Origin of the sequence: Methylomicrobium lacus, from assembly GCF_041897535.1 — a bacterium.
Classification (GTDB): Bacteria; Pseudomonadota; Gammaproteobacteria; order Methylococcales; family Methylomonadaceae; genus Methylomicrobium; species Methylomicrobium lacus_A.
Genome location: NZ_CP169217.1, coordinates 804133 through 1034818, shown reverse-complemented (window position 1 = coordinate 1034818; position 230686 = coordinate 804133). Strand labels below are relative to the sequence as shown.

The 230686-nt window shown below is 53.7% G+C and carries 195 protein-coding genes, 1 tRNA gene, 3 pseudogenes and 1 other annotated feature (1 of these 200 cut by a window edge); of the genes and pseudogenes, 116 read left to right on the top strand and 83 right to left on the bottom strand.

The annotated features are described in order from the left end of the window. Positions 1–164 precede the first annotated feature (164 nt). Positions 165–1562: a DUF6513 domain-containing protein gene (locus tag ACEPPP_RS04495; RefSeq protein ID WP_374089852.1), complete on the bottom strand. Its 1398-nt coding sequence runs from the start codon at positions 1560–1562 to the stop codon at positions 165–167. After that, a complete protein-coding gene (locus ACEPPP_RS04490) occupies positions 1559–2095 on the bottom strand; it encodes a flavoprotein (protein ID WP_374089851.1) in 537 nt (178 codons plus the stop codon). Before ACEPPP_RS04490 ends, ACEPPP_RS04495 begins: the two co-directional genes overlap by 4 nt. An 80-nt stretch (positions 2096–2175) precedes the next feature. On the opposite strand from ACEPPP_RS04490, the gene folP reads away from it, so the two are divergent. Continuing rightward, entirely contained in the window at positions 2176–3006 is an 831-nt protein-coding gene (folP, locus tag ACEPPP_RS04485) for a dihydropteroate synthase (RefSeq protein ID WP_374089850.1), read from the top strand. 53 nt (positions 3007–3059) lie between these two features. On the opposite strand, the gene ACEPPP_RS04480 is transcribed toward folP, so the two are convergent. The 4 genes from ACEPPP_RS04480 to ACEPPP_RS04465 all read right to left on the bottom strand — a co-directional run bounded on the left by ACEPPP_RS04480 (position 3060) and on the right by ACEPPP_RS04465 (position 8739). Further along, positions 3060–4397: a TolC family outer membrane protein gene (locus ACEPPP_RS04480; protein ID WP_374089849.1), complete on the bottom strand. Its 1338-nt coding sequence runs from the start codon at positions 4395–4397 to the stop codon at positions 3060–3062. A gap of 39 nt (positions 4398–4436) precedes the next feature. Continuing rightward, a complete protein-coding gene (locus ACEPPP_RS04475) occupies positions 4437–4976 on the bottom strand; it encodes a LuxR C-terminal-related transcriptional regulator (protein ID WP_374089848.1) in 540 nt (179 codons plus the stop codon). A gap of 162 nt (positions 4977–5138) precedes the next feature. After that, entirely contained in the window at positions 5139–6503 is a 1365-nt protein-coding gene (locus tag ACEPPP_RS04470) for an HlyD family type I secretion periplasmic adaptor subunit (protein WP_374089847.1), read from the bottom strand. Positions 6504–6564: 61 nt separating this feature from the next. Further along, positions 6565–8739, bottom strand: coding sequence for a type I secretion system permease/ATPase (locus ACEPPP_RS04465; RefSeq protein WP_374089846.1), 2175 nt, complete (start codon positions 8737–8739; stop codon positions 6565–6567). 96 nt (positions 8740–8835) lie between these two features. Here ACEPPP_RS04465 and ACEPPP_RS04460 point away from each other — a divergent pair, with 96 nt between their 5' ends. Both ACEPPP_RS04460 and radA read left to right on the top strand, forming a co-directional pair. After that, positions 8836–9177 (top strand): hypothetical protein, encoded by a 342-nt coding sequence (locus tag ACEPPP_RS04460; protein WP_374089845.1) that lies wholly within the window; start codon positions 8836–8838, stop codon positions 9175–9177. A 36-nt stretch (positions 9178–9213) separates the two neighbouring features. Continuing rightward, positions 9214–10593: a DNA repair protein RadA gene (radA, locus tag ACEPPP_RS04455; RefSeq protein ID WP_374089844.1), complete on the top strand. Its 1380-nt coding sequence runs from the start codon at positions 9214–9216 to the stop codon at positions 10591–10593. Positions 10594–10609: 16 nt separating this feature from the next. Here the strand turns inward: radA and ACEPPP_RS04450 are convergent, their stop codons facing one another. Both ACEPPP_RS04450 and ACEPPP_RS04445 read right to left on the bottom strand, forming a co-directional pair. Continuing rightward, complete coding sequence (locus tag ACEPPP_RS04450) at positions 10610–11260, bottom strand: FHA domain-containing protein (protein ID WP_374089843.1); 651 nt, start codon at positions 11258–11260, stop codon at positions 10610–10612. A 154-nt stretch (positions 11261–11414) separates the two neighbouring features. After that, the gene (locus tag ACEPPP_RS04445) at positions 11415–11825 is read right to left on the bottom strand and encodes a hypothetical protein (protein ID WP_374089842.1); all 411 of its coding nucleotides are present in this window, start codon (positions 11823–11825) and stop codon (positions 11415–11417) included. A 199-nt stretch (positions 11826–12024) separates the two neighbouring features. Between ACEPPP_RS04445 and ACEPPP_RS04440 the strand changes: the two genes are divergently transcribed. From ACEPPP_RS04440 to hrpA, 3 genes are all read left to right on the top strand, one after another. Then, entirely contained in the window at positions 12025–12333 is a 309-nt protein-coding gene (locus ACEPPP_RS04440; RefSeq protein WP_374089841.1) for a ferredoxin, read from the top strand. A gap of 45 nt (positions 12334–12378) precedes the next feature. Then, on the top strand, positions 12379–12969 hold the full coding sequence (locus tag ACEPPP_RS04435; protein ID WP_374089840.1) for a Uma2 family endonuclease: 591 nt from the start codon (positions 12379–12381) through the stop codon (positions 12967–12969). 105 nt (positions 12970–13074) lie between these two features. Then, on the top strand, positions 13075–16989 hold the full coding sequence (hrpA, locus tag ACEPPP_RS04430) for an ATP-dependent RNA helicase HrpA (RefSeq protein WP_374089839.1): 3915 nt from the start codon (positions 13075–13077) through the stop codon (positions 16987–16989). Between the two features lie 665 nt (positions 16990–17654). Here the strand turns inward: hrpA and ACEPPP_RS04425 are convergent. Both ACEPPP_RS04425 and ACEPPP_RS04420 read right to left on the bottom strand, forming a co-directional pair. Next, positions 17655–19136, bottom strand: coding sequence for an NAD(P)/FAD-dependent oxidoreductase (locus tag ACEPPP_RS04425; protein WP_374089838.1), 1482 nt, complete (start codon positions 19134–19136; stop codon positions 17655–17657). Then, a complete protein-coding gene (locus ACEPPP_RS04420; protein ID WP_374089837.1) occupies positions 19133–19804 on the bottom strand; it encodes a TVP38/TMEM64 family protein in 672 nt (223 codons plus the stop codon). Before ACEPPP_RS04420 ends, ACEPPP_RS04425 begins: the two co-directional genes overlap by 4 nt. A gap of 318 nt (positions 19805–20122) precedes the next feature. Here ACEPPP_RS04420 and ACEPPP_RS04415 point away from each other — a divergent pair, with 318 nt between their 5' ends. Together ACEPPP_RS04415 and ACEPPP_RS04410 are read left to right on the top strand one after the other, a co-directional pair. Further along, on the top strand, positions 20123–21370 hold the full coding sequence (locus tag ACEPPP_RS04415) for an EAL domain-containing protein (RefSeq protein WP_374089836.1): 1248 nt from the start codon (positions 20123–20125) through the stop codon (positions 21368–21370). Positions 21371–21485: 115 nt separating this feature from the next. Continuing rightward, positions 21486–22304 (top strand): DUF2231 domain-containing protein, encoded by an 819-nt coding sequence (locus ACEPPP_RS04410; protein WP_374089835.1) that lies wholly within the window; start codon positions 21486–21488, stop codon positions 22302–22304. A 7-nt stretch (positions 22305–22311) separates the two neighbouring features. Here ACEPPP_RS04410 and ACEPPP_RS04405 read toward each other — a convergent pair whose 3' ends face one another. Then, positions 22312–23628 carry a sigma-54 interaction domain-containing protein gene (locus ACEPPP_RS04405; protein ID WP_374089834.1) on the bottom strand — a complete coding sequence of 439 codons (1317 nt, stop codon included), beginning with the start codon at positions 23626–23628 and terminating at the stop codon, positions 22312–22314. 175 nt (positions 23629–23803) lie between these two features. Here ACEPPP_RS04405 and ACEPPP_RS04400 point away from each other — a divergent pair, with 175 nt between their 5' ends. After that, positions 23804–24370: an RnfABCDGE type electron transport complex subunit B gene (locus tag ACEPPP_RS04400; protein WP_374089833.1), complete on the top strand. Its 567-nt coding sequence runs from the start codon at positions 23804–23806 to the stop codon at positions 24368–24370. A gap of 33 nt (positions 24371–24403) precedes the next feature. Here ACEPPP_RS04400 and ACEPPP_RS04395 read toward each other — a convergent pair whose 3' ends face one another. Beyond that, positions 24404–25087, bottom strand: a complete 684-nt coding sequence (locus tag ACEPPP_RS04395) for an N-acetylmuramoyl-L-alanine amidase (RefSeq protein ID WP_374089832.1) — start codon at positions 25085–25087, stop codon at positions 24404–24406. A 215-nt stretch (positions 25088–25302) separates the two neighbouring features. Between ACEPPP_RS04395 and ACEPPP_RS04390 the strand changes: the two genes are divergently transcribed. After that, a complete protein-coding gene (locus ACEPPP_RS04390) occupies positions 25303–26496 on the top strand; it encodes a lipase family protein (protein WP_374089831.1) in 1194 nt (397 codons plus the stop codon). Positions 26497–26594: 98 nt separating this feature from the next. Here the strand turns inward: ACEPPP_RS04390 and ACEPPP_RS04385 are convergent, their stop codons facing one another. The 8 genes from ACEPPP_RS04385 to atpD are packed head-to-tail and all read right to left on the bottom strand — an operon-like array spanning position 26595 to position 32632. Further along, a complete protein-coding gene (locus ACEPPP_RS04385; RefSeq protein WP_374089830.1) occupies positions 26595–27398 on the bottom strand; it encodes a FoF1 ATP synthase subunit gamma in 804 nt (267 codons plus the stop codon). Then, the gene (locus ACEPPP_RS04380) at positions 27382–28881 is read right to left on the bottom strand and encodes a F0F1 ATP synthase subunit alpha (RefSeq protein WP_374090888.1); all 1500 of its coding nucleotides are present in this window, start codon (positions 28879–28881) and stop codon (positions 27382–27384) included. The genes ACEPPP_RS04385 and ACEPPP_RS04380 overlap by 17 nt, the downstream gene beginning before the upstream one ends. Continuing rightward, the gene (locus ACEPPP_RS04375; protein ID WP_374089829.1) at positions 28838–29593 is read right to left on the bottom strand and encodes a F0F1 ATP synthase subunit delta; all 756 of its coding nucleotides are present in this window, start codon (positions 29591–29593) and stop codon (positions 28838–28840) included. The genes ACEPPP_RS04380 and ACEPPP_RS04375 overlap by 44 nt, the downstream gene beginning before the upstream one ends. A gap of 16 nt (positions 29594–29609) precedes the next feature. Then, the gene (gene atpE / locus ACEPPP_RS04370) at positions 29610–29876 is read right to left on the bottom strand and encodes an ATP synthase F0 subunit C (protein ID WP_374089828.1); all 267 of its coding nucleotides are present in this window, start codon (positions 29874–29876) and stop codon (positions 29610–29612) included. Continuing rightward, positions 29873–30577 carry a F0F1 ATP synthase subunit A gene (locus ACEPPP_RS04365; protein ID WP_374089827.1) on the bottom strand — a complete coding sequence of 235 codons (705 nt, stop codon included), beginning with the start codon at positions 30575–30577 and terminating at the stop codon, positions 29873–29875. Before ACEPPP_RS04365 ends, atpE begins: the two co-directional genes overlap by 4 nt. Further along, the gene (locus tag ACEPPP_RS04360) at positions 30574–30849 is read right to left on the bottom strand and encodes an AtpZ/AtpI family protein (RefSeq protein ID WP_024296725.1); all 276 of its coding nucleotides are present in this window, start codon (positions 30847–30849) and stop codon (positions 30574–30576) included. Before ACEPPP_RS04360 ends, ACEPPP_RS04365 begins: the two co-directional genes overlap by 4 nt. A gap of 5 nt (positions 30850–30854) precedes the next feature. Further along, entirely contained in the window at positions 30855–31262 is a 408-nt protein-coding gene (locus ACEPPP_RS04355; protein WP_374089826.1) for a F0F1 ATP synthase subunit epsilon, read from the bottom strand. Then, positions 31259–32632: a F0F1 ATP synthase subunit beta gene (gene atpD, locus ACEPPP_RS04350; RefSeq protein ID WP_374089825.1), complete on the bottom strand. Its 1374-nt coding sequence runs from the start codon at positions 32630–32632 to the stop codon at positions 31259–31261. Before atpD ends, ACEPPP_RS04355 begins: the two co-directional genes overlap by 4 nt. A gap of 221 nt (positions 32633–32853) precedes the next feature. Here atpD and ACEPPP_RS04345 point away from each other — a divergent pair, with 221 nt between their 5' ends. After that, complete coding sequence (locus ACEPPP_RS04345; RefSeq protein WP_374089824.1) at positions 32854–33195, top strand: zinc ribbon domain-containing protein YjdM; 342 nt, start codon at positions 32854–32856, stop codon at positions 33193–33195. Between the two features lie 121 nt (positions 33196–33316). Here ACEPPP_RS04345 and ACEPPP_RS04340 read toward each other — a convergent pair whose 3' ends face one another. Further along, positions 33317–34000 (bottom strand): YebC/PmpR family DNA-binding transcriptional regulator, encoded by a 684-nt coding sequence (locus tag ACEPPP_RS04340; RefSeq protein WP_374089823.1) that lies wholly within the window; start codon positions 33998–34000, stop codon positions 33317–33319. Between the two features lie 109 nt (positions 34001–34109). Further along, the gene (locus ACEPPP_RS04335; RefSeq protein ID WP_374089822.1) at positions 34110–37058 is read right to left on the bottom strand and encodes a TonB-dependent receptor; all 2949 of its coding nucleotides are present in this window, start codon (positions 37056–37058) and stop codon (positions 34110–34112) included. A gap of 365 nt (positions 37059–37423) precedes the next feature. Between ACEPPP_RS04335 and ACEPPP_RS04330 the strand changes: the two genes are divergently transcribed. Both ACEPPP_RS04330 and ACEPPP_RS04325 read left to right on the top strand, forming a co-directional pair. After that, positions 37424–38581, top strand: coding sequence for a pentapeptide repeat-containing protein (locus ACEPPP_RS04330; RefSeq protein WP_374089821.1), 1158 nt, complete (start codon positions 37424–37426; stop codon positions 38579–38581). A 94-nt stretch (positions 38582–38675) separates the two neighbouring features. Beyond that, positions 38676–39500 (top strand): hypothetical protein, encoded by an 825-nt coding sequence (locus ACEPPP_RS04325; protein ID WP_374089820.1) that lies wholly within the window; start codon positions 38676–38678, stop codon positions 39498–39500. A 101-nt stretch (positions 39501–39601) separates the two neighbouring features. Here ACEPPP_RS04325 and ACEPPP_RS04320 read toward each other — a convergent pair whose 3' ends face one another. Both ACEPPP_RS04320 and ACEPPP_RS04315 read right to left on the bottom strand, forming a co-directional pair. Continuing rightward, positions 39602–40558 (bottom strand): PQQ-dependent catabolism-associated beta-propeller protein, encoded by a 957-nt coding sequence (locus tag ACEPPP_RS04320; RefSeq protein ID WP_374089819.1) that lies wholly within the window; start codon positions 40556–40558, stop codon positions 39602–39604. Positions 40559–40623: 65 nt separating this feature from the next. Beyond that, positions 40624–41307: a response regulator gene (locus tag ACEPPP_RS04315; protein ID WP_374089818.1), complete on the bottom strand. Its 684-nt coding sequence runs from the start codon at positions 41305–41307 to the stop codon at positions 40624–40626. Between the two features lie 24 nt (positions 41308–41331). Here ACEPPP_RS04315 and ACEPPP_RS04310 point away from each other — a divergent pair, with 24 nt between their 5' ends. Next, positions 41332–41595 carry a hypothetical protein gene (locus ACEPPP_RS04310; RefSeq protein ID WP_374089817.1) on the top strand — a complete coding sequence of 88 codons (264 nt, stop codon included), beginning with the start codon at positions 41332–41334 and terminating at the stop codon, positions 41593–41595. 340 nt (positions 41596–41935) lie between these two features. Here ACEPPP_RS04310 and fetB read toward each other — a convergent pair whose 3' ends face one another. The 7 genes from fetB to ACEPPP_RS04275 all read right to left on the bottom strand — a co-directional run bounded on the left by fetB (position 41936) and on the right by ACEPPP_RS04275 (position 48301). Beyond that, positions 41936–42727: an iron export ABC transporter permease subunit FetB gene (gene fetB, locus ACEPPP_RS04305; RefSeq protein WP_374089816.1), complete on the bottom strand. Its 792-nt coding sequence runs from the start codon at positions 42725–42727 to the stop codon at positions 41936–41938. Further along, a complete protein-coding gene (locus ACEPPP_RS04300; RefSeq protein WP_374089815.1) occupies positions 42714–43376 on the bottom strand; it encodes an ATP-binding cassette domain-containing protein in 663 nt (220 codons plus the stop codon). The genes fetB and ACEPPP_RS04300 overlap by 14 nt, the downstream gene beginning before the upstream one ends. A 55-nt stretch (positions 43377–43431) precedes the next feature. Then, positions 43432–43650: a hypothetical protein gene (locus ACEPPP_RS04295; protein ID WP_374089814.1), complete on the bottom strand. Its 219-nt coding sequence runs from the start codon at positions 43648–43650 to the stop codon at positions 43432–43434. A 145-nt stretch (positions 43651–43795) separates the two neighbouring features. After that, positions 43796–44476, bottom strand: coding sequence for a response regulator transcription factor (locus ACEPPP_RS04290; protein WP_374089813.1), 681 nt, complete (start codon positions 44474–44476; stop codon positions 43796–43798). 24 nt (positions 44477–44500) lie between these two features. Further along, positions 44501–46114 (bottom strand): ATP-binding protein, encoded by a 1614-nt coding sequence (locus ACEPPP_RS04285; protein ID WP_374089812.1) that lies wholly within the window; start codon positions 46112–46114, stop codon positions 44501–44503. Positions 46115–46119: 5 nt separating this feature from the next. Next, positions 46120–46713 carry a hypothetical protein gene (locus ACEPPP_RS04280; protein WP_374089811.1) on the bottom strand — a complete coding sequence of 198 codons (594 nt, stop codon included), beginning with the start codon at positions 46711–46713 and terminating at the stop codon, positions 46120–46122. A gap of 22 nt (positions 46714–46735) precedes the next feature. Then, entirely contained in the window at positions 46736–48301 is a 1566-nt protein-coding gene (locus tag ACEPPP_RS04275; RefSeq protein ID WP_374089810.1) for a sensor histidine kinase, read from the bottom strand. Between the two features lie 221 nt (positions 48302–48522). On the opposite strand from ACEPPP_RS04275, the gene ACEPPP_RS04270 reads away from it, so the two are divergent. From ACEPPP_RS04270 to ACEPPP_RS04255, 4 genes are all read left to right on the top strand, one after another. Next, entirely contained in the window at positions 48523–52173 is a 3651-nt protein-coding gene (locus tag ACEPPP_RS04270) for a hypothetical protein (protein ID WP_374089809.1), read from the top strand. Between the two features lie 72 nt (positions 52174–52245). Continuing rightward, positions 52246–52755, top strand: a complete 510-nt coding sequence (locus tag ACEPPP_RS04265) for a YkgJ family cysteine cluster protein (RefSeq protein ID WP_374089808.1) — start codon at positions 52246–52248, stop codon at positions 52753–52755. Positions 52756–52895: 140 nt separating this feature from the next. Beyond that, positions 52896–53615, top strand: a complete 720-nt coding sequence (locus ACEPPP_RS04260; RefSeq protein ID WP_374089807.1) for a DUF2231 domain-containing protein — start codon at positions 52896–52898, stop codon at positions 53613–53615. Between the two features lie 239 nt (positions 53616–53854). Continuing rightward, the gene (locus ACEPPP_RS04255; RefSeq protein ID WP_374089806.1) at positions 53855–56176 is read left to right on the top strand and encodes an Ig-like domain-containing protein; all 2322 of its coding nucleotides are present in this window, start codon (positions 53855–53857) and stop codon (positions 56174–56176) included. A gap of 72 nt (positions 56177–56248) precedes the next feature. Here ACEPPP_RS04255 and ACEPPP_RS04250 read toward each other — a convergent pair whose 3' ends face one another. After that, positions 56249–57643, bottom strand: a complete 1395-nt coding sequence (locus tag ACEPPP_RS04250) for a L,D-transpeptidase family protein (RefSeq protein ID WP_374089805.1) — start codon at positions 57641–57643, stop codon at positions 56249–56251. Positions 57644–57893: 250 nt separating this feature from the next. Here ACEPPP_RS04250 and ACEPPP_RS04245 point away from each other — a divergent pair, with 250 nt between their 5' ends. From ACEPPP_RS04245 to ACEPPP_RS04100, 30 genes and pseudogenes are all read left to right on the top strand, one after another. Beyond that, positions 57894–59315, top strand: coding sequence for an undecaprenyl-phosphate glucose phosphotransferase (locus tag ACEPPP_RS04245; RefSeq protein WP_374089804.1), 1422 nt, complete (start codon positions 57894–57896; stop codon positions 59313–59315). A gap of 13 nt (positions 59316–59328) precedes the next feature. Next, positions 59329–60432, top strand: coding sequence for a polysaccharide biosynthesis/export family protein (locus ACEPPP_RS04240; protein WP_374089803.1), 1104 nt, complete (start codon positions 59329–59331; stop codon positions 60430–60432). Positions 60433–60479: 47 nt separating this feature from the next. Continuing rightward, positions 60480–62858 carry a polysaccharide biosynthesis tyrosine autokinase gene (locus ACEPPP_RS04235; protein WP_374089802.1) on the top strand — a complete coding sequence of 793 codons (2379 nt, stop codon included), beginning with the start codon at positions 60480–60482 and terminating at the stop codon, positions 62856–62858. A 3-nt stretch (positions 62859–62861) separates the two neighbouring features. Continuing rightward, on the top strand, positions 62862–64112 hold the full coding sequence (locus ACEPPP_RS04230) for an O-antigen ligase family protein (protein ID WP_374089801.1): 1251 nt from the start codon (positions 62862–62864) through the stop codon (positions 64110–64112). 14 nt (positions 64113–64126) lie between these two features. After that, on the top strand, positions 64127–65455 hold the full coding sequence (locus tag ACEPPP_RS04225) for a lipopolysaccharide biosynthesis protein (protein WP_374089800.1): 1329 nt from the start codon (positions 64127–64129) through the stop codon (positions 65453–65455). Between the two features lie 67 nt (positions 65456–65522). Next, positions 65523–66467 carry a methyltransferase domain-containing protein gene (locus ACEPPP_RS04220; RefSeq protein WP_374089799.1) on the top strand — a complete coding sequence of 315 codons (945 nt, stop codon included), beginning with the start codon at positions 65523–65525 and terminating at the stop codon, positions 66465–66467. 42 nt (positions 66468–66509) lie between these two features. Then, the gene (locus tag ACEPPP_RS04215) at positions 66510–67292 is read left to right on the top strand and encodes a glycosyltransferase family 2 protein (protein WP_374089798.1); all 783 of its coding nucleotides are present in this window, start codon (positions 66510–66512) and stop codon (positions 67290–67292) included. A gap of 5 nt (positions 67293–67297) precedes the next feature. Beyond that, positions 67298–68152 carry a glycosyltransferase family 2 protein gene (locus ACEPPP_RS04210; protein WP_374089797.1) on the top strand — a complete coding sequence of 285 codons (855 nt, stop codon included), beginning with the start codon at positions 67298–67300 and terminating at the stop codon, positions 68150–68152. Between the two features lie 36 nt (positions 68153–68188). Continuing rightward, a complete protein-coding gene (locus tag ACEPPP_RS04205) occupies positions 68189–69391 on the top strand; it encodes a glycosyltransferase family 4 protein (RefSeq protein WP_374089796.1) in 1203 nt (400 codons plus the stop codon). Continuing rightward, complete coding sequence (locus tag ACEPPP_RS04200; protein WP_374089795.1) at positions 69384–70301, top strand: glycosyltransferase family 2 protein; 918 nt, start codon at positions 69384–69386, stop codon at positions 70299–70301. Before ACEPPP_RS04205 ends, ACEPPP_RS04200 begins: the two co-directional genes overlap by 8 nt. 608 nt (positions 70302–70909) lie before the next feature. Then, a complete protein-coding gene (locus ACEPPP_RS04195) occupies positions 70910–72040 on the top strand; it encodes an exopolysaccharide biosynthesis polyprenyl glycosylphosphotransferase (RefSeq protein WP_374089794.1) in 1131 nt (376 codons plus the stop codon). Between the two features lie 344 nt (positions 72041–72384). Then, entirely contained in the window at positions 72385–82176 is a 9792-nt protein-coding gene (locus ACEPPP_RS04190; RefSeq protein ID WP_374089793.1) for a N,N-dimethylformamidase beta subunit family domain-containing protein, read from the top strand. A 68-nt stretch (positions 82177–82244) separates the two neighbouring features. Continuing rightward, a complete protein-coding gene (locus ACEPPP_RS04185; protein ID WP_374089792.1) occupies positions 82245–82751 on the top strand; it encodes an acyltransferase in 507 nt (168 codons plus the stop codon). A gap of 157 nt (positions 82752–82908) precedes the next feature. Continuing rightward, entirely contained in the window at positions 82909–83952 is a 1044-nt protein-coding gene (locus ACEPPP_RS04180; RefSeq protein WP_374089791.1) for a Gfo/Idh/MocA family protein, read from the top strand. Further along, the gene (locus tag ACEPPP_RS04175; protein WP_374089790.1) at positions 83949–85067 is read left to right on the top strand and encodes a DegT/DnrJ/EryC1/StrS family aminotransferase; all 1119 of its coding nucleotides are present in this window, start codon (positions 83949–83951) and stop codon (positions 85065–85067) included. Before ACEPPP_RS04180 ends, ACEPPP_RS04175 begins: the two co-directional genes overlap by 4 nt. An 18-nt stretch (positions 85068–85085) precedes the next feature. Then, positions 85086–85724, top strand: a complete 639-nt coding sequence (locus tag ACEPPP_RS04170) for a DapH/DapD/GlmU-related protein (RefSeq protein WP_374089789.1) — start codon at positions 85086–85088, stop codon at positions 85722–85724. Between the two features lie 223 nt (positions 85725–85947). Continuing rightward, positions 85948–86925: an NAD-dependent epimerase/dehydratase family protein gene (locus ACEPPP_RS04165; RefSeq protein WP_374089788.1), complete on the top strand. Its 978-nt coding sequence runs from the start codon at positions 85948–85950 to the stop codon at positions 86923–86925. After that, a complete protein-coding gene (locus ACEPPP_RS04160; protein WP_374089787.1) occupies positions 86922–88121 on the top strand; it encodes a DegT/DnrJ/EryC1/StrS family aminotransferase in 1200 nt (399 codons plus the stop codon). Before ACEPPP_RS04165 ends, ACEPPP_RS04160 begins: the two co-directional genes overlap by 4 nt. 20 nt (positions 88122–88141) lie before the next feature. Continuing rightward, positions 88142–89857: a GumC family protein gene (locus ACEPPP_RS04155; RefSeq protein WP_374089786.1), complete on the top strand. Its 1716-nt coding sequence runs from the start codon at positions 88142–88144 to the stop codon at positions 89855–89857. Positions 89858–89923: 66 nt separating this feature from the next. Beyond that, complete coding sequence (locus ACEPPP_RS04150; RefSeq protein WP_374089785.1) at positions 89924–90661, top strand: CpsD/CapB family tyrosine-protein kinase; 738 nt, start codon at positions 89924–89926, stop codon at positions 90659–90661. 267 nt (positions 90662–90928) lie between these two features. Then, positions 90929–92161, top strand: coding sequence for a glycosyltransferase family 4 protein (locus ACEPPP_RS04145; protein ID WP_374089784.1), 1233 nt, complete (start codon positions 90929–90931; stop codon positions 92159–92161). A gap of 76 nt (positions 92162–92237) precedes the next feature. Further along, positions 92238–93038 (top strand): polysaccharide deacetylase family protein, encoded by an 801-nt coding sequence (locus tag ACEPPP_RS04140; RefSeq protein WP_374089783.1) that lies wholly within the window; start codon positions 92238–92240, stop codon positions 93036–93038. Between the two features lie 115 nt (positions 93039–93153). Then, positions 93154–94038, top strand: a complete 885-nt coding sequence (locus tag ACEPPP_RS04135) for a glycosyltransferase family 2 protein (protein WP_374089782.1) — start codon at positions 93154–93156, stop codon at positions 94036–94038. Positions 94039–94186: 148 nt separating this feature from the next. After that, on the top strand, positions 94187–95155 hold the full coding sequence (locus tag ACEPPP_RS04130; protein WP_374089781.1) for a glycosyltransferase family 2 protein: 969 nt from the start codon (positions 94187–94189) through the stop codon (positions 95153–95155). A gap of 289 nt (positions 95156–95444) precedes the next feature. Next, positions 95445–96224: a class I SAM-dependent methyltransferase gene (locus ACEPPP_RS04125; RefSeq protein ID WP_374089780.1), complete on the top strand. Its 780-nt coding sequence runs from the start codon at positions 95445–95447 to the stop codon at positions 96222–96224. A gap of 97 nt (positions 96225–96321) precedes the next feature. Continuing rightward, positions 96322–97548: pseudogene (locus tag ACEPPP_RS04120) on the top strand (IS3 family transposase). Then, positions 96603–96719, top strand: a sequence feature (AL1L pseudoknot). It overlaps the preceding pseudogene by 117 nt. Positions 97549–98135: 587 nt before the next feature. Then, positions 98136–99512: a hypothetical protein gene (locus ACEPPP_RS04115; protein ID WP_374089779.1), complete on the top strand. Its 1377-nt coding sequence runs from the start codon at positions 98136–98138 to the stop codon at positions 99510–99512. Next, on the top strand, positions 99493–100692 hold the full coding sequence (locus ACEPPP_RS04110; RefSeq protein WP_374089778.1) for a GNAT family N-acetyltransferase: 1200 nt from the start codon (positions 99493–99495) through the stop codon (positions 100690–100692). Before ACEPPP_RS04115 ends, ACEPPP_RS04110 begins: the two co-directional genes overlap by 20 nt. A 105-nt stretch (positions 100693–100797) precedes the next feature. Then, a complete protein-coding gene (locus ACEPPP_RS04105; RefSeq protein WP_374089777.1) occupies positions 100798–102414 on the top strand; it encodes a hypothetical protein in 1617 nt (538 codons plus the stop codon). Positions 102415–103524: 1110 nt separating this feature from the next. Continuing rightward, entirely contained in the window at positions 103525–104937 is a 1413-nt protein-coding gene (locus ACEPPP_RS04100; RefSeq protein WP_374089776.1) for a class I SAM-dependent methyltransferase, read from the top strand. A gap of 230 nt (positions 104938–105167) precedes the next feature. On the opposite strand, the gene ACEPPP_RS04095 is transcribed toward ACEPPP_RS04100, so the two are convergent. The 4 genes from ACEPPP_RS04095 to ACEPPP_RS04080 all read right to left on the bottom strand — a co-directional run bounded on the left by ACEPPP_RS04095 (position 105168) and on the right by ACEPPP_RS04080 (position 110494). Further along, positions 105168–106535, bottom strand: a complete 1368-nt coding sequence (locus ACEPPP_RS04095; protein WP_374089775.1) for a choice-of-anchor Q domain-containing protein — start codon at positions 106533–106535, stop codon at positions 105168–105170. Between the two features lie 229 nt (positions 106536–106764). Further along, positions 106765–108570: a LamG-like jellyroll fold domain-containing protein gene (locus ACEPPP_RS04090; protein ID WP_374089774.1), complete on the bottom strand. Its 1806-nt coding sequence runs from the start codon at positions 108568–108570 to the stop codon at positions 106765–106767. A 576-nt stretch (positions 108571–109146) separates the two neighbouring features. Beyond that, positions 109147–109539 (bottom strand): hypothetical protein, encoded by a 393-nt coding sequence (locus ACEPPP_RS04085; protein ID WP_374089773.1) that lies wholly within the window; start codon positions 109537–109539, stop codon positions 109147–109149. Positions 109540–110320: 781 nt separating this feature from the next. Further along, positions 110321–110494: a hypothetical protein gene (locus ACEPPP_RS04080; RefSeq protein WP_374089772.1), complete on the bottom strand. Its 174-nt coding sequence runs from the start codon at positions 110492–110494 to the stop codon at positions 110321–110323. A gap of 32 nt (positions 110495–110526) precedes the next feature. On the opposite strand from ACEPPP_RS04080, the gene ACEPPP_RS04075 reads away from it, so the two are divergent. Further along, positions 110527–112224: an O-antigen translocase gene (locus ACEPPP_RS04075; protein ID WP_374089771.1), complete on the top strand. Its 1698-nt coding sequence runs from the start codon at positions 110527–110529 to the stop codon at positions 112222–112224. A 66-nt stretch (positions 112225–112290) separates the two neighbouring features. Here the strand turns inward: ACEPPP_RS04075 and ACEPPP_RS04070 are convergent, their stop codons facing one another. The 5 genes from ACEPPP_RS04070 to ACEPPP_RS04050 form a co-directional block, all read right to left on the bottom strand. Continuing rightward, entirely contained in the window at positions 112291–113556 is a 1266-nt protein-coding gene (locus ACEPPP_RS04070; RefSeq protein ID WP_374089770.1) for a hypothetical protein, read from the bottom strand. Next, the gene (locus ACEPPP_RS04065; RefSeq protein ID WP_374089769.1) at positions 113546–114145 is read right to left on the bottom strand and encodes a polysaccharide biosynthesis/export family protein; all 600 of its coding nucleotides are present in this window, start codon (positions 114143–114145) and stop codon (positions 113546–113548) included. The genes ACEPPP_RS04070 and ACEPPP_RS04065 overlap by 11 nt, the downstream gene beginning before the upstream one ends. A gap of 394 nt (positions 114146–114539) precedes the next feature. Further along, complete coding sequence (gene lhgO, locus ACEPPP_RS04060; RefSeq protein WP_374089768.1) at positions 114540–115736, bottom strand: L-2-hydroxyglutarate oxidase; 1197 nt, start codon at positions 115734–115736, stop codon at positions 114540–114542. Positions 115737–115773: 37 nt separating this feature from the next. Next, positions 115774–117435, bottom strand: a complete 1662-nt coding sequence (gene xrtE / locus ACEPPP_RS04055; protein ID WP_374089767.1) for an exosortase E/protease, VPEID-CTERM system — start codon at positions 117433–117435, stop codon at positions 115774–115776. 209 nt (positions 117436–117644) lie between these two features. Continuing rightward, positions 117645–117806, bottom strand: a complete 162-nt coding sequence (locus ACEPPP_RS04050) for a VPEID-CTERM sorting domain-containing protein (protein ID WP_374090886.1) — start codon at positions 117804–117806, stop codon at positions 117645–117647. 738 nt (positions 117807–118544) lie between these two features. Between ACEPPP_RS04050 and ACEPPP_RS04045 the strand changes: the two genes are divergently transcribed. Next, positions 118545–118850, top strand: coding sequence for a hypothetical protein (locus tag ACEPPP_RS04045; RefSeq protein ID WP_374089766.1), 306 nt, complete (start codon positions 118545–118547; stop codon positions 118848–118850). Between the two features lie 204 nt (positions 118851–119054). On the opposite strand, the gene ACEPPP_RS04040 is transcribed toward ACEPPP_RS04045, so the two are convergent. Continuing rightward, on the bottom strand, positions 119055–119960 hold the full coding sequence (locus ACEPPP_RS04040) for a LysR family transcriptional regulator (protein ID WP_374089765.1): 906 nt from the start codon (positions 119958–119960) through the stop codon (positions 119055–119057). Between the two features lie 113 nt (positions 119961–120073). Here ACEPPP_RS04040 and ACEPPP_RS04035 point away from each other — a divergent pair, with 113 nt between their 5' ends. Next, positions 120074–120946 carry a pirin family protein gene (locus ACEPPP_RS04035; RefSeq protein WP_374089764.1) on the top strand — a complete coding sequence of 291 codons (873 nt, stop codon included), beginning with the start codon at positions 120074–120076 and terminating at the stop codon, positions 120944–120946. Positions 120947–121033: 87 nt separating this feature from the next. Continuing rightward, positions 121034–121660 (top strand): isochorismate family cysteine hydrolase YcaC, encoded by a 627-nt coding sequence (gene ycaC / locus ACEPPP_RS04030; protein ID WP_374089763.1) that lies wholly within the window; start codon positions 121034–121036, stop codon positions 121658–121660. Here the strand turns inward: ycaC and ACEPPP_RS04025 are convergent. Further along, on the bottom strand, positions 121633–121845 hold the full coding sequence (locus ACEPPP_RS04025; RefSeq protein WP_374090885.1) for a hypothetical protein: 213 nt from the start codon (positions 121843–121845) through the stop codon (positions 121633–121635). The two genes, ycaC and ACEPPP_RS04025, sit on opposite strands and share 28 nt — an antisense overlap. Positions 121846–122022: 177 nt before the next feature. On the opposite strand from ACEPPP_RS04025, the gene ACEPPP_RS04020 reads away from it, so the two are divergent. From ACEPPP_RS04020 to ACEPPP_RS04000, 5 genes are all read left to right on the top strand, one after another. After that, the gene (locus tag ACEPPP_RS04020; RefSeq protein ID WP_374088053.1) at positions 122023–122547 is read left to right on the top strand and encodes a helix-turn-helix domain-containing protein; all 525 of its coding nucleotides are present in this window, start codon (positions 122023–122025) and stop codon (positions 122545–122547) included. After that, a complete protein-coding gene (locus tag ACEPPP_RS04015) occupies positions 122486–123247 on the top strand; it encodes a transposase (RefSeq protein ID WP_374088051.1) in 762 nt (253 codons plus the stop codon). The genes ACEPPP_RS04020 and ACEPPP_RS04015 overlap by 62 nt, the downstream gene beginning before the upstream one ends. Positions 123248–123554: 307 nt before the next feature. Then, positions 123555–123698, top strand: coding sequence for a DUF4236 domain-containing protein (locus ACEPPP_RS04010; RefSeq protein WP_374089762.1), 144 nt, complete (start codon positions 123555–123557; stop codon positions 123696–123698). Between the two features lie 84 nt (positions 123699–123782). Further along, positions 123783–123995, top strand: a complete 213-nt coding sequence (locus tag ACEPPP_RS04005) for a hypothetical protein (protein ID WP_374089761.1) — start codon at positions 123783–123785, stop codon at positions 123993–123995. A 216-nt stretch (positions 123996–124211) separates the two neighbouring features. Further along, positions 124212–124394: a hypothetical protein gene (locus ACEPPP_RS04000; RefSeq protein ID WP_374089760.1), complete on the top strand. Its 183-nt coding sequence runs from the start codon at positions 124212–124214 to the stop codon at positions 124392–124394. A 449-nt stretch (positions 124395–124843) separates the two neighbouring features. Here the strand turns inward: ACEPPP_RS04000 and ACEPPP_RS03995 are convergent, their stop codons facing one another. Both ACEPPP_RS03995 and ACEPPP_RS03990 read right to left on the bottom strand, forming a co-directional pair. Continuing rightward, entirely contained in the window at positions 124844–125338 is a 495-nt protein-coding gene (locus ACEPPP_RS03995) for a hypothetical protein (RefSeq protein WP_374089759.1), read from the bottom strand. 92 nt (positions 125339–125430) lie between these two features. Next, positions 125431–125640 carry a DNA-binding protein gene (locus ACEPPP_RS03990; protein ID WP_374089758.1) on the bottom strand — a complete coding sequence of 70 codons (210 nt, stop codon included), beginning with the start codon at positions 125638–125640 and terminating at the stop codon, positions 125431–125433. A 154-nt stretch (positions 125641–125794) separates the two neighbouring features. On the opposite strand from ACEPPP_RS03990, the gene ACEPPP_RS03985 reads away from it, so the two are divergent. The 10 genes from ACEPPP_RS03985 to ACEPPP_RS03940 all read left to right on the top strand — a co-directional run bounded on the left by ACEPPP_RS03985 (position 125795) and on the right by ACEPPP_RS03940 (position 134621). Next, the gene (locus ACEPPP_RS03985; RefSeq protein ID WP_374089757.1) at positions 125795–126013 is read left to right on the top strand and encodes a hypothetical protein; all 219 of its coding nucleotides are present in this window, start codon (positions 125795–125797) and stop codon (positions 126011–126013) included. Next, positions 126010–126645 carry a hypothetical protein gene (locus tag ACEPPP_RS03980; RefSeq protein WP_374089756.1) on the top strand — a complete coding sequence of 212 codons (636 nt, stop codon included), beginning with the start codon at positions 126010–126012 and terminating at the stop codon, positions 126643–126645. Before ACEPPP_RS03985 ends, ACEPPP_RS03980 begins: the two co-directional genes overlap by 4 nt. After that, positions 126646–126951: a hypothetical protein gene (locus ACEPPP_RS03975; protein ID WP_374089755.1), complete on the top strand. Its 306-nt coding sequence runs from the start codon at positions 126646–126648 to the stop codon at positions 126949–126951. It begins immediately after the preceding gene. 475 nt (positions 126952–127426) lie between these two features. Beyond that, a complete protein-coding gene (locus ACEPPP_RS03970) occupies positions 127427–127804 on the top strand; it encodes a hypothetical protein (RefSeq protein ID WP_374089754.1) in 378 nt (125 codons plus the stop codon). Between the two features lie 314 nt (positions 127805–128118). Further along, a complete protein-coding gene (locus ACEPPP_RS03965) occupies positions 128119–128352 on the top strand; it encodes a major coat protein (protein WP_374089753.1) in 234 nt (77 codons plus the stop codon). Between the two features lie 58 nt (positions 128353–128410). Continuing rightward, positions 128411–129841, top strand: coding sequence for a hypothetical protein (locus ACEPPP_RS03960; protein WP_374089752.1), 1431 nt, complete (start codon positions 128411–128413; stop codon positions 129839–129841). A gap of 5 nt (positions 129842–129846) precedes the next feature. Further along, complete coding sequence (locus tag ACEPPP_RS03955) at positions 129847–130215, top strand: DUF5455 family protein (protein WP_374089751.1); 369 nt, start codon at positions 129847–129849, stop codon at positions 130213–130215. Position 130216: 1 nt separating this feature from the next. Next, positions 130217–131527, top strand: a complete 1311-nt coding sequence (locus tag ACEPPP_RS03950; protein ID WP_374089750.1) for a zonular occludens toxin domain-containing protein — start codon at positions 130217–130219, stop codon at positions 131525–131527. Positions 131528–132108: 581 nt separating this feature from the next. Next, positions 132109–133395 carry a hypothetical protein gene (locus ACEPPP_RS03945; RefSeq protein WP_374089749.1) on the top strand — a complete coding sequence of 429 codons (1287 nt, stop codon included), beginning with the start codon at positions 132109–132111 and terminating at the stop codon, positions 133393–133395. Between the two features lie 170 nt (positions 133396–133565). Beyond that, positions 133566–134621, top strand: a complete 1056-nt coding sequence (locus tag ACEPPP_RS03940) for a tyrosine-type recombinase/integrase (protein WP_374089748.1) — start codon at positions 133566–133568, stop codon at positions 134619–134621. Positions 134622–134637: 16 nt separating this feature from the next. Here ACEPPP_RS03940 and ACEPPP_RS03935 read toward each other — a convergent pair. Next, positions 134638–134713, bottom strand: a tRNA-Thr gene (locus tag ACEPPP_RS03935). 101 nt (positions 134714–134814) lie between these two features. Then, on the bottom strand, positions 134815–135840 hold the full coding sequence (locus ACEPPP_RS03930; protein WP_374089747.1) for a hydrolase: 1026 nt from the start codon (positions 135838–135840) through the stop codon (positions 134815–134817). A gap of 165 nt (positions 135841–136005) precedes the next feature. Between ACEPPP_RS03930 and ACEPPP_RS03925 the strand changes: the two genes are divergently transcribed. From ACEPPP_RS03925 to ACEPPP_RS03915, 3 genes are all read left to right on the top strand, one after another. Then, positions 136006–136206 carry a hypothetical protein gene (locus ACEPPP_RS03925; RefSeq protein ID WP_374090883.1) on the top strand — a complete coding sequence of 67 codons (201 nt, stop codon included), beginning with the start codon at positions 136006–136008 and terminating at the stop codon, positions 136204–136206. Next, positions 136203–136403, top strand: a complete 201-nt coding sequence (locus ACEPPP_RS03920; protein WP_374089746.1) for a hypothetical protein — start codon at positions 136203–136205, stop codon at positions 136401–136403. The genes ACEPPP_RS03925 and ACEPPP_RS03920 overlap by 4 nt, the downstream gene beginning before the upstream one ends. A gap of 179 nt (positions 136404–136582) precedes the next feature. Then, on the top strand, positions 136583–137635 hold the full coding sequence (locus ACEPPP_RS03915; RefSeq protein ID WP_374089745.1) for a hypothetical protein: 1053 nt from the start codon (positions 136583–136585) through the stop codon (positions 137633–137635). Between the two features lie 64 nt (positions 137636–137699). Here ACEPPP_RS03915 and gloB read toward each other — a convergent pair whose 3' ends face one another. From gloB to ACEPPP_RS03875, 8 genes are read right to left on the bottom strand one after another with little or no spacing between them, the layout of a single operon-like run. Then, complete coding sequence (gene gloB, locus ACEPPP_RS03910; protein ID WP_374089744.1) at positions 137700–138464, bottom strand: hydroxyacylglutathione hydrolase; 765 nt, start codon at positions 138462–138464, stop codon at positions 137700–137702. A 6-nt stretch (positions 138465–138470) separates the two neighbouring features. Then, positions 138471–140333, bottom strand: a complete 1863-nt coding sequence (dxs, locus tag ACEPPP_RS03905) for a 1-deoxy-D-xylulose-5-phosphate synthase (RefSeq protein ID WP_374089743.1) — start codon at positions 140331–140333, stop codon at positions 138471–138473. A gap of 1 nt (position 140334) precedes the next feature. Then, positions 140335–141990, bottom strand: coding sequence for a copper resistance D family protein (locus ACEPPP_RS03900; RefSeq protein WP_374089742.1), 1656 nt, complete (start codon positions 141988–141990; stop codon positions 140335–140337). A gap of 16 nt (positions 141991–142006) precedes the next feature. Further along, positions 142007–142363 carry a copper resistance protein CopC gene (locus ACEPPP_RS03895; RefSeq protein ID WP_374090882.1) on the bottom strand — a complete coding sequence of 119 codons (357 nt, stop codon included), beginning with the start codon at positions 142361–142363 and terminating at the stop codon, positions 142007–142009. Between the two features lie 12 nt (positions 142364–142375). Continuing rightward, positions 142376–143767 (bottom strand): aspartate aminotransferase family protein, encoded by a 1392-nt coding sequence (locus ACEPPP_RS03890; RefSeq protein WP_374089741.1) that lies wholly within the window; start codon positions 143765–143767, stop codon positions 142376–142378. 45 nt (positions 143768–143812) lie between these two features. Further along, on the bottom strand, positions 143813–144568 hold the full coding sequence (locus ACEPPP_RS03885; protein WP_374089740.1) for a phosphorylase: 756 nt from the start codon (positions 144566–144568) through the stop codon (positions 143813–143815). Beyond that, positions 144565–146520: a squalene--hopene cyclase gene (gene shc, locus ACEPPP_RS03880; RefSeq protein WP_374089739.1), complete on the bottom strand. Its 1956-nt coding sequence runs from the start codon at positions 146518–146520 to the stop codon at positions 144565–144567. Before shc ends, ACEPPP_RS03885 begins: the two co-directional genes overlap by 4 nt. 10 nt (positions 146521–146530) lie before the next feature. Continuing rightward, complete coding sequence (locus tag ACEPPP_RS03875; RefSeq protein WP_374089738.1) at positions 146531–147631, bottom strand: phytoene/squalene synthase family protein; 1101 nt, start codon at positions 147629–147631, stop codon at positions 146531–146533. 455 nt (positions 147632–148086) lie between these two features. Between ACEPPP_RS03875 and hpnH the strand changes: the two genes are divergently transcribed. From hpnH to ACEPPP_RS03860, 3 genes are all read left to right on the top strand, one after another. Beyond that, complete coding sequence (gene hpnH, locus ACEPPP_RS03870) at positions 148087–149193, top strand: adenosyl-hopene transferase HpnH (protein ID WP_374089737.1); 1107 nt, start codon at positions 148087–148089, stop codon at positions 149191–149193. Positions 149194–149304: 111 nt separating this feature from the next. Next, positions 149305–149922: an ABC transporter substrate-binding protein gene (locus ACEPPP_RS03865; protein WP_374090881.1), complete on the top strand. Its 618-nt coding sequence runs from the start codon at positions 149305–149307 to the stop codon at positions 149920–149922. A gap of 4 nt (positions 149923–149926) precedes the next feature. Beyond that, positions 149927–151033: a VacJ family lipoprotein gene (locus ACEPPP_RS03860; protein WP_374089736.1), complete on the top strand. Its 1107-nt coding sequence runs from the start codon at positions 149927–149929 to the stop codon at positions 151031–151033. Positions 151034–151071: 38 nt separating this feature from the next. On the opposite strand, the gene ACEPPP_RS03855 is transcribed toward ACEPPP_RS03860, so the two are convergent. The 4 genes from ACEPPP_RS03855 to ACEPPP_RS03840 all read right to left on the bottom strand — a co-directional run bounded on the left by ACEPPP_RS03855 (position 151072) and on the right by ACEPPP_RS03840 (position 154826). Beyond that, positions 151072–151587, bottom strand: coding sequence for an adenine phosphoribosyltransferase (locus ACEPPP_RS03855; protein WP_374089735.1), 516 nt, complete (start codon positions 151585–151587; stop codon positions 151072–151074). Positions 151588–151664: 77 nt separating this feature from the next. Beyond that, on the bottom strand, positions 151665–153560 hold the full coding sequence (gene dxs / locus ACEPPP_RS03850) for a 1-deoxy-D-xylulose-5-phosphate synthase (protein WP_374089734.1): 1896 nt from the start codon (positions 153558–153560) through the stop codon (positions 151665–151667). A 143-nt stretch (positions 153561–153703) separates the two neighbouring features. Continuing rightward, a complete protein-coding gene (ispA, locus tag ACEPPP_RS03845; protein WP_374089733.1) occupies positions 153704–154600 on the bottom strand; it encodes a (2E,6E)-farnesyl diphosphate synthase in 897 nt (298 codons plus the stop codon). After that, complete coding sequence (locus ACEPPP_RS03840; RefSeq protein ID WP_024297876.1) at positions 154593–154826, bottom strand: exodeoxyribonuclease VII small subunit; 234 nt, start codon at positions 154824–154826, stop codon at positions 154593–154595. Before ACEPPP_RS03840 ends, ispA begins: the two co-directional genes overlap by 8 nt. A 206-nt stretch (positions 154827–155032) precedes the next feature. Here ACEPPP_RS03840 and creD point away from each other — a divergent pair, with 206 nt between their 5' ends. From creD to ACEPPP_RS03820, 4 genes are read left to right on the top strand one after another with little or no spacing between them, the layout of a single operon-like run. Further along, positions 155033–156433 carry a cell envelope integrity protein CreD gene (gene creD, locus ACEPPP_RS03835; RefSeq protein WP_374089732.1) on the top strand — a complete coding sequence of 467 codons (1401 nt, stop codon included), beginning with the start codon at positions 155033–155035 and terminating at the stop codon, positions 156431–156433. Then, a complete protein-coding gene (locus tag ACEPPP_RS03830; RefSeq protein WP_374089731.1) occupies positions 156426–156566 on the top strand; it encodes a hypothetical protein in 141 nt (46 codons plus the stop codon). The genes creD and ACEPPP_RS03830 overlap by 8 nt, the downstream gene beginning before the upstream one ends. A 16-nt stretch (positions 156567–156582) precedes the next feature. Further along, complete coding sequence (locus ACEPPP_RS03825; RefSeq protein WP_374089730.1) at positions 156583–157275, top strand: response regulator transcription factor; 693 nt, start codon at positions 156583–156585, stop codon at positions 157273–157275. Further along, positions 157272–158903 carry an ATP-binding protein gene (locus ACEPPP_RS03820; protein WP_374089729.1) on the top strand — a complete coding sequence of 544 codons (1632 nt, stop codon included), beginning with the start codon at positions 157272–157274 and terminating at the stop codon, positions 158901–158903. Before ACEPPP_RS03825 ends, ACEPPP_RS03820 begins: the two co-directional genes overlap by 4 nt. A 24-nt stretch (positions 158904–158927) precedes the next feature. Here ACEPPP_RS03820 and ACEPPP_RS03815 read toward each other — a convergent pair whose 3' ends face one another. The 8 genes from ACEPPP_RS03815 to msrA all read right to left on the bottom strand — a co-directional run bounded on the left by ACEPPP_RS03815 (position 158928) and on the right by msrA (position 165273). Beyond that, entirely contained in the window at positions 158928–159596 is a 669-nt protein-coding gene (locus tag ACEPPP_RS03815; RefSeq protein ID WP_374089728.1) for a TlpA family protein disulfide reductase, read from the bottom strand. Beyond that, entirely contained in the window at positions 159596–160591 is a 996-nt protein-coding gene (locus tag ACEPPP_RS03810; RefSeq protein ID WP_374089727.1) for a rhodanese-related sulfurtransferase, read from the bottom strand. The genes ACEPPP_RS03815 and ACEPPP_RS03810 overlap by 1 nt, the downstream gene beginning before the upstream one ends. 137 nt (positions 160592–160728) lie before the next feature. Next, on the bottom strand, positions 160729–161193 hold the full coding sequence (bfr, locus tag ACEPPP_RS03805) for a bacterioferritin (protein WP_374089726.1): 465 nt from the start codon (positions 161191–161193) through the stop codon (positions 160729–160731). A 17-nt stretch (positions 161194–161210) separates the two neighbouring features. Beyond that, positions 161211–161426 carry a bacterioferritin-associated ferredoxin gene (locus tag ACEPPP_RS03800; protein ID WP_374090880.1) on the bottom strand — a complete coding sequence of 72 codons (216 nt, stop codon included), beginning with the start codon at positions 161424–161426 and terminating at the stop codon, positions 161211–161213. 109 nt (positions 161427–161535) lie between these two features. Then, positions 161536–161886 (bottom strand): hypothetical protein, encoded by a 351-nt coding sequence (locus ACEPPP_RS03795; RefSeq protein WP_374089725.1) that lies wholly within the window; start codon positions 161884–161886, stop codon positions 161536–161538. A gap of 230 nt (positions 161887–162116) precedes the next feature. Continuing rightward, positions 162117–162665 (bottom strand): response regulator transcription factor, encoded by a 549-nt coding sequence (locus ACEPPP_RS03790; RefSeq protein WP_374089724.1) that lies wholly within the window; start codon positions 162663–162665, stop codon positions 162117–162119. Continuing rightward, positions 162658–164046 (bottom strand): ATP-binding protein, encoded by a 1389-nt coding sequence (locus tag ACEPPP_RS03785; protein ID WP_374089723.1) that lies wholly within the window; start codon positions 164044–164046, stop codon positions 162658–162660. Before ACEPPP_RS03785 ends, ACEPPP_RS03790 begins: the two co-directional genes overlap by 8 nt. 588 nt (positions 164047–164634) lie before the next feature. Next, positions 164635–165273 carry a peptide-methionine (S)-S-oxide reductase MsrA gene (gene msrA, locus ACEPPP_RS03780; protein WP_374089722.1) on the bottom strand — a complete coding sequence of 213 codons (639 nt, stop codon included), beginning with the start codon at positions 165271–165273 and terminating at the stop codon, positions 164635–164637. An 85-nt stretch (positions 165274–165358) separates the two neighbouring features. Between msrA and hslO the strand changes: the two genes are divergently transcribed. Continuing rightward, entirely contained in the window at positions 165359–166225 is an 867-nt protein-coding gene (gene hslO / locus ACEPPP_RS03775; protein ID WP_374089721.1) for an Hsp33 family molecular chaperone HslO, read from the top strand. Between the two features lie 8 nt (positions 166226–166233). Here hslO and ACEPPP_RS03770 read toward each other — a convergent pair whose 3' ends face one another. Both ACEPPP_RS03770 and ACEPPP_RS03765 read right to left on the bottom strand, forming a co-directional pair. Next, on the bottom strand, positions 166234–167109 hold the full coding sequence (locus ACEPPP_RS03770) for a TraB/GumN family protein (protein WP_374089720.1): 876 nt from the start codon (positions 167107–167109) through the stop codon (positions 166234–166236). A gap of 1 nt (position 167110) precedes the next feature. Beyond that, on the bottom strand, positions 167111–167497 hold the full coding sequence (locus ACEPPP_RS03765) for a cupin domain-containing protein (RefSeq protein ID WP_374089719.1): 387 nt from the start codon (positions 167495–167497) through the stop codon (positions 167111–167113). A gap of 324 nt (positions 167498–167821) precedes the next feature. Here ACEPPP_RS03765 and ACEPPP_RS03760 point away from each other — a divergent pair, with 324 nt between their 5' ends. From ACEPPP_RS03760 to ACEPPP_RS03675, 18 genes and pseudogenes are all read left to right on the top strand, one after another. Beyond that, complete coding sequence (locus ACEPPP_RS03760) at positions 167822–168466, top strand: response regulator (RefSeq protein ID WP_374089718.1); 645 nt, start codon at positions 167822–167824, stop codon at positions 168464–168466. A 46-nt stretch (positions 168467–168512) separates the two neighbouring features. Further along, positions 168513–169244, top strand: a complete 732-nt coding sequence (gene cmoA, locus ACEPPP_RS03755; protein ID WP_374089717.1) for a carboxy-S-adenosyl-L-methionine synthase CmoA — start codon at positions 168513–168515, stop codon at positions 169242–169244. After that, positions 169241–170215 (top strand): tRNA 5-methoxyuridine(34)/uridine 5-oxyacetic acid(34) synthase CmoB, encoded by a 975-nt coding sequence (cmoB, locus tag ACEPPP_RS03750; protein ID WP_374089716.1) that lies wholly within the window; start codon positions 169241–169243, stop codon positions 170213–170215. Before cmoA ends, cmoB begins: the two co-directional genes overlap by 4 nt. A 288-nt stretch (positions 170216–170503) precedes the next feature. Further along, entirely contained in the window at positions 170504–170902 is a 399-nt protein-coding gene (locus ACEPPP_RS03745; protein WP_374089715.1) for an antitoxin Xre-like helix-turn-helix domain-containing protein, read from the top strand. A gap of 77 nt (positions 170903–170979) precedes the next feature. Further along, complete coding sequence (locus ACEPPP_RS03740) at positions 170980–171612, top strand: RES family NAD+ phosphorylase (RefSeq protein ID WP_374089714.1); 633 nt, start codon at positions 170980–170982, stop codon at positions 171610–171612. Between the two features lie 177 nt (positions 171613–171789). Beyond that, entirely contained in the window at positions 171790–172794 is a 1005-nt protein-coding gene (locus ACEPPP_RS03735; RefSeq protein ID WP_374089713.1) for a VacJ family lipoprotein, read from the top strand. Positions 172795–172986: 192 nt separating this feature from the next. After that, positions 172987–173136, top strand: coding sequence for a hypothetical protein (locus ACEPPP_RS03730; protein WP_374089712.1), 150 nt, complete (start codon positions 172987–172989; stop codon positions 173134–173136). 360 nt (positions 173137–173496) lie between these two features. Then, positions 173497–180804 (top strand): annotated as a pseudogene (locus ACEPPP_RS03725) (amino acid adenylation domain-containing protein); the annotation flags it as partial. Further along, the gene (locus ACEPPP_RS03720; RefSeq protein ID WP_374090879.1) at positions 180737–181579 is read left to right on the top strand and encodes a condensation domain-containing protein; all 843 of its coding nucleotides are present in this window, start codon (positions 180737–180739) and stop codon (positions 181577–181579) included. The pseudogene ACEPPP_RS03725 and the gene ACEPPP_RS03720, both read left to right, overlap by 68 nt. Next, positions 181576–182391 (top strand): AMP-binding protein, encoded by an 816-nt coding sequence (locus ACEPPP_RS03715; RefSeq protein WP_374089710.1) that lies wholly within the window; start codon positions 181576–181578, stop codon positions 182389–182391. The genes ACEPPP_RS03720 and ACEPPP_RS03715 overlap by 4 nt, the downstream gene beginning before the upstream one ends. Then, the gene (locus ACEPPP_RS03710; RefSeq protein ID WP_374089709.1) at positions 182391–183488 is read left to right on the top strand and encodes an AMP-binding protein; all 1098 of its coding nucleotides are present in this window, start codon (positions 182391–182393) and stop codon (positions 183486–183488) included. The genes ACEPPP_RS03715 and ACEPPP_RS03710 overlap by 1 nt, the downstream gene beginning before the upstream one ends. Then, entirely contained in the window at positions 183488–186925 is a 3438-nt protein-coding gene (locus ACEPPP_RS03705) for an amino acid adenylation domain-containing protein (RefSeq protein ID WP_374089708.1), read from the top strand. Before ACEPPP_RS03710 ends, ACEPPP_RS03705 begins: the two co-directional genes overlap by 1 nt. Beyond that, complete coding sequence (locus ACEPPP_RS03700; protein WP_374089707.1) at positions 186922–195783, top strand: amino acid adenylation domain-containing protein; 8862 nt, start codon at positions 186922–186924, stop codon at positions 195781–195783. Before ACEPPP_RS03705 ends, ACEPPP_RS03700 begins: the two co-directional genes overlap by 4 nt. Positions 195784–195888: 105 nt before the next feature. Continuing rightward, positions 195889–198402 (top strand): TonB-dependent siderophore receptor, encoded by a 2514-nt coding sequence (locus ACEPPP_RS03695; protein WP_374089706.1) that lies wholly within the window; start codon positions 195889–195891, stop codon positions 198400–198402. A 346-nt stretch (positions 198403–198748) separates the two neighbouring features. Beyond that, positions 198749–199957 (top strand): sulfotransferase, encoded by a 1209-nt coding sequence (locus ACEPPP_RS03690; protein WP_374089705.1) that lies wholly within the window; start codon positions 198749–198751, stop codon positions 199955–199957. Positions 199958–200121: 164 nt separating this feature from the next. Continuing rightward, entirely contained in the window at positions 200122–200745 is a 624-nt protein-coding gene (locus ACEPPP_RS03685; protein WP_374089704.1) for a sulfotransferase domain-containing protein, read from the top strand. Between the two features lie 67 nt (positions 200746–200812). Then, entirely contained in the window at positions 200813–201031 is a 219-nt protein-coding gene (locus tag ACEPPP_RS03680; RefSeq protein WP_374089703.1) for a hypothetical protein, read from the top strand. A gap of 95 nt (positions 201032–201126) precedes the next feature. Then, positions 201127–201957 carry a cupin-like domain-containing protein gene (locus ACEPPP_RS03675; RefSeq protein ID WP_374089702.1) on the top strand — a complete coding sequence of 277 codons (831 nt, stop codon included), beginning with the start codon at positions 201127–201129 and terminating at the stop codon, positions 201955–201957. Positions 201958–202331: 374 nt separating this feature from the next. Here the strand turns inward: ACEPPP_RS03675 and ACEPPP_RS03670 are convergent, their stop codons facing one another. Beyond that, positions 202332–202589 (bottom strand): transposase, encoded by a 258-nt coding sequence (locus ACEPPP_RS03670; protein WP_374089701.1) that lies wholly within the window; start codon positions 202587–202589, stop codon positions 202332–202334. Between the two features lie 145 nt (positions 202590–202734). Here ACEPPP_RS03670 and ACEPPP_RS03665 point away from each other — a divergent pair, with 145 nt between their 5' ends. Both ACEPPP_RS03665 and ACEPPP_RS03660 read left to right on the top strand, forming a co-directional pair. After that, entirely contained in the window at positions 202735–204189 is a 1455-nt protein-coding gene (locus ACEPPP_RS03665) for an IS66 family transposase (protein WP_374089700.1), read from the top strand. Between the two features lie 468 nt (positions 204190–204657). Next, positions 204658–206304: a DUF2079 domain-containing protein gene (locus ACEPPP_RS03660; protein WP_374089699.1), complete on the top strand. Its 1647-nt coding sequence runs from the start codon at positions 204658–204660 to the stop codon at positions 206302–206304. 34 nt (positions 206305–206338) lie between these two features. On the opposite strand, the gene ACEPPP_RS03655 is transcribed toward ACEPPP_RS03660, so the two are convergent. From ACEPPP_RS03655 to ACEPPP_RS03645, 3 genes are all read right to left on the bottom strand, one after another. Then, positions 206339–207061, bottom strand: a complete 723-nt coding sequence (locus ACEPPP_RS03655; protein WP_374089698.1) for a class I SAM-dependent methyltransferase — start codon at positions 207059–207061, stop codon at positions 206339–206341. 80 nt (positions 207062–207141) lie between these two features. Continuing rightward, positions 207142–208026: a glycosyltransferase family 2 protein gene (locus ACEPPP_RS03650; protein WP_374089697.1), complete on the bottom strand. Its 885-nt coding sequence runs from the start codon at positions 208024–208026 to the stop codon at positions 207142–207144. Between the two features lie 100 nt (positions 208027–208126). Beyond that, the gene (locus tag ACEPPP_RS03645) at positions 208127–208552 is read right to left on the bottom strand and encodes a GtrA family protein (protein WP_374089696.1); all 426 of its coding nucleotides are present in this window, start codon (positions 208550–208552) and stop codon (positions 208127–208129) included. 198 nt (positions 208553–208750) lie between these two features. On the opposite strand from ACEPPP_RS03645, the gene ACEPPP_RS03640 reads away from it, so the two are divergent. Beyond that, on the top strand, positions 208751–210574 hold the full coding sequence (locus ACEPPP_RS03640; RefSeq protein ID WP_374089695.1) for a creatininase family protein: 1824 nt from the start codon (positions 208751–208753) through the stop codon (positions 210572–210574). Positions 210575–210579: 5 nt separating this feature from the next. On the opposite strand, the gene ACEPPP_RS03635 is transcribed toward ACEPPP_RS03640, so the two are convergent. From ACEPPP_RS03635 to ACEPPP_RS03625, 3 genes are read right to left on the bottom strand one after another with little or no spacing between them, the layout of a single operon-like run. Next, positions 210580–213837, bottom strand: a complete 3258-nt coding sequence (locus ACEPPP_RS03635) for an efflux RND transporter permease subunit (RefSeq protein ID WP_374089694.1) — start codon at positions 213835–213837, stop codon at positions 210580–210582. Then, complete coding sequence (locus tag ACEPPP_RS03630; RefSeq protein WP_374089693.1) at positions 213834–214898, bottom strand: efflux RND transporter periplasmic adaptor subunit; 1065 nt, start codon at positions 214896–214898, stop codon at positions 213834–213836. Before ACEPPP_RS03630 ends, ACEPPP_RS03635 begins: the two co-directional genes overlap by 4 nt. Continuing rightward, positions 214895–216271 (bottom strand): TolC family protein, encoded by a 1377-nt coding sequence (locus ACEPPP_RS03625; protein ID WP_374089692.1) that lies wholly within the window; start codon positions 216269–216271, stop codon positions 214895–214897. Before ACEPPP_RS03625 ends, ACEPPP_RS03630 begins: the two co-directional genes overlap by 4 nt. Positions 216272–216534: 263 nt before the next feature. Here ACEPPP_RS03625 and ACEPPP_RS03620 point away from each other — a divergent pair, with 263 nt between their 5' ends. The 9 genes and pseudogenes from ACEPPP_RS03620 to ACEPPP_RS03580 all read left to right on the top strand — a co-directional run bounded on the left by ACEPPP_RS03620 (position 216535) and on the right by ACEPPP_RS03580 (position 222129). Further along, positions 216535–217101, top strand: coding sequence for an SRPBCC family protein (locus ACEPPP_RS03620; RefSeq protein ID WP_374089691.1), 567 nt, complete (start codon positions 216535–216537; stop codon positions 217099–217101). Positions 217102–217112: 11 nt separating this feature from the next. Then, entirely contained in the window at positions 217113–218066 is a 954-nt protein-coding gene (locus ACEPPP_RS03615; protein ID WP_374089690.1) for a cytochrome D1 domain-containing protein, read from the top strand. A gap of 97 nt (positions 218067–218163) precedes the next feature. Then, entirely contained in the window at positions 218164–218451 is a 288-nt protein-coding gene (locus ACEPPP_RS03610) for a hypothetical protein (protein WP_374089689.1), read from the top strand. 197 nt (positions 218452–218648) lie between these two features. Then, positions 218649–219287 (top strand): toll/interleukin-1 receptor domain-containing protein, encoded by a 639-nt coding sequence (locus ACEPPP_RS03605; protein WP_374089688.1) that lies wholly within the window; start codon positions 218649–218651, stop codon positions 219285–219287. Between the two features lie 123 nt (positions 219288–219410). After that, entirely contained in the window at positions 219411–219647 is a 237-nt protein-coding gene (locus ACEPPP_RS03600; RefSeq protein WP_374089687.1) for a DUF4160 domain-containing protein, read from the top strand. Continuing rightward, positions 219631–219912 carry a DUF2442 domain-containing protein gene (locus ACEPPP_RS03595; protein ID WP_374089686.1) on the top strand — a complete coding sequence of 94 codons (282 nt, stop codon included), beginning with the start codon at positions 219631–219633 and terminating at the stop codon, positions 219910–219912. Before ACEPPP_RS03600 ends, ACEPPP_RS03595 begins: the two co-directional genes overlap by 17 nt. Before the next feature lie 198 nt (positions 219913–220110). After that, a pseudogene (locus tag ACEPPP_RS03590) lies at positions 220111–220553 on the top strand (EamA family transporter). A gap of 34 nt (positions 220554–220587) precedes the next feature. Next, positions 220588–221655, top strand: a complete 1068-nt coding sequence (locus ACEPPP_RS03585; RefSeq protein ID WP_374089685.1) for a bile acid:sodium symporter family protein — start codon at positions 220588–220590, stop codon at positions 221653–221655. 90 nt (positions 221656–221745) lie between these two features. Further along, entirely contained in the window at positions 221746–222129 is a 384-nt protein-coding gene (locus ACEPPP_RS03580; RefSeq protein WP_374089684.1) for a DUF6632 domain-containing protein, read from the top strand. Positions 222130–222189: 60 nt separating this feature from the next. On the opposite strand, the gene ACEPPP_RS03575 is transcribed toward ACEPPP_RS03580, so the two are convergent. Then, a complete protein-coding gene (locus ACEPPP_RS03575) occupies positions 222190–222408 on the bottom strand; it encodes a hypothetical protein (RefSeq protein WP_374089683.1) in 219 nt (72 codons plus the stop codon). Positions 222409–222658: 250 nt separating this feature from the next. Here ACEPPP_RS03575 and ACEPPP_RS03570 point away from each other — a divergent pair, with 250 nt between their 5' ends. The 5 genes from ACEPPP_RS03570 (at position 222659) to arsB (ending at position 225840) form a co-directional block, all read left to right on the top strand. Next, positions 222659–223132, top strand: coding sequence for a carbohydrate-binding protein (locus ACEPPP_RS03570; protein ID WP_374089682.1), 474 nt, complete (start codon positions 222659–222661; stop codon positions 223130–223132). Positions 223133–223288: 156 nt separating this feature from the next. Continuing rightward, on the top strand, positions 223289–223636 hold the full coding sequence (locus tag ACEPPP_RS03565) for a metalloregulator ArsR/SmtB family transcription factor (RefSeq protein WP_374089681.1): 348 nt from the start codon (positions 223289–223291) through the stop codon (positions 223634–223636). Between the two features lie 93 nt (positions 223637–223729). Further along, positions 223730–224185, top strand: a complete 456-nt coding sequence (locus ACEPPP_RS03560; protein WP_374089680.1) for an ArsI/CadI family heavy metal resistance metalloenzyme — start codon at positions 223730–223732, stop codon at positions 224183–224185. A 51-nt stretch (positions 224186–224236) separates the two neighbouring features. Continuing rightward, the gene (locus tag ACEPPP_RS03555) at positions 224237–224716 is read left to right on the top strand and encodes an arsenate reductase ArsC (RefSeq protein ID WP_374089679.1); all 480 of its coding nucleotides are present in this window, start codon (positions 224237–224239) and stop codon (positions 224714–224716) included. A gap of 20 nt (positions 224717–224736) precedes the next feature. Then, positions 224737–225840, top strand: a complete 1104-nt coding sequence (arsB, locus tag ACEPPP_RS03550; protein ID WP_374089678.1) for an ACR3 family arsenite efflux transporter — start codon at positions 224737–224739, stop codon at positions 225838–225840. Between the two features lie 114 nt (positions 225841–225954). On the opposite strand, the gene ACEPPP_RS03545 is transcribed toward arsB, so the two are convergent. The 3 genes from ACEPPP_RS03545 to ACEPPP_RS03535 all read right to left on the bottom strand — a co-directional run bounded on the left by ACEPPP_RS03545 (position 225955) and on the right by ACEPPP_RS03535 (position 227473). Beyond that, positions 225955–226407 (bottom strand): transposase, encoded by a 453-nt coding sequence (locus ACEPPP_RS03545; protein ID WP_374089677.1) that lies wholly within the window; start codon positions 226405–226407, stop codon positions 225955–225957. Between the two features lie 450 nt (positions 226408–226857). Next, positions 226858–226956 (bottom strand): hypothetical protein, encoded by a 99-nt coding sequence (locus tag ACEPPP_RS03540; RefSeq protein WP_374089676.1) that lies wholly within the window; start codon positions 226954–226956, stop codon positions 226858–226860. Between the two features lie 43 nt (positions 226957–226999). Further along, entirely contained in the window at positions 227000–227473 is a 474-nt protein-coding gene (locus ACEPPP_RS03535; RefSeq protein WP_374089675.1) for a nuclease-related domain-containing protein, read from the bottom strand. A gap of 141 nt (positions 227474–227614) precedes the next feature. Here ACEPPP_RS03535 and ACEPPP_RS03530 point away from each other — a divergent pair, with 141 nt between their 5' ends. Both ACEPPP_RS03530 and ACEPPP_RS03525 read left to right on the top strand, forming a co-directional pair. Further along, complete coding sequence (locus tag ACEPPP_RS03530; protein WP_374088053.1) at positions 227615–228139, top strand: helix-turn-helix domain-containing protein; 525 nt, start codon at positions 227615–227617, stop codon at positions 228137–228139. Beyond that, entirely contained in the window at positions 228078–228839 is a 762-nt protein-coding gene (locus ACEPPP_RS03525) for a transposase (RefSeq protein WP_374088051.1), read from the top strand. The genes ACEPPP_RS03530 and ACEPPP_RS03525 overlap by 62 nt, the downstream gene beginning before the upstream one ends. Before the next feature lie 31 nt (positions 228840–228870). On the opposite strand, the gene pncA is transcribed toward ACEPPP_RS03525, so the two are convergent. Next, positions 228871–229473 (bottom strand): bifunctional nicotinamidase/pyrazinamidase, encoded by a 603-nt coding sequence (gene pncA, locus ACEPPP_RS03520; RefSeq protein WP_374089674.1) that lies wholly within the window; start codon positions 229471–229473, stop codon positions 228871–228873. On the opposite strand from pncA, the gene ACEPPP_RS03515 reads away from it, so the two are divergent. After that, positions 229472–229687, top strand: coding sequence for a hypothetical protein (locus tag ACEPPP_RS03515; protein ID WP_374089673.1), 216 nt, complete (start codon positions 229472–229474; stop codon positions 229685–229687). The two genes, pncA and ACEPPP_RS03515, sit on opposite strands and share 2 nt — an antisense overlap. A 14-nt stretch (positions 229688–229701) precedes the next feature. On the opposite strand, the gene ACEPPP_RS03510 is transcribed toward ACEPPP_RS03515, so the two are convergent. Both ACEPPP_RS03510 and modC read right to left on the bottom strand, forming a co-directional pair. Then, positions 229702–230130, bottom strand: a complete 429-nt coding sequence (locus ACEPPP_RS03510) for a molybdopterin-binding protein (RefSeq protein WP_374089672.1) — start codon at positions 230128–230130, stop codon at positions 229702–229704. A 17-nt stretch (positions 230131–230147) separates the two neighbouring features. Then, positions 230148–230686, bottom strand: partial view of a molybdenum ABC transporter ATP-binding protein gene (gene modC / locus ACEPPP_RS03505; RefSeq protein ID WP_374089671.1) — the 3' end only. The gene runs 541 nt beyond the window's last position; only the last 539 of its 1080 coding nucleotides appear in the window; the start codon falls outside the window, past its right edge; its stop codon occupies positions 230148–230150.

Sequence of the window (230686 nt, the reverse complement as noted above, 5' to 3'; positions counted from 1 at the left end):
TGGGTGCGGAGAGAGAAGGAACCGGCAAACCTTAACTTAATGGCAGTGACGCCCTGCGTCCCGAACCGCCGGGCGGTTCGGTTTGCATTCCCGGCGCAAAGCAGGGGAACGCCGTAACTCTCAAACTCCGCAATTATACAATGAGCGGGCAAGCCGTACCTAGCTTAATGGGGTTCTTTCTTTTGCAGCGTCGTGCCGGCGGGCTTGAAGGTGTGCAGATCGACCGTAGATTCGCCCTGATCGGTCGCGCAGCCCCAGGTCAAGGCCTCGTCCTGGTTGTAGCGCTTGCCGAGCCGCCAGGCGATTTCGGCGCGGGCCAGTTCGACGCCGAGGTAAAAGGCATGACCGCCGTCGCTTTCGACGCCGAGTTTCGGGAACAGTTCGAAAGGATCGGCGGCGCTGTTCAGGCCGTCCCGGTTGAAAATATGCACGCCTTCGGGGCTGATCTGAATCCGGTAGCTCGGGTCCTTGATTTCGCCGGCCAGTTCGCTGATCTCGGCGAAAGAATAGGGGAAAGGCGAGGGCTCGTGCAGCGCCATCAGGCCCGGATCGATATGTTTCGGCAGCGTGTTGTGCTCCTTGGCCGCATGCATGATGCGCCGGGCCAGGTCGGCTTCCTTGATCGCGCGGCAGGCGTGCCGGCTGACTTCGGTCGCCAGGATCTGGTTGATGTTCAGTTCCGAGCAGATGCCGAGCAGCAAGGCGTTCATGCCGGCGGTGTCGGCGTGGGTCAGTTCGGTGATATTGCCGACGCCCATCATGATCTCGATGTCGGGATGGCGCTTCCTGACTTCGTGATAGCGCAAGACCGACTCGGTGAAACCGAAATGCAGCGGGTCGAGGATAGGATCGACGATGAAGGCGCGGTTTTTTTCCCGGAGCGCCGCGATGCTGCGGTCTAGCGATGCGAGGTCTTCATGTGTTTCCGGGATCAGGATCGGCGTCGCCTCGACCTCGTCCGCGATCCACAGAGTGCTTTCGTGCAGGCTGAGCATGAAGTCGGCGCCGGCCTTCGCGCCTTTGAGCAGGTCGTCCGCATTCAACGAGTCGATACTGACCCTGAAGCCTTCCTGCTTCAGCATGCGGATCATTTCTTCCATCAACGGGAAGGGCGTGCTCGGCAGGCAGCCGATGTCGATCACGTCGGCGCCGTTTCTTTGGTAATAGCGCGCGCGCTCGACCGCCGCCTCGATGCTCAGATTCGGCGCATCGACGATCTCGGCAAAGATTTTGACCTGGTACTGGCTGAGGTCCGGCTTGTGCGCGGCCTGGCCGAAAAACTGCGGCAGATCCTTCAATTCGTCGGGGCCGCGTTCGATCGGCAGGCCCTTGTCCACGGACAGCTTGTCGAGATCCCCCCGGCAGCGGCCCGGCACGATGATGCGGTCGGCGCCGAAGGTGTCGGTCAGCCGGCGCCCGATCATGTCCGCAGTCATCAGCGCGGCGACCTTGATGCCGAGTTGATGCACCGTATAACGGAACTTCGGCTGCATCTTTTCGAGGATCGCCCGCAGCTGTTTTTCCGCCAGCTTGCCGGTCAGAAACAGGATGTGCTCGCTCATCCGACCGCCTGCAGGCGTTCTTTGACCTTCACGATCAGATCATCGACCGACTCGACGACGGTCGTGTATTCGATCGCGCGCAGTTTTTCGGTGCCTTCGAGATCGATCCTGCGCGGATACACCATCACCTTGCCGCCCGGCGCGGTGGTTTCCATTTCCGGTGCGGTGTCGCAGGGGAAGACGATGCTCGGCACCCTGCATTTGCCGGCCTGCGAATACAGATTGGTGACCAGCGAGTCGGCGATGCCGAGCACGCATTTGGCGACCGTGTTCGAGGTGGCCGGAGCCATCACGAAGGTGTGATAGTAGCCTTTGTAAAACAGGCCGACCGGCGGCGACGAGGCGGTCTTGTCGCGGTAAACCGGCATTTTTTCTCGAATCTCTTTCAGGTCGTAGCCGTACATTCTGAGCACCTCTTCGCCGGCCTGGCTGATGTATAAATCGACACGGTCGAGGGTCAATAAAAAATCCAGACACTCTTTGATATAGTGGCCGGAGCCGGTAATGGCCCAGGCTAAGCGCGGTTTATCCATCAATTATTTGTTTGGGGTGGAGTAGGTCCCGGTATTATACTCGAAGGTTTGACCGTAGTTCGTACAGAGGAGTTTGGATTTTGTTTAGAGCTTTCGAGAAACCGCTGATCATGGGAATATTGAACGTGACGCCGGACAGTTTTTCCGACGGCGGGAAATATAGCACGGTGGAGGCGGCGGTAGCGCAGGTCGAGAAGATGCTGGCCGACGGCGCCGACATCATCGACATCGGCGGCGAGTCGACGCGGCCGGGCTCGGACCCGGTGCCGGCTTCGGATCAAATCCGCCGGGTCGTGCCGGTGATCGAGGCGATCAAAGGCTTGTCAGCGAAGCTCTTGATCAGCATCGATACGACCCTGGCCGAAGTCGCCGGTGCCGCCATCGGGGCGGGCGCCGACATGATCAATGACGTTTCCGGCGGCACCGGCGATGCGAAGATGCTGACATTGGCCGCGCGCCGGGATGTGCCGATCGTGCTGATGCACAGCCAGGGCACGCCGAAAACGATGCAGGACAATCCGTATTATGACGAGGTGGTCGGCGAGGTCGTGGCGGTTTTGCGGGAACGTGTCGAGGCGGCTTTAGCGGCGGGGATTAAAAAGGAACGCATCATCGTCGATCCCGGCATCGGCTTCGGCAAGCGCAGGCAGGATAATATCGATCTGCTCGCGCATCTCGACGCCTTTGTCGGCCTCGGATTTCCGGTGCTGCTGGGCACCAGCCGCAAGCGATTCATGGGCTCGTTGTGCCATGTCGAAGAGCCGGCCGAACTGGTCACCGCGACGGCGGTCACCACCGCGCTGGGTGTGATGGCCGGCGTCAAACTGTTCCGCGTGCACGATGTGAAGGAAAACCGGCAGGCGGCGGATGTGGCCTGGGCGATCCGGCAGAGCCGAAAATCATCTCATTGATACTGAAAAAAAGGCTCCCCAAGGAGCCTTTTTTAGCAGAGCCGATTTTAAAATCAGTCTTGCAGCGGTTTGGATTCTTCCGGTAGCGCCACACCCAGATAGCTGTTCAAATGGGCTCCCGCGGCCAGAATGCGGTAAGCCGCTAAAAGCTCTTCATATTGCGAGTTGACATAGTTGCTTTCGGCGGTAAACATTTCGTTCGTGGTGTCCAACAAGTCGAGCAAAGTGCGCTGGCCGATATTGAACTGCTGCTGGTAGGCTTCTTTCGCCTTGATGCTGTGCTCCCAATATTGCTTGTTCAATTCCAGCTGGCTTTGCCGGGTGATATAGGCGACCCAGGATTCGCGCATGTTTTGCACGACCTGGCGGTAGGTGTTGTCTCGGATGTCCTTGGCCTGAGCAATCTGGTGAGCGGTTTGCTTGCGGCGCGCCAAATCCTTGCCGCCGTTCAGGAGGTTGTAACGGACGCGAACCATCGCGGTGACGTCTTCGTTCTTACCCGGAATGCCGTCCAGATTGTTGTTGTAGGTAGTGCCGGATTCGAAATCGACACGGGGCATGAATGGGGCTTTGGCCGTTTCATGCTGATAATGCGCCTCATCGATGTCGGCATTGGCTGACTTTAACTGCGGGTGATTCGCGACGGCCAATTCGACCGCTTCGTCGATGTTTTTGGGCAGTTTGCCGTTCGGATGCTGGGGCATTTCGAGTTTGCCGGGCAGGGCGCCGATGACTTTCAAATAATGGGTTTGGGCGTCCTTTAAATTACCTTCGGCATTGCGCAGGTTGCTTTCGGCTCTCGAAACGCGAGCGGTTGATTGGTCGATATCGGCTCTTTTGCCGACGCCTTGCTGGCTGCGCATGGTGATTTGGTCATTCGAGCTGAGATGCGCATTCAGGTTTTCTTGAGCGATCCGGGCCAGTTCTTCCGACTTCAATACCTCCAGATAAGCTTGTACGGCTTCCAGCGCGCGATATTCCGATTGGCTGTAAACCAGATAGGCTTTCGCGTTGGTGGCGGCTTTGGTCCGGTGCACTTCATTCGGTGTCGCCAAACCGTCAAACAGCATTTGCCGGAGTTGGATCGATGACTCGGCTCTATCGTAGGTTACCGTGCCAAGCTTGTTGGAGCCGTAGCCGGAGATGCGGGTTCGCGTGGTCGGGTTGTCCGATTGTTCGAAACCGTAGCCGCCTTGCAGGTCGATCGTCGGGAAAAAGGCGGCTCTGGCCTGGCCGATCTGTTCTTCGGTTGCCAGGCGATCGTCCTTGAAGCTTTGCAGATCCGGATTTTCCTTGATTGTTTTCTGCACTGCTTCATGCAGCGATTCCGCGCCGGCCTGCGAGGATAATAACGCTGCCAGTACGGCAACAAAGCCAATTTTTAGTTTCATAACAACCTTCCTTTCCGGTTTCGAGCTTCTATATATGGTTTAAATATGGTTTTTGATCAACAATGCCAGTTGCAGTCTGTCCTGCACCTCGAGCTTTTGAAAGATCGAAGTCAAATGTGCCTTGACCGTGCGCTCTGAGATGTTCAGCATCGAGGCGATCAATTTGTTGCTCAAGCCTTCGCCCAGCATCTTGGCGACATCGCGTTCCCGGTGCGTCAAGTGGTCGAGGTTCTTCTCGAACTCGGCGCTAACTTTTTCGGTTTCGTTGACGGCCGGACTCAAGCGCGCCAGCATGCCGATGAGCCTGGGCGCCAAGTTTCGGGGTATCCAGACGTCCCCTTTCAAAATACTGCCGACGGCCTTCGCCAAGAGTTCGGGCGCGACACCGGCTTCGCAATAGCCGTAACAGCCGACAACTAGGGCGTAGATCTGTCTATCCTCCGGCCAATCCGTGCCGACGATCAGAAGCTTCAGCCCTTGCCGGGTAAGCGGGGCGAGATTGCCGAGATCGGGGGCAATCACCTTGGCATGGACAATGGCCATGCGGTCAAGCGGCGCGGGATCTCCTGCTGCAGTCATTCCGAGATTTTCCTGAATGCATACGTCATGCTCGGTCGCCAGCAATGCTTGCCACTGTCTCGCCAATTGTTCGTCATCAGAAAAAATTAGGATACGCGCCACTGAGTGGATCCTTTTTGCCGCCTTTTGCCAGAGTGTAACAATAAAACATTAAAAATAACTTTAACGTTCTCTCATAGCGTGTTGTTTTGCCTTCAAAATTGGCTTTAGCAAATAGTCTAACACGGTTTTTTTGCCGGTCAAAATATCGACATCCGCATTCATGCCGGTGATGATGTTCAGCTTTTCGCCGTTTTTTTCGAGATAATTTTTATCGGTTCTGAGGCGGATCAAAAAATAGGGTTTTTTGTCTTCCTCATTGAGGATCGTGTCGGCGCTGATATGCTCCAGTTTGGCTTTCAAGCCGCCGTAGATCGAGAAGTCGTAAGCGGTCAGCTTGACCACCGCATCCTGGCCAGGGCGCAGAAAGGCGATGTCGGCCGGGCGCACCTGCGCTTCGACCAGCAGGGTATCGTCGATCGGTACGATTTCGAGCAAATCCATGCCGGGCTGGATCACGCCGCCGATCGTGCTGATTTTAAGCTGTTTGATCGTGCCCTTGACCGGCGAAAGAATGCGTGTCCGGGTCACCCGATCTTCGAGCGCCAGCGTCGAGGCCTTGGTTCTGTCGAGTTCGGCCTTGGTTTCGTTCAGTTCCTTCAAAGCTTCGGTTTGGAAGCGGATTTTCATCTCGGCCAGCTTGCTTTTATTTTCGCTCAGGTAGGCCTGAATTCTCGGAATCGAAAGTTTCGCTGAGTTCAATTCACCGAGAAGGTCGTTCGCGCTGCGCCGCAGTCGCAGCATTTCGACTTCGGACAGGGCGCCGCTCGCGAGCAGAGGTTCGGACATTTGAACTTCTTTTTGCAGCAATTGGTAGCTGCGGCTCAGCTGATCCTCTTTCGACTTCAATTCGATCAGTTCCTGCTCCTTTTGCCGGACCTGTTGCGCCAGCACGCTGGTGGAGGCTTCCAGTTCCGAAAGCTTGGATTGATAAAGCTGTTTGGCGTGTTCGGCAAGCTCGGGCGCGTGGTCGATCACTTCCTGCGGGATTTTGAGCGGCTGGCCGCTGGTTTCCGCGCTCAATCTGGCATTATTGGCCAGCAATTCATAATATTTGAGTTTGGTTTCCTGAAACGAAGACGCGAAGCGGACATCGTCGAGTTGCAATAACTCTTGCCCTTTTTCGACCAGATCGCCTTCCTTGATCAGGATTTTCGATAAAATGCCGCCTTCCAGATTCTGCACGACCTGGATATGGCTGGAAGGAATGATCTTGCCCGAGCCTCGGGTCACTTCGTCCAGCGTCGCAAAATTGGCCCAAATCAACGCAATCACGATGAAAGTGAAGCTGAGTATCAGGATCAGGTGCGTGTATAACGGCACGCTATACAGATTGACCGCGTTGACATCGGAAACATAATCCTTGTCTTCGGATAATTGCTGTTGTTCGGCGCTGAATGCGGAGATTTTTTTTAGCAGCTTGGACATGGCGGAATGGCTGAGCGTGGAGTGGCCGGATTGCTGAGTGTGTGATCAAACCCTGAAAAGACTAGGTCGCGACCTTGATTTGGCCTTGTTTCAATGCCTCCAGGACTTGCTCTTTCGGACCGTCTGCGACGATGCGGCCGCCGTCCATCACGATCAGCCTGTCGACCAGGGTCAACAAGGAGGCCCGGTGCGTGACCAGGATCAATGTGCGGTGATGCAACTGATTGGCGAAACGCTGTTTGAAGGCTTCTTCGGAACTGTTGTCCATCGAGTTGGTCGGTTCGTCCATGATATAAACCGGCGGCGCGAGCAACAGGGCGCGTGCAACCGCGACGCTCTGGCGCTGCCCGCCGGAGAGACCGGCGCCGCGTTCGCCAACCGGCATGTCGAAGCCGGCAGGATGCCTATTGGTAAATTGAGTGACGCCCGCAATCTCGGCGGCGCTCAGCACCGCGCCATCGTCGGCATGGCGGGAGCCGAGCGTGATATTGTCCTTGATGCTGCCGAACAGCAGCGTAATATCCTGGGGCACATAGCCGATCTGCCGGCGCAGGTCGGCAGGATCGATTTGCCTAAGGTCGGTGCCGTCGACTAGAATGGCGCCATCCTGCGGTTCATAAAACGCCATCATCAGCTTTTCGATCGTGCTTTTGCCGGAACCGATCCGGCCGATGATCGCGACGCGCTCGCCGGCGTTGATCTTGAAGGAGACATTTTCCAGCGCCTTGACCGGCTGCCCCGGATAGCTGAACGAGATATTTTTGAATTCGATCGCGCCTTTGAATGCGGAGCGGTGCAGGAATTTTTTACCGGCTTCGCGCTCGACCGGCAGCGACATCAAACGGTTCAACGAATCCAGCGACGCCCGCGCCTGATGGTAGCGGGTCAACAGGGCCGCGATCTGCCCGATCGGCGCCATGGCCCGGCCGGTCAGCAGGGTGCAGGCGATCAAGGCGCCGGTGGTCAATTCGCCTTCCGAGATTTGATAAACGCCGGCGATCACCATCAAGACGGTCGCCAATTGTTGCAAGAAGGCGGTCAGATTGATCGCCAGCGAGGAATACAGGCGCGATTTCAGGCCCAACCGGGAAATTTGCCCGATCGTTTGCTCCCATTGCCGTTGCAATTGGCCTTCGGCGCCGGTGCTCTTCAGGACTTCGAGGCTCGAAACCGCTTCGATCAGCGTCGCGCTTTTTTGTGCCGAAAACTTGAACAGTTCCGTGATGGTTCTTTTTAACGGTTGTTGCACGCTGATCGCACCGAGTGCCGACAGCGGCAAAAGCATCAGCGGTATCAAGGCCAGTTTGCCGCCGATGACCCCAATGATGCCGAGAAACAGAAACAGAAACGGCAGATCGATCAGCGCGGTCAGCGTGGCCGAGGTCAGGAATTCGCGAAACGACTCGAATTCATGTAGATTATTCGCAAAGGTGCCGACCGACGCCGGTTTGGCCTCCATCCGAATGCCGAGCACTTTTTCGAAGATCGTCGCGGACAGGATAATGTCCGAACGCTTGCCGGCGGCGTCGATGAAGTAGCCGCGCAGTGCTTTCATGATAAAGTCGAAGGTAAACACGATGCCGACGCCGATGGCCAACACCCAGAGTGTTTCTACCGCATGGTTCGGCACGACGCGGTCATAGACATTCATCACGAACAGCGGCGATGCCAGCGCGAACAGATTGATCAGCAGCGAGGCCAGCATCACCTCGGTATAGATGGGCCAGGATTTATAAATGACATCCCAGAACCAGTGTTTGACCTTGGGCGTTACCGATTCGGAGGTGCGGTCGTCGAATTGATGGGCGAGCTGGATGAAGATCGCCGCGCCGCTATATTCGGCGGCCAGTGCGTCTGCCGCAAGCGTTTTTTCGCCGCTGCCGGTTTCGGGCAATAAAACCGTACACGACGCGTCGTCCTTCCTCAGCAGGATGCAGGTCTTGTCGTCGTTCAACAGCAATACGGCGGGCAGAACCAGGTTGGAAATTTTCTGTAACGGGCGCTTGACATAACCGGCGGAAAGCCCGGCCCGCTCGGCGGCGCGGATAAACAAAGGCAGTGTCAGTTTGTTGTCGACTAACGGCAGGCCTGCGGTCAAGGCGTCCGCGGAGTGCGGTGTCTGCAGCAGCTTGCACATCGACAGCAGCGCCAGCAGCAAAGGATCATCGATTTTTGGGGTGGCTTCCGCCGAAATACGCGTTGGGGTGACGAAAGCAGGAGCTACGGTTTTATCCATTGGGCAGGGATCTCTTGAAATTCGGCACTATTGCACATTCCATATTCATATATTCATATTAGAATGCTATGTTATTCCATTTTTCAGGAGAATGCCATGCCTTATGTGAGCCGCAATGAGTCGGGCGAAATTACCGGATTGCATCATTCGCCGCCCGAGGCCGTAGAGGTTGAGTGGTTGGACGGTAAGGATCCTCAAATTCAGCACTATTTGCATGCCTCTGCGGCTACCGAACAGCCCCGGCTTTATCTGTCGAATACCGATGCGGATATGATCCGGGTGATAGACGACTTGATCGAATTGCTGATTGCAAAGAACGTGTTCACCTTTACCGAGTTGCCCGAGGCTGTGCAGCGTAAGCTTGGCTCCAGAAGGCAATGGCGCGAAGATTTGGGTATGCTAAGCAACTTGGTCGACCAAGGTGAAAGGATTTTTTAAGATACGGTCGCAATACGCCTGATTTCCAACGACTGAATGAGCAAAAAAGACAAAACCGCCTTTGTGTGCACGGAATGCGGAGCCGATTATCCGCGCTGGAGCGGCCAATGCACCAGTTGCGGCGCCTGGAATACGATCAAGGAGGTGCGCCTGGGGGCGGCCTCAGCCGGCGGCCGCACTCAGCGTCGGGACGGCTATGCGGGCAGCAAATCCGAAGTCCAGCTGTTATCCGATGTCGCGCTGGTGCTCGAGGAAAGAATCCAGACCGGCATGACGGAGTTCGATCGCGTGCTCGGCGGCGGCTTGGTCAAAGGCAGCGTGGTGCTGATCGGCGGAGCGCCGGGCGCCGGCAAAAGCACGATTCTGCTGCAGATCATTGCGCATATCGCGCAGCAGGGCGTCGATGTGCTGTACGTTTCCGGCGAGGAATCGCTGCGCCAGATTGCCGATCGGGCGCACCGGCTGAAACTGCCTTCGGAGAAGATTTTGATGCTGGCCGAAACCTCGGTTCAGCGCATCGCCGATGTGATGGACGAGGTCAAACCGCAGGTTGCGGTGATCGATTCGATCCAGGTCGTATACACCGAACAGTCCGAATCGGCGCCCGGTTCGGTGTCGCAGGTTAGGGAATCGGCCAGCTATCTGACCCAGTATGCGAAAAAAAATAACGTCGCGCTGTTTCTGGTCGGTCATGTGACCAAGGACCAGTCTCTGGCAGGGCCGATGACCCTGAGCCATATCGTCGATAGTCAGGTGATTTTGGCCGCGACCGACGATGCCCGCTTTCGTGTGCTCAGGGCCGATAAAAACCGCTTCGGCAGTGTCGGTGAACTGGGTTTTTTTGCGATGGACAGTGCGGGCTTGAAGGAAGTCAAAAATCCGTCCGCGATGTTTCTGAACCGACCCGAAAAGCCGTCCTCCGGCAGCGTGGTGACGGTGTTGTGGGAAGGCACGAGGCCCTTGCTGGTCGAAATTCAGGCCCTGGTGACCGAATGCCAATACGGCAATCCGCGGCGGCTCGCGGTCGGCTTCGATCAAAACCGGCTCGCGATGTTGCTTGCGGTATTGTCGCGGCATGGCGGCATTTTTACCGCGAACGACGAGATTTACGCGAACGTGGTCGGCGGCATCAAGGTGACCGAAACCAGTTCGGATCTGGCGATCATCATCGGCATCGTGTCGAGTTTACGGGATCGGATCATCCCGCATGACGCGTTCTTTTTTGGCGAGGTGGGCTTGAGCGGCGAAATCCGTCCGGTGGCGAATGGTTACGCCCGGCTGAACGATGCGGCCAAGCACGGCTTTAAAAAGGCGGTGATACCGAAAGCGAATGCGCCCAAGAAAGCGATCGACGGTTTGACCGTGTATCCGGTCGCGACGCTGGCGGATGCGCTGGATATTCTGGCCGATTTGTAGGCCGAGCGTCCGAGAATCAGCTCAGAAAAAATTGCAGCGACTTGTCGTTGATGCTGAGCACGTCGTTATTGGTCAGCTTGATGATTTTATTATCGATCGGTTCGCCGTTGACGGTCAGCGAGCCTTTGTTTTCGAGCGTCGAGACAAAATAGCCGTCTTTTTTCCGGGTTACCACGACAATGCCTTGGCCGGGGCGTCCCAATTGCACCATATTTTTTTTGATCGGGATGATTTTGCCGATATTTTCGCCGTCCATGATCTGAAAATTGCCGTTCGGCAACTCGGGTTCGATGCCGAACAGCGGAGCGGCTGGCGAGGGTTCGTTGTTTAGAACTTCGGCAAACGGCTTGAACATGCCGGCCGAAGTGCTGCTGAAAAGCATATGATGTTTGCCGAGGGCAATCATGTCGTTATTGTTCAGAACGCCTTCCTGGGTCTTTTCGCCGTTGACCGTAATCGGGAATTCATCCTGTAACGGCCTGATTGTGGCGACGCCGTGACGCAGCGTAATCACGGCGTGAACCGGTGCTATCGCCAGACTGTCTATCGTGACATCGTTCGTTTCATCGCGGCCAACCCGCACCGTGCCTTCATCAAACGTGAAGGATTCGATTTCTTTATCTTTAAAATAAACAGTCAGTTTTGGCATTTCAGTTAGCTGATTCATGAAAAATAACTGCCTTCATTATAGACAGTATTTTTTTTGACATTCAAGCAACTCATGTCATGCCAAACAGAGAACCTTCAAAAAAGGCAAATTTCCGGCCTTTCTTCACGAAAGGGCCGGAAAGGATGTGACCGAAGAGGCGTCGGATCGAGGCTTATTTGGTCGTCTTGGGGGCGGGGGCAGGTTGTTCCGGTTTTTGATGTTTTTGCATCCTTTCCATCCGATGCGTCATCATCTGCGCTTGGTGCGCCTTCATCAGTTCGAATTGTTCGTTTTTCAGCTGTTCTTTTTTCTTGGCGTCGGGCTCGGCCAGAATCCGGTTCGAAAGATCGTGCATCTTCAGCATATGTTCTTGATACATACGCATGTGTTGGTCCCGCTCCGCCTCGGACATAGGGCCGCGCATGCCCATGCCGCGATGCATGCCCATGCCTCCGGACATGCCACCCGGCATGCTCATCGGTTCATCGGTGGCAGTCGGCGACTCCGGGGTTTCGGCGTGGCTTGCCATGCTAAGAGGCAGCAGGAGAAAAAGCGCGGCGGATGTTATTTTTATTGGCTTCATATCGATGTCCTTTACTGTGTTGTGAAGAGAGATTGAAATTTACATTTAAAATGACATTGACGGGTTCGGAAAGTTCCGCAGCCAGGAACGTCAATGGTGCTCAGTTTAAAAGCTAGCCGGATCGGCTCAGTGACAGGTTCGCGCTTTGCATTCGCTCCGGTATAATCTCGAATATCGAAACCAGCCTAATTTTTTTGCGATGAGTTACTACAAACACCATGTATTTATATGCACCAACCAGCGCGAAGACGGCAGGAGTTGCTGCGCGGATCATGAGGCGCAGTCTTTGCGCGATTATGCCAAGGAGCAGATCAAAAAGCTCAAACTGAACGGGCCCGGCAAATGCCGGATCAATAACGCCGGCTGTATGGACCGCTGCAACAAGGGGCCGGTGCTGGTGGTCTACCCCGAAGCGGTCTGGTATACGTTTAAGGATCAGCAGGATATTGATCAGATCATCCAGGAGCATTTGCTCAATGACCGGATCGTCGAGCGCCTGAAAATATAGCTCGAATTCTGCGATAAAGTAGCCAAAAATAATGAGGAACGCGTCATGGGTCTGGCTTTAAAAGATGCTTTATTCCATTGTTACGGCGATTATCTGACCTGGCCTGACGATGTGCGCTATGAGTTGATCGATGGCGTGGCGTATATGATGGCCCCGGCGCCGGATTTGCCGCATCAGGACGTGGCGGGGGAAATTTATTTTCAGGCCCGACAGGCATTACAGGGTAAATCCTGCCGGGCTTTCATTGCGCCGGTTGATGTGCGTTTGCCCAAATATGAGGAGGCGGACGACAAAATCGACACCGTCGTCCAGCCCGACGTGCTGGTTGTCTGCGATTCCAACAAACTCGATCGCCGCGGTGTCCGCGGCGCGCCGGACTGGATCGTCGAAGTGTTGTCGCCATCGACCGCAGGTCACGATCAAATCAAGAAACGCCAGCTTTATGAACGTTACGGCGTCCGCGAATATTGGCTGGTGCATCCGGTCGATCGGGTGCTGACGGTTTACCGTTTGCAGGGCGACGAATACGGCAAGCCGGAAATCTATGAATTGAAAGGCGAAACCGCGGTCGGCATCCTGCCGGAGATCGTGATTCAATGGGACGATTTGGCGGCGCGTTTGCCGATCGATTATTGACGGCGAGTGCGAAGGCCTGGCAACTTTCAACAAACCAGCAGGCCTCGCTGATGCCGGAATGCGTCCGGTTTAGCGTATAATAACCGCATTTTACCGGCTGTTTTGATGTCCCTCAGCGAAACCCTCAAACTTCTCTCCCGCCAATTACCGCAGTGTTTAAACCAGGATCGGCACGGCTTTAAACGCCAACTCGACCGGCTGCGCAGCGATTATCAGAAAGGCAAGAATCCGATCGCGCAGATTACCGCGCTGCAAGGCCGCATCGAACAATCGGCCGCGAAGCGCAATCAACGCCTGGCCAGCGTTCCGGCGCTGAACTTTCCCGATTTGCCGGTCACCGGCAAGAAGGACGAGATCGCCGAGCTGATCAGGAACAATCAGGTCGTGATCGTTTGCGGCGAAACCGGTTCCGGCAAGACCACGCAGTTGCCGAAAATTTGTCTGTCGATCGGCCTCGGCTCCGCCGGTTTCATCGGTCACACCCAGCCGCGGCGGATCGCCGCGCGCACGGTCGCGGACCGGATCGCGGAAGAACTCGGCGAGCCGCTCGGCAAGTCGGTCGGTTTCAAGGTGCGTTTCAGCGACAAGACTCACGCCGATTCGTTGGTCAAGCTGATGACCGACGGCATCCTCTTGGCCGAGACGCAGAACGATCCTTATCTGAATCAATACGATACGATCATCATCGACGAGGCGCACGAGCGCAGCCTGAACATCGATTTCCTGCTCGGCTATATGAAATGGCTGCTGCCGAAGCGGTCGGATCTGAAGCTGATCATCACCTCCGCGACGATCGACCCGGAGCGCTTTTCCCGGCATTTTTTCGACGCGCCGATCATCGAAGTGTCGGGCCGCACCTATCCGGTCGAGATTCGCTACCGGCCGGTCGAGGAACCGGAGAAGGACGAGGACGGCAAGAACGCGGCCAACGACGAAACCAGCGACAATTTGCAGCAGGCGATTCTGGAGGCGGTCGACGAACTGACGCGCGATTTGCGCGGCGACATCCTGATCTTCATGAGCGGTGAGCGCGAGATCAAGGAAACGACCGAGTCGCTGAAAAAACATCACCCGTCCCAATACGAGATCCTGCCGTTGTATGCGAAGCTCAGCGCGAGCGAGCAGGAAAGGGTGTTCAAGCCGAAAGGCGGCAAGATACGGATCGTGTTGGCGACCAACGTCGCCGAAACCTCGTTGACCGTGCCCGGCATTCGCGGCGTGATCGACACCGGCCACGCGCGCATCAGCCGTTACAGCCACCGCAGCAAGATTCAGCGGCTGCCGATCGAACGCATCTCGCAGTCGAGCGCGAACCAGCGGGCTGGGCGCTGCGGCCGGGTCGCCGAAGGCATCTGCATTCGGCTGTATTCGCCGGAGGATTATCAGGCGCGGCCCGAATTCACCGAACCGGAAATCCTGCGTACGAACCTGTCCGCGGTGATCCTGCAAATGACCGCGCTGAACCTCGGCGACATCGAGGACTTTCCGTTCATCGAGCCGCCCGAGGACAAGATGATCCGCGACGGCAAGACGGTCTTGCAGGAGGTCAACGCGCTCGACAAACAGGGCAAGCTGACCGACATCGGCAAGCAATTGGTCAAATTTCCGACCGACCCGAAACTGGCCCGCATGCTGATCGCGGCCGAAAAGCAGCACTGCCTGACCGAGGTCGCGATCATCGTCGCCGCGCTGAGCATTCAGGACCCGCGCGAGAAGCCGGCCGACAAGCTCGCGCAGGCCGAGGCGAAACAGGCGCAGTTCCGGCACGAGGACTCGGATTTTCTGACCTTGCTGAATCTCTGGAATCAGTTCGAGGAGCAGAAGAAGCATCTGTCGAACAGCAAGCTGCGTAAATACTGCAGCGATAATTTTTTGTCTTACATCCGGATGCGCGAATGGTATGACATCCATGCGCAGATCATGCAGGTGATCAAGGGCGACCTGAACCTGAAGATGAACATGGTCGAGGCCAGTTATGTGGAAATCCATCGGGCGCTGTTGCCAGGCCTGCTCTCGAACATCGGCTTCCGGCACGAGACTTACGAATACCTCGGCGCAAGAGGCCTGAAATTCTTCATTTTTCCGGGCTCCGGCCAGCACAAGGCGCGGCCGAAATGGATCATGGCGGGCGAGCAGGTCGAGACCAGCAAGGTCTATGCGCGCACGGTCGCGAAGATCGAGCCGGAATGGATCGAAGAGTGCGCCGAGCATCTGGTCAAGCGCAACTACTACGATCCGCACTGGGAAAAGAAGGCCGGGCGCAGCGCCGTGTACGAACGCACCTTGCTTTATGGCCTGACCTTGCAGGCGGGGCGTAAGGTACCGTATGAAAATATCGACCCTAAGGCCGCGCGCGAAATCTTCATCCGCTCGGCGCTGGTCGATCACGACTATCACAGCAACGCGCCGTTCTATGTCGCGAACCAGAAACTGCTCGAAGAGGTCGGTTATATCCAGCACAAGGGCCGCCGGGTCGATCTGGTCGAGGACGAGGAATGGCTGTATCAGTTCTACGACAAGAAATTGCCGGCCGAGATCGTCAGCGGCATCGCGCTCGATCAGTGGCGCAAGAAGGTCGAACGCGAGAACCCGAAAATCCTGTTCCTGACCAAGGAAGACCTGACCCGCGAGCAGGACCATGCGGTGAATGAATGGGACTATCCTGACAGCAAGAAGGTCGGCAACCTGACCATCGCGCTGCAGTACCGTTTCGAGCCCGGCCACGACGAGGACGGGGTCACCGCGATCATCCCGGTGCATCAGTTGAATCAGGTCTCGCAAGTCCCGTTCGACTGGCTGGTGCCGGGTCTGCTCGAAGAGAAATGCATCGCCTTGATCAAGTCGCTGCCGAAGCCGATCCGCAAGCATTTCGTGCCGGTGCCGGAAACGGTCAAGCAGTGTCTCGAAATCGAGCCGGATTTCAAGGGCTCCCTGTATGAGTGGCTCGGCAATCGCCTCCGCAAGCTGACCGGCGAGGCGATCCCGTTGAATGCCTGGAATCCGGAGTCATTGCCCGAGCATTTGAAAATGAATTTCCGGGTCGTCGACGACCAGGGCAAGCTGCTCGATTACGGCCGCGATCTGAAAAAACTCCAGGCCAAGCATGGGGTCGTGGCCGGCGACAGCTTCGACCAGATCGCCGCGGACGAACTGAATTACACCGGCTGCATCCAGTGGGCCTTCGACGATCTGCCGGACACCCGGCAGTTCATGCAGCGCGGCCAATCGTTCATCGGCTATCCGGCGCTCGTCGACGAGGGCGACGCGGTCGGCGTGCGCCTGTTCGACACCGAACGCAAGGCCGCGCAGCAGCATCAGGCCGGCCTGATGCGCCTGTATCAGTTGCAGCTGCGCAAGGAATGCACCTATATCCAGAAAAACGCGCCGCAGTCGGCTGCCGCCGAACTGGCCTATCAACGCCTGCCGAAACATCCGATCATCACCTCTCAGCCGTTCGGCTCGTTCAAGGAGGACTTGCTGTTCAGCGTTCTGAGCCATGTGTTCATCGACGGGCGGACGATCCGCGGCAAGGAGGCGTTCGAACGCAATTTGCAGCAGTCGAAGCCGAATCTGATCGCCGCCGCGAACGAGATCGGCAAGATCGTGTTGGACATCATGCAGCAATATGCCGAGATCAAAACCCGCTTGCAGCGCTTGAATGCTAACGATCCCTTGGCCAAGGACATCAACCAGCAGCTCGACCTGTTGATTTATGCAGGCTTCATCCGCCATACCCCGCACGAGCAATTGAAGGCGATTCCGCGCTATCTGAAAGCGGCCCTGTACCGGCTCGACAAGCTGAGTAACGACCCGCAAAAAAATCAGGAAATCCAGCGTTATTCGATCCGTTTCTGGCAGGACATCGAGAAAAAATCGAAAAAGGAAACGATCGTCCCCGAACAGGACCCGTTTCGCTGGGCGCTGGAGGAATTCCGGGTGTCGCTGTATGCACAGCAACTGAAGACGGCTTATCCGGTCTCCGCGAAACGGCTTGAAAAAGCCTGGGACGACAGAGGTTGATCCAAAATCCGACGGGTCGTGCACAATAATTTTGAATCAATAGCATTTATGCACAGCGCGAATCAATGACTTACAGTGTGTCAAGCGGTACGCTCAAAAAACTCAAAATAGTACGTAAGTCATTGATTTTTTATCGCATCAGTGGATTGATTCGTTTTTATACAATCTAACCAAACTGTAATAAAAACCGCACTTTTGCGTGTTCAAAAACAATCTATCCACAAAGTTATCCACAGGATTTGTGAATAACTGATGTGATGAATTTTCCACGAAAAACACGAAAGGCACGAAAAATTTCATAGCCCAATCCGTTCAATCGTCGCTTTCCGGTGAATACGGCAGACAGAAAAATTAGCGCAAGTGAAAAAAACGTTCGGTACGGCGGTGAATTGGAAAACACATTTCCAGGTGTTGACAAATGTTTTCGCGGCAACCCTGTTTATGCACAGCACAAATCAATGACTTACGACGTGTCAAGAGGTGCGGTGCCGAATCTCGAAATCGCACGTAAGTCATTGATTTTTTATTGTATCAGCCGATTGATTCGTTTTTATACAAATTAACCAAAGTGTAATAAAAACGGTAGTTTTGCGGCCTCGGAAACAATCTATCCACAAAGTTATCCACAGCTTTTGTGTATAAACTTTTGCGTGAAAGGATGGCGATTACCCCCGCCGCCAGGCATGAAATCTCGCCAGCCATTTCAGCAAGGTCTCCGGCTGATGCGCACGTTTCCATACCCCCGCCGCATATTTGTTCGCTTCGGTCAGGGTCGGGTAGATATGAATCGTGCCGAGGATCTTGTTCAGGCCGATATGGTGCTTCATCGCGAGGATGAATTCGGCGATCAGGTCGCCGGCGTGTTCGCCCGCGATCGTGACGCCGAGTATCCTGTCCTTGCCCGGCACGGTCAGGACTTTCACGAAGCCCCGCGCTTCGCCGTCCGCGATCGCCCGGTCCAGGTCGGACAGGTCATAGCGACTGGTTTCATAGGCGATGCCTTGGGCTTTCGCGTCCTGTTCGTTCAGGCCGACGCGAGCGATTTCGGGTTCGGTGAAGGTGGCCCACGGAATCACCGAATAGTCGGTGCGGAATTTTTTGATGCCGCCGAACAGTGCGTTGACGGCCGCATACCAGGCCTGATGTGCGGCGGTATGGGTGAATTGATAGGGACCGGCGACGTCGCCGCAGGCGAAGATGTGCGGATAATTGGTCGCCTGAAACGCATCGACCCGAATCGTCTTGTTCGGCGACAGTTCCACGCCGAGTTCTTCGAGGCCGTAGCCTTTGACATTGGCCGCGCGTCCCAACGCGACCAAGACTTCGTCGAAAGCGATCGTGGCGGTGCCGCCCGCGTGTTCGGCGACCAGCATTTTCTCGCCGTTTTCGCTGCGGAACTGTCTGGCGGTGTGGCCCAGTTTCAAATCGATGCCTTCCTTCCGAAATTGGTCTTCGACCAGCGTCGAGACTTCCGGATCTTCGCGCAGCAACAGGCGCGGCGCCATTTCGATCAGGGTTACCCGTATGCCGAGGCGCGCAAAGCATTGCGCCAGTTCGCAGCCGATCGGGCCGCCGCCGAGTACCAGGAGGCGCTTCGGCGCGACGCGGAGGTTCCAGATGGTGTCCGAGGTCAGATAGTTGATCTGGTCGAGGCCAGGGATCGGCGGCGCCAGGGGGCGGGCGCCGGCGGCGATCACGATAGAGCGAGCGCTGAGGGCGCGTGTGCCGGTTGCGCCGGCAATCTCGATGCTCCAGGGCGAGGTCAGGCGGGCGCTGCCGGTCGCGACCTCGACGCCGAGACCGGTGTAGCGCTCGATCGAGTCGTGCGGCGCGACCGTCTGGACGACCCTTTGCACGCGTTCCATGATCTCGCCGAAAGCGAATTCGGCCTGCATTCGTGCGATGCCGAATTCGGCGGCACGCCTGCCGAGGGCGAGCAGACGGGTCGTGCGGATCAAGGCCTTGGACGGTACGCAGCCGGTGTTTAGGCAGTCGCCGCCCATCTGGTGTTTTTCGATCAGGATCACCTTGGCCTTGACCGCCGCGGCGATATACGAAGTCACCAGGCCGGCCGAACCCGCGCCGATCACCGCGATGTTGTAGTCGAATTTTTTCGGCGGCTTCGCTTTGACAGGTTTCGGCTTCATCGCGGCAGTATCTCCAGCAATTTTTTCGCGGCCAGCGGAAACAGACCCAATAACGCAAAGGCGCCGACCAGCGGCGGCGAGAGAATGCCGGACATCGAATCGACCTTGGCCAATTGCGTGCCCGCATTCACATACACCAAGGTGCCGGCCAGCATGCCGACCTGACTGACCCAGTAAAAGGTCAGGGTCTTGATCGAAGTCAGGCCCATCGCGAGATTGATTGCGAAGAACGGAAACAGCGGCACCAGGCGTAACGTGAATAGATAATAGGGGCCGTCTTTCGCGAGGCCCGCGTCGATCGCGGCAAGACGGTCGCCGAATCTGGCCGCGACCGTGTCCCGAAACAGGAAGCGCGCGGCCAGGAAGGCCAGTGTCGCGCCGATGCTCGAGGCGAACGACACGATCAGCGTGCCCCACAATAGCCCGAACAGCGCACCGCCGGCCAGCGTCAGCACCGTCGCGCCGGGCAGCGACAAGCCGGTCACCGCGATATAAATTGCCGCGTAGGTCAGCGTAGCCAGCAGCGGATGGGCGTCGCGGTAGGCTGTCAGGCGGGCGGATTCGGCCTTGACGCGTTCGAGCGTCAGCCATTGATCGAGATCGAAAAGAAAAAAAGCGCCGATTGCGATGGCGATGATCGCAAGCAGCCGGATTTGTAAGGTCGTCATCGTTTTATTCCATCAAATTGATCAAGGATCGGTCGAATAACCGGAAGAATCCCGACAGCGTTTTATTGTACAATGCGCGGATGTTAACCCTGTTTGCTTCATTCATGCCGTTTTCCCTGTTTCCCCCCGACGGATGCAGCCACATTCTGCAAGCAAAATCCAGCACGCCCACTTCGCCGTTGGCGAAGCGGCAATGCCTGATTGTACATAGGCGTTGATAGCGATGAGAATGATAAAGTTCATCGTGCGGAGCGTTAATTATGCGGCAGCGGGTTGCGGCTCCGGCACCGATTTCCAGGGCAGGGTGGCGATCGCTTCATGAATTTGTTGAGCCGGATTGCCTTCATCGAAGAAATTGGGCGGATTGCGGAAGCCAGCCGTAAGCAATATACGTTGCTGTATGCGGAGATCAATCATACCCTGCAAATCGCCAGCCTGACCCAAGGCACCGCGGCGGCGGAAGAACTTTTTACCCGGATTCAGGCGCTGATCATCGGCAAGGTCGCATCGGTTGCGGGCGCGCGCGTCGGCAAGCTGGAGCGCAACCGCTTCGGCATCCTGTTGAGAATGCCGGTGCCGGAAAGCCTGGAATTTGCCGAACAACTGGCGAATCTGATCGATCTGCAGTGCATCATCGTGGGCGACATTGCGTATTATCCGAAGTTGATCATCGGCGTGACCTCGCTGTCGCCCGAATACAAAACCCCGGAACGGGTTCTGGCCGCGGTCGACGAGGCGTTGTTTCAGGCCAAACGCGCCGGCAACAGCGTGGTCAAGCTGATCGAACACGATGATCCGGTCCTGCATGAATATTATGACCTGTTGAAGCTGCTGCCCGAACTCAGGGAGGGCTTGACCAATCATGCGTTCGTGCTGTTTGCGCAGCCGATCTTGCCGATCAATGGCGCGAATCTCGAAAAGAAGGCCGAGGTGCTGTTGCGTTATAAAAACGACCGGGGCGACAGCCAGACGCAAAGGCGCTTACTCAGGGCCGCCGAACTGTTTCATATCAGCCGGGAAGTCGACCTCTACGTGGTGCAGCAGTTATGCCGCTATCTCGCCGAATATCCGCAGTCTGTGATGTATTCGCTGAACATTTCCGGCAGCACGATCCGTTATCCGGGCTTTGTCGAGAAAGTCGAAAAGAATTTCAAATATTACGGGGTCGATTCGAGCCGGGTCTGTTTCGAAATCACCGAAACGGTCGCCGATCACGACTATCAGCAGGCCAGCGAGTTCATGCGTCTGTTGAAAGACAATTTGGGGTGTTTGCTGTCGCTGGACGACATCGGCATCGGCTCGAGCAATTTGGCCAATCTGTCCAAATTCAATGTCGATTATTTCAAGATCGACGGTCTGTTCATGCAAAATATCCTGCAGTGCCCTTATTCCGAACTGGTGGTCAACTTCATCAGCACGGCGGCCAAGCTGTTCAATAAGGAAACTATCGCCGAGTATGTCGAAAATGCCGAGCAATTGGAGAAATTGAAGGTTTTGGGTGTCGATTATGCGCAGGGTTATTATGTCGGCAAGCCTTCTCTGTTGTTTGATCCGGCGACGCTGTAAGAAATAGGTTTTTCTGCTCCCTTAACCACTGGGTCAACCGGTTTGGGGATAATTGGCTTTTTGCCCCGCAGCGGGCAGATTGCTCTGACTTCAATATCAATCCATCATCATCACTATGTTCAATTCTTTAACCTTCATGGTCCATGGCGGCGCCGATCACGGCGGCGGGGTAGCGGCGGCGATTGGCGGCCTGCTGAGTTTTCTCGAAAAACTGGCGGGCATGGAAGCGCCGGAAATATTTTCGACCGTGCTGCCCGGCATCGCCGCGATGCAGAACATCCATCCGCTGCTGGTGCATTTTCCGATCGCGTTCTTGTCGGCTTTTTTCGCGCTCGATCTGGTCGGAAGCCTGGCCAAAAAACCGAGCTGGCGCGCGGTCGCGAGCGGCTTGTTGTACCTCGGCGCTGTTGCCTCGATTTTTACCGCGACCGCCGGTTTTATCGCGGCCAATTCGGTCCCGCACGGCGAAAACGTGCATCAAATCATGGAGCATCATGAGCACTTTGGCATCGCGGTAGTCATTTTCGCGCTGTCGCTGGCCGGCTGGCGCGCGCTGAAAGGCGGCGTGATTGAAGGCGCCGCGAACACGCTGTTTCTGATCCTGTCCGCGGTCATGTGCGGCCTAATGGTATTAGGCGCCGATCTGGGCGGCTTGATGGTTTATCGTTACGGCGTGGCGGTGTCGGCGGTGCCGGTCAGCGCAGAGGACTTGATGCACCACCATGAGGGAGAGGAACATCATGACCACGAGCACGGGACCGTGCCCGGGGAAATGCATGATCATAACCATGAGCCCGCGCCCGCGTCTGAGCCAACTCATGATCATGAAGCCGAGCCCGCGCCTACGCATGCACCGGGTTCTGAACCTACGCATGAGCATCATCATGACCATGGGCATCAGCACAATCATGCTCACCCCGCGGCGGGCCAATGATCAACGCTCACAGGCCATAATGCTTGCGTTTGCGCCAGAACGTCGCTCGGCTCATGCCGGCGAGCCGGGCCGCTTCGGTGACCCGGCCGTGGCTTTGCCGCAGCGCCTCGCCGATTGCCTGTTTTTCCTGCTCCGGGCTGCGCAGCGGCAGGGCATTGGCGGCAGGCGCGATCGTTTTCGGTTCGCTAAACTCGGGCGGCAGTTCCGTCTGGCGTAAGGTCGCGCCGCGCCCGACCGCGAACGCATACTCGATCACATTCTGCAATTCCCGGACATTGCCGGGCCAGTGATAATCGAGCAGCAGGCGCATCGCCTGCGGGTCGATCTTGTCGATTTGTCTGAATTTACGCGCATTGTGCTGCGCGATGAAATGCCAGATCAACAGGCTGATGTCTTCGCGCCGCTCCCGCAAGGGAGGAATGAAGATCGGCACGACGCGCAGCCGGTACATCAAATCTTCGCGAAAATGGCCAGTTTTGACCTCTTCCCGGAGCGAGCGGTGCGTCGCCGCGACGATGCGCACATCGGCGCCGATCATGCGGTCGCCGCCGACCGGCATGAAATTTCTTTCCTGAATCACCCTGAGCAGTTTGGCCTGCAATTCCAGCGGCAATTCGGCCACCTCGTCCAGAAACAGCGTGCCGCCTTCGGCGCGTTGAAACACGCCCTTGTGATCCTTGATCGCGCCGGTAAACGCCCCCCGCACATGTCCGAACAGCTCGCTTTCGAGCAGATTGGCGGACAGCGCCGCGCAATTGACGGCCAGAAACGGCGCGTCTCTGCGTGCGCTGAGATCGTGAATCGCTTTCGCGACCAGTTCCTTGCCCGAGCCGCTCTCGCCCCGGACCAGCACGGTCGCTTCGGTCTCGGCCGCATTCCGGATGATCTGGAAGACATTGCGCATCGCCGGTGATCGGCTGATGATGCCTTGAAAGTTTTGCTCCCGCCCGGAAGTCGCCCGCGGTTTTTCGGCCGCTGTCTCGACCGTATCGGCCGGGGTCAACAGCGCGATGCCGCCTGCCGGATCGCCATGCCGGTCATACAGCAGGCGGGCGGATCGGCGCAGGGTCAGCAGGCCGCCGTTCGGTCCCAGGGTGGGAATCGCCTCCTGAACATCGGCATCAATTCTGAATTCCGGCGGACAGGTTTTTCCCGGATGGCTGCCGGTGAGCCGTTCCGCGCCGGGGCTCCAATACAGCACGTTCTGTTCGCGGTCGACGATGTAAAACGCGAGGGTTTGACAAAGTTCGAGCAGGGCGGCAAAGGATGAGCGGCTGTCGAGCCCTTCGAGCCAGTGGTCCGGCAGGTTGATGGCGTCAGGCATTGATCGTAACGGTGATTCGTCGAAGGGGCGATGGCTTGTGCATAGAGTCGCCGATATTAGCCGAGCGCTGCCGGCAAATCAATCATAAACGCTCAAAGCCGATTTTCGCGTTTTGATCGGAGTGCAGCGCTCTGGAGTATAATTTGCCTTTTGCAAATTCAGTTCAGGACCGAAAGTGATCGATCAAATCAATGCCTTGTTGCCGCAGACCCAGTGCGGCAAATGCGGCTATCAGGGCTGCCGGCCTTATGCGGAGGCGATGGCCGCGGGCGCCGCCGACATCAACCGCTGTCCGCCCGGCGGCGAGGAAGGCATTTGGGCGCTGGCGAATTTTTTTGGCGTCGAACCGAAGCCGCTCGATCCCGGTTGCGGCGAGCATAAACCCAGAGCCGTCGCGATGATTGTCGAAGCCGACTGTATCGGTTGCGCGAAGTGCCTCGCGGCCTGTCCTGTCGATGCGATCTTGGGCGCGGCGAAGCAGATGCATACGGTGATCGCCTCGGAGTGCACAGGCTGCGAACTTTGCATCGCGCCGTGTCCGGTCGATTGCATCGTGATGCAGGAGACGCCGGCCGAGAGCCCGGCGCTGGCCGGGGCGCTGAAACCGCTGCGCGCGGATCTGGCCAAAAGCCGCTATGAACTGCGGGGCCTGCGCAAGGCGCGCGACGAAGCCGAAAAAGCGGCGCGGGCGCGGGAGAAGAAAGCCGCATTGCTGGCGAAAATGCAGGCTGCGGTCCGCTGAGGATCGCCGACTATTAATTAATTCTATGGCTCGCTAGGGCAGGGAATACGTCCGCATCGCCTGTAAACAGTCCACTATGGCCTCGGCGATGGCGCGAGCCACTCGGTCTCGGCCTTCCTTGCCGGTCACATGCATTTCGTCCCGAGGATTGGCGACCACGCCGGCCTCGACCAGGACGGCCGCCTGCCGGGCGGTACGCAGCACCGCCAGATCGTCATAGTAATGGATGCCGCGGCCTTGATCCGCAAACGGCCGATTTTCGCCCTTGACCGGCGTCGCATGATAGAGCGATGGCTGAAAGCGGGCCCCGATCAGCCGGTCGCCGATCCGCTTCGCGCAGGCCAGGCTTTGATCGATTTGCTGATTTTTACGCGAGACAAACAGCGAGTAGCCGCGATAGTGTTCAGCCTGGGCGAACCAGTCCGGCTGCACCGAGTCGTGATGCAATGAAATAAACAGGCCGTCTTTTGCCGCCAGCGCCGTACGTTCGGTCAGCACTTCCATGTTGCCGTCAGCGCCGATCAGACGATAACCGACACCCCGCCGTCGAAGGTGCGAGGCAACTTCTTCCGCGAGCCGCAGGTTCAGTTCCCACTCGGGCACGCCGCCGGCGCTGATCGTGCCGGGTCGGTTTCTTGAATGCCCGATGTCGAGCGCGACCTCGGCGGCGGTGCTAGAAAGGCTCAAGCAAGTCAGCAGTAAAAACAGGGGTTTCATGGGCGTCAGCCAGGCGTTTTCCAGTTATTCGCGTTAGTATAACGGGCGCCGCCAAGTTCGGCGATAGCGAGAGCTTGCAGCCATAGGCGGCGAATGATAAGCTCTAGCCTCGTGTGCATACACGGACCTTCCGGAGTGCCGAGCGAGCCCAATGCGTGTCGGTGAAGGTTTCCATTCGAGCAGGGTTCAACAAACATAACGACAAGGCGCCCATCATGACTCAAATCCATCCCATCCTGGCAAAACAACGCGACAGCCTGACCCATCAAACCGCGAACAGCGGCTTTAATGACGAGGAGGCAAAAAAGATGATCGAATTCTGCATCGAACTGAACGATCAGGACAGCAGAACCGATCCCAGAAATGCCGGTAACCCCGAGTTCATCGCCAACCTTGACGGTTGCGAAAAGGTCTATGACAGCCGCGACGGTCTCGGCGACAATCCGAACGATAACGGCTTCGGGGCATTCGAGAATGCCTGGCTTTTGTATAAATACACGGCGAATCCCGGGCATTATGTGCTGGCGATTCGCGGCACGATAGGGCAGGCCAGGAGTATTCTTGACGATGCCTTGGCAACGACGATTGCGGCCAATGCCGGCATCGAGTTTCCGAAGAACAGGATATTACCGGTCACTTTCGCGTCGACGCCGGGCGCGGAAGTGCATCTGGGTTTCGCCTATGCGGCGTTTACGCTGCTGTTCGACAAGCAAAGAGGCATCCTGAAGCAGCTGTCGGAGAATGTGCCGGCGGGCGTGCAGTTGACGATAACCGGACACAGCCAGGGCGCGGCGATCGCGACGTTGGTGCACGCGTTTTTGCATTACGCGCTCACCGACCCTAGCGACAGGTACGGTTTGAATGCGAAAGCGCTGCAACTGAAATCGTACCTTTTCGCTCAGCCCAAGCCGGGCAATGCCCAATTCGGGATCGACTTTGCGCGTATCGCAGGCAGTCGGGGCGCGGCTTTCGTGATCAACAATCATCTCGATCCCGTTACGAAGGTGCCGTTAACGAACCAGACCTTAGCCGAGGCGGTTTATGATACGCTCGCAGAAAGTGCGATGCAGGGGATGGGTGCCAAGAGGGTAGTGCTCAAAGGGCTGGGAGGCATCTCGCGTGTCATCTTCAAGACGCGCAATCTCATTGCCGAATGGGTCGGAGACAAGACTGCGAAACTGTACCATCAACACGAGATGGACCAGATCGATACGCATTATTTCGATGATTTGCCGCCGATTGCCGATACGCCGGTCAATTCGTTGAATTATTCGGTGTGCGGGACTTTGGTTCCGCTGTTCGGGCTTTTCGATGGCGGCGATCTTTATCCACCGGCGCAGCCGGGAGAAGCCGATTTTCTGCTACAGCATCATGCCACGACGTATCGGAAACTGATGCAGCAGGTGTAAAGCCGGGGTGATTTTAGTGGTGACTTTTTGGAATCCTTTGCTTGCCACTCCCTCTTTGGCGAGCTTGGCGAAAAGCCGGCTCGCCAAAGGGACAATGGTCATAGGGCTATCGTTTTCCCGCTGGTCATCAATTCAATCTCTTCGACGATTTCTTCCTGGCGCAGGCGGTTGCGCTGCCGCATCAATTCGTCGCCGCCTTCGTCGAGATGGCGCAGAGCATTCTCCATTTGCATCAGCCGCATGTGGTTTTCGACCCGGATCGAGCGCAATAAGATCGCCAGCATCTGATGGAACAAATAATGCTCGGCGATGCCGGCGGCGGTTGCCTCGATCGATGCGAAAATGCAGGGCGGGTAACCGGCAGCGGCGGGCCTTTCCTCGGCCGGCGGCAACAAGCGTTGGCTGCGCGCGCCGTGCTCGTCGCGAAAACAGGCGATCAACCCCGGCACGCCCCGGTGTTGTCGCCGCAACTCGGCGATCGCCGGCAGTATCCTCTCGATCGTGGCGGCGGCATCGAGCCCGCCATTCGCGCCTGCCACGCGAAAGGTCATTGGGTTTTCTGGCAGCAAATCGTAGAGACGTTCGCCGATCAGGATCACGGGCTGCTGTTGATCCGCCTGCTCCTGCCAGGAGTGCAGCACATCCTCGTTGAAACTGCCGCAAAATCCCCGCACCGATCCGAACAGCAGCCAGATGTCATGGTCCGGTTTTTCAAGCGGAGGCAGCGCGAACGCGACATCGTGCAGCGCTTCGCTCAGATTTTGCACGAGCTGCTGCTGGATGGCCTCGCGTTTGCCGACCTTGCGCAATTCGGCCAGCGCAAAACTGCGCATCGCGCCGAGGATGCCCGACAGGTCTTCATACAAAGCCAGCCGGGTTTCGATTTCACGCCGCTGGCTCATGCGCTTCGCTCAACCAGGATTTCAGTTTGCCCAGCCATTGCGGTTTGGGGGTTTCGAGCTTCAGGCCGGAGTCCGGCAGTTGTTCGAAGACCCGATGCAAACGTTCGGTCGCTTGTTCCGGCGGAGTCTCGTTCAGCAAGCCCTCGCCATAGGCCAACAGCCAAGCCAGATGCGCCTGTTCGGACAAGGGTTCGAGTCGGTCCTGCTTCAGAATCTCGCGCAGAAGGCGTCCGTGCCGGAGCTTTTCCTCGACGCCGGCTTCGAGTCTGGCGCCGAAGCGGGCAAACAATTCCAGTTCCAGAAATTGCAGATAATCGAGGCGAATGCGCGCGGACGCGGCCTTGATCGCCTCATGTTGCGCCTTGCCGCCGATCCGCGACACCGAGCGGCCGATGTCGATCGCGGGCAGGAAGCCGGCCGCGAACAGTTTGCTTTCGAAATAAATCTGGCCGTCGGTGATCGAGATCAGGTTGGTCGGAATGTAGGCGGACAGTTCCCCTTGCCGAGTTTCGATGATCGGCAGCGCGGTCATGCTGCCGCCGCCGGAAGACAGGCCCAGCACGGTCGAGCGTTCGAGCAGGCGCGAATGCAGGTAAAAAATATCGCCGGGATAGGCCTCGCGTCCGGGCGGGCGTTGCAAGAGCAGCGACAGTTCGCGGTAGGATTGCGCATGGCGGGTCAGGTCGTCATAAACGACCAGCGTATCGCGGCCGAGGCGCATCCAGTGTTCGGCGATCGCGCAACCGGCGAACGGGGCCAGGTAGCGGAAACCGGGCAGCGCGTTCGCCTCGGCGACCACCACGACGGTATAGTCGAGCGCGCCGGCCGCGCGCAGGGTCTCGATCGTGCCGGCGACCGAGGAACGGGGCTGCCCGATCAGCACGAACACGCAGAATACGTCGCGGCCCTTCTGATTGATCACCGCATCGAGGGCGAGCGTGCTTTTGCCGATGCCGTCGTCGCCGATGATCAGCTGCCGCTGGCCTTTGCCGATCGGTATCAGCGCATCGACGATCTTGTTGCCGGTGTATAAAGGGTCTTTTACGAAATCGCGTTCGATGATCGGCGGCGCGGCGGCTTCGAGCGGATTGAACTGGCTGAAGTCGGGATCGGGCAAGCCGTCCAATGGTTTCCCCAAGGGATCGACCACACGGCCCAATAAGACTTCGCCGACGCCGATTTCGAGCTTCCGGCCGGTATGCTGCACCGACATGCCGGCGGTGACGCCCTGCGACTGCGACAGCAAAATCGCGCCGAGCAGGTCCTTGCCGAGCTGGAACACCAGGCCGGTGCTGCCGTCGTCGAAGCTGATCAGCTCGTCGAGCCGAGCGGTGGGCAGGCCGCGAATCAGGGCGATGCCGTCGCCGATGCCGGCGACGCTGCCCCGCTCGCTGAGCCGAAGGCCAAAGCGGTAATCCTGCAAGTTCACGGCGGCTGAGTTATCGGGCATGATCGGCTTGCCGTTTAAAAAACGCCAGTTCATCGGCCAGATTGGCATGCAGCTGGCATTCGCCGACGACCGCGCGCAGGCCCGCGATCAACGCCGGGTCTTCCGCAAAGGCCGCCTGTAAGGTTTGCCCTGCGGCCGCGTTCAATGCGGCTTCGATCGCGCTGCGAGTCGATGTGTCCAGGGGGTGCGCCGAAACGACCGTGATTGCGGCGTTTTCCGGCAGCGCTTTACCGGCCTTGCTCAGCGCGCCGCGCTCGTTTTCGGGCAACGCCGCCAAATCCTCCAGAAACAAGCCGGCGATGCGCTCGGTCAGCGCCTTCGATGCCAACCGCTTCAGCATCGCCGCCGCCTCGTCATAAGCTTGTCCGGTCGCCGAGCGTAGCAGTTCGGCTTCGCGCGCGGCCAGCAGGGTCGCATTGCGCACCCGCAATTTTTCTTCTTCGCCGGCCAGGGCTTGCTTGATGTTGGCCATTTCCTGGGTTTTCAGCAGCGCCAATTCCTCGGTCAATTGCCGGCGGCTGTTTTCGCGTTCCTGACGCCAGTCGGCCAGACGCGATTCATATTGAAGGCGCAACGCTTCGGCTTCGTCATGCATCTTTTGCGCTTGTGCGGTCACATCGCTGATTTTTTGCTGACGGGCGGTGAGCAAGTCCAGCACCGGCCGATAGAGGAAACGTTGCAGAATCCAAATCAAGACCAGGAAGTTCAGGATTTCGAGGATGAATGTCGTCCAGTCGAGTTGCATCGTTAGTCCCGGCCGCTTATTTCAGGAAATATTCAAGCAAAGGATTACGGAACAGGATGATCAGCGCGATGACCAGGCAGTAGATCGCCAAGGACTCGATCATCGCGAGGCCGATGAACAGGGTGCGGGTGATCGTTTTTTCGGCTTCGGGCTGGCGCGCCAGGGCCTCCAGCGCACTCGCGATCGCCCGGCCCATCGCAAGCGCGGGCAGCATCGTGCCTAATGCGATCACGATGCCGGCGACCGCGGTCGACAGCGTGCTGAATAAATGCAGGTCGTTCATGATGTTTCCTCGGAAGATGGTGAATTCGTTTCGGCTTCGCCGGGCTCCAGCGCGCCGGCAATATAGATCAGGGCCAGCATGCCGAAAATGTAGGCCTGCACGATTGCCTCGATCACATGCAGTAGCAACAGCGGCACCGGCACCAGGAAGCCAGCGATCAGCAGCACCAGGAGGGCCGCCATCTCCAGGCTCATCATGTTGCCGAACAGACGGATAGCCAGGGCTAAAGTGCGGGTGATTTCGCTGATGATATGGAAGGGCAGCAGGATCACGCTCGGTTCGGTGTAATGGCGTAGATGGTTCTTCAGGCCGCGGCCGCGAATGCCGTACCAGTGGCTCGCCCCAAACACCAACACCGCCAGCGCCGCGGTCGCGGACAGGTCGCGGGTCGGCGCATGCAGCCCCGGAATCAGCCCGGTCAGATTCGCGGCCAGCACGAACAGCCACAATGTGCCGACGAAAGGCAATACCAGGCGCACGGCGGTCGGCGGCAGCACCTCCTTCAACGCATCCTCGATCGCGATCAGAACCGCCTCGATCGCGGTTTGCAGGCGGCCGGGAGCGGCGCGCAAGGTCAGATGGCCCAGGAGCGCCAGCAGCGTGAACACCAGCATGATGCCCCAGGTCGTCACGACCGTGCTGGTGATGCCGAAGGGACCGATTTGCCAGACGATCTCGGCGCCGAGTTCCGAATGATTCATGTGCGGTCCCTCAAAAAGCGGAAGACGTTATAGCCGCCGACCGTAATGCCGAGCACGATCAGGCTGACGGTCCAGCGCACCGAATAGCCGGAGGCCAGGGTATCGAGCCAGCGGCCGAGATAGGCTCCGGCCACGATCGGCACGACGAACAACAACCCCAAGGTCCCGCCATAGAGCAGGATGCCGATCCAGGTCGCGGGTCTGAAGGCCTTGTTTTTCAGGCGCTCGATGTCGCGCCGGGTGTGCTTCGACAACTTGTCCCGATAGGGCATCAGGTTTAACTCCCGCGGCGTTGATGGCTTAACTCGGCTAGCCGTTTGACCAGCGAGTGTTCGATTTCGGAGAGCGCGGCGCGCGCGCGGTGCACTTCTGAGTCGGTCTGCTGCATCGCTTCTTCCAGATCCGCGCAAATCGCGTCCGGGTCGGTGCCGAGAAAATAGCGCACCGTGGTCACCGTCAAGCGGTTGTCGGCAAAACGCAAAACTCCGCCCGGCATCGCGAGGTAGCGCCAGTGTCCGCTGTCATCACAGAAGCGCGCCAGCCCGTAACGCAACAGGGCGACCGTATGCGCATGGCCGGCCAGGATGCCGAAACTACCGCCTTCGTCGGCCGCGATGAACTGGCGGACCTTCTCGAAGCGGGTCAGCTCCAGGGTGTCGATCAAGGTCAGATCAAACGTTTTCATGCCGGCATCGCGCCCTTCATATAACAGTCGGCCTCGCTGAACCGGTCGAATTTGCCGTCGATGAAGGCCTCGCAGTCGCTGATCGTCTGTTCGAGCGGCACGCGCACGCCGGGGATGCCGGTATGGTCGGCGACCGTGTTGAAAGGCTGCGTCAGGTAGCGCTGCAGGCGCCGGGCGCGCTCGACGATCAGGCGGTCTTCCTTGGACAATTCCTCGATGCCGAGCATCGCGATGATGTCTTCGAGTTCGTGATAGCGCGACAAATGTTCGCGCACCGTGCGGGCGACCTGGTAATGGCGGTCGCCGAGAATCCGGTGATCCATCATCCGGCTGCCCGAGCGCAACGGGTCGATCGCCGGATAAATGCCCTTGGCGGCCTGCTGGCGGGACAGGATCACTACGCTGTCGAGGTGTCCCAAGATCGTCGCGACGGCCGGATCGGACATGTCGTCGGCCGGCACGTACACCGCCTGCACCGAGGTGATCGAGCCGGAGCGGGTCGAGACGATGCGTTCTTCGAGCGAGGCGACTTCGGTCAACAGGGTCGGCTGATAGCCGACGGTCGCCGGCATGCGCCCGAGCAGCCCCGAAATCTCGCTGCCGGCCTGCACGAAGCGGAAGATGTTGTCCATCAGGAACAGCACTTCCGTTTCGAGCGTATCGCGCAGGTATTCGGCATAGGCCAAGGCCGTATAGCCGACATGGAAACGCACGCCGGGCGACTCGTCCATCTGCCCGAAGACCAGTAGGGCCCGTTCCAGCACGCCGGCCTCGCCCATCTCCTTCCAGAGTTCATGGCCCTCGCGCATCCGCTCGCCGACGCCGGCATAGACCGAGACGCCCTGCATCGCGCTGCTGACCGCATGCATGAACTCCATCATCAACACGGTCTTGCCGACGCCGGCGCCGCCGAACAGGCCGGTCTTGCCGCCGCGCACGAAGGGGCACAAGAGGTCGATCACCTTGATGCCGGTTTCCAGGATACGGCTGGCCGGCAAAGTCTCCGAGAGCAAGGGCGGCGAGGACAGGATATTACGGTAGGTCGCAGAAGGCAGGGCAGGGTCGCCGTCCAAGGCTTCGCCGAAAACGTTCAGCATGCGCCCGAGACAGGACGGATCGACCGGTACATGCAGCGGCGCGCCGCGGTCGAATACCGGCATGCCCCGGTACAGGCCCGAAACCGGAGACAACGCGATCGCGCGGATCAATTCGGGGGTGAGGTGCTGATAGACGACCAGCACATAGCGTCCGCCGCCGTTGACCACATCGAGTGCCTGGCCGATCGGCGGCAAATAATTGCAATGCACGTCGACCACCGGCCCATGCGCCGCTTCGATCCAGCCGACTGTCGTTTCGTTTGGCGGTAACATAGACTCCCGCAGCGGATTAAATATCCGCAGATTCTAGCATACTCCGTTGGCATGAAGGGGAGGGCGCCGACAAATTATCAGGCGGCGAGGCGATCGACGGCTTGATAAGCCGCCCACGATAAGGTCTAGATGTTGGACAAATCGCGCCCAAATCTGGCATGATGGGCGCCCAATTTGCCTTGTATGTCAAGGCTCTGATCAATCACCCTGAAGGAAAAGCAATGAGTAATCTTCCCCCATGCCCGGCATGCGGCTCCGAATTCACCTACGAAGACAACGGTCTCTTCATTTGCCCCGAATGCGCGCATGAATGGTCAACCGCCGCAACGGCCGAAGACAGCGGCGATGTGCGCGTGATCAAGGATGCAAACGGCAACGTATTGCAGGACGGCGACAGCGTGACCGTGATCAAGGACCTCAAGGTCAAAGGTTCGTCGCTGGTCGTGAAGGTCGGCACCAAGGTCAAAAACATCCGTCTGGTTGACGGCGATCATGACATCGACTGCAAAATCGACGGTATCGGCGCGATGAAGCTGAAGTCGGAATTCGTGAAGAAGATTTGAGGCCTGGCTGGCGGACGGCATTTCGCATTCATGCTAAGGCGATTTACATGAATCCGTTGTCTGAGCGGAGCCGAAGCCGACAGCGAGTTTCGGCTCCGCTCAGCCTCCCTATCGGCCGGCTTCAATACTCGGCATCATGAAAAACGTTCTGCACATCGTCCAGATCGTTCAACATATCCAAAAACTTTTCAAACAAGGCAATATCGTCGCCGCTGATCTTCGTGGCGCCTTTGGGCACGAATTGAATTTCGTCCGCCTCGAAATCAATCTCACCCAATAAATCGGTCAAGGCTTGCTTGGCCTTCGCGTAGTCGGCCTGCGGCGTGAACACGGTGATTTTTCCCTCTTCGTTTTCAATATCGGTCACATCCACATCTGCCGTCAGCAGGGCTTCGAGAACGGCGTCTTCGTCGGCGCCCTTGAATGCCAGGATGGCGGCATGGTCGAACATGTGGCTGACCGTGCCGGGGGTGCCGATCTTGCATTTCGTCTTGGTAAAACACAGACGGACATCGCCGAAAGTCCGGTTAGGGTTGTCGGTCAGACAATCGACAATCACCATGCAGCCGCCGGGGCCAAAGCCTTCATAACGTGCCGGCGCGAAATCTTCGCCGCCGCCGCCTTTCGCTTTGTCGATGGCTTTTTCAATCACGTGGGCAGGCACCTGATCTTTCTTGGCGCGATCGATCAACCCCCGTAAGGTCAGGTTTCCGGCCGGGTCGATACCGCCCGATTTAGCGCACACATAAATTTCGCGCCCGTATTTGCTGTAGACCTTGGTCTTGGCGTCAGCCGTTTTGGCCATGGAAACTTTACGGTTTTGATAGGCTCTACCCATGGGGTTGTTGCTCCATTGAAAACAAAAAGAGGCAGATTTTACAGGCAAGTAGATGCAAAGGAAATCTTTTTGCCTTTTAAAACGACAGCTCCACCCCCACCCAATAGGCCCTTGGCGCGCCGGGACCAATAAACGTGCTGCTCAGCCAGTCCCGGGAATTGTAATTCCAGCCGCTCGGGCCTATCGCGCCTCTTTCCGACGGTGAAAACGGATTGACCCCAAGCCGCCCGGCCGTGGCGTACTGGCGGTCGAACACGTTGTTGATCATGCCGAAAAACGACAGTCCCTGGGTGACTTCGTAGCGGGCCTTCAGGTTGAAGATCGCATAGCCCGCCACGCTGCCGGGGTCCTTGTACTGACGCCCCCGGGTCAATACGGTCTCGCCGGTGGGGGTAAAGGCGTAATAATAGTGGTAGGCGCCCTGGGTATGTTCGTTGTTTTCGTTGCCGCGCACGTACGACGACGAATGCGCGATCATGTTGATCCCCAGCGTCCATTTGTTGGTCAGATGGAAATTCATGTTGGCGTTGATGTTGTGCAGCGGGATGCCCGGCATGCGGTCCCCCGGATTGACTTCGATCATGTCCTGCAAGGCGACCTTCGGCCGTCCGCTCGCATCGTAGAGGTTCTTGCCGAAATCGTCGTTGATCGACCGTTGTGCGGCGCTGCTGTTGTGCGGGCTCAGCATGTACAGGTGCGACTGGAAGGTTGCGTCGGTATAGCCGTAATTGACCTGAAAGTCGACGATGCCGGCTTTGCCGGAAAAGCCGAACTCGATGCCTTGCCGACGGGTATCGCCGATCGTATCGAAGAAGCTTCTATCGGGGGTGATGCCGACCAGGTAGATGTCGTCCTTCAGGTCGGTCCGGTAAATGCCGGCATTCCAGTTCCAATCACCGAACAGCTTGCCACGCATGCCGAATTCAAACGAATTGGCGAAAATTTGCGGCAGAAAAGGATCGCCGGACAAGGTTGTCGGCAGGGTGCAGGAGCCGCCGATCGTCGACAGGCTTTTCGGCGCTTTCTGTGAGTTGGGATCGCCGGGATTCAGCGGCACCAGGGTGCCGTCATAGGCGCAGCCCAGTTCGACGCTGGAAGGCGCGCGAGTGCCCTGGCTCCAGTTGAAGAACAGATTCAGATCCTTGTAGGGGACGTTCGAATCCTTGAACGGCAGATAACTGATGCCGACGGAGGGATTGAACGAGGTGTAATCGAACACTTCCGAGGTGGGCGTCTCGCCGTATCTGCCGAGGCCGTTATAAGGGTCCTGGGCGAAATAAATATCGTTCAGCCAGTTGTTGATGTGGTAGTTCGGGGCGTCCGGACAGGAAGCGGGATCGCCGCCGTTGCAGAGAATCACATCGGGCCGGTGTTTGTTAAGGTTCTGGATGTCGCTCAGGCTGTCGTAGCCGGCGCGGGTGCGCGCGCGCATCCGGTTTTTGACCCGGGTACGGTTAAAACGGCCGGAAACGCTCAGGTGCAGGTTGTCCTCGGGCGAATAGGTTTCGCTGAAATAGCCGCTGAAGGTCGTCGATTTGCCGGAAAACGAGTTGTTGTGAATGTCTTGTTGCCCGGCGGTAAAAATCGGGTCGATATGCGCGGGGTCGCTGTACACCCGGTGACTCGCGTCGATCAGGCCGAGGCGCTGGCGGGTATCGAAATCGGTGCCGGCGTCATCGATCGAACCGCCCACCATGAACTTATGCTTCGGGTTATTCCAGTTTAATTGCAGGGAAGCGCCATCGGTCAGTTGGCCGATATCGGTCTTGCTGAGCACGCCGATCGGCGTGCCGTCGATCAGGCCTTTGGGGGAATGGCGCGGGTCCGTCGAGATCGGGTCGGTGTTGTCGCCGTAAGCGCCGTTACGCGGCCCGGTGTTCGATACATAGCGAAGATTGCGGCAATTACCGTTCAAGGACGGCGCCAGCAAAATATAGTTGCTGTCATCGACGCTGAGATTTTTTTGATTCAGCGTGCCGTCATCGATGACACCGTCTTCATCCCGATCCAGGCCGTAGTCGGGGACGCCATCCCGGTTCCCATCCGGCATCTGGCAGACCGCCCTGTTTCCCGCGGTGCCATTGGCCACCATCGGCCTGTCATCCATTTCATCGAAGTCCTCATAAATGTCGCCGGCGATCGCGCTGCGCTGGCTGTCGCGCCGATAAATCTGCCCGGTCAGGCTCCATTCGTCATTGAAAAACCATTCCCCGCCCAGCGTGTATTGCTGCAATTCGTTTTGCGTGCTGTCCGGCGACGTGAAGACCGATTCGGGATTTTTCCGGTAAAGATCGGTCGGGATCAGCCCATTGCCCAAAAGGTCGTTGCCGACCAGCAGGCTGCTGAACTTGAGCGCGTAGTTGTCGCCGCGCAAATCGAGGCGCGCGAAGCCCTGGTTCACCTGCGAAGGCGAGTTATCGCGCCAGCCTTCCTCGTCGAAGCCGGTGAACGAGATGAAGCCGCCCACGGTGCCGTTGTTCCAGCCGGCAGACAGGTCGCCTTTTTTTCTGTCCCAGGAGCCGCCCTGAAAACGCACGTTGACGCCGGCGTCGTCAAAACCGTTTTTGGTGCGCAGCGACAAGGCGCCGCCGAGCGTATTCAAGCCGAACAGCGGATTGGAGCCGGGAAACACATCCATGCCCGCTAAGGCGTTCATCGGGATCAAATCCCAGTTCACGACGTCCCCGAAAGGCTCGTTCACGCGTACGCCATCCAGAAACACCGAAAGCCCCTGCGGCGTGCCGATCTGCGGCGACGCGGAAAAGCCGCGGTAGCTGATGTCCATCTGAAACGGGTTGCCCTGATAGTCGTTCACATTGACCGACTGCAAGCGGCTGTTCATCAGGTCGCCCATGCTGGTGGCCATGGAATCCTTGATGTCTTTGCGGGTGATCGATTGGATGTTGCCGGGAATTTGCTCCTTGTCGAGCTGCAGGCCTTCCAGCGGTCCGAGTTTGGTGACCGGCTTGCCTTCGACAACGACGGCATCCAGCGCGCTGGCGTCATCGTCAATGTTCTCCGCCAAACTCTGCCATGACGGAGTCATCAAGGCGACCATGAAAATAAACGATGAGGTTGGGTAAGGGCGAAGCTCGCCGGTTATCGAAAAAACGGTTTTGGGCGTGGAAGGCATCTTGTTTTCAAGTCGTAAGTGCAGTTGCGAAGCCATTGCGGCTAACGGTCGTTATCGGACCGGGCCGAGATTTTAATGGACTCGCATGCCCCCTCAGAAGGGAAAAATTCCTTTGTTTCGAGCGTATTTGCCCGAAGGATAGAACGGGATTTTTTCCCGGTCATTTCAGGAGCTTTTCCCGCCTTTGAGGGGCGCAGCCGCCGGTAGAATTTAATAAAGGTATTTGCCTAAGCCGGCATGGGTAAGCGAGCGCATTGATGAAAATTCGGAAAAACACTTTCTTGGCCGCCCTCGGCATGACGGTGATGGCGGGCATCGGTTTTGTCGGCGTAAAAGCCGCTCAACCGGTTGTTGCAGCCGAAGGGCAAACCCGCGCGCGGCTCGAAAAGCGGCCGCAGCCGCCTGTTGCCGTGGCGCTGAATCTTGCTGGCGATACAACCCTTCAAATGCAGCCATTTGCGGCCGAAGCAGAGGCGATGGCCGCGCCCGGCCGGCACGGTTCCCGGAAGTTGCCCGGCGTTTTCCGCGGCGACTGGGGCGAAACGCCGGTTTATGCGCGCAACGACCGGGTCAACTATGAACACGCGGCCTATTTGAGCCTTGAGGACGACAATCAAAATCAGCCGCCTTCGACGAGCCCGGCATTCTGGGTCAGGGTGAAAAAATTCAAGGAAAACGATCCGGCAGCCTGCCTTTCGCCGGGTCAGGGCGCCGATTTGAGCCAATGCGACTTTAGCGAGGCGGTCAGTTTAAAGGACAGAAATCTCCGCGGCGCGGTGCTGAGCAAGGCGCGGCTGAGCGGCGAACTGGGCGGCGCCGACCTGAGCGGCGCCAATCTGCACGGTGCCGCGGTGATCGGCTCTCTGGTGATCGGCCCGGATACCCGTCTCGATCATGCGAATCTGTCGCAGCTGCAATCCGACGGCAACAATCCGCTGATTGCCGAAGGAGCCAACCTGAACCACACCAATTTTTCCGCGGCGAGCCTCTATGGCGCCCGGATGGCGGGCGCTAACCTCGGCGGCGCCGATTTGACCGGCGCCACGCTGACCGGAGCGGAGCTACGCGAAGCCCGCCTCGAGGGCGTTTCCCTCGCTAAAGCCAATTTGAGTTATGCCAATCTGGCTGCCGGCGAACTGGCCAATGCCGTGCTCAGCGAAGCCGATTTGAACGCGGCAAACTTGACCGACGCCGACTTCTCGCACAGCAATTTGCAGCAGGCCAATCTGGCCGGTGCGGAGTTGACGGGAACCGATCTTTCAGGCGCCGACTTACGCGGCGCCAATCTGACGGCCGCCAAAGGCACGGCGAGCGCCATCGTCGATAGCGCGACCGATTTCAGCGGCGCCATCTGTCCGGACGGCGCCGGCGTGGATGGGAATCAGGTCACGACCTGTATCGGGCATGGTTTCTAATGCCATGTCCGCTTTTCAAGGAAGAAAATTCGATGTCTGTGCAGGGCCTCTGCCAGCGCCAGACGCTTGTTAACGATAAATCTTAGGAAACAACATGAAAAAAACCTCGCTTCTCAGCGCGATGATCGGCGTTTTGAGCATCGTCTCGACCTCGGCCATGGCAACGGGCTTTGTGACCTTGCCGTCGACCGGGTTTACGGTGTCCGGCGGCACATCGGCCTACACACTCTGCAATACCACCGGCGATTTCGGTACTTATGAATCCATCGAGCCGACATTCGATCCCAACGGAGGGGAGAACAACACCTGCGCGGTGCCAAGCAATAATCCGCCCGAATCCGGCTATACCGAGGTGGCGAGCGCGAGTCGCAATGTCGTGACCAACGGCGTCACGATTGCCACGTTGACCGACAAAGTCTGGCGCAACTCGGCCGGCACGAGCTGCATTTACGGCGCCAAACTCAAGATGAAGAACGCCGATTACAACCCCAATGTGGGGGGCACGCAATATTTTGAAGTGAACGATTTGCAGCGTGCGGGCTTTAGCGATCGGGGACCGGTTTCTATCGCCTACAATTTCGTGACCCGTGCCGCCGGGCAGTCCGACGAGGTGCTGTTCCGGGCCGGTCTGACCAAAACCGCGGTGGTTCATCAAGTAGGCGACGATGACCAGCCTTTGACCTCGGTCGCGCCGATCAGCACCAATTGGGTCGACTTTACTTCGGACGTCAATTATAACGATCCGGATGGGTCCTCGATGCGCGATTCCTCCTGGTTCTTCGTCAAGAGCGGTTGCACCTCGGCCACCCCGGCGGCGCTCACCGGCGCCTTGAAAGTCCGCCAATTGGGCCAGGAAGGCCAACCAGACCTCACCATCTCGGTCGACGCTTATGCGCCGGCAGGGGCTAATACCAATTAGTCCGGCAAAACCGTAATCGCCGCCGGCGGCGATTACGGTTTACCATGGCTGGCGCTATCGCGGTGACTGCCTCCCACAGCTATCGGGAGGGTGAGGTAAGGCTAAGGCTTGACCGCGACGCCCCACGGGTAATGCCCGACGCCGATCGATTTGCTGACGCTCATCGCTTCGAGATCGATGATCGAGATGTCGTTGCTGACGCCGTTGGTCGTATAGAGCCGTTTTTGATCCGGCGAAAAGGCCAGATTCCAGACCCGCTGGCCGACCAGGAAATAATTCTCGACTTCCAAGGTTTGCGCATTGATCAGCGCGACCCGGTTCGCCGGCCCCAGCGCGACATAGGCCCATTTGCGGTTCTGGTCGATCGCGACCCCGACCGGCTGGATCATGTCTTTCGTGACCCCCGGAACCTCGAATTTGATCGTCTTGATGATCTTGCGCGTTTCCGCATCGATCACGGTCGCCGTGCCGCCGAGTTCCGAAGTGACCCATAATTGCTTGCTGTCGGCGGTAAATGCCATGCCGCGCGGCCGCGTGTCGACCAGCGTGTTGTCGACGATCTTCAGGCTTTTCTGCTCGATCCAGTGCACCATGTTCGTCGCTTCCGACGCATTCACGACCCATTTCGAATCCGGGCTGACCGCGACCGGTTCCGGCTCGACGCCGACCTTGATCTGTTTGACCGCCTTTTTGGACGGAATGTCGATCGCGGTGACCAGGCTGTCGTCTTCATTCGAGACATAGAGACGGTTGCCCTCGGGATTGATCGCGAAGGTTTCAGGATCCTCGCCGGACGGCAGCGTGCCGATCACTTGCAGCGTGTTCGTGTCGACGATCTGCAGCGTGTCGTCGTCGCCGGCGGCGATGTAAAGCTGCTGCAGGTCCTTGCTGAGCACGATGCCGCGCGGCCGTTGGCCGACCGGGACCGTTTTGATCAGCTTGCCTTCGATCGGATCGACCACCGCCAGCGCGTTGTCTTTTTCCAAGGTCACGAAAAGGGTTTCGGCATGCGCCTGGCCTCCGGCCAGGAGTAGAGCCGCGCAAAATAGGCGTTTCATAATGTCTCCAAATTGAGTGAGGGAATAAGTTTTTCGGAAAGCAAAAATGGAGGACGGGGATCGCATCAAACCGGCTGCAATTGCCCCGTCCCTTCGCTATAAGGCGATTGAATCAAGCCGTGGCGACTGGCCAGCAGGGTCATTTCGGCCATCGTCTTCACTTCGAGCTTGTCCTTGATCGCGGTGCCGTGATTGCAGACCGTCTTGTAACTCAGACACAGCTTTTCGGCGATTTCGCGCGGCGCCAGGCCGTTCGCGAGCAAACAGAAAATATCGAATTCGCGCGGCGACAATTGCTTGATGATGTTGGCTTCGTCCTGCGCGTATACCATCGACATCGCGACTCGTTGCGCCAGTTCCGGCGCGATGAAGCTTCCGCCTTCGGCGAGCGTACAGACCGCGGTAACCAGGGTGTCCGGGATGCTGGATTTGATGATGTAGCCCTTCGCTCCGGCCTTCAGCGCGCGCGTGGCAAAGATCGGCTCGTCATGGATGCTGAATACCAGGATCTTGCAACGCGGATCGCGCAGGATCAGCCGGCGGATCGTTTCGAAACCGCCGATACCGGGCATCGAAATATCCAGCACCACCACGTCCGGCTGTTTCCGGTTATACAGTTGACAGGCGCTTTCGCCGCGGTCGGCTTCATCGATCGTGCCGATTCTCTCGCACAGGGAGAGATAGGCTTTATAACCGGCCCTGACGACCGCATGGTCGTCGACCAATAACACGTTGATTCTTTCCGACATGCTCGCCCTCCAAATGAAGCGCGCATGATGTGCGTTATCGGCGGCAAAATCCATAGGAAAAATTCCCGATTTGTACACTTTGGCAAAGCCAGGATTCTCTTCCGACTGTTTTACGCGCTGTTCGCGCAAAACACGATGGGAACGAAAAATATCAATGTGGGCGGCGAAGCATTTATCCCGCGGGAAAATGGGAAAATTTCCCTGCCGGGTTTCCATGCATGCCTCTACAATGCCGAACGTTCATCATCATGTTTCCTGCAACGGCGTCTGCGTTCGGAAATCAGGTGAACTCAGGCAGGAGAAGGTCGTTGGCCGCCACTTAGCCATCGGCGCATCGAGTGCTTGTATCGCTCCGGCCGATAGTCATGTATGTGCCTACATGCGAATCGGTCGTATCAATGGGCTGTTGTCTTCTTCACACTCGATCTGCGGCCGCTTTCAAGGCGACCGCGGATTTTTTTATCGGAAGAGACGCAAAATTTGATACCCAGTTGCTAGCCAGTGTGAGGGTAATTTGGAAGGGGCTTCGTCGATCGCGAAAATGCCGCGTTGTGCCGGCAAATATTTCGACACTATTCTTTAATCACATCCGCTAAAAGGGCATGGAGACTTGGCTGCGCGCCACAAACTAAGGCTTCTCGATCAATTCATTCTTCAACACGTCAAACGCGTCGAAGGCAATATTTAGGCTGAGTTTCAAGTTAATGATACTGGCGAGGGTGGTACTGGTGAAGATACAGATCATGATGGCGATTTGGTATTTCACCGCTAGCCAAGGCTCGCTTCCGCCCAGAATTTGCCCCGTCATCATGCCAGGCAGCGATACCAGGCCCATGGTCGCCATGCCGGCGATGGTCGGATTGATCGCGGCTTTGACGGCCTCGCGAAAGTAAGGTTGCACGGCTTCCCAGCGTGTCGCCCCCAGCATCAGAAAGGTCGTGTATTCGTTCTCGTTCTTGCGTAAAGCCGAATAGAAGCGTTCCAGTGCGATGACGTTGCCTTGTAGACAGTTGCCGAGGATCATGCCCGCCAAAGGCACGATATAACGGGCATCGTAAAAGTGTGTCGGCTGGATGACCAGGACCACCAGAAAAGCGGTGGAGAACAGTATGCTGGAGGCAATGGCCGAAAAGGTGGCGAGCGCAAAATAACGCACTTTAAGTCCTGAACGCCGCAGGATACTGACATCGGCGACTAACAGCATCATCAGTATCCATAAGCCATTGAGCCAAGGATCGTTAAGATCGAATAGGATTTTCAGATAGAATCCGACCAGCGCTAACTGGAGGCTCATGCGCAGAACGCCGATGCCAATATCCCGGCTCAAGCGCAGACCCATCAGCCAGAGCAGTAACCCCGGCAGCAAACAGAGGCCATAGAGAAGCGCCATCTGCGGCAGCTGAATATCAAGGGTTTTCATGTCGCTTTTCCTGAGTCAATCGCCCCGCTTCCAGTCCAAAAATCATATCACAGCGCTCCAGCCACTCGGGGTCGTGAGCGACAGACAGCACGGTCAGATCGGGATCGGAGAAAACATCGAACACCGCTTGCTTGCTTTCCGCGTCGAGTGCGCTGGTCACCTCGTCCAGCAGATACAATTTTTTACCCAAGAGCAGGCCTCGAGCCAGCGCAATCCGCTGTTTTTCGCCCCCGGAAATACGGTTGCTATTCTGGCTTAAAATGTCGACGGGCAATTGCAGTCGTTGCAACACCTCAATGAGTTGCCTATCCGTAGGTCGATGTTCGCGATGCGCTTTGAATTGAAAAGGCAATAGCAGTGCATCGCGTACGGTTTCAGCCCCCAAAATCGGCTCTTGCCCGATGTAGGCGGTGCAGCTTCGAATCGTCTGAACGGAGGCTGGAGTCAGCGGTTTTTCCTGAAAGTAAACCCTGCCTCGGGTTAGAGGAAGGAGACCCAACACGGTTTTCAGGACACTGCTTTTACCGGAGCCGGATTTGCCGTAAAACACCGCTTTTTGTCCTGGGAAGAGCGTAAAGCTGATGTCCGATAGAATCGTTTTTTCGTGGGCGGTGACGAATACCTGGTCGAATCGAATGAGAGGGGACATTCAGTGATTATTCTAAATTGAATTCGTCCTATTCAAGGCGAGGCGGCATCTCGGCTTAGATGTGATGCGTATGCAGCCCCAATGCCTTTAGCTGCGCTATTTCTTCGGGTGTTGCGGATACGATTGTATGAAAAGTCCAAGACATGGGGTCGATAACGTCGTTGTTCTCGGTCACTAAAACCGGGCGTCCGTGACTGCTGGCCGAATGCTCGGTGGTGATTTCGATGTCGCAGTCTGTGGGTTCCTCGTTGGGTAATGCAAATTGGGTTTTCATGGTTTCTCCTCGTTAATAATCTCGGTGCTGTCCGCGCCTGTTTTCTGTTCGGCCGATTCATCAGGACAGGGCTCAATGTCGGGACCGGAAACCCGCGGTACAAAATTTTAGAGCTCAGCGCGAGGATAAAGTGCCTTGACACCGTTTAGGACGCATCCAGTTTATAGCCGTACCCGCGCACCGTCTTCAGCAGTTTCAGCTCAAAATCATCATCGACTTTTCGCCGCAACTGGCGAATGTAGACATCCACTACATTGGTCAAAGGATCGGCGCTGTAGCCCCAGACTTGTTCAAGAATCCGGGTGCGGCTCAGCACTTTGCCCTGCATACGCATTAAGCATTCCAGCAAGGCAAATTCCTTCGGCGTCAGGTCGATGAGGGTGTCGCCCCGTTTCACTTCGTGCGTTTCCCCGTTCAATACCAGGTCGGCTATGCGCAATTCCTTGGCTTCGGTTTTGGGCTCGCCGCCGCGGCGGCGCATCAGCGCCTCGATTCGGGCCAGCAGTTCCTCGAATGCGAAAGGCTTGGTCATGTAGTCATCGGCGCCGGAGCGCAGGCCGGCCACCTTATCCTGCACCGTATCCCGTGCCGTCAACATCAGAATCGGGGTGTCGACGCCATTGTTGCGTAAATGCTCGCAAATTTGCCTACCATTCATGATGGGCAAGCCCAAATCCAGAATGATAGCCTGAAATTGACCCTCGATCCCCATCGTTATCGCTTCCGGCCCGCTCCGGGCCACCTCGACGGCATAGCCTTCGGCTTTCAGCCCGCGCTGAATAAAATCGACGATGCGTTCATCGTCTTCGACTAGCAGAACTCGCATGGTGCCGGTACCTATAATATGAAATTATTTTTGATGGCTTGGATTGTGATCCGGCCCGGCCGTGAGCAGCGGCAGCGAGACCGTAAAAGTCGAGCCCGAGTTTTCCGCGCTGGTGACCGTGATACGCCCGCCGTGCGCCTTCAGGATGGATTTAGCCATCGGCAAGCCCAGGCCGGTGCCGTCCTCGCGGGCATGGAGGGCATTCCGGCTGCGGAAGTGGCGCTTGAAAATGCGTTCCAAATCCTCGGACGGTATGCCTATGCCCTGATCGGTCAGGCTGAAACTGGCTTCGCTTCCATCCATCCGCAAGGCGACCGTGATGCGTCCTCCGGGGTTCGAATAGCGGCAGGCATTGTCGCCCAGAATGAACAGCACCTGCCTAAGCCGTTGTTTGTCGCCGCGCACCCAAACGGGACCGGCGGGCGCATCCAGGGCAACCGAAATCGATTTTTCTTCGGCCATCACCTGAAAATCTTCGACCACGCCGGCCACGAGTTCGGACAGGTCCACGCTGTCCCATTCAAATTGCAGGTTGGCGGTTTCGGTGCGGGCCAGAAACATCAGGTCGTTGACGTATTTTCCCAATTGCATGGACAACTCGACGATGCGCTGCAAGGCGTCTTTATATTCCTCGGCCTCGCGTTCCTGTCCGCGCAGGGTCACTTCGGCCTCGCCGCGTATCACGGTGATCGGCGTGCGCAGCTCGTGGCTGATGTCGGCTAAAAACTCCCGCCGCGCGATGTCCATGCGTTTTAATTCCTCATTTAAGCGGTTCAGCTCGAAAGTCCGTTCGGCCACTCTTTTTTCCAGCACCGCGCGTCCCTCGCGCAGTTTATCTTGCTGAACGTTCAACTCCTCAGCCATTTGATTGAAGTGGCTGGCGAGGTAGGCGAATTCATCGCGGGTATCGAGCGTGATGCGATGATCCAAATTACCGGAGGCGATTTCGTCGGTGCCCTTCATCAAGGCTTCGATGGGTTTCCTAACGCCGCGAAGCAGTAATATGCCGGAGGTGAGGCTGAACAGCGCGGCAAGCACTGACGCCAAAATGGCGATCCAACGCGAGTGCGCCACCAAATCTTCCAGTTCTTGCTTGGCTTTGCCGGCCTTTTCGCGTTCGGCGCTGATCGCGGCATCGATCAAGGGCTGGAATCTTCCGTCGATTTCTTCTTCCGAGAATTTCGAGAGTGCCTGCACCGCCTTTTCGATCTGGCCCTGCTGGCGCAGGCGCTCGACTTCATCGAAGCGGTATTCGCTGGCATCCAGGAAGGCGGTGAAATGGGCGACTCTTTCCAGCTCGGCGGCTTGCGACGTCCCATGGATAGAGTGACTCTCCACGTCTGTCGTCTTCACCGCGGTGTTTCTAAGCGCCTGCATCGCTTCGTAGAGACGATGCTTGGAGGATTCCACGCCGGCTTCGGCTGTTGGGGCTGTCGTCATCAGCCTGTCCATGCGCTGTTTGAAATGGCGATAGGCCTCCTGGGACAAGCGCTCATAATGATCGAAAGCTTCATAGGCCGTTTGGCTGCGCTGAAAATAGCGGGCCACCTGGTTTGATCCCCAATACAGCGCAATGCCTAAAAACAACACGAAACCGAACGAAACGGCGATCGCAATGGCCAAACGGAAACGAAACATGCGTTCTAGTTGGTGCCGTCGCTCTGATCCATCTGTTTTTCCATGGACCGGATGGCTTCCAGTTTTTCTCTTAGCAGACGGTTTTCATCCTTCTTCGATCCCGTTGACTCTTTCGGTTCCAATTCGTCGGGAACCGTTTTATGTTTGCGCTCCACGGTGCCGAGTCTTCTTGGCTGATTGCTCATACGTTTTAAGGCTTCCGTGTGAATGGCGACCAGTTTCCGCGTCCGATCATCGTTTAGGCGGCCGGAGATCGAGCCAACCCCGTTCAGAATTCTGGGGATGTCGCCGCAGGCATCGGATAGCAGGCGGCCTACCATCAGGTGTAGCTGAATCCCTTCCCTGGAGGAACGGGAATCTTTCTGGCGCTTCAGTATTAGCCGGCAGGTCTCGGCGCGTGACGAGGGGGATATGTTGGCCATGGTCGCCCCGAAACCGAGCAGCTCGTCAAAGTCCGATTGTGAATAAGGGTCGTTATAATTGTAATAGGTGGGGGTATAAGCGTTCCAGCCGGAGCCGGAGTTGAACTCGGCGCAGCCGGTCAGCAGCAAAAAGCCGAGTGCTAAGATTGTGTTGCGAATTGAAAGTAATGGCAGCATAGAGATAGGTGTAGCGTATGGTTCAAGCGTCTTGGCTAATCGGTATTTGAACGCGGAGGCGGGCGCCCTGTTGATCTTGTCTTGCGTCGATCACATCGACCTTGCCCTGGTGGTTGGCGACATATTCCTTGACGATGGCCAGTCCCAGGCCGGGACCCTCGGCAGCATCGTCGCCTTCGGCGGCCTTGCCGCGGAAAAAAGGCTCGAACACATGCGCACGTTCGTCGGGCTCGATACCCGGACCCTCGTCTTCGACTTCCAATTCCATCTGGGTGCCCGAATCGCGCAGCATGATACGTATTTCGCCACCCACGGGCGAATATTTCACCGCGTTCGACAACAGCTCCTCGATAATGTTTCGGAGCTGTTCTTTGATGCCGGAAATTTCGATGGGTCTGACCAGCTTTTTCAGGGTAATCGATTTGGCCTGAAGCGGCGTTTCATAATCCTTGATGACCGCTTCAAGCAGGTCCTTCATATTGACGGATTGCTTACGGTTCAGTTCCGGTTTTACGTTGATTTGACTGTAGCGCACCAACTCCTCGGACACCGTTTTCAGTTTTTCGACATTGGCGCTCAGACTCAGTGCAAGGGCCTGTTCCGCACTGTCGGAGGCCTTATCCGCGGCGTTGACGAGCCATTCCGTGCCTTCGCGGATGCCGGCTAAAGGCTGCTCGATTTCGCGGGCCACGTTGTGCATGAACTGTTGTTTCGAAACTTCCAGTTCCATCAAATGCGTGCGCAGCCATTCCAGGCGGTCGCCCAGGTAGCGCAGGTCCGCAGGACCCGTCACGGTGATCGGTTGTTTGAGTTCGCCCGAACCCAGTCGGCGGATCGATACATCCAGTTGGCGCAGCGAACGCGACAGGATGACCAGCAGGGTCACGATGAAGATGAACGAGATGAACAGCAGGACCGCGGCCTTGGTCAACAGCCCTTGTTCGAGGGATTCCGATTGCAGGCGCAATTCATTGAATTCATGGTCGACGTGATTCTCGAATTCGCGCGACAGGGTGTTGGAGGCTTCGCGCAGCCCCTGGAATGCCTCATCGACGGGCAAGCCGGGATTATCTTCGGTCGTCGAGCTGATGACCTGTTGATAGATCAGGTTTTCCTTTTCCGATAATTCGTTGACCAGCAGCGCGATCTTGTTAGCCACATTGAGTTTGAGCAACTCGTTCAAGGCTTGTTTGAAGGATGCCCGCGCCGTTTCATACGATTCCCGTTCATACGGCTGGCGCAGGGCGGGGTCCGACAGCAGAATGAACAGCCGGGCCTTGCGTTCAATATCGGCGGTCTTTTGCAAAACCTGGCGTATGGTTTTGGTCTGTTCGAAGACCTGCGAATTGATGGTTCTGCCCAAGGCCGAGGTCTCGCGCATGCCGAAAGCCGCGTACAGTACCGCTAAAAACAACGGGATCACCGCAATCACGAAGCCTAAAACGATCAGAGATTTTAAGGATAGGCTTTTTTTGAATTTAATTTGGCTTAAAATGGCATTCAGTTTTCCCGATAATGCCGACGTAAATCTCGACACATCCGGTTTTTTGAAAATATCCAAAACAAAGTGGGTAATAAACTCTTTCATAATTTGACGTGTTAGATCGTCAAAAGTCCTTCTCCAACAATCTCTATTTGGGATGATGCGCTGGGGAAAAATGCGCTTTCGGCATCGAAAAATCCGAGTGTGCATCCGGCACATTGACTGGCTAATCCGACCGAATAGGCCCTATTATACACATTTTGCATTGCATCGCTCGCCCACTTGCGCGCGTATCAGTTTGTTCCATATCCAATTTTCCTAAGCTTATGAAGCCATTAACCTTGTTTTTCATGATGGTAAAGGCGGTGCTGCTGGCGCTGGCCGGCTCGTCTCTTGGCCATGCCGGCGTCATCCAGGGATTGCCGGTACAAGGCAGCGCCGACAGGCCCGTTCTGCTGCTTGAACTCGGCCGTGAGCCGGCATCAAGCGGTGTTGACGATAAGACCGCGAGAGTGGCTGCCGGCGAAGTCTCAGGCCACGAAGGCGACACTTCGATTCAGGCTGACAAGGATGAAATCAGTTCTTTGCATCCGGGTTTCGGCAACTGGAAAGTCGGCTTTCGCTTCAAACTCGGCTCCGGCTTTCCGGCCGGTTCGTACACTTTCTGGGCGCGCTGGCGGCAGGGCGGCGATCCTGCGGTCTGCGTGCAGACCTTCGAAGTCTGGGCCGGACCCGATGCATCCAGGCTGGAGTTGCGCGGCTCTTTGTCGATGAAACCGAAGGGGTGGGATTATGCCTGGATAGCCGCCGAGTCGCAGGTCGCCCTGAAGGCCGATGACACGGTCATCGAGGTCAGGGATAGCGGGGCAGGGCATGACGCCAAGGTTTTCGACGCCTTTGTACTGGCTTCACCATTGTCTGCGCTGCCGGCAAGCGGTACGGCAGATAAGCCGGTGGTGCTGCTGGATTTAGGCAAGGCCCCGGCCTTTGCCGCCGTCGAAAAAAATAATTCTCTGCAAGTCCAGCTTGGCGAGGCCACGGCCGGCCCCGGCGCCGCGTCGGTATTGACCGAAAAGGACGAGGTTCAGGTGTTTCACCCGGGCTTCGGCAGTTGGGATGCCGATTTTCGTTTCGCACTGAAGCCTGAGATCGCGCCGGGACAGTATCGTGTTTTTGCCCGCTACAAAAGCGGCGGCGAGGTGTCGCAGGTGGCGCAAAATTTCACGGTCAAGGCCGGGGCGCAGCCCGAACAGCTGGCGACACGCGGCGATTTCGTGCTGACCAATACCACGCCTTGGGAATATCAATGGCTGGAAGCCCCGGCCACGGTCACCGTATTGCCGGGTGATCGCTGGCTGGAAATCCATAATACCGGCAAGGCCGATGGGGCCAAGGTCTTTGACGCATTTTTGCTGAAACTGGAGGCGCCGCTCGGCGATTGGATGAGCGCCGAACAGGCGCAGGCCAGGAATCGCTTTCTGGCATTGACCAAGCCATTGCCGGATGCCAAGCGGCGCCTGTATCTGCTCGATGGCAAGGGCGAAAAGGATGACATCCTGTTTCGGGGACTGGCGGCAGATGCCGCGCGCGCCGGCTATCAAAAGCTGTCGGTAGCATACCGGGTAGGGCAGGACGCCGATGCGCTGGCCCGCCGCCTGAACCTGCCGGCCTTGCCTGCCGCGGTGATGACCGACGACCTTTACGGTGTGCTCGGCGTGCTGGCGGGGCCCGGCAGCGAAGCGGAGGTGGTGAAGTTTCTTGCCGATCCCGAAAAAGTCGGCAAGATGCCTGCGCCGCCTGCGGTCACCGAGGATGTTCCAAAACCGCTGAAGGCCGGTGTGCCGGAAGCTTGGCTGGTGGGGGGATTGCAGGACGGTCTGGCAGGCATGTCAATCGTCGGGCTGGATAGCGAAACCGTGCTGCGGCCGAACCCGGGGCAACCCTACCTGAGCCTGCAAATGATGGGCGGCAAGATGCTGACTTGGCATGCGGCGCCTACGCGAGCCGACGGCAGCGCCGACATCGAGGCCAGCACCGACCACGCCTACGGCTGGTCGCGCGGCAGCGGCTATGCCCAGCTTTACCTGCATGCCGATCAGGCTACCCAGGCGCTGCTGCATCTCAAACAATCCGGCATCAGAACCACGGCTTGGCTGGATGGGCAGCCTTTCGCATTCAGCGATGACCCGAACCCGCCGGCCGGATTTTCATCTTCGATGGAAAAAATGAAAACACTGCTGCACGGACTGACCACCGAAGGCCTGGTCGCCACGGCGTTGTCGGATCGGCCGGAAGCGCCGCGAGTCGCCACGCTGAAGCTGTCGCCAGGATGGCATAGCCTGCTGGTTAAGCTGGTCATGCAGCATGATCAGGGGCAAAGGTTTTATTTCGCCGCCCAGTTTACCGATACCTCTGGCCGACCTCTGGATTCGATCAAGACGCAACTGACCGATCCTTCGGCCGATCCGGCGCTTAACCGCATCGCCGCGAGGCTCCGGCCTTTGATCTTCGTGGATGCGCCGGCCAATCTGCCGCATCCGGGCGATCCTATCAAGCTGAAGGTGGACATGCGTTGGCATCCGGTTCTGGAAGAAACGAGCTTGCCGGCGCCGCTGCCGCGTTTTCCGGCCAAACTGCGGTTGCGCCTGGTCGATTACGGCGGCAACGAGGTGGCGGTCAAGGAAGTCAGCGGTCAGTTCCCCGGCCAGCTCGAAGTCGATTTCGGCAAGATCAACGAGGCCGGTTATTACGCCGTCTATCCGTCTTTCTATACGCCGGAAGGTCGATTGATCATGAATTATCCTGCGGACGGCTTTTCGGTCGTGCGCGGCGCTGCCGAGCAAAAGCGGCGTTTGGACAGCAAAAAACTCTGGAACAACGACTATTACGCCCTGGCCGACGGCGACAAGAGCTTTCATCAGGAAGGCGGCTATTTTACCTGGCTGGAGCGGCTGGGGATTTACAAAAGCTACGGCAGCTATCCGGGCTTTGATCCGCAATATCGGGCACAGTGGGAGCGGGCGAAGCAGCGCGGCCTGGTTTTGTTTGCCGATTCTTCGGGCGACAGTTCCTGGCTGAACGACAATCCGGCGGACGGACAAAAATTCATCGACACCGCCGCGGCATTTACCCGCTTCTTCAAAGCGACCAACGAGATAGACATCCGCCGCGAGCCCGAGTGGCAGAAGCTGCGCGAACCCGCGCACTGGGTGGAGAGGGCCAAGTGGGAGTTCGAACAGGCGCACAAAGCGCGCAGCGACGCTCATTATGTCGGCGGCAGCCTGGTGCGGCCGGGCGAGGAGGGTTGGTTCAAACAGGTACTGCAACTGGGCCTGGATCGCTATCTGGACGCCTGGGATGTGCATGCCTATCCGCAAAAAGCGCCGCGTTTCGGCGGCCCGATCGGCAATGGCGACAGCGAGGACGAACGCGGCGTGCTGGCCGCTTATGCGAGCCTGGGCAGGAAAAACAGTTTGCCTTTCTGGCTCGGCGAGACCGGCGCCAAGGCCATGCACGGCCCGACCGGGCGCCGCTGGCAGGCCGAGCAGGCCGCGAAAATGATCGCCTGGGTCAACAGCCGCAGCGACTATTTGGGCTTGGCGTTCTGCATCGGTCACGAATACGACCTGGCTTACGGGCGGATCTGGGATTATTCGATGGGTCACAAGCCCGGCGAGGCGGCCCTCTATACGGCGGGCGCCTTGATCGACGGCTTGCCTTATCGAGCCGTCGATACCCAGGACAACGCAGTCCAGGCGGCTTACTTTGGCGACACCTTGATGATTTGGCGGAGCGATGAGGCGAGCGGTAAATGGCCGCTACGGCTTGATCCCGGCAAACACTGGCTGAGGGTAGACGTGGTGGGGCATGTCCAGGATCTTCCGGTTGACGCCTCGGGGAATGCGGACATCCCCATCTCCGCCAGCCCTGTTTATGTGTTGGCGCGAACCGATTATGAACGCTTGACAGGAAGGTAGCTAGGTGAGGCATTACGCAACACTCAAGAAAGGGCTTTTCAAGGCACCGTCAATATATAAGGCCATACCCAGATGAACACACTTGATCAACTTCATGCCGATATCGACGCCCGGGTACAGACCATCCGGGATGACAATGCCGATTGGCTATGCCGCATGGGCTGCGACGGATGTTGCCGGCGACTCGCCGAAATACCGAGGCTCACCGAGGTGGAATGGAGTTTACTGCGGGAGGGGCTGGCCGCGCTGCCGCCGGAGCCGCTTCGGGAAATCGGCAAAGACATCGCCGCGCTGGCCGAGCAGTCCTCGCGCCCCATTGTTTGCCCGCTGTTGGATCGGTCGGCGGGGGCCTGCCGGGTCTATGCTCACCGGCCGGTGGCTTGCCGAACGTACGGGTTCTATGTCCAGCGCGACAAGGGGCTTTACTGTAAGGACATCGAAACGCGCGTAGCCGGCGGCGCCTGGGACGAGGTGGTGTGGGGCAACCAGGACGCCATCGACCACCGTCTCCGCGGTATGGGCGATACCCGCGACTTGACCGAGTGGTTCGCGGGTTGGCAGGAGAGCGGGGACATGGCTTGAAGGGTACAGTTGTCAAGCGTCGTATCTTACTATATGATCGATTTCAATCGGTTAGAATCCGTCATGGAAAGCGGCATCGGTGAAAGGGAAAATTGCTATTTCATGGCGATTCTGATCTTTCATCGACAGGAAACGCACTCATGGGCAGTGTTCTGTATGACTTACTCGCGCTGGTTGGGTACTCACATCCCGTCCATCCGGTTCTTGTCCACGTGCCAGCAGGCATGTCGATCGGAGCCTTTTGCTTTGCGCTTTTGGCTTTTCTGACCAAACAGCAGGCTTATCGAAACACGGCTTATCAGATAACAGTCCTTGCCTTTGTCTTTATTTTTCTTGCCATACCTGTTGGGTTCATGGATTGGCAGCGCTTTTATGGCGGGGCATGGATTTTCGAAATCAAGATGAAATTAGCTTTGGCCACGCTGTACTTCCTCTTGATGTTAACGGCAGTGGTCATCGGGCGTCGCCATCATGATTCGCCAGCCATGCTGGCGCTTTATTTCTCAGGCATGTTGACTGTCGGTGGTTTGGGCTTTTTTGGCGGGCAACTGGTTTACCGGGGGTTTGCTCCCGAAGCGCCGGCACAGTTTAAAATTGGGCGGCATACTTTCGAAAGTCATTGCTCAGGCTGTCATAGACGCGGCGAAAACATCATCGTGCCCAGTCTCCCGCTCCGGAACGCGCCGCAGTTGCAAAACTTCAATGATTTTCTGAACTTTATACGCGATCCCAAGATGCCGGACGGTTCGCCAGGCTCCATGCCGCGATTCACTTTGGACAAGCTCTCCGACCAAGAAGCCAAACAGCTTTACGATTATCTTTATTTCGAGTTTCTAGCCCAGAAGAGGCCCTCATATTGACTCGATGGGATGGCAGACGGGCGGACTATGTAACTTAATATATCAAAAATAGGGGGCGACACTTTTCTGATGCCGGCTTTTTCTAAATTCAAATGACGTTGCCGAAAATTTTTATTATTGATAACTGCGTCGCATAATCAAAACATCGGTTGTATTAGAAAAAAGTAAGGGATGTAAACTTATCCGATAAGCAATTTAGCTAGAGTCAATTGTTAATCGGAACCAGGGAGAACCTCATTATGCATCAGAACCATTTTTATCTGTCCGCAGCCGCCACGCTCGCCTTGTTGACCGCGCTCAACGATACTGCAATCGCCAACCCCGGTGTCGGTAGGATGTATGGAAAAGACGCCCCTTTCCAGGTCCGGGATCTGCCGGCGCAAAGCCGATTACGGAAGGCGCTAGAAAAACTTCCTTCGACGGCTCGGAAAAAAGCGATGAAGAGGCTGCATGAATTCTCATTTCCTGCGAACGATGCGAATACGTTGCAAGTCGATCAGGAAGGGGGCGTGTTTTATATCGATGCCGAAACCCCAGCTCCAGAATCAGCGACAAGCAGCACAATCACAGAAGGAGTTACGGCAGCCTCGGCATTGCCAGCGGGAGAAGTTTTTAAGCTGCACAGTCTACCCGGCGCTTCAAGAACAGTGTTTCTGGATTTTGATGGTCATGTGATTAGCGGCACGGCCTGGAATTCGACTTACCCGACTTTAACCGCGGTGCCCTACGATACTGACGGCGATGCCAGTTCTTTCAGCGATAACGAACTCAACCGCATACACGAAATCTGGCATCGGGTTGCCGAGGATTTTGCGCCTTTCAATATCGACGTCACCACAGAAATACCCGCCGTGTTTGGACCTACGGTCGGCCGGGTGCTGATTACCCAGGATGTCGATCAATATGGTCTGGCGATGCCGTCCCAAGGAGCGGGCGGTGTCGCCTATGTCAACGTTTTCGGCCGTAGCGACTATGCAACTAAATATTCGCCCGCACTGGTTTATTACAATCATCTGGGGTTGGCTTCCACGGCCGAGGCCAGCTCACACGAATTCGGCCATAATCTGGGACTCTCTCACGATGGTACCAGCACGGCGAGCTATTACAGTGGGCTAGGAAGCGGCTATTCGTCCTGGGCGCCGATCATGGGAGCCAGTTATTACAAGCATGTGACGGAATGGAGCAAGGGGGAATACCCGGATGCCAATAATACGCAGGACGACATCAGCATCATCGCCACGAAACTGACGTTTAAAGCGGACGATCATGGCAATACGAATGACGTAGCCAGTCTGCTGGCCGTTGAAAGCGATGGCAGTATTTTGGCAACCACACCCCAAGACGATCCAGGAAATACTTTCCCAGCCAATAAAGGCATTATCGAAACGAAAGGCGATGTCGATGTGTTTGCCTTGGATGTCGGAGCCGGCACTGTCAATATTTCCGTTACCCCGGCATGGGCAGTGGTAATCCCCCATCCCGATGTGACAGGCACGTTAATACGAGGCGCGAATTTGGACGTCAAGGCAACGCTCTACGACGCATCGGGTTTTGAAATAGGTACCAGCGATCCGCTTGACAATACGAACGCCGTGATTAACACCTCGGTCAGCGCGGGGCGGTATTATCTCGCGATCACCGGTGTAGGCAATTCGTCGATTCCTTATTCCAGCTATGGCAGCGAAGGCGAGTTTTTCATTACCGGCACCGTTCCGCCTGTTAGTGACACTACGCCGCCGGCACCCAATCCGGACTGGAAAACGGCCCCGGCCGCGCAAAACGATAACAGTATCGCCATGGAATCAACAGTAGCAAGCGATGCATCCGGCACGGTTGAATACCAGTTCTCATGTATTGACGGCGGTACCGGCTGCGTGAATAGCGCCTGGCAGGCCAGCCCCAATTATGTGATCAGCGGTTTGGCGCCGGCAACCTCTTATACCTTTCAGGTCAAGGCGCGCGATGCTTTCGGTAACCAAACGCCAGCTTCCTCTCCGGCGACCGCCACAACGGCTGCGTCCATTAATCCGAATCCTGTCGCAAATGATGATACGGCCAGCGTCGAGGAAGACGGCACGACGACCCTGCCGGTATTGAGCAACGATTCGGTGAGTGGCGGCAATAGCCTCTCCATCGTTTCGGTCGGAACCCCTGGGCATGGGGTGGCCACCATCAATAATGACGGAACCATTGCTTATAAACCGAGTGCCAATTTTTACGGCAGCGATAGCTTTACCTACACCATTTCCGATGGCATTGGCGGTTCCGCGTCGGCAACGGTAAATATCACCGTAAATCCGGTCAATGATGCGCCGGTTGCAGTGAATGATACGGCAACGGTTCGCGTAAAAAAGACCGTCAGCATCAATGTATTGAGTAACGATAGCGATGTCGATGCCGATACGTTGAGCATTATCTCGACCACGAAAGGCAAGATCGTCAATGGCCAAACCCTATCCTATACGGGCACGGCGATAGGAACGGATACCTTCACCTATACCGTCAGCGATGGCAAGGGCGGTCTTGCCTCGGCAAGCGTAACGGTTACGGTGAAGCGATGAGATGACTGGATTTTCCACAGGGTCGACTCTTACCCTGTGGAAATCAGGCGCTTTTCGTGGACAATGAGGTAGCTACTGGGCCGATGCGTTTTCCTGCGGTAAGGATGCCGTGGCTGGCGGCAACGGCCTGGCATCTATCTCGAAATCCATTTTGATGCGATTTGCAATCAATTCGGCTTCTTTTTTGTTTTTGAAGGGGCCGGCGATCACTTGATAAGAACCGTTTTTTTCAATCTTTCGCGCCGGGATTGGCGGACCTTGATGCGTCAGCATCGCCGCCAGTTGTTGCGCCATCGCCGCGTTGTGGAAGTCGGCGACCAAAATCGCCCAGTCGCTATCGGTCAATCCTGTAATCACCGGCTGCCCGTAGAAATGCCCGGGATGCTGCACTTCCGGCGCTTGCGCGACAAGTTCCGGCGCATCCGGGCTGGCCGCCAGGATCGGGGTGGGAATGCCGTCGGTGCGTTGCAGGATGCGCTCGACTTTTTTCCAATCCACAGTTGCTCCTTTTTTGGCGGCGGTTTCCCGCAGTTGTTTCAGCAGCGACTTTTGCAGCCTTTTTTTCTGGCCTGCCCATTTTTGCAGAGGCTCATTGGCTTCCAGATAAAGCACGTCCCCATTCCATGCCGTCATATAAGGCTGGTGGACGATCCGCACCGGCGTCCCGACCGCAGTTTTTTTGAACAGCCTTTTGATATCTTCGGGGTAAAGACGCACACAATCGTGACTGACCTGCATGCCGACGCCGTAAGGCTTGTTGGTGCCGTGGATCAGGTAGCGGTCAAAACCTAGCGCTAGCGCATACTTGCCGAGCGGGTTGTCGGGGCCTGGGGGGACCACGGCAGGCAGCGGGTCGCCTTTTGCCGCGTGTTCGCGCCGGATCGATTCCGGGGGAGCCCATGCCGGGTTGGCTTTTTTTGCGACGATCGTGGTTTGTCCCAGAGGGGTATGCCAACCTTCTCGGCCAACGCCGAGTGGGTAGGTAAAGATGACGTCCGGTTGTTTCGGTGGGTAATAAAACATCCGCATGTTCGCCAGATTCAGCACGATGCCTTTGCGTGGCGCATCGGGCAGGATGAATCGCAACGGCAACAGCACGCGCTCGCCCGCTTGAGGCGTCCAGGGACGGATAGCGGGATTGGCGAGAGTGATCTCGTTATAGCCCAGGCCGAAATGCCGGGCGATGTCGGGCAAGGTGTCGCCGTCTTGTGCCCTGATCGCGGCAAGTCGGCCGACAATGCGGCGGCCTTTGGCGATCGAAAATGTGTGAGTGGCGATGCTGGCAAGTTTCGGCCGCTGCTTGTTTGTCGCGTCCGGCGGGGGAGTCACGGCAGGCGGCGGAAATTCTAAAAAGTTTGTAGTAGGCTCAAACTGGCAACCGCTGAGCAAGCCGACGGCCAACAGCAAGAAAACCAAGGCTGCCCACGTAGGCAGCCGGCCGGCCGATGTTTTTTTCAATTTCTTCATGGGCACAAGAGTAATGGCGGAAAGAGATTGGACACTAGAATCGGCCGGTTGTAGGCAGAAGACCGAATCGAAGGGGATAAAATTCCCAATAAATAACTTGATCCTCATCAAATCTTAATCAAACCTTGCGGTTTCTCCTCATGTTGTCTCTGTATTCTTAATGCCAACTGAGTGACTTGTGCGTAATGCAGGTCGCGATGGCTTTGGGATTCACTTCATTGAACACAGACAGAATAGGGGAGTAGCGAATATGCCGCTCGGTTTAGGCAACATCTTCAACGGACTCTTCAAGCAATATGGACACACGGTGATCCTGTTGCTGCGGTTCATCGACATCGCCATGTTAATTGGCGCCGCCTGGGTTTCTCATTATCTTTGGCTGAGAGAGTTCGTCATCGATCAGGACTATCGGATCGTGATCGCGCTGGGCGTGTTGGCGGCCATCATCTTCTTCGAGATCGGCCAGGTTTACCGGCCGTGGCGCAATGATGCGATGCGGGGAGAAATCCCGCGCATCATCCGGGCTTGGGTATCCGCCATCGGCTTGGTGATTTCGATCGTCGCTCTAGTGCGTCTGCAGTTCTGGTTCGGCTCCAGTTATCGCTGGATCGCCACCTGGTGGGTGCTGGGATTGGTATCCGTCTTAACCGCCCGGGGCGTGCTTTCCCAGGTGCTGAAATGGATGCGCGCTCACGGTTGGTCGCAGGGCCGCATCATCATGGTCGGGTTGAACAGGATGGCGATCGCGGTCGGCCGCCAGTTGAGTCATTCCTCCTGGGCGGGCTTGCAGGTTATCGGTTATGTCGACGACCAGGCGGCGGGCCCGATCAATGAGGGTGATTTTTCGTTGCCGCATCTTGGCAAAGTGGAAGACCTGGCGGACATCGTCAGCAAGGAAGTGATCGACGAAGTCTGGGTTGCGTTCCCCGGCGAAGCGCTGGCCGAACGCGTCCAGCATGAACTGCGGCATTTGCCGGTCAGTATCCGTCTGGTGATCGACTGTTTCGCCTTCAAGCAAAGCAAGTTCCTCAGCCTGAACACGGTTGCAGGCATTCCGACGCTGGATGTCTCGGTTTCGCCTCTGCATGGCGTCAACCGCTATGTCAAGGAGATTGAGGACAGATTGCTGGCCTTCATCCTGTTGCTGCTGATCAGCCCCTTATTGTTAGTGATTGCGATCGGCGTGAAGCTGAGCTCGCCGGGACCAGTGTTTTATAAGCAAGTCAGGGTGGGCTGGAACAACCGCAAGTTCACGATGTTGAAGTTCCGCTCGATGCCGGTCGACGCCGAAGCCAAGACCGGCGCGGTGTGGGCAAAGCCTGGCGAGAACCGGGCGACCCGGTTTGGCGGTTTCCTGCGTAAAACCAGCCTGGACGAGTTGCCGCAGTTGATCAATGTGCTGACGGGCGATATGTCTCTGGTGGGCCCGCGTCCGGAGCGTCCGGATTTCGTCGAAGTCTTCAAGGACCAGGTGCCGAATTACATGAAAAAGCACATGGTCAAGGCCGGCATCACCGGCTGGGCGCAAGTGAACGGCTGGCGCGGAGACACCGACCTGAACCGGCGCATCGAACACGATCTGTATTACATCCAGCACTGGTCGGTCTGGTTCGACCTGGAAATTGCACTGCGCACCGTGCTGACCGGATTTATCAATAAAAATGCTTACTAAGGAACTCTTTGCCATGTATAGATCAATTGTCCTGATACCGGTCTTGCTGCTGCCGGCGTGCTCCTTGACGCCGGGCATGGAGATGGAGACCAACAGCCCCTTGTCGCATATCGAGGTTCCCACGATGAAGGATGGCAAGTTAGTTAAGGAAAAAGCGAAGATCATCCCGATCACCGCCGATCTGATTATCGAGCGGGCAAATGCGAAACAGCAGGGGATCAACACTCTCCCGACCGATAATGCCCCCACCACCGCCTATAAGATCGGCCCACACGACAGGCTGCAAATCACGGTATGGGAGCACCCGGAACTGAACGACCCGGGCAGCGAGAAAATCGACCCCGAGTTGGCGGGTAAAACGGTGCAGGATGACGGCACGCTTTATTACCCCTACGTGGGCAATGTTCCGGTAGGCGGGAAAACCGTTGCCGAGGCACGGGAGTTATTGACCGAAGGGCTTTCCAAATATTTCAAGAACGTCAAGGTCGATGTCCGGGTACTGTCATTCCAGAGTCATCGGGCGGCCGTCGTCGGCCAGGTCGAGCATCCGGGCGTCCTGTCCATGAATGAGACGCCCTTGACCATTGCGGAAGCGATCAGCCGCGCCGGCGGCGTGAACGAGGAAGCCGATACGACGAACGTCACGCTGGCCCGCGACGGCAAGCTTTACAAGATCGATGTGATGAAGCTGTACGAAAAAGGCGGCACCGACCAAAACTTGCTGCTCAAGGACGGCGACGTATTGAATATTCCCGACCGCCGGGACAATAAAGTGTTCATGATGGGCGAAGTCAATAAACAGCAGGCCCTGCAAATCGGTAATGGTCAGCGGATGACGCTCTCGCAGGCGCTCGCGGAAGCGTACGGGCTCGACTTCAATTCTTCACGTCCGGGAGAGATTTATGTGATCCGGCCGGGCGAGATGAAGCCGGAGATTTTCCAGCTGGATGCGGAGTCGCCGGATGCCCTGATTCTCGCGGACCAGTTTCCCCTGCAAGCGCACGATACCGTGTTCGTTGGCACCGCGGGCGTCACCCAATGGTCGCGCGTGCTTAATCAGATCCTGCCGTCATCTTTCACTTCGGTGATGTCGCGCGCCGCCTTCATGGGGATGTAATGGCATTCGAAGTAGAGAGTTTCCCTACACGCAATCAGGATATCGAAATGTATTCACAGAACGAAGCCACATTGTTACCGCCTCTGCGTCCGTCCCGGATCGAGGAGCACGGCGTCAGTATCCGAGACTATGTCGACCTGCTGATCGAAGGCAGAAAGACCATTCTGTTGGCTTTAGTGTCCGTATTGCTGGTGACGGCAGTCTATTTGGTGCTGGCGCCGCGCACCTACAAGGCGGACGCGCTGCTCAGGATCGACAAGAACAAGGCGCTGCTTGCGGCTAACCTGCGCAGCGATGCGAACAAGTCACCGTCCGAAGCCGAAAACCCCAGGGCTCAGCGCGAAGTCGAAATCCTGCGTTCGCGGTCGGTGCTGGGCAAAGTGGTGGAAAACCTGAACCTGACGGTGGAAGCTTCGCCGCAGTATTTTCCTATCATCGGCGAAACGCTGGCCCGTAAACATGATGCCCATGACGGCATCGCTGGGGCCTGGTGGGGGTTTGGCAGCTGGGCCTGGGGCGGCGAAAAGCTGAAGGTCGCCACCTTCACCGTGCCTGACCGTTATCTGGGCAAAGAATTTACGCTAATCGCTTTGGAGGGAGGCCGGTTCCGCCTGCTGGGGCCAAAGGGTCAGCTGCTGGCCGAGGGATCGATAGGCCAATCCCTCAGCGCCGACATCGGCGAGAGTGAGCCCGTGACCGTTAAGCTGACCGAGCTCGAAGCGCGTCCCGGCACGCATTTCGAATTGAAGCGAAATACCTCGTTGGCTGCCATCGAAACCTTGCAGAAGGCGTTTTCGGTCCAAGAGGTTTCGAAGGACACGGATATTCTTAAAGTTGAGCTGAAAGGCCGCGATCCGGAGCAACTCGCTAAATCGGTCAACGACATCGCCACCATTTATGTGAATGCGACGGTCAACTGGGAGTCTGCAGAAGCCGGGCAAAAACTGGCCTTCCTGGAAAGCCAGCTGCCGATCGTCAAGGAACGCCTGGAAAAAGCGGAGCAAGGCTTAAGCGCTTATCGGCAAAAGCATGGCGCGGTCGACATCTCCGCCGAGGCCGAAATATTGCTGAAGCAGGCTGCGGAAATGGAGACCCTGGGCATTCAGCTCAAACAGAAGTACGACGAGCAAAGCCAGCGCCTGGAGTCCGCCCATCCGGACATGGTCGCGACCAACTCGCAAATCAAACACGTCAATGGCAAGCTGGCGGCTTTGAACAAGCGGATCAAGGATCTGCCGCGCACACAGCAGAGCGTGGTGAGCCTGTCGCGCGATGTGCAGGTCAATACCGAGCTTTACACCTCGCTGCTGAACAGTGCCCAGGAACAGCGCATTGCCGCGGCCGGATCGCTGGGTAATTCCCGCATCGTCGATTTTGCGGTGACTCCGGAGAAGCCGTATTGGCCAAAACCCAGCCTGTTGTTGGCGATCGCGAGCCTGCTCGGCTTGAGCGCGGGTTCGGCTTTGGTGTTCTTCAGGCACTCCTTGCAGCGCCACGACAATTATCCGGCCTTGCTCGAATATCAGGTGGGATTGCCGCTTTATGCCGCCATCCCGCACAGCAAGAAACAGCGCAAATTGGGGCGTTTGCTTGGCCCGGGCAAGGAGCGCCAGCCCGGCATCCTGGTCAGCCAGGACCCCTTGGATATATCGGTCGAATCGCTGCGCAGCCTGCGTACCACCTTGGAAGCGACGATGGCGAGCAATGTCAGCAAAGTGATCATGATCAGCAGCCCGGCGCCCGGCATGGGCAAATCGTTTGTCAGCACCAATTTGTCGGCATTGCTGGCCAGCATCAAGAAGCGGGTCTTGGTGATCGATGCCGATATGCGCAACGGCCGTCTGCATGAAACCTTTTCGATCGACAAACAGCCGGGTCTGTCCGATCTGTTGGTCGGCACGGCGACGCTCGGCGAGGTGATCGTCAGTCTGCCCGAGGTCGGGATCGATCTGATCCCCCGGGGCAGCACGGTGCTGAATCCTGCGGAATTGCTGGTGCTCGGCGAGTTGGCCGAAACCCTGGAGCAATTGAAGGATTTTTACAACCATATCGTGATCGATTCGCCGCCGATTTTGGGCGCCACCGATGCGGCGATCCTCGGCAAGCAAGCCGACGCCACCTTCCTGGTGGTCAAGGAAGGCCGTTATACCGCGCATGAGCTGGAAGTCAGTTTCCGCCGCTTCCAACAGGTCGGCGTGAAACCGAACGGCTTCATCATCAACGACATGAAAGAAGGCTCTTCTTATTATCCTTATTACGGCTACGCCTACCAGAGTAGCGATCTGGAGCCCAAGAACGAGTCGGTATTGAAGGCCGGGTATGACGCACTGGGCGGCTTGTTCACTAAGCGCCAGCAGCGTGAGCGTGACTATCTGTCTGTCGATGCATTCATCGACGACATAGACGACAACAAGATGCAGGTCTAAGCGATGCTGCTACGCTTCGAAAAGGATTTGCCGGTTCTGCTGATTGCGCTGGTCAGCGCCTCGACGGTCGCGTCCTTGCCCCAGGTCGAGTCGGCCTGGTCGGGGGTGAAGGAAGTCTATGGCGAACAGGATTTCGGTTTACGCATCCTTCGCGAGCTGATGCTGGTGGTGCTGGTCGCCTATGCGTTTTTTGAACCCCGCTTGCGGCGCGGCGCGATGACCAGCTCGGTATTGGCATTCTTGAGCGCGGTCGCGACTTATGTCCTTTTTGAAGTGGGCTATGCCTTGTATCTGGACTTGCCCTTGGTCGTGCCGATGGCAGGCCTGCGGGTTTTCGAATACCTGCCTTTGGCCCTGATCGGCTTCGTGGTCAGCCGTTTGGGGGAGGGCAGTTATGTCATCTATAAGTTCGCGCAGTATTTGCGCTATTACATCGCGCTGCAGGCGGTTTTGGCGATAGCTCAGGCGTTGTGGGCGCCGCCTTTGTTCGGGGTGTCATTTTTGGGCGGTGGCCGTCCTTTCGGCACCTTTGTGAGTCCCAACCTGTTCGGCGCGACCATGGCGACTTGCGCACTCTTGTTTGCGCTGGTTCCGGGTATGCGCAACTGGGTGGCCGTGAGTGTATTTTTGGCCTTGCTGAGCGGTTCGCGCACCGCGTTCATCAGTTCCTTGCTGGTGGTGTTTTTCCAGGTTTATGCGCTGCTGCGGTCGCGCGATCGCTGGGCCTTGGTGATGCCGGCGCCGATACTTGCCGTGGGTGCGCTGCTCCTGGCTTCCAGCCCCTTGCTCAGCGGCCGTGACGATGCCAATCCGACCGAAGACGGCCGGATAGATCTGTGGCAGCGGGTGTTTGCGAGCTCCATCCATGATCCGATGGATCTGCTGTTCGGCTGGGGCTTGGGGCTCAGTTCCAATACCATCAATATTCTGTTCGGTGCGGAACATTTTCCGGGCCAGTTCGATTCCGACAGCCTGTATTTATTTCTGTTGAACGGTTATGGCCTGATCGGTTTGCTGGCGTATCTTGGCTTTTTATGGGCAGCCACACGGATGTCCGTCCACCCGAAGAGGGGCTTGGTGGTGATGTTCATCTTCGTCGCCGGGCTGACCTTCAATATGTGGGAATATTTTCCGCAAAATGCGATGTTAATGTTTCTGTTAGGCCTGGTGTTGGGAACGGGTTCCAATTCCGCTCCCGTTGCGGCAACGGCCAGTCCGATCGCTTCGGGCCCTTATCACCAACGTCCATCCTGAACTGGGGCCTTCAAATGAAAACTGTTCGGTTCGGTGGATTGAAACAAAGGCGATTGTTCGGCGAGGCGTTTTGGGCGTTGTTCGGACAATTGGCCTCAGCCTTGGCCTTGTTGGCGGGGACCAGAATTCTGACCGAACAGGTCACCCCGGCTGTCTACGGACAAGTCGCGTTGTTGAACGGTTTTGTCGCGCTGGGCGTTGCCGTTTTTTCTTATCCGTTCATTTGCGCCGGCATGAGAATGTTGCCGGAGTGCCAAAATCCTGGAGAACGTGCTGCTTTGTATAAGGGAGTGACAAGCCTGGCTGCGCGCTCGACGGCTCTGGCGATAGTGCTGCTGATGATTGGAAGCGCCGTATATAGCTATCTGACTCACGCCGATATGGGGCTGTTCATGCTGGCAGGCATACTGTTGGCTGTCACCGTGCGGCGCGAATTGGGCATCCAGTTGCTGATCGGCGAGCGTAAACAACGCGGCGCAAGCCTGCGCCAGACCTGCGACAGCATCCTGCGCCCCCTGTTGGCGATCCTGCTGGTCGGGTGGGGCGGCGCCAAGGTGGAATGGGTGTTGCTGGGCTATATCCTGGCAAGCTGGGTCTCGTCGATGACTTGGTGGTCGAAAGCCGATAAAAACCCGCGCCCCCGCATTGCTCGTCATGTTAAATCTGAGGTATGGGCCTATGCCTTGCCCTTGATTCCGATGGAATTGCTGTTTTGGGTGAACGGCTTGGCCGATCGTTATGTGATTGGCTATATGTTGACCGCGGCGGAGGTGGGTTTATATGCGGCGACTTATACGCTGGTCAACGAGGCGTTTAACCGCAGCGCGATGGTGTTGCTGCGTATCTTTCAGCCGGTTTATTTTCAGCATTGCTCCCAAAACCAGTTGAAGGAAGGCTTTGCTCTCCTTTGGACATGGATAGCCTGTGTTGTCGCTTTAGGGCTTATCGGCGTGTCGCTGCTGCTTGTCATGAAGGACTGGGTGGCCGCTTGGGTGCTCGCAAAATCGTATCATTCGGCGGTCGAACTGATGCCGGCGATAGCGGTTGGTTGTGCGCTGCATGCTTTGGGCACTGTAGTGGCGCAACCGCTGCTGGCGAAGAAATGCACACGCCTATTATTGTGCGGGCGGATATGCGGAGCGCTGACCGCCGCGATCAGCATTCCGCTGATGGTGAAAAATTTCGGTCTGGCCGGGGCCGCGATGGCGAATCCGATCTATTTCGGGGTTGAGGCGCTGGTTTTGGCCATGCTGGCGAGACCCTGGCGAAATATCGGCTCCGAGAACAAGGAGGCATCGGGACTTGCCGAAGAAGAAACCGCGGGCTGCAGGGTTACGGCCTGAGCGGATTGATCAATTGATACATTTAATACTCACTTCTTAGTTAAGTGCTTATCCGGGGAGAAATACCATGACTTATGCATCCGCCGTTTCAGAAATCTATGGGGAAGTTTTACACGAATGTGTGGCTTGTGGGGCTGAGAAAATACGTTATTGGCGTCAGAAAAACTTCCACTATACCGAAAGCGCAAACCACAGTGAGTTTCATATTTATCGCTGCGAAAATTGTGGTACCGGGTTTTTAAACCGGCCGCCGCATAGTCAGTGGTTGCAGGCCATCTATCAGTATTCGGGGCAAGCTCTGACTCAACCGATCACGCTGGAAGACGTATTGGCGAGAGAGGTCGAGTTTCCCAATTGCACGGTGGACGCCGAGCGCATGGCCCGTAAAGCCGATCAGTTTAATCGATCGGTAAACCCTCTGGCCCTGGATATCGGGTCAGGCTTTGGTTTTTACACGCAAGCGCTCAGGAAAGTGGGCTATCGGACGGTCAGCATCAATCCGGGCAAATACGAAAATGCGGTGTTCAAAGGCTTGAACGGCGATGAGCCTCTTGCCGTGATGTTCGAAAATTACGAGCCTCGCGAGCCGTTCGGCATCGTGATGATGTCGCAGGTATTGGAACATCTGCTCGAGCCGGATCAAGCGATAAAGAAGGTGTCCGGCTTGTTGTCGTCGGGGGGCGTTTTGGCCTGCGCGGTACCCAATTACGCTTCCTTTTTGGTCAAGCTCTTGGGCACCAAGGATAACGCCTGTTTATGGGTGCCGGAGCATGTCAATTATTTTACCGAGAAGGGCTTAACGGCCTTGGTGGAGCGCAATGGCTTCACCGTCGTGAAGGTGGAGCAGGTTACCCGGATACCTTTCAATGCGTTATCTCGAAGACTGGGGCTCAAAGGCAAGCCCGCCGACGTGGCCAACGCCTTCGTCAAGTATTTGCAGATTCCGTTCGCCGCTTTGATGCATTGCTTCGGGCTGGGCATCTACATCAACCTCTATGCGGTCAAGAATTAAAAACCAGCGTTGTCTTCATAACGGAAATTTTAAGCAAGTCCTATGCTCACTGTTGTTATTCTGACCCAAAACGAGCAGGCCAACCTGCCGGGGTGCCTGGCTGCGATTCCCGAGCGCTATCCGATCGTGATCGTGGATTCTGGCAGTACCGATGATACGCTGGCGATCGCCAAAAGCCGGGGCTGTCGCATTTATAGCAATCCATGGCCAGGCTTTGCCGAGCAGCGCAATTTTGCGATCAATCGATGCGATATCGGTACGCCGTGGCTATTGTTCGTCGATGCCGATGAAATCTATCCGCAGGCGTTTTACGACTGGTTTGAAGCCGAAATGGCGGGTTCCGATGCTCTGGATGTGCTGATGGTGCCATCGATCTTGTATCTTCGCGGCAAACGCCTAAGTCATGCGCCAGGCTATCCGATTTATCACCCGAGGCTGGTGCGCCGGGAAACCACGCGCTTTGTACAGAACCATACCGGGCACGGCGAAGCGGTCGTTAAGTCGTGCCGGATCGGCTATTCGGATATCCCTTATGACCACTATTTTTATCATGGCGAGATCATCGAATGGATGCATAAACATGTCGGCAAAGCCGCGCAGGAAGTGCAGCTTAAGCCCACCCAAGATGCGCTGATGACCACGCGCGGGCGCTTGAGCGTTTTATTGGGGCGGTCCTGGATCAGGATCATTGCCCGGTTTTTATACCACTATGTCTTTCGCGGTGGTTTTATGGACGGAGCGGCGGGGCTGGAGTTTGCGCTGATGTTTACCTGGTATGAGGCAACCATCTATATGCAAGCCAAGGCCGGCGTGCAAACAAGGTGATGAAGATGAAAGTATCGCTCGTATTGGCGACGCTCGGAAGAGACGTGGAAGTCGCGGATTTTTTGAAATCCTTGCTGTGCCAGACCTATAAAAACTTTGAATTGATCATCATCGATCAGAACAAGGACGGGAAAATCGACGCTATCGTCCAGCCGTTCCTCAGCCATCTTGATGTGAAGCATCTGAAAGTGGATTTTACCGGCAACGCCCGGGCCAGGGACTATGGCATCGGCTTGGCGCAAGGCAGAATCGTGGCCTTTCCGGATGATGATTGTGCTTACGATAAGGATGTGCTGGAGAAGGTCGTCGCCGAGTTTGCGAGCCGTAAAAACCTCTCGGTCCTGGTGGCGGGTTCGTATGATTTTTCGTCGAGCCGCTTCAGTATCGGCGTGAACAGCCCTAAAGCCCGCTATTTTTCGCGCTTTGAGATGATGGGCGTCGAGTTTACGCAGTTTTTCGATCTGACCCGCTTGGATCGGCAGCAATTCCATCTGGATTGTGACTTCGGGATAGGGTCCAAATATTCCGGCGGCGAGGGTTTTGAGCTTTTGTATCGCTTGCTTCGGGCCGGAAGTACCGCATTTTATACGCCGGCCATCAAAATTTATCACCCGGACAAGGATCACTACAAGCTCGGGACCGGAAGAATGCTGATGTATTCGACCGGCGTCGGGGCTTACATCAGGAAGTTCACCAATCAAAAGGATGTGTTCATGCTGTATTACATCGCGCGCAAGATGTTTGTCGCCCCCCTCCTGAAAATGCTGCTGGCCCTGGTGTTATTGAACCCGAAAAAGCTGGCTTATTCTTTTTACAACCTTGTCGGTATTTGGCGCGGGTTTCTGGCGTATGAAAGCTGATTTTTTGATCACAGAATTTGATTCAGGAAAAAGACTATGGAAGTAGGTATTGTTACCACGCATATCCCTCCCGCGAAAGGCTATGGCGGGGTATCCGTCACCGCCAGTGTGTTGACCAAAGCCTGGGCGGAGCGGGGCCATAAAATGGCATTGGTCTCCTCGGACGAGTCGATCGACGGCCCGTTGCGGATCGAGCAGGTGAAACTCGGCGAACGGGTCGATGTTCAGCTTTATTCCTGCTACGGCTTCAGACGCTGGGGCTTCGGCTTGGGCGCCATTCCGAAGCTGGTTAAATTATGCCTGAAGTCTCCGGTGGTTTATATCCACGGCATCGCGACCTGGCCCTCTACGCTGGCGGCAATTCTTTGCTGTTTGTTGCGTCGGCCGTTCATGGTGGCCGTGCATGGCGGACTGATGCCCGAGCATGTCGATCTGATACGCCGCAAGAAACCGCACAAGTGGCTGTATTATCGCTGGCTGACTTTTCCAACGCTGCGCCGGGCGATTGCTGTGCATTGCACCAGCGACACCGAGGCCGAAGGCGTGCGCAACGTGCTCGGCCTAGATTCCCGCATCTTGCTGGTGCCGAACGGCATCGACAGCCGCGAGTTTCATGTAGCCGACTATCCTGCCGGCGAAGGCATGCAGATTTGCTTTTTGGGGCATGTTCAGCAGGAAAAAGGCATCAATGCCTTTATCAAGGCATGGCTGAAAGTTCGCCGGCCCAATGATCGCTTGGTCATTGCCGGACGCAGCGTCGACGGCGACTATTTCGAAGAGTTTCAGACGCTGGTCGAACAGGCACAGGGGGCTATCAGCTATCGGGGCTATCTGCAACGCGATGAAGTGATGGATCTGTTGGCGTCCAGTCATTTCCTGGTGCTGCCTTCGGGTCTGGAAGAGGCCGGTGGCATGCGCGAAAACTTCGGCAACGTGGTCGCCGAGGCGATGGCCGTGGGGCGACCGGTTCTGGTCGCCAAAGGCCTGGCCTGGGATCATCTACAAGCGCTGGGTGCCGGCTTCGTTTTCGAGCGCAACGTGGCATCGGTGTGCGGAGCGCTTTGGAAAGCGCAGGCGCTGGACCGTTCGGAATGGCAACGGATGTCGGCAAACGCTCGACAGTATGTCGAGCAGCAACTGGATCCCGTTAAACTTGGCGATAAGGTCTGGCAGATATTGACTAAACCAGGACCGGCTGATCTGCCGCAACCGCTAAGAGAAGGTTCATCTTATGAATAAAGTCGGTCTCATCGTTCCCACCCTCAATGCCGGCAAGCTTTGGGATGCCTGGCTGAAGGCCTTCGCACAACAGACCCGGAAACCGGATTGCCTGTTGGTTATCGATTCGTCATCCAGCGACGGCACAGCCGCGATGGCGCGTGCCCAGGGCTTTGACGTGCAGGTCATTTCGAAGTCGGAGTTTAACCACGGCGGCACACGCCAGTTCGGTGTGAATACCTTGGCGGCCGCGGATATCATCGTCTTTTTGACCCAGGATGCCTTATTGGCCAACCCCGATGCGATTGCAAAGCTGGTCGCTACGTTTGAGGATGAGAAAGTCGGCGCCGTCTACGGGCGGCAATTGCCGCACCTGAACGCAGGACCGATCGGCGCGCATGCCCGTCATTTCAATTATCCGGCCGAAAGCCAGGTGCGTAGCCTGGAAGATCGCAAACGTTTTGGGATTAAAACCGTCTTCATCTCCAATTCCTTCTCTGCCTATCGGCGCAGTGCGCTGATGCAGGTCGGTGGTTTTCCGGTGGATACGATTATGAATGAAGACACCTATGTCGCCGGCAAGATGGTGATGAAGGGCTGGAAAATCGGCTATTGTGCCGAGGCCCAGGTTTTTCACTCGCACGATTATGGTTTTATCGATGAATTTAAGCGTTACTTCGATATCGGCGTGTTTCACGCGCACACCAGTTGGCTGCAAAAAACCTTCGGCGGTGCCTCCGGCGAGGGCTTACGCTTTGTGATTTCGGAAATTCGCTATCTGACGAAACACGCGCCTTGGCTGATTCCTTCTGCGGCGCTGCGGACAGGGTTGAAATGGAGCGGATTCAAGTTGGGCGTGCTGCATTCGAGTCTGCCAAAGGCTATGCGTTATCGCTTTAGCCTCCATAAAGCCTATTGGCTTAGAACCTAAGGGGAGGCGGGGCGTGATGCAGCAGCCCCGGCGCCGCTTCGCCATTTCTCCCTGAGCCATATCTTGGCAAACCGGGCTTATACGCAGACTTTTGTTGTTAATCATTCGAGTGTCTTAGCATTTTAAGCTGGCATAGAAATGTCGACGTTTTTCACCTAGGGGCTAGTTCCTCTCTCTTGGAGCGATATATTTTATCGGGCTAGGGGACTCCGTTTTTAATGGATAGCCACACATCTTTCTTGTTTGAACTTGTCTTAATTATTTCTCCTCGCTTTCCAATTCGTGGTTCAGGCCAGGGCGACAATCAACATATAATCACTATCGTCCCTAGAAGCAGAAAGTCTTTTCCGGTCCGTATCATTGGACAGGGTTTGCGTCGTCTGATGAGGTCTAATAGTCGCCGAAACTTGAGAGTCGCGGTTTCGTTTGAGTTGTTTCATCTGGGTCTATCTGGAAAAAAAGGGAGGCTTTGCTAGATCCTCTTGTCATTCTACTTTTTCATGAGGTGGATTGCTTGCTGGGCAAGGGGTCATAGGTATTTTTACCTATAGACAATGTTGAGTCATGAAGTTAATATTTTCTTAAGCTCTATTGCCGTTGGAATGAAAATGAAAAAAAGTGAACACTTTCAGATAAAGTCAGTAGCGCCCCCCGGCATGACCGATAGCTTAAGTCATTATCGGGTGAATTGCGATGAAATTTTTTATGATTCATTTTTTATCGAGCAGTTGCGTCTTGAGAAGCTCCGTGCGCAACGATCCAAATCCACATTATCAATCATTTTATTAACACTCGATAAAGAAAGAGAGGGTGAATTTATAAATATGCTTGATGTTTTGAGCGTTGTTCGTAAAAAGATACGAGTTACCGATATTTGTGGATTTGTCAATCATAAAACCATAGGCATACTTCTCCCCGATACAAATGAGGAGGGGGCCAAAGAAATTTGTGCAAAATTAATTAATGGAGATGAGACGCCACAGTTTTCTGCTACTACTTCGAGTTATCCTGATGCTATATTTGAAAGCCTCGCAAAAACAGGGAGTATTCGGCCCGATGTTTTCCCTTTCGCTCTGGAGTCTTCAATAGATGCATCATGGTTTAAACTTCTGTTGAAAAGAGGCGTTGACATTGTAGGATCTATTTTCGGCATTGTTATTTTAATGCCTGTGATGTTAATTACGGCATTAGCTATCAAAACAACCTCTCCGGGACCAGTCATTTTCAAGCAAATCCGCTTGGGCAGACAAGGGATTCCTTTCACATTCTACAAATTTCGTTCCATGCATGTGAACAGGGATGATCAAATTCATCGCGAATACGTCCGAGATCTTATCAAAGGGGATCGCGCTAAAATCAACCAGGGGGACGCGGAAGATCCCTTCTATAAGCTCAAAGATGATCCTAGGATAACCAAAGTTGGGCGTTTCATTAGAAAAACAAGCATTGATGAGCTGCCACAGTTTTTTAATGTGTTAAAGGGAGAAATGAGCCTGGTTGGACCTCGGCCGCCTCTAGCTTATGAAGCTGAGAAATATCAGGCATGGCATCTTAGGCGAATATTAGAGATGAAACCCGGCATTACCGGGCTTTGGCAGGTAGAAGGTAGAAGTAAGACAGACTGGGATGACTCTGTGAGGCTCGATATTCGCTATATTCAGAGCTGGTCACTTTTAATGGATCTCAAGATTTTGTTAAAAACGGTCAATGTGGTTTTAACATGTCGAGGGGCCGTGTAAGGATTAATAAAATTGAAATATACGGTTACGCCTATTTTAATATTTCATTTTCTCGGATATCGAAGCAAGGTCGAGAAATAAGAATAAGTCAGATAATATTTAGATGAGACAGCTAGTTTCAATTGTTAATGAAAAACAAAACCGACTAATAATAAATTGCAACCCTGAAATGACGTTATTCGTATATTTATCTTCGCGCAGAATGGATTCTCCTTGGTTTTAAAGTATGCAATTCTTGATCTTGCCTAAGAATGCGCAGTTTCTAAAATTTGAAGCATAGCTTCTCCGAAAATCACTGAATTTTGAGTAACCAGACTCGAATTAAGTGAAGAAGGCGAAAAAATATGAACAAAAAAAATCACTACTTAACAGGCATGATCCTTACGATTTTTGTTTGGGTTACTTTTACGCTGTCTATGGACATTGCGAGGCCCGTAAAAGCTGCAAGTGCAAATCAACTAGTTGAGTCATCCATTATGGATTTCTCCCGTAATGAACGCAACCTCGTCGCGTTTAGTCCGGATGGCGATATTTTGGCCAATGTAGATGCCGACGGACTCATTACCTTATGGAATGTAACCTCCGGTTTAGCCCCTACAACTCTTCAGAACCAGCCTGCAAACTTGGTTACTGGAATTGCTTTTCGAGCCGATGGAAAAATATTGGCCAGTGTCGGTAAAGATTCGATCAAGTTATGGGATATCGGGTCAGGCCAAGAGCAACTTTCGATTCCACTCGTCAATACAAACTCCGCTATTGTGCAGGTTGCATTTAGTTCTGACGGCGAGCATCTTGCTGGTGTTACCTTGGAAAACGAAATTTTGCTATGGAATTTGAAGACGGGTTTTTCAAAGTCGATTAAGGCCGAACAAGATGTAACTGTCGATCAAATAACATTCAGTCCTGATGGGAAATATTTGGTTAGTGCAAATAATGGAGTGAATTCACATATCAAGCTGTGGGACGCAGTAAGCGGAGCGTTGTATGCAGATGTTCGAGTCGATGCATTTGTTAATGAATTTGAATTCAGTCCAGATAGCAATGTCTTGGCGAGTGTTGGCCAGGATGGCCTGATTACGTTGCTGGATCTAAATTCTGCCGCAGTAAAACGTATTCTAGATACTAAGGCGGAAATCACCGAGGTAGCATTTAGTCCGGATAGCAAGACTCTGGCTACTGGCAGCGGCGGAAACGATCCTAAAGTTATGTTATGGAATCCAGTGACAGGCGAGTTGGTCTATGAACATCCAGCTGAGAGCGGTTCATCTGTTACCCAGTTATTTTACAGTCCTGACGGGGGGCTCCTGGCGAGTATTGGCGAAGATTCCCTCATCAGTCTGTTTGATGTTCCTACGGGTGAATTGAAAAAGCTTCTCGTCGGACCGTCCGATGTAATCATCAAAGCCGCTTTCAATTCGAAACAACCTTCCTTGGCGGCCATTGGAAAGGATGGAGGGCTATTCGTTTGGGATTTATTGACGGGTGTGGTGCAGCAAGTATTTCAAATTCCAACAGCTCTCAGTGCACCCATAGCGGACTCACAAGCGCTAATTGCCCCGAAGGCTGCTTCTAATATTTCGTCACAATTGAATGTTCCAAATACGGTTGTTGCAGCGCAACCTGACGGAAGCAGTCAAATCGTTGGCAAAGATAATGCTGGAACGAGCAAGAAACGGAGGGCACAAAATTGGAAGGGGATCAGAGCGCTAGCTATAAGTCAGGATGGCTTGGAAATCGGTGTAGGTGGAGAGGATGGTACGGTCCGGATTTTAAACAAAAACGGTAGCCAACGCTGGAAAGTATCGGGACATCACGGAAGAACTATTACGGGTATTTCATTCCGAGGGAAAACAAAAGGATGGGTCAGTGTAGGTATAGATACGGAAATAAAAATTTGGGACGATACAGGTAAAAATCTCAATACATTTTACGGACCCGAACAACCAATACACACCGTAGCAGTAAGTCCTGATGGTCGGTTTATCGCAACCGCTGGCGAGGACACAAAAGTGTTCCTCTATGACGCAGAGACCAACAAATTAAGCATGATTTTTACGGGTCACGTGGATTTTGTCAATGGACTTTCGTTCAGTCCTGATGGTCAGTTTTTGGCTAGCGCTGGCGCCGAAGGGAATATCATCCTGTGGGATGTAAAGGCAGGCAAAAAACTACGGGCATTACTCGGTCACTCGGATCAGGTTAATGCTGTTGCTTTCAGTCCTGATGGAGCCCTCTTAGCCAGTGCAAGCGCGGATAGTACGGTTATTCTCTGGGATTTATCGAGCGGCGAGCAGATCAAAACTCTTAACGGGAATCAGGGCGGTGTAAGAACTGTAGCTTTCAGTCCGGATGGAAAAAAATTAGTCAGCGCCGGAGATGGTACCAAAATGTTGGTATGGGATACAGCAACCGGCCAATTGCAGAAGCAAATAGCTGGGCCGCCGGCCTCCATCAATGCACTAGCTTTTAGTCCGGATGGCGACCTGCATGCTGCTAGTGAAAACAGTGAGATTTCCGAGTTCAATACGGATACCGGCACAGAAGTCAATACGATAGTTGTACCAGCGTCATCTACGGTAGACCCACAATCCAGCATTTCAGAGGCACTTTCTCTGGCGATGAGCCCGAATTCAGGTAGGCTGAATGCATCGCATTATGTTGCACAGTCAAACAAAAGTGCAAAGCCAAGCAATACAAACCTTAGTTCTATCATTAATCAACTATTAAATTGGGTGATTTCTCCCGCTATAGCCGACATCCCGCCTGCGCAGCTAGAAGGGCCGATTCTGCTCATCACATCCAGCACGCCCGGAGTACCCAGCAATCCCAATTTCAGCGCGTATTACACGGAGATTCTGCGGACCGAAGGCTTCAACGAATTTGTGGTAGCCGCCGATATTTCGACGGTTACTACGACCACATTGAACGCCTACGACGTCGTCATTCTGGCCCCGATGACATTGACCTCCGTCCAGGTAACCATGATCACCGATTGGGTCACCAACGCAGGACCAGCTGGCAAACCAGGCGGCAACCTGATTGCGATGAAGCCCGACAAACAGTTGGCCGGACTCCTCGGATTGACGGATGCTGCGACGACTCCCTTAGAAAATGGCTATCTGCTTGTCAACACGTCCGTATCTCCAGGCAAGGGCATTGTTGGAGAAACCGTGCAGTTTCACGGCACGGCCGATCGTTACACGCTAAACGGCGCTACCGCTATCGCCACATTATTCAGTAATGCTACCACGGCCACATCGAACCCGGCCGTGACTTTGCGAAGTGTCGGGACCGCAGGCGGAAAAGCCGCAGCGTTCACCTATGATCTGGCGAAATCCATCGTCTACGCACGCCAGGGCAATCCCTTATGGGCTACACAGGATCGTGACATAGATATCACCCCAGCTACCCTCATACGTTCTGACGACAAATACTATGGCGACGCTTCATTTGATCCGCAACCGGACTGGGTTGATTTGAATAAGGCGGCAATCCCTCAGGCGGACGAGCAGCAAAGATTGCTTGCCAACCTGATTCTCGAGATGAATCACGGCAAGAAGCCATTGCCCCGCTTCTGGTATTTTCCTCACGGTAAACCGGTCCCCTCAACCCCTGGGGCCTTCGGTATCCTGAAAGCAGCCCTCATCATGACCGGCGACGACCACGGAAACGGCGGCACTGCCGGCCGCTTCGACCAGTTTAAGGCGAAGGATCCCGTAGGTTGTTCGGTGGCTAACTGGGAATGCGTGCGGGGTACCTCGTATATCTACCCAAGTACCCTGTTGACCAACGACCAAGCTTTGGCCTATACCGCAGATGGTTTCGAGGTGGGCTTGCACATCAATACTGCTTGCGGGGATTACAACCTAATTTCCGGCGATCCTCAGAATCTTGAGACGATTTACAGCCAGCAGATTAGTGAATTCACCACTAAATACACCAGTCCCCTCCTCGTCCCAAAAACCATGCGCCACCATTGTATTGCGTGGAGCGATTGGGTGACCGGCGCGACTATACAGAAGGCTCATGCGATCCGTTTCGATGCGGACTATTACTTCTGGCCGCCCGCTTGGGTCAATAACCGCCCGGGCAACTTCACTAGTTCGGCGATGCCGATGCGTTTTGCCGATCTCAGCGGCAATCTAATCGATGTCTACCAAGCCGTAACCCACATGACCGACGAGTCGGGCCAGGTCTATCCGTTCACTGTGGATGCCTTGTTGGATAAGGCTGTGGGAGTTCAGGAATACTATGGCGCCTATACCATCAATGCGCATACAGACTTCTCGACTCTAGCACCAGATGATCATACAGCTTCCAATACCATAGCTCTTGACGCCGTTGATTCAGCCCTCGCGCGCGGAGTGCCGATTGTTTCCAGCGTTCAGATGATGAATTGGTTGGATGGGCGTGACAATTCTTCTTTTGGATCGCTGGCCTGGGACGGCACCCATCTGACTTTCACGGTTACGCCCGGAACGGGTGCCGGTGGGCTACTACAGGCTATGCTGCCAATGCACTCCTCCGCTACCGGCAACCTGGCTAGTCTCAATGGCCCCTCCGGCCCCATCCCGGTTACGACAGACACTATCAAGACTATCAAGGGAGTGGAATATGCCTTTTTTAGTGCGGCAGCTGGCACCTACACAGCGACTTACCAAGCTACGCCGCTCTCGATTACGACGACTTCGCTGCCTGGCGGGACGGTGGCGATCCCCTATACGGCGACGTTGGCGGCGACAGGCGGCACACTGCCGTACACCTGGTCGATTACCAGCGGTGCGCTGCCGCCGGGCCTGAGCTTAGCCCCCAACACTGGCGCTATCATAGGAACGCCTACGTCTGCTGGAACGGCTAACTTCACGGTCCAGGTCAGCGATTCCGCCAATCCCTCGGCGACGGAGGCCAAGCCGCTGAGTATTACCATCGCCGCGGCGACGAATGTTAGCGTTTGGTCCAGCGCGACTGTGCCCGGCCAGGTCGATGGCGGTGCGGACAGCCCAGTGGAGTTGGGCGTGAAGTTTAGGTCCGATGCTGCTGGCGCTATCACCGGCATCCGTTTCTACAAAGCGAGCACCAATACGGGCGAGCATGTGGGGAACCTATGGAGTTGCACCGATACTGCGTGCAGCACCGGCACACGGCTGGCGACGGCCATCTTCAGCGGCGAGACCGCATCCGGCTGGCAGCAGGTGAGCTTCCCGAGCCCGGTGTCTATCACTGCCAACACGGTGTACGTAGCCTCTTACCATGCCAACAACGGGCACTACAGCGCCGACTTGAACTACTTTTCCGGTGCAGGTGTCGATGCTCCACCTCTGCATTTGCTAGCCAGCGGTGGGATAACGGGTGGCAATGGCGTGTATACCTACGGTACGACCAGCGCATTTCCGGCCCAGACCTTCAACAGCTCCAATTATTGGGTGGACGTGGTCTTCAACGCCGGCGCGGCGGCGTCGCTAGCCGTCACCACGACTTCGCTGCCGGGCGGCGCGGTGGGGCTGGCGTACTCGGCGAGCTTGGCGGCGAGCGGTGGCACCCCGCCGTACACATGGTCTCTCACGAGCGGCACCTTACCCAACGGTCTGAGCCTGAATCCCGGCACAGGCGCGATTACCGGGACACCCACTACGGCCGGCACCTCGAACTTCACGGTTCAGGTGACCGACTCGGCCGTTCCGGCCGTATCGGTCACCAAGCCTCTGAGCATTACCATCACAACTGGCTCCGGCGGATGCGCCTCCCCGCCCAATCCTATCGTGGCGGAGAACTGCCAGACTACGGGAGTCCAGCCGCAAAGCGTCTGGGATGTGAGTGGTGCTGGTGACTCCACGATCCAGGGTTTCGCCACCGATATCAGCGTCAATAAGGGGGGCACGGTTAATTTCAAGATCACGTCCTCGGCGGCTTACCGGCTCGATATCTATCGTATGGGCTATTACGGCGGTAATGGTGCCCGCTTGGTCGCCACCGTACCCTCCCTGCCGGCGCAAAGTCAGCCGGCCTGCCTGACTGATGCGACGGGTCTCATCGATTGCGGCAACTGGGCGCCGTCGGCGTCCTGGTCCGTACCGGCCAACGTAACATCAGGCATTTATTTCGCCCGGGCCGTGCGCAGCGACACCGGGGGTGCAAGCCATATCGTCTTCATCGTCCGGGACGACAGCAGCACGTCACAGATTCTGTTCCAGACCGCTGACACCACCTGGCAGGCCTACAATAGTCAAGGTGGCAATAGCTTGTACACGGGCACAGGGCCGGGTACCGGTGGTAGTGCTAATGGCCGCGCCTATAAGGTGAGCTACAACCGGCCGTTCAACACGCGGGTTGCCGAGACGGAGACCTGGTTGTTCAACGGGGAATATCCCATGGTCAGATGGCTGGAGGCCAATGGTTACGATGTCTCGTATTTTACTGGTGTCGATGCCGATCGTAACGGCGCGCAGATCAAGAATCACAAGATCTATTTGACCAACGGCCATGATGAGTATTGGTCTGGCGCTCAACGGGACAATGTGGAGGCGGCCCGAAACGTCGGCGTCAATCTGGCCCTGTTCAGCGGCAACGCGATTTTTTGGAAAACGCGCTGGGAAAACAGTATTGATGGATCGGGAACGGCATACCGCACCTTGGTCTGTTACAAGGAGACGCACGACTATCCGAATAATCCCGATCCGACCACTATATGGACCGGAACGTGGCGTGACCCGCGAGGCAAACAAGCGGGAACTGCTATCGACGGGGGCAATCCCGAAAATGCACTTAGCGGCACGTTCTTCCGAATCAATGGTCCATATCAAGATACTTTCAAGGTCCCGGCCGAGGACGGCAAGATGCGCTTATGGCGCAACACCAGCGTGGCGAGTCTGGGTGTTGGCCAGACGGCAACGCTGGCACCGGGGACTTTAGGTGCCGAGGTCGATGTTGATGACGACAACGGCTCCCGGCCCGCAGGTCTGTTCGGGGCCTCCAACAATCCGATCTCGACGTCCACGCTTTACGCGGTCGACAGCGGCTATGGAAGCATTTTCGGAGCGCCACCCAATGGTACTACTCCTACAAACAAGGTGACGCTATACCGGCACTTAAACCCAAACCCCGCGCTCAGCGCGCTGGTGTTTTCGACCGGCAGCTACCAGTGGTCTTGGGGACTCGACTCCACCCACGACCGTAGAACTTTGGGTTCGGCTACGGATGTGAGTATGCAGCAGGCGACGGTGAACCTGTTCGCCGACATGGGCGTCCAGCCCGGCTCGTTGCAGTCTGGTCTCGTCGCGGCCACAGCTTCGACCGACGCCACTCCACCGACTTCGACGATCACCGCGCCGACGGCGGGTGCCAATTTCGCACTGGGCAGCCAGATCACGATCAGCGGCACAGCGACTGACACCGGTGGTGTAGTCGGAGGGGTGGAAGTCTCTGTGGATGGGGGGAAAACTTGGCATCCGGCCACGGGCCGTGGCAACTGGAGCTACAGCTGGACGACGAGCGTAGCGGGTACTGTCACTCTCAAGAGCCGCGCGGTCGACGACAGCGGCAATCTGGAAACTCCCGCCTTCGGCGTCAGCGTGACTATCGGTCCGGCGCTGCAGACGATAACGGTAACCCCGGCGAACCCGGCAATTCCGGGGGGGACGACCCAGCAGTTCACTGCTACGGGGGCCTACGTGGGGGGGGCAACGCAGAACATCACCAGTCAGGTGACGTGGACTTCTGCGACCCCGGCGGTGGCAACGATCAATGCATCGGGACTTGCCTCGGGGCTAAGCACCGGCACCAGCACGATCTCGGCTACGCTGGGGAGCGTCAACGGCAGCACCGTCCTGACCGTTCAAGGCGGGACGCTGCAGTCGATCACCGTGACCCCGGCGAATCCGACGATTGCCATAGGCGCAACATCGCAATTCACGGCCACCGGCAATTACTCGGGCGGGGGAGCCCTGAATCTCACCAGTCAGGTGACTTGGACTTCTGCAACTCCGACGGTGGCATCGATCAATGCAACAGGACTCGCCACGGGAGTCAGCGCCGGCACCAGCAACATCACGGCGACGCTTAGCGGCGTTACCGGGAGTACTGTCCTGACGGTCCAATCCGCCCCGCTCGCGATCACCACGCCCTCGCTAGCGAATGGTACGGTAGGGCAGGCATACTCGGCGAGCTTGGCGGCCAGCGGCGGCATTACGCCGTACACTTGGTCTCTCGCTAGCGGTTCATTGCCGCTGCCCGCCGGGTTGACTCTGAATCCTAGTAGCGGCGTCATCAGCGGGACGCCCACCACGGCCGGGACCTCGAACTTCACGGTCCAGGTGAGCGATACCAGCACTCCTACTGCCCAAACCGCGAGTAAGGTCTTGGGCATTACCGTGCAACCCGTCGCCGCAGGCATTGCCATAGACACGGTCGTAGGCGGGGGGGCAGGAGTCGTTTTCCGGGATGCCCGGGGCACCGTCACGACGCCTGCATTCAACACCGCGGGAGCCAATGAACTGCTGCTGGCGTTCGTGGCTTCGGATGGGCCAAATACTTCGGGTGGACAGACGGCGACGGTCAGCGGCGCCGGTTTGACGTGGACGCTGGTATGGCGGACGAACACACGCGCGGGCACTTCGGAGGTGTGGCGCGCATTCGCCACTTCCGCCTTGTCGAACGCGACCGTGCAGTCCGTACCGTTGCAAGCAAACTATGACCAGTCGCTTACCGTTGTGGCCTTGACGGGGGCCAGCGGAGTCGGGGTCAGTAACGGGGCCAATGCCGCCTCTGGTGCGCCCAGCGTATCGCTCACGACCACCGCGGCGAATGCCTGGGTATTCGGGGTCGGTAACGACTGGGACGGCGCAGTCGCACGTACCTTGGGGACGGGTCAAACGATGGTCCACCAATGGGTGGATACGGGGGCGGGCGACACCTTCTGGGTGCAGCGGTTGAGCAATGCGGTAGCAGTGGCCGGGACAGTGGCAACTATCAACGATACCGCACCGACCGCGGATCGGTGGAATCTCACCGCCGTCGAGGTTGTACCGGGTACCCCTGTGCCCCCGCCGACGCTGACATCCATCGCAGTGACACCCATGAATTCGGCTATTAATGTCGGTGCGACCCAGCAGTTCACGGCCACGGGAACCTACTCGGATAGTTCAACGCAGAACCTTACCAGTCTAGTGGCGTGGACCTCTGCGTCACCGTTAGTAGCGACCATCAACGCCGCTGGGCTGGCGACGGGGGTGGGCACCGGTACCAGCATCATAACGGCGACGCTAAACGGTGTCCCTCCTGCAAACTCCACGCTAACCGTACAGTCCGCGCCCCTCGGCATCACGACCGCTTCACTGCCTGGCGGTATAGTGAACACGGCATACTCGGCGACATTGGCGGCGAGCGGCGGCACCTTGCCGTACACCTGGTCCATCACCGCTGGTGGTTCGCTGCCAAGTGGCCTGACCTTGAATACCTCTACTGGCGTAATTAGCGGAACGCCCACAGCTACGGGTACTTTCAACTTCACGGTTCAGGTGAGCGATTCCACCACTCCTACTCCCCAAACCGTAAGTAAAGTCCTTAGCATTACTATCGCGAATACTGTTACCAGCACCGGCTTCATGAGTCCGACCGCCAACGCGCCGGTTACCAGTAGTGCTGGAGATAACAATGGGTTCCAGACAAATCCAACTAACGCCTATGCAGACGGTGACCCGCTTCTCCTCGGCGGCGGCTTCGCTGTGGATACGAACAGCGGTACCGGCACAGGCACCTCGTGTACCGGTACTGGGAAGGATAAACACGTCTATTACAACTACGGTATCAGCTTGCCGGTCGGAGCAGCCATCAAGGGCATCGAAGTGCGTCTGGATGCCAAGGTCGATAGTACCGCCAATACTCCAAATATGTGCGTGCAGCTCTCTTGGGATGGCGGTACTACGTGGACGGCGGCAAAAAGCACAGCGACCCTGACCACGACAGAGGCGACCTATGTTCTGGGCGGTGCTGCCGATCTCTGGGGGCGTACAACCTGGAATATAAGTGATTTGTTGAATACCAGCTTCCGCGTACGTATTATCGACGTAGCCTCATCTACGGGAGCCAATGCCCGTGATTTCTCGTTAGATTGGGTTGCAGTACGGGTGTCATACCAATGAGCTTGGATTGCGGGTGATTTTTCATTGGAGTTATGGCAACAATATCATAATAACTTAGAGGAAAAACAATGATTAAAGAGAATGTAGTGTTAGGCGAAGGGGTCGCCATATACCACCCTCAGCTCGTTAATCTCTACGGTTGTACAATTGGAGAGGGCTCCAGAATTGGTACGTTCGTCGAGATACAAAAAGGCGCATCGGTGGGGGCTCGCTGCAAAATATCTAGCCACACTTTTATCTGCGAAGGTGTAGATATCGAGGATGGCGTTTTTATAGGCCATGGCGTCATGTTCACCAATGATATTTATCCAAGGGCGGTTAATCCGGACGGCGGTCTGCAAACAGAGGAGGATTGGCGAGTCATTAAAACCCGGGTTAAGGCTGGTGCCTCTATCGGCAGCAATGCGACCATCCTCTGCGGCATCACTATCGGAGAAGGGGCGTTGATTGGAGCCGGAGCCGTAGTTACCCGTGATGTGCCAGATTATGCCATCGTTGCCGGCGTCCCTGCCCGAGTCGTTGGAGATGCGCGCACGCGGGGGAAGGAATACGAGTCTATGACAAATTTTGGTTAGACCTTTTAGTGCGGCAGCCGACCAAATTTTATTTGAATGCGAAGGTCTTTAGAGATTGTCCTCACACACGGTGATTTACGGTCTTATGGAAATTAGCGTGTTTTTATAAATATTCGAACAATGGAACTTTTTCCATCTAAAATAAAGGAGTGCGGTCATGATTAGAATAGGCGTTATTGGATATGGTTATTGGGGACCCAATCTGGTAAGAAATTTTGCCGAAACACCGGGGCTTTCAGTGGCTGGCGTGGCGGATCTGGATCAAAAGAAACTTGATATCGTTCAGAAACGTTACCCGGGGGTAAAAACGACAACGCGCTTTATGGATCTGGTTGAGGACTCGTCTCTCGACGCCATTGCCGTGGCGACACCGGTCAGCACACATTTCGAGTTAGGCATGGTGGTTCTCAAGGCGGGGAAGCATTTGTGGCTCGAAAAGCCGATGACGGAAACGTCCCAGCAGGCACGCCAACTGGTTGACGAAGCTGAGAAACAAGGGCGTGTGTTGATCGTCGATCATACGTTCATTTACACGGGAGCCGTACGCAAAATGGCGGAAATCATAAAGGGAGATGATTTTGGGAACGTCTTTTATTATGACTCAACACGGGTCAATCTCGGTTTGTTCCAGCGCGATGTCAGCGTCATCTCCGACTTGGCTGTGCACGATTTCTCTATTCTAGACTATTTATTGGGAGAGCAGCCGTTAGCGGTTTCCGCAGTGGGTACCAACCATTTTCCTGGGACACCGGAAAACCTGTCGTATCTTACATTGTTCTACAATTCAGGAATGGTTGCTCATATCAATGTGAACTGGCTGGCGCCGGTAAAGATGCGGCAAATTCTCGTTGGCGGCAGTAAGAAGATGATTACTTACGATGATCTGGAGCCGAGTGAAAAGATCAAGGTTTATGACAAGGGCATCAATTTTACCGACGATCCGCAGCAGATTTATCAGATGCGAGTGGGTTACCGTACCGGGGACATGTGGGCGCCGCGGCTAGATGCTACAGAGGCCTTGCGTGTTGAAGGGGAACATTTCGTTGATTGTATCGAAAACGGCAAATCCCCGCTGACCAACGGTTCTCTAGGTCTTAGGGTAGTCGAATTAATCGAAGCGTCGACCCGCTCGATGAAGGAGCGGGGCCGATCCGTCGAAGTCAACGGAAAATTTATGTATCAAGGCAGGAGAGTCGCATGATCCCGTTTGTCGATCTCAAAGCCCAATATATGGGTATTAAGGATGAAGTCAATTCGGCCATCCAGAACGTGCTGGAAACTTGCCAGTTTACTTTGGGAAGTGAAGTGGCGGCGTTTGAGGAGGAATTCGCCAGCTATTGTCAGTCCCAATTCGGAATTGGCGTGAACACGGGAACCAGTGCTTTGCATCTAGCCTTACTCGCGGCCGGAATCGGCCCCAAGGATGAGGTGATCACTGTTCCATTCACATTTGTGGCGACCGTAGCGGCGATTTACTATACCGGTGCTAAGCCCGTGTTTGTCGATATTGATCCGCGCACCTTCACGATCGATGTAAAAGCGATTGAAGCCGCTATCACCGAAAAAACCAAAGCGATCATTCCCGTGCACCTTTATGGGCAGTCGGCAGACATGGACCCTATCTTGGAAATCGCCAAACGTCGAGGTCTGGTCGTGATTGAGGATGCAGCTCAAGCTCACGGCGGTGAATATAAGGGGCGGCGTGTAGGCAGTTTAGGTGATATGGGGTGCTTTAGTTTTTACCCGGGTAAGAATCTAGGGGCATATGGCGAAGGTGGTATGGTAGTTACCAACAATGCCGAATATACCCGTACTATCCGTATGCTGCGTGACTGGGGCGCAGAGCAGAAATACCAGCATGTACTCAAAGGTTACAACTATCGCCTGGAGGGGATTCAGGGTGCTATTCTCAGAGTCAAACTGCGTCATCTGGAAGTCTGGACCGAAGCACGGCGAACGGCTGCGGCTCATTACAATGAACTGTTGTCCGGTAGCGGAGTATCAACGCCGGAGGCAATGGCCTATGCCCGGCATGTTTATCACATCTATGCCATTCGTACCCGGCAGCGAAGTGAATGGCAACAAGCCCTTCAGGCCAAAGGCATCCAGACCGGAATTCATTATCCGATTCCTGTACATCTTCTGCCTGCTTATGCCGATCTTGGCTATAAAAGAGGAGATTTTCCTCATTCAGAGAAGGCGGCCGACGAAGTGCTTTCTCTCCCTATGTTTGCCGAATTAACGCTGGATCAATGTAAAGAAGTTAGCGAGGCTGTCGCGATGCTCGCGAATAAGTCGGCAGTTGATTACGCCTAACAGAATAAGGTTAATGACATGCAAGAAGCGCAGCCAATGTTAATCTTTCCTTACAACGGCAACGGTATCGAGGCATTGGATTGTATTGGCAGCGCTTACCGGTTTATTGGTTTTGTGGATGACACCCCCCAGAAGATAGGGATCGATCCAAACGGATATCCCGTTTTCGATAGGGGGGCATTCGCACAATTTCCCGAAGCGTGCGTTTTAGCTGTTCCAGGCGGTCCTAATTCCTATCGATCTCGAAAGGATATCATTCAAGGTTTAGGTATTGCCGAGGAACGGTTTGCCAGGGTGGTCCATCCGGCTGCCAGAGTATCATCCTTGGCCTCAATTGGCACTAATGTATTAATCATGGCGGGAGTCATCGTTACAAGTAACGCCCACATCGGATCACACACCTGTATTCTTCCAAATACGGTGCTCCATCATGATGTGATGATAGGTGATTGGAGCCTCATTGGCTCCAACGTGACCATTGCAGGCAATACTGTCGTCGAAGAGAACTGTTACATCGGCAGCGGCACAAGCCTTATGAATGGTATACGCGTCGGAAGGGGGGCTCTAGTGGGTCTTGGCAGTAACGTCATTAATAGCGTTGGAGCCTACACTAGGGTTGTAGGTAATCCAGCCCGAGAGTTAGGAACAAAAGAGTAATCGAGAGAGTCTTATAATATAATTAAATAATCTGATGGATCTATCTTCCATTCTGATTAGATTAAGGGAGTTAAGATTTTGTAAGGGACGTGAGTTGAGATCGCATTTACGTACATTCGAATAGTATGAATCACGTAACATGGTCTTTTTAGTAGTGCCGCTTAACGTGTTAGCGTCGGTATTTTTTAAATAATGACAACAATAGCAAAAGGTAAATGCATTAATGGATATTAAGGATTCGAATATATTGGTCACAGGCGGCTGCGGTCTGATCGGTTCCACAACCGTTGATTTGTTATTGCGGAATTATTCACCTGCAAGCATTGTCATTTTCGATAATTTAAGCCGAGGTACACTGGCCAATGTTGAAAAAGCTTTGAAAGATCCTCGAGTGAGGCTGGTACGCGACGATATTCGGAACAAAGAGGCCGTTCATAGCGCAATGCAGGGTATGGACGCGGTGATTCATATGGCAGCCCTGCGCATCACCGCCTGTGCTGGCCAGCCGCGGGAGGCGATGGAGATCATGTGTGACGGTAGTTTTAATGTAGTGGAAGCTGCGCAGGCTGCCAATGTAAAAAAAGTAATCGCGGCATCCTCGGCGTCGATCTATGGACTGGCCGATCATTTTCCTACCCGTGAAGATCATCATCCTTACAACAACCGCACGTGGTATGGTGCCAGCAAAGTTATGCTGGAAGGGTTATTGCGTTCGTTCAATGAAATGTACGGGGTTCCCTATGTGATGCTGCGATATTTTAACGTTTACGGCCCCCGCATGGATATTTATGGCAAATATACCGAGGTATTGATCCGCTGGATGGAACGCATCGCTGCCGGTCAGCCGCCACTGATTCTCGGAGATGGAGCCCAAACCATGGATTTTGTCTATATCGAAGACGTCGCTCGATCCAATATCCTGGCCTTGCAATCGGATTTGAGTGATGAGGTTTTCAATGTCGCCAGCGGCTTCGAGACCAGCCTCAACGACCTGGCTGCGGCGTTGCTAAAGGTAATGGGCTCCGATTTGCAGCCGGAATACGGCCCGGAGCGTACGGTGAATCCGGTGTCGCGTCGCCTTGCCGACACCTCCAAGGCCGAAAGAATGCTGGGTTTTAAAGCGCAGATTGGTCTGGAAGAAGGACTTTCACAGCTGGTTGAGTGGTGGCAAATGAATAAAAAAGTGGAGGTGGAAGCATGATTCCTATTACCAAACCGATGCTGGGCGAAAATGAGGCGGAGGCGGCGCGGCGGGTTATTTTAAGCGGCTGGACCAGCCAGGGGCCGGAAGTTGCGGCGTTCGAAAAGGAGTTTGCGGAGTATGTAGGTGCTCCGTACGCCTGCGCGGTATCCAGTTGCACCACGGCCTTGCATTTGGCCCTGCTTGCGGTCGGCGTACAGCCTGGAGACGAAGTCATTACCGTCAGTCATTCCTATATCGCCACCGCTAACTCGATCCGCTATTGTGGAGCTAAACCGGTGTTTGTTGATATCGATCCCGATACGCTCAATATCGATCCCAAACTGATCGAAAGCGCAGTGACTGATCGTACACGGGCCATTTTATGTGTGCATCAGATCGGAATGCCCTGCGATCTTGCCGCGATCCTGGAAATAGCACGCCGCCACTCACTTCCTGTCGTTGAGGATGCCGCTTGCGCCATCGGCAGCGAAATTTTTTGGCACGGGCAATGGGAGAAAATCGGCAAACCGCAAGCCGATGTGGCGTGCTTTTCGTTTCATCCGCGCAAGGTGATTAGTACCGGCGATGGCGGAATGATCACAACTGCAAACGCGGAATGGGATGCTAAATTCAGGCTATTGCGGCAACATGGCATGAGTGTCCCTGATACTGTGCGGCATGGAGCGAGCCAAGTGATTTACGAGTCCTATCCGATCGTGGGTTTCAATTTTCGCATGACAGATATCCAGGCTGCCGTGGGTAGGGAACAGCTCAAACGGCTTCCAGATATTGTCAAGAAACGTAGAGATTTGGCGGCCCGCTATAAGACACTTCTCTCAGAAATACCAGGCCTAGGTTTACCGGTGGAACCGGACTGGGCGCGCAGCACCTGGCAAAGCTTTAGCGTTCGTCTACCTAGAGGATCAGACCAGCGGCAGGTTATGCAGTCGATGCTGGATGAAGGTGTGGCGACCCGCCGGGGGATAATGTGCTCACATCGGGAGGAAGCTTATCCTAGGGATACATGGTCCTGCACCGGTAGAATAAAGGGCTGCTCATGTACTGCGGGAATTTGTCAATGCCTTAGGCACAGCGAAGAATCACAGGACCAAACTCTTATCCTGCCATTGTTTCCGCAAATGAGTTTTGAGCAGCAAGATCAGGTAGTAGAGTCGCTTCATGAAGCCTTGCGCGTTGTTATGTTAAATGAATAAGATTGCCATTAGGTGGGGCTATGGAACAAAACACTAAAACACTAGCCGATTACCTTGACCTTATAAAACGGCGTAGGTACTACATTATAGTGACCTGGTTACTGGTCACGTTAGTCGCTGTAATCGTTGCGTATAATCTACCCAAAGTATATCGTTCAACGGCGACGATGTTGCTCGAAGCGCCTATTCCAGCAAATTATATTGATTCTTCGGATTCTCAATTTGGAGAGGAGCAAATTGAATCGATATATCAAAGAGTTCTTACGACCGATAATGTACTTCCTATTATTGAATCGAATGAACTTTATAAGGATATTAAAGATGGCTATACAGAGCATGAATTAGCGGAGTTGTTCAGGGACCGCACTGAAGTTGAGCTGACCACCTCTTCAATAGCACCCCAAATAGCACCTCAGGCTCATTCCGGAATGGCCGCGATTGCCTTTGATCTTTCATTTAGTGATAGCGAACCAACTAAGGCTCAAGAGATAGCAAGTAAGCTTGCCTCTCTATTCATTGAGCAAAATGATAAGGGCCGGGCTAAACGTGCGATAAAAGCCACCGCTTTTCTTACGGAGGAATCGGACAAGCTCAACCGAGAGCTTCAGGAAATAGACAGTAAAATCGCAAAATACAAGGAGCAGCATAATTTCAGTTTGCCGGAGCAGGTGGAAGGCAATCAGGCAGCGATAGACCGAGCAGAGAACGAACTGAGGGACACCGATAGTCAAATACGCACTACTAAAGAAAGAATCGCTTTTTTATCTGCGGAGTTGGCTATAGCTCAAAAAGAACTACCCACCACATTTAATGATAACACACCACAAAATAAAGAAGACTTGCGAGCAAAATATCTTCATTATTCCGGTATTTATTCTCCTTCTCATCCGTCATTGATTCGCCTAAAACGTGAGCTAAAGGCTTTGGATCCTACTTTTGAAGAACAACCAGTCGAGGGGGATATCCATAAACAGTTGGCAAAAGCCAGGAGCGAACTTAAATTGCTGGAAAAAACCTATTCCAGCAATCATCCAGATATAGCTGCGCGTAAAAATCAAATCAATAGGCTGGAACAACGATTGAAAAGTACGCCAGCACAATTACAACAGCAAGTAGAGAGCATACATTCCACGAATCCGGCTTACCTTAATGTAGAGGCACAATATAAAAGCAGTCAATCGGAGCTCGTGTCATTAATTCAAAAGAAGGACTATTTGCAAGCGAAGATTGAAAATTTACATAATATACTATTGCAGGCTCCACAAGTTGAAATGGTGTATACTGATATGATAAGGGAGCGAGATAACATTATTAAGAAATACACTCAACTCAAAGAAAAATGGCAGGATGCCAAGCTGGCTCAAACGTTGGAACAACAGCAGCAGGGGCAAACCCTTACCCTCATAGAACAACCTGTCATTCCTATAAAACCAGAAAAAGCGATTAGAAGAAAAGTAGCTATTGGCGGTTTTTTTATGGGAATCATCGCAGGCCTTGGTGTCGCATTTCTTGTCGAATTCCTTGAGCCAGGAATTAGAGGATACCGGGCAATTCGCGAAGCCACGGGTCTTATGCCGCTGGTTGTCGTTCCCTACATTGAGTCTCCTTCCGAATTGGAGGAACAGCTTGTAAAGCAACGCCAAATGAAAAAAATAATCGTCTGTACTGCCCTTGCTTTCTTCATGCTGGCCGTCGTTTTAATGAGCTTCACCTTTCTTGGATTAAAGCAAGCATGAATAAAACTTACGAAAAATGAAATAGGGTGATAAGCATGCCTTTGTCTACCTCCTGGAGAGTGATCAATGATTAATAGCACTCAGAAACAGCGCTTTGGCTCGATCAAATACATCAAAACTCAAACGGGCATTATTGATCCGAATGTGCTGCGTAATAACCGGGTTATTATGGGACTCGAAAACGATCCACGGGCGGATATATTTCGTGTACTTCGGACGAATGTTCTCAAGCAGCTTCGGCATAATAACTGGAACAGCTTTGCCATCACAAGCGCGACGCCCGACGCAGGAAAAACATTTATATCCGTAAATCTCGCAATTGCGATAGCAATGGAAGAGGATCAGAACGTTCTGATTGTCGATGCTGACCTTAGTCGCCCAAGTGTGGGTCAATATTTTGGCCTCCAATATGATCTCGGGCTTATTGATTGTTTGACGAGAGATCTATCATTATATGATACGTGTATCAATACTGGCATTGAGCGACTAGCTGTTTTGCCCGGAAGAAATTCCGACAAGAATTCTTCGGAATTAGCCTCGTCCCGAAAAATGCTTAATCTGATTAAAGAGATCAAAACTCGCTATGAATCCGGGATTATTATTTTCGATCTGCCTCCCCTTTTTGCGGCCGACAATGCGTTGTTGTTGATGTCCCATGCCGATGCAACTCTACTTGTTATAGAGGATGGAAAAAATACTTCTGATGAACTTCAACAGTCAATGTACATTTTAGAGGAGACAAACTTGTTGGGTTTGGTTCTAAATAAATCAAGGCAGCCGCTTCCAACATATCAATACGGCTAGGCGTCAGAAACTGTATAAATTTGAGGGCTGTATGCTTATCGCCCTCTGTTTTGATAATAGACTGCTTTGAGTCATGGCTCCAGAGTCAGTTCCAATAATGTGGTTATTTTAGGCAATGAAAAAACTAAAATTATATTAAAAATAAAGTAATAACCAATTTGACGATCAATATTTTATAAATAAAACATGGGTTAATTTAGTGGTCATGCCGGGTTTATTCTTATGTGGCATAACCAATATAAGTATTATGAAAGAAAGTATAAGTGCATGAATGATAATAATTTAAAGTTTAATAACAAGTTGCCGCTCAAGGCCTGCATGCTAGCCTATACTTTTTATGAAACCGATGGTCGAGTCATGAGATATGCAGAAACACTGGTGCAAGAAGGTTGCATTGTCGAAGCGATCGTGCTCAGGAGAGATATGCAACCTGAAGAGGAGCTCGTCAATGGAGTTAAGGTGCTGCGTATTCAACGGCGGGTAAAGAACGAAAGTAGAAAATTTAGCTATCTCGCACGAATTTTAAAGTTTTTTTTCCACTCAATGATGGAGATTACACGTCGGCATTTGAAAGAACCTTACGATATTATCCATGTGCATTCTGTACCGGATTTCGAAGTTTTTGCTGCTTTTGTCCCCAAATTGCTTGGGGCAAAAGTCATTCTCGATATACACGATATTGTTCCAGAGTTTTATTCAGCTAAATTCAAGGTGGGGCAAGATTCACTAGTGTTTTTAGTTCTTAAATTTGTAGAGAAGCTATCAGCTGCCTTTGCCGATCATGTGATCATTGCAAATGACCTCTGGCTTGAAAAAATAACAGCTCGATCAGTACCAAAAGATAAGTGCTCTTCATTTATTAACTATCCGGATCTTTCAATTTTTAATTCAGACCTTAACACAGGGAAGACTCACAGTCAGTTCATCATGATTTATCCAGGTACGCTGAATTGGCATCAAGGCTTGGATATTGCCATTAATGCCTTTGCTATTGCTAAAGAAAAAGCACCCAATATTGAGCTTCACATTTATGGCGAAGGCAGCGCAAAATCAGAGCTCCAGAAACAAATAGTGGATCTGCAATTATCTGATAAAGTGTTTTTACGCTCTCCTTTGCCGCTTAGAAACATTGCTGTTGTGATGGCAAATGCGGACTTAGGCATTGTTCCCAAAAGAAATGACTCGTTTGGCGGCGACGCCTTCAGCACAAAAATACTCGAATTTATGGCACTTGGTCTTCCGGTCGTTGTTGCAGGCACTCGTGTTGATCAATACTACTTTAACGAGACCTTGCTAAGATTTTTTAAAGCCGGCGATGTTAATGATTTGGCGCGGGTAATGCTTGATGCATATTTCAACCGTGAACTGAATAATCAACTTGCTTCTCGAGCACTAACATTTGCTTATCAGCATAGCTGGGATACGAAGAAATACGATTATTTAAACCTTATAAATCAGCTGACGCAGCGTTCTAAGAAGGTGCTATATGCGAATAGATAGATTTCTCACCTTACATTGCGTTAGCCCTTTAAGAAGAATGCTATACCAAAACAATGGTTTTCGAATCCCGATATTGATGTATCACAGCGTTTCGGAGCACTTAGACGATCACTTACATCCTTATTATCGGACAGTAACCACACCTGAGCGTTTCGAACAACAAATGTGTTTTTTAAGTCAATCGGGATATGAAGTGCTGACGCTTTCCGAAGCAGTGCGTTTGCTCCAGGAAATGTCGTTATCAAACAAATCAAGTCAGGAAAAGTCAACATCAGTCAAATCATTTAATTACCAGCGTCCCGTCGCAGTCATCACCTTTGACGATGGCTTACGGGATTTTTATACCACTGCTTTTCCTATACTTGAGAAATTTGCCTTTAAGGCCACAGTGTTTCTTACCAGCGGTTTAATAAACAAGACTTTCCTTACTGGCTATGAATGTCTCAAGGTACAAGAAATAAAAGAACTTGTGAAAAGCAACGTTGAATTTGGCTCTCACACAGTTAATCATCCTCAACTTAAAAAGCTATCAAAAGATGAAATTGTTTATGAATTGATTAAATCCAAACAAATGATTGAGGAAATTATAGGATACCCAGTATCTTTATTTTCATACCCTTATAGATTTCCGGAAGAGAATGCTGCGTTCACTAAGATGTTCGGCATGATATTATCTGATCACGGATACACCGCTGGGGTAACAACTTCCATCGGGCTTTCGACTGTTGATGACATTCCCCTCTTTCTGAGGCGTTTGCCGGTAAACGATTGTGATGACTTGCAGTTCTTTCGGGCAAAACTAGCAGGATGTTATGACTGGTTGCACAAGGGGCAACTAACGTATAAGCGATTGAGAGCAATCCTCTGCAATTACTAACCTTTACGGGCACTTAAAGAACTAAGTATTTTCACTAGACCATTTCTAGAAATGTAAGGTTATAAAATGGCCGGCAATTTATCAAGAAAGCTAAAGGCGCTTTGGGAGTTAGAAGTTGAACAGTAAAGTTAAATATATCATCATCACGCCGGTGCGTGATGAGGCGAGATACATCGAACAGACAATCGCAGCCGTAAGCCGTCAAACAGTTCTACCTTACCAATGGATCATTGTTGATGATGGATCGACAGACGGTACTAGTGAAATTTTGGATAGTCATGCTAAAGATAATAGTTGGATAAAAGTTGTTCACAGAGGCAACCGAGGATTCAGATCAGCTGGAGGTGGGGTGATTGAAGCTTTTTATGCTGGGTACTCTGTTTTGAACGATGAGAATTGGGACTTCATTGTCAAGTTGGATGGCGATCTGTCATTTGATCCGAATTATTTCGAGCGGTGCTATAAAATCTTTGACACCGAAGTTGAGTTGGGAATAGGCGGCGGAACAGTCTGTCAATTGGACAATGGACAAATGAGGGTTGACTCTTTAGGAGATCCTCCATTTCATGTAAGAGGCGCAACAAAAATATATCGCCGAGCATGTTGGGAAAAGATCAACCCTTTGATTAGCGCGCCGGGATGGGACACTATAGATGAAGTGAAGGCGAATCTGCACGGCTGGACTACACGGACTTTCACTGAGCTAAAATTAGTCCAGCACAAGCCTACTGGTAGCGTGGACGGTAGCTGGCGCAACTGGTTCAAGAACGGAAGGGCTAACTATATTACCGGTTACCATCCGTTGTTCATGTTATTAAAGTGTGTCAAGCGAGTCGTACATAAACCTATTCTATTTGAATCAATGGCTTTGATGGCAGGTTTCTATTCGGGCTATATTTTAAGGATACCTCAGGTACCGGATAACGAAGCCATTTGCTACTTGCGGCGACAGCAGATTCTGCGCCTTTTATTGCAGCCCAGCATATATGGAAGACATTGAACTAATTACCCTTTATCAGGCTGTTGAAAAAGGTCAAATTTTAAAACGATCCAACAATATGGAGTGGTTTTTTGCACCATGAGAAGCAATATATTGTACAGATCTATCGCATAAGCTGTGTTTTTCAACAGCCTGTTATGGAGCAGAAATGACGTTGTTTGAGCTTTCTATTATTATCGTTAACTGGAATTCTAAAGATTATCTCCGAAACTGCATCGCGTCGATTCTGGCTAACTCTTTTAGCATCAAGTACGAAATCATTGTGGTCGATTCTGCCTCCTTCGATGGTTGCGGGGATATGTTGCAGCACCTCTACCCACAAGTCCACTTTATCCAGAGTGAGTTCAACGTGGGGTTCGCTCGCGCCAACAATATCGGCGCAAGTTGTGCACATGGCAACGTACTGTTGTTTTTGAATCCTGATACCGAGGTGCGGGGACATGCTATCGAAAACCTTTACTGCCACTATCAGGATCTTCACAGCCCTGGAGTAGTCGGTTGTCGCTTACTCAATAGCGATGGAACGCTGCAAACAAGTTGTGTACAGCCGTTCCCCACTATCTTGAACCAGATTCTTGATACAGATACTCTACTGCGCTGGTTCCCGAAGATCACCTTATGGAATTCAGCTTTGACATTCGATAAGGTTATTACCCCTGTGACTGTAGAAATGATATCGGGAGCCTGCATGATGATTGAACGGGATGTGTTCAACAAAGTAGGTCAGTTTAGCGCTGATTATTTCATGTACGCTGAAGAATTCGATCTGTGCTATAAAACGACTATGGCTGGATTTAATAACTACTTCGTTCCAACAATAGAAATCATTCACTACGGCGGTGGGAGCACCCAAAACGAAAGAAGCTGTTTTTCTCAAGTCATGATGCGAGAGGCGGTGTTTCGTCAGCTACGGAAAACCAGAGGTAGTTTATACAGTTTAGGGTATAGACTGGCAATGAGTAGTACCGCAGTTATCCGGTTGACGCTGCTAACTTTGTTTTTCCCAGTTTGGCTGATTAATTATCAAAAAAGACAATGGGACAAAGCCTTTAATAAGTGGTTCGCTATATTTCGTTGGAGTATTGGGCTGGAGAAGTCGTTGCATGACTATAATTGATAGTAAAAGATTGTTGATGTTTTATTTAACATAATGATTCTAGTCATAAAATCATCAATACACCTATCCGATACTAACATGTTGATTCAATGTATTTAATATGGCAATCCGTAATAATAAAAACCTAAACGGTGGCAGGTAAAATCGGCGAGCGGGAAACTGAATTTTTTCGGAAGATTTTCATCCTATCCGTAAAGCACCTTAGGAAACTTTCACAGCACAATGAGTTTTATAACTATAGAAGTTTAAGCTGATATGAAGTCACTCAAATTATTTAGGAGGCAAGATTATGACGGCCAAAGAAATTAATTCTCATACGGATCAAGTAAGATTATTTTTTGAGGAGCCGATAAGGTATTTGGGACGGAGAGCGTTCGATATTCGAATCCGTTTTGAGACAGTGCAGGAATTTATTCAAAAAAAAACATTTGGACATATTCTCGACATCGGCTGTGGCGATGGCTCCATCTCATTGCCACTGTTAACGCATTACCAATGTCAACAACTAACGCTATTGGATATGTCGTCAAGTATGCTTTCGCTAGCGAAAAAGAAAATTACTGAAGATATAAGTGGCAGGGTTAAATTCATAAACGAAAACTTCATCGATACGGAACTCGATCCGCAGGGATATGATTTGATTCTTTGCCTTGGTGTCCTTGCGCATGTTGATTCACCAGCAGAAGTTATTGCAAGAATTGCTCGATTTTTAAAACCTGGTGGAATCTTAATTTTAGAAGTTACGGATAGTTATCATCCTATAGGAGCAATTCTCGGACTTTATCATCGAATGTTAGACTATCTCGTTGTTAATAAACATAAACTTAACTGGCTTCGCACCAAAGACATAATTCTTACATGCCAAGAGCATAATCTCTCACCTTCAGCTTTTTATCGATATTCTCTTCCTCCACCTGGAAGCCACAGAATATTTAGCCAGGAAAATATGTACAAAATGACACGAATAGTGTTTGGTTTCTCCTTAGATAAGAATCGAAATAAATGGTTAGGAAATGTATCAATTTATTGTTTTGATAAACAGCCTGTAAATCAGCAACAACAGAACTAAGCCCGCACTTGAGGCATTTTTCTACATATGGGTAAAGATTCTTCGGTTGAACCGCCCCGGGTTTGATGGAGGCTTCAACTTTTGAGAAGATGAAGCTATGAAAGAGAAAACCACAAACCATTATTCACCCGAATTTCGGGAGCGGGCGGTTCGCATGGTGCGCGAACATCAGGGCGAATACGCTTCGGAATGGGCCGCGATTCAATCGATTGCAGCCAAGATCGGCTGTACGGCGGAGACGTTGCGCCGCTGGATCAGGCAAGCGCAAAAAGTGAGTGGAGACCCGAAAGACGTGGGCAACGAAACGGAGTGCATCAAGGCGTTGGAACGCGAAGTGTGCCAGTTGCAGCAGGCCAACGAGATTCTGCGAAAGGCGTCGGCGTATTTTGCCCAGGCGGAGCTCGACCGCCGATTCAAGCCATGAAAGCGTTCATCGATGATCATCGTGATGATTACGGGGTCGAGCCGATCTGCAAGGTATTGCCGATTGCCCCGTCAACGTATTATCTGCATGCCGCGTGTAGGGCCAATCCAGACATGCGATCCGCCCGAGCTCTAAGCGACGACGTGCTGAGCCAACAGATTTGTCGGGTTTGGGGAAGCGAATTTCCAAGCTTACGGCGCCCGCAAAGTGTGGCGTCAATTGCAGCGAGAAGGCTTTTCTCTGGGGCGTTGCACGGTAGAACGCTTGATGCGGCAAATGGGGCTGAAAGGGATCGTACGTGGCAAAACGGTCAAAACGACGATCAGCGACGCCGACGCGGCTTGCCCTTTGGATCGCGTCAATCGGCAGTTCAGCGCCGAGCATCCGAATGCGTTATGGGTGGCAGATTTCACCTATGTGAGAACCTGGCAAGGATTTGTTTATGTAGCCTTCGTGATCGATGTCTTTTCCCGCTATATCGTCGGTTGGAAGGTCTCCGCTTCCGCGCAGACTGACTTTGTATTGGATGCGCTCGAGCAGGCTTTGTATGATCGTCAGCCAGCAAGGGATTGCAGTCTGATTCACCATAGTGACCGCGGCGTGCAGTACGTGTCGATCCGTTATAGCGAGCGTTTGGCAGAAGCCGGTGTTGAGGCTTCGGTGGGCAGCGTGGGCGACTCCTATGACAATGCCCTGGCCGAAACCATCAATGGGCTGTATAAAGCCGAGGTGATCCATCGACAATCCTGGAAAAACCGCGAAGCCGTGGAACTGGCAACGTTGACTTGGGTCGATTGGTTTAATCAACGACGTTTGCTGGGGCCAATTGGCAATATCCCTCCGGCTGAAGCAGAAACAAGGTATTATCAACAACTTTCCGAGTCGGCTCTTGCTGCATGACTCACAACTAACAGCCTCCGGAAAAACCGGGGCGGTTCAGGTGGACTTATTTTTGAGTGGTTGGATGGATTCCTCATTTGTCTTGAGTTTAGATAGTAATAAAGAGGTGTGCAACTTAACAATAGGCTTCGATGGGAAGGGAATATTGGGCTGAGAGACTTTTAGCTAAGACGATCTCTCAACGATTTGGCACTTAAATATTACGAATCGTCTGTTTCGCGTTAGCGGTTTTAGAATTTCCAGTACGAGTTTCTTTGGCGACTCGAAATATTAGTTAGAAAGGCGCAGGTTGTCTCAGTACATTTCTTCTCGTAGGAAGCGCTTAGATATGTGAAGGATTTTCTTTTAGGTGAAGGTAATGATGAAGATTTTGCGGGTTACCAGAATTATTCCGCACGGTTCGTACGCATTTAAAACTGGATTACCAATTGTTATCAAAATTTGAACAATAATTTTATAGGAAAACGTGCTAAGAAAGTGTCCAGTTTTTGCTGGACATTACAAGCCAAATATTAACATAACAAAACCAATTCAAGATTTAAAACTGAATTTTTATTGACCACTCGCTATTTAAGGACAAAAAAATTATGAATGATATTGGTGCAAGCATTTTAATTATACTGATTGCATTGGTATTTTGGGCGCCTCGGAGATGGGCCTTGGTTGGAATGATGGCAGGAGTGCTATATCTTACCAATGGGCAAGTGCTTAATGTTTTTGGATTTAACTTGTTCGCTATCAGGCTTCTGGAGCTTGCAGGTTTTGCCCGAGTCATGGCACGAAAGGAGTTATTGCTCTTTAAACTCAACGGCATAGATCGAGTCTTTATTTCGCTCTATGCATATAGTACATTAGTTTTTCTGATTAGATCTAATGTGGGCCAAGCATATGCTATCGGCATGATGGTTGATGCTTCTTTGTGTTACTTCACCTTTCGGGCTCTTATCATAAGTATTGATGATCTGAAATGGTTTCTATGTATTTTCGTCATTTTTCTTCTTCCTTATGTAGCCCTATTATTAGTCGAAATGCTGACTCGCGAAAATCCGTTTGTCTTGATAGGCGGAGAGAGTTTTGTCGAACGTAATGGAAGACTTCGTTGCATGGGCAGTTTTCGACATTCATCACTATTAGGCACCCTTGGAGCCGCTTTTCTGCCGCTATACGTTGCTTTATTTTTTGACCGGAACAATCGCATTCGCGCTTTTTACGGAATTGGCTTGTGCTTAGGAATTGTTTATTTGTCAAACTCGGGCGGACCTTTAAGCGCTGCAGCTATGGGACTAATCGGTTGGCTATTCTGGATTTTTAAAACAAAGATGTCACTTGTAAGACGTTTGCTTGTTTGCCTCATCATTACTTTGGCCTCTGTAATGGAAGCTCCAATATGGTATCTTCCTGCCAAGGTGAGTTCATTTTCAGGTGGTGACGGTTGGCATCGCTCCCGTTTAATGGAAGTAGCCTTTGAGGATATTGATCAATGGTGGCTTGCTGGAATGGATTTGGAGCAGACCAAAGACTGGTTTCCGTATCACCCGGTGGCTACGGGTGTAGCCGATATCACTAACCAGTATCTTGCATTCGGGCTGGATTCTGGTTTTTTAGCGATGGTACTTTTCATTTTTCTTATAACGAGAGCATTTCAAGCAATTGGTCAGGCTTTGGAAATTGTTCGTTCCTCTGCAAAGTTGCCAAATGATACTGAATATTTTCTATGGGGGCTTGGCTGTGTGATCCTGGTTCACATTTCTACCTGGCTTGGTATTACTTATACTTTTGATCAAACCTATGTAATCTGGTTCATGCACTTAGCTGCCGTTTCGTCGATCTCCCAGGCATGTATAGAAACCAAGATACAGGCTGCAAAAGATATTAATTTAGGACAGAACAGAGTAAGACAGAATATTTACAGAAAGAGAGATATCACTAAACCTAGGAATTCATATGACAATGCAAGAATATAAGATAAAGGTTATTACATCACTTGCGAAAATGGATGTTGTTCGTCCATTATGGGAAGGGACGCAATGGCATCCGTTAGCGGATTATGAATTCTTTAATCTGATTATTCACAGTCGGGCCGAGACAGTTGTGCCATGTGTTATTGTCTTGTATGAAAATGAGAAACCCGTATCACTGTTGGTTGGGCGGATCGAAATGGAAAAAAGCAGGATGCGTTTTGGCTATGCAACATTTGGGAAGATATCTGTCAGACAGCTTGTGTTTATTGGTGGAGGTTTTTTGGGGGAGAAGAGTGAGTCTCACTGGTTAAGAATACTGGCTTTTGTTGATAGACTGATGCTTGAAAAAAAAATTGATCTAGCCATTTTTGAACAAATCAGATTCGGTTCTCCGGAGCTTGATGCTTTAAAACGAGTTTTCAACTACGCCCGCTGTTCTTTGGACAAAGAAGGATCCAAGCACTGGCTATTGTCCCTACCTTCAACTTGGGAAGCATTTCTAAAAAGCCGAAAGAAAAAGCATCGTCACGAGCTGAGTCGATATCCTAAAGTTCTTGATAAAAAATTCGGTGAACAATGGATCATAAAACGCTACGACACCCAAGCCTTAGCAATGGAGTTTGTTGAAGCCGCAGAAGCGATTGCCTGCAAAACCTACCATCGAAAGCTTGAAGTGGGGTTTCTTTACAACGAGGAGTATATTCAGCGCGTTGTACTGGATGCTCGACACGGGAGATTGCGCGGTTACGTGTTATATATCAAGGGCGAACCAAAAGCCTTTTATTATGGTTTCGTATATAAAACTACCCTCCATTTGGCCGCCACAGGTTTCGATCCAGCATATAGAACCTATGAATTGGGGACAATTTTGCTTATGAGAATTTTCCAGGATTTTTGCGGAACAGAAGTCAACGTGATTGACTTCGGACTCGGCGATGCTGACTATAAGAGACGATTATGTTCAGAATATTTTGTTGAAAGCCCGGTTTATGTATTTTCAAGCTCAATGCGGGGGAGGGGCTTGCATATATTGCATAGCATAACAAAAACATTTAATAAGCTAGGAAAAAGCCTACTGGATAAATTACAGATAACCCAATATGTGAAGACTCGCTGGAAACGAAGATTGGTCATCCAGAGGGAAATACCGGCACTTCCAGATCAAGTCAAAAATGATGATTGATTTGGTGTGTGTAGCACAACCTGGAAAATGGCTTATTTAGGTATGAAAAAAGCAGGATCTACACCATGTTTTATAACATTTTTTAATTAGGGGCTTAGAAAGATAATGTTTATCCACAGCGAGTCATATGCTCGTTTCTGTAAATTATTAACGCTGGCTGAAGAAGTTTTCGCGGCTGGAAATTTCTTAGCTGCCGTAAGGCTTGCGCAGATGGCGGCTCGCTATGCATTCCCTGGAAACGTTGGTCTTTTCGGATCGCCGAGGCTTGAGCGGCTTCTGCTTGACATAGGGAAAGAGATACCTGTCGCTTCGGTTTGCGGTGTGCAACACCATGACGAAAACATGAGGAAAGTTTTGCATATTCTGAGCTACGGTAGACCTGTCGGCGGAGACAGTCGGTTCGTCTGGCGATGGATACAAGAAGATCGTAACAATCAACACTTCGTCGCCATCACTTCGCAGGACGAAATTGAAGGTGATCATGAGTTTCCTGAGATATTAAGACGATCAACTGAAAACTCTGGCGGTTTTCTTTGGATGCCTAACGCATCAACATCTAATCCTTTAGAACAAGCGCGCGAACTGCGGGTGTTATGTCAAGAGATGGATATAGTAGTATTGCACCTCTTCCCGTACGACATCGTTCCACTGCTTGCACTAGCGGTCGGGTGCGATTCCATTAAAACGATTTTCGTTAACCATTCTGATCATACCTTTTGGATAGGTGCGAGTGTTGCGCACTTTGTAGTACATCTCAGGAGACAATCACCCCTTTTTCTAAGGAATCGGCGTGGATTGAACTCTGAAAAGTTTTCGATTCTCCCAATTCCTCTGCACTTTTCTCCTTCCTCGGTTACTAGAGTACAGGCAAAACGTGAGCTCGGTTATGAATCTGATATTGTACTCCTATTGACGATTGCCGCGCCCTTCAAATACAGTTCCCCTGGACAGATTGGCTTTCTGGATCTAGTTGTCCCTGTTATTTCTGAAAACCCGCAGACAGTCTTGCTAGCAGTGGGACCGGATCCAGAAGGTTCATGGCTATCGGCTAGTATCCTAACAGAAGGTAGAATTGTCCCTCTTGGTACTCAATATGATAATGATCTTCTTTATGCAGCGGCCGATGTCTACCTGGATTCAGTTCCATTTTCCTCGATTACTTCTGTTCTCGAAGCCGGAGCCCTTGGTGTTCCACTCATCGGTTACTTCCCGAATCCTGAGTTGGAGCTACTTGGTGCAGGTGCCCCTGGTCTTGACAACGCGATGGAATTGGCAAATGACATGAAATCGTATCAAGCCTTACTAACCCGGCTAATACGCGATGAGGAGTTTCGTCGCCGAAGCGGCGAACGAGTGCAGAGTCAAATTCTTTCACTGCATACTGGGGATAACTGGCTTAATGCTCTTCATGATTTGTATGTCAGAGTAGAAAGTATTAATGTTCGTGGTTGTTTGATGGAGGACAATGATTCCTTCGAGTCGAGCAGGTTGAATTTGGCATTGGTTCAGTTATACCGACGATCCTGGAACATCGGCCAATTGATCAGAAATTTCATTGGGATCTTGCCTTACCGAGACAGGTTTTCAATAACATGGCATCTATATTTGATGGGCTTCGATCTTACTATTTCTAATCTCTTGCCGCCGCCATTCTATGCGGCTACTTTAGGAATTGCCCGTCGGATGAAGAGTCTCATTAGGCAGATCAGGCAATCTCGATGAATCTAAATTCATCAGTTGAATACGTTTATTTTAATAAGTTATCGATGCTTAAGTGATGTTCAGCTTTTGATGCAATCGATTGAAGGCATGGTCTCACACGTGACAGTTTTTATTGACTCAAAAAGTAACCTATTGAAGAAAAGCCATGTTAGTAGAAGACTTTATGATTTGTGGGTGTTACTGTAGTCAATATGTACAGCAAAATTGTTCAAAAGCCGTTACGGACGCGCAGTTTTCAATCATAATTGACGGATAGCGAGGTTATTACCATAGAGATCGTTGATGAATTTGAGGGAAAAGACCAACATAATAGTCACTTGCGATATTTTCGCACAATTACTGGCATAGCTGGTTTTCGAATTTGGAATTAAGGGCAAACATTGTTAAGCAAAGCTCTAACTTATGGACGCTAAAAGAGCGCGTTCTCAAACGTCTAGCTGAACAAGTCAGTTTCTATGCGACAACATGTGCATTGTTAAGGGATTCTTGATGCTAGTTTGTAAAATCACTCGCGCACCTTGATGTCATTATTTTCGAGGTGAAGCCGATTATGATTATTGTGCAGCAAAGGACGAAAAATATTACGGTTTTGAAGGCCATGTGGTTATCAGTTTTGATGGGGTAAATTTGCGGTTATGCTTTCACTGTTGCGGATGATGTTGATGAGCGTGATGCCCCGTAAGACATGCTCGAAGGTCTGAACGGATTGTTATTAGGTGATAAAGGATCTATCCCTCCCCATTTTAAAAGAGAGCTTCTCACACAGCAATGACATGGTTCGCAAACACTTATACGGAAAAATATGAAAATTTCGCACCCTAAGATTTTATTAAATAGCTTATGCCGGTTAGACGACAAGTAGAAACTGTTAACAGACTGTTGAAAAATAGAGATCGGTGGAAAAAATTTCTCGAAAATGCCACTTTAGGTCATAAAAAACTGTTTGACGACAACGAATAATCAATGGATTACGTGCGCAGCTCTATTAAAAATGTGATTTTTATCGCCCAGAGCGGGAAAGATTTTTAAATTTCAACAGCCTGTTAAATTTAAAAGTTGAACATCGGGTATATATTCAAGTGTTTTATCCAATTCTCAATAGGGGGAATAATGAAAATTCTAGTTACAATCGCTAATTATGGAATGAAAAACATCGAGTATGCAAAGCAACTCATTAAGGAATATCGCTCAATGCGATTTGATGTGGATATTTTCGTTCTATCTGAGGCTCCAAAAAATTATGGGGCTGATGTTACTGTGCTCGTAGGTCTTCCCTCAAAAGATCCATGGTCTCTTCCTTTTGCGCATAAACAACTGTTTGCTGAAAATGTTGAGAAATATGACCTTTTTATACATACCGAAGACGATACGCTCATACGTCAGGAAAACATAATTGCTTTCCTAAAAGCAACAGAGGCAATTGACGACGAATTTATTCCGGGATTTGTAAGGTATGAGCTTTATCCTAACGGTAAAAAAAACTACCCCGATGTTTTTGGTTCCTATCATTGGGTTCCTGGATCGGTTAGAAAATCCGGAGAATACGTATTTGCAAAGTTTTCGAATGATCATTCTGCCTGCTTTATTTTGACTCAAGAACACTTGAGAAGGGCTCTTGCATCGGGAGGTTTTTTGGTGCCACCACATAGTGGCCGATATGACCTAATATGTTCTGCTGGAACAGATCCCTATACGCAATGCGGTTTGACAAGAGTTATATGCTTCTCGCATATGCGAGATTTTGAGATTCATCACTTGTCTAATGCATATTTGAATCGGGTTGGATTGGATGAAGAAAGGTATAACCTGCAACTGGAGGCGCTCCGGGAAATCTTGGAACATAACAGATCTAGCGAGGAGCTTTTTGTCACGGAGAAGCCTTTGCATACTCCAGTATGGGATAAAAGTTATTATGAACCTTGCCGATATGATATTCTGCGGTTAATTCCAGCTGCTGCTAAGGAAATTCTCTCAGTGGGCTGCGGATGGGGCACGACGGAAACTCATTTGATAGAGGAAGGCAAACGCGTGGTGGTGATACCGATCGATTCGGTTATTGGTAAACTGGGGGAAAAAAAGGATATACAGGTTCTGTCGCCAGATTTTAAACAGAGCTTCGAGATGCTGGCTGGGCGCAAATTCGACGCCATAGTACTATCAGAAGTTCTGCAACATTTACCGAACCCTGTTGAGATTCTTACGGAATTGGGGAGCTTTCTGAATGACCAAGGAGTCATCGTGGGAAGCGTTCCGAATCTGAGTCTAACCAGAAGATTGTCAGGACGATTGTTTGGCAGAAGCAAAAAACGGGCTCAGATATATGGCCCTTTCGATAAGACAATGTTGAATTTGACAAACACATCCCTTTTAAAGTCGTGGCTAATGGCTAGTAGTCTTCGACCCCTTGCTATCCGCTATGAAGACTATGAAACAGTTGGTCCTTTGTCTGTGTTGGCTGCTCATTTGCCCGGACTGGTGGCTGCTTCAAACATCATATTTGCGGTAGAATTGATGACTGCATGATACGGTATTTGCGCTTCACCTGTTGGTATAACCCGCTTCTCGTTTCGATGAGGATTCGGAGCAGCCGATTGTTCCGCAATGGCGCGCATTATGCCGCCAAGCATCGTTGCCACAACAATGAGTTGAATAAGTTTTAGATTGTTCAGTATTTTGTTTCTATCTGCGCTCCTTGCACAGATAGAAACTTCACATAAGCAGCCGACTTGTTTTTCCGGAGTCGGCCTTTCTTTTTACTGTACTCTTAGATTTTGTGGAGCCACTAATGTTACTGTGTTTGTTGCTATGCTGCTGCCGCTCGAATTATACTCAAACGCCCCGATATCATTGGCGGCGCCTTGGGGGCGGGCGAGCCCATCTAGATCGTAAGTAAGTCCGGATATAGTCGTGCCTTTATCGATTGTTGGACTGCCCGCTTGAAGTCTAAAATCATTCGTAGACAAACCAACAAATTTAGGGTCACCGCCATTTATGCCGTGGGCTTCAGTAAATCCCGACACCTTAGCGTATCCACTACCTGGCCCCCTAGCGATAAAGTTATAGTCCCCTACCATATCAGTACTTCCTGCAGGAAATCCATATGCACCACCTGCGCTAGTTGCATTCAGCCCGCCTGCAGCAATAAAAATATTATTCATGATCCGCGCGTGGTTGGGATTGCCGGCCGGCCCTATCCACACATTAAAAGCAAATCCATTTGTTGCGCCCACGTTGTAGAGAGTATTCCCATAAAATCTAAAGTAAGGAATGCCTACATTACATTGCATTGCAACGTTTACCCATAGATTATTTCTCACATCAAAATCATGTATACCAGTAAGCCCATCCGAAGATGTCATGCACATCTGACCTTCCGAGTTTATGATGCGGTTATTTTCAAAGACAATATTATTTGATATTTCTCCATTGTCAGCAAATACTTGGAATATGTCCATGTGGGCACCGGAACCAGGAGATAAAGTTATGTCATGAATATAATTATTTCGAATTATATGACCGGTTCCGAAGGGACGAAAAACATCGGTATCTTTTGATGGCCCGATCTCATTATTCTCGACTATATGATTGCTTCCCCCAAGATCAAATGCGACCCAATCTCCACCCCAACTATTGGTTGACTCAATATGGTTTCCTTTTAATAAGCAATTAGCAGGATTACCGGATGGCATATAAATACGGGCGTTAATAAAATGGTTATTTAAAACTTCACAATTTCCAGCCGATATTGCTAAATCTTTATTTATGGAGAATCCATCAACTGTGTTGTAAGCATGCTTTATCGCAAATCCCCCCGTCACTGTCACGGAACCGGAAGCTCTAAACGTTATCTTGCTGCCGGATGCGCCGCTACTGTTTGTCGTAACTGCTTCGTTATATGTTCCTGCCGAAACGATAGCAGTATCGCCCGCTCTCATAGTAGTTGCAGCCTTGGTGATGGATCTCCAAGGCTGGCTCTGCGTGCCGGAATTGGAGTCGCTTCCCGACGTGGAAACGTAATAAGTCGTTGCAGCTGAGGCAGAAGCACTGCTACCAATCAGCATAACTGCCCAAACAACAGAAGCAGTGTTTCTGAGATAATTTTGCGAAATTTTTGTTTTCATATATAAACTCTAGATGATGAAATCAACAAAGTATTTTCTAGTTTAGCGGAAAATATTTGCTATTTCTGAATGTAGATCATAATTAAGAAACTTCTGTCGCATTATCTAGCTATAGTTGAGTCTAAAGCCAGCATCTTGCAACAACCGCTTTGAGTAACCATCAGGTGAGGGCTTTGCTTAAGGCGAAGCCCTCTCCATCTGTATACTTTATGCGGTTAATGGTTCAATATTAATATCCATTTCCAAAGAGTGACATTGCCGCATTGGTGTTATATCCATAACTTGAACCTGTCCATGTAGCGGGCAAGTCTGTCAGTACCGTACGATGACTGGTGCGTGCCATCAAACCGGTTGACGATCCTACTTGCTCAAGGAAACCAATTTGACCATCTGTTCCCAGTATTGCAAGCCAATAAGGTTTGCCGGCAGTAACAGAGGCATCAGGAATCGATACCGAATTCCACGCGCCAAGTTTCAGCGTGCTCAAATTGCCCTTTGCGATTAGTGTCCCCGGATAACCGGAATTGTCAGTATAGATGCCGGCAACCAAATTTGTTGCGGTGGTGCTCACATCCAGATAAATCTGAACACTGGATACTACGCCGGACTGCGCGGGCGTTGACTGGAACGCTTGTGCAGTACCTTGCGGTTCGTTTTGGATCCACGGTTCTTCGTTCTTGTCACCCAGGATAAATTTCCCCTGTGTAGAGACACTATTTGAAGCACTCACTGCGGTTTTTAAATCAGAGTTGATTTCCGTTGCCGACAAGGCTCGATTGTAGATCCGCACCTCATCGATTTTGCCGTCGAAATACTCGCCCCACAGACTGTTACCCCCGATGCGCAACACGCCGTTGGATGTTTTAATCGGAGTATTCGCTGCGCTCTTGGAGACTTCGGCACCGTTTACATAAAGCCGCTGATATTGTCCATCATAGGTCGCGACAAGGTGACTCCAGGTGTTCACCGGCAAGCGGTTCGGGCCGGTGACGGCGCGGTAACTGCCATCATTGAAATAAGATACAGGCAGATTGGTGTCCTCTTCGGAATAGAGTGCATAAACCTCAGCCCCTGATGTTTCCTTCAGTATGACCGTGTTGCCGCCATTTGTCTGGGACATTGGATACACCCACGCTTCGAGGGTCATGCCGGTTGAAAAGTCCAGCGATGCGCTGTCATTGACGGTGACCCAATCGTTGACGCCATCAAAGTCCAACGCGTTTCCATAACGGCCGGTGGTGATTCTTACGGCTTCTTGAATCGTGCCGTTATTGCCGTTACCCGAGGCGTCCGTAGCCGTCGTGCCACTGGTTTCCTCGAAGCCAAAGGCAGCTACGAGGCCGTTGGTCGGTGTAGTCGTTCCCGAAGTCGTTCCCGAGGTCGTTCCCGAGGTCGTTCCCGAGGTCGTTCCCGAAGTCGTTCCTGAAGTCGAAGTCGTAGTTGGAGCCGTCACGGTGATAAGGTTCGGATAGCTTTTGGTGACACTTCCGCTGGATCCGGTTACCGTCAGGCTGGCACTATACGTCCCTGCGGTCGGATAGGACGCTGTAACAGCACTTGCTGATGAGGTTGTGACGGTAGGCGTGTTTGAGCCGGGAAGATCCCATTTCCAACTCGTGATTGTCCCACTTGTTTTAGGTGTGAAATTCACTGTCAGAGTCGCAACACCGCTGGTTGTACTCGCAGTGAAATCCGCCGTTAATGCCGTCGTCGTGGTAGGTACGGTCAAATTGACTTCATTGGAAAAAGCGCTTTCGGTGGTCTTGGTCGTATCATAGGCCTTTGCAGCGAAATAGAGTTTAGCGCCCTCTTGTAGCCCCGAGACCGCGTAACTGGTCTGGTTGCCCACATCGATGGTTGAGGTGTAATTGCCGCTGCTGGTGCCGTAAGAGACTTTATAACCCCCTACATTGGAGGACGTGCTGGGATCCCAGGCAAGGTTTACGGTTCCCGCGAATAAATTGCCGCTGAAAAAAGACAGGGCAAATAGGGTTAATAAAAAGCGCGGGCATAGCTCACGCAGGGAAGTGCTCATACTAAAGGAAATATTCATTGTTTAGATAGTAGCTGAATGCCAGACTTATAAAATCAGTCGGGCTGAGGTTGATGATTTTTAAGCGTTTAACGACAAGGTCACATGCATAGTTTTAAACGGTGCAAGCTAATACGCGTGGCAGAAACTCGATGCCGGTCGGCTTGTTGTTAAGCACTTACCTAAAGCCATCACGGAGGGCATGAATCCCTTGATGAGGCGAATAAGGATCAGATCAATATGTTTTTGAATTTTTTTGAAAGTTTTTGGTTGATTTGGTTTTGTTTGATAGTCTTGAATATGTAAGTTCTATACACCTCTCTGCACGATAAAAATTTGATTACCAGGTTCTCAATCATGATTTGAGAGTCATTGTTCCGGGATCCTGTTCGTCGACCGTGATCATTTAAGGAGGACAATAAAACAGCATCAACAATCTGAAACTAACCTTAGTTTCGAGTGTCTATATAACGTTATTTTTTTAGGTAAGCCAATCCATAGCAAAAAATTTGCTGCGGTTGCCCATGTTTTTTAATTTTTCAGCTTATCGATAGTCCCGCATCGTCGAATCGACCTGAACTAGGCAAAAAACGACATCAAGGGGGGCGAAATGATAGCCTTCGTGACGCTTGTTGGTTTCCCAAGCGGAGCGAAAGATATAGAAGGCTTAGAAAGCAGCCAACTCTCTTTACGAAAATCGCGTAATCGTTTGAGGAGGTGGGTGGCGGATGCTATTTCGGGCGGAGTCTCTATTTTGGTTCCGCCGGGCTTTCGGGAAAGCCCCGCAAGCTCAGCCATATTCATTCGCCGGAGCAATCTGGGTGGTTGAGTGTTAACCGCGGTGGCCGCTATCTCTTTTTTGTCTTCCATCAGGAATTCGCTCAGTCGAATTGGCCAATGATCGCTAGCGTTGGCTTCTTTGAAATAGCGTAGTTCCTGCTGGATTGGGGCATTGCACAGGCTGTGCGTCATGTCCTCGAAGTGTATTCTTTTCGGCATGGGTCATTTACAGAAGGCTATAAGGTGTATTCCTTAAAAACAAATTAGAAAAAGCTTAATAATCTCTGAAGGAGGATGATAATATACAAACCTTAAATATGTCTTAAATTAAGTAATTGATTATGCAGATATTGATGCCATCGTCTTTGCATTTTCGTTCCGAGGCGGGAAGTCGAGTAGTTCCCAGAAGCGTCAGGACTGGGAAAAATCAAGGATCCTGGGGTTGCATAGCCATCCAAAATTGCATAGAGTCCTTGCGCGCAAATAGGCTGTTGAAGAAACTCATTTTTTCGTAACATTTTACCGAGCCAAGCCGCAAATTATGGCAAAGGTGCGGTCATGTATACTTGGCTTGAGCAACAGCCCCAAATCGGAGTGATGATGCACCGCTGTCTAAGCAAGCGCACGCTGTCCGCCCGATGGCAGGCTGAAAACAGGATAGTTTATGGGATAGCTCCTTCCGAAGCTTTATGGGTGTAACACTCATAAAATTGGAGCTTGCTCTTTTTTATGAATAATTCGGATTAACTATCCATGCTATGCTCCGGAAAGGGTCTCTATACTGAAATTTATAGGAACGCGCCATGCCGATAAATCGCATTCCTCTCCAAGCCATGTGTGTTTTGTCACATCAGTGCTCCCCGTTCCGGAGCAGTGACCGATTCCGATTGCCAGTACCGAGACATTAGCGTTAACAGATTCAAACCCAAAGATTTTCCATGTTTTGTGTGGACCAATAGCATGCAGGTGAGACTCAAAACCGACCTTGGCTGTACTTGTCATTACCTTCGATTTCAACAAATGCGCTTTGCGAAGTCATATTACTTTTCACCATTGCTACAGCTGGCGCTGCGAGCCCAAGATATTTCGCAAGCGCCTTTTTGTGGGAGCCATAGTTACCTGTTTTCGAACGGATGCTTGGCGTCATTTCGCAAATCATCTTGCTAACCAGGAGTCGTCATGGCTGAGAAGCATACCTACGGACAGATTTTGAAGTCTTCGGCGGTGATCGGCGGTTCATCTCTGCTGAACATCGCCATCGGGATCGTTCGTACCAAGGGCATGGCGATGTTGCTGGGGCCATCCGGCGTTGGATTGATGGCCCTGTATGGATCAATTTCGGACCTTACGATCAGCGTTGCTGGCATGGGCATTAATAGTAGTGGTGTGCGGCAGATTGCCGAGGCGGTTGGTTCAAGCGACACTGATAGGATCGCGCGAACTGCTGTAGTGCTGCGACGCATATCAATCTTGCTCGGGTTACTTGGCGCCGCTGTGCTGGTCATATTTGCCGGGCCCGTGTCCACCTTGACTTTTGGCAACGATCAACACGCGGCCGCTGTCGCATTGCTGTCAATTGCCGTATTTTTCAATCTCGTGTCCGCAGGGCAGGGCGCACTGCTTCAGGGGATGCGCTGCATTTCTGATATGGCTAAGATGGGGGTGTGGGGTACGCTCTTCGGGGCGATCATCAGTATCACTGTGGTATATTTCTTTCGCGAAGATGGGTTAGTGCTTTCGCTGGTGCTTCTTGCCGCAATGTCGCTTATCGCATCTTGGTGGTATAGCCGGAAAATACAATTACAAACACCTTCAATATCTGCTTCTCAAGTGAGGCAGGAGGCTGGCGCCATGTTGAAGCTGGGTTTCGCATTCATGGCCAGTGGTCTGTTGATGACCGGGGCTGCCTATGTAGTGCGTCTCATCGTCGTTCGCAAGGTCGGGTTCGATGCTGCCGGGTTGTACCAAGCGGCTTGGGCATTGGGAGGTCTATATATCGGATTCATTTTGCAGGCTATGGGAGCGGACTTTTATCCACGTTTAACTGCAATCGCCAGGGACAACAGCGAATGCAACCGTGTGGTGAATGAGCAGGCCCATGTCAGTTTGTTGCTTGCAGGTCCGGGTGTGATAGGAACCCTGACATTCGCACCACTGGTCATCGCACTCTTTTATACGTCTAAATTTGAAGGGGCGGTGGAAATTTTGCGCTGGCTATGTTTGGGCATGACCCTGCGCGTGATTTCTTGGCCTATGGGCTTCATTATCGTGGCAAAAGGCGTGCAAAACCTGATTATATTTTCCGAGTTGGCTTGGACTGTCGTTTATCTTGGCCTTGCGTGGCTTAGTGTGAGTGCTTTCGGTTTGAAAGGCGCCGGTATCGCGTTCTTTGGATCGTATGTGTTTCATGTACTTATGATCTATGTAATTGTGAGGAGGCTCAGCGGTTTTCGCTGGACTGATGCCAATTTACAAACGAGTTTCCTTTTTCTTGCCCTAATCACAGTCGTTTTCTGTAGCTATTATACATTGCCGCCCTTGTTGGCGATGGGTATCGGTACGCTGGCTGTTTTGCTGAGTGGTGTTTACTCGATTCAAGTTCTCCTCAATCTCATCTCCCTGGATCAGATTCCCAGACCCGTTTTAAAGCTACTAAGGTGGTTCCGTCTTATCAGTTTTAGTTCGAGCGAATACAATGGCTTAGGTCCATTGGTTAAAGCGGCGACAGGCGGCACAGTTGTTGAAAATAAAGCGTTAGTAAACCTAAATCGCTTGATTTTTGCATTCATGATGTGCACGGTATTTTCCATGTGGGCGCACTGGTATGAAGGGACCTATAGCTGGCCGGCTGGATGGGTGTTTTTGCGTCGGGGTTAGAGAGACCAGTTTAGTTCCACGGTAAAGTGGTTAGAATAAGTTATAACCTTTGACCGGATCGGTAAGTTAACGGGAAACTCGGATTCCATCCCAGGAATAGTTCAGAAAAAGCATTACGAGGTTAGAATCACTCGTTCCTACATTTAAATTTTGCACATTCTGGTCTTGTTTGTAATTCTGCCAACGGTAAACGTAGCTGCCTTTGAGTTGCCAGTGTTTCTCGAGTTCCCAGGTAATGCCGGCGGCTCCAGTGAAGTAAGTGCGATTAAACTGATTGTTTAAATTATCAGTCGACTTGCCGATCGATTGGCTAAGTGAATAGCTACTAGAAAGATCCAGCATCAGATCCCGGGTTAGATGGTATGAATAATTAGCGAAGGCGGATTGGGTTTGCAGCGTTTGGCCGATAGCGCTTGGGTTAACGGTGTTAGAATAACCGATAGAGAAGTCAGTCACCTGTCCATTGTAGTTTAAATTGATATTTGCAACACGACCCAGCGTCATCGAGGAATTCTGTATAGAGGAGGTATCATTCGAACTGGGCTGGGTGTCAACCCATACTGGTCCTCCGCCTGCGCCAACTGTCCATAAGCGATCAATTTTGTAATCCGCACCGAGTTGAAAACCATACAGATTTTGTGTCGAAGTGTTCGACCCTGTGTATTGGATGTTGGAAAAATAGAGTTTTTCATTTAGGGAGAGGCGTTGGCTCCATTCATGCTTTCCACCTAAGTGAACGGTGTAGCTATCATTGCCGCTGAAAATTGATGCATTATTGTTTAAAGCGGTGCCGCCTTGTGTGCTGCTATAGCTTGTTTTGGAGTAAGAAGCATCCAGGATCAACTGATCGCGAGCCGTCCATTGCCAAGTCCATGAAGGAGCCACCCGATAGTTTTCAGCCTGATTGTTAGGCAAAATTACGCCTGTATCCGTGAGTTGTAGGTTATAGGAGCAATTCACGCTATACCCGCCAATTAAGCTAAAAACGCTGCGATTTGTCCGATAACCGTTGTTAGCGTCCAGGTTAAAATTATCACAATCCCAACGTTGATCGTCATAACGACGAATGTCCGCCCGTCCGCCAAAGGCAAGGTCCAATACCCCTGACTTTCGAGTGGCTTGGAACCCTGGAGTCAAAAGGTATCCAACAACAGGATCTTTTCGGATAGGATTTAATGAAATATTGTCGTTATACTGAAGCTCTTGCCCTAAGGTTCCTTCCAAAGCCCATTCGGCGGCGTCTACATCTTGCCCGGAAACACTACAGGCTAGAACAAGTAATGCTATTTTTCGGACGCAATGCATGCTTTTCTCAGATAATTCAAGGTACAACGACAGTATCTCCGCTTTGCAGCAGAATATTTGATTCTATGTTCTCGCCGTCTTCCACGTCGCCATATTCGAAGGGAAAGGAGCGGGTGCGGCCGTCAGCTTCACGCCTCAAAACGATAATACTGTTCTTTTTGGCAAATGCCGTCAAGCCTTCAGCCATGCTCAAGGCCTGCATCACATCGGTGGGGCCTTTCATTATGAATTTCCCCGGCTTAGTGACCTGGCCGGTGACATAAATAACGTTGCCTTCGGCCGCAATCAGGCTGACATTTATTTCGGAGTCGGGGATAAATTTAGTCAGACGTTCCCGCAGCGACTTGGCTAGCTCCTCGGTCGTTTTGCCGGCAGCGGCGACATGCCCGACTAAGGGGAAAGAAATCGTGCCATCAGGCAGCACCACCACATCCTGTTTCAATTTTTCCTCTTCCCAAACGGTGATTTCCAGTTTGTCGCCTGGGTTAAGGCGGTAACTGTCACCAGCCAGGGCGAAAGCCTGATTGGATAGCCACAGTATGCAGCCGAAAAAAAAGGCGAAAACATAGCCATTATTAGATGGAAATATCAAGCTATTTAAGGTGGACGTATTCATTTGCTAATTATCCTAAACCGTCGTGTAAATTCAACAATATATTGACCAATAAGCTGGGGCTGAAAGATTTAAACCCCCGATTTCTGATGGAAAATCAGCCCTTTAGCGTCCTATCCAATTGCAATGGCTTCAACTTGTGTCACGAGGCATTGCGGGCGTTTGCTGAGGAAAATTTCCAATTTCTTCCCGTACGTTTTTGAGCAGGTGTTTATTCAATTTATAAGGGTATCATTGTTAGAAGTCAATAGAAGAAATATTTTGTTACAAGAACTGACCAAATGAGTTTCCTGCATGGTAACCTTTGGATAAGTTTAGTCTATTTGTAACGCAACTATTTCGCATACGATAGGCGATGAACGAGAATCTTACTGGCAGCGTTTTCAAATTGAATTTTTCAGTTCGGCAATTGATTAACGATGTACTGGCCAATTGCCAGTGAAGCCGTAGCCGCAGGACTTGGAGCATTAAGCACATGCAAGGCGTCCTGGCGAATGACTAGATGAAAGTCATCCACAAAATCCCCCGAAGGTTTCATCGCTTGCGCGCGAACACCCGCACCGCCGAGTGCAAGGTCAACAGTGCGAATGTCTGGCACCAGCCGCTGTAGTGCACGGCAGAAATGTGCTTTGCTGCATGACTGAATCAACTCTGTGCATGCCATAGTCGGATATTTACGGAGAAAACGCCAGAGTCCGGGGAAAAACAGCGTATCCAGCATGTCGCGGGTGTCAAAATTTGTTAATTGGTATCCTTCGCGTGCAAAAGCGAGAACCGCATTCGGACCGGCCTCCACGCCACCTTGAATCATCCGTGTGAAATGGACGCCAAGGAACGGGAATTGTGGGTTGGGGACTGGATAAATCAGATTTTTCACTAGATACTGAGCTTCAGGTTTGAGGTAATAATATTCACCGCGAAATGGGACAATGCGTATATCTCGCTGTTCGCCTGCCAGTTTGGCCACGAGGTCGCATTGCAACCCGGCGCAATTGATTAGAAAATTGCCATTGAATTCCTCCTGAGTTGTGCTGGCAACCCAATTGTCGGTTTTGCGTTCGAGACGTGCGACTTTTGCATCTGTGACAATGCGCCCGCCACGTTCTTGCACACGGAAAGCCAGTCGATCACAGACCTGCCGGTAATCGACAATGCCTTCTTCAGGCACATGCACGGCGGCGATACCATTGACATAGGGCTCGATTTTTCGCATTTCACTTGCATCGATTTTCCGTAACCTTTGCAGTCCGTTGGCGATACCGCGCCGGAGCAATTCATCCAGCCGTGGCAGTTCTTCGGATGTCACGGCTACAACGAGCTTGCCGCAGATTTCATGTGGGATACCTTCCGCACGGCAAAATTTTGTCATTTGTTGAATGCCGGCTACGGCCAATTTGGCTTTGGCTGAGCCGGGTGCATAATAGAGACCCGCGTGTAAGACGCCGCTATTGTGCGTGCTTTGGTGCGCACCGACGGCAGACTCTTTCTCAAGCAAGGTGACGTTTGCCTGCGGGAATCGCTCAAGCAGTCGATAAGCCGTGGCTAATCCGACCAAACCACCGCCGACAATCAGAAAAGTTTTTTGTGAGCCCATAGCATTATGATCAAAAGTTGTGGAGAGGAGTGATTTGTCATGACCATAAAGACCATCTTGCTTGCGACAGGACGAATATGGCAATCAGCGCGTTAGTCGTCATGTGGGCAATGACGGCGTCTCCCAGTTGCCCACGGCGGTAAAGGGCCAAAGCATAACCCATCCCGGCCAGAGTGCCAGCAACCCCGCGCTCATGCAGTAGTCCAAAAAGTATGGATGTGAGCAGGAACGAAAACCAGGTGAACTGTCCGGGATGTACATTTTCGAAGTCTTTCGCAATCAGCTTACGGATTAAGTAACCGCGGAAGGCAAGTTCCTCGGCCAAAGGCACGGTGATTACCGAGCCGAGCACACGAAAAATCAGCCAAATGGCTGCTGACTCGCTTGTAAGTTCCTCCAAGCCTTGTGATAAGGGAGTCTTGCTGCTGTCAATATTTGGCTCCAGTAACATCCAGATTATGAATACTACAGTTCCGATGGCGCTTGCTTGCCAAGTCCAGTTCGAACTGAGGCTATTATAGGACTTGCGAAAATAGTAAAGCAGTATACTGACAGCGACAACGCGTAGGGGATATAGGATGTCAAAGCCGAAGGTGGATGCTGACGTAATCATCGTGACCGCCATCAGAACCAAGAAAGGAACGATCAAGGCGGCGGCAAGAGATTTGTTGGCTTTAACCGTGGGTAAGTCTGGCTCGGTAACGGCAAAAAACTGCAATCGGTTCGATAGAGCAATCGAGCCGATTGCAATAAGAGTAAAGGCTATCCAGCCAGCATGCGCGTGAAAGCCCTTGAGTGCGACTTCAGGGGAGACGGATGCACCGATCGCTATCAGCATGGCGATGCGCACGGCGTTGGCTAGCCAGATAACGATTATTCCAAGAGGGAAAAGCCAAAAGACTTGCGGAAAGCGTAGCTCCTTGCGAAATAGCCAAAGATAGAGGGCGAGAAATAGAGTAATCAGGGATATGCCTTCGATACCCGAACAGGCGTAACTGATTTCTACTTGGAAAGAGTCTGTGCCTAAAAGAAATGTCTCCGGTTGATAGACGAGATCAGCATAAAACCAGCCAAGCAGCGAATGGACGAGCTGTAAGGTAGGCATGGCCAGAGAGTTCCAAAATTCATTTTGCCAGAGAATGGAAGTTTCATACTGACCGAGCATTCGCATGAGCATCCAGGCGCCTATTCCCAATAGACAGCCTATGAGCAATGCCGTGCACTCTTGGCGAACCAGGCGCAACCAAAAATGACCAGGAGCTAGGGCGAGCAACCATGACAGCAGTGTTGCGCTTGCCAGCGCAAACCAACCAGAAAACCAGGGCGCCGAAAGACGGGCGGGATTGGTAGGTGTTTCAAAGATGAGCGCGGTGACAACTGCGAACGCAGCGAGAGCGAGGATGTGGCATACTAGCCAGACCTGCCAGCGATATTCAACCAAGTAGTTCAGTAAATCGTTGCGAATAATCCTAAGCCGAGGACTGAGGATAATGAGATAAGCACCGATAATCCAGAGAACTGCCGGCCAAATCTCTTTCGAAAAATGGAACAGCCACGCTGACCAATTGGCATCATTTGCCAAGAGAGGTGGCACTTCATACCGAGCGGTTAACACCACGAGTTCGAGTGCGAATATTACCAGAAGCAAAATCCAGCGAATCACAAACTTCTTCGGGGGGGCGAGTACGTAACCTTGCATCACAATTCATTCACTAAAGCCATGTGCGTAAAATAATTTAGGCGCTTGAAACATCGATTCCCATAGGTCTGATCCTTCGCTGCGTTCGGGACTAAAGCGCTTGTCGAAGGATGGTTTCGTCGAAACAACAGGGAGCATGGTTTACTAAAGAAAAACCGGGTCAGAAAACTGCGTTCTGACCCGGCTTTCAATCTTAATGCCGAAAAATGTTAAGAGCGTTTAGATCGAGCTCTTTCACCCGCTAGCAACAAAACGCCTGCTAGCAAAGCGATCGCACTGGTTCCGGAGGCCGCATCAATTTCTGGTGCAGTATAGGATGCTCTGCCCTTACTGCTACCGGAATGGCCGCGCGCATGATTTTGCGGGTGCATGATGGAGCGCGAACCGGTGTTGTGGTGGAAGTCGGGTCTGGCGAAAGCACTGCCCGTAGCCAACAGCAAAAGCGTTACTGCCGTTATTATTTGTCTAATTTTCATAATGCACCTCACTTAAGGTTGTAAAAAAATCAAACTATTAGCTGCAAATTAATGCTTTAGCATATAATAGTTCTCTTATTCAAAGACAAAGCATCTCTGAATTAACCATCATTTTTTAGCGTAAGTGAGACTTAATATTTTATAGTTTAGTTCATAAAAATTACTATTTCAATGGAATGAGTCACATCTAGTGATATAGGCTTATTCCATAACGGTCGCAAAAGAGCTGTTCTCTGTACGCGACGAAAAATATGCCCTCAGGCGCTCAACTATGTTCCGAGGAAACGGGGTTGGGGGCTCCATCAACCGGACGGAAAACTACTACTGGTCGAAAGTGACTGCGTTCTCATAACCTGGCCTGCAGTCAACAATCGGGATCGTTTTCGCTCACTGCCCGCGGCCGGGTCTGAATGTGGTTGAGGCGTGCTGGCTTTGCTGGCAAGGCACCGCTCTCCCTGTATTTGACTGTGCGCGCACAGACCGGCTCTCCATCAAGGCGTTCAGCCTTCCAATTGTGGTGTTTGCGGGTTTAGGGCCAATCGTCCGGAACGGCCAATCGAACCTGCAAAGGCAAAGCTTTTTTTGTAAAATTAACCGCCTTTTATAAGTCCATAACACCTAGAGTAACTGATCATGAAAAATCATTTCACTATTCGACCTAACCTGACTATCCCTAGTTTAATTTTACTTCTTAGCGGCTGCGCTTCTAATCCCGAACCAGCCCCGGCCCCCATTCTTTCTGGCGAAGAAATGCTACGCGAAAGCCAAGGCATAGCCAGCTTGGGGGATAGATGGAAGCAGGGCAAGCAATTGGTTGATCGCGGCAATGCTTTAGTCGCCGAAGGTCAAAGTAAAATTGATGAAGGCAGGCGAATGATCGCAGAAGGTGAAAAAGTGATGCGCGAAAGCGAGGAAAACTATAAAAAAATTAAAAAATAAACTTTTTCTGTTCCCCGCGCGCCATGCTGTAATTCGTGGGAGGACGCGCCAGCGTTCCGTCCCGCGTACTGGCCCTACTGTATTTCCACGCGGCGCGCATGAGGGCCAGAAAGGGAGATTCACCCATCAGTACCTGACGATATTTTCGCAAGTGTACGCTTCAATCCTTGATTGAAGGAGAATGCGAGACCAGGCTTTCTAGGCCTATTTTTCGTCCAACTCGCTATAGCGTTCCGACAGAAAATCAATCAGCGCGCGCACCGAGGGGAGCAAGCCTCTGCGCGATGGATACACCGCATGAATGATTTCCCGATTGGGCGCCCATTCCGGCAACACCTTAACCAGCGTCCCGTCAGCCCGTTCTTCCTGGATAAACATGGCGGGCAGCTTAGCTACCCCAATCCCTGCAACGGCCGCAGAGCGCAGGGCTATCATGTCGTTCGCAATAAACTTAGGCTTATGGCGTAATGAGACTTGTGCGTTATCAGGGCCCGACAGTATCCAAACGTGCTCATCCTGTGGGGTTCCGTGCGACAGACTCGGCCATTCAGCCAGATCCGCCGGAGCGCTTGGCAGGCCGTATCTTTCGACCAGGGCAGGACTGGCGACCAGGCATTGCCGGCGATCCGAGAAAATGCGCATGACCAGATCGCTGTTCTCTATCGGCGACTGGCGAACCCGGATCGCCAGGTCGATGCCTTCTCCGACCGGATCGACCCTGCGGTTGCTCGCTTCAAGATGAATCGCAACCAAGGGATTCAACGCCATGAAGTCCGCCAGCATGCTTCCGACATGGGCATGCAGCAACGCCGGCGGGCAGGTCATTCTAATCGTTCCGCACGGTTTGGCGCGGGTGACATCGATCGATTCCTGAGCCGCCTCGGCCTCGATCAGCATCGCATTGCAGTGTTCGTAATAAGTTTGTCCAATCTCGGTAATCGAAAAACGCCGGGTCGAGCGCTGAATCAGCCTGACTCCCAGTCGGTCTTCCAACAGAGCGATACGTCGGCTCAATTTCGATTTTGGGATGCCCAGTGCCCGACCGGCAGAGGCGAAGCCGCCGTGGTCTACCACTTTGACATAGTAGTAAAGGTCGTTCAGATCCTGCATGGTTCTATTGTTCTATTTATGGAACTAATTAATCGGTTTTTCACATCTACACAATAAACTGTCTTAGCAATATACTGCAATCGTCAATCTCATGCATCAATCAGGAGCAAGCCATGAAAAAAGTCATCGCGATTCAAAGCTCGCCTACAAGACACTGGGTGGGTGACGGTTTTCCCGTGCGTTCGTTGTTTTCCTACGACTCGGGCCAGACTGACAAGGTAAGCCCGTTTCTTCTTCTGGATTATGCGGGACCGGCGATGTTTGATAGCGCCGCTAAACCGCGCGGTGTCGGCGAACACCCGCACAGAGGCTTCGAAACGGTCACTCTGGTTTATCAGGGCGAAGTTGCGCATCGCGACTCGACCGGCAAAGGCGGCGTGATCGGGCCGGGCGATGTGCAGTGGATGACCGCAGGATCCGGCATCCTGCATCAGGAGTTTCACTCCGAAAGCTTTACCCGATCGGGCGGCGTGCTCGAAATGGTTCAGCTCTGGGTCAATCTGCCGGCCGAGCACAAGATGACGCGGCCGCGCTATCAAGCGATCCTGAATCAGGCTATTCCGGAAGTCGAACTGCTTGGCGGCACCGGGACGGTACGGGTGATCGCCGGCCGCCATGGCGATGCGACCGGTCCGGCACATACGTTTTCGCCGATGACCGTTCTTGACATTCGGCTGCATTCGGGCCAATCCAGGATAGACGTGCCGAATGGGTGGAATACCATGTTGGTCGTCCTGACCGGAAGCGTTCGTATCAACGGCGACCGCTTTGCGGAAGAGACCCAACTCGTTGTGTTGGACCGGGCCGGAGATTACCTGGATATCGAAGCCAGCGATGGCGCAAAACTGTTATTGCTCGCCGGGGAACCGATTAACGAACCGGTCGTGGGGTATGGGCCGTTCGTGATGAACACCCAGGACGAAATTGATCAGGCGATAGAGGATTACCGGTCGGGCAAGTTTGGCAGGATTCCTGCTGCTAACTGATTTAAGCAACCCGCCGAATGGGACGGTCTTTAACCCAACTGACTCGTTCGGCCACTTTCACTTCAACAAGTCATTAGGAGAACCATCATGACAAAACCTTATACCCGTCTTGATAAAGACAATGCGGCCGTTCTGTTGGTGGACCATCAGACAGGCCTCTTGTCACTGGTACGCGACATCGATCCGGACAAGTTCAAGAATAACGTGCTGGCGCTCGCCGATCTGGCCAAGTATTTCAAGCTACCCACCATTCTGACGACCAGTTTTGAAAACGGCCCGAACGGTCCCCTGGTTGCCGAACTGAAGGAGACCTTCCCTGAAGCCCCTTATATCGCGCGCCCTGGACAGATCAACGCCTGGGATAACGAGGATTTCGTCAAGGCGGTCAAGGCAACCGGCAAGAAGCAGCTGATTATCGCCGGCGTCGTCACCGAGGTCTGCGTCGCATTTCCTGCGCTCTCGGCGATCGAAGCGGGTTTTGATGTGTTTGTGGTGACCGATGCCTCGGGCACCTTCAACGAAATCACCCGGAATGCGGCGTGGGATCGGATGTCTCAGGTTGGGGTGCAGTTGATGACTTGGTTTGGCGTCGCCTGCGAACTGCATCGCGACTGGAGAAATGATGTCGAAGGATTGGGCGCTCTGTTTTCGAACCATATTCCTGACTACCGCAACCTGATCGCCAGTTATTTGACGAATAGTTCCGGCAAGTAATGTCGTTGGGCAACGGCTATCGTTGCCCAGCATTTCCCGTCTGATAACGGTGTCGCCAACCGAATCCCAAAGGCATTGCGTTCCTCAGCAGAGAGGTCGAAAACCTCATCGCCGCTTGAGGCGATCGTGTCGGTATCGATTACGCCGCCGTCAGACATCAATCTGACCCGGATTCGGTATTTCAGGCCGGATCCGGATGTAGCTGAACTCGGCCGTATCCAATTGCGGTTGATCTTGATGGCTTTGATCGTACTGTTGATCGCATCCTGCGTACGGCAGCTTGGGCTTTTGCAGCTGCTAGTACTACAAACCTAAAAAATGAAGGATAATAGCAAGCCCGAAAATCATCCCGCAAGGAAGCGATGCGCCCACTCACTCCGCTTATTTTGACGCAAGCCCAACAATCGACGCTGGAAGCCATTGTTCGAAGTCGGCAACTGCCGCACAGTTTAGTGCAGCGGGCGCGCATCGTCTTAAATGCGGGAGCCGGCCGTCGCAACAAGGCCAGCGCGCAGGGTCTGAACATCAAGGAAGAGACGGTCGGTTTGTGGCGTCGTCGTTGGCTGTCGGCCCAAGAGGCGCTGGCTGCCTGCGAAGATGATCCCGAACGTTTACGCCGGCAGATCGAGACGATTCTGGCGGATGCGGAACGTCCGGGTGCACCACAGACCTTCAGCGCCGAACAGGTCTGCCAACTGCTGGCGTTGGCTTGTGAAACGCCGCCTTCACCCTTGACGCATTGGACGCGCAAAGATTTGGCACGGGAAGCCGTTAAGCAAGGCATTGTCGACCGTATCTCAGCGACCAGTATTGGTCGTTTTTTAAATGCAGGGTCAGCTAAAGCCGCATCGAACGCGCTATTGGCTGAATCCCACCATCGACGATGAAGCCACCTTCCAGGTCAACGTCGAAGCGGTATGCGACCTGTATCGGCAAGCCCCGGCGCTGCATGCGCAAGGCATTCACGTGATCAGCATCGATGAAAAAACCGGCATTCAGGCCCTGGAGCGCATTCACCCCGCACAGCCCATGCAACCCGGACAGCCGGAACGGATCGAGTACGAATACCGGCGCCACGGCACCCAAGCCCTGATTGCCAACTTCGAGGTGGCAACAGGCAAGGTCATTGCGCCCACTGTTCAGGACACACGAACAGAAGCTGACTTTGTCGCCCACGTGCAGCAAACCGTCGCCACAGACCCTCAGGGGCAATGGCTGTTTGTGGCCGATCAGTTGAACACCCATAAATCCGCGACGCTGGTGGAATGGATCGCCAAAGCCTGCGGAATTGACGAGGACTTGGGCGTGAAAGGGGAACGCGGAGTACTACGGGATATGAACTCCCGCGCGGCTTTTTTGCAGGACGAAAGCCATCGCATTCGCTTTGTTTATACGCCCAAGCATTGCTCGTGGCTGAATCAGATCGAGATTTGGTTTGGCATTCTATCCCGTCGCTTGCTCAAACGGGCAAGCTTCACCTCGAGAGCAGATTTGAAAGGACGTATTTTTCAGTTTATCGATTTCTTCAATGAAACCCTCGCTAAGCCTTTTCGCTGGACTTATACCGGAAGGCCTCTGGTGGTTTAAAAATTATTCGGAGAATTTCCGGTGCGTTGTACTAGAGCTTTTTCAGCTTCCTGATCGGTTTTTTTTCTGCGCCCTCCCTCTCTAAATTTAGGCGAAGTGATACAGAAAAAGAAAAAACCAATTGATCTAGTAGGAAATATAACCTAGTGCTAAACTAAACAATTTTCGGATGTGCTTGGAGTAGTTAAAACGTTGGCAGGTTTGCTTTCTAGTTCGGGCAAATAAGGGTTACTGCCAAAGTAAAGATTTAGAAAATGGAAATATAATCAAATTTTAGAATTACTTTGTTTACTAGATCGAGGTGGCTATGGTTTTCAGGTTCAAGCAAAGGATAAGAATGACCAAAGGAGTACGGATGAATTTTGGCAACAAAGTGCTAACGCTGTCGCTTGGCGGAAGAGGTTGGACGATGAATATCTTGAAAAACGTCGGAGCGATAAAGGATTGTTAGGACGTATGCCTTACATAGAACAAATTAAAGCGTGAAGATTTAAAACATTAACAAATAATAATAACTATTTCTGTTAGTAATCATATGATTTCACTAGAATTGGCTAAATATTTCGATGATTCAACTTTTGTTCTTTTGGGTTTTGGTGCCATGTCGATAGCAGGTACTCTTATTGCTATGTTACTGGCGCGTTTATTGAGCGGAAAATCAATGGTTAGGTGCCAAATAATTTTTAGCGCTGCCCAATTTTTCAGCCAATGTGCAGCCGCTTATTTTGCCTTGCATAGCGGAGGATAATGCGCGTGTGGCTATACGGTGGACGTTCCCTTCAGCCACCCTTTGCTGAATGACATATGGGCGCGGACTCCGCTCTGGTCAAAAATCGGCGTTAGTTGCCGCAAATTCTTCACACAAATTTTTTTTTCTGTTAGACTTCTTAATGAAGACTTAAGAGCAGATGTATCCTCTGAGTCGTTGTTTTTCATAATTAAAATCCTCAGGAGGGTGAGTGATATGGCCGATTGGAAAGACGAATATATCAAACAGATTAACGAGTGCGAGTCGCACAAGAGTAGGCTGATGCCTTCTGAATGGCAGTTTCTATTGGCTTTGCGGGAACGATTGAACAAGGATAAGCCGCTGACTCCTAATCAGGAAGAGACTTTAGACTATCTGTTATCCAAGGTTACCGTTTAATTACACATTCACGGAAGCAAAAATTGTAACGACGAGCGACCTCAACTCCGCCGCCCGGGAGTTTATCAAACGGTTCGCTTTATCATGAAAAAGCACTCATTCCGACCATTTTTTTAACCAAGCTTGGAAGTGCAATCGGTGTGCGGTTTAGTGAGGTTTGAGAACGGAGACGGGGAGGGGGGCTATTGTGAAGTGTTGCGGGTAAATGTCCCGTCATTGTCCCACAGGAAATAAATAAGGACTTGGATGATGTCCTAAATCCTTGTTTTATTTGGTGCCGATGATAGGAGTCGAACCTACGACCTTCGCATTACGAAAGCGTTGCGATAAGCTTATAACTGCTCCGATAGGCTTAAACACTGGCTTGTTTCCGTTCTTTAAGCCTATCAAAGCATAAAAAAGCTTATCGAGTTGGAAAGAAAATGGAAATCATGTGTAAGGCTTTGTAATCAATTTCTTGCAATGCCGTTTTCTTTGTCCCATTCTTTCTTGGCTCTTATGAAGTCGTTCGCACAAAACATTCTTGTTGCGTGGTCGTTTTGGTAGTTGCATTTTTCCGGCTTTTTGTAAACCTTCTTGAATTCACTCATCCCTTGAATTGCGTCTTGATGAACTTTAGCGCTGTTCTCCTGCACAATTTGCTCCCTTGTTTTTGGCATTTCGATTCGAGGTGCGCTAAAGAGTGGATAGGGTCTTATTCCTTGATTTCCGCTTTCTCTGTCCGATCCTACTATTTCTCTTCTAAACGAGCTTCCTATATTTCTTAAGTCCCTGTTCAATTCTTCCATCATTATTCTCATTTGCCTTTCTTCGGCTTCGTTCTTTAGATAGGTCACTATTCCAGCTATGGTCCCTAAGATTAGAGCTGCTGCTAGTATTGCTAGCATCACTTGCCAGAAAATCGACGTGTCATCTCTGTCATAGTTTCCGTTGTAACGGCTCATCTTTGCTTCTCTCCGGTTCAAAAAAACCTAAGTATAGACGCTAATTCAAGCTGATTGCCCCCTAAACCATCTTTTTTTTACCTTCCTTGCAATCAAGTACCCGTTTGTAGTTTTTGCCTGGTTTCCTCCAGTTCGGGGCTGATCTGTCCTGCCTCCGGTAACGTCAAGCCGGTTACTAGCCAATAAGCATATTCAGGCCATTTTTTGATGATGGCTTCTATATGTTCTTCGTTTGCCCGTTGGATGCCGTTTTCAACGTTTGCCCACGTTTTTGCTTTAACACCTGTTGCTGCTTCAAACATGGTCCTATCCATTTTCAGGCTTTCTCTTATTTTTCTTATTCGATCTTTCACAAAATTGCTAAATATTAGTTGACTAAATATTAGATGCCTGCTAATATTTAGTCATGTTCACAAACCAGCTTAACCCAGCCAAAACAAGGCTAATGAGGCAATCATGGACCAACAAGTACCTACAGTCAACATTGATATAAACATAGACACATCTGTTCCTCTCGTTCACCCGACTGCCTTTTCCAAAATGATTGGCTTGTCTGATGGTGTTGTCGGTGGTTGGATCGATCTTGGCTATTTACCGACGGTGAAGGTAGGCCGTTATCAACTGATCAACCTGGCGTTGCTTTCTGAGAATTTGAAAAAGGGGAAGGTTTTATGAGCGTTGATATTCAAAGACAAAATCTTTTTGACCTTGTAAATCAGTCTTATGATTTGCATTCGCGTCTTATCAAACTGTTATTTTCTTCTTGTTCGACTGTTTCTTCTTATAACCGTGTTAGTCGTATTTGTGGACGTGCGTATAAACGACTTAATCGTCGTTTTGATGCTTATGTATCATTTCGTAAGCATGAAGACGGTGATTCAACTTTCCACAAAATTATTCCGGTTCCATATCAATCTGATGAACCTGAAACGACTAAAAATAATGTTGCTTTGCCTATCAAATCAAACTTTTCAAAACATCAAGATTTTCAAACTTATGTGATTCGCACCGCATACATTCATGTTCTTGATCAAGCAAATTTGATTTCAAAGTATTTCAAAGAAAAAGATTATTCTTTGGCTTACTCCACACTAAGAATGCTTTATTCGTACCTGTATCATTTAGAGCTTTCTCATCGTGAAGATAACGAAAGGGCTTCTATTTTCTTTTCTCAACTTCTTTTATACACAAAGGAATGTTTAGAAACGTCCAGAAAATCTAATCGATCCTTTCGATTAAGCTTAAATCAGTATCGTTCAAAATTAATTTCCCTTTTCAATTCATCTGTTTCTATTGAGGCTGCTTAAGTGAATACTCAACGTTTACCATCTATCCCGCCAGCCGGTTCAAATCCGATCGATAACAGCGATCCTAGTAATGATCGTCTTTTTCGTACTGCATTGGCTCCGCGTGATTATCTCAGGCTCGAAATTGAAGCGATGGATAGGGGATTAAAACCATTTGGCTTGACCAAAATTGTTATGACTCTCTATCTGCATAAACAATTGGTTAATGTGAAAGACCTTCCTTCTGAACTGCAATATCAAATTGTTGAATTCTTTAGGACTAAAAAAAGCGCGATTGCTTTAAAGGAAGATTCGAGTGAATCCTGATAGGTATCTAGCCGGACGGAGCCGCGGTATGGGGGTTAATGCAAATTGGCGCCGCCCCGCCTCGGATGTCAAGGGCTTTAGAGCTTGCGTCCCTTGACATCCGAGGCGGGGCGGTTGCGACAATTGCATTAATCCTCATACGGCGGCTCTGTCTGGAAAGATAACTAGCCGGATGGTGAGCGGGTGGGGGTTTTAAAAAAAACGCGCTTAAAAAATCGAATGGAATCTATACAGTCTATGTGAAGAAAGGAATTATTAGTCCCATGTAGGCTGTTTTTTAACTAATTAAGGTGAATATTATGGGCTTTTTACTTGATCTTCCTTTGTATTTAACTGCCGGGTTAATTGTTATTTTTGTGCTTTTATTGTTTATCCGTTTAATTGAAATAATCCGTTTTCATTATTTTCGTGCAAGCCGCTAAGTATCGGTAGAAACTACTTATAACTTTTTTTAATACTTCATAAGGTCTAAAAAATGCAAACAAACTTTTTAAGTGAAATGCAAACAATCGTCACCGGTCAAGTAGAGTCTGTTACTCGATATGATATTGACGCCGATAACCGTGGCGGTTCAATCTGGGTTTCTAAACCTTCTTCGGGCAAAAATCCGAATGTGTTGGGTCAAGACCTGATTAAAATCAAAATGCCATACGCTATGTTTGATCAACTCAAACAAAAACAGGACTCTGGTGAGGTTCAATTTCCTTGCATGATGGAAATCCTCTGTGATATCGATATGGGCGGCGCAAACCGTGCGGTTTTGACTGCGGTATCGGTTAAACGGCTCGTTAATGAGCCTCCTAAACCGGATTTGGGCAAAACAGAAAATAAGCCTTCTGTTAAGCCACAATAGTTATAAATCCTGGTCTTATTAGATCAGGTTAATTTCTCCTGCTGGAGTCGAAGCAATGACAACAACATATGATCCAATTCCTTTGATTGAAGGGATGATGATAGTAGCCATGCCGATTATGTTTGCTTTCGGTTTTTTGGCATCAATACTACTTGTTAATTTGTTGAATAAGTAATTATGTCTGATTCTGATATTCAAACAATTATTGATTACTTGATGGGGTCTTTTGTTGTTGGTTTTTGTTTCGGTTATTTACTGGCTATTTTTAAATCATTAGCCGCTTTACTTGTAAACTTTAAATAAAGGTGATCTTTATGAAAAATATTCTCTTCAAAATTGCATCATTCGTTTTCGCTGCATTTGCGTTGATGTTTGGCTTTATTCCGGCGTCTTTTGCGGCTCTTCCTTCCGCTGCTACGACTGGTTTAACTACTTTGCAAACCGATGTACTCGATCTGGTTGATGCGATTTGGCCGGTAATGGTGGCTATTACTGTAGCCTTCATTTTGCTGCGTGTCTTCAAACGCGGTGCAAACTCCGCTGTTTAATACAACTGGGCCGGGATAATATCCCGGCCTTTTTTCTTTAGCGTATTGATTATAAAAAATGACTATCTTAATTCGATTAATATTATTATTCTTTCTAATTAATACATCTGTATTTGCGGGTGGTTGGTATTCTAATTCTACCGATGCTCAAAATGCTTGTAATGCTTTAATTGGTAGTAAGTTTTCCTTTACTCAGGGGGGTACTCAATATAATGTAGATCGATGCGTTACTTCTGGTGGTGGCTTCAATACTTCAATTTGTAATTCTAATGGTCAATATTTTGATTATCACCCATATAACAATTCAACAACTTATTTTCATCCCACAGAAACATTTCATTATTGCAATTCAGGCACTCAATCATGCCCTGTAACTGGTCAAGTTCGTAATGAATCTGGTGCCTGCGTTTGTCCATCTGGTACTTATTATAATGGTCTTGGTAGTTGTATAACTAAACCTGTTAATTGTACTTTGAAGGATTATAATGCTGTTAATGATGGTTGTCCTCTTGAATCTTCTGTTGGTTGGTCTCAGCATACTTGTTGGGATAATTCTTCTAATTCTGTCTTATCTGTTCAGGCCTGTAGTCCTAATTGTGGTCCATCTGAACATGTTGAGAATTATTCTTGTGTTTCTAATGAAACTTGTATAGGCGATCAAGTCTATAATTATTCAACAAATCATTGTGATGAGCCTGTTTGTAATTTGGGTCAACAGACTTTAGATGCTGAAAAACATGTATGTGTAGATCCTAATTGTTTAGCGGGTCAGCTTCTTTGTTCTCATGTTTGCTATTTAGCTACTGATTGTGCTACTGGTTATCTTTATCTTTGTGACGGTTCTGATAGTACTGCATTACCTCATTGTCAATTTAATGGTTGTCCCTCTGGTTTTGTTCAAGGAATGAAAGATGGTGTGAATGTTTGTATTAAAAATTCAGTTATTTCTGGTACTGTATCAAATAATACTTCTTCTACTACTTCTGGTAGTTCTTCTACTACTTCTTCAACAGTTGTAAATTCTGATGGTTCTATTACGACTACTTCTGTAGGTGATAGTCAAACCACTATTGTTAACAATTCTACTACTGATATTTCTTTAGATACTTCTGGTCTTGCTCAAGAGTCTACACTTTCTTCTGTTTTGGATGCTTTAAATGATTTTTTTGGATCAGAATCTGATTTTTCTAATGCTTCTGATATGTCTCCTCTTGATGGTATTGGGGGGGATTCTGATGATTCAGATGCTATTGCTTTTTTGAATAATGGTAACGATTCTTATGCTTATCCTTTAAATGTTTCTGATTGGATGCCTGAATTTCCTACTAATTCTTCTTGTTCTGGTTCTGTTCCTATTGTTTGGGGTAACTTTAGTTATCAATTTTCTCCTTGTGAAAAACTACAACCTTTGAGGGAAGTTTTAGCTTGGGTTTTTTATGTTTTATCTTTTTGGAATATCTTTAGAATTTGGGTTTCTATTAAGGAGTAACTTTTATGCGTTCTCTTTGGAATGCTTTTCGTGTTTTTTCTTTTGGTTTATTTGGTAAAGCGTCTGTTGAATTAATAGAAGCTTTAGCTAAGTTTTTTTATGAAAATGGTAAAAAATTCGGTTTCTTTTTGATTTATGCCGGTATTATTGCCTCTCTTACTGCTTCATATTTTCTTTTAGCTCATAACCTTATAGATGGTATTCATGAGACTGTTCCTCAACTTGTGCTTGATGTTTGGGGTTGGGTTATGCCTTATAATGCTATTCCTTGTTTTGTTGCTGTTTCAACTGCTCGTATTCTTAAATATACCTATTTGCGTAATAAAGAAATGATTAATAAGAAAATTAATATTCTTACTAATGCGGGTTCTTGATATGCCGGGTTGGATTATTCAAGGTGTTCGAGGTGAGGGCAAGTCTCTTTGTGCTGTCGGCAAGGCAAAAGAATACCTTTCTCGCGGCTGTCCGGTTGCAACTAATCTTGATTTGTATTTGGATAAGCTTTTGTATAAGACAAACGATACTGTGGCTTATCGTCTTCCCGATTGCCCTAGGGCTTTTGATTTTCATGCTTTGCCGCCTGCGTTTGATCCTAAATATAAAGGTGAGGATCGGAACGGTTTGATTATTCTTGATGAGCTTGCATTATGGATGAATTCAAGAAAGTGGAAAGATAGTGGAAGGCTTGAAATTATTGAATGGTTGTTGATTTCAAGAAAACTTCATTGGGATTTGATCTTGTTGTGTCAGGATCACGAAATTATTGATAATCAGCTCAAAACAACTTGTTGTGATTATCTTGTTCAGGCGTCTAGGACGGATAGACGAAAAATTCCCTTGATTGCTCCGGTTCTTGATTTTATCGGCGTTGATTCATTTCTCCCGAAGGTACATATATATGACGTTTACTATGGACTTTCTGGTCTTGATGCTCCTGTGGATCGATGGAAATTTGACGGTCGCGACCTTTATGCTGGGTATGATACCAATCAGTTATTTACTCCGGGCTTTGAGGTTATGGGTAAAGCGTCGGTCGATATGAGGGCGCTTTATACCTATTTACCGGCGTCATATCTTACTAAGCATGTTTATATCAATCGGCTTCAACAGCAAATTGACTCTATCAAGGAAGCCAAGCTTTTACCAAAATTCGAGGATTCATCTATGGCTATTCGTAAAAATACCGGCTCAGATGCGGCCAAAATGAAAATGATTTTCCTATTCTCTGTTCTTGTTTTTTCCGCTGCTTGGGCTTGGTGGCGTTTTGATAATCTGTCGAGCAAATCAACTACTGAGGTTGCTTCTAATCAATCGGGTTATAAGTTGCCTATGGTGCATGATAAGCCGGCTCCTGTTCAGTCTGCTTCGGTTTCTGAACCTTCGCAGCCCTTAACCGTTCCTGTTTCCAAAACCAATTTTGTGCAGATTCTCTTGGATTCCTATAAACCTCGTCTGGCCGCCTATCTTGAAAATAAGGATCGTGGTCTTTTCGGTATTATCGAATTTTATAACGGTGCTCAGCTTGTCGAGCGGCTATCTATTTCGGCGATTCGTAACATGGGTGTTGCTGTCATTCCCGATAAGCATGGCGTCGACATTATTACCAACTCCAAAATTTATGTTGTGACTGCTTGGCCCTTAACCGATAAGTCACAAGATGAAATAAAACAGATAGAAAAAATATAAAAAAAGCAATAACGCATAAAATATGCCATAAATATACTTTATAAATAACTGAAACATATACAAAAACAAAAAGTCAAGAAAAAATATATGCCGCAATAATTGCGTTAATTAAACACCGTTTTTTAGCGTCTCTTCTAAAATCGCGCTGCGAAAGATGCCGGCTGCCTGCCGGACGGCTTGCAGGTCGACATAAGCGGCGCTATCAAAATGAAGGAAGCGATAGCGTTATTTTTGTTGTATCCTGTGGATATGTGGGAAAGTGCCGGCCAATCGATAAAAAAGGGTGTGGATAACATCGTGCTGATAACAGGGAAGTTATCCACATGTTATCCATGCCCTTTTTTATCGATGCTCTGGCCGGTACTTTTCCACATATCCATAGGATCAACTTTAAAAAAAATATCCTACATTTTGCGCCGCTGTCGACCTGCAAGCCGTCCGGCAGGCAGCCGGCATCTGCAGCGCGATAACTTGGATCCACACGTTTAAAAACGGTGGGCAAACATTGAAAACCGGCGCTAACGTCCCTGTATCACGTTAGTAAGAGTAAATAAAACGAACCCCACTAAGGCTGATTAAAGATGAAACTATCAGAACGCTACTCTCCTGAATCCTTGTCCCAAGGAACTGAACCCGATGCGCGCGGGCTTATCTTTGCTAATAAATATGGTCTTACCGATCTTTCTGGTGTCAATATTGTCGGTGCTTCCGTCGATACGGCTCGTCAGCTCTTCTATGGAACTCCTAAGGCCGATCTTCTTCAACGTATTCAGCTATGGGAAGCCAATCGCGAGCAAATTGTTACCTTAACCGGCAATCCGCTATCAACAAAATGGCATTTTACCCGTATGGGCAAAGTCTCCGGCTATCGTTACAAGTTCCAAAACAATGAGGAAGGTCTTGTTATCCTGTTTGGTTCCTTCTATCACACTCTGGAATCTGAAGGCGATCACCTAAAAATTGAGCTTTCCCCACATTTCATTTCTCAACGTCCCGTCAAGTCTATATGGTCTGAACTTTTTGGCCGTGGCGGTCTGGCTCATGCTTTTTTGACTGATGCTAAGCCTAAAGGAATTGCCGTCCATCTTGCCTGCGATTATCAAGGCTTTGATCTTCCTGAAGACTTCATCTTCAAATTTTCGACCTATTCACGTACTTTTAAGGCCTATGATGGGCTTCATTCTGTCGATCTGTCTGATTTTACTGAGGCTGTCGCTACTTATGGATCAAAAAATCAGGCTAAAAACTACTTGATTGGTCAGCCACGCGCTATCCAGCTTTGCGCTTATGATAAGACTTGTGAAATGAAAAAATCTGATAAGGTCGATTACTTCACTCGCGAGTGGGGCTGGTATTCTCTGGGAAGCTATGACCCGAGTAAAACCGTTCGCCGTATCGAGGTTCGTGTCCATCAATCGATTATCCGTGAAATTGGTAATGGCCTAGGCGTTGAGCTTGAATCGTTTGAACAGGTCGAAAAGTACCTGACCGATATTTGGCGTTATGCGTTACGAAAAAACGTCCTGATGCTCGATAAAAAGCTTATCGATCCCTTCTGGCAACTTTTGCTTGAAGATGTTGAGTTCCTGGTTCCTGCTACAAACACAGTCATTACCAGAAAAAAAAAGCAAGCCGTCGATCCTATAGCGCGTAACGTTTCCTCTATCGTTGGAAACCTTGTCTCTCTGTGTGCTCGTCAACGCATGAATGCTAATCAAGTCTATACCCAGCTTCGCTTAATGGCTGTTTGGCCTATGATCGATGCTTACTATCGTTCGCGTGGTATCAATAAAACTGAATTTCTGCAATACCTTGAAAAAGCGTTAAGTCTTCGTCGCATCATCGGCTCAGCTACTCAGGCGGCTTAATATGAGTGATTATTGGGTATATCTGGCTAATACAGGTTAGACGCAAAGCCACTATTATCTAAAATGTGAGAAATGCGGTAACCGTGTAAAGCTGCATGGTGGAGCTAATACTGCTCTTCCGGTCTCGACGTTCTGTAAAAAATGCAATCGCAAAGAAACAAAATAATAGAATGTCTATAAAAAAAGAAAACGGTAAGTACAAGCTTGATATTCGGCCAAATGGCGCTAAAGGAAAGCGTATTATTCGGCTTTTTGACTCGAAGTCTCAGGCCCTTCAATATCAAAATCAACTTCTATCAGGTAAATTAGAGAATCAGGCCGATCAGGCCCCAGTTGATAATTTACGCCTTTCTGACCTCGTTGAAAAATGGTATAGCCTGCATGGTCGAAGTCTCAAGTCTGCTTTGGGTACAAAGAAACGTCTTTTGAAGCTGTCGGACACTTTGGGCAATCCTGTTGCTTCCTCTATCTCTCCTGATGTCATTGCGGATTATCGAAAGCTGCGCCTTGATGATGGTATCTCGCCGGCGACAATTAACCGTGAGGTCATCACATTAAAGGCTATGTTTCGTGAGCTTCACCGGCTTTCTGTGATCAATTACGAATCCCCTATCTTAAAAATTCGTAAGCTTCGGGTCACTAAAGTTGAACTTTCTTATTTGTCTGATGCCGATCTTATCGAGTTGTTTAAACAGGTCCGGCAAAGCAAAAACGAAAGCCTATGGTTTGTTGTTCAAATCTGCCTTATCACTGGTGCTCGATGGTCTGAAGCTAATGGGCTTCTTTTTTCCAACTGTTTCAATTCTGGTTTCTGCTTTAACGATACCAAAAACGGTGACTCTCGTTTCGTTCCGGTTGATCAAGAAAGTTATGAGTTAATTCGTGGCCGTCTTGCTCAAAAGCCTTTTTCTTCATGCTATTCTGCTTTCCGATCCGCAATGCAGCGAACTGGGTTAGTTATCCCTAAAGGTCAGCTTGCCCATATCCTCCGCCACACTTTTGCGAGTCATTTTGTAATGAATGGTGGTAATTTGGTTACCTTGCAAAAAATTCTAGGACACTCTAGTCTTGAAGTGACTATGAGATATGCACATCTTGCACCGGACTTTTTCAGACAGGCGATTGAACTGAACCCGATAACGAAAATGAAACAAAGTGGAAAGAAAATGGAAACTTTTAATCCTTCGGTAAAAAATTCCGCTGATCAAGAAAGCGCAAAGAATTGATTTAATAGGGGTTTTCTGGTGCCGATGATAGGAGTCGAACCTACGACCTTCGCATTACGAATGCGCTGCTCTACCAACTGAGCTACACCGGCTTGGAATGGGCTTTGAAGAGCTGCATATTAAATCATAGCTTGCGATTTTTTTTAAGCCCCTTCATGCAAAATTTGCATCGAGGAAGGCTTTCTTTGAAAAATTATGCAGCGTCAGCGCCGGACTGGGGGTGGCAAGACTTTATCTGCAGCATTAAGAACTCCGGAATTCTTTGTTCCAGCCAGTAACGGGGGCGGAAAGGGTAGGCGCCGGTTACGAAGCCCACGTGGCCGCCGCTTTGCGCGATTTCCAGATGCACGGCTGGCGACAGCTCATTAGCTTCGGGCAGCACTTCGACGGTCATGAAAGGATCGTCGGCCGCCTGGATGACCAGGGTCGGCACGGTGATCGATTTGAGAAACTGGCGGGAGCTTGAGCGTTGATAATAGTCGTGCACATCTCGGTAGCCGTGCAGTTTTGCGACCACGACATCATCGTATTGCCAAAATGAGTCGATGTCGGTGAGGCCACCGAGTTGCCTGATTTTTTCGGCCTCCGCCTCGATGCCGAGGGTTTCAAGGTGTTGCAGTTTCAAACGGACATAGTGCTTCAGTTCGTTGAGCAGGCTTTTGCGATAAATTTTCGAAAATCCGCGGTCGAGTTTGCTGGCGCAGATGCTCAGCACCAGCGGCACCGACACCGCGATCGCGGCAAACAGGCCAAGACGATCGCCCTGTTCACCGAGCCATTTCAGCAGCACATTGCCGCCCAGCGAAAAACCGATTGCGGCGATCGGTGTTTCCGGTTCGCGCTCGCGCAGGGTTCGATAGAGGAAATGAATGTCCTCGGTCTCCCCGGAGTGATAGCAGCGTGCCAAACGGTTCGATTCGCCGCTGCAGCCGCGGAAATTCAACGCGACCGTGCGCATCCCGAGTTTCGCCAACGTGTGCTGCAAGCCTTTGATGTAGCCGGATTCCGAACTGCCGGTCAAGCCGTGGAGCAAGATCACGATTGGCTGTCCGGTTTCGCCGCAGTGGTCGATATCGAGAAAATCGTTATCCGGCGTACTCAACCGCTCCCTGCGCAGCGCTGCGGGCGGCCGCGTATTGCGAAAGAAAGCCGGGAAGATCGTTTGCAGGTGGGCGTTTTTTAGCCACCAGGCCGGTTTGAATGTGCTCTGAATGATCATTGGAGCGAAATTGTATAGAGTTGTCGTCCGGATGCCGCACCATGAAGGCTTAATGCCACGGCATCGGTTTTATGCCTTTGGCAAAACAGTCGCGCGGCTTGCGCATTGCGGTTAAACTCTGCGATTAGGCATGTCTTTAAAGCAGCGAGGAGAGGACACATGTTGATGTTTCCCGATATTTTCCAGGTTTTCATTCTGGGACTCTTTATTTTTCTTCCGGTTTTATTGATCTACCGCAAAGCCGGTTTTCATCCGGGCTGGGCCGCGCTGGTATTTTTACCGGTTTTCGGCCTGTTGCTGGTTTTTATGCAGTTGGCGCTGATACCTTGGCCCAATCGTCGCAATGAACTGGAGCATAAACGATGACCTTGCTATTTTATATGCTGCTGCCGATCTATATCGGATTTTGTTTGTGGTTGGGTTATCGTATCCTTCAAAAAGCCGGTTTCGAAGGCTGGTGGACGGTGGTATTACTGATTCCGGTCGTCAATATCGCGATGATCTGGGTGTTTGCCTTCATGCATTGGCCGGCGCTGAAAGAGGACGTTAAACAGGACTTGTAAGCTGGGCTAGCCTGCTGGCGATCGCGTTCGGCAAGCGGCAGATTTCGGTTGCCCATGAAGCCAGCCGGCCGCTGAACGGCAGCATGTCACAAAACAGGACCGAACAATGCCGGCCGGATACGGCTGGAGCGTAAGGTGCTCTTTACCCGCGCAAGGGTTTAGCATATGATTACACTGATTTGCTCTTTAATTATTACAATAAAAGAAAAGGTAACTTTGATATGGCAAAAAATTTATTAGAACAGTTTCTTGATTTTGCAACAAGTAAACTGGCTGGCCCCATAGGTGATGATATTTACAGGAAGGAAGAAGTGGAAACAAATTCGGGATTGAGCGGCGTCGCAAGATATTTGGCTAAACAACAGCAAGCGTCCGCCGTGGCTCTGACCGGCGTCGCAAAATATCTGGCAAAACAGGAGCAAGCGGCGGCAGCGGCTAAGCCGGCGCCGGCGGCTGAAGCCGAGCCAGCAAGCAAGGCACCGATGTCGCGCGTTGAAAGATACCTTGCAAATCAGGCGGCGGCTAAGCCCGCAGCGGCGGCCGTTCAGGCGCCTGCGGCGCAAGAGCCAGCCGCACCATTGTCGCGTGTCGAAAAATATCTCGCGAGCCAAGCGGCTGCATCTAAGCCTGCGGTATCCGAACCCGCGGCAGCCGTTCAGCAACCAGCCGCGCCCCAGTCGCGGGTGGCAAAATACCTGGCCAGCCAGCAGGCGGCCTCTGCGCCGGCAACCGCCGAAAAAGCGGCTGAAGCACCGGTAGCCGCCGCTCAGGAAACTCAGGGGCAGGAGTCTGGCGTGCCGTTGTCGCGCGTGGCTAAATATCTTGCGGCAATAGGCAAAGAGTTCAAACCGGAGGCGGCAGCGCCGGCCGAATCCGCAGCAGCGCCAGCGGAAAAGGCCGCACCGAAGAAGGGCGCAAGCACACGCGTGAGCAAATATCTGGAAAGCCAAACTAAGGCAGTCGCCGAGTCGGCGGGTGCGGCTTCAGCGGCGCAAGCGGTTAAAGATCTCGGGAAAGTCGAAGTGGCTGCGGAAGAAGTGTCCGGCAACGTTATCCGGTTGGATGACGGCAAGCAGTGCCAGGCGAGCACCGCTAAGGGCACTCAATGCAAAAACAAGTCCAATTTGGGGCATATCCTGCTGAGCGTGAATGATAAAGACTATCAGTTCAGCGTTTGCACCCAGCATAACAACGAAAGCTTCAAACCTTTCGCTGAACTGTTGGAAGCTTAATTCCCGCTGACCGGTCCACGGTGCTGCCTGATAGAGGCAGCGCCGTGGCGTGACCGGCTCTCCTTTAAAACGTGTCCTTCAAACGCCGAACTTCGGCAAATATTTGAACGGGCGTCGCATCTCTCAAGCCTAGCGTTTTTTGCAGCGACGGGCTGTCTTCTCTGAAAAACGGATTGGTGGCGAGTTCCTCGCCGATCGTCGACGGCACGGTCGGCCGGTTGTCGGCACGAAGCTCTGCAACCCGCTGCATTTTTTCGGCTAACGCCTGATTGTCAGGCTCCACGGTCAAGGCGAAGCGGCCGTTGTTTTGCGTGTATTCGTGCGTGCAATAGATCCGCGTGTCGGTGGGCAAGGCTTTCAGACGTTGCAGCGACTGCCACAGTTGTTCGGCGGTGCCTTCGAACAGGCGGCCGCAGCCCATCACGAACAGGGTGTCGCCGCAGAACAGCACATGGTCGCCCGCGAAATGATAGACGACATGGCCGAGCGTATGGCCGGGCGTGAACAACACGTCGGCGCTATGCTCGCCGAGTCTTATCGTGTCGCCTTCGGCAACGCCGCGGTCGATGCCAGGTATCCGGTGGCGGTCGGCTAACGGCGCTATCACCTGGCAGCCGGTGTGTTGTTGCAGTTCCAGATTGCCGCCGACGTGATCCCAGTGGTGGTGGGTATTCAGAACATAGCTTAGCTTCCAGCCCCGGTTTGCCAAGACGTCCAGCACCGGCCGCGCCTCGGCCGGATCGACCGCCGCGGTGTCTTTCGACACCGGATCATGGATCAGATAGATATAATTGTCGGTCAGGACCGGTATCTGGATGATTTCGAGCATGGATCTTTAGGCGCTGAAGGCTTCGATGCTGGCCGCAATGCCTTGCGCATCCAGTCCGCAGATCGCGAGCAATTCCTCGCGCGTGCCCTGTTCGATGAAGGCATCGGGCAGGCCGAGATTCAAGACCGGCATCAGGATGCGCTGCGCTTGCAGGAATTGGTTCACCGCGCTACCGGCGCCGCCGGACAGTACGTTTTCTTCGATCGTGACCAGCATTTCGTGCGTTTCGGCCAGCTCCTGGATCAACGTCTCATCGAGCGGTTTGACGAAGCGCATGTTCACGACCGTCGCGCCGAACTGTTCGGCGGCTTTCAGGGCCGGCGCCACCATGCTGCCCCAGGCCAGAATCGCGATCCTGCTGCCCTGGCGGCGAATCTCGCCCTTGCCGATCGGCAGCGCGGTCATCATCTTTTGCACTTCGACGCCGGGTCCCTTGCCGCGCGGGTAGCGCACCGAGGCCGGGCCTTCGTGGATGAAGCCGGTATAGAGCATCTGCCGGCATTCGTTTTCGTCGGCCGGCGCCATGATCAGCAGGTTCGGGATGCAGCGCATGAAGCTGTAGTCGAAGCTGCCGGCATGGGTCGGGCCATCCGGGCCGACCAGACCTGCGCGGTCGAGCGCGAACAGGACGTCCAGGTTTTGAATCGCGACATCGTGAATCAGTTGGTCGTAGGCGCGTTGCAGGAAGGTCGAATAGATCGCGACGACCGGCTTGGCGCCCTGGCAGGCTTGGCCCGCGGCGAGCGTGACCGCATGCTGTTCGGCGATCGCGACGTCGAAATAGCGCTTCGGAAAGCGTTCGGAAAACTTGACCAGACCCGAGCCTTCGCGCATCGCCGGTGTGATGCCGAGGAGGCGCTCGTCCTGCTCGGCCATGTCGCAGAGCCAGTTGCCGAACACCTCGGTATAGGTCGGGTGTGGGGAGGGTGCCGATTTCGGCAGCGAATCCTTGGAAGGGTCGAAGGCCGGCACGCCATGGTAAGCGAGCGGGTCCTTCTCGGCCGGCGCATAGCCCTTGCCTTTCTTGGTCACGATGTGCAGCAGGCGCGGGCCGGGCATCGCCTTCAGGTTTTCGAGCGTAGACACCAACACGTCGATGTCGTGGCCGTCGATCGGGCCGATATAATTGAAGCCGAGCTCTTCGAACAGCGTTCCAGGCACCACCATGCCCTTGATATGTTCTTCGGTGCGGCGCGCGAGCTCCCAGACCGCCGGCATGCTGCTCAGCACCTTTTTGCTTTCTTCCCAGGCCGATACATACAGCCGGCTGGACAAGATCTTGGCCAGATAATTGTTCATCGCGCCGACATTTGGCGAGATCGACATCTCGTTGTCGTTCAGAATCACCAATAGGTTCGCATCAATGCTGCCCGCATGGTTCATTGCCTCATAGGCCATGCCGCCGGTGATGCTGCCGTCGCCGATGATCGCGACCATCTGTTTGTTTTCGCCTTTCTGGGCCGAGGCGATCGCCATGCCGAGGGCCGCGCTGATCGAGGTGCTCGAATGGCCGACGCCGAAGGCGTCATATTCGCTTTCGGTGCGCGACGGGAACGCCGCGATGCCGCCGTGCGTACGGATCGTGGTCATGCGTCCCTTGCGGCCGGTCAGAATCTTGTGCGGATAGGCCTGATGGCCGACATCCCAGACCAACTGATCCTCCGGGGTATTGAACACATAGTGCAGGGCGACGGTCAATTCGACCGTGCCCAGTCCTGCCGAGAAATGGCCGCCGGAGACGCTGACGGTATGGGTCAGATAATCGCGCAGTTCCTTCGCGAGCGGCTTCAGCTGGTCCTTGCTCAGTTTGCGCAGGTCCGCGGGCAGATTGATCTGATCGAGCAACGGGAATTCGGTGGTGAGTTTCATATTAGTACAGGGGTTCGCGATAGAACATCAGAATAAGCCCCATTTGAAACAGAGCCGCAACGGAAATAAAGCCGGCAATCTCCTTGCCGGGTTTGTCGAGTTTCAATTCGAGCCAGCGGCCGGAGGCGAGAATCAGGGCAAAAACGCCCATCGCCGTATGGCCGACCTGAATCAGAAAAGCGCTCTTGGCCTGAAAGCCGACATGAGAATGGGTCAGCAGCATCAAGCCGCCGAAGGCTGCCAGGACCGGGAACACCAGCGGCAGGCGGGTATTTTCCTGGCCTTCCATACGGGCTCTGATTTCGATCACGCCGAGCACGAAGACCAAGAGTGTCGCGATCCGGTGCTGCAAGACTTCGCCGTTGTTGAACGTGCTTTCCCAGAAACCGATCGGCCCCAAGGGCCAGGTTTCCGCATCGCTGCGGAAAAACAGAAAAATGCCGAGCAGCACGAAACCGATCGGCCAGAACTTGATCAGCGCAAAAAAGCGATCGAGGGAAGCGGCCGGCGATTTCAGATAGGACAGCATCGCGAAGAAGCTCATCGAGGTCAGGAAAATGCCCGCGATGTTATGGTTATAATTCGACCATTCGGTCGCCGCGATCGAAGGCACCTGGCCGATGATCGCGACGCGGCCGGCTTCGCCCGCGATAAGCGCGGTATGGGTCGGCGAGGTGGTTTGCGGTATTTGCGGATGGAAGGTGTTCAACACTTCCTGCCAGGTCGCGGTCAAGCTCGGAATGTCGATCGCCGGCGGCTGGGACGCAAGACTGGCGGCGGTAAACAGCAGCGTGATCAAGATGAAAGTTTCGGCTTCGATGTAATAGGGCACGCTGCGAGTCAGGCGGGTCACATCGCCGCTGATGCCGTAGGCGAGCACCGCGCTGCGGTTCAACCAGGCAAAGCCCAAGGCGAGCGACAGCAGCGCGCACTTGACCATCAACAGATTGCCATAGCCGGTGCCGACCAGGCCGTTCCAGGTCGTGATGTATTGCAGCGCAATCGGCGTACCCGAGATCAGCAGCAAGCTGACCGAGGCGATGCCGAAGATCGAAAAGCGCTTCAGTAAAAACGGCCACAAATTGGCCTGAATCTGCTCGCGGTATTTTAGCAGCCAGACATTCACCAACTGCAAGACACCGCCGATCCAGGCCGCGGCGGCCAGTTGGTGCGCGACGGTCAACGCCATCAGCATCGCTTTATTATCGAAGCGTCCGGCCGCATGCACGAGCCAGGCGCCGGAAATGATCATCGGCAAGGCGACGATACTTGCGGTGATCCAGTGTGTTTTCGAATCGGCATGCTGATGCAATACCTGCCGGCAATAGCAGGCCAGCGCCAAGGCCAGCACGGTGCGAATCACGCCGCCGATGAACTGGGTCGTCTCGGCAAACTCCGGAAACGGCCAGCGTTCGAGCACCGCGGTCATCAGCCAGATCTTCAGGATGATCTTGAACAACTGCGCGCCCGCCAGATAAAAGCCGCCTTTGTATAACAAGGTGGTCGTTCTGTGCAGCAGCGCCGCATTGTATCCGTGTTGCTGTTCCCAGGGACGCAAAACAAAAAGTCCCCAGAACAGGCTTCCGACCGTGAGACAAAAACAAATGAGATCGAAACCGCCAATCAGGGAGTCGAGAAAATCCGCTATACCCGCCATAAAATCAAAAACTTATTTATTGTGCTACAGAAAAATGGATCACGTCTTCGGTCAAATGGCCGTCGGCGGCAAAGACCTTGAATTTGATCGCGTAATCGCCGGGCGTTAACGCCGGCACTTCGACGATGAGCTGGCCTTGTTTCTCGCCGGCACCGATCTTCAGCATGTCGTGCTTATCGCCTTTGCTCACCAGAAAGACCTGCGACAAGCCGATCTCGACTTGCGAGTTGAAGGTCATTACGACCTTGTCGGGCTGATTCGCGCGGATCGGCTGCATTTTCAGCGAATAGTCGGTCACCACCGCATGCGCGGCGGCCGGATGGACCTGCATCAACGTCAGGGTTATTAAACACAATTTTAATAATGTTTTCATCATTCAATTCACTCAGTTTCCGGTTTTGCCTTTCAGCGCATGGCTGGCCAGATTTTTGCCCAAGTCCCAGATTGCGCCGGAGATTTGATGGGTATCGGAGATCGTCTTGTCGAACGAAGTAATGATATGGTCGCGGTCTTTCTGAGTCAGGTTCAACGGCGGCAGCAGTTTGACCACGTTCATGCCGTGGCCGGCCACCTGCGTCAGAATCCGGTGTTCCTTGAACAGCGGGATCGTGATCATCTGACAGAACAGGCCCTTGTTTGCCGCTTCGAGCATCGCCCAGGCCGCCTTCAGCGTCAGGCTTTTCGGGGCGTGGAATTCGATCGCGATCATCATGCCCTTGCCGCGCGCTTCCTTCAGGAATTCGTATTTCGAGGCCATCGCATTCAGTGTGGCGATGATCTCGTCGCCGACCTTCGCGCTGTTTTCGACCAGGTTTTCTTCCCGCATCACATGCAGGGTCGCAAGGCCTGCGGACATCGCCATGTTGTTCTTCGAGAACGTCGAGCCGTGCACGACCGCGCGGTCCATCCGGTTATAGACGCTGTCCATGATCTTGGCGGTCATCGCGACACCGCCGACCGGCACGAAGCCGCCGGACAGGGCCTTCGCCATGCAGATCATGTCCGGCTGCACGTTCCAGTGTTCTATCGCCCAGAACTTGCCGGTCCGGCCGAGGCCGGTCTGCACTTCGTCGGCGACGAACAGGGTGCCATATTTTTTGCAGAGTTTTTCGACTTCGGGCAGGTAATCGTCGTCCGGGAGGTTCACGCCCTTGCCCTGGATCGGTTCGACGATGAAGGCGGCGACATCCTTGTTGCTCAAGGCTTTTTCGAGAGCGGTAAGATCATTGAACGGCACCGCGCTGCAGCCCGGCAACAGCGGGCCGAAGCCTTCGCGGAAGATCGGTTCGCCGTTCAGCGACAGGGAGCCCATCGTCAGGCCGTGGTAGGCATGTTCGCAGAACACGATTTTTTCGCGCTTGGTCGTGTAGCGGGCGAATTTGATGGCCGCCTCGACCGCTTCGGTGCCGGAGTTGCAGAAAAACATCTTGGTCAGATTGTTCGGCGTGGTCTTCAGGATTTCCTGCGCCAACAGGCCGCTCAAGACCGATACGTCCAGTTGCACCAGATTCGGCAATTCCAGGGTCAGGGTCTCATGCAGCGCGCTGATCACGGTCGGATGATTGCGGCCGATCGCGAAGACACCGAAGCCGCTCAACAGGTCCAGATATTCGTGACCCTGTTGATCATAAAGATACTGGCCGACCGCGCGTTGGTAGTGGCGGTCATAGCCGATCGTCTTCAATACCCGAACCATCTGGTTGTTCAGAAACTGTTCGTGCAGATCGAATTTGTCGGTGCTGTGTTGAGCAAATAGCTCGGCGATGCTGAATGACATATAGGAACGGTCTTTCGTTGGTAAGTGTTGGGTGAAAAAAGCCGGTCAAGAAGCTTGCCGGTCGGCCGGCGGGCAATTGAATTCGGCGATCGATTCGAGTCGGCCGGCGACCCGTTTCAAGGTCTGCTTGGCCCTGTTGAAATAGATGCCGAGTCTTATCAGGTCCGGCAGTTGCGCAGGGTGTAGGGCCAGATACTGTAATAATTTTCCGATGGACACCTCGCCGTCGGCATTGGTCGCATAAGCGACTGCTTCCGGTAAACCCATGTCGGCCGGGTCGGCGATCGCGCGGATCGCCAGAAAAGGCAGGCCGTGCTGTTGCGCTACCTTTGCGACCGCATTGCTTTCCATGTCGAGCGCCAGCGCCTGGGTAAACGAATGCAACTGCTTTTTGGCTTTGCCCGAGGTCACCACGGTGGTGCTTTCGGTCAGCAGGCCGGTATGTAAAACGGCTTGCCCCCGGTTGCCGGCCAAGGTGCCGCTCAGTACAGACAGGGTGTGTTCGAGCCAGTCGGCGTTGGCTGTGATTTCTTCGTTACCGGCATCGAGAAGACGGTCCGCCAACGTCAGATCGCCCGCCTGCAAAGACGGGTCGAGCGCCGCGGCGCAGCCCCAACTGATCAATTGGGACGCGCCTTTCGCGATCAACAGATCGGCCGCGGCGGCCGCGTTGGCCGGCCCCATGCCCGCACAGGCAACCAGAATCTTGTCGCCGATAAACACGCAATGACCTTTGTCAATGCGCTTGGATGTCAGCGTGACAATCTCTTCGGGCAGGGCGACAACGATACCGGTGATCACGGCTTCGCTATTTCGTTACGGTAACGCGCCAGTGCCCACAGCGGGAAGAACTTGTCGTAACCGTGATATTTCAGATAGAACACGCGCGGGAAGCCGGGCGCGGTGAAGCATTTGTCGTTCCAGAAGCCGTCGCCCTGCTGCTTGTGCAGCAGGAAGTCGATGCCGGCTTTGACTTCCGGGCTCTTCGTTTCGCCGGCCGCGATCAGCGCGAGCACCGCCCAGGCGGTCTGGAACGCGGTGCTGAAGCGGTATTTGCCGCTGAAGTCGGTATCGTGGTAGCTGAAGTTATCCTCGCCCCAGCCGCCGTCTTCGCGCTGCACGCTTTTCAGCCATTTGACGGCTTTCCGGTACATCGGGTCGTCTTTCGGCAATCCGGTTTGCTCAAGACCCAAGAGTACCGACCAGGTACCGTAAATGTAGTTGGTGCCCCAGCGGCCGAACCAGGAACCGTCGGTCTCCTGTTCGCGGCGTAAATATTCTATCGTGCGTTCGAGCGCCGGAAGATATTCCTTGTGTTCATTCGCGACTTTGGCCATCAGCATCGCACAGCGCGCGCTGACATCGGCGGTCGGCGGATCGAGCAGGGCGCCGTGATCGGCGAACGGAATCTCGTTCAGATAGTAATGGGTATTATCGACATCGAATGCGCCGTAGCCGCCGTTTTTCGACTGCATGCCCTCGATCCATCGGGTCGCGCGTTGCACCGGTTCTTCCAGGCCGGGCAGATCGGAATCGGCCATCGCGAAGGCGACCACCGCGGTATCGTCAACATCGGGATAATGCGGATTGTTGAACTGGAACGCCCAGCCGCCGCCCGGCAAGTCCGGCTTCGATATCCGCCAGTCGCCCGGCTCGTCTTTCAATTGTTTGCTTTTGAGCCAGTCATAGGCGAGGGCCAGGCTGGCGCGGTTGCCATCCCGGTCCGCTTCCTGCAAGGCCAATGAGGCCAGACCGGTATCCCAAACCGGCGACAGGCACGGTTGGCAGTAGGCGTCGTCTTCGTTGATCACCAGCAGCTTGTCGATCGATTGGCGTGCGATTACCACATTCGGATGATCTTCCGGCATGCCGAGCAGCAGCATCGATTCATAGGCATTGACCATCGCCGGGAAGATGCCGCCGAGTCCGTCTTCGCCGTTCAGGCGCTCGGTAAACCAGGTCAGCGCCTTGTCGATCGCGCGGGCGTGCATTTTTTTCGGAATCAGGGGCGCGGTCAGGCGACCCAATTTGTCCAGGCCCAGAAAGACCTTGTTCAACAGCGTTCTTTCCGGGAAATAATGCTGTTCCAGGTCGGGATGTACGGTGAACAATTCGAGCACGCTGACCTTGTGCGGGTTCTTCGCCTTCGCCTGCATGCTGCACAGGATGAATAAAGGCACCATCACGGTGCGAGACCAGTAGGAGACCTTGTCCAGATGGAATGGAAACCATTTCGGGAACAGCATGATTTCGACCGGGATATAAGGCACGCCGCGCCATGGCAGCTGCTCGAAAGTCGCCAAGGCAATCCGGGTGAAGACGTTCGCTTTTGCGGCGCCGCCCTGGTTCAAAATCCACTCGCGCAATTGCTTCATGTGGGGCGCGTCGATGTCGTCGCCGGCCATCTTCAGCGCGTAATAAACCTTCACGCTGCAGCTGATGTCGCCGGGGCCGCCGGTAAACAAGGGATAACTGCCGTCTTCGGACTGGCGCGAACGCAGATAGTTGGCGATCTTGTTTTGCAGGGCCACATCGATGTCGTCGATGAAATGCATCATCATGATGTATTCGGCCGGTATCGTGCAGTCGGCTTCGAGTTCGAAAACCCAGAAGCCGGTCTTGTCTTGCAGTTTGATTAGGCTGTCCTGGGCTCTTTTGATCGCTCGATCGAGATCGTAGGCATGAGATTGTATCGGTGTCGATGAACTAGGAGCATCGCCGGTATTTATCTGTGTGGCAGCATCGGTAAACATGGGGGTGTCCTTAATGATTTAATTGAGCTAATTCAGTTTGTTCGCTGTACTGCCAGTCGGGGGTTTTGAGTTCCCGTCCGGCGATATGGAAAAGCAGTCCGAGCAAGAGATTGCTGCGTACGGTCAATTTGGTCGCGACAATCGTCGCCTTCACGCTTTTCCTGGAAATCTTGACTTGTTCGGAGCGGTCGAAATCGAGGTGGTGCTTGATCTTTTTCAGTGTCAGCACCGCCATGCCGAGCGCCCACAGGCAAAAGTTTCTGAGACCGGACTCATGCGGCGGCAGCAATTGGGTGTAACGCAAGGCATTGTGCAGATGGCCATGCGCGATGCCGATCAGGTGTGTCAAACCCTTCTTATAGTTCGGGTCGTTCGCATCCGGAGCCCGGTTCTTCAGGTCGAAACCGGCTTCGCGGAAAATGTCCTGCGGCAGCCAGCAGACGCCGCGTTCCGCATCGTCCCAGATGTCTTTCAAAATGTTGGTCATTTGCAGTCCTTGGCCAAAAGAGACCGACAAGCGCAGAAGCTCGTCTCTGTGTTCTGCGATTGCCGGCGAGTAATGGCAAAAGAGTTTGGCCAGCATTTCGCCGACGCAGCCGGCGACGTAATAACAGTATTTGTCGAGGTCTGCGAGCGTGGCCAGTCCATGTTGCAGATTTTGCGACTGGAACGCGGACATGCCTTCGGCCATCGTCGCGACGCAGTCGGCCAGCGCGTCGATCTGTTCCTGATCGAACGAATGCGTGATCTCGATCACGCGCGGCATCACATGAATCAGGGTGTGCTCGGCGGGCAGCGTCTTATCGGACAGCAAGGGCGCCAATTCGGCCGCAAACGGCTCGGAATTGAGTCCGGTTTTGACCACGTCGATAAATTCGGAACAAAAGTAGCTTTTTTGTTCCGCCGTCAGCGACACCTCGTCTTCGATCGTATCGACGATACGGCACAACAAATAGGCGTTGGCGACCGGGCCATACAGTGGGGCCGGCAACTGCGGAATCGTCAGCGCAAAGGTTCTCGAAACCCCCTTAAGCAGCTCCGTCTGAAAGGCGTCGTCAGGCAATTTGCTTAGTGATTTAGGGTCGTTCAAAAAATTTCGATCTTTATTCATAAGCGGTAATCCATTGGCCCAGTAAATGAGTACTTCTGTTCATTGATCGCAATGATAGCCTGTTTGTTGGCAATTTGCAAAGTAATGTTGTTTTGTTGCCAACATGTTCACTTCGGTATTTGGTAAAGTTTAATAAAACAAGTATAAACAAGGTGTTGCGATGCAGGTTCGAGGTGGGGGTGGGTGAATGGCGATGGCGAAACCGTGGCGGAATTCAGGAATTTTGTTGTTAAAACTGGAGTCGTTTGAAAAAAAAGAGTATTCTAGTCACCAAAATGAAACAGACGGACGCTAAAAGCGTCTGTTTTTTGCGTTATTTTACTCGAAAACAGCGGCGTTGGCTGTGTAGTGACCGAAATGTTGTTGGAGTGCAACAGTCGGCCCGCTGGCTGTTTTTGGATGGCGGGGCGAACACGTCCGCAATTATTTTTGATATTTATTTGGAGGGTTTGCTCGTGGGAGTTCCATTACGTCAACAGTTGACCGTAGGCAGTTATCTGCTCAAGCAAAAAATCAAGGGCGTCAAAAAATATCCTTTGGTGTTAATGCTGGAGCCGCTGTTTCGTTGTAACCTGGCTTGCGCCGGATGCGGTAAGATCGATTATCCGGACGAAATTCTCGACAAGCGTCTCTCTTATGAGGAATGCATGCAGGCGGTCGATGAATGCAATGCGCCGATGGTGTCGATTCCGGGCGGCGAGCCCTTGATTCACAAGGAAATGCCTCAAATCGTCGAAGGCATCATCGCACGCAAGAAATATGTGTATCTGTGCACGAATGCCTTGTTGTTGAAAAAACGGATCGGCGATTATAAGCCGTCCCCGTATCTGACTTTTTCGGTGCATTTGGATGGTCTGCGTGAGCGTCACGATGCGTCGGTGTGTCAGGAAGGCGTATTCGACCGCGCGGTCGAAGCGATCAAATTGGCGCTCGATAAGGGCTTCCGGGTTACCGTCAATTGCACGCTGTTTCAGGGCGAACAAGATCACGAAGTGGCCGAGTTTCTCGATTATGTGACCGAACTCGGCGTCGAAGGCGTCACGATCGCGCCGGGCTTCAGCTACGAGCGTGCACCGAGACAGGACGTGTTCATCAAAGGCCAGGAAGTCAAGGAGTTGTTCCGCGGCATTTTCCGGATCGGCAAGGAGAAGAAACGTAAATGGAAATTGAACCACTCCGCGCTGTATCTGGATTATTTGGCCGGCAATCAAAGCTATAACTGCACGCCGTGGGGCAATCCAACCCGCAACGTGTTCGGTTGGCAAAAGCCGTGCTATCTGCTGGCCGACGAAGGCAATGCGTCCAGCTTCAAGGAGTTGATCGAAACCACGCCGTGGGAAAAATACGGTACGGTGAATAATCCTAAGTGCGCAAACTGCATGGCGCATTGCGGCTACGAAGCGACCGCGGTCGAAGACATGCTGAAAAATCCGTTGAAAGGAATTTTGGCCGGGATCAAAGGTCCGAGGACCAGCGGCGACATGGTGCCTGAGCCCGCGCCGGTTTATACGGAAGCCAAACCGCAGGCGACTTTTTCCGGCATTCCTATCCGAGTCGAATAAGTCGGGATCGGTGGGGCTCGATTCGGTCGTTGCGCAGGGTGGCGTCGTAAGGCGCCGCCCTGCGGTCCGTTGTTAAGCATGCAATTTATGAAGATTCGAGATTTTAAGATGATGGTAGCAAAACAATCAAAATGGACGGCGGTACTGCTGTTAGTGCTGCTGGCGCCGGTCACGGCGTTTGCCGGAGCGGTTGGCGGTACGAGTGCGAGAGCGGTCGTCGAAAAGTTTCAGGCCGAATTGATCGAGGTGATGAAAAACGGCAAAACGCTAGGATATGCAGGCAGATATGATAAACTGGTCAAACCGGTATCGGAGAGCCATGATCTGGTCATGATTGCACGGGTCGTCGTCGGCAAGGAATGGGAAAAGCTGACCAGCGAGCAGCAGGACAAACTGGTCGATGTATTCAGTAAATTGAGCGTTGCGTCTTATGCGCATAATTTCAAGGAATACGGCGGCGAGTCGTTCGTTTTCGAAAGCGAAGAGCAAACGAAGCGCGGTGGCGTTGTCGTGCACTATCTGTTCAAGGTGCCGGATGAAAAGTCGCATAAGTTTGACTATTGGTTGAAGGAAAAAGGCGACAGTTGGCGCATCATCAATATTATTGCCGATGGCGTCAGTGATCTGGCCTTGAGAAGATCGGAATACACCACCATATTACAGCGTGAAGGATTCGACGCTTTAATCGCGAAGATCAACGAAAAGATAGATAATTATTCAAAGTTATAATCCCATGCTTATCAACAAAGCGCTTGGCGGCGGCCGCCCCTGCATTCCTTTATCTTCTGTTACCGCCTCGTTTGTTTTGGGCGCCGCGCTGGTTTTGACCGGCTGTGCCTCGACCGGCGAGAAAGCCGCCGCTGCGCAGGCCAATCCGGCCGATCCTTACGAGGATATCAACCGCAAGATCTTTGCCTTTAACGACAAGGTCGACAATTATGTTGCCGAGCCGGTGGCGAATGCCTATAAATGGGCCACTCCCGAATTCATGCAGACCGGCGTTGCGAATTTCTTCACCAACCTGAAGAACATCAATGTCGTACTGAATGACCTGATGCAGGCGAAATTTCAGCAAGGTGCCGCAGACACGGGGCGCTTCTTGATCAATACGACCGCCGGCGTCGGCGGCTTGTTCGATGTCGCCAAGCATGCGGGGCTCGAACAAAACGATGAGGACTTCGAACAAACCCTGGCGGTCTGGGGTGTGCCGCAAGGATCTTACCTGGTGCTGCCCTTCCTGGGTCCGTCAACGGCGCGCGGTATTCCGGGGTCGGTTTTCGATACTGCGGCGAACCCTGCGACTTATTTAGGCGGCATCGGTGTGCCGGTGTCGGTGGTCTCGATGGTGAATGCGCGCGCGAATGCGGATGGCGCTTTGAAATTCATCGACGAAGCGGCGCTCGATCCCTATGTGTTCACCCGCGAATCCTTTCTGCAATGGCGGCAGAATCTGGCGACCGACGGCAAGGCGGAGGCGAAGAGCGATTTAGCCGATCTCGAAGTCGATTTATTGGATGATGAGACGAGGTCCGGCGACGCCGCGAAGTCCAAGACGAATGAGACAGACGTTAAACCGGTAGAGGCGAAGCAGGGTCTTCCGGAACAAGGAATAGAAAAGTCCGCGCCACAGGTTCAGGGGGCTGCGAGCGCTGAGCCGGTCAAGGCTGCGGCGGTCTCTTCGGCGCCGGTTGTTGAAGCGCCTGCGGTTCAGAATGGCGGCGCGCATAGCCAGGCTTTCCTGGATGCGAAGAGCCAATATGAAAAGGCTCGTTTAGACTATCAAATGCTGCAAGCCGAAGGGGCGAAGAAAAAATCGCGCAAAACCCGCAAGGCGAAATAATTTCGCATCACACGAGCGGGTCTCACGGGCCCCGCTATTTAAAAATGCAGTAGGCTGTGGACCTGATAAGCATCCAGTCTTTCTCTGCCGTTCAAAAAATCCAGTTCCACGACGAAAGCGCAGGCGACGACCTTAGCGCCAAGCTTTTCGATCAGTTCGCAACTGGCCTTGGCGGTTCCGCCGGTCGCCAGCAAATCGTCGATCAATAATACCTTGTCATCCGGTTCGAATGCGTCGATATGCGCTTCGAGCACCGCCGAACCGTACTCCAGATCATACGAGACGCTTTGCACGTCATAAGGCAATTTGCCGGGCTTTCTGAGCGGAATGAACGGCAATCCCATTTCCCAGGCCACCAGCGAGCCGAAGATGAAACCGCGCGCTTCCATGCCGGCAATCGCGGTAATTTCGCTGCCCAAAAATGGCTGCATCAATTGATGCACCGACAACTTCAACGCGGCCGGGTCTTTGACCAGCGGCGTGATGTCTTTGAAGATGATGCCGGGTTTCGGGAAATCGGGAATGTCGCGGATTTTGCTGATTAAGCGGTCCATGGTTGGGTTTTTGGCTAAGGAGGTTTCAATATAAGGTTGGGTTGCCGTCTAGCCGCAACCCAACCGGCATCGCCGCATCAAACGGCAACGGCAAGTTCTTCCGGGGATAATTCAGGATAAAACGCCTCGATGCTTTTCGCGATGCCTTTCGCATCCAGGCCCGCGATCGCAAGCAATTCCTCGCGCGTGCCCTGTTCGATGAAGGCATCGGGCAGGCCGAGATTCAACACCGGCATCAGGATACGCTGCGCTTGCAGGTATTGGTTCACCGCGTTGCCGGCGCCGCCGGATAAGACGTTCTCTTCGATCGTGACCAGCATTTCATGGCTTTTGGTCAATTCCAGGATCAACGCCTCATCGAGTGGTTTGACGAAGCGCATGTTCACGACCGTCGCGCCGAACTGGTCGGCGGCTTTCAGGGCCGGCGCCACCATGCTGCCCCAGGCCAGAATCGCGATCTTGCTGCCCTGGCGGCGAATCTCGCCCTTGCCGATCGGCAGCGCGGTCATCATCTTTTGCACTTCGACGCCGGGTCCCTTGCCGCGCGGGTAGCGCACCGAGGCCGGGCCTTCGTGGATGAAGCCGGTATAGAGCATCTGCCGGCATTCGTTTTCGTCGGCCGGCGCCATGATTAGCAGGTTCGGGATGCAGCGCATGAAGCTGTAGTCGAAGCTGCCGGCATGGGTCGGGCCATCCGGGCCGACTAGACCTGCGCGGTCGAGCGCGAACAGTACGTCCAGGTTCTGAATCGCGACATCGTGAATCAGTTGGTCGTAGGCGCGTTGCAGGAAGGTCGAATAGATCGCGACGACCGGCTTCGCGCCCTGGCAGGCTTGGCCCGCGGCGAGCGTGACCGCATGCTGTTCGGCGATCGCGACGTCGAAATAGCGCTTCGGAAAGCGTTCGGAAAACTTGACCAGACCCGAGCCTTCGCGCATCGCCGGTGTGATGCCGAGGAGGCGCTCGTCCTGCTCTGCCATGTCGCAGAGCCAGTTGCCGAACACCTCGGTATAGGTCGGGTGCGGGGAGGGTGCCGATTTCGGCAGCGAATCCTTGGAAGGGTCGAAGGCCGGCACGCCATGGTAAGCGAGCGGGTCTTTCTCGGCCGGCGCATAGCCCTTGCCCTTCTTGGTCACGATGTGCAGCAGGCGCGGGCCGGGCATCGCCTTCAGGTTTTCGAGCGTAGCCACCAACACGTCGATGTCGTGGCCGTCGATCGGGCCGATGTAATTGAAGCCGAGCTCCTCGAACAAGGTGCCGGGCACCACCATGCCCTTGATATGTTCTTCGGTGCGGCGCGCAAGTTCCCAGGCGCTCGGTATGTTGCTGAGCACTTTCTTGCTTTCCTCGCGCACGGAGGAGTATAGGCGGCTCGACAGCACCTTGGTCAGATAATTGCTCATCGCGCCGACGTTCGGCGAGATCGACATCTCGTTGTCGTTCAGAATCACCAGCAGGTTCGCATCGATGCTGCCCGCATGGTTCATCGCCTCATAGGCCATGCCTCCGGTGATGCTGCCGTCGCCGATGATCGCGACCATCTGTTTGTTCTCGCCTTTCCGGGCCGAGGCGATCGCCATGCCCAGGGCCGCGCTGATCGAGGTGCTCGAATGGCCGACGCCGAAGGCGTCATATTCGCTTTCGGTGCGCGACGGGAATGCCGCGATGCCGCCGTGCGTGCGGATCGTGGTCATCCGCTCCTTGCGGCCGGTCAGAATCTTGTGCGGGTAGGCCTGATGGCCGACATCCCAGACCAACTGATCCTCCGGGGTATTGAATACATAGTGCAGCGCGACGGTCAATTCGACCGTGCCCAGGCCGGCCGAGAAATGGCCGCCGGAAATGCTGACCGTATGCGTCAAATAATCGCGCAGTTCTTTCGCCAGCGGCTTCAGCTGGCTTTTTCTGAGTTTGCGCAGGTCCGCGGGAAGATTGATGGTGTCTAAAATGGGGGTGTGGCCTGAATAATTCATCTCTAACTCGATTCCTTGCGGGGTCAAGGCGCGGGCGGTTGGGCAGCGCGCTGGTCAGCGCGTTCCAGCACGGCGATGCCGGCTGGAACGCGCAGTTTACCTTGCGATTATCCGATTTAAATCCTTACTGATCAAGTTGGGAATCAATGATCCCGCTCGATGATGTAAAGCGACAGGTCGCGGAGCAGGTCGGCCTCGCTGCCGAAGATACTCAGGCAATCGAGCGCTTTCTCGTGCAGTTCCTGGGCTTTTTGTTTCGCGCCGGCGAGTCCGAGCAAGGCCGGATAGGTCGGTTTATCGTTGTCCTTGTCCTTGCCCTGGGTCTTGCCGAGGGTCGCAGTGTCGCTTTCTTCGTCGAGGATGTCGTCCTTGACCTGGAACGAGAGGCCGATGCATTTGGCGTATTGATCGAGCTTGGAGGCGACCGAGGTATCGATATCGGCTCTGGCCAGGGTCGCAAGATTCACGCTCGCGCGGATCAGGGCGCCGGTCTTGTGAATGTGCATGTTTTCGAGCTCGGGCAGGTTCAGCTTGGTGCCGACCGAAGCCAGATCGATCGCCTGACCGCCGACCATGCCCATCGAGCCACTGGCCTTGGCCAGGGTCGTGATCATCTTGATCCGGTTTTCGGGACTGGCCGTGACCGTCGGATCGTGCGCAAGCACTTCAAAGGCCAGCGCCTGCAGCGCATCGCCGGTCAGGATCGCGGTGGCTTCGTCGAAAGCGACATGGCAGGTCGGTTTGCCGCGGCGCAAGTCATCGTCGTCCATCGCGGGCAGGTCGTCATGGATCAATGAATACACATGGATCAATTCGACCGCGCAGGCCGGGCCGTCGAGTTCTTCCGGCTCGATGCCGAGCGTCTTGCCGGTGCAGTAGGTCAGCAAGGGGCGCATCCGTTTGCCGCCGTCCAGCACGCAATAACGCATCGCCTGATGCAGTTTTTGCGGCAGGATGTTGTCGCTTGGCAGACGCGCTTCGAGCGCCCGTTCGACGCGGTTTTGGCAGAGGCTCAGGTATTCTTTTAACGCATTACTCATCAGTAAAAGGCTCCAGGGATGACGCGCCGTTCTTTTCCAATAAAATCTGAACTTTCTGTTCGGCCTCCTGCAAGGCCTGCTGGCAGGTGCGGGTTAGAAAAACGCCGCGTTCAAACGACTTCAGCGACTCTTCCAGCGAAATATCGCCCTGTTCGAGCTGGTTGACCAGCGCTTCGAGCTCGGCGAGCGAGTCTTCAAACAACGTCGGACTTTTCTTTTTCGGCATCGGGAAAAAACGGTTGCAAAAATAAATCGATAAATAAACCGCCCATTATATACGAAAGTGGCCGTCATTCGCTCTGAACTTACAGGACTTTCGGTCCTGCACGAAAACTGCACAATAAATCGCCGAAATTGCAAATCCCCGCCGCGTGATCTGCAAGGCGGCCGGGTAAATTTTGACATGACGATCAATCACAGGAGTCATCCGTCATGAAAAACAATTTTTATCTGAAACTGGGCGTTATTTTCGGCTTGATATTATTGCTGTTGATTCCGCGCGCCTATATCGGCGGCGTGGTCTATGAGCGGCAAGGCTGGCGGCAGCAGGCTTACGACAGCATCGGGCAAAGCTGGCCCGGCGCGCAAACGCTGGCGGGGCCGGTCTTGGTGCAACCTTATGTGCTGACCTATCACACCAAGGAAAAAATCATCGATGGCAACCGAAAAGAGAAGGAAATCGTGAAGGAAGCGACGCTGTCCGATGCGCTCTATCTGATTCCGGAACAGTTGCATGTCACCAGCGAGTTGACTAGCTCCGAACGCTACCGCGGGATTTACCAGGTGCCTGTCTATCAGAGCCAGGTCCAGGTTGCGGGCAAGTTCAACACGCAGCCGGTCCTGGATTTGCTGGCCCGGAACAAGGGCAACGCGATCCGCTTTGACAAGCCGCAGTTGAGCGTGCTGGTGCGCGATCAGCGCGGCGTGGTCGCACCCTCTGCATTGACCTGGGGGCAGTCCAGCCTGCCGTTCAAGCCGGGCGGCAATCTGCATGATGCGGCGGCCGGCATGCATGCGGCGCTGCCCGCGCTGAAACTGGAGCCCGCCGCAGAGAGCCTGCCGTTTGCGTTCAAACTGGAACTTCGGGGCATGCGAGCGATGAATTTCGCCTTGCTTGCGGCAGAGTCCGACGTCAGTCTGAAGGCGAACTGGCCGCATCCGAGCTTCACCGGTCAGTTGCTGCCGGAGACGCGCGAGATCGGCAAAGACGGCTTCAGCGCGGTCTGGCGCGCCTCGTCCTTTTCGTACAATGTCAGCGGCGCTCTGGATGCCTGCCGGAAAGGCAATTGCCTGGCTTTGCTCGACGCTGCGGTCGGTTTCGATTTGCTGAAGCCGGTCGATGTCTATCAGGAATCCGAACGCAGCATCAAATACGCGGAACTGTTCGTCGTGCTGACCTTCGTTGTGTTGATTCTGTTCGAACTGTTGAAAAAGTTGCGCGTGCATCCTATCCAGTATGCGCTGGTCGGCACCGCGCTGCTGATGTTCTATCTGCTGTTGATCGCGCTGTCCGAACATATCCGGTTTTTCTATGCATACCTGATCGGCGCGTTCGCCTGTACCGCCTTGTTGACCTGTTATTTCGGCGCGATACTGCGCAGCCGCAGATTCGGACTCGTGCTCGGTTTTGGTCTGTCGCTGCTGTATGCGGTGCTCTACGTGATCCTGCAGGCGGAAGATTATGCGATGCTGATGGGCAGCTTGCTGTTGTTCGGCGTGCTGGCCGGTTTGATGCTGGCGACGCGGCATCTCGACTGGTACCGGTTGACCGGGCAGGGCGATGCGGAAGCAACGGCGCAGTTGGCATCAGAAAAGGAGACGGCGCATGCGTAAAATCGGCAAGTTCGCGATGGTGGCTATCATCGTGGCACTCGGTTTTGTTTTCCCGGAAACCCACCGGATTCCGGTTTCGGAATGCCGAGCGGATGGCTTAGAATGTTCTATATTGATCCGCATGACTTTTTGACTGCTAAGGACGCCTGATGAGCAAACGCATACTCGTTGCCGACGACGATGCCCATATCCGGGACGTGATCGGCTTTGCGCTCGAAAAGGCCGGCATGCAGGTGTGGCAGGCCGAAGACGGACGGCGCGCGCTGGAGGCATTCCGTGCCGATCCTTGCGATCTGATAGTGCTCGACATCAACATGCCGGAGTTCGACGGCCTGGAAGTCTGCCGCGAAATCCGCAAACACTCCGATGTGCCGATCCTGTTTCTGTCTTCGCGCGACGACGAGATCGACCGGATACTCGGCCTCGAAATCGGCGGCGACGATTATGTGACCAAGCCTTTCAGCCCGCGCGAGCTGGTCGCCAGGGTCAATGTGATTCTGCGGCGCGCGCAGACTTTGCCGAAGGTAGTCGCACCTGAGTCGCTGTTGCGGCATGGCAGGCTCAGCGTTTTACCCTCCCAGCACAAGGTGCTGTGGGACGGCATCGCGGTCGGCCTGACCGCAACCGAATTCGCGATATTGCAGCTGTTGATCCGTCATCCTGCCCGCGTCTTCAGCCGCGACCGCATCATGCAGAGCGCCTACGACAACAACGTTTATGTCAGCGACCGCACGATCGACAGCCATATCCGCCATATCCGCCAGAAACTCGGCGAGGCGGGCTGCCGGGCCGCGATCGAGACCGTGCACGGCGTCGGCTATCAACTGGCCGGATGCGAGTGAGCTTCAGACTGCCGTTTTGGCGCCGCCGGCTGTTCCGTCTGCGCAATATCCTGTTGAGCGTGATGTTGATGGTGCTGGCGCTGCCGCTGGGCGGGCTGTATTTCTTCCGGATCTATGAAAACGAACTGGTGCAGCAGACCGAGCGGGAACTGATCGCGCAGGCGGCGGCCTTGTCCGCGAGTTATCGGCAGCTGCTGCGCAATCTGCAAACGAATGGTAAGCCCTATGGAAGGCAGCTGTCGGACCGCACCGACATCCAGGCCTATGCCGGAACCTATCCGTTGCCTCAGAGTGCCCCTTACGCGCCGATCTTTCCGGAACTGAGCCTGTTCGATACTATCCTTTCGCCGCGTCCCCCGGCGGCAGCCGCACAGGCTTTGCCCGACGAGCTGGCGCGCCGCGCCGGCCTGCTATTGCGCCCGGTCTTGCAGGATACGCAGCACATCACGTTGTCCGGCATCCGTTTGCTTGACCCGAACGGCATCGTAATCGCCGGGCGCGAGGAGGTCGGCGCATCGCTCGCGCATATCCCGGAAGTCGGGGAAGCCTTGCAAGGGCGCTATGCGAGTGTGATCCGTCAGCGCATCTCGGACGAACCGCCGCCGCCTTTGTATTCGATCAGCCGCGGCGCGAACATCCGCGTCTTCATCGCATTCCCGGTGCTCGAAAACGGCCGCCTGCAAGGCGTGTTCTATTTGTCGCGCACGCCGAACAATATCCTGAAACATCTCTACGCGGTCAAGGGCCGCGTGCTGCTGGCCGGTGTCAGTCTGTTGTTGATCGTGGTCACGATCGTGATGCTGGTCTCCTCGTCGATCGCGCGGCCGATCCGGGAGTTGATCCGGCAGACCGAAAAACTCAAAAGCGGCGAACAAAAAGTCATCGAGCCTTTGCAAAATCCGGTTACTCAGGAAATCGCCCAGCTTTCGGCGAGTTTTGCGGATATGTCACGGGCGCTCTCGGAGCGGACCGACTACATCCGCCGCTTCGCGACCCATGTCTCGCATGAATTCAAAACGCCGCTGACTTCGATCCAGGGTGCGCTGGAACTGTTGCAGGATCATCTCGACACGATGCCGGAGGAGCGCCGCCAACGCTTCATCGCAAATCTCCTGGCCGACACGCACCGGCTCAGGCAACTGGTCAACCGCCTGCTCGAACTCGCGCACGCGGATGCGACGCTGCCGAGCGGTCAGGAATGCTTATTGCCCGAAGTCGTCGGGCAACTGAAGCATCGCTATGCCGAACGCGGCCTGCTTATCGAACTGGACATGGCATCGGCGGCGCCGTTGCTGATCGCGCCGGAAGTGCTCGAGTTGGTGCTGGTCAACCTGTTCGAAAACAGCCTGCAACACGGCGCGGACCGGGTCAGGATTCATGCGGAGCGGCTGGATGAGGGGATGAAAATCGGCTTGCAGGACAACGGCGCGGGCATTTCGCGCGAGAATCGCAACAAAATCTTTACGCCTTTTTTCACGACGCGCCGAAACGCCGGCGGCACCGGCCTGGGGCTGGAGATTGCCGCCTCGCTGTTGAAAGCCTACGGCGCAGAAATCGAACTGGGCGAAAGCGGGCAGGGCGCGTTGTTTTGGCTGCGACTGCCTGCCTCCAAACGCGCGCCGGTGTGAGCCGGAGGCGTCTAAGCCGTCAGGTCATTCCTGCAACAACTGGACCACACGGCTTTCCAGGTCAGGAAAAGCGCCAAACTCGCAGGCGCGCAGCGCGCCTTGCTTGTCGACCAGGATCTGCGACGGCGTGCCTTTCAATTGAAAGCGTTCAAAAGTTTCCGCCCGATAGCGCAGCGATTCCAGATATTTCTCTACCTGTTGGATGACCTGCTGCCGATAGGCCTCCGGCTGCCGGTCGAAATTCGGCAAGCGGCCTTGGATGAAGGCGAGAATGTCATCGCCGGAGATTTCGCCCTGCCGCTCGCTCAATTGATCCATCGCCAACGGGAAAGGAATGCGGTACGGCAGGCGTCCTTGCACGAGTTTCCCATGCTGGCTCAGCGCCTTGAAGGTTTCGCCGATCACTTCGTTACGCTCGACCAGCAGGCGTAAATTTTCGAGCGTGTTTTTATCGAAATCCTCGAAGGCGGTCGCCACGCCGAGCACAGCCAAGCCGGCATCGGCATATTTGCGGTGCAATTCGATCGCTTCCGGCAACGCATAGAAAAAGCAGCCGGGACAGTTGACCTGAAACACCTCGACCAGCACCACGCGCCCCTTCAACTGCTCGAAATTGACCGGCACTCCCTGCACCCATTCGGAGACCGCCAATGACGGCGCCAGTTGTCCGATTTGCAGGGGCGTCTCGCTCATCAGCAGACCTCATCGAGCCGGCTTGCGGCTTGTTGCTCACGGCGCAGCTGTTTCGCTTCTCGTTTCGCACGCAGGCTTCTGGCCGCATCCGAACCGATATGCGCCTCGCCGCGCTGCCGCGCAAGCTGCATCTGCTTTTCACGCTCGCTGAAACGGCTTTTCTGTTCCTCGGTCAGTTTGCCGTGACAATGCGGGCAACTGACGCCTTTTTGATAGCGGGGGTCGGCCTTGTCAGCTGCGGTAATCGGCAGCCGGCAGGCATGGCATTGGTCATATTCGCCCTTTTGCAGCGCATGGTCGACCGTCACGCGCTCGTCGAAAACGAAGCATTCGCCCTGCCAGAGTGTGTTCTCGACCGGCACCTCTTCCAGATATTTCAGGATACCGCCTTGAAGATGATAGACCTCTTCGAAGCCTTGTTCCTTCAAATAGGCGGTCGATTTTTCGCAGCGTATGCCGCCGGTGCAAAACATCGCGACTTTCTTGTGCTGCGCAGGATCGAGATGGTCCTTGACGAACTGCGGAAACTCGCGGAAGCTTTCGGTCTGCGGATTGACCGCGTTTTTGAAGGTGCCGACCTGATATTCGTAGTCGTTGCGGGTGTCGATCAAAATCACTTCCGGATCCGAAATCAGGCGGTTCCAGTCGGCAGGCTTCACATAAGTGCCGACCACGCGCCGGGGATCGATGCCCTCGACGCCCATCGTGACGATCTCTTTCTTCAGTTTGACTTTGGTGCGGTTGAAAGGTGGCACGCCGGTGTAGGATTCCTTGGTGTCGATATCCGCGAGCCTCGGGTCGCTGCGCAGCCAGGCCAATACAGTGTCGATACCTTCGCGGGATCCTGCGACCGTGCCGTTGATGCCTTCCGAGGCCAACAGCAGGGTTCCCTTGACGCCGTTATTTTCCATGACCCGGTGCAAAGGCTGCCGCAGCTGCCCATGGTTTTCCAGGGTCACGAACTTGTACAGGGCGCAAACCACGATTTGAGACATTTGATTTCCTCGTTGTAAGCTGGAACGTAAATCCAGGACAAAAGAGGCGGATTATAGCCCGAAAATGCTCTACCGGGCTAGAGAGGCTCTGTCAAACGTCGGCTAAGTCGCTGATTTTTATTGCGGGGAGGGGATAGTCAGACTTGCGATTGCAGATAATTCTGAATGCCGATCTTTCCGATCAATTCGAGCTGGGTTTCGAGCCAATCGACATGCTCTTCCTCGCTTTCGAGAATATGCGTGAAAATTTCGCGGGAGACATAGTCCTGTACCGACTCGCAATAGGCGATCGCCTCCCTGAGCAATGGAATCGCGGTCTGTTCGAGCTTCAGGTCGCATTCGAGCATCTCCTGCGGGTTCTCTCCGATCAAGAGCTTGTCGAGATTCTGCAGATTGGGCAGGCCTTCCAGAAACAGAATCCGCTCGATCAGCGTATCGGCATGCTTCATCTCATCGATCGACTCGTGATATTCCTTTTCATTCAGTTTCGAAAAGCCCCAGTTTTTGAACATGCGCGCATGTAAAAAATACTGATTGATCGCGGTCAGCTCATTCGTCAGCGTCTTGTTCAAGAATTCGATGATTTTTTTATCGCCCTTCATGGATGCTCCCGGCGCCTTCAGCAGGCATTATAGACAGGTTGAGTGGACACTGAGGGCATTATAAATTGATTTTGCTTGCCCGCGTCAAGCAATTCCTTGACCTGACGATTGCATTTTCCGCAGTCGCCGCCGACGCCGAAGCACTCGAACAGCTGTCGGCGCGTACACAGGCCGTTATCGATGGCTTTCTTGATTTGGGTATCGGTGACTGCCTTGCAGACGCATACATACATGGAAAGATCTCCTGAGGGATTGTTATAAAAAATAATAACAATTCTCATTTAAAAAATCCAGCCGAAGTAGAGCCCAACTTTGCAAACGCTCATCCGGCGATAGGCAACATTACCGGTCCGTCGATAATTTTTCTTTCATGCACAGCCGATAGGCCGCTTCGCGAATGATTTCGGTCTTCAGCTCGGGGTTCAAGCGGTAGGCGGCATTGATCAGGTATAATGCATCATTGCCGCTATCCTTCGAGGTTTGGATTTTATCCGCGAAAGCGGTCTTGATCGTATCCCTGATCGCCGCGAACGAAAGTCCGGACTTCTTGAACTCGTAGCCGTTGACCACCACGTCCGCATCGGTCTTGCACAAGGTGTGGAAGCGGTTCAATTCCTCCTCGGTTCCGCTGAGGGCCGGCCGAGAAGCCGCAAGGCCGGTCAAGATCAATAAAACAACGGCTGATTTATTCATCGTGAACCTCTCTGAACTGCATTGCGATTAAAAAGTTAGGTTTCTCTCCCCGGATGCGGTCTTCATTCTGCAAGTCAGGGAAACAATCTAATGGGTTGACCGGTTCTGCGTTAGATAGTTCTCTGGTTCGGAAACATCATATTCTTACGCAGAATCCATGCCAAATAGCATAATCTTATTTTTAATGCAGTCCATGAACCGGTTGGCAAATCGCGAAATAATTGCCGGCTTTACTCCCTGACCGGACGCTTTTCGAGCTTGCGTTGCAGCGTGCGCCGATGCATGTTCAAGGCTCTGGCGGCGGCAGAGATATTGCCGTCGTGTTGCATCAGAATTTTTTGCAGATGCTCCCATTCCAGGCGCTTGACCGACAAGGGGCTTTCGCTGATCGACACGCTCGCGTCGCCTTCGTTTTTATGCAGGGCGGCCAGAATCTCGTCGGCATTGGCGGGTTTGGTCAGATAGTGTATCGCGCCGAGCTTGATCGCCTCGACCGCGGTCGCGATGCTCGCGAAGCCGGTCAACATCACGCAGGCCGTGTTCGCGTCCAGTGAGATCAGTTTCTTGACCAGTTCCAGGCCCGATTCGTGGCCGATACGCAGGTCGATCACCGCGTATTCCGGCAGATTGTGTTCGGCGAGTTCGATGCCGCTTTGCACGTCGTTTGCGACCAGCACTTCATAATCGCGTTTTTCGAGCGCGGATTTCAGCACCCGGCAATAGGTTTCATCGTCGTCGACCAGCAATAATCTCGGTTTGTCGCTTGCTCGGTTATCCATTGATCGCATTCTCCTCTTCACTCGGTTCGGCATGCAACAGCGGCAGCGTGATATCGACGCAGGCGCCGTGCGGTTCCGCATTATAAAGCCGGATCGTGCCGCCCAGGCGGCTGATGGTCGAATAAGTCAGAAACAGACCGACCCCGAGGCCGCGTTTTCTACTGACTAAAGGCTGCCGGCCCGCGCTCTCGACCATTTCCGGCGGAAAGCCGGGGCCATAATCGCGAATCTTGATATGCAGCAGCCGCAAATCCCAAGCTACGTGAAATTCGATGCCCTTGCGATTGTCGCCGGACGCATCGGCCGCATTGTTCAGGATATTGATCAAGGCATGCGTCAGCGTGCGTTCGGCGATGATCTCGGCTTCATCGACAGTGTCGGGGTCGATGAAAAAATTCAGTTTGACCGTGGATTTCTGGGTGCGCCAGAGATTGATCACATCGTCGATATAGGCGGCCACGCGCATCACGCGCCCGGATTCGGCGCGAATTTCGCCGGCCGAGGCGGACATCACCGATAAAGCCTGTTTGCAGCGGTCGACCTGCTGCTGCATGATGTCGATTTTTTCGTGCAGATCGGGAAAGCGGTGTTGCGGAAAGTCTTGTCTGAGTTCGTGCGCGACGATCGCGATCGTGCCGAGCGGTGTGCCCATGTCATGGGCCGCGCTGGCGGCCAGGGTGCCGAGTGCGATGACCCGCTCGTCGCGGAGCGCATTTTCGCGTGCAATCGCTAGACTGCGTTCCTGACTCTTTAAGGTTTTCGCCAATTCGACCACGAAAAACGCCACCAGTCCGGCGCTGAACACAAATCCGAACCACATGCCGAACATATGCAGGTCATAATAATGCCGGTCGCTGGTCGCATAGGCATTCAGCAGCATCGAGTAATGCGGCATGTCGGGATGCAGTCGCTCGGGATCGGGCATGTGCGGCTCGATCGAGGGCAGGGGGATGTTATACGCGATCAAAATCGTATACATCGACGTGGTCAGCACGACCATATACCAGGCGTAGGACTGCGGCAGCATGATCGCAGTCACGATCAAAGGCAGCAGAAACACCCAGATGATCGGGTTCGAGGCGCCTCCGGTCAGATACATGAACGCCGCAATCCCCAGTACATCGATCGTCAATTGCGAGAAAATTTCGAGCTCCGACACCGGATCCCCGGTCTGCAAACGCATCGAAGTGTACATGTTGACCGAGATGATCGATACGATTACCAGCCAGAGCTGTTCTTCGGGTAACTGGATGTTCAGTCCGTAGGCCGAGATGACCAGCAACAGCGAAGCGGCTAGAATCAGCATGTTTCTAAGGATGAACAGCCAGCGCAGATTTTGTCTGGCGCTAAATTCGGACTTGGGCGTAACGTTTGTGAGCATGTTCCAAAATAACCAAAAAATTGACCGATTCTGTATCTCTGGGGCTATTGTCGCCTATTTGCCGGGCCTTGCGCACTGCGGCAATATGTCACACGCGCCGTTCAGTGGCAATTGCTATGATCGAATCAACTTTTGCAGCACATAGCGCGCAACCAGTATCGCAGTTCTGCAACGATTTACGGAAATGCCGCTGTCGCTTTTTTGGTAATCGTTGCAACGGTGCGACAATTTGCCACATTTTCAATTGACTTTGGCGTTGCTATGATTAATTTAACTTTTGAGGCTCTCCGGAGCCTGTGAGCTGAAAGTTGCGTTGAAATCTTCCTAATAGTTCTCGGGCGGTTGTTTAACCGCCCTTTTTTTTGCCTGGCGTTTTCGCGATGGCGGAATCAAATAACGCGCAACACTTTGTATCTTTTTTGACAACCGTTGTGGCCCTGCGACAATTTGCCACATTTTTAATTGTCTTTTGTGTTGCTATCATTAACCTAACTTTTGAGGCTCCCCGGAGCCTGTGAGCTGAAAGTTGCGTTGAAATCTTCCTAATAGTTCTCGGGCGGTTATTTAACCGCCCTTTTTTTTGCCCGCTTATTTTTCGGCGTAACACACGCCGAGGCCGCCGAGTCCGCAATAGCCGCCGGGATTTTTGGCAAGGTATTGCTGGTGATAATCTTCGGCATAATAAAACTCGCCGGCCGGCAGAATCTCGGTCGTGATCTCCCCATAGCCGGCCCTCGACAATTGCTCCTGAAAGGCTTGCCTCGAAGCGATTGCCAGATTCCATTGTTCCTGGTCATAGGTGTAGATTCCGGAGCGGTATTGCGTGCCGATGTCGTTGCCCTGGCGCATGCCCTGGGTCGGATTGTGCGCCTCCCAGAACAGCTTCAGCAGCTCGCCGTAGGGCGTCAACTCGGGATCGTAAACCACCCTGACCACTTCACTGTGACCGGTCATGCCGGTGCAGACCTGGTCGTAAGTCGGATTGACCGTATAGCCGCCGCTGTAGCCGACCGCGGTGCTGAAGATCTGGGGATAAGACCAAAAGCGGCGTTCGGCGCCCCAGAAACAGCCGAGACCGAACAGCGCCAGGCGCAGAGGCTCGGGAAACGGCGGCACGATCGGATTGCCGGTCACAAAATGCCGATTGGTTACGCGCGGCGGTTCGGGGTTGCCGGGCAGAGCGTCGGCGGGATCCGGCAGTACCAGCTTTTTTGCAGCAAAAATCATAGACGGAACCTGCGGTAATCAACAGAACGCTAGGTTACACCGATTGCGGGGTATAATAAAGCGTTTACTTTTTCGGAAAGACAGGATGGAAGAAGATAGTTTACGCCGCTTTATTTTCGAGGAATTCGGCGTGCGCGGCGAATGGGTCAAGTTGTCAAACAGTTGGCAAAACGCCCGGCACAATCAACACGGCAATGCGGCCGTCCAAGAACATTTAGGGCAGGCGCTGGCGGCGGCCGTGCTGTTGTCCGCCACGATCAAGTTCAGCGGCTCGGTCATCATGCAGGCGCAGGGCGATGGCGCCTTCAGAACCCTGGTCGCGCAATCGACGCACGACCGCAAAATCAGGGGCCTGGTTCGCTGTGCCGGCGAGGTGCATGACGGTCCGCTCGAAGCGGTGTTCGGCCAGGGGCGACTGGTGTTGACGATCAGGCCGGATAACGGCGAACCTTATCAAGGCATCGTGCCGCTGAGAGGCGCCAATCTGGCCGCCGCCTTGCAGACCTATTTCATCCAGTCCGAACAGCTCGATACCCGTTTGTGGCTGTTTGCGAACGATCAGGTGGCGGCCGGCTTATTGTTGCAGGAACTGCCCGCGCATAAGGACTTCAAGTCCGATTGGGAGCGCATCACGATGTTGGCTGACACGCTGACCGAAACGGAGTTGCTGAATCTCGACTGCGAGACGCTGCTGCACCGGCTGTTCCATGAAGAAAAAGTCCGCCTCTTCGATGCCGAAGCGGTCTGCTTCGAGTGTGCCTGCTCCAAACAGAAAATCGAATACGCCCTGCGCTCGCTCGGCGAACAGGAACTGGAGCATATTCTGCAGGAAAAAGGCGCGGTCGAAGTCGGCTGCGAATTTTGTAACAAGCAATACCGTTTCGACCGGATCGATGTGCAAAAGCTGCTGGCCGACGATTTATCGGCTTATCAGGCGGATACGCGGCATTGAGGAGCCCTTCAATGCAGGCGGACCACGCGAAAACCCTGGGCCTTCAGCAGTTCGATCAGACCGTCGGCGCCCAATAAATGCAGACTGCCGACCACCACCAGGGCGTCGCCCTGGGTGTTTTCGCGCAGAAACGCGGAAATTTGCGGCAGCCAGACGCGATTCCTATCGCGATTCAGACGCCGGTAAAATGCGGGGGTGTCGTTGATGCTATCCTGGCTCAGCAGCTGGAGCAAACCCTCGGCGTCGCCATTGCGCCAGCGCTGATGCAATTGCTCCAGTTGCGCCGGGTTCTGCATGTCTTTTAAGGTCTGATTCAAGAACAGTTCCTGATCCTTGGGGGCCATTTGAGCAAAAACCCCGACCTGCTGACTGAGGGTCTCCAGCCCCGCCGTGTCCTTGCGCGCGATAGCGGCCATGTCCATATAATGCTTGTCCAATCCCAGATCCGGCAGGAAGCCGGCCTGCGTGACGGCAAGATTCGCGATCGTCAGCGCCGCCAGCCACGGTTTCATCGCCTGGAACGACTCGATCGGCAACGCATGGGTTTGGCAATAGTGCTGCAAGCGCTTCCATGTGTCGGTTTTCAGGATCTGCTTGAGCGTTCCACCGCCTTCGATCAGGCCCGTCTTCATCATCGCTTGCACGCTTGCGGGATTGTTCAGCTCTTCCGGAGCGACTTCGAAATAGACTTTGCCGGCCGCGTCGAACGCCTGGTTGACGGCCGCGGCCAAGGGATAATCCTCGGCCTTCAGCATGTGAAACGAGCCCAGCATATAGACGCTATTGTCCTCGTCGCTGACTTGCCAGAGCAAGGGCTTCGGCGGCGCCGCCGAAACCCTTGTCCAGCACAGTAGCAAGATCAGCAGGCTCAGCCAGCGCGCCATCTCAATGCCCCGGGCCCATTTCAAAAATGATCAATTCGGCAGGCTCACCGCCGATGTTCTCGACGGTCATCGATTGCCCGGTTTCCCAAAACACCTCGCCCTCCGAGTAAATTCCGGTCTTGTCGCCCTCGACCACTTGCAGCGTGCCCTTGACCACATAGCGCGGTCCCGGTCCCTCATGCGTATGGCGCGGGGTTTTGACGCCTTGCGGAAAGCTGACCCGAATCACTTTGCCGTTCACATTCGGGCTGGGGAGGGTCACGTTTTGCCGTAACAAGACCGTTCTTTTGATTTCCGGCGCTTCTGTTGCCGAAGCGGAATGGCTGAGCGTCACGAACAATACGGACGGAAGCACTACCGATTTTTTGACTAGATATGGGATCAACATGCATTTGCCTCTTTATGGATGAAATAGTTGTTTTTTGAGATGATTTTTCTTTCGACGCGGCTAGCCGCAAAAAATTCGCATTACACGCAATGATTGGCCCATTTGCAAGCCTCGCCCGCCGGACGCGAAAAACTCGTAAAACCACATAAATTATGGTTATATTTTGGTCGTCAAATAGAGATCCATTCGCCTTCATCGCTACAGACAAACCGTATTATCAGCGCTATAATCGAAAAAAATAAAGCAATGGATTTCGTTGGCGGGATCTCAGCGATCCTCGCCGATGTTAATTGACTGGTTATAAGATAATAAAAAATAAGGTTTATGATTAGTGTGCTCCTCGTTGACGATCATCAATTGGTCAGGACCGGCATCCAGGCGCTATTGAATTCGGATAAGGGAATTCAAGTCGTGGCGGTCGCCGATTCCGGCGAACAAGCGCTCGAGATCGTCGAAGAACTGGCGCCGGATGTGGTATTGATGGACGTCAGCATGCCCGGCATCGGCGGCGTCGAGGCCAGTCGTCGCATTTTGCGGCAGAACCCCAATGTTAAAATCATCGGCTTGTCGGCTTATAACGACGGTCCGATTCCGCAGCAATTATTGAAGCTCGGCGTGCTGGGTTTCATCTCCAAATCTTCCTCCGCAGACGAAATGATTTGCGCGATCCGCAAGGCGGTCGATGGACAGCGTTATCTGTGCAACGATGTCGCGAGTCATCTGGCTTTTCAAAGCTTGCTCGGCGATCAACCGTCGCCGTTCGCCAAACTGTCGCAGCGCGAAACCGAAATCGTGACGCTGATCCTGCAAGGCAAATCGATAGCGGAAATGGCCGAAATACTGTCGATCAACACCAAAACGGTCAATACCTACCGCTATCGGCTTTATGGTAAACTAAAGGTTAAAAACGATGTGGAACTGACGCGTCTTGCGGTCAAATCCGGCCATTTCGACCCCGGTTTGATCTGATTTTTTCGAGCGGCTGCTGCGGCGCCGGCCATCAACCCTTTCTGCCGTGACTCAAACCAAAGATTCCATTTACGCCAGCCCCTTGGCTGACATCGAAGCATTCAAATTCGACGCCAAGGTCGTTGACGTTTTTCCCGACATGATCCAGCGCTCGGTGCCGGGCTATCAGGCGATCATTGCCGCGATCGGCCTGTTGGCCGGCCGCTTCGCGCGTCCCGATAGCGTCTGCTACGACCTCGGCTGCTCGCTCGGCGCGGCGACTTTCAGCATGCTGCAACACATCGACGCACCGAACTGCCGCATCGTCGCGGTCGATAATTCGGCGGCGATGGTCTCGCGTTTCCACGAACGTTTACAAAAAGACGCGCCGAATGCGAATGTTCAAATTCGCTGCGAGGACATCCGCGACATCACGATCGAAAACGCCTCGGTCGTGGTGCTCAATTTCACCTTGCAATTCATTCCGGTCGAAGACCGTCTGGCTTTTCTGCGTAAAATTCAGCAAGGGCTGTTGCCGGGCGGGCTGTTGATTCTGTCCGAAAAGCTTTGCTTCGACGACCCCAGGCAGCAGGACTTGCAGACTGACATGCATCATGCGTTCAAGCGCGCGCAGGGCTACAGCGATCTCGAAATCAGTCAGAAACGTAGCGCGCTCGAGAACGTGCTGATTCCGGAAACGTTCGCGGCCCATCAAGGCCGTTTGCTCGAGGCCGGATTCAACAGCGCGGAAGTCTGGTTTCAATATTTCAACTTCGCCTCGATCCTCGCCCTGAAATGACCGCTTACGATGGTTTATATGCGGCGCTCAGCGAAGCCAATGCGGGCGCCTGGGCGGACCTCTTGCCTGATCAAATCGCCGCCGCGCTGGACCCGGCCCGCCACGGCACGCTGCCGCGCTGGCAGGCCTTGCTCGAGCGTCTGCCGGCATTGTCGCCTTCGCTGCGCTGTTTGACCGGCGATGTAGTGCAAATCGGACGCGCCGAGGATATTGGCGATGAAGACAGGGCCTTGCTCTTGGAAATCCTGCGCGAATTGATTCCCTGGCGCAAGGGGCCCTACGATTTATACGGCATCCCAATCGACACCGAATGGCGCTCCGACTGGAAATGGAATCGGCTCCAGGATCACATCTCGCCTTTGACGCACCGGTTGGTGCTGGATGTCGGCTGCGGCAGCGGCTATCACTGCTGGCGCATGCTAGGTGCGGGCGCGAAGACGGTCGTCGGCATCGATCCCTTGCTGTTGAATGTGGTCCAATTCCAGCTGGTCAAGGCGCTGCACGGTCCCGCGCCGTTGCATGTCCTGCCTTTCGGCATCGAGGCGTTGCCGGCCGACTTGAAAGCATTCGATACGGTGTTTTCGATGGGCGTGCTGTATCATCGGCGGTCGCCGATCGAACATCTTTTGGAACTGAGGGGCTGCCTGAAACCCGGCGGCGAACTGGTGCTCGAAACCTTGATCATCGACGGCAAACTGGGCGAAACCCTGCTGCCGGAGGACCGCTATGCGAACATGCGCAATGTCTGGTTCATCCCCAGCATTGCGACGCTGGAGAGTTGGCTAAAGCGCTGCCGCTTCGGCAATATCCGCGTGGTCGACATCACGCCGACAAGCATCGAAGAGCAGCGCCGCACCGAATGGATGCCGTTTCAATCGCTGCCGGATTTTCTTGATCCGAATGATCCCGCATTGACGATCGAAGGCCTGCCCGCGCCGAAACGGGCCATCGTGCTGGCGGATTGTCTGTAGGATTTTTCAGGTAACATCCCTCATCTCTGCCTCGGAGGGCAAAGCGTTCCGCTTTGCCGCGGCAACTCAAACATAATTATGCGAATGATTGCCATCTCCTGGGAAGAGCATCTCTTGCCCTTATAAGATTGTGTCGGCTGAATGAGCACTGATGCCGTTCCCGTGATGCGAGCACGCCTTCAGGTCAATCCCAGGTTTTGGGGCGGATAGACAAAAACCTTGACAAGGTCTATAAGTGGACTTATTTTGAGATATGTTACATAAATACACTCATTGAGGAGATGCGGTATGTTATCCATTGCAAGCAGTCGCCCCGATCTTGATGACGCGATGATCGCAAAAAGCGCATTACGGACTTTTTTTAATATTGCGGAGGCCTGGAAACTCAGTACGGATGAGGCAATGGTCCTGCTGGGCATGGATTCCCGCAGCACCTTTTTCAAGTGGAAAAAGCAGCCCGAGCTCGCCAAGCTGAATCCCGATAAGCTGGAAAGGCTCTCCTACATTTTCGGCATTTATAAAGCGTTGCAGATATTGTTGCCTAAAGCCGAAGCGGCGGATCAATGGATCAAGCGCCCGAATAGCGCAGGATTGTTTCAAGGCAAATCGGCGCTCGATCGGATGCTGAAAGGCCGCGTCATCGATTTGTATGTGGTTAGGCAATACCTCGACGGGCAACGCGGGTAATGACCACGCCATCGTCACCAATCAGCCGCGTAGTTTGGCATCCTTGTTGGCGGCTGGTTCCCAGCCGGTTTCCGCCGGTGGGGTTATTCGATCGGGTAGCCGCGCCGGAAGACCTGGACATTGTTTTTGCGATCGAAGCGTTGACAAATGACCGGCTGTTGGACGAGTCGGGCGATATCAGGCTTGTTCCCCTCGAAGACCGGGTCTCGGGCCCTGGAACCACGCCGATTATGGCCGCCTTCACCCATCTGAACCCGGAAGGAAGCCGGTTTACAGACGGCACTTACGGGGTTTACTATGCCGGCAAGGATATGGATACGGCAATCGCCGAAACCCGGTTTCATAAGGCTCGGTTCTTGGCGGCGACGAGCGAGCCGCCGATGGAAATCGACATGCGAAGCTATGCTGCGGATTTGGAATCGGAGTTGCATGATATTCGCAAGATGCAAGCGCAGATGCCGGCGATTTATACGGATGACCCAGGGAGTTATCTTCATCCTCAAACCCTGGCGAAAGCATTGCGCGACACCGGTTCAAACGGCATCGTTTACGATAGCGTCCGTTATTCCGGGGGCGAATGTGTAGCCGTTTTTAGGCCGCGCATCCTGTCTCCCGTTCGGCAAGGCCCGCATTTTTGTTATGTATGGAACGGAGAGGCCATCACGGAGATTTACCAAAAAAGCCATTACCAACCGGGGCAATCATTCTGATTCGGCTAGCCGCGACCATCAACTTGTCCGTCCCGGAAAAGACGGATTTTGTATGATAACAAGGGCTTAAGTGGTATGCTAATAATGGCGAATCAATATCATAGGGGAGCCGTGGCGAAAGCTCTTCACCTAAAATTGAAAGTTACTCGAACCAATAATTCAGTGGAGTTGTATGTAATGTTTACCCGATTGTACTCAGGCAAAAGCCGAGCATCTTTAGCACCAGTGTTTTTAGTTTCAAGCGCATTGATGACGATTGGATGCGCGAGCACTGAGAAACGCGCGGAAACCTCGGTAGATCCTGTTTCGGCCAAGGCAAGCCAGGTCGATCCCTATGAGGGCTTCAACCGATCCATGTACGGGTTTAACATGGGACTGGATAAATATTTTTTCAAACCGGTCTCTGACGGTTACAAATTTATCACGCCTGATTTCGTGGAAACCGGGGTGAGTAATTTTTTTAGCAACTTGAAAGGCATCAATGTGGTGTTGAATGATGTCCTGCAGGGAAAATTTGAACAAGGCGCTTCGGATGCCGGCCGTTTCCTGACCAATACGACCATCGGTGTCGCTGGATTGATCGATGTGGCGAGTACACTGGGCCTGGAACATAATGTCGAGGACTTCGGGCAAACCTTGGCGGTTTGGGGGGTCGGAGAGGGGCCTTATTTGGTGCTGCCCGTCATGGGCCCTACAACGATTCGTGATGGTAGCGCCCTTATCGTAGACAAAGCCGCCAATCCAGGCACTTACGTCCCGTTCACCGGCGTTATCGAAGGCATCAGCGATCGCGCAAAAGTCCAAAGAGAGCTGAACTTCATCGACGAGGCGGCCTTGGATCCGTACGTGTTTACCCGCGAGTCCTTCCTGCAATATCGCCGTCATTTAATCAATGATGGCAAAGTTGACAACAATAGCGAGGACTTGGATCTTGAGGCCGCGAGCGACGATTCTGCCGATCTCAATACCGATAAAGCCAAAGAGCATCAACCTGCTGTCGATTCGGCAGGCAAGGTGGATGCTGTGGCACAGGCATCTGCTAAGCCGACTGAGAGCGCTACGGTGCATCGTTCGGCATTTGACAAAGTGACAGCATCCTTTGAGCAAGCCTCGATTAAAATCGATCAATTGAGTAAAAAATCAAGGATAAACCTCGCCAGTTCCGATGCTTTAACTGAGTGATTTATCCAAAATAGGGGATAGCTGCGTTGGTCGGCCATGTTTTCATGGCCGACTTTTTGGTTCTCTGAAAACAGGCCGTCAGCAGGCTATTTCTTCAGGGCAACATCCGGAGATTAGCAATTCTCTCCAACATCACAATTTTTCTCACGATTTCATTCGGCACGACAAATGCTGACCCTCCGGGTTGGAGCCATGCTCTACAAACCCGTATTGTTAAAACTTATAGATAAGCCTGCCATCAACGCCCGCGACCGCATCGACAAGGGGCCCTGGGCCAATGCTAATGGCGCCATCGTGGCCAACGGCATAACTAACCTATCGATCAAAGTATCCCCAACCTAAGACTGGCCCTACCCAATTCGATACACTTAGCAGCATCGCCGGCTTTCGATATGTCGAGATTGATCGCGAAGCTGTAAAGCTGTTCGCCTTTTTGCACCCAAGACTCACCAGCCGATGTTGAGTTAACTCGTCTCCTGCAATATCAGGTTGATATCCTGGTCTGGATGCTGTCGTTCAATCCCTACCTCCATGGGGAGAATTTTTTCATTAATCGTCTTCATTGTAAGTCATTTTGTAGATACTGGCGGCGCATGCGGACCCTATTTTCTCTAGGCAGTAGGAGATTACGGTCAACAACTGCCTGCTATCGGATGTGCGGCCCGACACCATGATCCGGTGTGCTTGGGTAAGCGAAATTTCATGCAGTATCCGTTTCGAGTATGGAGGAGAAAGGTGTTAAACGAGCATTTTGATGTAGGTTCCACTGGCGACGCCGCGCTGATCGAAGACGCCACCTCCTTGGTCACGGTGTTGCAAAGACGGGCAGAATGGCATCCTGATAGAACTGCATACACCTTTCTGGAGTTCGGTGAGGGGGCGTTCCGTTCGTTGACATACGGCGAGCTCGACCGGGAAGTGCGGCAATTGGCCGCGCAATTGCAGCAGATGGGCATGCAAGGCCAGACGGCTGTATTGCTCTATCCGCCGGACCTGGATTACATCGTGGCGTTTTTCGCCTGTCTCTATGCCGGGACCGTCGCGGTGCCGGCCTATCCTCCCAGCAACAATCGGCACATGCCGAGGCTGCAGGCCATCCTCGACGACAGCCGGGCAAAAATGGTCCTGACCACGGCCCAGGTTGCCGGCAACGTACGCCAGTTTGCTGGCGCCAGTGCTGAATCGTTAGCCAAAAACTGGCTCGCAACCGATGCGCACGCCGCTCTTGACGCATCCTCCTGGCAAGCACCGGCGCTGCGCGCATCGGATCTCGCGTTCCTGCAATACACCTCGGGTTCGACGGGTGACGCCAAGGGCGTGATGATCAGTCACGGCAACTTGATCGCCAACCAGCACCTGATCAAACGCCGTTTTGGCCACGACGAACGTTCCACCGTGGTCGGCTGGCTGCCGCTTTATCACGACATGGGCTTGATCGGCAACGTGATGCAGCCTTTATACTGCGGCGCCAGCGCGGTGTTGATGTCGCCGATGGCCTTCCTCGAAAAGCCGCTGCGTTGGCTGCAGGCGATCAGCGATTACCGCGCCCGCACCAGCGGCGGGCCGAATTTTGCCTACGACCTGTGCGTGCAGAAAATCGGCGAGGACGAAAAAGCCGGGCTCGATCTGAGCCACTGGCGCTTGGCATTCAACGGCGCGGAGCCGATCAATCCGGAGACCCTGCGGCGCTTTAGCGAGGCCTTTGCCGGCGCTGGATTTCGCCGGCAAGCCTTCTATCCCTGCTACGGTCTGGCGGAAGCGACCCTGCTGGCGACCGGTGCGGTAAAGCAAAGCGATCCTATCGTTGCCGCATTCGACAAGAGGGCGTTGGAACAGCGTATCGTCAATGCGGTGCCGGACGGCGACCCGAATGCCCGGCGTTTGGTCGGTTGCGGCTCCGTGGATAAGGCGCAAGGCCTCAGCATCGTGGACCCCGATAGCGGCGCGCTGTGCGAGGCAGGCCGGATCGGCGAGATATGGATCGGCGGGCCCAGTATCGCCCAAGGATATTGGCAAAATGCCGAAGCGAGCGCGAGAACGTTCAGCATCGATGCCGAAGGCAAGCATTGGCTACGCACCGGCGACCTGGGGTTCGTCGACGGCGGCGAATTGTTCGTTTCCGGGCGCCTGAAAGACCTCATCATCGTCCGCGGCCGCAATTATTATCCGCACGACCTGGAATACGCGGTCGAGGCGGCCACCTCTGCGTTGAACCCGGCATCGACGGTCGCCTTCGCGGTCGACGAAGCCGACGGCGAAAAGCTGGTCGTATTGGCCGAATTGAAGCGCAACCGGGTCAGGCAGGGCGATTATCGCAGCGAATTCGCCGCGATACGCGCGCGCTTGACCGAGGAATGCGGCATCCAGGCCGACCGCATCGTATTGTTGAAGCCCGGCTCGATCTTGAAAACCAGCAGCGGCAAACTCCGACGCAGCGCTTGCCGCGAGGCTTACCTGCGGCAAGGCTTCGAGCCGGTCGCGGTCGACGGCCTGCAACAGCCTGCCGCGATGCCGCAGCCGGCGAGCACGGTGAACCCAGGCTCGGGCGAGCGCAATCTATTGCGGCTGGCTTTGTTGTCGCTGGACAAGGCGAATGCGGCCGCGCTGTTGGCGGGGCAACTGGCGCTGAAAGCGGCAGCCTTATCCGGCATGGATGCAGGCGGCATCGGTCCTCGGCATTCGCTGACCGGCCTCGGTTTGGACTCGCTGAAAGCGGTCGAAATGAAATATTTCATCGACGAACTGCTGGGTATCGATTTGCCGATAGCCAAATTGCTGGGCAGCGCCACCTTGCAGGAGAGTGCGCTGACGGCGCTCGGCTTGGTCGAGAGTGCCGGCGCAAGCATTGAAAAACCGGATCGGGTTGCCGAAGGCAATGCGGCGAAAACCGCGATGTCCTACAACCAGAAGGCCTTGTGGGCACAGGCGAGGATGCATAGCGGCGAAGCGCTGTATCACATGCCCGCGGCGTTAGCGATACAGGGTTATGTGGATCATGACGCCTTGCGAAATGCCCTGGCCGAATTGTGCCGGCGCCATGCGCAACTGCGCAGCGGATTTGATCTGGACGCCGAAAATCGGCCTGTGTGTTTGCCGCTTGCCGAGGCGGAGCTCCTTTTGGAAACCGCCGTGTGCGCCGATCATGCAGAGCGGCAGGAGAATCTGCTCGCTTTTGTCGGCGAACCGTTTGATCTGCAACACGGCCCGCTGTTGCGATGCGCGCTGTACAGTTGCGGCGAGACCGATCATGTCCTGGCATTTTGCGCCCATCACCTGATTGTCGATTTTCGCTCGCTGCTGGTGCTGCTGTCGGAGTTGCAGGCGTTTTATTTCGGGTACGTGTATGGTGCCGTTGCAAAATTACCCGCATTAAAGGCTGCCTATGCGGAGTTCGTCAGTTGGCAACAAGTTTATCTGAGCAGCGAAGCGGCCGATCGAGATTTGCAGTTCTGGCGGGACCAATTGGCTGGCGAATTGCCCCGGTTGGAACTGCCTGTCTGTTATGCCGCCGATCATTCGCAATCGAATGTGGGGCGGGCGGAAGGGCTGACGATAACGGCAGAAACCGTTGGACGGCTGAAAGGTTTGGCGGCGGAGCAGCATACCACGTTGTATACGCTATTGCTGACCGTATTCAAAACCTTGTTGTATCGCTACAGTGGACAACACGATCTGATTGTCGGCTCTCCGACTCTGGGTCGCCCGCTGCATCAGTTCGCGGATCTGGTCGGTTACTTCGTCAATCCTGTCGCTCTGCGCAGCATGCCGAAAGGGGAGTTACGTTTTTGCGAGTATCTGGCCGATGTCAACGGGGTTGTGCTCGGTGCATTGGAACACCAGAATTATCCGCAGGCGCTCTTGATTGAAAAATTACGCTCCGAGCAGTGCAAAGGTCATATCGAGCTCTATCGCACCTTTTTCGTCTTACAGGACGGCTCCGATCCGACCGCTGCCGCATTAGCGATAGGCCGGCCGGACATCAGGCTGCAATGGGCTGGCTTCGACGCGCAAACCTGCAGTTTGCCCGATACGGCAGAGGAATTCGATCTGGCCATGCTGGCGGCCGAGACCTTTGCCGGGTTGTCGGTTACCTTCCGTTATCGCAGCGATCTGTTAACGCGCGAGACCGTGCTGCGATTGCTGGGGCATTTCGAGTGCCTATTGCAAGGCATCTTGGCCGATCCCGGCTACCGCCTGAGTCAATTGCCGCTGCTGACCGCACCGGAACGCCGGCAAATCCTCGACGCCTGGAACGCCACCGAGGCCGACTATCCCAAGGACCGCTGCCTTCATCACTTGTTCGAAGCCCAGGCGGCAAGGACGCCGGAAGCGGTCGCGCTGAAGTTCGAAGACCGGAGCCTGAGCTACGCCGAACTGAACGCCAAGGCCAACCAGTTGGCGCATTACTTGGTCGCACGCGGCGTCGGCCCGGACGTATTGGTCGGCCTCTGCATCGAACGCTCGCCGGAGATGGTGATCGGCCTCTTGGGCATCCTGAAAGCCGGCGGCGCCTATGTGCCGCTCGACCCGCACTATCCCGAGGAGCGTATCCGTTACCTGCTCGGCGATGCCGGCATCGGCCTGCTGCTGACCCGGCCGGCTCTGGCGGTGGTCGCGGCGGAGGCGCGGCAGACGGTGTATCTGGACCGAGACTGGCCCATGATCGCGCGTTATCCGGCGCACAACCCCACGCTTAGCCACCACCCGCTCCATCTGGCCTACATCATCTACACCTCCGGTTCGACCGGCCAGCCCAAGGGCGTCGCGGTCAGCCACCAGAATGCGGTGCATTCGACCGTGGCGCGTTTCGCGCACTATGCCGATCCGGTCAAGGCCTATCTGTTGTTGTCGTCGTTCGCCTTCGACAGCTCGGTGGCCGGGATCTTCTGGACCCTCGGGCAGGGCGGCTGCCTGTGCCTGCCCGACGACGACGCCGGCAAGGACCCGGCGGCGCTGGCCGGACTGATCGAGCGCGAGCAGGTCTCGCACCTGTTGGCCTTGCCGTCGCTGTACGCCGCGTTGTTGGCGCAGCCGCAGGCCAGCCTCGGCAGCCTCACGACCGCGATCGTCGCCGGCGAAGCCTGCGCCACCGAAGTGGTCAAACGGCATTTCGCGCGGCTGCCGGGCGTCAAGCTCTACAACGAATACGGCCCGACCGAAGGCACGGTGTGGAGCAGCGTCTACCAGGCCGGCCCTGAGGACCTGGAGCGCCCGCTGGCGATAGGGCGGCCGCTCGACAATGTGCGCCTGTACATCCTGGATGCCGCCGCCAGCCCGGTGCCGGTCGGCGTGGCCGGCGAGCTCTACATCGGCGGCGCCGGCATCGTGCGCGGCTATCTGCGGCGGGCCGCGTTGACCGCGGAACGCTTCCTGCCCGACCCGTTCCGGCCGGACGGCGGCCGCCTGTACCGCAGCGGCGACCTGGCCCGCTACCGGGCCGACGGCGCGGTCGAGTTCCTGGGCCGCATCGACCACCAGGTCAAGCTCCGCGGCTTCCGGATCGAGCTCGGCGAGATCGAGGCGCAGTTGTTGGCGCGCCCCGAGGTGAAAGAAGCGGCCGTGCTGGCGCGCGAAGATCAGCCGGGCGACAAGAAGCTGGTGGCCTATCTGGTGCTTGACCGGGCCAGTGCGGATACCGCCGTGTTGGACGCCCTGAAAGCCCGACTGCAACAGGCCCTGCCGGACTACATGGTGCCCGCGGCTTTCGTCATTTTGGACGCCATGCCGCTGAGCGCCAACGGCAAACTGGAGCATAAACAGCTGCCGGCGCCGGACTGGAGCGGCCAGTCCGGCGCGGCCTATGCAGCGCCGCAAACCCCGGTCGAAGCCGCCCTGGCCCAGGTCTGGCAGCAACTGCTGGCGGTCGAGCGGGTCGGCCGCCACGACAACTTCTTCGCCCTCGGCGGCGACTCGATCCTGAGCATCCAGGTGGTCAGCCGGGCGCGCCAGGCCGGCATCGTGGTGACGCCGAAACACCTGTTCCAGCACCCGACCCTCGCCGAACTGGCGGCGGTCGCCCGGGCCCAGAGCCGCGCGGTCGCCGAGCAGGGGCCGGTCAGCGGCGAGGCGGCGTTGACGCCGATCCAGCACTGGTTCTTCGAGCGCGGACTCGCCACCCCGCAGCACTGGAACCAGGCCGTGCTGCTGAGCGTCAAGCCCGGGCTGACGCCGGCGGTCTTCGAAGCCGCGCTGCACAAGCTGCTGAGCCAGCACGACGCCCTACGCCTGCGTTTTAGCGTAGAAGACGGCTACTGGCGGCAACGCCATGCGGCCGACGACGCCCAATGCGTCTTCGAACGCCTCGACCTGTCCGCGGTTCCGGCCGCCGAACGCAGCGCCCGCCTGCAGGCGGAAGCGAGCGCGCGCCAGGCCGCCCTGGACCTGAGCCGGGGGCCGCTGCTGCGCGCCGTCTGGTTCGACTGCGGCGCTGAAGCCGGCCAGGTCTTGATCGCGATCCACCACCTGGTGGTCGACGGCGTGTCCTGGCGCATCCTGCTGGAAGACCTGAGTTTGGCCTGCCGGCAGGGCCTGGCCGGCCAGTGCCTGAGTTTGCCCGCGAAGACCACAGCCTTCAAACACTGGGCCGAACGCCTGACAGAGTTGACACAGAGCGGCCGCTTGGATCTCGGTGCCGACTACTGGCTGGACCCGCGCCGCCGAGAGGCGGCGGCGCTGCCGGTCGACGCGCCGGCCGGCGCCAACCTGTCGGGGCTCGAAGACGAGGTCGTCGTCGCCTTGAGCCGCGACGACACCCGCGCCTTGCTGCAGGAGGTGCCGGCCGCCTACCGCAGCCAGATCGACGACGTGCTGCTGACCGCGCTGGCGTTGACCCTGAGGGAGTGGACGCCATCCTCGACCCTGCTGATCGACCGGGAAGGCCACGGCCGCGAACACCTGGCCGACGACCTCGACGTGTCGCGCACGGTCGGCTGGTTCACCAGCGTCTACCCCTTGCTGTTGCAGCTGGAGTTGGGCGACGACCTCGGCCGCGCCTTGAAAACGGTCAAGGAGCAGCTGCGCGCGGTGCCGGCGCACGGCATCGGCTACGGCCTGTTGCGCTACCTGTCGACCGATGCCGAACTCAAACAGCATCTGGCCGCCCAGCCGCAGGCCGGGATCATCTTCAACTACCTGGGCCAGCTCGACACCGTGCTGGATGCGGACGGCCTGTTCGCCCCCAGCCACGAGTCCGCAGGACTCAGCTATGACCCGGCCGGCGCACGGGCGCACGAACTGGACGTGGTCGGCAGCATCCTGGACGGCCGTCTGCAATTGAGCTGGCGTTACAGCCGCGACCGTTACCGCCACAGCACGCTGGCAAACCTGGCCGCGCGTTACCTGCACCACCTGCAAGCCCTGATCGCCCACTGCCGCCAGCCGGAAGCCGGCGGCTACACGCCGTCGGACTTCCCGCTGGCGGCCTTGCCGCAAACGCAGCTGGACGCGCTGGCGCTGCCGCCGCGGCAAATCGAGGACATCTACCCCCTGGCGCCGTTGCAGCACGGCCTGATGTTCCACAGCCTGTACGCGCCGGATGCGACCGTCTACCGCCTGCAACTGGCCTGCCGCCTGCGCGGCCGGCTCGACCTCGACGCCTTCCGGCAGGCCTGGCAGCTGCTGCTGGAACGGCACGCGATCCTGCGCACGCGCTTCGAGGTTCACGGCCTGGAGCAGCCGCTGCAAATCGTCGAACACCACGCGCTGCTGCCGATCAGTCTCCACGACTGGCGCCGCCTGCCGGAAGCCGAGCAGCAACAGCGCTGGCGGCAGTTGCAGGCGGACGATCACGCCCAGGGCTTCGACTTCGGCCGCGCGCCGTTGATGCGCCTGGCCCTGGCGCAAACGGCCGATGAAACGCATTACCTGCTGTGGAGCTATCACCACGTGCTGCTGGACGGCTGGAGCAGCCCGATTTTGATCAAGGAAGTGTTCACGCTCTACCATGCCCTGCAGCGCGGCGACCGGCCGAGCCTGCCGGCGGTCAAACCCTACCGCGACTACATCGCCTGGCTGCACCGTCAGGACCGGGCCGCGGCCGAACGCTACTGGAAAGAGGCGCTGGCCGGCTTCGACCACGCCGACCGTCCTGGGCATCGATTCGGCGCCCGGCCGCCAAGGCGCGGGCGACATCCGGAAGCGCAGCCTGCAGCTGAGCGCGGCCGCAACCCAAAGCCTGCAGCAGTTCGTCAAACACCAACGACTGACCCTGAACACCCTGGCCCAGGCCGCCTGGGGCCTGCTGCTCGGCCGCTACAGCGGCAGCGACGACGTGGTGTTCGGCATCACCGTCTCCGGCCGTCCGGCGGAGCTGATCGGCATCGAAGACCAGGTCGGTCTGTTCATCAACACCCTGCCGATGCGGGTCCGCATCAAGCCGGAAACCCGGCTCGACGACTGGCTGCGCGACCTGTTCGCGCAGAACCAGGACATGCGCCGCTACGACTGCGCGCGCTCTCTGGCGGAGGCGGCTCCGACAGGCCGCGGGCCAAAACGTCGAAAACCTGTTCGACAGCTGCTGGTGTTCGAAAACTACCCGCTCGATCAGGCTTTGATGCAGCTCGGCGGGCCGCTGAAGCTCGACGAGGTGGCCGGCGTCGATCCGACCAACTACCCGCTGACGCTGACGGTCTTCCCCGGCGAGCGCCTGCAGTTGGAGATCACCCACGACAGCAGCCGCTTTAGCGACGCCACTATCGCCGCGATGCTGGCCCACTTGCAGCAACTGCTGGTCGCCTTTGCCGAGCAGCCGCAAACGCAACCCAACTGGGCAACCTGCCGACATTGACCGCCGACGAGCGCCGGCAAATCCTCGACGCCTGGAACGCCACCGAGGCCGACTATCCCAAGGACCGCTGCCTTCATCACTTGTTCGAAGCCCAGGCGGCAAGGACGCCGGAAGCGGTCGCGCTGAAGTTCGAAGACCGGAGCCTGAGCTACGCCGAACTGAACGCCAAGGCCAACCAGTTGGCGCATTACCTGGTCGCACGCGGCGTCGGCCCGGACGTATTGGTCGGCCTCTGCATCGAGCGCTCGCCGGAGATGGTGATCGGCCTCTTGGGCATCCTGAAGGCCGGCGGCGCCTATGTGCCGATGGAGCCGAGCGCGCCTGTGGAACGGATCGCCTATCAGCTGCAGGATACCGGGGCAAAATTGTTACTGACCCAGACACATCTGCTGCCGAAATTGCCCGCAGCCGAAATGGCCTGCATTTGCATCGATAGCGCCTGGCAGGCGATTGAGCGGCAGCCTGATGCCAATCCGAGCGCCAGGGCCTTCCCGTCGCAGTTGGCCTATGTGATCTATACCTCCGGCTCGACCGGGCTGCCGAAAGGCGTAATGATCTCGCACCAGGAGGTCATGCGGCTGTTTGCCGCGACCGACGCGCAATTCGGCATTAACGACCAAGATGTCTGGACGATGTTCCATTCCTTCGCCTTCGATTTTTCGGTCTGGGAGATCTGGGGCGCGCTGTTATACGGCGGCAGGTTGGTGATCGTGCCTTACTGTGTCAGCCGTGCGCCCGATGAGTTTCATCGCTTGTTGCACCAGGAACGGGTCACGGTACTTAACCAAACGCCGTCGGCCTTTTGCAGTTGATGAGTGCCGATGAACGGCAAAGCCGGTTTGTTGAAAGCCTGCGCTTAGTCATTTTCGGCGGCGAAGCGCTGGAGCCTTATAAGCTCAAGCCGTGGTTCGAGCGTTATGGCGATCAGCGCCCGCAATTGGTCAATATGTACGGGATCACCGAAACCACGGTGCATGTGACTTACCGCTTATTGGCCCGGCAAGATACTGACACCACCACGGCGAGTCCTATCGGCAGGCCGATTTCAGACCTGCAAGCCTACCTGACGGATGCTTCGCTCAATCTTTGTCCTATCGGGTGCCGCGGGGAATTGCATGTCGGCGGCGCGGGCTTGGCGAGAGGCTATCTGAATCGTCCCGAACTGACGGCGGAGCGCTTTGTCCCGAATCCGTTCGGCAAGCCCGGCAGCCGGCTATACCGCTCCGGTGATTTAGCCAAATATCAGGACGATGGCGAAATGGACTACCAGGGGCGCATCGATCACCAGGTCAAGCTTCGCGGCTTCCGGATCGAGCTCGGCGAAATCGAAGCGCAAATACTGGCCCATCCCGAAGTGAAAGAGGCGGCCGTACTGGCGCGGGAAGATCAGCCGGGAGACAAGCGCTTGGTCGCCTATCTGGTAGAGAAGCAAAGCGGCGCCTTGCAACTGGAGATTCTGAAAGCCCAACTGAAACTGGCGCTGCCCGACTACATGGTGCCGAGCGCTTTCGTGATGCTGGAGGACATGCCGCTGAACGCCAACGGTAAACTGGATCGCAAGCGCCTGCCGGCGCCGGAAATCGGCGAACAACTGAGCAATTCATATGTTGCGCCGAGAACGGGGACCGAGACGAGTCTGGCCGATATCTGGCAGGACGTGCTCGGCATAGAAAAAGTCGGCGTCGAGGACGACTTCTTCGAACTGGGCGGGCATTCGCTGTTGGCGACGCAGTTGGTATCGCGGATAGCCAGGCATTTTGCGATCGAGCTGCCGTTACGCAGCATTTTCGAAGCCCCCAATGTCGCCGCGTTGGCGGAGAAAATCGATGTCTTGGTTTGGACTGTCCGACCGTCCGATTCGGACGCCGCCCCTTTAAACGAAACCGATTTCGAGGAGATTGAATTCTAATGCCGCATCAATTACTTGCCACACTACGCAATTTAAACGTCAGGCTTTTTGTCGAGGATGGCAACTTAAAGTGCAAAGCGCCGCCGGGGTCTTTGACGGATGACCTTGGCCGGCAGATCAAGGCGCAGAAAGCCAAACTTATCGATGTGCTCAGTTACGCCGACAGAGAGGCGGCGCCGGCGATCAAGACTGGCTTGCGCAGCGACCCTATCCCGTTGTCGTTTGCCCAGCAGCGTCTGTGGTTCCTGGATCAACTGGAGCCGGAGAGTCCGTTTTACAACATTCCGGTGGCATTGCGCCTGACCGGGCATTTGGACATAACCACCTTGACGCAAAGCTTCAACGAAATCGTCCGTCGCCATGAAGTGTTACGCACGGTGTTCGAGGCGCACGACGGCGAAGCGGTGCAAACGATACGGCCGAGCCTGCCGCTCGAAATAGAACAAATAGATCTGACCGCTTTGCCGGTAGACCGGCAGGACGACTGGATGCGGCTATGCCGAGACGAGGCGGCCAAGCCGTTCGATTTGAGCCTAGGGCCGCTGATCCGGGCGACCTTGCTGATATTGTCCGCTAGCGCCGATCGCCAGGATTGCGTGTTGATGCTGACGATGCATCACATCGTCGCGGACGGCTGGTCGGCCGAGGTACTGGTGCGGGAGGTCGCCGCCCTCTATCGGGCTTTCTCGCAAAACCAAGCCTCGCCTCTGCCCGAGCTGCCGCTTCAATATGCCGATTTCGCCTGTTGGCAACGGCGCTGGTTGGTAGGGGACGAGCTGGAGCGGCAAATCGCTTATTGGCGCGAACGTCTGGAAGGCGCGCCGAGCGTGCTGGAATTGCCGACCGATTATTCGCGGCCGCAGGTCATGACCTATCGCGGCGCCAATGTCAGCTTCGAAATTCCGCCGGCCTTGGCGGCACAGGCTAAAACGTTGAGCAACCAGAAAAACGTCACGCCGTTCATGCTGCTGCTGGCCGTGTTCAAGGTGCTGTTGAGCCGTTACAGCGGCCAACACGACATCAGCGTCGGCACCCCGGTCGCCAACCGCAACCGGCTCGAAATCGAAGGGCTGATCGGCTTCTTCGTGAACACCCTGGTGTTGCGCAGCGATCTGTCGGCCACTCCGACTTTCGCCGCGTTGCTGGAGCAAGTCAAGCGGCGGGTGCTCGATGCGCAAAGCCATCAAGACCTGCCGTTCGAAAAACTGGTCGAAGCCTTGCAGCCGGAGCGCGACACCAGCCGTAGCCCGCTGTTTCAGGTGATGTTCGTCTTGCAGGATCATCAGCGCTTGACGCTGAGTTTGCCCGGTCTGGACATCGCGATGGTCGAGGATGAAGGCCAAACCGCCAAATTCGACCTGACCCTCTATATACAGGATTGGCCGGATGGCAGGATGACCGGCATCGTCGAATACAACACCGATTTGTTCGCGCACGCGTCGATGGAACGCTTGGCTCGGCATTATCTGACGCTGCTGCAAGGGGCGCTGGCTCGGCCTCAGGCCGCTATTTCCGAATTGCCGTTGCTGGGCGAACAGGAGCAACGACAGATCCTCCACACCTGGAACGCCACCGCCGTCGACTATCCCAAGGACCGTTGCATCCACCAGTTATTCGAAGCTCAGGCCGAGCTCACCCCGAATACGATCGCATTGACGTTCGAAGCCCAAAGCCTGAGTTACGCCGAACTGAACGCGAAGGCCAACCGTCTGGCGCATTGCCTGGTCGCACGCGGCGTCGGTCCGGACGTGTTGGTCGGCCTCTGCATCGAGCGCTCGCTGGAGATGGTGATCGGCCTCTTGGGCATCCTGAAGGCCGGCGGCGCCTATGTGCCGCTCGATCCCCATTATCCGGAGGAGCGCCTGGCTTTCATGCTGGCGGACATTGCGCCGCCTTGGGTGTTGACTCAGGCCGAATTGGCGGCCGGCCGCGATTTCGGTGCGGCACAGGTATTGAGTCTGGACAGCGACTGGGTGCAGGTCGAAAGCTATCCGTCCGTCAATCCGGACAGCCGTTTAGGTCCCGATAATCTGGCCTATTGCATCTACACCTCCGGCTCGACAGGCACCCCCAAGGGCGCCGGCGTGCCGCACCAAGGCATCCTGAACCGGCTGCAATGGATGCAGGCAGAATACCGGCTGGACGCCGGCGACAGCGTGCTGCAAAAGACCCCGTACAGCTTCGACGTTTCGGTGTGGGAATTTTTCTGGCCGTTGATGGCCGGCGCCCGGTTGGTCGTTGCCGCCCCGGAACTGCATAAAGACAGCCAGGGGCTCGCCGAGCTGGTCCGCCGCGAACGGATCACGACGCTGCATTTCGTGCCGTCGATGCTGCAAGCCTTCGTCGAGACGCCGGAGGTGGAGACTTGTACCTCTATCAAGCGGGTGATCTGCAGCGGAGAAGCCCTGCCGGCCGATTTGGTCGCGCGCTTTCAACAAAAACTGCCGGCCGATCTGCACAATCTCTACGGGCCGACCGAAGCCTCGGTCGACGTCAGCTATTGGGCCTGCCCGCCGGCCTGCGATGAAACCGAGATTCCTATCGGCAAACCGATCGCGAACATCCGCCTGTACATCCTGGACCGCGAACTAAACCCGGTGCCCGTCGGCACGCCTGGCGAATTGCACATCGCGGGTGTCGGTCTGGGTCGTGGTTACCTGAATCGGCCGGACCTGAGCGCGGAAAAGTTCATCCCCGATCCCTACGGCCCCACGGGCAGCCGGATGTACAAGACCGGCGACCTGGTGCGTTACCGGGCGGAAGGCAACATCGACTACTTGGGGCGCCTCGACCATCAGGTCAAGCTTCGCGGCTTCCGGATCGAGCTCGGCGAAATCGAGGCGCAACTGTTGGCGCATCCCGAGGTAAAAGAGGCCGTGGTGCTGGCGCGTGAAGACCAGCCCGGCGACAAGCGGCTGGTCGCCTATCTGGTCGAAGATCAGCTCGGCACCCTGCTGCTGGATACTCTGAAAGCCCAGCTGAAACAGGCACTGCCGGATTACATGGTGCCCAGCGCCTTCGTGATTTTAGATGAAATGCCGCTCAGCGCCAACGGCAAACTGGATCGGAAACGCTTGCCGGCACCCGACGCCAATTCGGCACTAGGCCGCGAATATGAAGCGCCCGAAGGAAAAGTGGAAGTTAAAGTTGCCGAAGTTTGGCAAGAGCTTTTGGGTTTCGGGCCGATCAGCCGGAACGATCATTTCTTCGAACTGGGCGGTCATTCGCTGATGGCAATTACCTTGATCCAGAGGTTGCGGGAACGCGGCTTAACGGCGGATGTTCGGACGGTCTTTACCGCGCCGACCTTGTCGGATATGGCAAGTACGATAGTCGTCAACCAAGTTCAAAAACACGACACCGACATACCGCCGAACCTGCTCAGTGCGCAGATTGGAGCGTTTGATAACTCGGAGAACGAGGAATTTAGAATATGAGTTTGGAACAGGTATTGGCGCGCATTCAGGGTAAGAATATCCGCGTAATGGCGGATGGAGGCGAATTGTTGATTCGCGCACCGCAAGGGGCTATGGATGCCGAGACGATGGCTTTATTGAAGTCGCATAAACAGGCTTTGCTCGATGCGCTACGTGATAGGGGGCCATGGGCGGAACCGCTGTCGTCGACAGCCATAACCCCTGACCGCTTGACTCTAGTCGAGTTGTCGCAGCAGGAAATCGACAGCATCGTCGCCAAGGTGTCTGGAGGCGCCGCCAACATTCAGGATATTTACCCGCTGGCGCCTTTGCAGGAAGGTATTTTGTTCCATCATCTGCTCGATACTCAGGGCGATACCTATCTGCTGCGCACGGTCGTGGCGTTCGAGAAGCGCGAATTCCTGGATCGCTTCCTAGCGGCTTTGCAGCGCGTAATCGATCGTCACGATATCCTGCGCAGCGCGACGTTTTGGCAGGGCTTGCCGCATTCCGTACAAGTCGTGCTCAGACAGGCGCCGTTGCCGGTCGAAGAACTTAAATTACAGGCCGGCAACGAGGCGCTGGCGCAGTTGCTGGCCGCTACCGATCCTATGCGGATGCGCCTGGATTTACAGAGAGCACCGTTGCTGGCGGCTTACCTCATTGCCGATCCGCAAACCGGCGAATGGCTGCTGGCGTTGTTGAACCATCATATCGTCTGCGATCATATCAGTCTGGGTTTCATCATTGCCGAGATTCAGCTGTTGTTGCAGGGCATGGACAGTGAATTGCCGGCCACATTGCCGTATCGGAATTTTATCGCGCAATTGCGTTCGGTGTCGCCGGAACAGCATGAGGCCTATTTTCAGCGGCAACTTGCCGATGTGGCCGAGCCGACCGCGCCGTTCGGCTTGCTCGACGTCAAAAGCACCAGCGCCGTCGCCGAAGCGCATTTTAGCCTGCAGTATGCCCTGGCAAGAAAAGTCAAGGAGGTTACCCGGCAACACGGCGTTAGCACCGCGGTGTTGTTTCATGTTGCCTGGGCGCGGGTGCTGGCGCAATGTTGTGGCCGCGATGATGTGGTGTTCGGCACCGTACTGACCGGGCGCCTGCAGGGTTCAGCCGGTGCGGATCGTACTCTGGGCATGTTCATCAATACCTTGCCGATACGAATCGAGGCAGGGCAAACCACTGTCCGGCAGGCGCTTGCCGAGGCTTATCGAAACTTGAGCGAGTTGTTGGTTCATGAACAAGCCCCGCTGGCTTTAGCGCAGCGCTGTAGTGGTGTCGATGCTGCGCTGCCATTATTTTCGACGCTGTTAAATTACCGGCACAGCCATCAGCCGGAGGCGTCTTCTGCCGGCTCCGAATGGAAAGGCATGCGCATCATCGTCGGGGGGGAAGAGCGCAGTAATTATCCGATCACGTTAGCTGTGGACGATTTCGGTAATGGTTTTGGCTTCACTACGCAATGTGTCGATGGTGTCGATCCGGAGCGAATCAATGCCTATATGCTTGCAGCCGTTGAAGCACTGACCGAGGCGTTGCGCTTATTCCCCGATCTGCCCTTGAGCCGCATTTCTATTCTTTCGGGTACCGAACGCCGGCAAATCCTCGACGCCTGGAACGCCACCGAGGCCGACTATCCCAAGGACCGCTGCCTTCATCACTTGTTCGAAGCCCAGGCGGCAAGGACGCCGGAAGCGGTCGCGCTGAAGTTCGAAGACCGGAGCCTGAGCTACGCCGAACTGAACGCCAAGGCCAACCAGTTGGCGCATTACTTGGTCGCACGCGGCGTCGGCCCGGACGTATTGGTCGGCCTCTGCATCGAACGCTCGCCGGAGATGGTGATCGGCCTCTTGGGCATCCTGAAAGCCGGCGGCGCCTATGTGCCGCTCGACCCGCACTATCCCGAGGAGCGTATCCGTTACCTGCTCGGCGATGCCGGCATCGGCCTGCTGCTGACCCGGCCGGCTCTGGCGGTGGTCGCGGCGGAGGCGCGGCAGACGGTGTATCTGGACCGAGACTGGCCCATGATCGCGCGTTATCCGGCGCACAACCCCACGCTTAGCCACCACCCGCTCCATCTGGCCTACATCATCTACACCTCCGGTTCGACCGGCCAGCCCAAGGGCGTCGCGGTCAGCCACCAGAATGCGGTGCATTCGACCGTGGCGCGTTTCGCGCACTATGCCGATCCGGTCAAGGCCTATCTGTTGTTGTCGTCGTTCGCCTTCGACAGCTCGGTGGCCGGGATCTTCTGGACCCTCGGGCAGGGCGGCTGCCTGTGCCTGCCCGACGACGACGCCGGCAAGGACCCGGCGGCGCTGGCCGGACTGATCGAGCGCGAGCAGGTCTCGCACCTGTTGGCCTTGCCGTCGCTGTACGCCGCGTTGTTGGCGCAGCCGCAGGCCAGCCTCGGCAGCCTCACGACCGCGATCGTCGCCGGCGAAGCCTGCGCCACCGAAGTGGTCAAACGGCATTTCGCGCGGCTGCCGGGCGTCAAGCTCTACAACGAATACGGCCCGACCGAAGGCACGGTGTGGAGCAGCGTCTACCAGGCCGGCCCTGAGGACCTGGAGCGCCCGCTGGCGATAGGGCGGCCGCTCGACAATGTGCGCCTGTACATCCTGGATGCCGCCGCCAGCCCGGTGCCGGTCGGCGTGGCCGGCGAGCTCTACATCGGCGGCGCCGGCATCGTGCGCGGCTATCTGCGGCGGGCCGCGTTGACCGCGGAACGCTTCCTGCCCGACCCGTTCCGGCCGGACGGCGGCCGCCTGTACCGCAGCGGCGACCTGGCCCGCTACCGGGCCGACGGCGCGGTCGAGTTCCTGGGCCGCATCGACCACCAGGTCAAGCTCCGCGGCTTCCGGATCGAGCTCGGCGAGATCGAGGCGCAGTTGTTGGCGCGCCCCGAGGTGAAAGAAGCGGCCGTGCTGGCGCGCGAAGATCAGCCGGGCGACAAGAAGCTGGTGGCCTATCTGGTGCTTGACCGGGCCAGTGCGGATACCGCCGTGTTGGACGCCCTGAAAGCCCGACTGCAACAGGCCCTGCCGGACTACATGGTGCCCGCGGCTTTCGTCATTTTGGACGCCATGCCGCTGAGCGCCAACGGCAAACTGGAGCATAAACAGCTGCCGGCGCCGGACTGGAGCGGCCAGTCCGGCGCGGCCTATGCAGCGCCGCAAACCCCGGTCGAAGCCGCCCTGGCCCAGGTCTGGCAGCAACTGCTGGCGGTCGAGCGGGTCGGCCGCCACGACAACTTCTTCGCCCTCGGCGGCGACTCGATCCTGAGCATCCAGGTGGTCAGCCGGGCGCGCCAGGCCGGCATCGTGGTGACGCCGAAACACCTGTTCCAGCACCCGACCCTCGCCGAACTGGCGGCGGTCGCCCGGGCCCAGAGCCGCGCGGTCGCCGAGCAGGGGCCGGTCAGCGGCGAGGCGGCGTTGACGCCGATCCAGCACTGGTTCTTCGAGCGCGGACTCGCCACCCCGCAGCACTGGAACCAGGCCGTGCTGCTGAGCGTCAAGCCCGGGCTGACGCCGGCGGTCTTCGAAGCCGCGCTGCACAAGCTGCTGAGCCAGCACGACGCCCTACGCCTGCGTTTTAGCGTAGAAGACGGCTACTGGCGGCAACGCCATGCGGCCGACGACGCCCAATGCGTCTTCGAACGCCTCGACCTGTCCGCGGTTCCGGCCGCCGAACGCAGCGCCCGCCTGCAGGCGGAAGCGAGCGCGCGCCAGGCCGCCCTGGACCTGAGCCGGGGGCCGCTGCTGCGCGCCGTCTGGTTCGACTGCGGCGCTGAAGCCGGCCAGGTCTTGATCGCGATCCACCACCTGGTGGTCGACGGCGTGTCCTGGCGCATCCTGCTGGAAGACCTGAGTTTGGCCTGCCGGCAGGGCCTGGCCGGCCAGTGCCTGAGTTTGCCCGCGAAGACCACAGCCTTCAAACACTGGGCCGAACGCCTGACAGAGTTGACACAGAGCGGCCGCTTGGATCTCGGTGCCGACTACTGGCTGGACCCGCGCCGCCGAGAGGCGGCGGCGCTGCCGGTCGACGCGCCGGCCGGCGCCAACCTGTCGGGGCTCGAAGACGAGGTCGTCGTCGCCTTGAGCCGCGACGACACCCGCGCCTTGCTGCAGGAGGTGCCGGCCGCCTACCGCAGCCAGATCGACGACGTGCTGCTGACCGCGCTGGCGTTGACCCTGAGGGAGTGGACGCCATCCTCGACCCTGCTGATCGACCGGGAAGGCCACGGCCGCGAACACCTGGCCGACGACCTCGACGTGTCGCGCACGGTCGGCTGGTTCACCAGCGTCTACCCCTTGCTGTTGCAGCTGGAGTTGGGCGACGACCTCGGCCGCGCCTTGAAAACGGTCAAGGAGCAGCTGCGCGCGGTGCCGGCGCACGGCATCGGCTACGGCCTGTTGCGCTACCTGTCGACCGATGCCGAACTCAAACAGCATCTGGCCGCCCAGCCGCAGGCCGGGATCATCTTCAACTACCTGGGCCAGCTCGACACCGTGCTGGATGCGGACGGCCTGTTCGCCCCCAGCCACGAGTCCGCAGGACTCAGCTATGACCCGGCCGGCGCACGGGCGCACGAACTGGACGTGGTCGGCAGCATCCTGGACGGCCGTCTGCAATTGAGCTGGCGTTACAGCCGCGACCGTTACCGCCACAGCACGCTGGCAAACCTGGCCGCGCGTTACCTGCACCACCTGCAAGCCCTGATCGCCCACTGCCGCCAGCCGGAAGCCGGCGGCTACACGCCGTCGGACTTCCCGCTGGCGGCCTTGCCGCAAACGCAGCTGGACGCGCTGGCGCTGCCGCCGCGGCAAATCGAGGACATCTACCCCCTGGCGCCGTTGCAGCACGGCCTGATGTTCCACAGCCTGTACGCGCCGGATGCGACCGTCTACCGCCTGCAACTGGCCTGCCGCCTGCGCGGCCGGCTCGACCTCGACGCCTTCCGGCAGGCCTGGCAGCTGCTGCTGGAACGGCACGCGATCCTGCGCACGCGCTTCGAGGTTCACGGCCTGGAGCAGCCGCTGCAAATCGTCGAACACCACGCGCTGCTGCCGATCAGTCTCCACGACTGGCGCCGCCTGCCGGAAGCCGAGCAGCAACAGCGCTGGCGGCAGTTGCAGGCGGACGATCACGCCCAGGGCTTCGACTTCGGCCGCGCGCCGTTGATGCGCCTGGCCCTGGCGCAAACGGCCGATGAAACGCATTACCTGCTGTGGAGCTATCACCACGTGCTGCTGGACGGCTGGAGCAGCCCGATTTTGATCAAGGAAGTGTTCACGCTCTACCATGCCCTGCAGCGCGGCGACCGGCCGAGCCTGCCGGCGGTCAAACCCTACCGCGACTACATCGCCTGGCTGCACCGTCAGGACCGGGCCGCGGCCGAACGCTACTGGAAAGAGGCGCTGGCCGGCTTCGACACGCCGACCGTCCTGGGCATCGATTCGGCGCCCGGCCGCCAAGGCGCGGGCGACATCCGGAAGCGCAGCCTGCAGCTGAGCGCGGCCGCAACCCAAAGCCTGCAGCAGTTCGTCAAACACCAACGACTGACCCTGAACACCCTGGCCCAGGCCGCCTGGGGCCTGCTGCTCGGCCGCTACAGCGGCAGCGACGACGTGGTGTTCGGCATCACCGTCTCCGGCCGTCCGGCGGAGCTGATCGGCATCGAAGACCAGGTCGGTCTGTTCATCAACACCCTGCCGATGCGGGTCCGCATCAAGCCGGAAACCCGGCTCGACGACTGGCTGCGCGACCTGTTCGCGCAGAACCAGGACATGCGCCGCTACGACTACGCGCCTCTGGCGCAGATCCAGGGCGGCTCCGACATCGGCCGCGGCCAAAACCTGTTCGACAGCCTGCTGGTGTTCGAAAACTACCCGCTCGATCAGGCTTTGATGCAGCTCGGCGGGCCGCTGAAGCTCGACGAGGTGGCCGGCGTCGATCCGACCAACTACCCGCTGACGCTGACGGTCTTCCCCGGCGAGCGCCTGCAGTTGGAGATCACCCACGACAGCAGCCGCTTTAGCGACGCCACTATCGCCGCGATGCTGGCCCACTTGCAGCAACTGCTGGTCGCCTTTGCCGAGCAGCCGCAAACCCAACTGGGCAACCTGCCGACATTGACCGCCGACGAGCGCCGGCAAATCCTCGACGCCTGGAACGCCACCGAGGCCGACTATCCCAAGGACCGCTGCCTTCATCACTTGTTCGAAGCCCAGGCGGCAAGGACGCCGGAAGCGGTCGCGCTGAAGTTCGAAGACCGGAGCCTGAGCTACGCCGAACTGAACGCCAAGGCCAACCAGTTGGCGCATTACCTGGTCGCACGCGGCGTCGGCCCGGACGTATTGGTCGGCCTCTGCATCGAGCGCTCGCCGGAGATGGTGATCGGCCTCTTGGGCATCCTGAAGGCCGGCGGCGCCTATGTGCCGATGGAGCCGAGCGCGCCTGTGGAACGGATCGCCTATCAGCTGCAGGATACCGGGGCAAAATTGTTACTGACCCAGACACATCTGCTGCCGAAATTGCCCGCAGCCGAAATGGCCTGCATTTGCATCGATAGCGCCTGGCAGGCGATTGAGCGGCAGCCTGATGCCAATCCGAGCGCCAGGGCCTTCCCGTCGCAGTTGGCCTATGTGATCTATACCTCCGGCTCGACCGGGCTGCCGAAAGGCGTAATGATCTCGCACCAGGAGGTCATGCGGCTGTTTGCCGCGACCGACGCGCAATTCGGCATTAACGACCAAGATGTCTGGACGATGTTCCATTCCTTCGCCTTCGATTTTTCGGTCTGGGAGATCTGGGGCGCGCTGTTATACGGCGGCAGGTTGGTGATCGTGCCTTACTGTGTCAGCCGTGCGCCCGATGAGTTTCATCGCTTGTTGCACCAGGAACGGGTCACGGTACTTAACCAAACGCCGTCGGCCTTTTTGCAGTTGATGAGTGCCGATGAACGGCAAAGCCGGTTTGTTGAAAGCCTGCGCTTAGTCATTTTCGGCGGCGAAGCGCTGGAGCCTTATAAGCTCAAGCCGTGGTTCGAGCGTTATGGCGATCAGCGCCCGCAATTGGTCAATATGTACGGGATCACCGAAACCACGGTGCATGTGACTTACCGCTTATTGGCCCGGCAAGATACTGACACCACCACGGCGAGTCCTATCGGCAGGCCGATTTCAGACCTGCAAGCCTACCTGACGGATGCTTCGCTCAATCTTTGTCCTATCGGGTGCCGCGGGGAATTGCATGTCGGCGGCGCGGGCTTGGCGAGAGGCTATCTGAATCGTCCCGAACTGACGGCGGAGCGCTTTGTCCCGAATCCGTTCGGCAAGCCCGGCAGCCGGCTATACCGCTCCGGTGATTTAGCCAAATATCAGGACGATGGCGAAATGGACTACCAGGGGCGCATCGATCACCAGGTCAAGCTTCGCGGCTTCCGGATCGAGCTCGGCGAAATCGAAGCGCAAATACTGGCCCATCCCGAAGTGAAAGAGGCGGCCGTACTGGCGCGGGAAGATCAGCCGGGAGACAAGCGCTTGGTCGCCTATCTGGTAGAGAAGCAAAGCGGCGCCTTGCAACTGGAGATTCTGAAAGCCCAACTGAAACTGGCGCTGCCCGACTACATGGTGCCGAGCGCTTTCGTGATGCTGGAGGACATGCCGCTGAACGCCAACGGTAAACTGGATCGGAAACGGCTGCCGGTGCCGGATAGGACTGCACTGCTGAATTCTGAATACGAGCCTCCGCACGGAGCGGTCGAGTTGAATTTGGCGAAAGTCTGGCAAGACCTACTTGGGGTCGAACGAGTCGGCAGGAATGACGACTTTTTCGAGCTCGGCGGTCACTCATTGCTTGCCGTGCAGCTAATTTCGCGTCTGCGTACCCAGTTTGGCGTAGAAATTCCATTACCCACGCTTTTTACCAAGTCGACCTTACGGGATTTCTCGGGTGAATTAGGCGCTACAGATGCAACGCCAACAGGCTCAAATCTGGTTGCAATACGGACGGAAGGAACCCTGCGTCCTCTATTCATGATACATCCGCGTGGAGGGCAGATTGATTATGTGAGGGCGTTGGCGCCACGGCTACCCAAAGCGTTGCCCATTTATGGGCTGCATGCATTCGGTTTAATAGAAGGAGAGACGCCGATGACGGTGATGGAAGACATAGCAGCGCGATATTTACGCGAAATACGTTCAGTTCAGCCAAAGGGCCCTTATTATTTGGCGGGTTATTCATCCGGTGGAATGATCGCTTATGAAATTGCCTGCCAATTGATTGCGGATGGCGAATCTGTCGATTTTTTAGGGCTAATCGATACGCTAGCGAGGTACCGCATCGAAAATCACCCGGAGTGTTTCGAGGAATGCGTTGTGTTGGCTAACGAAGTGATGGGCCACGGCACTTCTGCACAACCGGAAGACTTAGAGCGTCTCAACGCTCTGGTTGCCAGTAGTGAGTTTGGCGTGATGTTCGATTACTGCCGTTCGGCAGGATTCATACCTGACGATATTGAGCCGGATGCGATTAGGCGCTATCTCAAAGTAGGTTATGCGATGGATAAAGCGTTGAAGGCCTATCAGCCAACGCCTATCGCCGTGCCGGTGACGGTCTTTACGGCGCCAGAGGAGAATACGTCAATGGACACCTCGCTTGGATGGGCATCTTTCATGGGCGGGAAGGTGACAGTAGTGCCGATTGGCGGGAATCATCGAACCATCATAGAGCCGCCCCATCTGGAGCGCTTGGGAGAGGCCATTGCGAATGGCATTATGACGCATCGAGTGAAGCTGTCAACGGCAGCGTGCGAGCACGCAAATGCAATGCCCGTGCCCGTTGAGAAGTTATCGATAACATGACGGTGGATTGAGAACATGGGGAAAAAAAGATCTGTTGTCGTCTCCTAGGCGGGGTCTTTAGTCTCCGCCTCATCAGGAGATTACGCCTTAACGTGTTCGGTAAGATTGCGAAGCCGAACTTTAGAAATCGGATGTTTTGGCGTTCACTATTTTTCATCATCGGGATCATTCATGAGTCATCCATTAAACCACTACGTTTTCAAGGCAGGTAAACAGAAACATTCAACCGGCGGAAAAGCCGGCCACCGTCATGCTGTCAAGACGGTTACGCTATTGTGTGCATTGATAAGCGCCAATTCGGCATTGGCGAAAGCCGAGGCTTATCAGTTCAATATTTCCGCCGGTAATCTGTCCACCGCACTGAATAAACTGGCCGAAACCGCTAACGTAGACCTCAGCTACCCGGCCGAAGTGGCGAAAGACTTGAAATCGAATGGTTTAAAAGGCAGCTATACGATAGAGCAAGCCTTACATCATTTGCTGCAAGGCAGCGGGTTGAATTACCGGTTGGCGGGAGATAGCTCAATTACTGTAGAGAGAGCGGCGGCTACGGCTGCGAAATCGCATGAGGACACGATGCCGGCGGTGACCGTGACCGCGCCCACCGGTTATGAAGCCGACGATCCTTATAACCCGGATTACAGCCTGCCGAACGCCTCCACGGCGACCAAGACCGACACGCCGATCATGGAAACTCCGTTCTCGATACAAGTCGTGCCCAAGCAAGTGCTTGAGGACGTTCAAGCGATCAGGTCGACCGATGCGTTGGATTATGTGAGCGGTATCTTTCGTGCCAGCGGTTCCGGTGATTTCTTTGACTGGACAACTCGACGAGGATTTAACAATTTTCCATTGGGGGATTACCGGGACGGAATGCCATGGCCTTTGGGAGGCGGTCTTGTAGGCGGGCGTGATTTAGCCAATACCGAGCGCGTCGAAACCTTAAAAGGACCGGCGTCTTTGCTTTACGGGATGGCCGTGCCGGGCGGTATCGTGAATTATGTGACCAAAAAACCGTTGGCTACACCCTATTATTCGTTGCAACAACAATTCGGTTCCTACGATTTTTACCGTACCACCCTGGATGCTACCGGACCGATTAATGATGACAAATCTTTGCTGTACCGTTTCAACCTGGCTTATAAGAGTGCTAATTCGTTTCGCGATATGGTCAACAGTGATCGGGTTCTTGTCGCGCCGACGGTCACATGGAACATCAGTCCGCGCACTCAGGTAAATTTCGAGTTGGAATACGACACCGGTCATGTGGTGTTCGACCGGGGCATTCCCGCGATCTTCCAGGGCACTCGCCCCGCCGATTTGCCGCGCAGCCGGTTTCTTGGGGAGGCGAATCCTCCCAGCGAATACGAAAACCTGATGGTCGGCGTGAATTGGTCGCACGCGTTTAATGATAACTGGACTTTCAGCCACCGTTTCAATGCGCTGTACTTCGGGTTGGAACAAATCGCGTCGACACAAACGATGATTAACCCGAGCACGATCAATCGCTTTGTGGCTCATTCGACAAACGGCCTTGAAGACCAAGCGCTCTATTTCAACAGCGTCAATTTGGCTGGCCATTTCGAGACTTGGGGGCTAAAGCATACCTTGCTGCTGGGAGGTGATTATTACCGCAAGAGCTTGGACAACTTTAAGGCGAGTTTTACGGGGAGTAACACCAATATTTACGATCCGGTTTATCTCGGCCCCAGTATTGCTCAGGGTACGCCCACTCTTAATCTAAAGTCGGGGAATGATTGGTTTGGACTGTATTTTCAGGATCAAATCAAGCTCCCATTTAACTTGAGTATGCTGGCGGGTTTTCGTTACGACAGCGCCGAGAGCAGCGTTACGGTAAACAACGGCAAACCGAATAAAAGTCCCCGGCAGGATAGTTTGACTCCTCGAGGCGGTTTGGTCTGGCAGCCTATTCCCGAACTCAGCCTCTATGGCAGTTACTCGGAAAATTTTACCGGTATCAACTCTGCCGGATTCGGGGGCTCCGTGTTGCCGCCGGAGACCGCACAACAATGGGAGTTGGGCGCGAAAACCGAACTGTTCGACAAGCGCTTTCTGGCCACCGTGGCCTGGTACGACTTGACCAAACAAAATATCGCAGTGTTTAACGGCTTTACCGGTTTTAACGAAACCATCGGCGAAGCGCGCAGCGCGGGTTTGGAGGTGGACGCGAAGGGCGAAATTTTGCCGGGCTGGAATATGATCGCTTCCTACGCCTATACGCCTGATGCTTTGGTGACACAAGGCAATCCCAATGAAATTAATAATCGCTTACGCGGGGTGCCTCGGCATGGCGGCAGCCTATTTACCAGTTACGAATTTCAAACGGGAGCGTTGCAAGGCTTTAAGTTGGGAGGCGGCACCGTTATCCGCAGTTCACAACATACCGACCCCACTGCTACGACCGCGATATTACCCGGTTATGCGACCGTGAATCTCTTGGCCGGTTACTCGTGGAAAATCGGCGGCAGCAAGCTGACCACGCAATTTAATGTCAATAATCTGCTCGACAAAGCATTCTATCCGACTTCGTTTGGACGAGACAGTATTGAAGTGGGTGCGCCGCGGACGTTTATGGGGTCGGTGAGGATAGAGTATTGAAAACGGCCTTGGTAAGGAATATAAGCGCTTAGCAACAAGTTAGCAGGCATAAAAATCGTACTGTTGCCAAGCCTTACTGGAGCCTCTAAAAACTAATGCATGCGAACTTTTTGCAAAGCGCTTAAATTTAATTGAAAAACTGGTGTTTCTCGGCGTAGCAAGTGGAAACTTACTTGCGCGCCGAGGCGTTAAATAAAATGACGAGCTTGGGTATATCAAAAAGTTAACGGGTGAGTAGATCGACAACCGTTGGTGGCGGGGTTTCGCCCGAGTTGTGATTTATGTAAAAAAGTCTTATGGTGCATAATTTTTTTATTGAAAATTTTCTGGATTATGGTGCTGCAATATGATTAGTCAGCGATTTGAATCAGGCGGACAGCCTGTTTTTATATTGTCTTGTGTTAGGTCAGGTTCAACCCTATTGCGATGTATCATCGATACACATCCTGTTTTTTGCAGTCCAGGACATCTTAATTTGGGAGTGTTGTGTAGTAATTTGTATATGACCGTTTATTATTCTCTGGGGAAGTTGCCTGGAGTTGAAACAAATAAACAGAGGGAAATGTTGGCTGCTGAAGAAACTCGGAAAGTGGTGTCGGATTTATTAAATCGCTATGCACTTGGAAAAGACAAAAAAAAGTGGTGCGAAAAGTCAACTGCAAATATTGATTTTGTGGATATTCTGTATAAGATTTTTCCGGATGCAAAATTTATTTGTTTATATCGTAATAGCTTGGATGTGGCGTATTCTTGTATTAAGTTTAGTGCATTAGGTTATATGGATGCTCTAACTCCTTATGTCAAAAAGTATCCTACTAATTTAGTTGAGGCAATGCTTAATATTTGGCTGGATAAAACTAAAAAGTTAATTGATTTTGAACAAACATATAGTGATCAGTGCATAAGGGTTAATTATGAGTCTTTAGTTTATAGACCGGAACAGACCGTGGGAGAATTGTTCAAGTTTCTTGGTGAAGAATGGGATAAGTCTTTGCTAGAATTAATTTTTAAATCTCCGCATGACCAAGGTGAAGGTGATCTAAAGGTTTGGTTTTCAGATAGTATTGATAGCGATTCTGTTGGCAAGGGTACTGCAATGCCGTTTGCGGCGATCCCTGAAGACTTGATGAAGGAGGTGAATGACATTCATCGTTATCTAGGGTATCCTACATTAGAAGAATTGTATGCAGAGCAACATAGGGAAGAAACAGATCAGCAGATTCAAGATTTAGATATTAACGGTTTTTTTAATAGACGATTGTCTCAGCTTACAGATAGAGCGCATAAAAGTGATTATGTTTGGCGCGGGCGTTGTAGGTTCTTGATATCTGGTATAAGGGGAGGGGAGTGGTTAATTGAGAGTAACAGTGATGGGGTTAAAATAATAGACAATGATAATTCAAGCGATTGTGTTATTTCTGTCGCGTATAGAGTGTTATGTGAATTAATATCTGGTAAAAAAAGCCCTGTTCAAGCATATGAAAATGGTGAAATTATAGGGGGTGGTAATTTAATTATGGCGTTAGAGTTAGGGAGTATGATTTTTGCAGATTAATGTTTTAGTTTAAAAGTAATTGTAATTTAATAATTGGTGATTTTTTAATGATTCATGATGGTCATCGATTTCTTTTATTTTTTAAACAACGGATTTTACTTAAATAAATGAGAGCGGATTCGATTGGCAGTAAAAGGAAAAGGTTGTCTCGATCATATCAGTTTATGTCCGAATACACGAGTTTTAGAAATGGATTTATTTCGGAAGATAAATTGCCTACAAGGCTTGAGTATTTTTCTAAATGGATTGAGTATCAATTTCTCGAACACTATTTTGCTGCTGTTCCGCAATGGCGTTATTTTGCTAGAAAAGTTTCCGGACCGGGAACGCTACCGGATTTTTGCGTGGTAGGGCCGATAAAAGGCGGCACAAGTGATTTGGCAGTTAATATTATGCTGCATCCGCAGGTTATGACTCCATTGGCAAAAGAATATGACAGCGCTGATATGGATAAGTGGCGTATACTTTATCCGACAGAAAAGCAAAAACATGACCATGCTTTAAATCACGGTAAGGCTATGTCTCCATTTTTGGCGCCATATCTTCACTGGATGGAATTTGTTTATAACCTCTCTAAGGCCAAGCCAGAAATTAAGGTTGTTATTACTTTGAGAAACCCGGTTGATAGGTTTTATTCGCAATGGAAGTGGGAGATATTTCATTCTGGAATGGAACGGGCAAGAAATCTTCCATTTTTAAATTCATTTCCTGCTTATGTAGATAAATCTCTGTCCGTATTTCCAGAATACCCAATGTACTGTCTGCCGATCGGATCCATTACAAACTAGCATTTACTGGAAGGCTGTGAATTTTTGGATAGAGTGTTTTGGGCGTTATAACGTATTGGTATTGGACGTGAAGAACTATTTCATTGATAACAATAGTTTTTTAAATCAAATCTATGATTTTGTCGGATTAGGCTATTTTGATGTTCCAAAATACGAAGATAAAATCAATGAAAATGCTATAAAAACGCCACCGCCTGACGAGGAGAGTATTTCTAGGCTACAGGATTTTTTCGAGCCCTATAATAAAAAGCTTTTTGATGTATTAGGCAAAGGGTTCGATTGGTAATATTAAAATTGAATTTCATGGGATATGTCGTATTTTTAATAGTAAACTGGTTTTCACTGATTTGATCGCGATAATATTTTGAATGTATAGGTTATATGATGAATTCAAAGAATGATTATCCTCTGCAAATTGAGCGTATACACGCTCCGTCAGTAGATGAGTTTAATAGATTGTACGCCGAGCCTGGAAAGCCTGTATTAATAACTGGTGTCGTTTCCAATTGGGAGGCATGCAAATTGTGGAATTCACAATATTTATGTTCAGTTGCCGGAGAGCGGGAAGTCCCTGTAAAACGCATGAGCAACGGCTCTTATCTTGATGCGCGCACTGAAATGATAAGACTGAAAGATTATTTGCATGTTGCCAGTAAGGAACAGAACGGCGATGAGCTATTATATTTAAGTGAGCAGCCTGTCGAGAAGATTTTGCCGGAAATTGTTGAAGACTATACGGTTCCTGAATATATCAATACAAAAGAAAAGCTTGCGGTTTGCTACTTAGGTAGTCATGTTTATTCGCAAATGCACTTTCATCCGTTGGGAAAGGCTCTATTATGTGTGGTTTCCGGGCGAAAAAATGTAAAACTTTATGCTCCGGATCAAACTCCTTTTCTTTACCAGAAATATAATTTTAGCAAAATTGATAGCGACCCTGTTGATTTAGAGAAATATCCTTTGTATGGAAAAGCGAAATATTACGAATGTGAAGTTAAGTCTGGGGAAATGCTTTTTTTTCCAATTTATTGGTGGCATGGTGTCGAAACGGAAGAGTTTACTTCGGCCGTTGTTTTTTTCTGGAACGATTCCCGGAAGGTAAGGTGGCTTCCTCCGTCTGGAATTCCGTGGTATACCCCATTGATATTTGAAGTTGCCCCGTGGTATTTTAAAACTAAAAAAATATTTAATGGTATCTTTGGTATTTTTTAGGGACTAAATTTAATCAATATTGCATAAAGTTCAACCCGTTGGGATATATATTGGCGAATTAGCTCTATATGTCCCAAGGCGTCCGAAAAATTTGATGGCAGCCATGATTGATAATTGGCTAGAGAAAAATAGAAATGTAATATTTCTACGACATGTCATGTTTTTCGCGAATTGCTCCAGGGTAATAAAAATGCTGTACAAGCCTATGAACAAGGTGAGATAGTCGGCGAAGGTAATGTGATATTGGCGCTAGAGTTTGGGCGGATGTTGTTTGGCGGTATGTAATCATTTATGCATTGCGGGCTTTGACGTTTCCGGAAGGTTGTCCGTCAACTGTGACCTCTGCACACGACAAAAATTACTAAGCCATTGATTTATATTAAGTGAAAACGTTGGTCGCCTCCATGATCTCCTTGTGTGACCGAGCCGTCCACCGTGTGGAAATAGGCTTCATTGTTCCGGTTCAGGAAACCGATGACATTTGTTCGGCCCGACACATTGGCGGGTAGGCGCAAGGTTTCGCCCTTGGGTTGCCAGGCGTAAGGTACGCAGGAACGGGAGCTAAAACCGCTTTCATCAAGGTAGAACACATCAAGATCACCCCCCGCTTCGTGCTCATGGAAGGCTGTCAATATCCGCTTTCCTTCCAAAAACTCCGTTTCGTAGCGCTTTTCCTTCAGGCTCCCTATGTCAGGCTAGTTGTGTATAACGAGATGAGTCTAATGGTAACCGTTCACGCCCTTGCCAAAGCCCGGCCGCTTGTTAGAAAATTGCGATATGTCAAAACTCGTTATCGATCTCAGTCAACCGGCGCCCGTGCCGCAGAACCTCGAAGAAGCGCAGCAGCTCATTGCGGCGCTGTGGCAGTTGCTGGCAGAGCTACAAAAACGGCAGGCGGAGCTGGAAGAACAGCTCAATACGCATTCGGAGAACTCCTCCACGCCGCCGTCGCAAGACAGCCCCAAGCAACGCGCGGAACGGCCGTCGAAAAAACCGACCGGGCGCGCGAAAGGGGCGCAGCCGGGGCATGACAAGCACGAACGCGCCTTGCTGGATGCCTCAGCGGTGGATCGGATCGAACATTATTATCCGCAGAGCCAGTGTGCTTGCGGCGGCGAGGTCGTCATGGACGGCTATCGCCGACATCAAGTTTTCGACTTGCCGGAAGTGCGTTACCAAGTGGTCGAGCACCGCTGCTATAGCGGGTGTTGCAGACAGTGCAAGGCGCGTCATCGCGCGGCCTTGCCGGACGACGTGCCGAGCGGGCAAATGGGCCCCGGCTTGATCGCCTGGATCAGTCTGCTGAACAGCCAATACCACTTGAGTCTGCGTCAAATCGAGAGCCTGTTGGCGGAGCAGTGGCAGCTGGATTTCAGCTTGGGCGCGATCAGCGAAGCCCAAGCGCCGGTGATCGACTGGCTGTTGCCCGTCTACCAACAGATTGGCGACCAGGTGCGTGATGCAGGCGTGGCTCACGCCGATGAAACCAGCCATTTTCGCGGGAAGAGCCGCTACTGGCTGTGGTCCTTGAGCACGCCGCAGGCGGCTTATTTTATGACCCATTATTCGCGCGGCAAACAGGCGGCCCGGGAACTGTTGGGCGATTTCGACGGCATTCTGGTCACCGACCGGCACGGCGCTTACAACGATTATGACGCCGACCGGCATCAGTACTGCTGGGCACACATCATCCGCAACCTGGAGAAAATCTCCGGACGTTCGGGACAAGCCGGGGAAGACGGCACTTACCTGTTGCGCCTGGCCCGCCTGGTGGTGCACTGCGGCAAGCGCTGGCAGCACAGCGGTTGCCAATCCTTGCTGTACCGAAGGCGTTTGCAGCGCTTACGCCAACATTTTCAAGCCACCCTGGAACGCACCGCAACGACCCATGGCGATACGCGCACCGGCCACGCCTGTCGCAAGCTTTTGCGCGACAGCCCACGGCTGTGGACGTTTTTGAAATATCAAGGCGTGCCGATGACGAACAACGCTGCGGAGCAAAGTCTGCGACCGTATGTCATTTGGCGGAAAATCAGCTTCTTCACGCAATCACATCGGGGCAATCAGTTTCGGCCGATGATGTTGTCCCTGATTGAGACGTGCAAGCGGCTCAAGGTCAATGTCTATCAGACCCTGCGGACGGTTTGCTGGCAAGGGGTGATGGAGGGGCATGTCTCCTTCCGGTTGCCATTCCCAGCTTTAGCTTGCTTGCCTTCGGCTTCGGGGGCGTGAACGGTTACGTCTAATGGCGTGCTGTCAAGGCAAAGCAATGGAAGCACGGCAGCAAGAGACAGGCATCAGGTGCTCATGTTAGTTTTTGTTATTCCAAAATTAAAATAAGTGGCACCGATACTGCTAATCTATAGAGTAATCCAATTTTGAAGTCATATCCAATTTACAATAATGGGCTTCAAGGAGCGTCGACTAAAACAGTAGTGACCAACTTTTCGAGGCTTTAAATCGATGAATTTCAGCAATTTCAAGAATCGACGCTCATGAATTCATACAGTACAAGCAACGATCCAAGAGATGAAATTCAGTGTAGCCTCGATTTGGTTTTGAGGCATTGGGGCTTTTGAGCTACAAGATGCCTCGCTTCCCGTGTGCCAGGGTGGGCTGCCTTATCCCAGTTGAAGATTGTTACGGTAACTCCGCCATGGGGAGAGGAAAATTGCAACATCACTTTGAGCGGGGCGCAGTGTGAATTATAAAACACAGCAAAATTTCAATTTGCAAGCAACAGCAACTATTGCCGAGCGATCCAAAACTGCTTATCGGGCCCTCCAAATTTGCAGTAGCGTGTATTTTCTTGGCATGCTGCTGCTGGGCATTGATCGGCACTGGAGCTTTAAGACTTCCATCAATGATACCGGCGCCTTCAGTCAGGCCATTTGGAGCATTCTAAACAACGGCGCGCCAATGGTGACCATGGGCTCCTCTGAACCCTATCATTGGTTCGGCGTCCATTTTCATCCATGGCTTTACCTCTATGCGCTCCTCTATAAAATTTATCCGGGACCGGAATGGCTGATATTGACGCAGTCACTCGCGATCGCATCGACGGCGCTGCCGATCTACAAAACCGGGTTAAGACTCGGTTATACGCATTGGCAGTCTTTTTCCTGGGCACTGGGGTTTCTGCTCAATCCTTTTGTGCTCAGCGCCGCCCAATGGGACTTTCATCCCGTGACTGCGGCAACGCCGTTCATCGCCTGGAGTCTTTATTTTCTGTTGGCAAATGATTTTAGAAGGCTTTTGTCGTGCGTGTTAATCGTGCTGTCATGCCAGGAACAATTCGGTATTCTGACGATATGCTTAGGACTGTCTTATTTTATTGTCAATAAAGATATTAAAAAATCGTTGTTCCTGGTCGGATTAGGGGCTCTTTATACAGTCATTCTGTTTCAGTATGCTTTTCCGAAATTTTCTCCCACCGGGGCGCATGTCATGATGAGCGCACAAAACGCGGCCGCTAACCGTTACCACTGGCTGGGCGGCAGCCTAGACGAGATCTGCATGCATTTACTGACTTCGCCTCTAGAAATTTTGAAAAAAGTTTTCTTAGAGATGGAGGGATTTCAGTACATCATTTTTTTGTTACTGCCTTACGGATTGTTTTTACCGCTTCTCGGGTTCGATATTCTCCTGATCGGCTCCGCCGACTTCGCGGCAAATGCGTTGTCCTTACTCGATTTGCAGCGCAGCATGAATAGTTACCATTCCGTTGCTCTGATTCCCATTGTTTTGATTGCTGGGATGCGCGGATTTCAGGTTTTTTGCCGTACCGTATCGCAAAGCATCGGAAAGCAAACGGCTGTTCTGGCGGCTTTCGTGCCAGTCCTCTTTTTTTCGTTTTGCCTCCCGCACCTCTTAGGCCAAGACAGTTTTTGGAAATTGAACCTGATTCCGGCCAAAGACCCCAAACTTGCTGAGCTTCAAAAACGCTTGCCGGCACAAGCCGTGTTGTCCGCACAAGCCAACATAGGCTCGCATTTTTCACAGCGACAATCCATTTATATATTTCCTAAAAACATTCCAAAAGCCGATGCGGTCATCTTGAGACTGGAAGATCCGGATGGCTCCTTAAACGAAAATACCATCCGTTTTGGCCATTACATGCTGATGCAGCCCAACGACTACTTAAGCGCCATTCAGTGCGTTCTGGACAGCGGTGTCTATCGCATCGGTTATTTCAATCCGCCCTGGCTACTTCTTCTCAAAACCACGGATGCGGTAACCGATTCGCAACGACTTTTACTGGCAAAACACTTGAAAAGCCTCGCAAACCGCTGGCATAGCCAAAGTGATCCAATCACAGGTGACGCATGCAGATGGGCACAAAGATAACGGCTTTAACGCTTGGTAAGCGATAGACTCTCTATTATTTTTGGGCTAGACAGAATGCGGTCAACCCAGCCATTCTGTTCAAGTGAAACAGGGTTTTCAGTTCAAAATTATGAACGTTGATAAGAAGTTGATTGATAAATCCAGGCGATCGCTTTAAGTCGCTTTTTGCGGATAATTTGCCGGTTTTCAATAACAGACGATTGATAAGACGAATCAGAGCAATCAGCGGGAACAGCAAGCCGAAGAAATAGCGGCCCCGTATCACCTTGAGGCCGGAATTCTTGGCTAACGTCTCGAGTTCGCTGAGTGTATAGCGGCGTTTGTGTTCTAAAAAAATATCATGGCCCGACCAGAGAAATCTGAAAGCAGGGACGGACATCAGGACATAGCTTCCATCGGGTATCCGGTCGACATAATGTTTTAAAAAAGCATGGTCATCCTCTATATGCTCCAGCACGTCAATCATCAAGATCACTGTTTCGTCAATATTTTCAACCGATTTTACGAAAGAGATAGTCTTATTGTGATGTATTTCCGATTTTTCGTCGAAAGGGTAGGCCGTATCGACACAACGGGCCGAAGCCGCCAAATCGGTTTCCAGCAACAATTTGGAAAATACGCCGGATCCGGCTCCGACGTCCAGTACGTTTCCTTCCGAGAGTGAGCGCAACAGCATTTGAATTGCTTTGCTTTTAGAGACATAGTACCAATGCGTATTGACGGACGCCCCTAATATCTGGTCTTCTTTGACATCCATAATTGACTCACTCAGTTCCGCAAGGCAGGTTGTGGTGACGCACGGTTTCGGTGCTCAGGGTACAAGTTCTTATGCTCATGTTAAAGCTCTTGGCGAATGATGTAAATCGGTCTGTTTTTGGTTTCCATATAGATTCGTCCCAGGTATTCGCCCAGCACACCTATCCCGACTAATTGCAAACCGCCAAGAAAAAGAATGATCACTATCAGCGAAGCATAGCCTGGAATATCGACGCCTTGTACCAGGGTGCGGACGATGATGGCGCTGCCGTAGGCAAAGGAAAATAATGAAATGAAAAACCCCAAATAGCTCCATATCCTTAAGGGAACTGTGCTAAAACTGGTAATGCCGTCCAGGGCAAAGTTCCACAGTTTGAGCCAAGGAAACTTGGTGTCGCCGGCTTTTCGGCTCAAACGCACATATTCGATCTTCGCCGTTTTGAATCCGACCCAGGTAAACAAGCCTTTCATGAAGCGTTCGCGTTCCGGCAGCTTTTTTAAGGCGTCAACGGCGGCGCGGCTGAGCAATCTGAAATCGCCTACGTCTTCGGGGATCGGCGGGTGGGAAATCGAATTGTGCAAGCGATAAAACCATTTCGCGGTTTTTCTTTTCAGCCAGGTGTCGGAGGTGCGGTCGCAGCGCTTTGCCAATACCACTTCATAGCCTTCTTTCCATTTGGCAATCAAGGCGTTGATCAGTTCGGGCGGGTCCTGGAGGTCGGTGTCTATCGGTATGACGGCGTCTCCGCGGGCATGCTCCACCCCCGCCGTGAGGGCGGCTTCCTTGCCGAAGTTCCGCGAAAAATCGATGATGCGAATGCTGAGATGCTTGGGCGCCGCATTTTTTTGCGCGATCAGTTTTTGCAAGGTTTGATCGGTGCTGCCGTCGTTGATGCAGATGATTTCTATTTCATCATGGATTGCGCCAACGGTTTTAAACAGTTCGGTAAAAAAAATCGAAACCATTTTTTCTTCGTTGTAGAATGGACAGACGATCGAAATCATAGCTAATAACCCATTATTAATGCGTCGTTGGGGATGGCATGCGGGATTTCATGCAGTGCCGTTATAGGGTTTTCCTGTCTTTCCAAGTCAGCAGCGATGAAAAGTAATAATTCCACAGCGAACCGGCAATCGCTCCGGCCATTGCCGCCAGTATCCAGTTATTTTGTTGCGGGTGATAAAGCCAATAGGAAGTGGCCATACTGATCACCGCGCCAACCGAGCAAACCAGGTAAAAACTGAACAAACCGGACAGGAGCTTGATGCCTCTGATGCGTTTGTCCCGAAAAGTGAAGTTATTGTTGATAAAGTAGTTGCCGGTCATCGCAACGACGATGGCGATGGCCTGGGCCGAGATAAACTGTAAACTTAAAATTAGATGAAATATCCATAATGTCAACAGATGAAAGCCGCTACCTATCAGTCCTACGATGACAAACAGAATGAACCTCACCGGAAGTAATTTGACCGGAAATTTATGAATGGGCATTTGGCGTGTTCGATTTGCATGGGTTTTTCAGAGCCAAGTCAAGGTGTTGCTTGTACTTGACTGTCTTAATCCCACTTTGCCATATTTTAAGCCACCTTGTACATTGCCCTTTGGGGCAATGTCAATCGGCCATCCTTGTCGGAATGGCGATGAGTATTATAATTTAACCATGTTTTCTTTAATCTCCACGCATAGCCTATGAGTTTATCTGCTCATTCCGAGTCGGTATGGGAACTGGCCAAGTTCTTGGGTTCTCCATTTGCGTTGTTTTTAGCAACTAGCGATAGGCTTTATTGGATTTATCTGCTGGTCTCATTCACGATAGCTTTTTTTTTGTACCTTACGCATCAGCAGGATTATCAAAAGGCGGGGATTGGCACTCTAAATTTTATTTTTCCCAAAGATATTGTTTTTCACCGCTCCGCCGTCAACGACTACTTGTATTTCTATACGGGTATGCTGTTGCAGACCGCCTTCGTCGCGGGGCTGTTTTCCTCGCTGACATTTGTCGTTTCCCATCGAGTTGAAACCGGCTTAAACGGATGGCTGGCCGATTTTAACGGGCGGTGGCGAGGAGAATTCGGAGGGGGGCTGGCTACCGTAGTATTGGCGCTGGTTGCGGATTTTGCCTTGTTTTTCAGCCATTATCTGCAACATAAGGTCCCTTGGTTGTGGGAGTTTCATAAGGTTCATCATTCCGCCGAGGTGATGACGCCGATCACCGTCTATAGAATGCATCCGGTCGATAATCTGTTGGCCTTTGCCATGGTCGGCTTATTGTCTGGCGCGGCGCTTGGCTGCCTGTCTTTTTTTAGCAAGGATCCGGTCTTTATTTACCATGTCGGCGGAACCGATATCGTCCTGATCCTGTTTTATCTGCTGGGTTACAATTTGCGGCATTCGCATATTTGGTGGAGTTGGGGACCGGTGTTGAGCCGGATTGCGATCAGCCCGGCCCAGCATCAGATTCATCACAGCGCCGCGCCGCGGCATTTCGATAAGAATATGGGCTTTACCTTTGCGTTTTGGGACGCCTTGTTCGGCACCTTGTATGTCCCGAAGGCAAAGGAAACGCTGACATTCGGCCTCGGACCCGAGGAAAATGAAAAATTCTCTACCTTCTGGAGCCTTTATCTGATGCCCTTTGTCAATCTGGCGCAAAATTTCCGCATGACTATGTTGCAGCAACCGAGGCGCTATGTGTCGGTACTGGTCTTTCTGGCCGTGGTCGTGCCTGCGGTTTACTGGAATAACGGCGGTAAAGCGCTGGCGCAGGCGCCCGCTGGGGTTTATCTCGAAGATATGACCTGGCAAGAGGTCCGCGCTGCGCTTCAGGCAGGATCGACAACCGCTATCGTGCCGACCGGCGGCACCGAGCAAAACGGTCCGCATGCGATACTCGGAAAGCACAACTATATCGTCAAGTACAGCGCCGGCAAAATAGCCGAGAAACTGGGCCATGCGCTGGTTGCGCCGGTCGTGGCCTATGTGCCGGAAGGGAAGATTTCGCCGCCGGACGGCCATATGAAATTTGCGGGGACGCTTTCGGTCTCCGAAGCGACGTTCGAGGCGGTGTTGGAGGCTACCGCGGAAAGTTTGAAGCAGCACGGGTTTAAAGTGATCGCGCTGGTTGGCGACAGCGGCGGCAACCAAGCCGCGCAACAGCGCGTGGCCGAACGGTTGACGCATTTATGGCGGGATGCGGGTGTCCGCGTGCTCCAGGTCGATGATTATTATCAGCATAACGGGCAGCTCGCGTATTTGGCGGCGCAGAATTTTACACCTCTCCAGATTGGCGGTCATGCCGGCATCCGGGATACGTCCGAATTGATGTTCGTGCAGCCGGCGGGAGTCAGAAGCCCGTTTAAGGAGGATCATAGCGGCGCCGATTTTGCGTCGGTGGGCGCGGACGGCGATGCCGGCAAGGCGAGTCCGGTTTTGGGGCATATTCTGCTGGACTTGAAGATCGATGCGGCAGTCAAGCAGATTCAAAGCGCTTTGCAGCCGCAGCACCGGCAATAAAAGCGTTACATTCGAATCGTCAGGCTTCTTGTCCGATCCCGGTAGATCAGATAATAAACCACCGGAATCACGAACAGCGAAAACCCGGTCGAGGCGAAGATGCCGAAGATGAAGCTCCAGGCCAGCCCGGAAAATATCGGGTCGAGGATGATCACGACCGAGCCGAACATCGCCGCTCCCGCGGTCAGGAAGACCGGCCGCATTCGGGTCGCGCCGGCCTCGATCAGCGCCTCTTCGAGGCTGAGTATGTCGCTTCTAGCGCGCGTCCTTTCGATGAAGTCGATCAGGATGATGCCGTTTCTGACCACGATGCCGGCCAGCGCGATCATGCCGACCATCGCGGTCGCGGTGAAATAGGTCGAATCGGCGAAACCCGCGACATTTTCGGCGAATAGCGCATTCAGCAGCCAGAAGCCCGGCATGATGCCGATGATCGTCAGCGGGATCGCGATCATCATGATCGCGGGCAGACTCAACGACCCGGTCTGCACGACCAGCAGCACATAGATCATGATCAGCGAGGCGCCGAACGAAATGCCGAGATCGCGGAAGATCAGGGCCGTGATCTTCCATTCGCCTTCGCCGCTCAATTCGGCGCGGTAGCCTTCCGGCAGGGGATTGTCTTCAAAGTCCGCGTACAGTTCGATGATCGCCTCGACCGGGCTGCGGCCGACGCTGTCGCCGATCACATAGGCGACACGTTCCAGATCCTTGTGATGGATCACCGCTTCGCCGGGTTCCGGCGTGACCGCGCCGAGTTCGCCGAGCCAGATCAAGGCCCCCCGACTGCTTCTGACCTTCGTATTCAACAGATCAGGCTGCGACGACCGTTCGGCGCGCGGCAGGCGCAGGCGAATGTCCAGCGGCAGTCGTTCGCCGGGCGCATGCAGCGTGCCGGCATCGCCGCCGCCCAAAGCCACGCCGAGCGTTTGGGCGATCGCGGCGGGGCTGACGCCGAGCAGCGCGGCCTTTTGCTTGTCGATCCGAAACAGCGCGGTTGCTTCGGGCGCCACCGACAAATCGTCGACATCGACGACGCCGGCGATTTTCGTAAAGCGCTGCTTGACTGCGTGGGATGCCTCGATCAGCTGATCGTAACCGGCGTCGGCCGGTCCGTAAACTTCCGCGACCAGCGTCGACAGCACCGGCGGGCCGGGCGGCAATTCGACGATCTTCAGTTTCGCTCCGTATTGCCTGCCGATCCGTTCGACGTCGGCGCGGATGCGCATCGCGATCTGATGCGACTGCTGCACTCTCTCGTCCTTCGGCAACAGATTGACACGGATGTCGCCCTGATGGCTGCCGGCGCGCAGATAATAATGCCGGATCATGCCGTTGAAATCGATCGGCGAGGCGAGGCCGGCGTAGCTTTCGTAATCGGTCACTTCATTGACCGTCGCGAGATATTGGCCGAGTGCTCGGATCACCGCGTCGGTCTTTTCGAGCGTGCTGCCGGCGGGCATGTCGACCACGATCTGCAATTCGTTCTTGTTGTCGAACGGCAGCAGTTTCAGCGGCACCGCGCGCGTGATCGCGAGCAGCGACGACAGCCCAAAGGCGATGCCGACCGCGATCAGAAACCCGCGGCTGCGCTTCGGCGAGGCGATCAACGGCTGCAGGAGTCTTCGGTAAAAGCGGTAGCCGGGCGTGGCTTTCAGGTCGAACGGAACTTCGTCCTTGCCGTATTCGCTGCGCAACAATAAATAGCTTGCCCACGGCGTGATCGTGAACGCGACGATCAGCGAGACCAGCATCGCGACCGGAATGTTGAAGGCGAGTGGAGCGAGATAAGGTCCGATCATGCCGGTGATGAAAAACATCGGCAGGAACGCGAGCATCACCGCCAAGGTCGCGACGATCGTCGGCGGGCGCACCTCGTCGACCGCGGACAATAATGCCTCGAGCGGAGTCTCTTTTTTCAGCTTGAAATGGCGGAAGATGTTTTCGACATCGACGATCGGATCGTCGACCAGGAGGCCCAGCGACAGAATCAGCGCAAACAGCGTGACCCGGTTGATCGTATAGCCGAAGATCAGGTCGCAGAGCAGGGTGACCGCGAACGTGACCGGAACCGCGATGCAGACGATGATCGATTCCTTCGGGCCCAATGACAAGGCAAGCAAGACCAGGATGATCGCGATCGCGAGACCCAAATGTTTGACCAGTTCGTTGACCTTGTGGTCGGCGGTCGCGCCGTAATCGCGGCTGACGGTGATCTCGACGTCCGGGGGAATCAGCTGGCCGCGTTGCGCTTCGATCCGCGCCAGGATGTCCTTGGATACCAGCACCGCATTGCTGCCCTTGCGCTTGGCCAGCGCGATCGTGACCATCTCGCGCTCGTCGCCGGCTTTGGCCAGGGAGCCTTCGGCGCGGCCGACCGTGCGCATCTTCGCGGCGGCCGGGCCGAAGCCGATTCGGCTGTACTGTTCGCGTTCTTCCTCGCCGTCAGTGACGCGGGCGACATCCCGAAGATAGACCGGATGGGCGCCGGCGGTCTTGACCACGGTGGCGGCGACCTCGCGGGCCGACTCGAAATGGGTGCCGGCTTCCAGAATCGTTTCGCGGTTGCCGCTGGTGTAGCGTCCGGCCTGCAGATGGACATTCGCGCCTTCGAGCGCCTTGACGATGTCGAGCAGCGTGACATCGTAGCCTGTCATCTTCGCGGTGTCGGGATAAATCGAAATTTGACGGCGCGCGCCGCCTATCACCTCGGTTTTCGCGATATTTTCGACGCCGCGGAGGCTCGCCAGGAGTTCGTCGGCGATCCGGCGCAGCGCCAGAGCATCGGTCTTGCCGGTCGCCGAGGACAAGGTCAGCATCAGCATCGGCACATCGTCGATATCGATCGGCTTGATGTTCCAGCCGCGCACGCCCGGCGGCAAGCGGTCCTGGTTTGACATCACCTTGCTCCAGGTCTTGACCAGACTGTCCTCGGGGTCTTCGCCGACATAATAGCCGACCGTCACGACCGCATGACCGGGCTCGGACGCGGAGAACACATGCTCGACGCCTTCGATTTGCTTCAGCAGCGCTTCGAGCGGCGTCGCGGCGAGTTTTTCGACTTCCTCCGCGCTGGCGCCGGGAAAGTCGATCATCACGTCCATCACCGGCACGACGATTTGCGGATCTTCCTCGCGCGGGGTCAGTTGCAGTGCAGCAACGCCCGCGATCAGCGCCGCGATCAGCAGCATCGGCGACAGCTGCGAAATCGTGAAGATTCTGACGATCGCGGCGCTGAGCCCGCGTTTGGGCTCGCTCGTCATCGAATCACGACCGTTTCGCCGGCATCCAGGCCGGAGAGGATTTCGACCCGGCCGTCCCGGCTGAAACCGGAGCGTACATGGCGGGTATTCAGTTTGGCACCGTCCTGCACGGTCACGACCTCGACTTGGCCGATCCGCCTGAGCGCCGCCGCCGGAATCAGCAGGGCATCGTGCTCGATGCCGCAGGTCTGGTCGAGCCAGCCGAACAGGCCCGGTTGCAGGCCTTGGTTTTGCGGCAGACTGGCCTTGATCAGCACCGTGCCGGTGGCCGGATCGGCGGCCGGTACGATTTCAACGATCTTGGCGCTTAACGCGGTGTTCAGGGCGTCGATGCGCACGCTTGCGGCATCGCCGATTTTGATTTGGGTTGCACAGGAGGCCGGCACCGAAGCCTCGATGCGCAGCGCGGATGCATCGTGCAGGATCATGATTGGCTCGCCCGCCAGCCCCATGTCGCCCGGTTCATGCAGGCGCTTCGCGATCACGCCGTCGAAGGGGGCGCGCAGCACGGTTTCGCCGCGTTGAACCCTGGCCTCCTGCACGCTGTGCGCGGCCGCCTGGGCGTTGGCCCGCGCCTTGCGGGCATTGGCGGTGGCGTGGTCATAATCTTCGCGGGTCGCGGCCTCCTGTTCGAACAGTCCGCGCGTCCGTTGCAGGTCGGCTTCCGCGCGCGCCGCTTCGGCCTGGGCGGCGGCGGCCAGGGACGCCGCTTCACGTTCTATGGCCTGATTCTGTTCCGCATCGAGCCGGACCAGCACATCGCCTTGTTTGACCCGGTCGCCTTCATGCACCGCGACCGACAGAATGCGCGCATTGATCTTCGGGGCGATCCGCGTTTCGCTGACCGCCCTGACCGTACCAGGCCAGGACTGAGCCTCCCGGATCGCTTGCCGTTCGACGCGCGCGGTTTCTTTCGGGGCGGTCGATTGAACGGGCAGGGGCGTGATGCCGGGTTCGGTTTTGTCGCCGCCGATCAGGCCGAGCATCCACACGATAAGAATCAATAGCGCGAACAGCGCGCCGGCCGGGAATAGCCATTTTTTTTGCAGCGGATTCGTCATCGCCAGACTCCGAGCGCACGCTGCAGGGCCGCATCGGCGCGAAACGTGTCATAGCGGGCGGTCAGCCATCCGGCCTGCGCCTGGTCGCGCGCGACTTCGCTTTCGATGAAGCGGGTCACGGTCGCGGTCCCGGCCCGGTGTTGCAGTGTGACTAGGCGCAAGGCCTCATCGGCCGCGGCGACCGCGGTTTTTGCGACTTCGGCCCGCTGCAGCGCTTCCTGTAATTCCAGGTAGGCGGTTTTGACATCCCGTCTGATCTGCAACTGGACTTTATGGATTTGTTCTTCAGCCTCGGACAGTCGCCGTTCCGCCTTGCTGACGCGCGCATGGGTCGCAAAGCCGGAAAATAAATCCATCTCGACCTGAATGCCGGAGCCGACATTCTGATGCGCGGCCGAAAACTCCGGCGAGCGCTCATTCAGCCCGTAATTGACATAGGCATCGACACGCGGCAAATGCTCGCCTTGGGCGATTTTGAGCTCGAGCTGACGGGTTTCGTGCTGCCTTTGCGCGATTTGCGTTTCCGGGCGGTTGGCTTGCGCCTGGGTTTCAAGGTCGTCCAGCGACGAAGGCAAGGCCGGCAGTGTGCGTTCCGGTTCGATGCGCGGCTCGATCGGGCGGCCTTCGGGAAGATCGAGCAGGGTTCGGAGCACCGTGCGTGCCAGCTCGATCGCATTTTTAGCGCGGATGTCGGCTTCGCGGGCGGCGGCCAAGCGGACTTCCAGCGACAGCACATCGGATTTCAATACCGTGCCGGCGGCGTGGCGCTTCTTCGTTTCGGTGAGTTCGGCTTGCACCGCATCGATCGCGCGCTGCGCTATCGTCTGATTTTCCTTCGCGACCAGCAGGGTATAAAAGCCTTCGCTGACGCCGTGAATCAGGTTGTTGCGGACCGTCGAAAGTTCCAGTTCGCTGATTTCCTTACCCAGGTCGGCCACCTTGCTGCGTTGATAATCCTGGCCGCCCCGGTACAGTGACAAGGTCGCCTCGACTTCGGGGCGAAAATCGGTCGTGCCTTTCGGATGATTGATGTCCTGATCGAACGTAAAGCGCCGTTGCGCGACGATCATGCCGAATGCCTCTGCCGGATTATCGCTATAACGGTAGCCGAGGCGCGCTTTGACCTGCGGATAAAACGCGGCGAGGCTTTCGCCGATTGCGGCTTCGGCCTGAGCGATGCGCTCGTTGGCGATGTGCAGGTCGGGGTTGCGTTCGAGTGCCAGATTGATTGCGCTTTCGAGTGTGAACGGTTCCTGGTGTGCCGTCTGGTCGTCTAGCGTTCCTGCCGCCTGCGAGCTATCCGCCGCGGCAGCGGCCGCGCAAAGCGCAAGCGGCAGCAGGAGACAGGCTAACTTGGAGGTTGGCAGCGGCATGGACCGTTATCGAATGCAAAAAGAGCTACAGGATAATCGCGATAGATGAATCGGTAAAGACTCCCATCGCTCCTTTATGCGCGAAGCACATCGCCGGCCGGAGTGTAAAAGCAACGCGGCGATTCAATTGGCATGCCTCCAAAGGCAGGCGGCTTACCGGGAGTTTTTCCCGATTTAGAAAAAACCTGCTAAACATGTGTCAGCCGCGATTGATTATCATATAATGCGAGGTTTATTTATTAACGTCCCATTCAGGAGTTATCATGAAAAAATTATTGTTCAGCATTCCAGCCGCGATGTTCTTTTTCTCGTCTGTTGCCGTCGCGCACGGTCCGGTTCGTCAAAAAGCCGAGGAAGAAATCGTGATCAATGCGCCGGCCGAAAAGGTTTGGGGCATCATCAAGGACTTCGGCGACATGTCCTGGCATCCCCTGATCAGCAGCGTGACCAATCAGGAAGGCAACAAGAAAGGCGCGGTTCGCGTATTGACGCTGGCCAGCGGCGGCACGATCAGCGAAGAACTGAAAAAATACGACGAAGCGAAAATGTCTTATGCGTATAAAATCACCGAAATGAGCACCGCGAAGACGATCACTTACTCGGGCGCGGAAGAAAAAGTGCCCGTATTGCCGGTGGACAACTACGCGGCCAGCATCGAAGTCGAAGCGCAAGGCGCTGACCAATCCAAGGTTTCCTGGAAAGCCGCGTACTATCGCGCTTACATGAACAACAACCCGCCAGCGGAAATGAACGAAGAAGCCGCCAACACCGCGGTCGAAAACGTGCTGAAAACCGGTCTGGCCAATCTGAAAACGATTGCTGAAAAATAAGCATGCGTTTGATGCGTTTTGAAAGCCTCGCGGCAGCCGTTTTCGCGGCTTCCGCTTTGCCTTTGCCGGCACTGTCGGCGCCTTTCGCCTATATCAGCAATCAGTTGGCGGAAACGGTTGCGATAGTCGATACACAGGTGGGCAAGGTGGCGGGCACTGTCGCTGTGAAAGGCAAACCCGCCGGTGTGGCGGTTTCGCCCGACGGCCGGCGGATTTATGTCAGCGCGCCGGAAAGCGGCAGCATTGCGGCGATCGATGCGGAAACGCGCAAGGTTGTCAAAGAGGTCAAAGTCAGCAGCGGCGCGTTGGGCGTTGCGGTCGATCTGAGCGGCAAACGTTTGTTTGTCGCTGATTGGTATCAAAATATCGTCACCGTGCTCGACGCGGACAGCCTGCAAACGCTCAAAACGATCACGGTCGGCCAGTCGCCGTCAGGTCTCGCGGTCAGCCCCGACAACCGCTGGCTGTATGTCGCGAATCGGCTCAGTGATTCGGTCTCGAAGATCGATCTGGAGCATTTGACGGTGGCGGCGACGGTCAAGGTCGGCGCGCATCCTTTCGGTTTGGCCGTCGATAGCGAGGGCCGGCGCATTTATACCGCGAATGTCGAGAGTGACGATGTGAGCGTGATCGATGCCGTTTCGATGAAGGTCGCGGCGACGGTCAAGGTGCAAAGCCGCCCCTATGCGGCCGCTTTCGCGCTGAACGACAGCCGGCTCCTGGTCACCAATCAGGACAGCGATTCGGTGTCGGTGATCGACACGGCGGAATTGAAGGAGCATGCGGTGCTGGATGTCGGCGGTAAGCCGGAAGGGATCAGTACCCATCACGATGATCGTCATGTTTATGTGGCAAACTGGTTTGACGGCACCGTTTCGGTGATCGATGCGAAGAGTTTGCGGGTCGTCGATACGATCAAAACCGGCGATGGCAGCCGCGCGTTCGGGCAGTTTATTGCAAAGTAGGGTACGCTTGGCGTACCTTTATGCGGATTTATTCAACGGAATAATCTGAGTTGGGTCCGCACAGCGAGCCCTACGATTGATATTTTTCAGGTGTAACATGGCAGAAAACGTAGAAGAGTTAACCATCGCCTATGAGGATGGCGGCGTAGAGACCGTTAAGGAACTCGACAAAAAAGTCCTCAGCAAAGGCGCCTGGGCGACGGTGATGTACCGCTATCAGGAATGGAACCGCGCGAAAGAAGAATACGGTCCGGATAAATATTCGATCCGCCGCTATCAGAAGCAAAACGGTGAATACCGGCAGAAATCCAAATTCAATATTTCCAGCAGGGAGCAGGCGCAGAGTATTATCGATACGTTGGAAGGGTGGTTGGGCGAGGAATAGTTTTTGGGTGCGTTTGGGGGACATCCCGTTAAATTGCAAATGACGGGTTTCCTTCATCAGCCCTCTCTTGTATCTTTCACGGTAAAGTTCTGTCGAGATAAAACAGGTGGTGGGTTTCTGTTGCTGATTATTCCGCCTCAGATATCGTATTAGGTGTTACATCATGTATCTCGCGATCACAAATTCTTGGAGTCTCAATGACAACAGTATTCCTCAGTTACTCCACTAAAGACCATCACTTTGCCGAGTTGATCGCCATCAAGCTTGCAGAGGCAGGAATCAACGTCTGGCGGGATCAAGGCAACCTTAGTGCAGGTACCGATTGGCGTCAAGGGATCGAGCGAGGTATAGTCGATTCTATTGCTGTCATTGTTGCCCTGAGTTCGAACTCTGCCGAATCATCCTATGTAACCTTCGAATGGGCATATGCGCTTGGTAATGGGCATAACCTGATTCCGATCAAGTTAAACGATTGTGTCATTCATCCTCGGCTGCAAACCATTCAACATCTAGACTTCTCTGTTCCTGGAGCCTTACCTTGGGCATCATTGATCGAACGAATTCGCGAAATTGAAGCGGATGCACAGCAACAGAACGATCCTGTGATCAGTGAAGTTCCTAGTGAACCACCTGTTGGGGATGCCGTCTACGTGAAAGCAATACTCGCCTATCTTAATCAGCGAGGCTATCAAGCCATAAGCTTTGAGCGCTTGCGCCAACGAGTTGACGCCTCTTTAACCGATCAGAGGCTAAATGAACTGATTATTGGCAATCCGGCCGTCTTTCGCCATGCAAAGCTGAAGGCTGGGCCAGGTTTGGCAAAAATACAACCATAATAATCGTCAGGTAACAGAGGGGTAGATCGGGAATACTCTTTATGCACGACATTTCCACCTTCAATAAGCTAACGGATTTTGGGTTGATCGTTACATTCCAATCATCAGACTCCCTGGAGATATATGCCATCCATAAAACATATCTCCGGCCCCTATCGCTTCTTCTTTTACAGCTTCGACTGCGGCGAGCCGAAGCATGTCCATGTACAACGGGATAAACTGATTTGTAAATTTTGGTTGGAGCCAATCTATCTTGGCAAGAATGGCGGCTTTTCGCCTAAGGAACTTAACGTCATTCGGAAACTCATTGAAATTCATTTACCCGAAATACTGGAGGCATGGCATGAACACTGTGGTTAACGTAACCGAGCCTAGAATACTGCATGCTCAGATCACCGAAGATGAAATTATTGCCCACCTCGTGGACGGTCGCACGATCAGCGTTCCGTTGATTTGGTCGTGGCGTTTAGCGGAAGCCACTGAAAATCAGCGGCAAAATTTTGAAATTCTCGGCGATGGTCAGGGCATCCATTGGTCTGATGTAGACGAAGATATTAGCGTGGAGGGCATGCTGTACGGCTCGCCGGCGCGGCATCCTTATCATCCTGCAAATCAAGCAGCCTAACCGATTGTATCAGTTCGGACTGCCGATAAATTGATCTTCGTGGGCAACGATTAGTTTGCCGATAGTGTGGTGGGCAGCAAGCCTCGATGGAGCCACGCGGAATTGAGGAAAATCGGAGCCGCAAACCTTTCGATTCCTGCTACGCTTCAATCGGCTAGGTCTGGCATGCTTTTTTGCCCGACCAACCGAGCATCAAATATGGCAATAGCATCTAATCTAATTAGTTCTTCTGGGCATTTTTTATCTGCCGTGTTCGTGGCACTCACTGCCGTTTTTGCGAAGATTGGAATCCAAGGCGTGGACTCTGATCTTGCAACATTGATTAGAACGGCAATTATTTTGCCCGTACTGGTCGGATTCGGTTTTTTTTCGCCGGCAAATGGAATAATCCCTTTGATCTCTCGTCAAAGACATGGTGGTTTTTAATCCTTTCGGGATTGGCGACAGGTGCTTCCTGGTTATGTTACTTCCGGGCGCTGCAAATCGGCGACGCCTCTAAAGTGGCTCCGGTAGATAAATTTAGCCTGGTGCTGGTGGCATTGTTCGCATTTTTATTTCTTGACGAGCGTCCATCCGTCCGAGAGTGGACCGGGATTTTTATGGTGGGATCCGGCATTCTCATCATAGCTTTTAAGCGATGAGCCGAGAAATGACTGTCGTAACGGGACATAAAGCATGAAATCGACAAAGAACTCACTTGAAACCATCACGCACATCATCCATCACTATTTCATATGGATAATTATTGCGTCCTATTTTATCGCTGCCGTGCTGCCGGGATTCGGCATCTGGATTCGTGAAGTTGATTTGGGCGGCATCGTCTTATTGCAAAATAAAATTGATTTTGCCTTGCCACCGCTAATGCTCGCGTTATTGCTTTTCAATGCCGGTCTGGGAGTCAAGACTCAGGAACTCAGTCAATTGGTACGCAAGCCGTTGGTGCTGTTCAGCGGTTTGTCAGGTAATTTGGTGACGCCGTTAGCCTTCATCATTGGCCTGAGTTTCATCATGCGATTCTGGCATAATTCAGAAGAGGCCCAGCATATTCTGGTTGGTCTCGCCTTGGTTGCTTCCATGCCGATTGCCGGAGCATCTACAGCATGGTCGCAGAACGCCAATGGAAATATTGCTTTAAGTCTCGGCTTGGTGTTGCTTTCCACATTGCTGAGTCCGCTACTCACGCCGCTGGTTCTCCATGCTGTTGGCTTGGTGACGACGGGAGATTACTCTGAAGATTTGCACGAAATCGCCTCCGATGGGGTGATTTCGTTTCTGGGGATTTGGGTCATCCTGCCGTCGTTACTTGGCATTCTTGCGCATCGTCTGATCGGTGAACATCGTCTTACAGACGCGAAATCCCATATAAAACTGGTCAACTACGGCATCTTGCTATTGCTCAATTATTCCAACGCATCACTCAGCCTGCCTAAGGCATTGTCCCAGCCTGACATTGACTTTCTCGCCATTCTGCTGGTGATTGTCGTTGCGCTTTGTGCAGCTACATTTGCTACCGGCTATTTATTGGCACAAATCTTCTGCACAAAACGCCAAGACATGGCTTCGCTGATGTTCGGGCTAGGTATGAACAACAACGGCACGGGATTGGTGTTGGTTTCAGTCGCCTTAGCCGATCACCCGCAAGTCATGTTGCCGATTATTCTTTATAATCTTGTTCAGCATCTGATGGCTTCATTCGTTGACTTTACGCTGTTTCAGCGTGGAATAAAATTGAAGCCAGTATAGAGCCGGGTAGATGGGGCATGCTTTTTATGCCCGACATCTGTGCTTTGGCGTTACACATCAAAAAGCGAATACAACCATGAGGAGGTAAAAATGACACAAGATCAAAAAATCAAATACCTCAGTCTGTCTCTTCGGATTTTCGGGACCATTTTCATAGTCGGGGTTTATCCCCTGATGATGTGGATATGGCCGGAAGGTTGGGGGTGGGAGCCGCGTCAGCCTGAATATGAACAGATGATTATGGGGATATATGCCACATTGGGTGTGTTCCTGATCCTAGCCGCAAGAAATCCGATAGAACACCTGAGCCTGATCTGGTTTACCATCTGGTCAAGTATCGTGCATGGCGGAATCATGCTGGTTCATGCTATTGCGGACGAAAACGAGCTAGCAAACCTTATCGGTGACGTCCCCGCGCTATTTTTAATCGCAGCCGTGCTGTGGGTTTTGGTGCCCAAGAAACGTGAAGCCTAGCTATAAGCTGTTAAAAGGGCTGCACGCGGGTTGCCTACAGACATGCGAGCCATCCCCACGTTACATCCGGCTGTTTGGAATTTCATTGCTTTTTTGGATTTGAGACTTTTTAAAGTTTATAAAACCCCGATGAGATTTTTTCCTCTGTGGCAATTGTTCCTGTTTATTTTGCAAAGCCGCTAAATGCGCTTTCAAAACCTGAACAAATGGGTCGCCCGCCCCAAATTTCTTCTCTAGCCTCGGGATGTCGTCTCTCAGCAAGTCTATTTCTGAAATCATCGATCTTCTCCTAATAGTGATTATTGATGCCTCTTTACGGACATCAATAGGACAATGTCCGGCGCCGTTAATTTCAACTTTTCGTCTCAAAATTTAAAGTTAATTCCGGGGTAATCTATTGATATGAAAAAACAATTCGGGGTGTGGTTGGGCGGGGGAGGGCGAAATAATGATAGAAATCACTACGCTATTGCAACAACCTAATAAAATGATTCAGAATTAATCAAATTATTCGTGGTATTCTGCGGCAATGAAGAAACAAATTATTGCTGATATTTTGCCTGACAACGAAAGCTCGACTTCAATCTGGCTGGATTTGGAGGCGCTGGCGGACGTCGAAATTACCTCCGAAGAGAGCGACCATCCGATTGAGGCGGCTTTGTTACCCAACAGGGGGCATGGCTGGCGGGCCGGTAAACCGGGAACACAAACGATTCGATTGCTTTTTAAACTACCGCAAAATATCCATAAGATTCAACTCGGTTTTATGGAATCCGCAGTCACAAGGACGCAAGAATATGTCTTGCGCTGGTCTAAAGACCATGGTCAAACATTTCAAGAGATCGTGCGTCAGCAATGGAATTTCAATCCGGATGGAAGCACGACCGAAATGGAAGAACACGCTTTGGCGCTTGCCGATGTCACCGTGCTCGAATTGGTGATTACGCCCGACATTGGCAGCCAAGGCGCATTGGCCTCTCTCGAAAAATTGCGGATTGCATGAATTCCTGATTGGTGTAGCTTAGATGAAGCTTTGCGGAATCGAGGAATTCGAAGCCGGTCCTTTCGATTTGACGGGCGCTTGCTGTATTTACGAAAAAAGATTGTCTCGATCCGTTCTTTTATATATGCTTATGCGTATATCAATTACCCATAGCCTATGACCCCGGTACAGTTTTTTAAATGTCTGTCGGATGAAACGCGTTTGCGTTGCGTGACGATTTTGCAGAAAGAAGGCAAGCTTTGCGTTTGCGAATTGACTGCGGCCTTGGCCTTGTCGCAGCCGAAAATATCCCGGCATCTGGCGTATTTGCGCCAAAACGGGCTGCTACTGGATAGCCGAGAAGGGCAGTGGGTGTATTATCAGATCAATCCGAAGCTGCCTCCTTGGGCGTTACCATTATTGGATAAAGCCTTGGTGGCGGCTTCAGAGGGCGAGCAGTTTCAAAAGGATCTCGATCGATTGAACAAGATGGACTGTCGGCCGGAAGTCTCAGTCTGCTGTTGAGGCGTTAATCGCGACGTAGGTGTCGCTTCCACGGACGCGTTTTATTTTGCTTTATATATTCGCTTATTCGTATATCACTTTATAGGTATAGAAATGAAAAGATTCCATATTCACTTGGCCGTTGACGATCTCGACCGGAACATTGGTTTCTACAGCACGTTGTTCGGTTGTGAGCCGACGGTCAGGCATCACGATTATGCCAAATGGATGCTGGATGATCCGCGCGTGAATTTTGCGATTTCGAACCGCAGCGCCAAGCTCGGGCTCGATCATCTCGGAATTCAGGCGGAAGACGGCGACGAGCTTCAGGAGATCAAGCAGCGTCTCGACGCCACGCAAGGGCGGATCGAAACCCAGGAGCAGGCGGCCTGCTGCTATATGCGTTCTGACAAATACTGGATTACCGATCCGCAAGGCATTGCCTGGGAGTCTTTTCATTCGCTGTCCGAAATTCCGACCTTCAACGATCAAAAAGCGCCGTCCGATGGCGAAAATCCGTTTGCTTGCCGTCCGTCCGAGAGCAAGGCTTCTTCTTGTTGCGGCGGCTGATCGGGATCGTTCCAGTAAATAACGCAACCTTACATCATAACCGGATACACCATGTTAAACGTACTTGTCATTTGCACCGGCAATTCCTGCCGCAGCATCATCAGCGAAGCCTTGTTCAATCACCTGGGCAAGGGGCGCATCACCGCTTTTTCGGCCGGCAGCCAGCCTTTGGGGCGGTTGAACGCGGGCGCGGTCGCGCTGCTACAACGGCACGGCATTTCCACGGAAGGGATGAGCAGCAAATCCTGGGATGCATTTGAAAATCAGCCGATCGATGTCGCGATTACCGTCTGCGATAACGCCGCCGGCGAAACCTGTCCGGTCTATTTGCGGCCGATACCGAGGGCGCATTGGGGCTTGTCCGATCCGGGTCATGTGAAGGGTACGGACGATGAGGTCAAGGCGGCGTTTGAAACCACTTATAAGGCCATCGAACGGCGCATCAAGCAAATGCTGGCGTTGCCGCTGGAAGAGATGGCCGGCGAGGCGTTGGTGGTGGAATTGAATGCGATCGGCAAAATCGATGACTGACAAAATTTAGGGGCATCAGCATGTCAAAATCGGACTTATTAGCAAATACCGCAAGTCCTCAAAATCTTCGAAAAGGCTCGGATCGGCCCAAGCGCCTGGGATTCATCGATAGGTTCCTGACCGTGTGGATTTTCGCCGCGATGATCGCGGGCGTCGCGAGCGGCTATTTTTCACCCGGTTTCACCGCATGGCTGAATCATTTCCAGGTCGGGACCACGTCGATACCGATCGCGATCGGCCTGATCCTGATGATGTATCCGCCGCTGGCGAAGGTGCGCTACGAGGAATTGCCGGAGGTTTTCAAAAACACCCAGGTGCTGGTGCTTTCCCTGGTCCAAAACTGGATCATCGGTCCGGTATTGATGTTTGCCTTGGCGATCGTCTTTCTGCGCGACTATCCGGAATACATGGTCGGCCTGATCATCATCGGCCTGGCGCGCTGCATTGCGATGGTGCTGGTCTGGAACGAACTGGCCGAAGGCGACACCGAATACTGCGCCGGTCTGGTCGCTTTCAATTCGATCTTCCAAATGCTGTTTTTTTCGGTTTATGCGTATGCTTTCGTGACGATCCTTCCGGACTGGCTCGGTATCGCTTCCGGTCTGGCGGTGCCAATCACGATGGGGCAGGTCGCCGAAAGCGTGCTGATCTATCTGGGCATTCCGTTTTTCGGCGGCATGCTGACCCGGTTTTTTCTGGTGCGGCGAAAAGGCCGGGAGTGGTATGAAGAAAAGTTCATCCCCAAGATCAGCCCGGTCACCTTGCTGGCGCTGTTGTTCACGATCCTGGTCATGTTCTCGCTGAAAGGCGAATACATCGTGCAGTTGCCGATGGATGTCCTGCGCATCGCGGTGCCGCTGGTGATCTATTTTCTGATCATGTTCCTGGTCACCTTTTACATGTCGGCCAGGACCGGCGTCGGCTACCGCATCAGCGCGACACTCTCCTTCACCGCCGCCAGCAACAACTTTGAATTGGCGATTGCGGTCGCGGTGGCGGTTTTCGGCCTGCAGTCCGGTGAGGCGTTTGCCGCGGTGATCGGGCCCTTGATCGAAGTGCCGGTATTGATCGGTCTGGTCAAGGTGGCGCTTTATTTCAGGCGCAAATTCTTCGTGGTTGGGTAAAGGCCTAAGATATCAAGGCTGGAACGGAAATGCATCCAAGTCCACCCCGAAGCCAGGCAAGCAAGCCAAAGTCGGGAATGGCAACCGGAAGGAGACATACCCCTCTATCACCCCTTACCGGCAAATCGTCCGCAGGGCCTGTGATAGACATTGACCTTGAGGCGCTTGCACGTCTCTATCAGGGAAAACATCATCGGCCGAAACTGATTGCCCCGATGCGATTGTGTGAAGAAGCTGATTTTTCCGCCAAATGACATACGGGCGCAGACTTTGCTCTGCGGCATGGTTCGTCATCGGTACGCCTTGATATTTCAAAAACGACCACAGTCTGGGGCTGTCGCGCAAAAGCTTGCGACAAGGCGTGAGATCGGTGCGCGTATCGCCCTGCGTCGTTGCGGCGCGTTCCAGGATGGATTGAAAATGCTGGCGTAAGCGCTGCAAACGCCTTCGGTACAGCAAGGATTGGCAACCGCTGTGCTGCCAACGCTTGCCACAGTGCATATCGATAGGGAAGTGGCGCAGGTTATCGCGATGGTCGCTTCGCACCATCGATAGACCTATTTTCACCCATTTTCCGACGGCAATGGGCGTGTCAGTCGATTTGGTTATGAGTTAGATTTAGACGAACGGCCAGACTGCCTTCTTTCTCTCATTAATAGAACAACACCCGTTACCAGAGCGATCGCGCTCCCCGCTCCTGTTGCCGCAATTTCTGGTACTCTATGGACTAGGCTGCCGCAGCTATTTCCTTGGCAGTCATTTCCTTTACCATGATTGGCTACATATAGCCAAGTCGCTGTCGTAAACAGCAGTGCAGATGCAAGGAATAATGATATGATAAGTTTTGTAAACATTTTTATACACTCTTTCTTGATAGCAAAATACATCCCGCCGAGGAATTAGCTTGGCTTTTTCTTAATACTAGCATAGTTTTAGTGCGTTAGATCCTAGTAAAACTACTTATTGATTTTTAGCTGTATTAATGAATTCTTGATTACTGAGAAAATTGAATTAGGTTCATGCAACGGGTTTAATTGTTCTGCATTTTGGGAATCCGAAGCACCCCATAAATGTCTTGCCTGGGTTATCGCTGTTTCGTGTGGTGCGCAGTACCATCGGCTTGCCGCATTGCGGACAGGATGGGGTGTTTTGCCGGTTTTTACCTTTCGCAGATCGATCGAATTTCGCTATCGCTCAACACAACTTGCTTTTTGGCTTTAATAAAACGGATATAACCGCGGCCAGAAACCACATTGTCCGGCATGGATGTTTTGAAGGTGCTGTCGCCGACAAAAACGACCAGCGAAAAAATCTTGCTTGGATCAAGTTCCAACGTCGATTGCAGTGTTCGCGTATGCTTGTCATTCTGATGCAGCGGGTTCAGAAATTTGCTGGTATGCCGGTAAAGCGTTTGCGTCCAGATTTTCTGATTCGGACCGCCGAATATCCAGCCTTTCATGTTCTTGGTTTCGATCACGAAGACGCCGTACTTGGATACGATCACATGATCAACCTGAGTCGTGCCGCTGCTCGCTGTCGGCAGGGTGACGTTTTTGAACAAGCGGTAAACATTTTTATCGAGAAAGCGTCGGGCAGCCCAGTTGACCTGGAATTCACCGAATATGCCTTTCATGAAAGGTGTTTTCAGGAAGGCAATTACAAGTAGAAGCGGTATTGCCCGCCTCTGTATGCAACGGCCCTAATTTTGCCTAGTACTACAAACCTAAAAAATGAAGGATAATAGCAAGCCCGAAAATCATCCCGCAAGGAAGCGATGCGCCCACTCACTCCGCTTATTTTGACGCAAGCCCAACAATCGACGCTGGAAGCCATTGTTCGAAGTCGGCAACTGCCGCACAGTTTAGTGCAGCGGGCGCGCATCGTCTTAAATGCGGGAGCCGGCCGTCGCAACAAGGCCAGCGCGCAGGGTCTGAACATCAAGGAAGAGACGGTCGGTTTGTGGCGTCGTCGTTGGCTGTCGGCCCAAGAGGCGCTGGCTGCCTGCGAAGATGATCCCGAACGTTTACGCCGGCAGATCGAGACGATTCTGGCGGATGCGGAACGTCCGGGTGCACCACAGACCTTCAGCGCCGAACAGGTCTGCCAACTGCTGGCGTTGGCTTGTGAAACGCCGCCTTCACCCTTGACGCATTGGACGCGCAAAGATTTGGCACGGGAAGCCGTTAAGCAAGGCATTGTCGACCGTATCTCAGCGACCAGTATTGGTCGTTTTTTAAATGCAGGGTCAGCTAAAGCCGCATCGAACGCGCTATTGGCTGAATCCCACCATCGACGATGAAGCCACCTTCCAGGTCAACGTCGAAGCGGTATGCGACCTGTATCGGCAAGCCCCGGCGCTGCATGCGCAAGGCATTCACGTGATCAGCATCGATGAAAAAACCGGCATTCAGGCCCTGGAGCGCATTCACCCCGCACAGCCCATGCAACCCGGACAGCCGGAACGGATCGAGTACGAATACCGGCGCCACGGCACCCAAGCCCTGATTGCCAACTTCGAGGTGGCAACAGGCAAGGTCATTGCGCCCACTGTTCAGGACACACGAACAGAAGCTGACTTTGTCGCCCACGTGCAGCAAACCGTCGCCACAGACCCTCAGGGGCAATGGCTGTTTGTGGCCGATCAGTTGAACACCCATAAATCCGCGACGCTGGTGGAATGGATCGCCAAAGCCTGCGGAATTGACGAGGACTTGGGCGTGAAAGGGGAACGCGGAGTACTACGGGATATGAACTCCCGCGCGGCTTTTTTGCAGGACGAAAGCCATCGCATTCGCTTTGTTTATACGCCCAAGCATTGCTCGTGGCTGAATCAGATCGAGATTTGGTTTGGCATTCTATCCCGTCGCTTGCTCAAACGGGCAAGCTTCACCTCGAGAGCAGATTTGAAAGGACGTATTTTTCAGTTTATCGATTTCTTCAATGAAACCCTCGCTAAGCCTTTTCGCTGGACTTATACCGGAAGGCCTCTGGTGGTTTAAAAATTATTCGGAGAATTTCCGGTGCGTTGTACTAGGTAATGTTAATGTTTGCGTTTCTTAGATCTTCAATCGCTTTTTCTCCGCCATTAGGCGTCATATTCACAGGTTTAGTCGCACTTACAATGACAGATGTTTCAAATCCCAGCCTCTTAGCATCAAGAGCGGTAGCCTTAACACAATAATCAAGAGCCAGTCCCACAACGTCAACGTGGGTAACTCCCTGAGCTTTTAACCATTCATCCATACCCGTTGAAGACTTTTTATCATTATCAAAGAAGCCGGAATATGAATCAATTTCCGGGTTAGTTCCCTTGGGAAAAACTTTTACAACATTTGACATATCAAGATCAGGGTGCATTTCTGCTCCCTGGGTTCCTTGCACACAATGGTCAGGCCACATAACTTGATCAAGACCATTGAGTTTTATCACAGAAAATGGCTCTTTGTGATTAACACTTGCGAAAGATTTATGATTGCTTGGGTGAAAATCTTGAGTCGCTACGACAAAATCATATTTTTTATCTTCACTTAACATATTTACCAGAGAAATAATCGTCTCGCCGTCTTTTACTGCAAGGGAACCGTTTGCACAGAAGTCATTTTGGATATCAACAAGGATCAGGGCTTTTTTCATGAAAATTCCTTGGAAAGAGACGAAATGGATTGTACGCAACGAAGCGAAATCATACAACGATGGACAATCATCACGCTTCATGGTGCTTGATCCGCCGCACAAACTGTTGCAAAGCCGCGCTTGCCGACTGCGCGTGCCGCACGAACTGCGCGGCCGGCCGCCGGCCGAAATGGAATTGCTGCGCCGGGCCTATGTGCAGGTGATGGAGTCATGACATTCGGTGACTCATTAATCGGCAACCGCCAAAATCACCGAGCCGGCTTTGAATACCGCCGTCGCCGCCTGGCCTTGGCGTAATCCCAATGCCTCGATGCTTTCGTTGGTGACGGTCGCGGCAATTTTCTCGCCGCCCTTCAATTCGATATCGACTTCGCTATTGATCGCGCCGGGCTTGACCTCTGTGACCGTGCCGGCAAGCTGGTTGCGCGCCGAAATGCGGTAGCCGCCGAAATCGGTCACGATGATCACATGCGGCGCCTTGATCATCGCGATCACGGGTTTGCCGGCGGCGATGGACAATGCCTTGGCCGATTCCTGGGTGATGGTGGCGACGAGGGTGTCGCCTCCTTGCAGGCGAACCGCTACCTCGGTATAAACCGAGCCGGGACGGACTTCGCTGACGGTGCCTTTGAACTGATTACGTGCGCTGACTTTCATGATCGATCTCCGGTATGCTAGTTTAAAATGGATGTGCCTTTGATTTGCGCATAAAGGCTGTTGCCGATCTGCAAATTCAAGAGCTGCCTGGATTTGCTGGTGATATGCGCCAACAGCGGCAGGGAGCCGACTTTCAGGCGCAGGACCGTCTGCCCGTTGCTGCTGTCGGCCATGCCGGTGATCGTCGCGGGCAGTACGTTAAGGATGCTGGTCGCCTGCGGCGCGGCCAGCGTGACGCTGACGTCGCGGGCGAAAATCTGCACGCGCACCGGTGTGCCGACGGGGGCGTCGATCAGCGGCATGCTGAGTTCGATGCCGGCACAGTCGATCCGGGTTAGATGAAAGTCGCTTTCATGCGCGGCGATGCGGCCTTCCCAGATCATCGCGGCCTGTTTGCTCTCCGCCTGCGGCAGATCGAGCCGGCTCAGCGTCTCGGTCAGCGGGCCTTCTGCCTGCACCCGGCCTTCGCGCAACACCACCAGGTGATCGGCCAATTTGGCGACCTCCTGCCGCGCATGGGTCACATACAGGACCGGGATGTCCAGTTCCTGATGCA

Coding starts and splice junctions, on each gene's coding strand:
- ACEPPP_RS04495 (WP_374089852.1), bottom strand. CDS start 1,562: ATGAGCGAGCACATCCTGTTTCTGACCGGCAAGCTGGCGGAAAAACAG.
- ACEPPP_RS04490 (WP_374089851.1), bottom strand. CDS start 2,095: ATGGATAAACCGCGCTTAGCCTGGGCCATTACCGGCTCCGGCCACTAT.
- ACEPPP_RS04480 (WP_374089849.1), bottom strand. CDS start 4,397: ATGAAACTAAAAATTGGCTTTGTTGCCGTACTGGCAGCGTTATTATCC.
- ACEPPP_RS04475 (WP_374089848.1), bottom strand. CDS start 4,976: ATGACTGCAGCAGGAGATCCCGCGCCGCTTGACCGCATGGCCATTGTC.
- ACEPPP_RS04470 (WP_374089847.1), bottom strand. CDS start 6,503: ATGTCCAAGCTGCTAAAAAAAATCTCCGCATTCAGCGCCGAACAACAG.
- ACEPPP_RS04465 (WP_374089846.1), bottom strand. CDS start 8,739: ATGGATAAAACCGTAGCTCCTGCTTTCGTCACCCCAACGCGTATTTCG.
- ACEPPP_RS04460 (WP_374089845.1), top strand. CDS start 8,836: ATGCCTTATGTGAGCCGCAATGAGTCGGGCGAAATTACCGGATTGCAT.
- radA (WP_374089844.1), top strand. CDS start 9,214: ATGAGCAAAAAAGACAAAACCGCCTTTGTGTGCACGGAATGCGGAGCC.
- ACEPPP_RS04450 (WP_374089843.1), bottom strand. CDS start 11,260: ATGAATCAGCTAACTGAAATGCCAAAACTGACTGTTTATTTTAAAGAT.
- ACEPPP_RS04445 (WP_374089842.1), bottom strand. CDS start 11,825: ATGAAGCCAATAAAAATAACATCCGCCGCGCTTTTTCTCCTGCTGCCT.
- ACEPPP_RS04440 (WP_374089841.1), top strand. CDS start 12,025: ATGAGTTACTACAAACACCATGTATTTATATGCACCAACCAGCGCGAA.
- ACEPPP_RS04435 (WP_374089840.1), top strand. CDS start 12,379: ATGGGTCTGGCTTTAAAAGATGCTTTATTCCATTGTTACGGCGATTAT.
- hrpA (WP_374089839.1), top strand. CDS start 13,075: ATGTCCCTCAGCGAAACCCTCAAACTTCTCTCCCGCCAATTACCGCAG.
- ACEPPP_RS04425 (WP_374089838.1), bottom strand. CDS start 19,136: ATGAAGCCGAAACCTGTCAAAGCGAAGCCGCCGAAAAAATTCGACTAC.
- ACEPPP_RS04420 (WP_374089837.1), bottom strand. CDS start 19,804: ATGACGACCTTACAAATCCGGCTGCTTGCGATCATCGCCATCGCAATC.
- ACEPPP_RS04415 (WP_374089836.1), top strand. CDS start 20,123: ATGAATTTGTTGAGCCGGATTGCCTTCATCGAAGAAATTGGGCGGATT.
- ACEPPP_RS04410 (WP_374089835.1), top strand. CDS start 21,486: ATGTTCAATTCTTTAACCTTCATGGTCCATGGCGGCGCCGATCACGGC.
- ACEPPP_RS04405 (WP_374089834.1), bottom strand. CDS start 23,628: ATGCCTGACGCCATCAACCTGCCGGACCACTGGCTCGAAGGGCTCGAC.
- ACEPPP_RS04395 (WP_374089832.1), bottom strand. CDS start 25,087: ATGAAACCCCTGTTTTTACTGCTGACTTGCTTGAGCCTTTCTAGCACC.
- ACEPPP_RS04390 (WP_374089831.1), top strand. CDS start 25,303: ATGACTCAAATCCATCCCATCCTGGCAAAACAACGCGACAGCCTGACC.
- ACEPPP_RS04385 (WP_374089830.1), bottom strand. CDS start 27,398: ATGAGCCAGCGGCGTGAAATCGAAACCCGGCTGGCTTTGTATGAAGAC.
- ACEPPP_RS04380 (WP_374090888.1), bottom strand. CDS start 28,881: ATGAACTGGCGTTTTTTAAACGGCAAGCCGATCATGCCCGATAACTCA.
- ACEPPP_RS04375 (WP_374089829.1), bottom strand. CDS start 29,593: ATGCAACTCGACTGGACGACATTCATCCTCGAAATCCTGAACTTCCTG.
- atpE (WP_374089828.1), bottom strand. CDS start 29,876: ATGAACGACCTGCATTTATTCAGCACGCTGTCGACCGCGGTCGCCGGC.
- ACEPPP_RS04365 (WP_374089827.1), bottom strand. CDS start 30,577: ATGAATCATTCGGAACTCGGCGCCGAGATCGTCTGGCAAATCGGTCCC.
- ACEPPP_RS04360 (WP_024296725.1), bottom strand. CDS start 30,849: ATGCCCTATCGGGACAAGTTGTCGAAGCACACCCGGCGCGACATCGAG.
- ACEPPP_RS04355 (WP_374089826.1), bottom strand. CDS start 31,262: ATGAAAACGTTTGATCTGACCTTGATCGACACCCTGGAGCTGACCCGC.
- atpD (WP_374089825.1), bottom strand. CDS start 32,632: ATGTTACCGCCAAACGAAACGACAGTCGGCTGGATCGAAGCGGCGCAT.
- ACEPPP_RS04345 (WP_374089824.1), top strand. CDS start 32,854: ATGAGTAATCTTCCCCCATGCCCGGCATGCGGCTCCGAATTCACCTAC.
- ACEPPP_RS04340 (WP_374089823.1), bottom strand. CDS start 34,000: ATGGCCAAAACGGCTGACGCCAAGACCAAGGTCTACAGCAAATACGGG.
- ACEPPP_RS04330 (WP_374089821.1), top strand. CDS start 37,424: ATGAAAATTCGGAAAAACACTTTCTTGGCCGCCCTCGGCATGACGGTG.
- ACEPPP_RS04325 (WP_374089820.1), top strand. CDS start 38,676: ATGAAAAAAACCTCGCTTCTCAGCGCGATGATCGGCGTTTTGAGCATC.
- ACEPPP_RS04320 (WP_374089819.1), bottom strand. CDS start 40,558: ATGAAACGCCTATTTTGCGCGGCTCTACTCCTGGCCGGAGGCCAGGCG.
- ACEPPP_RS04315 (WP_374089818.1), bottom strand. CDS start 41,307: ATGTCGGAAAGAATCAACGTGTTATTGGTCGACGACCATGCGGTCGTC.
- ACEPPP_RS04310 (WP_374089817.1), top strand. CDS start 41,332: ATGATGTGCGTTATCGGCGGCAAAATCCATAGGAAAAATTCCCGATTT.
- fetB (WP_374089816.1), bottom strand. CDS start 42,727: ATGAAAACCCTTGATATTCAGCTGCCGCAGATGGCGCTTCTCTATGGC.
- ACEPPP_RS04300 (WP_374089815.1), bottom strand. CDS start 43,376: ATGTCCCCTCTCATTCGATTCGACCAGGTATTCGTCACCGCCCACGAA.
- ACEPPP_RS04295 (WP_374089814.1), bottom strand. CDS start 43,650: ATGAAAACCCAATTTGCATTACCCAACGAGGAACCCACAGACTGCGAC.
- ACEPPP_RS04290 (WP_374089813.1), bottom strand. CDS start 44,476: ATGCGAGTTCTGCTAGTCGAAGACGATGAACGCATCGTCGATTTTATT.
- ACEPPP_RS04285 (WP_374089812.1), bottom strand. CDS start 46,114: ATGTTTCGTTTCCGTTTGGCCATTGCGATCGCCGTTTCGTTCGGTTTC.
- ACEPPP_RS04280 (WP_374089811.1), bottom strand. CDS start 46,713: ATGCTGCCATTACTTTCAATTCGCAACACAATCTTAGCACTCGGCTTT.
- ACEPPP_RS04275 (WP_374089810.1), bottom strand. CDS start 48,301: ATGAAAGAGTTTATTACCCACTTTGTTTTGGATATTTTCAAAAAACCG.
- ACEPPP_RS04270 (WP_374089809.1), top strand. CDS start 48,523: ATGAAGCCATTAACCTTGTTTTTCATGATGGTAAAGGCGGTGCTGCTG.
- ACEPPP_RS04265 (WP_374089808.1), top strand. CDS start 52,246: ATGAACACACTTGATCAACTTCATGCCGATATCGACGCCCGGGTACAG.
- ACEPPP_RS04260 (WP_374089807.1), top strand. CDS start 52,896: ATGGGCAGTGTTCTGTATGACTTACTCGCGCTGGTTGGGTACTCACAT.
- ACEPPP_RS04255 (WP_374089806.1), top strand. CDS start 53,855: ATGCATCAGAACCATTTTTATCTGTCCGCAGCCGCCACGCTCGCCTTG.
- ACEPPP_RS04250 (WP_374089805.1), bottom strand. CDS start 57,643: ATGAAGAAATTGAAAAAAACATCGGCCGGCCGGCTGCCTACGTGGGCA.
- ACEPPP_RS04245 (WP_374089804.1), top strand. CDS start 57,894: ATGCCGCTCGGTTTAGGCAACATCTTCAACGGACTCTTCAAGCAATAT.
- ACEPPP_RS04240 (WP_374089803.1), top strand. CDS start 59,329: ATGTATAGATCAATTGTCCTGATACCGGTCTTGCTGCTGCCGGCGTGC.
- ACEPPP_RS04235 (WP_374089802.1), top strand. CDS start 60,480: ATGTATTCACAGAACGAAGCCACATTGTTACCGCCTCTGCGTCCGTCC.
- ACEPPP_RS04230 (WP_374089801.1), top strand. CDS start 62,862: ATGCTGCTACGCTTCGAAAAGGATTTGCCGGTTCTGCTGATTGCGCTG.
- ACEPPP_RS04225 (WP_374089800.1), top strand. CDS start 64,127: ATGAAAACTGTTCGGTTCGGTGGATTGAAACAAAGGCGATTGTTCGGC.
- ACEPPP_RS04220 (WP_374089799.1), top strand. CDS start 65,523: ATGACTTATGCATCCGCCGTTTCAGAAATCTATGGGGAAGTTTTACAC.
- ACEPPP_RS04215 (WP_374089798.1), top strand. CDS start 66,510: ATGCTCACTGTTGTTATTCTGACCCAAAACGAGCAGGCCAACCTGCCG.
- ACEPPP_RS04210 (WP_374089797.1), top strand. CDS start 67,298: ATGAAAGTATCGCTCGTATTGGCGACGCTCGGAAGAGACGTGGAAGTC.
- ACEPPP_RS04205 (WP_374089796.1), top strand. CDS start 68,189: ATGGAAGTAGGTATTGTTACCACGCATATCCCTCCCGCGAAAGGCTAT.
- ACEPPP_RS04200 (WP_374089795.1), top strand. CDS start 69,384: ATGAATAAAGTCGGTCTCATCGTTCCCACCCTCAATGCCGGCAAGCTT.
- ACEPPP_RS04195 (WP_374089794.1), top strand. CDS start 70,910: ATGAAAAAAAGTGAACACTTTCAGATAAAGTCAGTAGCGCCCCCCGGC.
- ACEPPP_RS04190 (WP_374089793.1), top strand. CDS start 72,385: ATGAACAAAAAAAATCACTACTTAACAGGCATGATCCTTACGATTTTT.
- ACEPPP_RS04185 (WP_374089792.1), top strand. CDS start 82,245: ATGATTAAAGAGAATGTAGTGTTAGGCGAAGGGGTCGCCATATACCAC.
- ACEPPP_RS04180 (WP_374089791.1), top strand. CDS start 82,909: ATGATTAGAATAGGCGTTATTGGATATGGTTATTGGGGACCCAATCTG.
- ACEPPP_RS04175 (WP_374089790.1), top strand. CDS start 83,949: ATGATCCCGTTTGTCGATCTCAAAGCCCAATATATGGGTATTAAGGAT.
- ACEPPP_RS04170 (WP_374089789.1), top strand. CDS start 85,086: ATGCAAGAAGCGCAGCCAATGTTAATCTTTCCTTACAACGGCAACGGT.
- ACEPPP_RS04165 (WP_374089788.1), top strand. CDS start 85,948: ATGGATATTAAGGATTCGAATATATTGGTCACAGGCGGCTGCGGTCTG.
- ACEPPP_RS04160 (WP_374089787.1), top strand. CDS start 86,922: ATGATTCCTATTACCAAACCGATGCTGGGCGAAAATGAGGCGGAGGCG.
- ACEPPP_RS04155 (WP_374089786.1), top strand. CDS start 88,142: ATGGAACAAAACACTAAAACACTAGCCGATTACCTTGACCTTATAAAA.
- ACEPPP_RS04150 (WP_374089785.1), top strand. CDS start 89,924: ATGATTAATAGCACTCAGAAACAGCGCTTTGGCTCGATCAAATACATC.
- ACEPPP_RS04145 (WP_374089784.1), top strand. CDS start 90,929: ATGAATGATAATAATTTAAAGTTTAATAACAAGTTGCCGCTCAAGGCC.
- ACEPPP_RS04140 (WP_374089783.1), top strand. CDS start 92,238: ATGTATCACAGCGTTTCGGAGCACTTAGACGATCACTTACATCCTTAT.
- ACEPPP_RS04130 (WP_374089781.1), top strand. CDS start 94,187: ATGACGTTGTTTGAGCTTTCTATTATTATCGTTAACTGGAATTCTAAA.
- ACEPPP_RS04125 (WP_374089780.1), top strand. CDS start 95,445: ATGACGGCCAAAGAAATTAATTCTCATACGGATCAAGTAAGATTATTT.
- ACEPPP_RS04115 (WP_374089779.1), top strand. CDS start 98,136: ATGAATGATATTGGTGCAAGCATTTTAATTATACTGATTGCATTGGTA.
- ACEPPP_RS04110 (WP_374089778.1), top strand. CDS start 99,493: ATGACAATGCAAGAATATAAGATAAAGGTTATTACATCACTTGCGAAA.
- ACEPPP_RS04105 (WP_374089777.1), top strand. CDS start 100,798: ATGTTTATCCACAGCGAGTCATATGCTCGTTTCTGTAAATTATTAACG.
- ACEPPP_RS04100 (WP_374089776.1), top strand. CDS start 103,525: ATGAAAATTCTAGTTACAATCGCTAATTATGGAATGAAAAACATCGAG.
- ACEPPP_RS04095 (WP_374089775.1), bottom strand. CDS start 106,535: ATGAAAACAAAAATTTCGCAAAATTATCTCAGAAACACTGCTTCTGTT.
- ACEPPP_RS04090 (WP_374089774.1), bottom strand. CDS start 108,570: ATGAGCACTTCCCTGCGTGAGCTATGCCCGCGCTTTTTATTAACCCTA.
- ACEPPP_RS04085 (WP_374089773.1), bottom strand. CDS start 109,539: ATGACGCACAGCCTGTGCAATGCCCCAATCCAGCAGGAACTACGCTAT.
- ACEPPP_RS04080 (WP_374089772.1), bottom strand. CDS start 110,494: ATGACGCCAAGCATCCGTTCGAAAACAGGTAACTATGGCTCCCACAAA.
- ACEPPP_RS04075 (WP_374089771.1), top strand. CDS start 110,527: ATGGCTGAGAAGCATACCTACGGACAGATTTTGAAGTCTTCGGCGGTG.
- ACEPPP_RS04065 (WP_374089769.1), bottom strand. CDS start 114,145: ATGAATACGTCCACCTTAAATAGCTTGATATTTCCATCTAATAATGGC.
- lhgO (WP_374089768.1), bottom strand. CDS start 115,736: ATGGGCTCACAAAAAACTTTTCTGATTGTCGGCGGTGGTTTGGTCGGA.
- xrtE (WP_374089767.1), bottom strand. CDS start 117,435: ATGCAAGGTTACGTACTCGCCCCCCCGAAGAAGTTTGTGATTCGCTGG.
- ACEPPP_RS04050 (WP_374090886.1), bottom strand. CDS start 117,806: ATGCACCCGCAAAATCATGCGCGCGGCCATTCCGGTAGCAGTAAGGGC.
- ACEPPP_RS04045 (WP_374089766.1), top strand. CDS start 118,545: ATGAAAAATCATTTCACTATTCGACCTAACCTGACTATCCCTAGTTTA.
- ACEPPP_RS04040 (WP_374089765.1), bottom strand. CDS start 119,960: ATGCAGGATCTGAACGACCTTTACTACTATGTCAAAGTGGTAGACCAC.
- ACEPPP_RS04035 (WP_374089764.1), top strand. CDS start 120,074: ATGAAAAAAGTCATCGCGATTCAAAGCTCGCCTACAAGACACTGGGTG.
- ycaC (WP_374089763.1), top strand. CDS start 121,034: ATGACAAAACCTTATACCCGTCTTGATAAAGACAATGCGGCCGTTCTG.
- ACEPPP_RS04020 (WP_374088053.1), top strand. CDS start 122,023: ATGCGCCCACTCACTCCGCTTATTTTGACGCAAGCCCAACAATCGACG.
- ACEPPP_RS04015 (WP_374088051.1), top strand. CDS start 122,486: ATGCAGGGTCAGCTAAAGCCGCATCGAACGCGCTATTGGCTGAATCCC.
- ACEPPP_RS04010 (WP_374089762.1), top strand. CDS start 123,555: ATGGTTTTCAGGTTCAAGCAAAGGATAAGAATGACCAAAGGAGTACGG.
- ACEPPP_RS04005 (WP_374089761.1), top strand. CDS start 123,783: ATGATTTCACTAGAATTGGCTAAATATTTCGATGATTCAACTTTTGTT.
- ACEPPP_RS04000 (WP_374089760.1), top strand. CDS start 124,212: ATGGCCGATTGGAAAGACGAATATATCAAACAGATTAACGAGTGCGAG.
- ACEPPP_RS03995 (WP_374089759.1), bottom strand. CDS start 125,338: ATGAGCCGTTACAACGGAAACTATGACAGAGATGACACGTCGATTTTC.
- ACEPPP_RS03990 (WP_374089758.1), bottom strand. CDS start 125,640: ATGTTTGAAGCAGCAACAGGTGTTAAAGCAAAAACGTGGGCAAACGTT.
- ACEPPP_RS03985 (WP_374089757.1), top strand. CDS start 125,795: ATGGACCAACAAGTACCTACAGTCAACATTGATATAAACATAGACACA.
- ACEPPP_RS03980 (WP_374089756.1), top strand. CDS start 126,010: ATGAGCGTTGATATTCAAAGACAAAATCTTTTTGACCTTGTAAATCAG.
- ACEPPP_RS03970 (WP_374089754.1), top strand. CDS start 127,427: ATGCAAACAAACTTTTTAAGTGAAATGCAAACAATCGTCACCGGTCAA.
- ACEPPP_RS03965 (WP_374089753.1), top strand. CDS start 128,119: ATGAAAAATATTCTCTTCAAAATTGCATCATTCGTTTTCGCTGCATTT.
- ACEPPP_RS03960 (WP_374089752.1), top strand. CDS start 128,411: ATGACTATCTTAATTCGATTAATATTATTATTCTTTCTAATTAATACA.
- ACEPPP_RS03955 (WP_374089751.1), top strand. CDS start 129,847: ATGCGTTCTCTTTGGAATGCTTTTCGTGTTTTTTCTTTTGGTTTATTT.
- ACEPPP_RS03950 (WP_374089750.1), top strand. CDS start 130,217: ATGCCGGGTTGGATTATTCAAGGTGTTCGAGGTGAGGGCAAGTCTCTT.
- ACEPPP_RS03945 (WP_374089749.1), top strand. CDS start 132,109: ATGAAACTATCAGAACGCTACTCTCCTGAATCCTTGTCCCAAGGAACT.
- ACEPPP_RS03940 (WP_374089748.1), top strand. CDS start 133,566: ATGTCTATAAAAAAAGAAAACGGTAAGTACAAGCTTGATATTCGGCCA.
- ACEPPP_RS03930 (WP_374089747.1), bottom strand. CDS start 135,840: ATGATCATTCAGAGCACATTCAAACCGGCCTGGTGGCTAAAAAACGCC.
- ACEPPP_RS03925 (WP_374090883.1), top strand. CDS start 136,006: ATGTTTCCCGATATTTTCCAGGTTTTCATTCTGGGACTCTTTATTTTT.
- ACEPPP_RS03920 (WP_374089746.1), top strand. CDS start 136,203: ATGACCTTGCTATTTTATATGCTGCTGCCGATCTATATCGGATTTTGT.
- gloB (WP_374089744.1), bottom strand. CDS start 138,464: ATGCTCGAAATCATCCAGATACCGGTCCTGACCGACAATTATATCTAT.
- dxs (WP_374089743.1), bottom strand. CDS start 140,333: ATGAAACTCACCACCGAATTCCCGTTGCTCGATCAGATCAATCTGCCC.
- ACEPPP_RS03900 (WP_374089742.1), bottom strand. CDS start 141,990: ATGGCGGGTATAGCGGATTTTCTCGACTCCCTGATTGGCGGTTTCGAT.
- ACEPPP_RS03895 (WP_374090882.1), bottom strand. CDS start 142,363: ATGAAAACATTATTAAAATTGTGTTTAATAACCCTGACGTTGATGCAG.
- ACEPPP_RS03890 (WP_374089741.1), bottom strand. CDS start 143,767: ATGTCATTCAGCATCGCCGAGCTATTTGCTCAACACAGCACCGACAAA.
- shc (WP_374089739.1), bottom strand. CDS start 146,520: ATGTTTACCGATGCTGCCACACAGATAAATACCGGCGATGCTCCTAGT.
- ACEPPP_RS03875 (WP_374089738.1), bottom strand. CDS start 147,631: ATGAATAAAGATCGAAATTTTTTGAACGACCCTAAATCACTAAGCAAA.
- ACEPPP_RS03865 (WP_374090881.1), top strand. CDS start 149,305: ATGGTAGCAAAACAATCAAAATGGACGGCGGTACTGCTGTTAGTGCTG.
- ACEPPP_RS03860 (WP_374089736.1), top strand. CDS start 149,927: ATGCTTATCAACAAAGCGCTTGGCGGCGGCCGCCCCTGCATTCCTTTA.
- ACEPPP_RS03855 (WP_374089735.1), bottom strand. CDS start 151,587: ATGGACCGCTTAATCAGCAAAATCCGCGACATTCCCGATTTCCCGAAA.
- dxs (WP_374089734.1), bottom strand. CDS start 153,560: ATGAATTATTCAGGCCACACCCCCATTTTAGACACCATCAATCTTCCC.
- ispA (WP_374089733.1), bottom strand. CDS start 154,600: ATGAGTAATGCGTTAAAAGAATACCTGAGCCTCTGCCAAAACCGCGTC.
- ACEPPP_RS03840 (WP_024297876.1), bottom strand. CDS start 154,826: ATGCCGAAAAAGAAAAGTCCGACGTTGTTTGAAGACTCGCTCGCCGAG.
- creD (WP_374089732.1), top strand. CDS start 155,033: ATGAAAAACAATTTTTATCTGAAACTGGGCGTTATTTTCGGCTTGATA.
- ACEPPP_RS03830 (WP_374089731.1), top strand. CDS start 156,426: ATGCGTAAAATCGGCAAGTTCGCGATGGTGGCTATCATCGTGGCACTC.
- ACEPPP_RS03825 (WP_374089730.1), top strand. CDS start 156,583: ATGAGCAAACGCATACTCGTTGCCGACGACGATGCCCATATCCGGGAC.
- ACEPPP_RS03815 (WP_374089728.1), bottom strand. CDS start 159,596: ATGAGCGAGACGCCCCTGCAAATCGGACAACTGGCGCCGTCATTGGCG.
- ACEPPP_RS03810 (WP_374089727.1), bottom strand. CDS start 160,591: ATGTCTCAAATCGTGGTTTGCGCCCTGTACAAGTTCGTGACCCTGGAA.
- bfr (WP_374089726.1), bottom strand. CDS start 161,193: ATGAAGGGCGATAAAAAAATCATCGAATTCTTGAACAAGACGCTGACG.
- ACEPPP_RS03800 (WP_374090880.1), bottom strand. CDS start 161,426: ATGTATGTATGCGTCTGCAAGGCAGTCACCGATACCCAAATCAAGAAA.
- ACEPPP_RS03795 (WP_374089725.1), bottom strand. CDS start 161,886: ATGAATAAATCAGCCGTTGTTTTATTGATCTTGACCGGCCTTGCGGCT.
- ACEPPP_RS03790 (WP_374089724.1), bottom strand. CDS start 162,665: ATGGATAACCGAGCAAGCGACAAACCGAGATTATTGCTGGTCGACGAC.
- ACEPPP_RS03785 (WP_374089723.1), bottom strand. CDS start 164,046: ATGCTCACAAACGTTACGCCCAAGTCCGAATTTAGCGCCAGACAAAAT.
- msrA (WP_374089722.1), bottom strand. CDS start 165,273: ATGATTTTTGCTGCAAAAAAGCTGGTACTGCCGGATCCCGCCGACGCT.
- hslO (WP_374089721.1), top strand. CDS start 165,359: ATGGAAGAAGATAGTTTACGCCGCTTTATTTTCGAGGAATTCGGCGTG.
- ACEPPP_RS03770 (WP_374089720.1), bottom strand. CDS start 167,109: ATGGCGCGCTGGCTGAGCCTGCTGATCTTGCTACTGTGCTGGACAAGG.
- ACEPPP_RS03765 (WP_374089719.1), bottom strand. CDS start 167,497: ATGTTGATCCCATATCTAGTCAAAAAATCGGTAGTGCTTCCGTCCGTA.
- ACEPPP_RS03760 (WP_374089718.1), top strand. CDS start 167,822: ATGATTAGTGTGCTCCTCGTTGACGATCATCAATTGGTCAGGACCGGC.
- cmoB (WP_374089716.1), top strand. CDS start 169,241: ATGACCGCTTACGATGGTTTATATGCGGCGCTCAGCGAAGCCAATGCG.
- ACEPPP_RS03745 (WP_374089715.1), top strand. CDS start 170,504: ATGTTATCCATTGCAAGCAGTCGCCCCGATCTTGATGACGCGATGATC.
- ACEPPP_RS03735 (WP_374089713.1), top strand. CDS start 171,790: ATGTTTACCCGATTGTACTCAGGCAAAAGCCGAGCATCTTTAGCACCA.
- ACEPPP_RS03730 (WP_374089712.1), top strand. CDS start 172,987: ATGCTCTACAAACCCGTATTGTTAAAACTTATAGATAAGCCTGCCATC.
- ACEPPP_RS03720 (WP_374090879.1), top strand. CDS start 180,737: ATGCCCTGCAGCGCGGCGACCGGCCGAGCCTGCCGGCGGTCAAACCCT.
- ACEPPP_RS03710 (WP_374089709.1), top strand. CDS start 182,391: ATGAGTGCCGATGAACGGCAAAGCCGGTTTGTTGAAAGCCTGCGCTTA.
- ACEPPP_RS03705 (WP_374089708.1), top strand. CDS start 183,488: ATGCCGCATCAATTACTTGCCACACTACGCAATTTAAACGTCAGGCTT.
- ACEPPP_RS03700 (WP_374089707.1), top strand. CDS start 186,922: ATGAGTTTGGAACAGGTATTGGCGCGCATTCAGGGTAAGAATATCCGC.
- ACEPPP_RS03690 (WP_374089705.1), top strand. CDS start 198,749: ATGATTAGTCAGCGATTTGAATCAGGCGGACAGCCTGTTTTTATATTG.
- ACEPPP_RS03685 (WP_374089704.1), top strand. CDS start 200,122: ATGTCCGAATACACGAGTTTTAGAAATGGATTTATTTCGGAAGATAAA.
- ACEPPP_RS03675 (WP_374089702.1), top strand. CDS start 201,127: ATGATGAATTCAAAGAATGATTATCCTCTGCAAATTGAGCGTATACAC.
- ACEPPP_RS03665 (WP_374089700.1), top strand. CDS start 202,735: ATGTCAAAACTCGTTATCGATCTCAGTCAACCGGCGCCCGTGCCGCAG.
- ACEPPP_RS03655 (WP_374089698.1), bottom strand. CDS start 207,061: ATGGATGTCAAAGAAGACCAGATATTAGGGGCGTCCGTCAATACGCAT.
- ACEPPP_RS03650 (WP_374089697.1), bottom strand. CDS start 208,026: ATGGTTTCGATTTTTTTTACCGAACTGTTTAAAACCGTTGGCGCAATC.
- ACEPPP_RS03645 (WP_374089696.1), bottom strand. CDS start 208,552: ATGCCCATTCATAAATTTCCGGTCAAATTACTTCCGGTGAGGTTCATT.
- ACEPPP_RS03640 (WP_374089695.1), top strand. CDS start 208,751: ATGAGTTTATCTGCTCATTCCGAGTCGGTATGGGAACTGGCCAAGTTC.
- ACEPPP_RS03635 (WP_374089694.1), bottom strand. CDS start 213,837: ATGACGAGCGAGCCCAAACGCGGGCTCAGCGCCGCGATCGTCAGAATC.
- ACEPPP_RS03630 (WP_374089693.1), bottom strand. CDS start 214,898: ATGACGAATCCGCTGCAAAAAAAATGGCTATTCCCGGCCGGCGCGCTG.
- ACEPPP_RS03625 (WP_374089692.1), bottom strand. CDS start 216,271: ATGCCGCTGCCAACCTCCAAGTTAGCCTGTCTCCTGCTGCCGCTTGCG.
- ACEPPP_RS03620 (WP_374089691.1), top strand. CDS start 216,535: ATGAAAAAATTATTGTTCAGCATTCCAGCCGCGATGTTCTTTTTCTCG.
- ACEPPP_RS03615 (WP_374089690.1), top strand. CDS start 217,113: ATGCGTTTTGAAAGCCTCGCGGCAGCCGTTTTCGCGGCTTCCGCTTTG.
- ACEPPP_RS03610 (WP_374089689.1), top strand. CDS start 218,164: ATGGCAGAAAACGTAGAAGAGTTAACCATCGCCTATGAGGATGGCGGC.
- ACEPPP_RS03605 (WP_374089688.1), top strand. CDS start 218,649: ATGACAACAGTATTCCTCAGTTACTCCACTAAAGACCATCACTTTGCC.
- ACEPPP_RS03600 (WP_374089687.1), top strand. CDS start 219,411: ATGCCATCCATAAAACATATCTCCGGCCCCTATCGCTTCTTCTTTTAC.
- ACEPPP_RS03595 (WP_374089686.1), top strand. CDS start 219,631: ATGAACACTGTGGTTAACGTAACCGAGCCTAGAATACTGCATGCTCAG.
- ACEPPP_RS03585 (WP_374089685.1), top strand. CDS start 220,588: ATGAAATCGACAAAGAACTCACTTGAAACCATCACGCACATCATCCAT.
- ACEPPP_RS03580 (WP_374089684.1), top strand. CDS start 221,746: ATGACACAAGATCAAAAAATCAAATACCTCAGTCTGTCTCTTCGGATT.
- ACEPPP_RS03575 (WP_374089683.1), bottom strand. CDS start 222,408: ATGATTTCAGAAATAGACTTGCTGAGAGACGACATCCCGAGGCTAGAG.
- ACEPPP_RS03570 (WP_374089682.1), top strand. CDS start 222,659: ATGAAGAAACAAATTATTGCTGATATTTTGCCTGACAACGAAAGCTCG.
- ACEPPP_RS03565 (WP_374089681.1), top strand. CDS start 223,289: ATGACCCCGGTACAGTTTTTTAAATGTCTGTCGGATGAAACGCGTTTG.
- ACEPPP_RS03560 (WP_374089680.1), top strand. CDS start 223,730: ATGAAAAGATTCCATATTCACTTGGCCGTTGACGATCTCGACCGGAAC.
- ACEPPP_RS03555 (WP_374089679.1), top strand. CDS start 224,237: ATGTTAAACGTACTTGTCATTTGCACCGGCAATTCCTGCCGCAGCATC.
- arsB (WP_374089678.1), top strand. CDS start 224,737: ATGTCAAAATCGGACTTATTAGCAAATACCGCAAGTCCTCAAAATCTT.
- ACEPPP_RS03540 (WP_374089676.1), bottom strand. CDS start 226,956: ATGGTACTGCGCACCACACGAAACAGCGATAACCCAGGCAAGACATTT.
- ACEPPP_RS03535 (WP_374089675.1), bottom strand. CDS start 227,473: ATGAAAGGCATATTCGGTGAATTCCAGGTCAACTGGGCTGCCCGACGC.
- ACEPPP_RS03530 (WP_374088053.1), top strand. CDS start 227,615: ATGCGCCCACTCACTCCGCTTATTTTGACGCAAGCCCAACAATCGACG.
- ACEPPP_RS03525 (WP_374088051.1), top strand. CDS start 228,078: ATGCAGGGTCAGCTAAAGCCGCATCGAACGCGCTATTGGCTGAATCCC.
- ACEPPP_RS03515 (WP_374089673.1), top strand. CDS start 229,472: ATGAAAATTCCTTGGAAAGAGACGAAATGGATTGTACGCAACGAAGCG.
- pncA (WP_374089674.1), bottom strand. CDS start 229,473: ATGAAAAAAGCCCTGATCCTTGTTGATATCCAAAATGACTTCTGTGCA.
- ACEPPP_RS03510 (WP_374089672.1), bottom strand. CDS start 230,130: ATGAAAGTCAGCGCACGTAATCAGTTCAAAGGCACCGTCAGCGAAGTC.